The sequence below is a fragment of the Trinickia sp. genome (assembly GCF_057351765.1).
Genome location: NZ_JBMRBK010000036.1, coordinates 54,907 through 283,084 on the forward strand (window position 1 = coordinate 54,907; position 228,178 = coordinate 283,084).

Consider the following 228,178-nt stretch of genomic DNA (forward strand, 5'->3'; position numbering starts at 1 on the left):
TTCGGCATGCGGTACGGTGCTTTCCTCCGCGTCCGTGAAAGCCGAGCTGAAGATTGCCAAGGCGCTGGGTTTGCGCACGGGAACGCTCGTGTATCGGATCGAATCGCTGCATGCGGCGGATGGCGTACCGCTTACGTACGCGCTTGCCTGGTATCCGGCCGCGCGCTTCGCGGGATTGCCGCAGGCGCTGGAGCGAACGAATGGCGGCTTCTCGGCCGCGCTCGCCGAATACGACGTCATCGACTACGCTCGGCGCTGGAGCAGGATCGGCAGTACGCTGCCCGACGCGGATGTGGCGCGCCGCCTCAATATCAACAGGCAGCAGCCCGTGCTTTGGGTCGAGAACGTCGATGTCGACGCAGACGGTACGCCGATCAAATACGGCTTTACCTATTTCGCCGCGGACCGGGTACAGCTACTGGTGGAGCAAAACATATGAGCGATGGCTCGAAGACGGTTTGCGAGTGGACCGACCAAAGCCGATTCGCGATTTACTACGCCCCAGCGCGCGGCTCGGCATGGTGGGATATCGGTTGCAGCTGGCTCGGACGCGATCCCGAATCAGGACAAAGGCTCGTTCCACCGGTGCTGCCGGCGCTCGCCGCGCGTTCGCGCGATGTGCCCGGCCTCGCGCGGGCGCCGCAGCGCTACGGTTGGCATGGGACGTGGGTGGCGCCCGCCCGGTGTGTGGCCGGTGCGGCGCTCGAGGACGTCTTTCGGGCGGCGCACAAGTGGGCACGGCGCCAAGAACCGTTTGATTTGCACGTGGAGGCGGCGGCGCTCGAACGATTCGTCGCCATCCGTCCGGCAATGGCTGACGGCGGCGCCGCCATGCGGGCGCTTGCGGCTGACGCCTTGCACGAGTTCGCGCCTTTACGCGCGATGCCGAACGAAAATGAGCGGCGCCGCCGGCTCGACGGTCAATTGACGGAGCGGCAGCGCGAATTATTGGACCGCTGGGGCTATCCGTTCGTGCTCGACGAATTTCGCTTTCATATGACGCTCAGCGATCCGATAGATGCCAACGAGCGGCAGATGCTGGTTGACTGGTGGAACGCACAGATCCCGCAACTAGGCCCCCTGCGGATCGATGGTGCGGCAGTTTTCGCCGAGTGCGGCCCTACCCAGCCGTTTGTGCTCGTCGCTCGTTTTCCTTTCGAGGGTGCGCGATGAGAGGGCCTGCGGCTCGTATGCGGCGCGGCACGGTCGCCTGAAACACATCTAGACGTCTGGATATCCATTCGTAAGATGACAGGTAAATAGCAGCGCACAGCTTTTTCACAAATTCATCATCTATCCATCCCACAATGCGCCAGACGCGACGCATGGATGTGCCGCCCGCGTTTAGCCGATTCGCAACCGACACACCACCACTCGGGGAAAGGGACGATATGAAGCTGTTGAAAGTTGCCGCTGCCGCCGCGCTCGTCGCGAGCTTCGCTGCCGCCAATGCGCATGCCGAAGGAACGTGCCCCAACAACGGCGTCGTGCGTTTCGGCGTCGAACCGTACGAATCCTCGCAGCGCCTGCTGCCTGTGTATCAGGACGTTGCCAAGCTGATCGGCGACAAACTTGGCTGCAAAGTAGAGCTTTTCGTCGCGACCAGCTACAACGCCGAAATCGAGGCAATGCGCAACGACAAGCTCGAAATCGGTCAATTCGGTCCCCTGGGCTATGTACTCGCGCATCAGGTCGCCCACGCGGAAGCCGTCGCAACGTTCGCGGGCGAGGACAACAAGCCGGCTACCTATACGGCGTCGATCGTGACCTGGCCGGGGTCGGGCATCAAGTCCCTCGCTGACATCAAGAGCCGCTCGTTTGCCTACTCGGATCCCAGCTCGACGTCGGGCCACCTCTTCCCTGCCTACGGCCTGAGCAAGAACGGCATCGATCCGGACCATGGCGTCAAGGCGATTTACGCGGGCAGCCATACGGCGTCGTTCGAGGCGCTGCGCAACCACAAAGTGCAGGCAGGCGAGCTCAACAGCGAAGAAATCGCAAGCGCGAAGCTGCATAACGAGTTCGACCAGAATGCCTACGTGACGCTTTGGCAATCGGAGCCGATTCCGCTCGATCCCATCGCCGTGCGCGGCAACCTGCCCGCCGAGTTCAAGCAGCGTCTCGCGAAGATTCTGAGTTCGCTCGATTTTCATGAACTGCCGGAAGCCGATCAGAAGTTCCTTGCGGCGAACGAGAATCCGGCGCTCAGGACCACGGTACAAAACGATGCCGCCTACGATCAGATCCGCGATCTGGTCAAGACGCTGCACGTCGACCTGGCAAAACTGTGAACTCCATTCTCGGAGCGCCCGGCGCTGAGGCATTCGGGCCGCACAGCCGGCCACACGATCGCACGGCGCCGCGAGGCGGCGCTCGCGCCCGCGGTGCGACGCTGGCCGTGCGCAACCTGACGATGCGGTATCCGAACGGGCACGTCGCCCTTCGAGACGTGACTCTGTCGGTCGAGGCGGGAGAGATGGTCGTCGTGCTCGGCAGCAACGGCAGCGGGAAGTCGACGTTGATGAAGTGCGTGGTCGGCATGAACCGACCTAGCGCCGGCAGCGTCGAAGTGGCGGGCCGCGATCTCACGGCGCTCTCGGGCAAGGCGTTGCGCGAGGCGCGGCTGCCGCTTGCCCTGATCTCGCAGCATGCGAATCTGGTGCGGCGCCGCAGCGTGCTCGCCAACGTCTGTTGCGGGACGCTCGGCCGGCATCGCACGCTTGCGACGACGCTCGGATGCGTGCCCCGCGAAGAAGTCGGTCCGGCGCTGGGTCACCTCGCCGAGGTGGGGTTGGCCGAGCTTGCCGGTCAGCGCGCTGGAACGCTATCGGGCGGTCAGGCTCAGCGTGTCGCCGTTGCTCGGGCGCTTGCGCAGGCGCCGCAGGTGCTGCTCGCGGACGAGCCTGTTGCGAGTCTCGATCCTGAAGCCGCCGACGAGGTCATGCGGCTGCTGCGTCGCCTTGCCAGCCACGATGGCCTCGCCGTGGTCTGCGTGCTGCATCAGCCCGAACTTGCGATGCGCTACGCGGACCGGCTCGTCGGGCTGCGTCGTGGCCGTACGGTGTTCGACCGGCCCGCGGCGGAGGTCTCGCAGCGCGAGATTGCCGAGCTCTACCAGGCGGACGCATGATGAGCACCACATACAAAGGTCCGATGCCGGGCGGCCCCTCGCCGGCGCGTCAGATCGGTGCGATCGCCGCGGTCGTGCTGATCGCCGCGCTTTTCGTTCAGGCGTGGATCGTCGTGCAAGCGCGGCCCCAGGATCTCGTGACGGGTGCTCATGGGATGGCCGATATCATCTCGCGCGCCCTTCCCCCGGCCTTCGATCAGTTCAAGCCGACGTTACTGCCGGTGCTGGAAACGATCGATCTGGCGATTTTCGGCACCGTATTCGGCGTCGTGCTCGCCTTCCCGCTCGCTATTCTCGCCGCACGGAACCTGACGCCCGCCAAGCCGCTCTATTACGCGGCGCGCGCGGTCATTGGGGTGGCGCGGGCCGTGCCCGACCTCGTATGGGCGTTGCTGTTCGTGACCGCTGTCGGCCTCGGGCCATTTCCGGGCGCGCTGGCGCTTGCGGTCCATTCCGTCGGCATGCTCGGACGGCTCTTCGCGGAAGTAATCGAGGATATGGATATGGGTCCCGTCGAAGCACTGACGTTGACGGGAGCGAGCCGTATACAGGTGTTCACGCACGCCGTCGTGCCGGGCGTGCTTCCTTCGCTGTTGGGCATCGCGCTGTACCGCTTCGATGAAAACCTGCGATCCTCGCTCGTGTTGGGCTTTGTCGGCGCCGGTGGTATCGGCTTCCTGTTGCTGACGGCGATGAATCTGTTTCAATATCAAACGGTCGCGTTACTGCTGATCGTGACTTTCGTGCTCGTCGCGTGCGCCGAGCGGATTTCCGCCTATCTCCGAACGCTGGTCGCTTGAGAGGGCGCGCTTCGAAACATTGCTGAGGCAAGGCCATGTACATCGAAAAAATGGGCGGTGTCGACCCCTGGACGCTCGGCGAGGTATTGTCCGATGAACCCAGGATCGATCCGACAGCAGTCGTTCGAAAGAGCGAGCTCGGCTGCTATACGTATCTCGGCCCACGCACGCAAATGGCGGATGCGGTCTTCGGCGACTACAGCTACGCGATGGGAGACAACCAGATCGCGCATGCACGTATCGGCAAATTCGTGAATATCGCCACGTGCGCGCGCATCAATCCGCCCAATCACCCGACGTGGCGGGCCACGCTTCATCATTTCACCTATCGGTCGCGATCGTATGGACTCTCGCTCGATGACGACGACGAAATCTTCGAATGGCGCGCGCAGCACCGCGTCGAGATCGGCCATGATGTATGGCTCGGTCACGGCGCGATCGTCATGCCGGGAGTGAGCATCGGCAACGGAGCGGCCGTCGGCTCCGGTGCCGTCGTGACAAAGGACGTGCCACCCTTTGCGATCGTCGTCGGTGTACCGGCGCGCGTGATGCGCCTGCGCGTCGACGAACGCACGGCGGAGCGCCTTCAGCGGATCGCCTGGTGGGACTGGCCGCGGGAGCGCCTCGATGCCGCATTGGCCGACTTCCGCACGCTCGATGCCGCTGCGTTCGCCGAGAAGTACGACGGCTGATGTGAGCGCCCGTCAAAGAGCATCGAGACCAGGTCCGCCGCGCGCTTTAATCGAGTTCATCAAGGCGTGCGAATAGGCACGATCAATCGAGCCCCGTCGCCGGCTTGCCAATCAGCACGCGCCACAGGTCTGGGCTTCCCTTTCCGCATTGCCACCAGAACCCGTCCGGCAATTCGGCAGCAAACTCCTCGAGCAACGGCTCGGGATTGTGGTCCGATACGAGTTCGAGCGCCTGACCGGGCGACAGTCTTGCAAACGTGTCGAACACCATCGAATGGCGCTCGCTCGGATCAACGGTGCCCACGTCGAGGACGATTACAGCAGCAGGGGCTGTGAAGGCAGACATGTTCATACTCCAGAATGGAACGGAAGATAACATTCATCCAATATGTATGTTTTAGCACAGAGGTCGATATCCGAACCGAACTGGGTCAATTGGTCGCATCACGGATGAAGGCGACGGCCCTCACAAAGAGGAGACTTGAACGAGTATTTCCACGCCGCCCGGAGCGAGCTTCATGTTGCCGCCCGAAAAGCTGCCGCCCGACAGCGCACTTACGCAATTGCGGAGCGCAATCGACACTTCCTTCGGCTCCTTCGAGAGATTCAGTACAAAGATCAACCGTCGCTCGTCGGACTGTCTTATCGCGACTTCCACACCATCCGGGAGTTCGAGGCTGCAGTCGATGCCTGCGTCACGCGCGATGCGACGCATCAAGACCTGGCTTGCTTTTTCGTCAAGCACCGTACCGATGTAATAAACCACGCCCTTACCGTGCGCGTTTCGCGTCACGGCCGCCTTCCCCGCGAAGTATTCACCCGAGTACGTTGCCGTCGTTTCCGCTGTGACAGGTGTCAGGATGTCGCACCATTGACCGCACGAGAGACGTTCGCCGCTCTCCAGGCTCAGCGTCTGCGCGTCCTTCCCCACCGGATCGTATTCGTCGACATACGCGCCGGCGAGTTCTGTCAGCAGATTCGGCAGCCGGTCCGGCAAGCAGACGTTGTTCATGTTCTTGACCCCGGATCTCGTGGTCAGCAAGAGCATGCCTCCATTCTCGACATAGCGCTTGAGCTTGCCGGCCATTTCCTCGTCGATCAAATACAGCATCGGCGCGATCACGAACTTGTAACCCTGGAAGTCTTCTCGCCAGTTGATGACGTCCGTTCCAACGCCCATTCGAAGCAATGCGGAATGAAGCCGTTTGATATTTCCCAGGTAGTCGAACCCATCGGCCTGCGGTTGTATCTGGAAGGCATTCAGTTGCTCGTGCGAAAAGAGCATGGCTACATCGTGCTTGAGCGTGGTTCCCTCGAGCAGCGGGGCGAGTTTTGCAGCCTCGGTGCTGAATTGAACGAACTCTTCGAAGCGACGTCCGGGCTGCCCGTGGTGATCCAGAAGCCCGTGCCAGAATTGCTCTGCTCCAATACGCGCCGAGCGCCAACGAAACTGGACGATGGTGTCCGCACCGCGGGAAACGCTCTGCCACGCGTAAGCGCGGATCATGCCGGGAAACGGCGTACGCGACATCGGGTACCAGCATCCCGGTGTCCCGCTGAGCTGCTCCATGACCCAGAAGTTCTGGCGTTTCACGCCGCGCGTCAGATCGAGCGTCAATGCGCCGTGATACATCTTCGACTTCGAGTCGTCCTGGAGGTCTGTCGCCGGATAGTAGTCGACGGACGCAAAGTCCATGCTGTCGAACATATCGTAGTAGTCGGCGGTGACCGGGTAGCCCCACAAATTGTGCGTCACGAACTTTCCAGGACTGTTCTTCCTGATCAGCGCTGCCTGAAAGCGGTTGAACTCGGCAACCGCATCGGAAGAAAACCGCCGAAAGTCGAGCAGGAACGAGGGGTTGAGATGCGGCGAACCACCCAGCGGCGTCGTTACCTGATTCCAGTCGCTATATTCCCCGCTCCAGACGACGGTTCCCCACTCGCGATTCAGGGTCTCCAACGAGCCGTATTTTCGCTGTAGCCAGCCACGGAACAAGCGTGTGCAGTTCGCGCAATGGCAATCGTTCGCCGCGAGTTCGTTGTCGGTTTGCCAACCGATGACGGCCGGATGCGATGCGTAGCGCCGCGTGATTTGCTCGATGATCCGCTCGCCAAACTTGCGCAGCGATGGGCTGTTGTAGCAGCGGTGCAGGCGTACGCCTGCGAAAACCGCATTTCCTTTGTTATCCACGGGAAGGACGTCGGGATAATTGTGCGTCAACCAGACCGGCGGCGTCGCAGTCGGTGTCCCAATCACCACGTCTATTTCATGCCGTGCCAGCAAGGCAATGGCCTGGTCGAGCCATTCGAAATCGAACTTGCCCTCCGTGGGCTCGAGACGTGACCACGCGAACTCAGCCAGGCGAACGATCGTGATGCCGGCTTCCTGCATCTGCCGCGCGTCTTGCTCCCACAGCGAAACGTCCCAATGCTCCGGGTAATAATCGACACCCACCTTCATGGAGAGATTCCTTTGATTAAGTAAACGTTAGGGACGCACAGCGCCCTGCGGGCCCGATGCCCACATCGATGGTCGATGTGTGATCGCTCAGCCCTTCGTGGCGCCGAATGTCAGACCGGCGACGAAATGCTTCTGCATTGCGAAGAAAATAACGATGGACGGAAAAGCTGCGAGGAGCGAACCCGCCGACACGAGATTCCAGGCGGTGGTCCACTGCCCCTTGAGGGCGGCCACCCCGACCGTGATCGGCGCTGCGTCGTCTCCTTGCGTCAAGGACAGTGCCCAGAAGTAGTCGTTCCATACGAACGTGAACACGAGAATGGCAAGCGCCGCCAGAGCCGGCGCGATCAAAGGCAGGATGATGCGGTAAAACAATTGCCACTCGTTGGCACCTTCGACGCGCGCAGCTTCGACGAGCTCATACGGAAGCTCCTTGATGAAGTTTCGTAGAAACAACGTGCAAAACCCCGTCTGGAACGAAATGTGAAACAACACGAGTCCTTCGAGCGTGTTGAATAATCCGAGGTGAAGCGTCAGTTGACGAACGGGGATCATCAGAATCTGGATCGGAACGAAGTTGCCGGCCACGAAGATTCCCAAGATGCTGCTGTTACCCTTGAAGGGATACGTCGCCAGTGCAAAACCTGCCATTGCGGCAAGCGCAATGGATCCGACAACTGAAGGCACGGTGATCAGGCAACTGTTCATGAAGTAATGCAGCATGGGCGAATTGAACAGTACCGCCCGGTAGTTCTCTACGAGCGCGAACCGCTCGGGCCATCCCCAATAGTTGCCTTGAACCAGATCGTCCGTCGAGCGCACCGACGTGATGAAGACTGCAATCAGCGGAAGCAACCAGATGACGAGAGCGATGGGCAGCGAGGTTTTATAAACCCTGCGGCCCATCGGACTCCAACGGCTCACCGGAGTGGGATACATAACCTTTTCCTCTGTTATCGGTCGGTGTGAAGAAGCCGGCGCAGCTGGTACACGATGAACACCAGCATGATCAAGAACAACACAACCGCAATCGCCGCCGAATAGCCAAATCTGAAGTACTTGATGGCTTGGTCGTACATGAAATAGGCCAGCACAGTCGAGCTGTCGAACGGCCCTCCTCCCGTCATCACCGCAATCAAGTCGAAGCTTCGAAGTGCGCCGATAATGGTGAGCACGACGGACAGGAACGTCGCGGGACGCAGTTGAGGCAGGACGACATGCCAGAGAAGCGACCAGCCCGTTGCGCCCTCCATACGGCCAGCCTCGACGATTTCCGGATTAATGCTCGTGAGGTTGGTGAGATACAGCAGCATGCAGAACGGGATTTGCGGCCACAGCGCTGCCGCGATCACACCGAACGTGGCGTAACGCTCGTCTCCCAGCACCGGAATGCCATGTCCCACGATGAGCTTCAACAATCCAAACGCGGGATCGTAGAACCAGCTGAAGATCAGTCCGACCACGACCCCCGATAGCACGAACGGCGAAAAGAACAGCGACTTGATCAGTCGCATACCCTTTACGCTCTGATTGAGATAGAGCGCAAAAACGAGTCCGATGGGAGGAGCCAGTAGAAACAGCACGAGCCAAAGGACGTTGTTCTTCAATGCAACATAGAACGTGTCGGTGTGAAGCAACTCACGGTAGTTCGCAAGCCCGACAAAGACCTTGTCACTCATCCCGTCCCAGTTGTAGAGACTGAGTACGATGCTGCTGATGATCGGGTAGATCACATAGAGGCAGAACATCGCGCAAGCGGGCAGCAGAAACAACAATGCAGCTCGCTTGCGTCGGGTTGCGAGTGGTGCGTGCACTCGATCCCCTGGCGTGCGGCGCAAGCGCCCGGGTTGCTGCGCAGATGAACTTCGATTCACCGACTTCCTCGTTTCGGCTGTGGCCATCTGAACCCTCGCGTGATCAGGACTTGCTGTAGACGCGCTTGCGCGTCTGTTCGAGGTGGCTGAGAATCTCGTCGAGCTTCGAGGGATCGCTGACGAATCGCTGCATCCCCTTCATTCCTTCGTCGGCCATCTCCTTGGTCATGTCCCGGTCGTAAAACTGAGCCACACCGCCTGTCGTTCCTGACAGGATTTGAAAACCGATCTTGGCGATGGGATCGTCGGGCATCGCCGCCTTGTTATTGGCGGGCAATGTACCGACTCCTTTGGCGAGTGCCGCGTCGTTACCCGGTTGACCCATGAACGCAAGGAACTTGCGTGCATCGGCCTTGTTGGCTGCCCGCATCGGAATGTTCAGGCATTCGGCCGACCCATCCTCCGCCGGTGTGACTTTCGGATCTACGGTTGGGAACCTGAAGAAGCCGGTTTGGGCTTTCGTAGCCGGAGGAAGCCCCGGGGACAGGAACGTTCCCATGAGCATCATGGCCGCCTGGCCCTGGCTGTAGAGCGGCTGGACGGAGTCGAGGCTATAGGAAAGCGGATTGTCGATGAAGTACTTGTTGTCGATCAGGGTCTTCCATGCCAGATACACATTCTTTACGCGCGCATCGGTATAGGGAATCTCGCCGTTCATCAACTTCATGTGGAAGTCGTAGCCGTTCATGCGCAGGTCGAGATAATCGAACCACGCAGCAAGCGTCCACGAATCGCGGCCGCCCACCGCGATCGGCGCAATACCGGCCGCTTTGAGCTTCTTGCAATCGTCGAGAAAGGCTTGCCAGGTCGTGGGTTCGCCTTTGATTCCGGCCTTCTCGAACAGGTCTTTTCGATAGTAGACGCCCCACGCGAAGTACTGGGTGGGCATCGCATACTGCTTGCCGTTGTACGAGGATGGAGTCTTCAGTGACGCGAACTGTGTATTCCAATCGTTCTTTTGCCAGTCGGCCGACAGATCGTCGAGCAGGCCGCGTTTCGCGTAGTAGGCCATGCGCTCGCCCTCATGCCAATTGATCACGTCCGGAGACACCGACGTCAGCCATGCCGGGAGTTGAACCTTGTAGGTCTCCTCTTCGACGAAGGCGACTTTGGTCGTCACCCCCGGGTTGGCCTGCTCGAACTGCTTGATCAGGTTTTCCCAGACCGCACGCGTCTCCGCTCCCTTGAAAGCGATGTTCAATTGGAGCGTGCCGGCGCTGGCGGAGGTAGCGATGGACAGCGCGGCACTCAGCACTGAAAGTGCAATGATTCGGTTCATGGATGTCTCCGGAGGTTGTTTTATTGAAGCTTCGGTACCGCACTGCCGTCGGCGGAAAATACGTGGCAAGCGCTCGAGTCGAAGCGAACCGCGACACGCGTGCCAGGCTGATAGCTCGCGTCGCCGGGTTGCTTCACGACAACCGTGGTCCCGGCGGCCTGGTCCTCGAGATGTAGATAGCTGTGTTCACCCAGGCGCTCGACCAGTGTGACTTTGCGCCGAAGCGTTTGCATCGTGCCGTTCGAGCCTTCCTCACTCTCGTCGCCGCTGTCGATCACATGGTCGAAGTGCTCGGGGCGGATGCCGAGTTGCACCGGTTGCCCGACGCGCAGGAAAGAGGCGTCCACTTTGGCCAGCACATCGTCGTCGGACTTGTCCAGCCTTGCGACAATCCCGTCGCTGCTCAACGAATGGACGGTTGCGCCAAGGAAGTTCATCTTGGGGCTGCCGATGAATTCCGCAACGAAACGACTGTTCGGACGGTGATAAAGGTCGAGGGGGGAGCCGACCTGGGCAATGCTCCCGAATCGCTCGGCATCTTTTCCGGCACGCAATAGAACGATCTTGTCTCCGAGGGTCATCGCCTCGACCTGGTCGTGTGTCACATAGACTGTGCTCGCTTGTGCGAACTGACGATGAAGTTTGGCGATTTCGACGCGCGTCTGGCTGCGGAGCATGGCGTCGAGGTTCGAAAGCGGTTCGTCGAACAGGAACACACCGGGCTCCCTAACAATGGCGCGACCGATTGCGACACGCTGACGCTGCCCGCCGGAGAGCGCGGCCGGCTTTCGTTTCAGCAACGCGTCGAGTTGCAGGGTTTTGGCCGCCGTTTGAACCTTGCTTGCAATCTCGCCGGCGGGTAGTCCGGACAGCTTCAAGCCAAACCCCATGTTCTCTTCGACCGTCATATGAGGAAACAGGGCGTAGCTCTGGAAGACCATTGCCACGCCTCGCTTGGCCGGCGGTATCGCGTTGATGAGGCGCCCGCCAATTTGCACGTCGCCCGATGTGGCATCTTCGAGGCCGGCAATGATGCGAAGCAGTGTCGACTTGCCGCAGCCGGATGGGCCGAGGAAAACGCAGAACTCGTTCTCGCCGATATCGAGATCGATTCCGCGCAGTACGGGCGCGTGGTCGCCGTATGCCTTCGCCACGCCTTTCAGTGAGATGGCCGCCATGTCTCCGTCCAATATGATTTAACGTTACATCATTGGGCGTTTAAAAAAGGCCGCGAGGCCTGTCCGGATGTAACCTTACCTGTTGTCCGACCGGACTCTACGCCGGATTTTTTTTCGACGCAATAGGTTTTCTACCCATCGCGAGTTGACAACCTTTCTCCGCGCCTATTGAATGTGGCGTCGCGCAATTTTCGGCGCCCGCTACGAAACCACCCGCCATGAGCAGCAGACATTTCACCCCGGCCGTCACGATCAGAGAGGTAGCGGAGGACGCCGGCGTCTCGGTCATGACGGTATCGAATGTGCTGCGTGGACGCGGGCGCGTCGGAAAAGAGACACGACAGCGCGTACTCGATGCCGTGGAACGACAAGGCTACCGCCCCAACTTGACGGCGCGCGCGCTCGTAGAGCGCAAGGCTCCGACGCTCGCATTGATGCTGAGTTGCATTACGAACCCGTTCTATCCGGAATTCACGCTTGCCGCGAATTTGTCCGCGCTCAAGCATGAGCGCCATCTACTCGTGTGCAACACCGATCACGAGCCGGATCGCGGGATGAGCTTTTTGCAGCAGGTCGCGGGTTCTCTATCCGACGGGGTGCTCGTAGCGAACTTCGGGGACCTGCCGATAGAGGAGCTGCGCAAGCTCCAGCAGCGCGGCATCCCCGTTGCCATATCGGTGTGGGAACTGCCCGACGAGCCGCCCGGCATTCCGTGCGTGACATTCGACGCCAAAGCTGCCGCGAAGCTTGCGGCGAGCCACCTCGTCGAACTGGGACACCGGCGCATTGGCGCCATCATCGGCAGCCGGAAAAATGGCATTCACCGGGCGCGTTATGCGGGTTATCGAGAGGTCATGCGTGAAGCGAAGATTCGTTGCGTGGCGGCTGATGAACGTTTCACCGAGGACTCCTTCGAGGACGGATATCGCGTTGCCACGGAACTGCTGTCTTCTCGCCCTGACCTGACGGCGTTGTTCGTATCGAATGATCTTCCTGCGTTGGGTGTATTGAACGCGGCCGCGGACTTGGGATACTCGGTACCCGACGATCTTTCGGTCGTCAGTATTACGGACATCGTTCCGGCCAGACAATCGCGGCCCGGGCTGACTACCGTAGCTATTCCCACGGCCGAACTTGCGGAAAAGGGAATCGGTCTGCTCATCGATCTGATGAGCGGACGCGCGACGGACTCGACTGTCGTTCATACATCGGCACCCCAGCTCGTCATTCGTGGGTCTACGGCGGAACCTCGGCAACAGTGATGTCCCGATGCATCTGCCGTATTCGTCGAGTCGCCTGCCCCCGCGTCGATTTGCATGACCCGCAAGCGGGCATTACATCAAGTCATACCGACTCAAACAATTTCGGCGTTGTGGCCGCGAAATTGGCTCACTATATTCGAAGCAACCGGATGCTGGACCTGCTCCGGGCCGCCGTGCGGAAACGTTGACGAACCCGCCACGGACAGTGTTTTCCCTTACTGCGTCGAGGAAGAGCCGTGATCAAATTGAAGACCTTGTGCCCGGTTGCCATAACACTCTCGATCGGGTGCGCGGGCACCGCACCTGCGTTCGCCGCGGGACAGATAACCTTCGTCTCGCAAGGCGGCGCTTATCAGGAAGCCCAGACCAAGGCGATCCTCGATCCGGCCGCGAAGGAGCTCGGCATCACGATCAAGCAGGACAGCATTCCCGACGCATGGCCGCAAATCAAGGCGCAAGGCGCAACGGGCAAGCCGATCTGGGATGTCGTGGACACGCCTACATCCAACTGCCTGCGCGGCGGTCGCGAGGGGCTGCTCGAAAAGCTCGACTTTTCGAAAATGCCGAACGCGGCGGCGGTTCCCGAGAAATACCGGACGCCCTACTCGGTCGCATACGAGTTCTATTCCACCGTGATCGGCTATAACAAGAAGACCGTGAAGAAGGTCCCGCAAAGCTGGGCCGACTTCTGGAACGTCAAGGGTTTCCCCGGTACGCGCGCGCTGCGCAACGATCCGCAGACGGTGCTCGAAGCGGCGCTCATGGCGGACGGTGTGCCCCGGGACAAGCTCTATCCGCTCGATGTCGATCGCGCATTCAAGAAACTCGCGCAAATCAAGCCCGACATCGCCGTCTGGTGGACTTCGGGCGGCCAGTCCGCACAGTTGTTGCATGACGGCGAGGTCGACATGGAAATGATCTGGAATGGCCGGGCGAGCACCGTCGCGAAGGACAATCCGGATATCGCCTTCACCTACAACGACGGGATTCTCCAAAATACACAGCTCTGCGTGCTCAAAAATGCGCCGAATCTGGCCAATGCGATACGCTTTATCGACGCCGCGGAGTCTCCCGAGCTGCAGGCCAATCTGCCCACCTATATCGACTACGGCCCAGGCAATCCCGCCGCATACAAGACGGGCAAGATTTCGGCGAAACGCGCGAGCGAGTTGCCCAGTTCGCCCGAGAATGCAAGCAAACAGGCGCTGATGTCGGAGGAATGGTGGGCGTCCGATGCCGGCGTCCAGGCGAAGGCACGCTGGCTCAAGTTCATGCAGCAGTAATACCCGAAACGCTCGTCAGTGCGGGCTGCGCACCGCCGATGCCGAGCGCTTTCCCTTTCCAACTGCGCCGCTTGCGGCGCTTTTTTTCTGCTCTTCGATTGTGTTCGACTACCTGATACTCGGAGGCGGCTCCGCCGGCTGCGTGCTTGCCGCGCGGCTCAGCGAGAACGCGAACCATACGGTATGCCTGGTCGAGGCGGGCCGCGATCTCACGTACGCGTCGATGCCCGCGGACATTCGCAGCCGGTATCCGGGCCGGGCGTATCTGGACACGCGCAACATCTGGCGGCGGTTGCAGGCTCGCATGAGCGCGCCGGCCGCCCGGCGCCGCTACGAACAGGCGCGGCTGCTGGGCGGAGGCTCTGCGATCAATGCGCTTATGGCCAACCGCGGCGCGCCCGCCGACTACGACGAATGGGCGGAATTGGGGGCATCGGGCTGGGATTGGGCACACTGCCTGCCGTATTTTCGGGCGCTGGAAACCGACTGCGATTTCACCGGTCCGCTCCACGGTACGAACGGGCCGCTGCGAGTCCGACGCGCAACCGCGGATCGGCTATCGCCGTTCGTGCACGGTGTCGTCGCCGCACTCGCGCGCCGCGGTTATCCCCTGCGTGACGATCAGAACGGGCCATGGGAGGACGGCGTATTTGCCGGCGTGATCGCCGTCAGCGAGACGGGCGAGCGCATCCCCACATCGATTTGCTATCTCGATGCAGCCGCCCGCGCGCGGCCGAACCTCACAGTACACACCGACGCGCTCGTCGAGCGCGTGCGATTCGACGGGCGCCGCGCAACCGGCGCCGAGATACGCCTTGCCGACGGCACGCTCATGGCCCCACGCGCACGGCATGTCATCGTCTGCGCGGGCGCGATCCACAGCCCGGCGCTGCTGATGCGCAGCGGGATCGGTCCGGCCGACGATCTGGGGCGGCTCGGCATCGAGGTCATTGCGGCGCGCGCCGGCGTGGGCGGGAATCTGATGGAACATCCGTCGATCGCCGTATCGGCCTTCCTGCCCCGCACGATGCGCACGCCCTTTCCGGACGAGCATCACGAGCAGGCCATCGTCCGCTACTCGTCGGGACTGCCCGGCACGCCTGCGGGCGATATGCACGGCGCGATCCTGTCGCGCTCGGGCTGGCACTCGGTCGGCTATCGGCTGGGCACGATGTTCTTCTGGGTCAACAAGTCGTATTCGCGCGGCCGCGTGACGCTCGCGTCCGCGGGGGCTGATGACGAGCCAACGGTCGATTTTTCAATGCTGTCGGATCCCCGCGATCTGGAGCGGCTCAAAGGCGCTATGCGGTTCGGAGCGGCAACGCTTGCAGACGCCCTGCTCGCCGCACGGCTCGGCCCGCGCTTTGCCACGAGCTATTCGCCGCGCGTCGCAGCGCTCGCGCGACCCAGCGGATGGAATGCCGTGCAGCGCGGCGCACTGAGCGCGCTGCTCGACATCGCGGGGCCGCTGCGGGCAACGTTGATCGAGCAAGTCATTACGCAAGGGATCGCGCTCGATGCGCTGCTTGCCGACGATGCGGCGCTGACCGCCTTCGTCAAACAGTCGGTCGGCGGCACATGGCATCCGGTGGGCACTTGCCGGATGGGCGCAGCCGACGATCCGCTCGCGGTGACAGGCCCGGACGGCGCAGTGCACGGCGTCGAGGCGCTCTATGTCTGCGACGCGTCGTTGATGCCGTCGATTCCATGCGCGAACACGAACGTGCCGACGATCATGATTGCCGAGCGCATCGCGGATATGCTGCGGGCAGTGCGTTAGCCGAGCACCGCGTCTCGGCTGCCGTACCCGACGATACCCTTGACCTCGAGGAACGATTCAATCCCCCATTCCCCATACTCGCGCCCATTGCCGGATTGCTTGTAGCCGCCGAACGGCGATCCTGGGTCCCATGCGGGGTAGTTCAGATAGACGCTGCCGGCACGCATGCGGAACGCGACGCGACGCGCACGCTCGATGTCGCACGACTGCACGTAGGCGGCAAGACCGTACGGGGTATCGTTCGCGATCGAGATCGCCTCTTCTTCGTCGCGGTACGGCAGTATCGCCAGCACGGGGCCGAAGATCTCTTCGCGGGCAATCGTCATATCGGGCCGCACATCGGCGAACAGGGTCGGCCGCACGTAATAGCCGCGCTCGAGGCCGGTGGGGCGGCCCAGCCCACCCGTCACCAGCTTTGCACCTTCTTCGATGCCGGCCGCAATCAAGCGCTGGATGCGTTCGAACTGCACATTGCTGACGACGGGGCCCATCGTCGTACCCGCGGCGTCGGCCGGTCCGACCCAATGCGCGGCGGCCGCGCGCGAGGCGATCTCGAGCACCTCTTCGTGACGCGCTGCGGGGACGAGCATCCGCGTCGGCGCGTTGCACGATTGCCCACTGTTGCTGAAGCAGCTGTTCACACCCTTCGTCACGGCAGTCTCGAAATCGACGTCGTCGAGCAGGAGGTTCGCCGACTTGCCGCCAAGCTCCTGGTGCACGCGCTTGACGCTCGGCGCCGCGAGCGTCGCGATCTGCACGCCGGCTCGCGTCGAACCGGTAAACGAGACCATGTCGATCCCTGGGTGCGAACACAACGCCGCACCGACCGTCGGGCCGTCGCCTTGTACGAGGTTGAACACCCCGGGCGGCACGCCGGCCGCATCGAGCACCTCGGCAAAGAGCACGGCATTCAGCGGAGAAACCTCGCTTGGCTTGAGCACCATCGTGCAGCCGGCAACGAGCGCGGGTGCCACCTTGCTGACGATCTGATTCATCGGCCAGTTCCATGGCGTGATCAGCGCCGCGACCCCGACGGGCTCGTAGCGCACGAGCGTCGTTCCCTTGCTGCGCTGCCATGCGAACGTCTCGCAGGTGCGCAGCAACTCCTCGAGATGACGACGGCCGAGCCCTGCCTGCCATTCGTGCGCGAACGGCCGCGGCGCGCCGATCTCACGGGAAATGGTGTCGGCGATCTCGTCGTAGCGTGCGAGGTAGGCATCGAGAATCCGGCGCACGAGCGCGATGCGTTCGCCCGGGTCGGTCAATGAGAACGTCGTGAATGCCCGGCGGGCCGCGGCAACAGCGCGATCGACGTCGCGCGCGTCGCCAACCGCGATCTCGGAAAACGGTGTCTCGGTGCACGGATCGATGACGGGGAGTCGTGCGTTGCCCGCCGGCGCTACCCACTCGCCGTCGATATAGAACTTCAATGCATTGTTCATAAGGGTTCCGGTCGAATCTCGCTATGTCGGAAATGCTCAGGCGCGGGCAGCTTGCGCGACGCCGCCGCGGCGGCTGATGACGACAATCAGCACGAGCGTCAGCGTAAGCGCGGTCAGCATCGTGCTGATCGCGGCAATCGTCGGATCGATCTCGTCGCGCAGCGTCACGAACATCCGGCGCGTGAGCGTCTGGTTCGGGCCGCCCGAGACGAACAACGCGACGACCGTTTCATCGAGTGCCTGAATGAAGACGAAAACCGCACCAGAGACAACGCTGGAGCGAATCTGCGGAAGCGTGACGGTCAGGAAACTGCGTAGCCGATTCATGCCGAGACTGCGCGCGGCCATTTCCTGCGCATGGTCGAAGGAGCGCAGATCCGCACCCACCGAAATCACCACGTACGGCAAGCCGAGCATCGCGTCGGCGACGATCAACCCGCCCAGCGTATTGACGTAATCGAGCTTCGAATAAACGAAGAACACGCCGACGGCAACGATGATGATCGGCACCATCAGCGGCAACATCAACACGGTCCGCAGCCGCCGGATCCAGGCATGCGTGCCATGCTCGATCGCGTATGCCGCCGCCACGCCGACCGGCGTCGCGATGGCCGTCGCGAAGAACGACGCCGCGAGCGTGGTGCGTGCGGCCGCAAGCCAGTCGGGATTGCCGAAAAACGCCTCGTACCACCGCAGGGACAACGCGGGCGGCGGAAACGTCATGAACCGTGTATCGGAGAAAGACAGCGGCACGACGATCAGCACCGGAATCATCAGAAACGCGAGGATCAGCACAACCGATGCGATCAGCATCCCACGCGCGAGCGGATTGGGTTTCATTTTGCCCCCAGGGTCTTGTCGAGCGGAATGACACGGCTCGCCGCATAGAAGATCGCGAACACGCAAAGCAGCAGCACGACGCTCACCGAGCTCGCGGCCCCCCAACTGTTGTAGATCTCGACATTACGGCTCACGACCATCGACACCATGATCGACTTGCCGCCGCCCATCAACTCCGGCGTGATGTAAAAGCCGAGACAGAGCACGAATACGAGCGTGACACCGGCAACGACGCCTCCCATCGATAGCGGCAGGAACACGCGGAAGAACGCATGGGTGGGCGAAGCGCCGAGGCTCGCCGCCGCTTGAGACAGGCTCGTCGGGATCTTCTGCATCGCCGAGTAAAGCGGCAGCACCATGAACGGCAACAGAATATGGACCATCGCGATGATCGTGCCGAACTGGTTGTAGGCGAGCCGGGCCGGATGATCGATGAGGCCGGATGCGAGCAACGCCTTGTTGACGAGACCGGTGCGTTGCAATAGCACGAGCCATGCGTAGGTGCGCACGAGCACGCTCGTCCAGAACGGCAGGATCACCATCCCTAGAATGAGCGCCGCCAGCCTCGGTCGAACCGATGCGGCCAGATAGGCCACGGGATAGCCCAGCAGCAGCGTCACGCCCGTCACGATGATGCTCAGCTTGAACGTCAGCGCAAAAGTGTCGAGATAAGTGCCGCTGAAAATGCGCCGGTAGTTCGCGAGCGTGAACCCGCCGTCTTGGCGAATGGACTGCCACGACAGCCACGCGAGCGGCACGACGAGCAATACCGTGACGATGGCCAGCGCGGGCGCCATCAAGAACAGCATTGCGCGGTCTTCGCGCCGCTGATAGCGCTGTGCTGTATCGGCGGCGGACGGCCGTATCAATTCGCCCTCCGAAACGATTCCCCTGACAGTCGTCATCATACCCCCACCGCATCGAGAAACTGGTACCACGCGGCGACGAGCCTGACACCCGGTGCGCGCAGCGAATGGAGCGGGACCGGCCGCAGCCCGTCTTGCGCCAGGAGCGCGAGATCGGGTGTTTCGCCGAGCGCGAGCGCGGCCGCATGCTGGCCGACGAGGCTCGCCATCGCGACGCCGGCGCCGTTGTAGCCGAGGCAGAAGACCGTCGCGTCGTCGCTGCGGCCCACGTGCGGCAGCGCATTGAACGTCATGCCGACGTAGCCCGACCAACGAAACGAGATGGGCACGCCCGCCAGATCCGGGAAGAGCGCGATCATGGCGCGCCGCAACGCCTCGAAACCCGTGTTCTGCCCTTCCTTGCCGAATGCGTCGCGGCCTCCGAACAGCATGCGGCCGTCGGCGCGTCGAAACCACTTCATCATCCGGCGCGTCTCGGTATAACTGCGCCGCGCCGTCATCAGCTTCGCGTCGAGCGCTGCCGGCAGCCGCTCCGTGGCGATCATCGCGCTGCGAAACGGCACGAGTTCGCGCTGATACGCGCTCGTCGCCTGCGTGATGCCTGAATAGGCGTTCGTCGCGACGATCACCTGCTTCGCGCGCACCGTCGCTGCCGGCGTGCGCAATACGACACCCGGCACGCCCCGGGTGCGCTCCATCGCGACCACGGGCGTCGATTCGTGGATCGCCACCCCGCGGGCCGCCAGGCCACGCGCGATGCCGAGTACATACTCGAGCGGCAGGATCGTACCGGCGTCCTCGCTCAATACGCCGCCGACGAAGCCCTTCGAACCCGTTTCCTCCTCGGTCTGCGCGCGCGTGAGCGGCTTCATCGTCCGATCCCCGAGCGACGTGCGCACCCAATCGGCCTCGGCAATGCAGGCCGCGAGCGCGCGCTCGGTATGCGCGCAGCGCAGACTGCCCGTATGCTCGAATTCGGCACCCGCGATGGCGAACTCGTCGACGAACGACTCGACGACGCGCACTCCCTCATGTGCGAGCCGGTGCATGCGCTTGGCGACATCGAGCCCGTAGTGCGTAGCGATGAACGGGAACGACAACCGGAACTTCGAAGACACGACACCGCCGTTACGGCCGCTCGCTCCCCAGCCGACGGGGTTTGCGTCGAGCACGACGCACGGCACGCCGCGCCGGCTCAAGGCATACGCGGCCGCGAGACCGGAATAGCCGGCACCGACAATGGCGACCTCGGTCTGCAGGTCGCTGGCGAGCTGCCCCGCTCCGACCGGCAGATCGAGCGTGCCGGTGCGTGCGGCGAGGTGGCGCCACAACGAATCCGGCTGCGGCGACGTCGAAGCGAGCGGCGCGAGCATGATCAAGCCGTGGCGAGTTCGGATTCGACCGCGTCCGCCAGCGCGGCGAGCGTCGGGAAGCAGAACGTCGGCGTGGTGACCTTCCGCGGCACGGGCGTCGCGCCGAATCCCTTCTGATCGCGGCGGCGCTCGATCCAGCAGGTGGCGTAGCCCAGTTCCGTCGCGATGCCGATATCGTGGTACTGGCTTTGCGCGGTATGCAGGATGTCCCGGAACTTATAGCCGAATGCCGCCTGGCGGCCCCGGTTGTATGCGAAGAATTGCGGATCGGGTTTCGCGACGCCGGTTTCGTCGCAACAGACGGAATCGTCGAACGGATCGCCCAGCGTATGCGCATACGCCGACAACGCGACGCGGTCCGCATTCGTCATCGCGACGAGCCGGAAGTGCTTGCGCAGCCGCTTGAGCGCCTCGACGGAATCGGGGAATGCCGGCCAATCGAGCACGTCGCGCTGGAATGCCGCGGCGGATTGTGCGTCGTCGGGCAGGCCCAACTCCTTGGCGAGACCCAGATAGACATTCGCCATCGCATGGCTCGAGCGCCCGGGGAACGCTGCGCGGCCGCGCATGTACGGCTCGAAGATCTGGTCGTCGGTCAGATCTTTCGCGGCAGGACCGCCGAGGCGACGCACCGACGTGAGTACACCCCGTTCGAAGTCGATGAGTGTGCCGACCACATCGAATGTCAGCACCTTGAAATCAGTGAGCTTCATGAGTTCATCCCTTGATGGCGTTGCGGTTGGGTGAAAGACAAAATCGAAGATGAAAATGCGTACGCGAGTACGCGCTGGCTGCTTACGCAGCGACGACGATGGTGTCGCGCGGCGACAGCACCACCGATACCGATGCGCCCGGCGGCGGCACACGCTGCCGCGCGGCGTGATTACCCGGCTGGCGCAGGCTGACCGTCGTGCCATCCGCGAGCGCCGCGAATACGCGCAGGCTTTCGCCCTGGTACAGCACCTCCGTCACGCGCGCGGTGAGTCGATTGGCGTCGGGCGGTGCATCGCCTGTGTCGATTACGAGTTTTTCCGTCTGGACGGCGAGCAGCAGCGCGCCCGCACTCGGCAACGGATAGGCGGTACGGAGCACCGTATCGCCGAGCGTCACCGCGTCGGCGCCCGCACGTGCGACGGGCAACAGCGTCGCCTCGCCGATGAAGCTCGCGACGAAGGCGTTGCAAGGCCGGTCGTAGAGGCGTTCGGGCGTATCGACTTGCACGAGCCTGCCGTCCTTCAATACGGCGACACGGTCGCTCATCGTGAGCGCCTCGCGCTGGTCGTGCGTGACATAGACGATCGTCGCACCGAGCCGGCGATGAAGCCGCCGCAGCTCGAGCTGCATGGTCTCGCGCAATTGCTTGTCGAGCGCCGAGAGCGGTTCGTCCATGAGAATCAATTGCGGCTCGAACACCATCGCGCGGGCGAGCGCGACGCGCTGCCGCTGGCCGCCCGAAAGTTCGCTGATGCGCCGGTTCTCGTAGCCGCGCAGCTCGACCATCGCGAGCGCTTCGGCCACCTTGGCCGCCCAGCCGGACTTCGCCTCGCGGCGGGCACGCAGCGGAAACGCCACGTTTTCGCCGACGCTCATATGAGGAAAGAGCGCGTAGCTTTGGAAGACCATCCCGATGTTGCGTTTGTGCGGCGGCGCAAATGTAATATCGCGTTCGCCCACCCACACACTGCCGGAACTGGGCTGCACGAACCCGCCGAGTATGCCGAGCAGCGTCGTCTTGCCGGAGCCGGACGGGCCCAACAGCGACACGAACTCGCCTTGAGAGACATCGAGCGATACGTCGTCGAGTGCTACCACCGGGCCATAATGCTTCGCCGCGGATCGAATCGATACGCCCGCTTTCGCTCGTGCATCCATCGTTGTCTCCCGCTCATGTCAGCCTGCGATGTGGGAAATATAGGCGTCGGTCTTTTTGGCGGCAATTCCCAAATTGTTGGATTGGGCATAACATCAGGTCATGCCCAGCTTACGCAGAAAACTGCCAAGCGCGAATGCGCTATTCGTCTTCGAAGCCGCCGCGCGCTGCGGTAATTTCACGCGTGCGGCGCAAGAGCTGTATGTGAGCCAGCCGGCCGTCAGCCGTATGCTGTCGCGCATGGAGGACCACATCGGCGTGCGCCTGTTCGAGCGCGTGCATGGCGGAATCGAGCTGACCGAAAACGGCCGGATCCTGTATCGGAAGATTTCGGAGGGATTGAACGGAATCGAGGATGCCATTCGGGAGATCGAAGCGCGCGCCACCGGCGTCGAGCCCGTGACGCTGTCGGTCTCCACCGCCTTCACGACACACTGGCTGATGCCGCGGATGAGCCGGCTCAATCAGGCGTTTCCCTCGGTCGATCTGCGTTTTCAACTGATCTCGGGCCGCATCGGCGGGCCGCTCGGCGATGTCGACCTTGGCATGCGCTTCGTGCAGCAGGGTGAAATGCGCGAAAACAGCGTGCCGGTCATGCCGGAGATATTGCTGCCCGTTTGCAATCCGCGCTATCGCGACATGGCACGCACCGACGAATGGCATGCGCATGGCGATACGGTCATCGTGATGGACGACGAAGAGCGCGGCTGGCACACGCGTTTCGCGGCGTTCAGGAACGAGACGCGTCATGCGAGCGGCGTGTTGAGCTTCAACGACTACGCCATCGTCCTCCAGGCCGCACTCCTCGGCCAGGGAATCGCGCTAGGGTGGGTCAGCGTGGTCATGCACTGGCTCGCGCAGCACGCCCTCGTGCCTGCCGAGGACGAGCTGCTCGTGACGAATCGAATGTGCTGTTTGTCGTGGGCCCCTGGCAAGCCGCTGCGGCCGATCGTCGCCGAAGTTCGCGAGTGGTTGATCGCCGAAATGCGAGCGGATCTCGCGGCCGTCGACACGGTCTATCCGGCGCTCGGGCTCGCGGCAGCGGTGGAATCGGGGTTGCGCGACTGGACTTGAGCAGGCTTCAACGACGATAGGCGGGTGCGCCGCAGCGCGGCGAGTGCGGCATCGGCATTGTTTATCCTGCCGCCGACCAAACGCACGGCAGCAACCCCGGGCACGCCGTCGGCACGATGACGGTCGAGCAGCTCGCGGCCAATCGCGGAGAATTCGTCTTTTTCGGCAAGCGAGGGATTCGCCAGCGCGAGCGTGGTGATCACGCGCCCGCGTAACGCATCGGGCAGTTGCCGGCCGCGCTCCTCGAACAGCTCCCGGAATTGCCGCTGATAGGCGAGCGGCAGCGCCTGGAACCGGTCCGCCATCGCCTCGAGCGCAACGGCGATCTCCTGCGGACGGCGTTGCGGGGCCATCAGCGCCGAGCGGAGCGTCTGCAACGAGCCGTCGGGCCCGCCGGAGGCGAGGAAAGGCTGGTCGAGATCGGGGCGCGTCACCGCGGTGCCATTGTGCAACTGCGGCGCGCCGAATGCCGTCGCCAACGCCTCGAGCGCACGGCCGACGGCGGTGGGCCCGCCGAGTTCGATGGCGAGCGTGCGGCGTGCGGCATCGGCCGTCGCAAAATCGCGGAACAGATTGTCGACGACCGAATCGCGGATGTCGGCCGGTGCGCCTTCGCCCGAGATGTAGCGCAGTGCAGTGGCCTGCATCCGGCTCGGCAGCGTGGGCAGCACGGCCAGCAGTTGGCTCGCGGCTGCGGCCGGGACCGCTACGGCCATCGCGGCGCCCTCCACCACTCGATCCGCGTCGGCATCGCTGCGCGCCCCGGTCGCAACGTTCGCAAAAAGCCGCAGCGTATCGCGCTGAGTGGCCTTGCTGTCGTCCATTGCGTCCGCCATCGCGCGCCATCCGTTTGCGACGGCTGCAATTTCCGCAGCCGACAGCGTGCCAAGACGATCGAGTTCCGCGCTTAGCACTTCGGCAAGCGATCGCGGTTCGAGGCGGCCCGCCGTAGCGAGGAAACCATCGATCAGCGCTTGCCGCGCAGGGCCGCTGTCGCGCACGATATGGCTCGCGAGGTCCGATAGCGCTTCGTCCGACAAATCGGGAATCCGGTTCAACACCGTATCGATGACGCGGCGGGCTTGTGTCTCGTGCGACGCGGTCTCGGAGGCGGTCGACGGCAGAGCGTTCGCAAGGAGCGCGATTGCTCCGCTGACGAAGTGGCGTTCGTCCTCGAGCTGGGCGACGACCGACAGCAAAGCGTCGCGCGCCTCGGGCGTCGCCTCGTCGTACGCCTCGAACATGTCGTGCAATGCGGCTTGCTGATTGGTGTCGTTCAAGCGCGGCCACACCGCTTTGAGCAACCCGGTGAGTTCCTCGGCAGCCTCGGCACCGCCCTTGAAGCGCGCAAGGCTCGTGGCGAAACTGAGCAGCGGCAGTTGATTGCGTGCAGCCGGCCCCCGCGGCGCCGGCACCTCGGGTGCAATATCGTGCAGCGCGGTTCTGAACTCGGCCCGCGACCGCTCGTCGAGCAGCGGGTAGAGCTGCAACAGCGGCGGCACCGTCGACGCCGCTTCACGCGCGTCTTCGATGAACGTTTGCGGGCGCAATCCGAGCAATAGATTGGCCGCGGCCACACTCGCGGCTTCGGGCCGTACCGGCATGCCGTCGCGTTGTGCTTCGCGGATCATTGCCAACAGGACCGAGCGTTGTCTGGCGTTGGTCCAGTCGGCCGATTTGCTCGCCACCGCCCGATCGATCGCGGCCTGCGCCGCTTTGCGCTCGGCGTCGCCGAGCCCCCCGGTGCCGCAGGCCAGGAGATTTTGCAGATAGCGCGCCGCATGGATCCGCGCCAGCGGTGTACTGGCCGCACCTTTTCGTTCCTTGACAGCCACGGTCAGCGTTTTCACGAGCGTCGCGCGCCATGCGGGATCGTCGCCTATCACCTGCGAAAAGAGCTGATCGCGCTGCCGCGCGTCGATTTCCGTGGGCAACGTGCCTTGCACGACGCAGCCCAGCACACGTGCAAGGTGGGTCTTCGACTTCGCATCGCCTTGCTCGGCCGTAGTCGACAGCGAACGCAGCAATTCGCGATAGAGCGGCAGGAATGCAGCGCTTTGCGTCGTACGCTCTCGGAGGTTCCAGGCGACATCGCGTTCGAGTGCGTCGAGTGCCACGTCCAGCGCTTTGCTTTTGGGGCTGCTGCGTCCGACGGCGGTTCGCCAGGCAACGGTGACGCCCGCGGCGACGGTGATCGGCGGCAAGACGGCCGACCATCCCATGCTGCGCTTTTGGCCGCGGGATCGCGGCAATAAGCTGTGCGCGCCGCGCTCGGCACTCCAACCTTCCCTGGACAGGAGCAGCTCCTGCAGCAGCGACGCGAGTGCGCCGCCGCGCAAATGGGCCAGGCCTGCCTTGATCGCATCGAGCGCGTGCGATTGATGGGCATCGCTCCCACTGTAGCGGCTCGTGGCCAAATGTCCGGTGACCTCGATCAGTTCTTTCGCGAGGCGCGCTTTGTGATGTGGGAGGAGATGACGTTTTTCGAGTTGCTGGAGCACGAGCGTCATGACGTCGGCCACCGTTTGGCGATCGCCCGATGCCGTCCCGAACGCCGGCAGCTGGGCAATCAACGCATGCAGCATCTCGTAGCGCTGCGCTGACTCGACGGCAGGCCGATTGCCGCTTTCGATGCGGTCGTCATCCCCCGCCAAGAGGGCCTTGGCAAAGCTGACGAAATGATGACGATGTCCCCGCAATGCGTCCATGTCCGACGCCAGGGCCAGGATTTGCTTGAACGCCGTGCGATTGTCGACGATCCCCTCGATCGCCGAACGGCGATCGGCACCGCGCGGTCCGCTGCATTGGTTCAAGTAGTCATCGACGATGCGCGAGCGCTGCCGGGTGCTGGCCAGCCATTTCGGGTCGTCGGGCCAATTGATCGCCCGCTCTTGCTGGAATGCCGCGGGCCGTTGCCGCGATATGACGGCGCGCGCCACATCTCGCAGGGAAACCATCTGGCGAGGCGCGGTATCGAGAATCCAGGTGCGCTCGAGCGTCCCAACGAAAGCCGCTGCTTCCGCGGGCGTGAGCTCGGCCGCGATGTCGCCTAGACGATCGTGCAGCGCGTGAACGCGTGCGGCGCCGCCCCATGTGCCAACCGTTTGCTGGATCTGGTCGACGCTTGGCCGCTCCGTGTCCAACGCGGCACTCGTGAGCATGCGTGCGAGCCGCTGCTGCTCGACGGTGCCGCCTGCGGCGAAGTGCATGGCGACGCGCGCGAGTTCAATGCGCGTATCGAGCGGCGTATGCGGTCCGAGCGAGCGGCGTATCTCGTTCGCGATTGCATCGTTGAGCGCCCGATCGCGCTCGGCAGGCGAAGTGCCGGAAGGCAGCTGTGCGGACAGCCGTGCGGCCAGCTTCGGCAACTGAGCGAGCGCGGTCCTTTGTCGTGTCAGTTCGCTCCTGTGCTCGGCCGCTGCCGCAGCATCGGTTGCGACGGTCGCCCGAAACGGCGAAGCAAGCGTAGGTACGAGTTGCGCAGCGCGACGCGGCACGGGCTCCCGAGCGGGACCATCGGCAAGCCATGTCTGCGCCGAGGCAAGCGCCGCGGACAAACCGGCAAGCGCATGCCGAGCGGAGCCGACCGGCATCTCGTCACGGAGTTCGGCCACGCGCTCAGCGGCGCCCGTCAATACGGACGACACGCTGAGGGCCGCACCGCCAGCTTCGCGGATCAACGCATGCTCGCCGTCGACCGATGCGGCCATCATCGCACGCAGACCGTCGGCGAGTCGCGATGCCTCCTGCGCCAAGCGGTCACGGCCGCTGTCGCTCGAGTCCAGCATTGCGGGGCGCAGCGTGCCCAGCATCGCAAGTTCGCCGATCACCGACGCTTCGGGCATGAGCTCGTGCGTGTCGATGGCGCGCTGCAATGTGCAATGGACCGAGTCCGCCTGAATGGCGTCGAGCGCTGCGCGAGCGGCCTCCAGTTGCGCGCGTGCGCGGGCCACCCCGTCACCGTCGTCGGGCGCGAAGTCGAGCGCGAGCTCGAGTTCATCGAGGTGATCGACCGCCTCTTGCAGTCGGGCGCCCAGCGTCCGGGGGCCGTCATTGCCACTCGAAGCCAGAGCTGCCATCGCGCCGGCGGCCGATGTCTCGGTTGCGGCTTTCGCGCTGCTGTGCACGCGCGCGGTCAGCGTCAGGAGTGGCGCGAGCGCGGCCATGTCGCCGCGTGCCAGTCGCATACCGAGTTCGGCGGGGCTGCCGCTTGGCGCTTGCGCCGGTCCCACGTCCGGGTGGGATGCGACGCCTGCAAGCTGCGTCAACAATACATCGGCTTTTGCGCTGCCTGCCTGAGAGGATCGGGTCAGCGCGAGCCGCAAGCCGTCGGAGCCGATCCGCGGCGAAGCCAACGGCTCGATGCCCAGCAGTATCGGCATGCCCCATCCCCCGCCCGGATGGGCTTGATAGCGCTTGGCCGGGGTGACCGATGCCGATGTGCTGGCAACAACGCCCTCTCGGTCGACGACGTTTGGCTCGATGCCCGCGAGCTCCGGCCCATGTTCATCGAACATGGGTGCCTTGCCCTTGCCCGAGACGGCGCGCGGCAAGGGAACCGGTTCCGAGGACGGCTCCCGAATGACGAGCGGCTGAGACGGCGGTGCATTGCGCGGCGCCGGTGCGGCCGCTACCCGCGCACCGCGCACAGCCGTAGACATCCTGCCGAGCATGGGATTGCGGTCGCGGCTGCGACCGGCATTCGGCTGCCCGGGGTTCGCCAATGGCGGGGAACTTTGCTGCGCTGAGGTGCGCCCGTTCGAAGCAGCTTCGTCGGCGGGCGCGCTTGTTCTGCGCAGTACGGGTAGCGACAGCCTCAATCTCGACATCGATGCCTCGTGTAATTCATGAACGTCGTGTTCATTGAACCAACGGGCGAGTGGTGCACGCTCCGCGCGGGGCGAAATTAGAGGGACCTTGGCGAAGCGCGTTCCGAACGGTGTCCGATATGAATGTGATAATCCACGTCACTTTGACTCAATTCGTTCGGCCTAGCGTTGACGTGTCGATTCCCATGAACTTCAAAAACAGTGCGCGCCTACGAGCCGCGCGGACGGTCTTCGTTTGCCTTGCGTTCTTCCACGGTTCCGTTGCGCTATGCGCTTCGCGGATGCCCTATGTGGTGATCGATACCGGCCACACGCCTGCCCGCCCCGGCGCAACCGGCGCGAGCGGGCGCGTCGAATACCGCTACAACCTCGATCTGTCGGCGGCCGTAGCGGAGCGCTTACACGCCGATGGCGACCGCGTCATGCGCACGGCGGCCGACGGCCGCGAGATCGCGCTCAGCGCACGTTCGACGCAGGCCCCCGACGCAGACCTGTTCGTCTCGATCCATCACGATTCGATTCAGCAGCCGTTCATCGACGCGGGACGGCAACGGGAATTCCGCGGCTTTGCGATTTTTGTCTCCGAGCGCAATCCCGCCTATGCGAAAAGCTTGAACTGCGCGCGGGCTATCGCCGGCCAATTGCTGGCCGCGGGCGAAAGGCCCTCGCTTTATCATGCGCAGCCAATACGCGGGGAGAATCGGCCCCTCATCGACGCCCATCTCGGCATTCATCGGTTCGACGACCTCGTCGTGCTGCGTACGGCGCCCATTGCGGCGGTTCTCGTGGAAGCCGGGGTCATCGTCAACCCCGACGAGGAAGCGCGCCTCGCGCGCCCGGAGACGATCGATCGCTTATCGGGGGCGATTGCGAGCGGCATTCAGGCCTGCGTTGTCTCGCGGTAACGACTTCCGCGTCCACATCCCCGTCTCTCCGAAGCCAAAAGGAAGTGAACATGAATGGGTTGCACAGAACGAATACAAGCGGTTCGGGTTGGCCCGAACGCGCTCCGAACCAACTGGATTCCAGCTCAACGCAGCCCGAGGCGCCGCCTGCCGCGGCACGGCGCCCGGCCGCGACGGGCGGTTTGAGCGACCTTCAACAGATATCTTCGTCCGGGTCCACGTCTCGAGCCAGCGCGCCGCCACGCCGAGCCTCGGTGGGCAGATCCGCCGCAAGCGATGCCGTATTTTCCGCTGATCAAATGCGCGAAATTGACGAGATCGTGCATGAGCTGACCGTCGATTCGGTTGTGGCGGCCAAACCGGGGCAACCGCAATCTCCAGTGAGCGGGATTTGGGACAAGCTCGTAGCCCTCGAGTCGATGTGCGGGGGGCTGCGCACCGTTCAAATCGACGCACTGAGGGAGCGGCTGCTGGACGCAGTCGGACAATCTGCCCATTCGCGCGAGGACGCGGATCTCCTGCATCAAGTCGTTTCGGCGTTGGTCCAACGAACCGATGCACGCCCGCTGCCTCAGGTGATGGCCGACATCACGTTCGAACGCATGCAATTGCCGGAGCTGGCGCTGGACTCAACCGGACAGACCGTGCCGGATTCGCGCTATTTCAACAGTGCTCTCGTCCCGCTTGCCGAGGTCGCCTACGATCACGATCCGATGGGGCGCACGCTGCTGTGGAAGGGCGCATGCACGCTTTTCCCGGGACCTGGCCGCGCGGAGAAACTGGATTTGGCAATATTTTCATTGGCCAAGGATTCCGGGCTCGTCTCTCCCTTCGACTTCTATCTTGCTGTGGACGCATTGGGCCTCGACGAGGCGGTCACCGACCAGATGCTCAATGAGATGCGCAGGAAAGCAGGCGACGCCACTCCACCACGCTAACTTGTCGCGCTTTCCGGTCAACCGGTTGGCTTCGGCGCCGTTTACGGATTGAAGCAATCGGCTTCGCGCTATTCGATGAGGAGACGGTCATGTTCAAAAAGTTTGTCGCAGCAGCTATCGTCAGCATGTTCGCCACGGGAGTCGCACTGGCTCAAACCGCTGCATCGGCACCGGCCGCCCCTGCTGCCGCCGCAAGTACGATGAAAGGCGGAGATTGCGAGTCGAAGGCAGTGAGCAAGGACGGCAAGCCCCTCAGCGGCGCCGCCAAAGCCTCGTTCATGAAGAAATGCGAGCGCGATGCCAAGAAGTCCATGAGCGCCCAGTGTGAAAGCAAGGCGGTCGGAAAGGACGGCAAACCGCTGCATGGCGCCGCCAAGACGTCGTCGGTCAAAAAGTGCATGGCGGAGGCCGGCTGACCACCGGTTGCGGGGGAACAGCAAAAAGCCGGACTCTTCAGTCCGGCTTTTTGTCGCCCTATCGCAGCGTATGAGCGCTACGCCCAGCCGTTGAGCGCTGCGCGTGCAGGCCTTGCTGCTTATTTCAGAGCAGCGATGCGCGCTCGGAAATGCTCCGTGCCCGAAACGATACTGTCGAGCACGGCATCGAGCGCCCAGAAGCGTTCGCGGACGTCGTAGTCGATCGCGCGGCAGCGAATCGAGGCGAACGTGCCGATGCGCTGGTGATAAATCTTCGCGAGCGCAGGATAGCCAAGCGATTCCGATACGGCGGAGACGACGAGGAACGTGGACAACTCCTGCGCCAGCTCGGGCGCCGTGTGCGCCGACATTCTGAGCCACCGGTAAAGATCCGGATGAAAGTTCGTAAAAACGCCGTTAAAACCGGCCGATCCCGCTTTCATTGCGTCCCATGCAATGGCCGCATTGGCGTTCAATATTTTGAGCGGCGAGCCGCTCGCCAGTGCAATGCGCCGCTTCAAGACGTCCAGATCGCAACTGACATCCTTCAACATCACGAACCGCCCCGAATCGATGCAAACGGACAGTTCCTCGTCGGTCAGTAGCCGGCGGTAAGGCGCCGGGCATTCGTAAAGCCCCAGTGGCAAATCGGACGGCAGACGCGACAGTAGCCGCTCGAGGTTCTCCCGGAAAGCCTGTGTGCCTTGGCGATGGGGATCGAGCCGGTTGGTGACGAGCACCACTGCGTCCGCGCCCGATTCGGCTGCTGCCTTCAATTCTTCGTACTGCGCCTGCGGTGCATGGCTGATGTGTCCCGAAACGGCGACGGGCACGCGCCCCGCAACGCGATCGACCACGAAGCGCGCCAGCTCCGCGCGCTCGGCGAGGCTCAGAAACTGCATCTCGCTCGATTGCGCCACCGCGAAAAAAGCATCGGCGCCATGTTGCAAATACCACTCGATGAGCCGCTCGAGTCCGCCGTAGTCGATTTCGCCGGACTCGTCGAACGGTGTCAACATGACCGGCACGATCCCTTCTATGGTCGTGTCGGCGCGTCGAGCGTTCTGCATGTGATTCTCCTTGAGGTTGAGTGCGGGCTTGTCGCCCGATCAGGCCGGCAGCGGCACATTGGCGGCGCCGGGCTCGTGTTCGGGGATCGGCTTATTGACGAGCAGCAGGTACGCCATCGCGCCGACGAAGGCGATGACCGCGGCGGTCAGGAGCGCCGGAACGAACGACCACTTCTGTGCGATGACGCCCGTGAGGACCGGCGCCAGCGCGCCGCCAATGAAGCCGCCGAAGTTCTGGATCGCGCCGAGCGAGGCAATGCGGCTTTGCGGCGCCGCCGCCGTGGCGAGCGCCCAGGAACAGGCCGAGGCGGCGTTCGCCAGAAAAATCACGACCGAAATGCAGGCGAGCGCGACGATATTGCTTTGTGCGAGCGCACCCGGAATCGTGAACACCACCATGCCGAGCATACAGATGACGACCGCATTGCGGCGTGCGATCACGGTCGAGCGGCTTTTGCGCGCGACGAGATCGGAGAGCCAACCGGCCGACAATGCGCCCAGGAAGCCGCAAAAGAACGGAACGGATGCGGCAACGCCCGTACGCATGAGAGTCATGTGTCGCTCGGCCGTCAGATAACCGGGCAGCCAGGTCAGGTAGACCCAGTTCAGATAAACGGAACCGAAGAAGCCGATCAACATGCCCCAGGTCGTGCCATGCTGGAACAGGCTGCGCCAGTCGGCAAACGTCACGTTCGATTGCGTGACGACTTCCTGAGCGTCGGCATCGAGGTAGCGGCATTCGTCGGCCGAAAGTTGCGCACGCACCGGGTCGCGATAGAGGATGAACCAGACCACGGCGACAGCGAGTCCAACCGCGCCGGTCGCGATGAATGCCCAGCGCCAGTGAAAGGAGACGACGAGAATCGACAGCAGGAGCGGTGCCAGTGCCGTGCCCAGCGGCGATGCCGAGTTGAAGATTCCGGTGGGCGTGCCGCGCGCTCGCAGCGGGAACCAGTTGCCGACGACTCTGGCCGCCGAGGGAAATTGGGGCGCTTCCCCGATGCCCAGTGCGATGCGGGCGAGGATGAACCAGCCGAACGTCGATACGAGCCCCCCCGCCGCCTGGGCGAGCGACCAGACGATGAGTCCCAGGCCGAGCAGCCGCCTCGGTCCGATTCTGTCGGCCAACGCGCCGATCGGCAACTGACACAGCGCGTAACTCCACGAAAACGCCGAAAGAAGCACGCCCATCTGGCTCAGCGACAACCCGAGGTCCGCCCGGATCGAGGCGTTGGCTACGGCGAGCGTGCCGCGATCGAGATAATTGACGACGCCGCTGATCATCAGAAGCGTGAGTGCGATCTGCTGCGCACGCTTGATGCGCGGCGGAGCGACGGGGACTGCCGAGGTTTCGCTCATTGCGGATGTCTCCATGTCTTTTCGGTGCCGTGTAACCGCTTACACTTTCATCCGATTTATACCCGCTGGCCGGCAAACGAATGGAACAAATTGCGCTAGGCAGGCGGGGCAGCTGGCATAATCGGTGGACAGATAGGCTGTCAGCGCTTACATTCGCATGGACGACCTAGGAGATGCAACCCCATCCTGGCAATTCGAGGGTAAACGACGATGATCGATGAATCGATTCGCGGCTTACGTGGCTCGTTTCAGTGTTGCCGCACGCCGGCCTTTTTGGTGAACCGCGCATGAGCACAACGCCTTCGCGCTCGCGCGCAGTGCCCGCCGCCGCGGCATCCCCTGCCCCGCGCGCGCGGCGCGGTACGGGACGCTCCGTGCTGGGCGACGTCGCCAAGCTCGCCGGCGTATCGACGGCAACGGTGTCGCGCGTCTATAACGAGCCCGGTAAGGTATCGGCCGAAGTGCAGCAGCGCGTGCATGATGCCGCGCGGGCTTTGAACTGGATTCCGAACGCCGCCGGACGCGCCCTTGCCTCGACACGTTCGCATATCGCCGGCGCGATCATCCCGACACTCGACAATCACGTTTTCGCGTCGCAAGTTTCCGGGATGCAGTCCGTGATGGCTGAGCAGGGCATCACGCTCTTTCTCGGATGCTCGAATTACGATCCGGCGCAGGCGCTCACGCAAGTGCGCGCGATGCTGGCACGGGGCGTCGAAGCGGTTTCGGTGGTGGGCGAATCCTATCCTGCCGAATTGTTCGAACTCCTCATCGATCGCCGTGTGCCATATGTCGTCACCTACGCTTATCGCGAGGGAAGTCCGCATTGCTGCGTCGGCTTCGACAATCGCGCAGCCTTCGCGAGGCTGACCGCGCATTTGCTCGAACTCGGACATCGGGATATCGCCGTCATCATGCAACCGTCAGTCGATAATGACCGCGTTCAAGCGCGCCTGCGTGGTGTGCATGAAACGCTGGCGGCGCATGGGCTTGCGGTGCGGCCGGTGCATTTTTGTGAAGGGCCCTCGTCGATTGCATTCGGCCGCGCGAGCTTGCGCAAGATATGGGCTACGCCGGATGTGCGCCCCAGTGCGATCTTATGCGGTAACGACAACCTGGCCATCGGTGCGTTGCTGGAAGCGCAAGCGCTGGGGATTGCCGTGCCTGGTCAATTGTCGATCACGGGTTTCGACGATATCGCGCTTGCCCGCGAACTCGATCCCGCGTTGACGACGATGTGGGTCGACACGAACGAGATCGGGCGCGCAGCAGCGCAATCGTTGCTCGATATGCTCAAGGGCTGCGCTCCGGGGCCCGGCACCGAGATCGCGGCCAAACTCGAGATCCGTGGTTCCACGGGGCCTTTTCAGTCCCCTCGAACGGTTTGACTCACGCGCTGCTCAACCGGGGGAAAGCCACGAAGGAAGTTGGACGCTGCCCGATTGATCGGGGGACGCGGCCGGGATCGTCGAGTCTGCCCTCTGGAGCGAGAGTTGTTCTTGCTTCAGCTCGTCTTGCAACTCGCCATTAGTTGGGTCCTGCTGGACTTCAGCGCGAAGTAACTCGATGTCCGCGTTCATTTGCGCATCGCGCGCCGAGCGAATTTCGGGCGGCTCGGGCACCACCTTGCCATCCGGTCCTGTGGCGCTCTCCTCCTCTATCATGTATGCGTCCAAGGCCGGCTTCAGCGCGCGCCCTTGGCCAATCAGAGTCTCGTACTTTTGCACGAAGGTCTGCTGGGCTCGGGCTAGATCAGGGTTCGAGGGTGGCACCTGAGCCGCAACGAGCAATGCCTCTTTCTCACAAGCCTGATCCAGCGCGAATTGTGCTGCGGGAACGCTCAAGGTCGAGGGTTGAGGCAGTGACGGCACGCTCGTGGGCGATGCGGCGCTCGTGCTCGGATCCTGCACGGTGCTCGACACCGTAGGCGAATCGGTCGGCGTCGGGTCGGTCGATTGCCCCGACGAGGACGGCGCTGCGGGCGGCGAGGATGCACCCGTCGGCTGTCCGGCTACGCCGCTGCTGCTGCAGCCTGCCATCATGGCGACGCCGACGCCCGCGCCGGCGGCGACGAGCCCGAGCTTGGCCAATGTTCGGATTCGAGGGCGCCCGGCCGACGACGCTTCGGAGTCCCGCGAGCCAGCGTCGCCGCGCGAAGTCGGAAATATCGAGAGCCTGGCCGAGCGGGTCGGCATCGCCGTAGGTCCGGATGTGCCAGCCGCGCGGCGCTCCTGCGTCTCGGCCCGCCCCGCGTCCGTTGCTGCATTACCGCGACGAATCTGCATTCGACTCTCCCTAAGACGTTCCAATACCTCCTCGCAATGTAGCGGCGGCGATGCTGCGCAGCGTTGCGGATGCGAATTGGGCGCCGCCAAAACGAATCGTCACACTGTTGCGGCGGCACAGCTACGATCAGGTCGTCGTTCCTGAGGCGAGCTGCGTCGGGGCGCTTGCGATCGCGCGTTTGCGGCGCGGCGCAGACCGGTCGGCCGCCACGTCGAAGACGACGAGCAACGAAACGATGGCAATGCCCAGGGCCGTGCGCCAATCGAATGTCTGCAGGTTTGCGGAAGTCGCCAACAAAAGCGAGATGAACGGTTGAACGGACATGCAAACGAGGACGGCAAACGGTCCGCTCAGTTGCACGGCGGATTGCAACAGCAGCATCGGGAGCATGACCCCCGCCAGGGTGACGACAACCGCGATGCCGACGGTACCGCCGTCCACCGCGATATGTAGCGAATCAGGGAGCGCCAGACACCAAACGAGCGTCGCGCAAACGGTCAAATAAAAACGCTGGGAAACGATTCGCGAACGCGACCAGCCGCGCTCGGCAAGCTCAGCGCAAACCGACATCGTCAGCGCCGACGAGGCCCCCGTGACCGCGGTCGCCGCCATGGCGATCCAGATCGACAGGCGATTCAGCCCGGCATGCCCCGCGCCATCGAACTGCCTCGCCCCGAGCAGCAGGCAGGCGACGAGAACGCCTGTGCATATGGTCAATCTGCGAGGTGTGGGCCACGCACGCCTTCTGATGCTGTCGGACAGCGCTCCGACGATCAGCGCAACGCCGGTGTCGATCGCCACGACGACCGAAGGATCGAGCTCGCGCAAGGCGAAGAAAAAGCAGAGATAGGTGATGGCGGTGTAGACGTTGTTGCGAATCAGCAGGTCGTAATCGCGCCGCGGCATGCTGAATCCGTTTTTCAAATTCAATATGAGCGTCGTGAGCAAGAAACTGCCGAAGACGAATACGGGTTCGGGAATGCCGGAAAGAAAATAGGTATAAAGCACCTGCCCAAGCGCTTGCAGGCATATCGCGGCCATTGCCTGAAAAGGTCCGTAAAAGCTCATGGGACACTCCGTTCAGCAGGCCGCAGCCGAGGCTTCGACGGTCTCGTAGTCGATCTCGTAGAGCAGCCCCTCGGCGTCCCATTCCCGAATCTGCTCGCGGTCGCGCTCGATCAGCGCCGCATCCTCGTGAACGAGATAGATGGCGCCGCCCCACCCTGTCGAATCCGTCGTGAGATGAACGCGCGTACCGACAGGCAGTGTCCGGTAGATGGCATGGAACGTCGGCAGTTCGAGCAGCCGCTCGAGGCCGTCGACACCCGTGATGACGCCATCGCCAGCGAACGCGAAGAACACCTTCGTCAGATGGCGCCCGGGCAAATATCGATCGCTGCGCCGGCGCATCTCGTTCATCCATTCCGGCTGCATCAAATCCAGGGCGTGGTAGATCGACTGGGTCTTCAGCCCGGCGGCGGCATACGAGTCGCGATCCATCGCCGCCCCCATCAGGCGCGCGCCCGTTTCGATCATCGCTGGACCGCGAGCCGTCCATTTCAACTCGCTGTGCGCTGTGCCATTCACGATGCCTAGCGCGTCGAGCGCATCGAATGTATAGCGCAACAACGAGGAGGCGGTACGCGATTCCGGTGCGAGCAGTTCGAAGTCCTCCATGACCATGGCGTAGCCGGGCAGCAGGCGAATGTTGACGCGCCATGCGTCCGTCATGAAATGGCGACCGTCTCGGCTGACGGTATTGACGATGTACTGCGTGCCGTCGAGCCACGATTGAACGATCAACTGCCGATTGGGCTGCGCGAACACCGTATGCGCCGCGAAGGCCTTTCGACAGGCCGTGCGCACCTCGTCGAGGCTGCGGCAGATCGTGACGTTGTCCGAACCGGCGCTGTCGAGCGGCTTGACCACGAGCGGCCAAGTGCCCTGGCGCTGTGCCCAGGCAACGGCCTCGTTCTCGCTGTCGACGAGCGCCTGCTCCGCCGCCAGCAAGCCGCGGCGGTGCAGTGCCGCGATCATGCGGAACTTGTTGCGCCGCTCGGCAACGAGCGGATAGAGATTCGTCGGTGCGCCGACGAGATGGGCGAGCCGCTCAGCGTAGCTCACACCCATCTCCGAGCCGGCGAGGACATGATCGATGTCCATCGCCAATAGCATGCGGGCCGCTTCATCCTCGGCACCGAGATAGCCGAGATCGGCGCGGTAAGGCGTGGCATCGATTCCCGCCCGAAAGACGGGAGGCGGCTCGGGCGTCGAGCATAAATGAAAGAGCTCGGCACCCATCGTCTTCAGGTCATGCGCCAGTTCCCGGCCCATCGAGTATCCGTCGACGATTACGATGTTCTTCGCTTGAATCGCACCCATCCATGAACTCCTTCGCAGGTCGCGCACGCGAGCGTCAGTGCGCCGTCGCTTCATCGTAGGCAAGCGGCCCCGGCCGCTCGCTACTCGAACCCGTAGCGATCGATGACAATTGCTGCGAAGAATGCGGACCGTGCAGGCGCGTGCGAGGCGGCGCGCTGCGGCGATCAGGTGCGCGGTATCGAGCGGATATCGCCGGTCGGGTCGCTCTCGCGTGGGCCGTCTTCGGCGTAGGTGGGCGCCGTCCCGCCGGCGTCGATCGGCACAATGGCGCCGCGGCGCACCGCATGGGGCGCGTCGGGGAGTCGATCGTCGACTTCGCTGCCGCAGCGCGCCTGCACGAATGCGCGCAGCAGCGCGGTACGAAGCGTTGCCCCGGCGGCCTCCCCCGTTTCTTCGCAGTCTGCGAAGCGCGCCCGGCAAAGCGCCGATCCGTCGTCCCGTGTCGTGAGTGTCAGCTCGCGTGCCAGCTCCAGCACGATGCCCGCATCGGCCCAGTCCGAGCTCGGCGCAAAGCGCCGATCGAGCAGGCGCAGTTCGCCGTGCGCGAGCGTGACGACGAGCTCGGGCTCGATCGCCACGAAGCGGATTTCCTCGTCGTCGTCGACGAGCGCACGGGCGCACCAGTAATCCAGCGCGCGGTCAGTCAAGTCGTCGGTTGTCATAGGTGGCTCCCGGTTTGGGCGAAGCGGCCGGCACTTCGATCTGGGCAATCAATGGAAAGTGATCCGACGCTGTGCGAGCGAGTGCACTGCGATGCACGCTGACGTCCGTCAGCCATTCGCCCGGGTGGACCCAGATGCGATCGAGCGCGAAGATCGGGCAAAACGTCGGGAACGTACGCGGAGCCGGCGCGCGCCGGAAATGCGTGACGAGCGTCCGCAAGGCCTTGCCGCGTACGAACCATTCGTTGATATCGCCGAGCAGGATCACCGGCAACTCGGTCGTGTCGAACGCGTTCAGCAGCGCTCGCACCTGCGTACTGCGTTCGCCTGCGGACAACCCGAGGTGGGTCGCGACGATGCGCAGCAGCACCGAACCGCACGCGATATCCGCATCGAGTGCGCCGCGCGGCTCGCGGCCGTGAAACGACAGATCGAGCGTGCGCGCCGCGCGGATCGGCAAACGCGAGAGCACGGCATTGCCGTAGCGCCGCCGCGGCGTGTCGAGCGTCGGCCCTGCCGCCGCATACATCCCCGTGGTGTCGCGCAGATGCGCCAGCACATCGGGCGCATCGCTGCCGCCCAGCGGCACTTCTTGCAACGCGACGACGTCCGCATCCAATTCCGCGATGACTTGCGCGACCCGTTGCTCCATTCGGTGCGCCGAATGCGTCGTCCACGCACCGAGGCCGCCGTGAATGTTGTAGGTGGCGATGCGCAGCGCGCATGCAACATCCGCGCGGACCGGCGTTTCGGCTGGCTCGGGCAGCGTGTCGGGCTCCATCGCCTCGACTGGGCTGGCTTGTGCAATCATCGGCGCGGGCTCAACCACCGTTGCAACAGCACCGACGCGCCGACGAGGGCTGCGCCGATGGCCACGAGCGTCGCCCAGGCTCCCCCGCCAGGATGGCGAATCGTGGCCACCAGTTGGTGAGCGAACGTGACCGTCAACACTGTGCCGGGCAGCATTCCGAGCATCGTCCCGACCAAGTAGTCGCGCAGACTGATATGCGATGCCCCGGCGACGAGGTTCACGACGGTGAACGGCGCGATCGGTAAGAGACGCAGTATCATCATGGTCACTATTCCGCGTCGCCCGATACGCTCGCTGAGCCGATTGGCACGCGCCCCGGCCAGCCGGCGCACCGCATCGCGCCCCAACTTGACGCCGATCCCGTAAGTCGCGGCCGCCGCCAGCAGCGTTCCGCCGAGCGCATAGCCCAAGCCCGGCCAGGCTCCGAAGGCGAGGCCGGTTGCGGCGATCAGGACGGTGATCGGCACCGACAGGACCGCCGCGACGACATATCCGCCCAGTACGATCAATGGCGCGAGCGGCAGTGTGCCGAGGCGCCGGCCCCAATGCACGATCGACGCGAGATTGATATCGTGCCCGAGCGGCGTAAAACGCCAGATCACCGTCAGCGCGACAATGGCCAGCACGAGCGTGCCGAGCAGCAACAGGCGCGCGGTCAGCGATCGGCCGTGCTCTTCGGGAACGAACTCGCGTACCAGCGCCTCCGGCTCGATCGGCTGCTCCGGATCGAGCCAGGCGCTGATCGGGACGACGGCATCGAGATCGCTCGTGATGACGGGCGTGAAAGGTTGCAGGGTCCGCGCCTCGTCGCGCGAGAGCGACGCGATCGCGTCATGAAGCCGCGCCGTGCGTTCGAGCGCTTTTTTGCATTCGGCCTCCGGAACGTCCAGATGCTCGCCGAGCAGACGGTTGCGCCAGCGCGCGATCGCCGCGCGCACCGCCGGGTCGCCGTTGGCATCGATCGCGATGTTGCATTCCGTATCGAGCACCATCGAGCGATTGTTCAAGTTGGCACTACCAATGGTGATCGCGCGATCGTCGACGATCATGACTTTGCTGTGCACGTTCAGGCAGCGCGTGCCGAGCCCCTCGATATGCGGGCAGTACATTCGATAGCGATCGTGAACATCGGCCTCGACGAGTGCGCGATGCAGCCTTGCGCGCAATACGCCCATCGTCGCCTCTTGCAGCCAGCCGCTTTGCATCCGCGGTACGACGACCGCAACGTCCGGACCGTCCGGTTCCGCAAGGCGCGATGCAAGCGACTCGCGAACCACGGCTGCCGTGAAGTACTGGTTCTCGATATAGATATGCTCGCGTGCCGCCGCGATGAGATCGGCGGTCAGGTTGCGCACGTGCTGCAGCGGCTCGCGGCCGAGATGCGGGGGCTCGGTCAGCGAGATGCCGAGCATGACGTCGCGCAACTCGACGGTTGCATCCGGCGGCCAAGGGTCGTGTTCCTCGCCGTGCACAGACTCGGCCTGGACCGGGATCGAACGTCCGCAAGCGCGCTGCCATCGCTGCCGCGCAAGCTCGCCGATCGCGCGTGCGGCATCGCCGTCGAACATGGTCTGGACGTCGTGGAACGGCCCATACGTCTTGCCGTTCGGATCGCGACGGCGGGGATCGTCGACCGCATGAGCCCGCGTATCCCAGCGGGAACGCGTCAGATCCATGCCACCGACGAATGCCAGACGGTCGTCGATCACGACGTATTTCTGGTGATGGGATGCGCCGCGCGGATGCGTGCCGTCGAGCCTGAACGACAGCGCATGATGCGAGCGCCAACTGGTTTGATAGACGGGTAGCCATTCGCGCTCGAACGCGTAGATCATGGCAAAGTCCCAGGCGAGGATGTAGATGCGCAAATGGCGCCTGAGTGCCCCGAGGGTTTGCAGAAATTCCGCAAGCGGCTCTGGAAATCCGTCGTTGGCCCCGTCCGGCACGAGTCTGATGCGGCTGTTGATGTCCCAGCCCACGATGAAGATCGTATGCCGCGCACGCTTCAAAGCCTCGCGCAGGACGGAAAAGTAGGCTTCCCCATCGATCAGGACTGCGAAACGATCGGCCCGGCGGATCGTGGCGCAGTTGCGGCCCGCTTCGAGCAGGCCATGCCGCGCGCACTGCGGCGCAGTGGCAGCATGCACCTGCGCGTCGATTTCGCGTGCGCGCGCATCGATTGCCGGAACACTGCTGCCGGCGATATCGCTCGTCATCGGCATGGCGGGCTCGTCAAATGATCGGCACGCCGCCCGTCACCGCGACGGTCGCGCCGGACACGTAGCTCGCCTCGTCGCTCGCCAACATCACGTAGACCGGCGCCAGCTCCGCCGGCTGCCCGGGACGCTTCATCGGGGTTTGCTTGCCGAACGATTCGACATTCTCGGGCGGCATCGTCGCCGGAATCAACGGCGTCCAGATCGGGCCCGGGGCGACGCAGTTCGCGCGAATCCCTCGCTCGGCCAGCCATTGGGCCAGGCCGCCCGTGAAATTCTGGATCGCACCCTTCGTCGTGGCATACGGCAGCAGCGTGGGCCGCGGCTTGTCGGCATTCACGGACGTCGTATTGACGATCGCGCTGCCGCGCTTCATATGCGGCAGCGCGGCCTTCACGAGGCGAAACATCGCGCCGATGTTCACATCGAACGTACGGTCCCACTCGTCGTCGGTGATCTCCTCGATCGAGTCGTAGTCCATCTGATAGGCCGCATTGTTCACGAGTACGTCGATGCGCCCGAACGCCGCAATCGTGCGCGAAACGACCTCGCGGCAATGGGCGGGATTGGCGAGATCGCCGTCGATCAGCACGGCTTTGCGCCCCGCCTGCTCGACCCAGCGGGCGGTCTCGCGCGCGTCGTCGTGTTCGTCGAAATAGGCGATCGCAACGTCGGCGCCTTCCCGGGCGAAGGCAATGGCGACCGCCCGGCCAATCCCGCTGTCGCCGCCCGTCACGAGTGTGGCTTTCCCGGCAAGACGCCCATGTCCGCGGTAGCTTTGCTCACCATGGTCGGGTTGGGGGTGCATCGGCGCCGTCCTGCCCGGAACCTCGTTTTGCTGCTGCTCAGGCAGTGGCGGCCGTGGTCGATCAGTCATGTTCGCTCCCTCTCGATTCGGTGTCAGAGACGGTGTTGCCAGACGCTTATACCGTAGGCGAGCAATGCGCGTGCCTTGTGGCGGGGACGCGCCGGGACGGAGGGTCCGAACGCAACCCGGCGGAACCGACCGGAGCAGCCTGACCGGAGCAGCGCGTTTCGCACATGAAAAGATCGTCCTAGTCACCCGCGCGAGCGCATGCCAAAGTGGGCGGATCATTACAGGCAACGAAGGGGAAAGCGTGTCGACTCGGATCCATTACCGGCCCTTTGCTATAGCGGACATCGGCGCCGCTCACGCTCTGACGACAGAACTCAAATGGCCGCACCGCGCGGACGACTGGCGGTTCGTCGCCGGACTCGGCAACGGCTTCGTGGCCGAGTGCGACGGACGCGTGGTGGGCACCGCGTTCAGTTGGAAGTACGGTGTGGAGGCAGGCTCCGTCGGCATGATCATCGTGTCGCCCGCGCATCAGGGCATGGGTATCGGCCGGGGCCTGACCGAGCTCGCGCTCGAGGAGCTCGGCTCGCGGCGAGCTATGCTGCATGCGACACCCGCAGGTCGTCCGTTGTACGAAAAACTGGGCTTCGTGGCGATCGGCGCGCTCGATCAGCACCAGGGCAATGCCGGTGTGCCCGCGCTGCCGAGCTTGCCGCCGAACGAGCGGCTGCGGCCCATCGGCGAGCGCGATACCCCGCGTCTCGTCGAGCTTGCTTCGCGTGCGAGCGGTCTCGATCGGACGACCGTACTGCCCGCGCTGCTCGAGTCTGCCGACGGCATCGGGCTCGAGCGCGACGGGGAGTTGATCGGCTTCGCGCTCTTTCGCCGCTTCGGGCGCGGGCAGGCGATCGGCCCTGTGGTGACACCCTACGCGGCGGATCCGTTGCGCGCACAAGCGCTGATCGGTCATTGGCTCGCATCGAGCCCCGGTGCCTTCGTGCGGATCGACGTCCCTGCCGATAGCGGGCTGACCGATTGGCTCGAAGCGCTCGGCCTCGCGCGTGTCGACACGGTCGTCAAGATGGCGCGCGGCGCCGGCTCGGCATGGCCACGCGACGAGCGCTTTGCACAGTACGGCATCATCAATCAGGCAATCGGCTGAGGGCGGCAGTGACATTTCTCTATAAAGCCGATCCGGCCCGAGGCGAAATCTGGGCGCGACTGTTCGCGCAGCGCGCGCCCGAACTCGCTTTTCGTCTATGGCCCGATGTCGGGGACCCGGCCTCGATCCGCTACCTCGCTGCGTGGCAGCCTCCCGAGGACCCCGCCCGTACCCTGCCGAACCTCGAAATCGTCTTTTCCGTGGGCGCCGGAGTCGACCAGTTCGATCTGGGCGGCATTCCGCGGCACGTTCCTGTGGTCCGCATGGTGGAGCCCGGTATCGTCGAGGGAATGATCGAGTATGTTTGCCAGGGCGTGTTGAGCCTGCATCGCGATCTTTTCGACTATGCGCGGCAGCAGCAACAGCAGGTCTGGCGCGAAATCCCTTTGCGGCCCGCCTCGACCTGCCGCGTCGGTGTGCTCGGGCTCGGCATGCTCGGCACCTCGGTGCTCGAACGTCTGCGCTTGTTCGGCTATGACTGCGCGGGCTGGAGCCGCTCGCAGCACACGTTAGAGGGCGTCGCATGCTACGCCGGCGCGGCTCAGCTCGACGCCTTTCTGGCACGCACTGACATTCTCGTATGCCTGCTGCCGTTGACGGCGGCCACGCACGGCTTGCTCGACGCCGATCTGCTTCGCAAACTGCCGCGCGGGGCGTCGCTGATTCAGACCGGGCGCGGCGCGCACCTGCGGCAAGACGATTTGCTGCGGCTGCTCGACGAAGGCCACCTGCGTTATGCGCTCCTCGATGTAACGGAGCCCGAACCGTTGCCGGCGGGTCATCCGCTTTGGACTCACCCGCGTGTGCGCATCACGCCGCATATCGCGAGCGCGACGCGTCCCGAGACAGCGGTCGAAGCCGTCCTCGAGAATCTCGCTCGCTATCGCGCCGGTCTGCCGATGATCGGTGAGATCGATCGGGAACGTGGTTATTGAGCTTCGATCCTCATGAAACGGCGTTTGCCGATTCCCGATTGCGGATTCGGCGCGCGCGCATGCTAAAGTAGCCGTCACGTTTTCGACGGGCTTTCAGGCGACCACTGACGATGACCGGGGATTGCAAGCTGGATCGAATCGATCTGCGTATTCTGTCTCAACTCCAGAAGCGCGGGCGCATTACGAACGTCGAACTCGCCGATGCGGTTGGGCTTTCGCCAAGTCCGTGTCTCATCCGCGTCAAGCGCCTCGAAAAAGCCGGCTACATCGCCGGCTACGGAGCGCAGATCCAGCTCGAAAAACTGGGCGACGTGCAGATCGTCTTCACGGAAGTAACGCTCGCCGATCATCGCCGCGAAGATTTCGACCGTTTCGTCGCCGCGATTCGCAATATCGACGAAATCGTCGAATGCCACCTGGCAAGCGGCGGCTACGACTACCTGCTCAAGTTCGTCACGCGCAGCGTCAGCCATTATCAAAGCGTGATCGAGGGTTTACTCGAACGCAATATCGGCATCGAAAAGTATTTCAGCTACGTGATCATCAAGTCGCCGTTCGTGAAGAACAGTTATCCGCTCGAAGTCTTGTTTCCGCACAGCTAAACCGGCGATTCGGGTCCGCCTCGTACCTCGTCCCCGGCCACCTCGGCACCCGGCTGCGCAAGGGTCTGGGCAAGGTAATCGACACATGCGCGCACCTTGGCGGACTGCGTCAGACGTGCGGGATACACGGCCCATATGTCGGCCGGCTGGGTCACCTCGGGAAGCACCCGCCGCAACAAACCCGCTTCGATGAGACGCCCCACGTCCCACATGGAGCGCAGCACGATGCCGCGTCCGGCCAACGCCCATTGCACGGCCACTTCGCCATGGTTCGTCGACAACGGCCCGGTCACTTTCACTGAAACGCGCTCGCCCCGAACGTCGAGCCGCCACACCCCGAATGGATGGTCGCGCTCCTTGATCGCCAGGCAAGCGTGGGACACCAGTTCGCTCAGCTGCTTCGGCGCGCCATAGCGCTCCAGGTAGGCGGGCGATGCGCACAGCACGCGATGATTCGAAGCCAACCGCTTCGCGATCATATGCGGGGCGATCTCGTCGCCGATGCGGATGTCGAGATCGAATCCTTCGCCCGTGACATCGACGAGCCGGTCGAATAGATCGAGACGTACGCTCAACTGGGGATAGCGCTCGGAAAACCGAGCCAGCGCCGGTGCAAGGATGTGGCGGCCGAAGCCGAAGCTGCTCGAAATGCGCAGCGTGCCGCGCGGAATGCGCCGCGTCGTGGAGACGTCTTCGACCAGTTGCTCCACGTTGTCGAGAATCTTTTCCGCCCAGGCATAGACGCGTTCGCCAGCCTCGGTGATCGTCACGCGCCGTGTCGAACGATGCAGGAGCCGCGTGCCGAGCGTCGCCTCGAGAATGCTCACACGTTTGCTGACATAGGCCGCGGAAACGGAGAGCGCGTCGGCCGCGGCGCTGAAGCTCGAGCAGCGCGCGACAGTGCAAAAGACACGCAGGTCGCTCAGCTCCGGCGCACGGGCGGAATCCATAGGGGGCCTGATTTATACACGATTCGTGAACAGTCGATTAACCAAAACCCCGATTCTAAATCGAACGGCGCGAAATAAAATGACTGTAATTCAACTTTCATGGAAGAACTCCGCCATGGCCCGTACATATCGGATCGCCGTCATTCCCGGCGACGGCATCGGCACCGAAGTCATGCCCGAGGGGCTGCGCGCGCTCGACGCGGCATGCCGCCGCTTCGACATAGCGATCGAGTACGAGCACATCGACTGGGCGAGCTGCGACTACTACGAAAAGCACGGCCAGATGATGCCGGACGACTGGAAAGCGCGGTTGTCGCACTGCGATGCCATTCTGTTCGGTGCCGTCGGCTGGCCCGAGAAAGTCCCCGACCACATCTCGTTGTGGGGCTCGCTGCTCAAGTTCCGCCGTGAATTCGACCAATACATCAACCTGCGTCCGGCACGTCTTTTCGAGGGCGTCCCGTCTCCGCTCGCGGGTCGCCGGGCCGGCGACATCGATTGCTGGATCGTGCGCGAGAATACCGAAGGCGAGTATTCGTCGGTTGGCGGCGTGATGTTCGAAGGGACCGAGCGCGAATTCGTCGTGCAGCAAGCCGTGTTCACGCGGCATGGCAGCGAACGTGTACTCAAGTTCGCATTCGATCTGGCCGCGCGGCGCGCGCGCAAGAAGCTCACCGTCGCGACGAAGAGCAATGGCATCGCGATCAGCATGCCCTGGTGGGACAAGCGTGCCGAGGAAATTGCCACGCAGTACCCGAGCGTCGCGTGGGACAAGCAGCACATCGATATTCTCTGTGCCCGCTTCGTACTGAACCCCGATCGCTTCGACGTTGTCGTCGCGACGAATCTCTTCGGCGACATCCTCTCCGACCTCGGCCCCGCATGCACGGGCACCATCGGCCTTGCGCCGTCCGCCAACCTCAATCCGGAGCGTGCGTTCCCGTCGCTGTTCGAGCCGGTGCATGGTTCCGCGCCCGACATCGCGGGCAAGGGCATTGCCAATCCGATCGCCATGATCTGGTCGGCGGCCATGATGATCGATTTCGTCGGCGGGCATGCCGGCAAGGAAAGGCAGGCTCACGACGCAATGCTCGCCGCCATCGAAGCGACGCTCAAGGAAGGGCCGCGCACGGGCGACCTCGGCGGAAACGCCACCACGCGCGATGTGGGTGCGGCCATTGCCGCGCGCATCGAACAGGTTTGACAAGGAGCCACGGATGACACGCATATTCGAACTGTCCGAGCTGATTCGCACGGACAACTTCATCGGCGGACGCTGGGTGCCGGCGGCGGACGGCGCGCGTTTCGCTGTTACCGATCCTGCCACGGACGAACTCATCGCCCAGGTGGCCGATAGCGGGGCCGCCGATGCGCGTGCGGCCACCGATGCCGCCGCGGCCGCCCTGCCCGCCTGGCGCGAGACGTTGCCGAAGACCCGCGCGGAAATTCTGCGACGCTGGCACGCGCTGATCGTCGCGAATCAGGATGCGCTCGGCGCATTGATCTCGCGCGAACAGGGCAAGCCGCTTGCCGAAGGACGTGGCGAGGTCGCCTATGGTGCTTCCTATGTTGCCTGGTTCGCCGAAGAGGCGACGCGCATCTATGGCGATCTGATTCCGCAGCAGCAACGCGGCAAACGCATGAGCGCCGTCAAAGAGCCGATCGGCATCGTCGCCGCGATCACGCCATGGAATTTTCCGCTTGCGATGATCGCGCGCAAGATCGCGCCCGCGCTGGCAGCAGGTTGCACCGTGGTCGGCAAGCCGGCCGAGGACACACCGCTGACGGCCAGCGCGCTCGTCATGCTTGCACACGAGGCTGGCGTGCCTGCCGGTGTGCTCAATCTGATTACGACCTCGCGCGAGCGCGCGGTGCCGGCCGTTGCCGACTGGTTGCACGATGCGCGCGTGCGCAAGATCACGTTTACGGGCTCGACGGCAGTCGGCAAGTATCTGGCCCGCGAGTCGGCCGATACGCTCAAGAAGCTTTCGCTCGAACTCGGCGGCAACGCACCGTTCATCGTGTTCGACGATGCCGATCTCGAAGCCGCGGTGGCAGGCCTCATGGTCTCCAAGTTCCGCAACGGCGGACAGACGTGCGTATGCCCGAACCGCGTTTATGTTCAGTCGGGCGTGTTCGAGCGGTTCGCAGCTCTGCTGGGCGAGCGCGTCGGTGCATTGAAGATTGGCCCGGCAAGCGACGAGCATTCGCAGATCGGCCCGATGATCAATGCGCGCGCGGTCGACAAGATTGCGCGGCATGTCGACGATGCACTGACGCGCGGCGCGCGCATCGTCACGGGCGGCAAACGTCTGACTGACCTCGGGTCTCACTACTACGCGCCGACGGTGCTCGCTGACGCCGATCCGAGTATGCAGCTCTATTGCGAAGAAACGTTCGGGCCGGTCGTGCCGCTCTTCCGCTTCGAGACGGAAAGCGAGGCGGTGCAAGCCGCCAATGCGACGCCCTACGGCCTGGCGGCCTACTTCTACAGCAACGACATCAAGCGGATCGAGCGCGTGTCGGGGGCGCTCGAAGCGGGCATCGTCGGCATCAACGAGGGCGCCCTATCGAGCGAAGCGGCGCCGTTCGGCGGAATCAAGGAGTCGGGATACGGCCGGGAGGGCTCGAAGTACGGCCTCGACGACTATCTGTCGATCAAGTACCTCTGCCAGGGCAATCTTCAATAACGGCATCGCTGCCGATCGTCTCTGCACCGAGGCGGCTCTACAGAAGCCGCCCATTTTTTGTTCGTTTGGCGTGGGGCTTGCGTAAGCGCCTAAGCGCCTAAGCGCCTAAGCGATATGCATCGACCGGCCTTTCATTCGATTTGCGTCGTCGGACGCTGGGACACCGCATACGGGCCGGAGTCGACGTATCGACGGCAGAATGCGAAATGCCGCGCGCCCCGCAGCGCAAGATGACGGACCGCGCGATGCAGCGGTGTGGCGGGAACGAGCACACGAAGCACTCTTCCCGTTGCATCGAGGTTGGCAACGGCGGCTTTCTGTCGCTCCGCGTTGTACCCGGGGAGCGAATAAATCGCGGTCTTATCCCCGATCGCGCGCGCCAGATGCGCGGCCAGCGCGCGCGCATCGCCAATGCCCGAATTGAGCCCTCGCCCGCCGAACGGGCTGAACTGATGCGCGGCATCGCCAGCCAGGAAGACCCGGCCCGCGCCGAATGTCTTCGCATGCGTATTGTTGAACTGATAGAGGCTCGTCCATAGCACCTCATAAGGGATATCCGGTCCGATGAGCGCGCGTATTTTCGTGTGGAGGCCATCGCCGTGGGTCAAGTCCTCGAGACGCGTAGTGGGCGCGACCTGCCAATCGAAGCGCCAGACCCCGTCGGGTTGCGGCAGCATAAAGGCCTGATAGCCTGGATTGCCGGGCGGGCTGTAATAAAAACGGCGCTCGTATTCGATGTTCAATTCGGCGCGAACATCGGCGATGAGAAAGCGGTTTTCGGATCGCCGGCCGATCAATTCGATGCCCAGGAGCTTGCGTATATTCGAATGTGCGCCGTCCGCGCCGACGACGAAATCCGCGACGAACTCCCGGCCCTCTTCTGTAACGACCACGACATGTCGCTCTGTTTGCCGCAAACCCGTCACGTGCTGATCGAAGACGACCGAGATGTGATCCGGATACTGCGTGCGCGCGGCATCCAGTAGCGCGCTGTCGGTTTCCTGTTGCGAGACGTTCACGAAGAGCGGGTAGCGCGCGTCCTTCGATTCCGGATAGGTTTCGCTGAAAAGAAGCCGATCTTTGTGGTAGGTCCGCTTCACACGCCAGGTGATACCGCGTGCGGCCAACCGCGCGCCCGTGCCGGGCGCCGCTGCGTCGAACGCTTCGAGCGTGTCGCGCAGCAACACGATGGCGCGCGATCCGGTTCGCAGGACGTCGGAGCCACGTTGCAGGACCGTCGAACGGATGCCTTGTCTTGCCAGCAGCAATGCGGTGGTCAGCCCGACAGGACCTGCGCCGACGATCAGAACCGGTGATGTCGGGCTATTCATCGACGCCCTCGAACAGGCCGCGCGGAAAGTACTCGGTAATGCGCATCAAAGGGCGGCCCGCCACGACGATGTGGTAGCTGCGATAGACGAGTTCCGTGGCGTCGAAGCATGCGTTCGGGCAAGGCGCTTCGTCGAGTGGGTGGATGCCCCAGTCGAGCAGTTCGCGGAACGACTCGATACGCGCCGAGCGCATCAACAAGCCGATGGGCAGCGTGCCTTGCATCAGCGGTGCCCGCAGCGGCGGCGGCAAGCGCGCATCGGCGATGCGAGACTCGGCATACACGAGATTGCGCTTGCTCAGCGCGGTTCGCAGCACGACCTCTCGCCGTGTCGTTGCTTCGTCTGGACCGAGGCTCATGGTGGCGCAGGCCGATACCGCATCGGCGCGCTCGGCGTGCTGTGCGAGCAGCACGGTCTCGATGCTTTCGCCGGAAAACGCGTCGAGCAGCAATGTCAACGTACCGTCGGTACTCAGCAAGGCCTTGGTGCGCGATCCCAGCGATTGCCATACCTCGTGCTTTGCGCGGTCTTGCTCCGTAGCGGTTGTGGCCGGGAGCGAAAAGAACCTCGCGTGTTCTGTGTAAACGGACATGCCAAACCCCTCGATGTAGGGCGACGCTTGCAGCGCGTGCCGTGAGACGGGGGCTCCATTGTTCAGTCTTTCGGGCACGCGAATGGCGGGACTTCCGTATGTTGCGATAAGCGTTCCGGGTATTCCTACGGAAATGCCCGAACGTCCGGCCGGTCTCTTCGGCGAGGGGAGAATCGTCTTTACGCGTTTTTTACGCCCCCGCCCCCAGTCTTGTCCCTGCCTTTACGCCCCCTCCTCTACGCTTCAGGCTGTCATGGTTCGTAAGCGAGACGAGAAGAATGGACTTGATCTATATCGCGGGGATTGCCCTTTTCCTGGCAATCACCGTTGGATTGGCGGCCGGATGCGAGAGGCTCGGTAACCGCGCCCCGGGAGGCCGGCCATGATGACCTGGATGATCTGGCTCGCGGCAGCCGCGACAACGTTGTTGTTCGCCTACCTCGTGTACGCGCTCCTCAGGGCGGAGGAACTCGAATGAATGCGAACGACCTGTTGCAGACCGCACTCTTCATCGTCACGCTGATCGCCCTGGCCTTTCCACTTGGCCGGTACATGACAGGCGTGCTCGACGGTTCGTCCATCGTCGTTCGCCGTATCGGTCGTCCCATCGAACGCCTGTTGTTCAAGCTTGCCGGCGTCGATGCCGATGCCGAAATGTCATGGAAGCGCTATGCGCTGGCCGTGCTGCTTTTCAACGCGCTGGGCGCGCTCGCCGTCTACGCGTTCCTGCGGTTGCAGTCATGGCTGCCCGCGAATCCGCAGGGTTTTGGCCCGATGACGCCCGATGCGGCATTCAATACGGCCGTGAGCTTCGTGACGAACACGAACTGGCAGAACTACACGCCGGAGGCCACAGCCAGTTATTTGACCCAGATGGCGGCGCTCACCGTCCAGAACTTCCTGTCGGCGGCGACCGGCATCGCTGTCGTGGTCGCGCTGATCCGCGGTTTCGCGCGGCACACGGCCCAGACCATCGGTAACTTCTGGGTCGACCTCACGCGCATCACGCTCTTCATCCTTGCGCCGCTTGCGATCGTCGTTTCGCTGGTATTCGTGAGCCAGGGCGCGATACAGAACTTCAAGGCCTACGAGGAGGTGTCGACCCTGCAGGTGACGACCTACCAGGCGCCGAAGACCGACGCGCAAGGCAACGCCCAGAAGGATGCGAAGGGCAACCCGATCATGCAGGACCGGCAGGCGGACAAGCAGACTCTCGCCATGGGCCCGGCCGCGTCGCAAGAAGCGATCAAGATGCTGGGCACGAACGGCGGTGGATTCTTCAACGCCAATTCTGCGCACCCGTACGAGAACCCGACGCCGTTATCGAACTTCGTGCAGCTGATCGCCATGCTCGTGATTCCCGCCGCACTGCCCATCGTGTTCGGCCGGATGATCGGCGATCGCCGCCAGGGCGTCGCGGTGCTCGCGGCCATGACGATTGCATTCGCACTCGCCTGCTGGGGTGAGATCAGTGCGGAGCAGGCCGGCAATCCGCTTTTCTCGACGTTATCGGTCGACCAACGTGCTTCGGATGGCCAGGCAGGCGGCAACGCGGAAGGCAAGGAGGTGCGATTCGGCATCGCTCAATCCGGCATTTTCACGGTGGCGACGACGGCCGCGTCGTGCGGCGCCGTCGACAACACCCACGATTCGTTGACGCCGATCGGCGGCTTCGTGCCGCTGTTGTTGATCGACCTTGGCGAAGTGGTCTACGGCGGCGTCGGCTCCGGGCTCTACGGCATGCTCGTCTTCGCCTTGCTCGCGGTGTTCGTCGCGGGCCTGATGATCGGCCGTACCCCCGAATACGTCGGCAAGAAAATCGAATCGTACGAGATGAAGATGGTCTCGATCGCGATCCTGCTCACCCCGTTGCTCGTGCTCGTCGGCACTTCCATCGGCATACTCTCGCCGCTCGGTACGGCCGGGATTGCCAATCCGGGCCCGCACGGCTTCTCGGAAGTGCTCTACGCGTTCAGCTCCGCCGCAAATAACAATGGCAGCGCGTTTGCCGGGTTGACGGTCAATACCCCGTTCTACAACGTGCTGCTCGGGATCGCGATGTGGTTTGGCCGCTTCGGCACCATCGTGCCCGTGCTCGCCATTGCAGGATCCCTCGCCAACAAGAAACGCATCGCCGTCACGCCCGGCACGCTGCCGACGCATGGGCCGCTCTTCGTCGTGTTGTTGCTCGGCACGCTCGTGCTCGTCGGTGCGCTGACCTATGTGCCCGCGCTGGCGCTCGGCCCTATCGTCGAACATCTGATGATGATTTCGGGCCATTGATCTCGAGGAAAAGCATGACAACAATCAATCCAACGCCTGCGCATCGCCCGGATAATCAGGGGCAAACGCGCACGGCCGCGCGCGCGATGTTCGATCCCGCGCTCCTCAAGCCGGCCATCGTCGATTCGTTCAGGAAACTCGGGCCGCACACGCAGTTGCGCAACCCCGTGATGTTCTGCGTCTATGTCGGTAGCATTCTGACGACCGTGCTATGGATCGCGGCTCTGGGCGGGCAGGCCGAAGCGCCCGCCGGCTTCATACTGGCCGTCGCACTCTGGCTCTGGTTCACGGTGCTGTTCGCCAACTTCGCCGAAGCGCTCGCGGAGGGACGCTCGAAAGCCCAAGCCGCGTCATTGCGTAGCGCGAAACACAACGTCACGGCGAAGAAGCTCAACGAGCCGCATCCGAAGTCGCCCATCCGCATCGTGACGTCGACCGATCTTCGCAAGGGCGACGTCGTGCTCGTCGAGGCCGGCGATACGATTCCGGCCGACGGCGAAGTCCTCGACGGCGTGGCTTCCGTCGACGAATCCGCGATCACGGGCGAGTCCGCCCCTGTCATCCGCGAGTCGGGTGGCGATTTCTCGTCCGTCACGGGCGGCACGCGCGTGCTGTCCGACTGGATCGTCGTGCGGGTCAGCGTCAATCCCGGCGAGGCGTTCCTCGACCGGATGATCGCCATGGTGGAAGGCGCGAAGCGGCAAAAAACGCCGAACGAGATCGCGCTCACGATTCTGCTCGTCGCGTTGACGCTCGTGCTGCTGCTTGCCACGGCGACGCTCCTGCCGTTCTCGCTTTTTTCCGTCGCGGCGATGAACTCGGGCAGCGTCGTGACGATCACTGCGCTCGTTGCCCTGCTCGTCTGCCTGATTCCGACGACGATCGGCGGGCTGCTCTCCGCCATTGGCGTGGCCGGCATGAGCCGCATGATGCAGGCCAACGTCATCGCGACGTCCGGCCGGGCGGTCGAAGCCGCGGGCGACGTCGATGTCCTCTTGCTCGACAAGACAGGCACGATCACGCTCGGCAACCGGCAAGCATCGGCATTCGTGCCGGCGCCGGGTATCACCGAGCACGAGCTCGCCGATGCGGCACAGCTTGCATCGCTCGCCGATGAAACGCCGGAAGGCCGCAGCATCGTCGTGCTCGCGAAGCAGCGGTTCAATATCCGCGAGCGCGACATGGCCCAACTGCAGGCGACCTTTCTCGGCTTCACGGCGCAAACGCGGATGAGCGGCGTCGATCTGCATCCGAAGACAACGCGCGCCGGGACGCCCCCCGATGGGACTTCCTTCGGGGCGCCCAGTCGCGAAATCCGCAAAGGCGCGGCCGATGCGGTGCGCAAGTACGTCGAGGAAAGCGGCGGCCGGTTTGCCCAGGAAGTGAGCAAGGCAGTCGACGATATCGCACGGCGCGGCAGCACGCCGCTCGTGGTCGCGGAAAAGACCGGCGGCGAGAATGCCAGCGGAGCCGCCCGCGTGCTCGGTGTCATCGAGTTGAAGGACATCGTCAAAGGCGGTATCAAGGAGCGTTTTGCCGAATTGCGCAAAATGGGCATCAAGACCGTGATGGTGACCGGCGACAACCGGTTGACGGCCGCGGCGATCGCGGCCGAAGCCGGAGTCGACGATTTTCTCGCCGAGGCGACGCCCGAGACGAAGCTCGCGACGATCCGCGCGCACCAGACCGAAGGCCGGCTCGTCGCGATGACGGGCGACGGGACCAACGACGCTCCGGCGCTCGCCCAGGCCGACGTGGCAGTGGCGATGAACACCGGCACGCAAGCGGCGAAGGAAGCCGGCAACATGGTCGATCTCGATTCGAATCCGACGAAGCTGATCGAGATCGTCGAAATCGGCAAGCAAATGCTGATGACCCGCGGTTCGCTGACGACGTTCTCGATCGCGAACGACATCGCGAAGTACTTTGCGATCATTCCGGCTGCGTTTGCGACGACCTACCCCCAGCTGCGCGTGCTCGACGTGATGCATCTGACGTCGCCCGCGTCGGCCATTCTCTCCGCGGTCATCTTCAATGCGCTCATCATCGTTTTCCTGATTCCGCTCGCGCTGAAAGGCGTGACGTATCGCGCGCTTGGCGCAGCCGCACTGCTGCGCCGCAATCTGCTGATCTACGGGCTCGGCGGCATCATGCTGCCGTTCCCGTTCATCAAGCTGATCGACATGTTCCTGGCCGCGATGGGCTGGGCCTGAACCGAATCCCTTTCTTATTCGATCGATCATGAAAAACCTGTTGCGACCGACGCTCGTGCTATTTGCAGCGATGACACTGATCACGGGTATCGCCTATCCGGTCATCGTCACGGCGATAGGCCAGGCGGTATTTCCTCGTCAGGCGAATGGCAGCATCCTCGAGAGAGACGGCAAGCCGGTCGGCTCCGAATTGATCGGCCAGCAGTTCGATGCGCCCGGTTATTTCTGGGGACGGTTATCGGCCACCACGCCGAACCCCTACAACGCTCAGAACTCCGGCGGCTCGAACCTGGGACCGACGAATCCCGCGCTCGCCGACGAAGTGAAGGGAAGGATCCTCGCGTTGCATGCAGCCGATCCGACGAATACGGCACCGATTCCCGTCGATCTCGTCACCTCGTCGGGCAGTGGTCTCGATCCCGATATCTCGCCGGCAGCCGCGGCATATCAGGCGTCCCGGGTGGCAAAGGCGCGCGGCCTGACGCTCGATCAGGTGTATCGCGCGATCGAGCAGAACACGTCCGGCCGGCAGTTCCTCGTGCTGGGCGAGCCGCGCGTGAACGTACTACGGCTGAATCTTGCACTCGATCGAATTCAAACCATGCATTGATTAGGCTAAGCTCGCATATGGCCCATTCCCGCAACGAGGCACTATGGAACGTCCCGATCCCGACGCGCTGCTCGAAAAAATTCAGCGGGACGAAGAAAAGCGCAGTCGCGGCCGGTTGAAGATATTCTTCGGCGCCTCCGCCGGCGTCGGCAAAACGTACGCGATGCTGCAGGCGGCGAGGCGGCGCCGCGACGAAGGTGTCGACGTGGTCGTCGGCGTCGTGGAGACGCACGGCCGCAAGGAAACGGTAGGCCTCATCGAAGGGCTCCAGGTCATCCCTCCCGCAACGATCGAGTATCGCGGGCACCAGTTGTCCGAGTTCGATCTCGATGCGGCGCTCGCGCGCAAGCCCGGGCTGATTCTCGTCGACGAGCTCGCGCATTCCAACGTGCAGGGCTCGCGGCACATGAAGCGCTGGCAGGACGTGTACGAGCTGCTGGACGCCGGCATCGACGTCTATACGACCGTCAATGTTCAGCATCTCGAGAGCCTGAACGATATCGTCGGACAGATTACCGGTATCCGTGTATGGGAAACCGTGCCGGACCGCGTGTTCGATCTCGCCGACGACGTGACGCTCGTCGATCTGCCGGCGGATGAATTGCTCGAACGCCTGCAGGAGGGCAAGGTCTACCTCCCGCGTCAGGCGGAGCACGCGGTCCGGAATTTCTTCCGCAAGGGCAACCTGATCGCGCTGCGCGAACTGGCCTTGCGCCGCACGGCTGACCGCGTGGACGCCCAGATGCGGGAATATCGCGCCGATCAATCGATCGAGCGTATCTGGCAAGCGCGCGAGCGCATCATCGTGTGTGTCGGCGCGGGCCCCGAGAGCGCGACGCTCGTGCGCGCCGCCGCGCGGCTCGCGGCAAGTCTCAAGGCGGACTGGCTTGCCGTCTATGTCGAAACGCCAAGACTGCAGCGTCTGCCCGATGCGATCCGCAAGCGAACGCTCGATGCGTTGAAGCTCGCCTCCGAGCTCGGCGCCGAAACGGTAACGCTGCAGGGAGAAGACCCGCCGAAAACGCTGATCGCCTATGCGCGCATGCGTAATGTGTCGAAGCTCGTGGTAGGTGCATCGCCTGCTTCCGGCTGGTCCGCATGGCTGCGTCGCTCGACCGGGGAGCGGTTGATCGGCGCCGCACGCGACATCGACGTGACACTCGTGAACTCGGGCGCCGTACGCGAACAAGCCGAGCGTCGCGAGTCAGCTGCACGTTTCGCTGGCCTGGGTGCCGAGGTACAGCGTTCGAAGCCCTCGTCGTATCTGTACGCGATCGGTCTGTGCGCGGCCATCACCGTCATCGCCAGCCAGGCGCTCGGGCGGGTCTCGCTCGCCAACCTCGTCATGCTTTACCTGCTCGGCACGATTTTCACGGCGGCCCGGCTCGGGCGCGGACCGGGCGTGCTGATTTCGTTTCTCGGCGTCGCCTCGTTCGACTTCTTCTTCGTGCCGCCGCACCTTTCGTTCACCGTATCGGATACACAATACCTGCTGACGTTTGCGGTCATGCTGGCCACTTCCCTGACGATCAGTCACCTCACTGCGAGCTTGCGCGGGCAGGCGCGTATCGCGAACCTGCGCGAGCGCCGCACCGGCGCGATGTTCGCCATGACGCGGGAACTCGGTGCCGCGCTCGCTACGGTCCAGATCATCGAAACCGGCTCCCGGCACGTGGCCGAAGTCTTCCAGGCACGCGTCGCGATTCTTTTGCCGGACAGCAACGAGAGCGTGCGGCCCAAGATCGAGAACCCGGACCCCGCCGTCACGCTCGCCGAGGCCGAGATCGACAAGGACATCGCGCAGTGGGTCTACGATCAGCAAAAGCCAGCCGGGCACGGCACGGACACGCTCCCGGCCACGAGTGCGCTTTACTTGCCGCTCAAGGCGCCCATGCGCACGCGCGGCGTCATGGCGCTGGTTTCGCCGCGCATGGAGGATCTCCAGGTCCCCGAGCAGCGGCGGATGATCGAGACGTTCGCCGCACAGATTGCGCTGGCGCTCGAACGTGTGCACTACGTCGAAATCGCCCAGGACGCGCTGGTCAATATGGAGTCCGAAAGATTGCGAAATTCCCTTTTGTCGGCCATTTCGCACGATCTGCGTACGCCGTTGACGTCCATCGTCGGCTTTGCGTCCATGCTGGCCGCAGAGCCCGGCGGAGCCAAGGTCGACGAGGCACGTTCGTTCGAGCTTGCCGAGGCCATTCACGACGAGGCGCTGCGCATGACGGGCGTCGTCACCAATTTGCTCGACATGGCTCGCCTGCAGGAAGGCAGCATGAAGATCAATCGTCAGTGGTCGTCGATCGAGGAAGTCATCGGCTCCGCGCTTGCCGCGTGCCGGCGTATACTCGCGGGCCGGCCGATCCGCACGCGTGTGCCTGCGGACCTGCCGCTCATCGAGCTCGATGCGGTGCTCGTGGAGCGGCTCTTCGCCAACCTCTTCGAGAATGCCTCGAAGTACACGCCGGCCGGCTCGCCGATCTGCGTGGTGGCGTCGGTCCTGCATGAAGGCGACGAGCGTTACGTCAAGGTCGAAGTCCAGGATGACGGTCCGGGCTTGCCTGTGGCCATGGCGTCGCGCATATTCGAGAAGTTCACGCGCGGCGAAAAGGAATCCGCGAAGCCGGGCATCGGCCTCGGTCTTGCAATCTGCCGCGCGATCGTGGAAGCCCACGCAGGCAAGATCGGCGCCATGAATCGCATCGCGGCGGACGGTACGGTGCTCGGTGCGACGTTCTGGTTCATGTTGCCTGCGAACGAGACGCCGCTGGAGGGTTTGCCCATCGAAGGTCTCGATGCTACGCCCGGCGATAGGAACGGATAACTCATGTCGGAACCCGCCATCACCGTACTGCTTATCGAAGACGACAGCCGCATCCGCCGCTTCGTACAGGCGTGCCTCGAAAGCGAGGCGATGCGCATGCTCGACGCCGAGTCCGGGCGCCGAGGGTTGTCGCTCGCGGCGAACGCGCGGCCGGATCTCGCCATCGTCGATCTGGGTTTGCCGGACATCGATGGTGTCGATGTGATCCGGCGTCTGCGGGAATGGTCCTCGATGCCGGTCATCGTGTTATCGGCGCGTACGCGCGAGGAGGAGAAAGTCGCCGCGCTCGATGCGGGCGCGGACGATTTTCTGACGAAGCCGTTCGGTGCTGCCGAGCTGTTGGCGCGCATTCGCGCGCACCTGCGGCGGCATAATCGCAATGCAAATGGGGCATCTGAAACATCCAAAGCGCGCTTCGGCGACGTAACGGTCGATCTGGAGTTGCGGACCGTCGAGCGCGACGGCGCCGCCGTGCATCTCACGCCGATCGAGTATCGCTTGCTGCTCTTGCTGATACGGCACGCAGGCCGTGTGTTGACGCACCAGCAATTGCTAAGAGAGGTCTGGGGCCCCGCGCGCACCGACAACGCACACTACTTGCGCATTTATATGCGCAACCTCCGGCACAAGCTCGAGCGCGATCCGACGCAGCCTCAGCACATCATCACGGAGACAGGAGTCGGCTACCGGCTCACGGGAATGAACTGACGTCTTCTCTGCCTCGCGTTCGACGAACCGACAGATCGTATGCGGCGCGTCGCCGACACATCGTCAATGGCTGATCTTTTCGAGCGCGAGCCCGCGCGTCGCAGGTCCCAGCAAAATCGCGGCAATCCCGACGAGCATCGACGTCCCGATGAACGCCGCGACGCCGGGCACGCCGTAGCCGTGCAGCAGGATTCCGATCGCGAGCCCCGCGAATGCCGCGGCGAGACGGCTCCATGAGTAGACGAAGCCGACCGCACGCGCGCGTATCCGCGTCGGATACAGTTCAGCCTGGTAGCCATGGTAGGCAAACGACATGACGTTCGATGCCAGCGTGAACAGCACGCCGAGCGCAATCAGCAGCGCCGGAGATGACGCCTGCGAGAACAGCACGATCACGACGCCCATCGCTGCAAGGCTCGCCACGATTTGCGTCTTGCGCTCGAACTTGTCGGCAAACCATACCCCGAGCAGCGGTCCGAACGGGTTGGCGATCGCGATCACGAACGCGTAGGCAAGACTCGACGTCACGTGCACGCCGCGGCTCACGAGCAGCGTTGGCACCCAGGCGGCGAATCCATAAAAGCCGATCACCTGCGCCATGTTGAACACCGACATGATCACCGTGCGTTTCCGATAGGGAGGCCGCAGCGCTTCCATAAGCGATCCGCGCCCTTCTTTCTCGGGCTGCGCCGGTTGCGGGGCGCTTAGCGCGATGCCACGTTCGGCCGCCACGCGACGTTCGATGTCTGCGACGATCCGCTCCGCTTCTTCGACGCGCTGATGACGCGCGAGCCAGCGCGGGCTTTCCGGGATGTTGCGCCGCAAGAACCAGACCGCCACGGCACCGAGCGAGCCGACCAACACGACCACGCGCCAGTAATCGAGCCCGAACGGCCGCATGTCCTTCAACGCGAACGCGAGAAACGCGACCACCGGCACGGCGGAGAACGTAACGACCTGGTTCACGGCATAGGCGCGACCGCGCTCCCGGCTCGGGATCAACTCGGAGATGTAGGTATCGATGGTGACCAACTCGATGCCGAGTCCGACACCCGCGGCAAAGCGCCAGACGTTGAGCCAGAGCCCTGTCGTCTGGAACGCCATGATCGTCGTGCAGACGACGTACCAGATGAGGGACCACGTGAAGATCATCCGTCGCCCGCACCGGTCGGCAACTTGTCCGAACGCGAGCGCGCCGACCCAGAGTCCCATGAACGTCGAAAACACGAAGGTTCCGAAGCCGGCGACCTTCAGTGGGCCAAGCGCCGAAAAGAATCCGAGCGATTCGGGCGTGAAGAGTCCGGAGCGGGCCATCCCCGGCGCGACATAGCCGGTGAAGAACAAGTCGTAGAATTCGAAAAACCCGCCAAGCGAGATCAGGATCACCATCGTCCAGACGGTACGCGAGGGTGGCAGGCGGTCGAAGCGCGCGGCAATTTCCGCGGACTTCTGCTCAGGTAACGAGGCTTCTCTTTTCATGTCTCCTCCGATTTGGATGGGCATCGGCGACCTCGATCGGATCGCCGGTAGGTTTTCGCCCGCATTCGCGATGCGCCGATGAGAGCGCGCTGTCAACTGCCGGTGCTACGTTCGAGCGCGCGCTGAACGATCGCGTCGTAATCGGCGGGTCGCGGATGCAGATCGAGCCGCTGTCCCGACTTGACGAGCTGGCTCGGCGTGTCATGCCCGAGCATTCCGGGCAACTGGCGCGAAATCGCGAGCAACGCATCGAGATCGACACCCGTGTCGTATCCCATCAGTTCGAGCGCATGCACGATCTCTTCGCTGCACACGTTGCCGCTCGCGCCCGGTGCGTAGGGGCAGCCGCCGATTCCGCCCAACGATGCGTCAAAGCGTGTCGCCCCGGCATCGATGGCGGCAAGAACGTTGGCCAGCCCCATGCCGCGCGTGTTATGAAAATGCAGCGTGAGTTCGGTGGCCGGCCAGCGCGTACAGAACGTCTGCGTCAAGGCCGCGACCTGGCTCGGGTAGGCCATGCCCGTGGTGTCGCACAGCGTGACACTGCGCGCATGGGCTTCCTCGACGAAGCGTCCAGACCACTCGAGCACCGTATCCGCGGGCACATCGCCCTCCATCGGGCAGCCAAAGGCACACGACAGCGAAACGTTGACGGCCACGCCGGCCCCGTGCGCAAGACGCGCGACCTGGAGCAATCCTTGCCAGGATTGCTCGCGCGTCATCCGCAGGTTCGAGAGGTTGTGGCTTTCGCTCGCCGACATGACGAGGTTGAGTTCGTCGGCCCGCGCCTCGATGGCGCGTTCGGCACCGTGCACGTTCGGCACCAACGCCGTGTACACGACGCCCGGACGCCGCTCGATGCCCCGCAGCACGGCATCGGCGTCGCGAAGCGAGGGAATCGCCCGAGGCGAGACGAATGCCGTGACTTCGATCTTGGCGACGCCCGTGAGCGAGAGCGCGTCGACCAACGCGATCTTCCGATCGGTTGTCACGAACGCGCGTTCCGACTGCAAACCGTCGCGCGGCGCGACCTCGTGCAGATAAATGCGTCGATGATTCCCTTGCCAGCTCTTCATGCGATCGCCCCTTGTTCACGCAGCGTGCGGATCATGTCGTCGGTCAGGCCGGCCTCTCTCAACACAGCCTCCGTGTCGTCTCCGAGCCGCGGCGCGGCCGAACGAACTGCGCCCGGCGTGCCGGTCAGTTTCGGCACGATGCCGGGCACGGCGAGTTCGTAGCCTTCCCGCGTCGTTTGCCGCAGGATCATGTCCCGCGCCCGATAGTGGGGATCCTCCGCGATGTCCTTGGCCGTATAGATTTTGCCGGCCGGTACGCGCGCGGCCGATAGCGTATCGAGCACCTCCTGCGACGTGCGCGACGCTGTCCATGCGCCGATCGCCTCGTCGAGTTCGTCGACACGCGCAACGCGCCCCGCGTTGTCGGCGAGCGACGGATCGGCGGCCAGATCGTCGCGGCCAATGACGCTCATCAGGCGCCGAAAAATGCTGTCGCCGTTACCGGCGACGAGCACATAACCGTCCGTGCAGCGATAGGCGTTCGATGGTGCAATACCGGGCAACGCGCTGCCCGCCGCTTCGCGCACGGCGCCGAACGCGCTGTATTCCGGAATCAGACTCTCCATGACGTTGAATACGGCTTCGTGCAGCGCCACGTCGATCACCTGCCCTTTTCCGCCGCGAGCGTCGCGATGGTAAAGCGCCATCAAAACGCCGATCACGCCGTGCAGTGCCGCCAGCGTGTCGCCGATCGAGATGCCGCACCGCACCGGCACGCGCGCGGGCTCACCGGTGAGGTGCCGCAGTCCGCCCATCGCCTCGCCTATCGAGCCGAAGCCCGGCAAGTCCCGGTAGGGTCCGCTTTGGCCGTACCCCGAGATGCGCAGTATGATGAGACCCGGGTTGATCTCGCAAAGCGCTTCATAGCCCATGCCCCAGGCCTCGAGCGTACCGGGCCGGAAGTTTTCGATGAGCACGTCGGCCTGTGCGATCAGCGCGCGTGCCACTTCCTGCCCTTGCGCGCTGCGCAGATCGAGTGCAATGGAGCGCTTGTTACGCGATTGCACCTGCCACCAGACCGACGTACCGTCTTTCATGAGGCGCCAGTTGCGCAGCGGATCGCCCGCGCCGGGCGGTTCGATCTTGATGACGTCGGCGCCGAATTCACCGAGTGTCTTGCCGGCGAATGGCCCCGCAATCAACTGTCCCATTTCGATGACCCGGATGCCATCGAGTGCTGCCGGTGAAATGGAAGTCGATGGTTGACCGCTCATTGGCCTATCTCCCCTGAAGTCCTGGCTATTTCGATTGCAGGCGATTATGCGAGCCCGCCCAACTCGGCGGAATGTCACAGTCGCGCATCCAGCTTTCGCGAAACGCGAAAGCCGATTCAGGGTCTTCCCTAACCGCTATCGGGGGATGAAGAGCGATATTGCATAATGCTCGGCACGGTAAATCGGTTACCGACTTACGCCCGATCATGAATCTGCACCGCCTGGATCTCGTCTCGCTCTCGTTGTTCAGCCTGGTGGTGCGCAGCGGTAGCATCAGCAAGGGCGCGGCACTGGCGCATCTCGCGGTGGGCGCTGCAAGCAAGCGGATCGCGGACCTCGAAGCCGCGCTGGGTGTCGCCCTCTTCGAGCGTCATTCCCGCGGGATCGTACTGACGGCGGCCGGCACCGCGTTACAGCGGCACGCGCAACGCATTCTCAACGATGTGGACGTGTTGAGCGCGGATCTCTCGGACTACGCCGCGGGCGTCGTCGGCGTGGTGCGGCTTTGGGCCAATACCTCGGCGGTCACGCAGTTCCTGCCGGCCGAGATCGCCGCTTTCACGGCGGCCAATCCGCAAATCCGCATCGAACTCGAAGAGCAGAACAGCGACCGCGTGGCGACGGCCGTCTTCGACGGTGAAGCGGACTTCGGCATTCTTGCGGAATCGACGCCCCTGCTGGGCCTGCAGACCGTCCCTTATCGGCACGATCAGTTGGTGCTCGTCGTGCCGAACGGCCATGCGCTTGCCGCCCACCGATCGATCTCGTTCGACGAGGCACTCGAGTACGACTTCGTCAGCCTTTCACGGGGTACCTCGCTGGCCAAACGGCTCGAACACGCCACGGAATCGATCGGTCGGCGGCTGAAGCTGCGCATTCGCGTGCGCAGCTTCGACGCCATGTGCATGATGGTCGCGGCCGGGCTCGGCGTCGCCGTGCTGCCCGCGGCGGCCGTGCGGCCGTATTTGCGCTCGATGGGCTTGCGCAAGATCGAGCTTGCCGAAGAATGGGCGCACCGTGCACTGCTCATCTGTGCGCGGGACCTCGCTGTCTTGCCCAAGCCGGCTCGGTTGCTCGTGACGCACCTCACGGGGTCCGTCAATGCGGGAGTACTTCGATAACGCCCGCTACCGCGCAAAGTAGTACGACAACGAGCGGCGGCACTTTCCAGCGTGTCAGCAAAAAGAAGCCAACCGTGGCAATCGCGAAATCGGCCCCCGAATGAACGGCACTCGTCCAGACGGGCGAGTACAACGCCGTCGCCAGCAGCCCGACCACCGCGGCATTGACACCCGCGAGCGCTGGGGCCATCGACGGATGCGCGCGAAGCGCTTGCCAGTAGGGCAACGCAGAAAGGACCAGCAGCAGGCCCGGCAAGAAGATGCCGGCCGTTGCCAACAACGCGCCCCAGCCATGACCGGGCGTGCCGGTCATGATCCAGCCGAGAAAGGCGGCGAACGTGAAGAGCGGGCCCGGGACGGCCTGAGCGGCGCCATAGCCCGCCAGAAAGTCGTTCGACGATACCCAGCCCGTCGCGACTGTTTCGTGTTGCAGTAGCGGAAGCACCACGTGGCCGCCACCGAAGACCAGCGCGCCGGAGCGGTAAAAGGCGTCGAATATGCGGATGGCGTGCGTCGAATCGACCGCCGCCCATGCCGGCAGCCCGAAAAGAAACGCACAAAACAGTATCAGCGCGATTGCCCCTACGGTGCGCGACACGTGGAACTCGCGCGCGTGTCGACCCATGCCCGCCATGCTCTCCGAGGCGGAAGCTCTGCACAACACCATGCCAAGGCATGCCCCGAGCACGATCACAATCAACTGCGCATAGGCGGTGGTCAGGACGGCAAGAATCGCTACGGCGATCAACGCGACAGCAGCGCGGCGATGGTCGGGACATAGGCGGCGCGCCATGTCCCATACCGCTTGCGCCACAACGGCTACCGCAACGAGCTTGAGCCCATGGATCAGGCCGCTGCCGAGCGGACCGCCCAGTGACGGGGCAACGAGGGCGAAAGCGATCAACAACGCGATCGAGGGCAGCGTGAAGCCGCACCATGCGGCAAGGGCGCCGCGCCATCCCGCACGAAGCAAACCGATCGAGAATCCCACCTGACTGCTCGCGGGCCCCGGAAGAAATTGGCAAAGGCCGACGAGATCGGCGAACGTCGCATCGTCGAGCCACCGGCGCCGCTCGACGAACTCCCGACGGAAGTACCCGATGTGGGCGACAGGGCCGCCGAACGACGTCAGCCCCAGCCTCAGAAAAACCGACAGAACCTCGAGTGCGGAGTGCGCGCGGCTCGCGTGCGACTTCGATATGCCTGCTTCCATAAACCCTTTGACGTGATGAGCGTGCGCACTGACGACGATTTTTCTGCCGCGCGAGAGCGCCTAGTGCTGATGGCGGTGGTGGATGTCCGGGAAATGCGCGTGCGAGTGCGTAATGGGCAAATGAACATGCGGATGGGTATGCGGTTCGTCGCCCGCATACGGGAAGTCGTGCTCGTGCCGATGGTGTTCGTCGTGGCGGTGCCGATGAGTGTGCTCGAGGAAGTCGTGGTTATGCTCATGTTCATGGCGCTCGCGCACGTGCAGCCAAACGCCAAGCGCCATTAGCGCTGCCGCGATCCAGAACGATACGGAAGGTAACTCAGGCCATAGCACGAGCGAAAGCGCAACCCCGAAGAGCGGAGCAACCGAGAAGTACGCTCCTGTCCTCGCAGTCCCGAGGTGGCGGAGCCCAACGACGAACAGGACGAGGCTCACGCCGTAGCCGGCCAGTCCCGTGAGCATCGCAGCGCCGACGATGCCCACGGCCGGCAGTGCCGCTCCCGTGGCAAAGGCGATGGCGAGATTCACAGGGCCCGCGATCAAGCCCTTCAGACAGGCAATCACCATCGCATCGTTTGCGGACACCTTGCGTGTCAGGTTGTTGTCGATCGCCCAGCACAAACAGGCACCGACGATCAGCAGCGCCCCGACGGGAACCGCTACCTGACCCGGGTGCCACGACAGCAGCATGCCTCCCGCGACGATAGCCACCATCCCGAGGAACACCTGAAGGTCGACGTTCTCGCGGAAGACGACCCATGCGATGACGGCGGTCAGCACGCTTTCGAGATTCAGTAGCAAAGAACTGGTCGCCGCAGACGTGCTCGCCAGCCCGAGCATGAGCAGCGCGGGTCCCACGACACCGCCGGTCACGATCGCGCCCATGAGCCACGGCAGTTCGGCTTTCTGGATTCGATGGCTGGCACTCGCCTGGGCATCGGCCCGTCGGAGCCTCAGAGCGACGATGCCCATGCCGAGCCCGACGCCGCTGCCGAGGTAAAAGAGACCCGCCACCATGAAGGGTGACATCGAACCAAGAAGCGCTTTGGCGATCGGGGTGGCGGCGCCGAACAGCGCCGCGGCGGCGAGCGCGACGAACACTGCGCTGAGTCTTGAATTCATCGGAATGAGGTGGTTGGAATCGGCGCGCGCGGCGCCTATGCGCGCAGTTTAACGAATCGGGATCGCTGAATCGACAAGGGTTACGGACCGGGGCACGAGTTAAACTTGTATCAATATTAACGTCTGTGTAGGATACTCTACATGGATACACCGCTGATGTGGTCTCTGCTCATACTGACGCTGCCCACCGAGAACGCGACAGCGCGCATGCGTTTTTACCGCGCGCTCAAGGCAAAAGGCTGCGCCGTCCTGCGCGACGGCGTCTATCTCTTGCCCTATAGCGACGGCCACGAAGACATGTTGCGCGAGCTGGCCGACGCCATCGCCGAGAGCGGCGGCACCGCCCACCTGCTGCGCGCGCCGAGCCTCGATGCGTCTCAGGAACAGGCGTTCCGCGCGTTGTTCGACCGCGAAAGCGACTACGACGCGTTCATCCAGTCGCTGGCGGAGGCGCGCAGAACCATCGAGGGTCAGTCGGCGACTGAATTGACGCGTTTGCTGCGACGCATGCGCAAAGATTACGAGACCATTCGGGCAATCGATTACTTCCCGGACGATGCCGCCACCCGCGCCGAAGTCGCGTGGCAGGACCTCGTCGCGCTCGTCGATACCGTGCTCTCGCCCGGTGAGCCACATCCTGCCGAACACCCCATCCGCCTCCTGTCACGCGATCAGTACCGGAGCCGTATCTGGGCCACGCGCCGACGAATGTGGGTGGATCGCGTGGCCAGTGCCTGGCTCATTCGGCGCTTCATCGATTCCGATGCGCGCTTCGTATGGCTGACATCGCCGGACGAATGCCCGGCCGATGCACTCGGTTTCGACTTCGACGGCGCGGCGTTCACGCATGTGGGCGAGCGGGTCACCTTCGAGGTCCTGCTCGCGAGTTTCGGCTTGGACCAGGATCCGGCCCTGCTGCGACTGGGCGAAATCGTGCATGCGCTCGACGTGGGCGGGCCGGCCGCCCCCGAAGCAGTCGGATTCGAGGCGGTGATGTCGGGCACCCGCCAGCGCGTGGACGACGACAATCAATTGCTCGAGCAGATGGGGGCGGTATTGGACGCGCTCTATACGCATTTCGCGGCGAGCGCCGAAAAAGACATTGGGAGAGGTTCGTGAGCACGGTGGCCACTGCAGCACCGACCTATACATTGGTCCAACTCGTCAGATACATGTTGCGGCTCGGCACGCTCGGCTTCGGCGGCCCGGTGGCGCTGGCCGGTTACATGCGCCGCGACCTCGTCGAACGGCTCGGCTGGATCACCGAATCGGACTACAAGGAGGGCCTGGCACTCGCGCAGCTCGCGCCTGGGCCGCTCGCCGCGCAACTGGCCATTTATCTCGGTTATGTGCATTACCGAATTCTCGGCGCAACGCTCGTGGGGTTTGCATTCGTCCTACCCTCGTTTTTGATGGTGGTGGCGCTGGGCTGGGCCTACGCGCACTTTGGCGGCCTATCGTGGATGCAGGCGGTGTTCTATGGCGTGGGTGCCGCCGTCGTCGGCATCATCGCCATGAGCGCCTATAAGCTCACGATCAAGACGGTCGGCAACGACAAGCTCCTGTGGGCGATCTTTCTGACGCTCGCCATCGTCACGTTCGTCACGGAATCCGAGATCGCGTGGCTGTTCATCGCCGGCGGACTGATTGGTTGGCTCTGGCGCGCTCCGCCGAAATGGTTGCATAAGGGCGGTATCCATGCGATCGCAGCGGCGAATCTCCCTGCGGGGGCCAGCGTCGTTTCCGGCTTCGATTGGCCACTGCTTGCGCAGCTCGGGGGCTTTTTCATGAAGGCCGGCGCGTTCGTGTTCGGATCGGGCCTTGCGATCGTGCCGTTCCTTTACGGTGGTGTCGTGACCGAGCACCATTGGCTCAACGACAAGCAGTTCGTCGATGCAGTCGCCGTCGCGATGATCACACCGGGGCCGGTCGTCATTACGGTCGGCTTTATCGGTTATCTCGTCGCCGGCCTGCCCGGCGCTTTCGTCGCGGCATTCGGCACGTTCCTGCCGTGCTATCTGTTCACGGTGATCCCGGCACCGTACTTCAAGAAGTACGGCCACCTGCCCGGCGTGAAAGCGTTCGTGGACGGTATTACGGCAGCAGCGGTCGGCGCCATCGCGGGCTCCGTGATCGTGATTGCCAAGCGTTCGATCGTCGATGTGCCTACCCTCCTCATTGGCCTCGCGACGATCGCCCTGCTATGGCGCTTCAAGAAACTTCAGGAACCGGTCGTGGTCGGTGCGGCCGCCCTCGTGGGTCTTGTGGTTTATCCGCTCGTTCATTCCCACGCCTTCTGATGCCGCCCCTTGCGCGAACGAACAGGCTGGCTGGCTCGCGCCGGTGCCTCGTGCTGCTTTTTGGCCTATGTGTGACGCTGGTCGGCGCAGGCCTGCCTGCGGGGAGCACCTCGGCCGCGGCAGACAAGCCGTCGATGGGCGATCTGCCGCTCGAGCACGTGGTTGACATTCGACTACCCGGTCGGACGACCCGTCTCGATTATGAAAGTTACGATCCCACCCGGCGCCTGCTTTTTGTCGCGCACCTCGGCGATGGCGAGGTGATCGTCTTCGACGTCGCTTCATCGCGCGTACTCGGGCGCGTTGGCGACGTCTCGTCGGTACACGGTGTGCTTGTCGTTCCCGAGCAGTCTCGCGTGTACGCTTCGGCCACCGGAACGAACGAAATCGTCGCAATCGACGAAGCCACGCTAAAGATCGTCGCGCGTATACCGGGCGGTCGCTACCCCGACGGCATGGCCTATGCCACTGACGCGCACAAGCTTTACGTGTCGGACGAGACTGGCGAAACGGAGACGGCGATCGACACTCGGACCGAACGGCGTGTGGCGACGATCCAGCTCGGCGGCGAGGTCGGCAACAGCCAGTATGACCCGATATCGCGTCATATCTTCGTCAATGTGCAGACACGCAATGAGCTCGTCGAAATCGATCCAGCGACGGATCGCGTGATCTCCCGCGTCCCTCTGACGGGCGCAAAAGGCAACCACGGATTATTGATCGACGCCCAGGATCGCATCGCGTTCATCGCGTGCGAGGGAAATGACAAGCTTTTGGTCTTCGACATGGGTTCGAAGCGCGTTCTCCAATCGTTCGACGTCGGCAGCGCCCCGGACGTGCTGGCGTTCGACACGGCATCGAGGACGTTGTACGTCGCGGGAGAGGCAGGCGTCGTCTCGATGTTCAGCGTGAAAGGCGCCGAAGTGAAAAAGATCGGCGAAGGCCGGGTCGGACCGAATGCACATGTCGTCGCGGTGGATCCGGCGACCCACCGCGCCTATTTCCCGCTCAAGAATGTCGACGGACACCCCGTATTGCGGGTCATGGAGGCGCGGTAAGCGACCGGGGCAGATCGTATCCGCCCGGCTCGAAATTCAACGCCCGTAAAAGGCCGAGCACTCCGGTCCGACGGCGCAAGCCCGCCGCGCGGTCATGCCGGCATCCGCTGGCGAGCCCGCTTCCGATTTCCCGGCAGCAACACCGCCCATGGATTCGCTGCTCTGATCAGACGTTGCCGCGTTTGTCGGCGTATCCCCGCTCATCGCTTTCATCGGAGCATCCGACTGCGCGAGGGTCGTATGCCGCTGATCGACGACGCGCTGCGCCGCCTGCAAATTGTCGGGATAGTGGTACCAGTCGCGCGGGTTGTAGCCCGCACCGACAAGCTCCTCGAGTTGTGCTCTGACGCTCGCGCGGGTAATCTGCGCGTGCGACGCGTCGTTACTCTGGGCGACGGCAGGTAGTGCGAAGACGGCTGCACCGAGCGCGAACATAGGCGCGACGAGCGCAGAACGCAGCGACGCAGTGCGAAATGAAGGTTTCATGGTGGGACTCCGGTCGTCGTGGTAACGACGACATGATGTTTGGATCATCGCGGTCCTTCGATCGGACTGCGACCCGCAGCGTTCGGGCTCTGGGAGATGCACGCCAGCCACGATCGGCTGGCGTCATGGGCTTGACTGCGCTGCTTGCTTGTTAATTCGCCGGCCTATGCGCCGCGGTTACAGTCACGCCGTGAAATTCTCAAAGCGCAACCCGCGCTCGGCATTCGAGCCATCGCCGTAGTAGAGCCAAGTCGACATATCGCTGCGTTGCATCGGCCAGCGGCTCGGGCACGGGGTCGTCCGGTTCGCCGAGATGCGAAACCACCGCCAATGCGTCGACGAAACGATGCTGGCGCGTGTAGGTTGTCGGTGTGATCACCGTGGGTATGCCAGCCGCCGCGGCCGCTCGGGCACCGTTTTCGGAATCCTCGAACGCGATACAGCGGCCGCCATCCAATCCGAGCGCATCGAGCACCCCGAAATAAACATCGGGAGCAGGCTTTTTCACCGGCGTAGTCGACCCATCGCAAATGACAGCGAAGCGTTCGCGCCAATTCGCCCCGAACGGCGCGACGAGCAAGGCATCGATATTCGCAGGTGTGGTCGTCGTGGCAATGGCGACAGGCACACCTGCCGCATTCGCCTCGGCGATCAGCCGCGCGATACCCGGGCGCAGCGGCAATGCTCCCCGGCCGACGCGCTCGGCGTAGTGCTTCGTCTTGAGCGCATGCAAAGCTGCCACGGTTTCCGCGGCTTTGGCGCCGTTCGCCTCTTCAGGCTCGATGCAGCGCCAATAACGAAGGATGCGTTCCTTGCCGCCCGCCACATCGAGCAGCCGCGTGTACAGCGCGTCGTCCCAGTACCAATCGAGCCCAGCCTCGGCGAACGCCACGTTGAACGCATCGCGGTGAGCGCTCTCCGTGTCGGCAAGCGTCCCGTCGACATCGAAAATCAAGGCGTCCATGCGCGTCTCCTGTCGTGGCCCGGCCCGAGTAAACGCCACCAAGCATAGACAGCCACGCGCTCATAGGGAATTCACGATTTCTTTGGGCATCGTTAAGCAACCCTGAATGTATCGGCGGACGCGGGGCCGGATCGAGCGTACTAACGATCGATCTTCGCGAGCACCGCTTCGACGATACGGTCGCAGCGGGCGCCTCCGAACGAGAACACCTCCCCCTCGGCAAGATCGAGCGCTCTCGCCAGCGATTCGCGCAGCATGCTGCGCGCGCGGAAATGGCGCGAACGGACCGTCGCTTCCGGGATATCCAGGTACTGGGCGGTCTCCTCGACGCTGAGCTCCTCCACGCAGCGCAGCACGAAAACGACGCGATATGCCTGTGGCAAGGCGTCGAGCTTGCGTTCGAGCAGTGCGCGGATTTCACTGCGTTGCAATGCTTCGTCAGGGGCATCCGCGCCCTCCGTGTCGGCCATGTCATGCTCCGTTCCGTCGCTGTCCGTCATGCTGAACATCGGCGCCACGTTGTTCCGGCGCGCCTGGCGCCGTTGCCGCCCCATGCACTCGTTGAGCACGAGGCGCGACAGCCAGGTTGCAAGCGATGCCTGCGCACGATATCCGCCGATTGCCTTGTAGGCGGCCAGATAGGCTTCCTGCAGCGCATCCTCGGCCTCGGCGTCGTCGCGCAAGACGGCTCGCGCGAGACGGTAGAGCCGCCGGTTGTGGTGTCGCATCATCTGAACGAACGCTGTGCGATCGCCGGCGGCGATCAGCCGCGCGAGCGCGGCATCGTGCTGCCGCCCGAGCGCCGACATCAATACCGTTTCGGCGTCACTTCGTGTTGCGCCGTTCATGTCCTTTCTCCACGATGAGGGTCGCTTTCATTGTCGGATGAAGTGTGCACCTGTAAGAATAGGTGCCAGGAGCCCGCGCGACATAGCGCCACCGATGGCCCGGTTCGATCGTTCGGGAATCGAAACGGCCCGTGGCGGTGGCGGTATGCGCGACGAGATCCTTGTTCACCCATACGATTTCGTCGCCCGCCTCGGCGGTGACCGACGCAGGCGAAAATTGCATCCCCTCGATCGTCACGATATGTTCCGCTGCCAGGGCTGAGTGCGCGCCGAGCAACACCCACGCCGAAACAGCGGCACATATTGCGGCGCGAGCGAGCCGTGCATTCGAGGACATGTCATTCCCCGTTGTTCGCCAGCTCGGTCTGAAGCTGCCGCGCGTGCTCGAGATGAGCGACGAAGGCTGGCCGAACCTTGACGAGCAACGCCTTCAGGTCGGCATTTTGCGCGTCGGGAATCAGTGTCTTGTCGATCGCGTCGAGCACCGCCTCGTGATAGGCCACTTCGTGATCGACATAAGCTTTGTCGAATGCGGCGCCTTTGAGCTTCTTCAGCTTCGTGAGGTTTTCGTCGCCGCCTTGCTTCAACGCGCGGCTGGTGGAATTGTCCTCCGGCGTCACGTTGAGCCGGTGGACGAGATCGACCGCCGATTTATTGACGCTGCTGTGGTCGGTCACCATCAGATGCGCAAAGCTTTTGACGTCCTTGTTATGGCTTCGCGCGCCGGCGAGCTTTCCGGCATCGATATCGACCTGGTTTGCCGTCACGACGATCGCGGCGATTTGCGGATCCGTCGGAGCGGCGGCGGCTTGCTGGGCGTGCGCGTCGATCGCCAGCAGCGAGAAAACAGCGAGTGCCACGGCGCATGGGATGTGCTTCATCTTGGGTCTCCGGGTGAGCGGACAGCGACATTCGGCTCGATGAGCCGATTCGCCGTCCATGCGCCGATAGATGTCCTATCCGATCGGCGCGTTCCCATTTTTTTTTGAGGACGACCCGTCCCGCGCGCCAGCGGCACGCGCGCGTCAGGGTTTGGCGATATGCCAGACGCCTTTGACGCCGTCGCCGTTCTTGTCGCCGGGCTTGGCGTCTTTCGTGAAGCGATACAGCCGGTGCCCGTTGTAGGCCCATTGTTGCTTGCCGTCCGCGGTCTTTACAAGCGTCCAGTTGCCGCTCGCTTTGTCGTAGTCGTCCGCTTTCGCTGCGGGCCAGATGGTCGCGCATTGGTCTTTGCATGCGCTCGCACCGTCCGCCGCCTTCGCGTCCCCATCGAAGGTATAAAGGGTCATGCCGTCTTCGTCCACGAGCATGCCGTTGGCTGTTTTCGGTTGTTCGGCAAGTGCTGCAACAGGAATGGCGCATGCCACGGCGGCAACGCAGGCGAGGGATTTGATCATGTTGTTCTCCGTTCGATTGCAAAGCTCATGAGTGGAATCGGCGAATGCCGGCTGCATATCATTTGCATCCGATGTTCGCAATCCATGCGATAAACGGATTCGATAGCGCCGCTATTCCATGCGCCGTCAATTTATCTGGTCATTGCCACGATTCGGGCTTGCCGCCGAGCGCGCTGCAAACTTCGATCGCGATCGCGCGCAGCTTCGCCTCGGATATCGGGCCGGACAATGCGTACCCGAGGTGATCGCTGACCCAATAGAACGTGCGGCGATCGCCGTCGCGCAACAGCCTGAACGCCGTTTCATCAGTGGGAATGCGCGTGACATAAAGCGTGAGGCGCGCACCCGAGGCACTCTCGTACATGAACTGTGCGGCCGGCCCCGCTTCGCCCGGCAACAGACGTCCGCCGACGAGCGAGTAGCCATACTCCCGGAGCGACGGCACGGACAACTGCTTGCCGAGCCGTTTCGACAGCCAGCTCATCAGATGCGCCTCGTCGCCCGCCCCGACTTCGACCGGATGACGGACTTCCGGCGCATAGACGGCATACGCGATATCGGCACGACGCGCGAACGTCGCCGGCTCCTGATGCCGTCGCAGCTCGGGCATCAATGTACTGGCCATGACACCGATGGCGATCCCAGCGGCCAGCCAGCCCGCGGCAAGTGCCATACGCCGCCGCCACGCGGTGCGCGCGCGCAGCACGATTACCGGAGCGGCGCCCTCTTCCGGCGCGTTGCACAGGGCGCGGAGCGCCGCTTTTTGGGCTCGCCATGCGGCCACGCGTGCCTTTGCTTCGGGATCGCGCTCGAGTGCCGACAGCACCGCTGCACGATGCGTTTCGTTCAGCTCCCCGTCGACGAACGCGCCGAGCATCTGCGAATCGATGCCCGCTTCACCTGCTTTGTCCGCTTTGCCCGCTTCCGGCCCGGAGTCGCGATGGTCGTCGTTCATGGCTTGTTTCTCACAACTTTGAGGGGCGCCGGCTTATGCGCCGGCCCCACGTCGAGCAGCATCCGCATGTGCTCCCGCGCACGCGAAAGCCGGGACATGACGGTGCCGATCGGTATATCCAATACGTTCGACGCTTCCTGATACGTCAGTTCTTCGACACCGACGAGCAGGATCACTTCTCTTTGCTCCATCGACAGGTGATAGAGCGCCTGCTGGACATCGCGCAGGACCAGACCGTCGACCTCGCCGCGCGGCGCCTCGAGGTTGCGCCAGGGCGCGCTTTCGTCGTCCACCGCGATCTCGCGCCGCGCACGCAACTGGTCGATGTACAGGTTTCGAAGGATCGTGAAGAGCCACGCGCGCAAGTTGCTCCCCGGCTCGAACGCCTTGCGGCGAAGGAGCGCGCGTTCGGCCGCGTCTTGCACCAGATCGTCGGCCCATGCGGCATCGCCCGTCAACGCGCGCGCGTAGCGGCGCAGTTGCGGCAGCTTGCCGATGACGTCGGCTTCGAAGCTCACGCGTGCGTCACCGCGTGTCGCGCGGTCTTCATGGCGTACACCGGCGATCAATAACCGCCGCTACCGCTGCCGCCCGAGCTCGACGCGCCGGTCGAGCCCATCGAACCGTCGGTGGTCGAGCACGCGGTGGCCGACAAGGATGCCAGCGCCAGAACGAGCATCGTGAAGACTGCGGGGAGAAATTGACGGATTTTCATCTTCGGCTCCAGTTGAGGTAGTAATGGCCGCGCCTGGCTGACACCGGCGCCCCGGCCATCGAACGGCAAGCGACCGAGACGGCGTTCACCGCACCCATGCGACTCGATCACCTTTCCTTAACGGGCTGGGGTACCCGATTATTCCCTGATGGCGTCATTATTTCGATAATTCGTGCGTTGGCCCATGCTATGCTGCGAACACCCTCCGCGGCTACGCAGCCCGCGTGAGTTCGCTTCGCGCGGTCAGCGCACCGCATTGAACAGACCATGGACTATCGGCATCTCAAGAATCGCAAGAGCATGCACGCTCGGATCGTGCAGGAACTCGGCATCGAGATCGTCAGCGGCAAATTTGCGCCCGGCGAACGCCTGCCCCCCGAGCCGAGCCTTTGCGAAGCCTACGGCGTGAGCCGGCCGGTTCTGCGCGAAGCCACCCGTGTGCTGGTCGCCAAGGGGCTCGTGGTATCGAAGCCGCGCGTGGGGAGCGTCGTGCGCCCACGGGAAGAATGGCACATGCTCGATCCCGACGTGCTGTTCTGGACCATCAGCAGTACGCCCGAGGGCGATTTCTTTCGCTCGCTGCTCACGGTGCGCCGCATCATCGAGCCGGCCGCGGCCGCGCTGGCGGCCTCCGAAAGCACAGAAGCCGATCTGACGCGCATTCGCCGGGCCTTCGAACAAATGGCGAACGCGGAAACGGCGTCGGCATTGCTCGATCCCGATCTGGAGTTCCATCGCGCGATCATGGCGGCTACGCACAACGACATGCTTGCCTTCATCGGCAACATGATGTCGCTGGCGCTCTCCGAATCGATCAAGCTGACGAGCCGCCACCCGGACACGCATGCGCTGTCGCTGCCGCGTCACAAGGCCATTTTGACGGCAATAGAAAACCGCGATCCGCTCGGCGCACGTCAGGCAAGCCTCGTGCAACTCGAGAACGCTCGCGCTGACGCCGAGACGATTCTCGAAGTGGCGGCTCGCAACTCGCGGTGAGGGTAAAAGCCGCCCGCGGCTACTCGAACGAATCCGTCGTGCGCCGAGCGTGGAGATCTTCCAGCGCCCCGGCAAGGCAGGTGGCAAATGCCTCGCAGGTTCCGCTGATCGGATAGGTCTCGAGGGAGGCGATTCCGGTCTCGAAGCTGATCGCCGGTACGAACGGCCTCATCACGAACTGCTCCGTGTCGCAACATTGCGCGATCAACCGGTTGACGATCGCCGCACCGGCCCCGCGGGCTGCCATCGCGCACGCCACGCTCACCGAATGCACCTCGGCGATGACGTTAGGCGTCACCCTCGCGCTGCGGAACGCCGCGTCGATTTCCTGACGAAGCGCGCTCTGGCGCCATAGCAGCACGAGCGGCACGCCATCCAGATCGCGCGCAGAGACGGTCCTGTTCCGGACCAGCGGATGCGAGCGCGGCATCACGCACACCGATTCACTGTTGAACCGCCACTTGACTGAAAAACCGGACAGGCGCGTCGGGAGTCGCACGAATGCAAGATCGACCTCCCGGCTCAACAATGCGCGTTCCGAAGCGTCATAGGTACCCGAAAACACCTCCAAGACTGCATCGCGGTGCGTTTCATAGAAATGCTGCATCACAGCAGGCAGCAGAAACTGAGCGAATGTATTCGGAACCATGATGCGCACCAGCTTGCGCTGCGTGCCGGCCAGTCGCAGTTGCTGGGCATGCCGTTCAAGGCACCGCGCCGCCTCGACGATCGTCTCCACCTCCTGCACTAGCGCACCTCCCTCGCGCGTGGGCGTAAGCCGCCCCTGTTCGCGCACGAACAGGCTCAAGCCAAGATCCTCCTCCAACTGGCTCAGCAGACGACTCACCGCGGACTGCGAGCATCCCATCCGCTGCGCAGCCGCCGTGGTCGTATGCAGCGTCGAAATCGCCACGAAAGCTTCGAGTTGCTTCAGGTTCATTTCGGGATTCGCATACGGCTATGTTGATTCGACATAAGGTTGCGGACGGTTTTTTGCCGTCGAATGATCGGGGCGTTGCACGAGTCGGTGCCTTTTGGTGTACCGGCAGCCCCCGCATTTTCATCATTTGAGGTTCCGCACGCAATGATCGCCTTCATCATCCGGCGGCTAACGCAGAGCATCGGTGTGTTGCTGCTTACGTCAGTGCTCGTTTTCTGCGGCGTGTTCGCCATCGGCGATCCGATCGCGATTCTGGTTCCAGCCGACGCGACACCGGCCGAAATCGCGCAGGCCGTGCAATCGCTCGGGCTGAATCAACCGCTCTGGCAACAGTATCTGCATTTCGTCGGGCGAGCATTGCATGGCGATCTCGGCCGCTCCTTCGTATTCAATCAACCGTCGATCCAGCTGATTCTCGAACGTCTGCCTGCAACGCTGGAACTGGCGGTCGTAGCGCTGCTGCTCGCACTGATGGTCGGTCTGCCGCTGGGTCTCATCGCCGGCCTGAGGGCGGGGTCCGTGCTCGATCGCACGGTCATGACGGGCTCGATCCTCGGCTTTAGCCTGCCGAACTTCTGGCAAGGCATCATGCTCGTGCTGATTTTTTCGGTGACGCTCGGCTGGCTACCGTCGGCCGGCCGTGGCCAACCCGGGACGCTGTTCGGTATCCACACCAGCCTCGCGACGTGGGACGGCCTGCGGCACCTGCTGCTGCCGGCACTCAATCTGTCGCTCTTCAAGATGTCGCTCGTCACGCGCCTCACGCGCGCCGGCGTGCGCGAAACGCTGCCGCTCGACTACGTGAAGTTCGCCCGGGCCAAAGGCTTGCGCGAGCGGCGAGTGATCTTCGTCCATGTCCTGAAGAACATCCTCATTCCCATCGTCACCGTCGTGGGCATGGAGTTCGGTTCGTTGATCGCATTCGCTACGGTGACGGAAACGATCTTCGCATGGCCGGGGGTCGGCAAACTGATCATCGACAGCATCACGAAGCTCGATCGTCCGGTCATCGTTGCCTATTTGCTGATCGTGGTCGCAATGTTCACGGTACTGAACCTCGTCGTCGACATCATCTATTCGCTGCTCGATCCCCGCGCGCGGCTGGAGGCGGTATGAGAGGCAGCGCGACTCTTCCTTCGTGGCGTATCGATCGCAATACGACGCTCGGCATCGTGCTGCGCAGTCTGTTCGGCAAGCCGGCCGTCGCTGTCGCGACCTGCATTTGTCTTGCGCTCGTTGCCATCGCTGTACTTGCTCCTTGGATCGCGCCGCAGAATCCGTACGATCTTGCCTCGCTCGATATCGTCGATGGCCGCCTCGCGCCCGGTACGCGTGGCGCGAGTGGCCATCTGTACCTGCTCGGCAGCGATGCGCTTGGGCGCGACATGTTCGCCGCAATGATGTATGGGCTACGCATCAGCCTTGGAGTCGGTCTGCTGAGCGGCGTTTTCGCGATGACGCTCGGCACGACGCTGGGCCTCGTCGCCGCGTACTTCGGCCGTCACGTCGATACCCTCGTGATGCGAGCCGTCGATCTCACGCTCGGTTTTCCGACGATTCTCGTCGCGCTGATGATGCTTGCCATTCTCGGTCAGGGTGTCGACAAGGTGATCCTCGCGCTAGTCGCCGTGCAATGGGCCTATTTCGCCCGCACCGTGCGAGCAGTCGCCGCCGTCGAACGCCGCAAGGAATATATGGAGGCCGCGCTGTGCCTCGGTTTGAGCCACAGGCGCGCATTGTTCAGCCAGTTGCTGCCGAACTGCCTTCCGCCCGTCATCGTCATTGCCCTCGTACAGATTGCCGCCGCCATTTCGGCTGAAGCCACATTGAGCTTTCTCGGCATCGGCCTGCCCGTCACGCAGCCCTCGCTAGGTCTGCTGATCGCGAACGGCTATCAGCAATTGATCGCCGGGTTCTACTGGATCAGCGTTTTCCCCGGCCTGCTGCTGCTCGTGCTCGTTTTCAGCATGAACATCGTCGGCGACAGCCTGCGCGAAGCATTGAACCCGCGTCTTCAGAAATAGGATTTCGCATGTCACCCCCCACCCTGTCCGTTCAGAATCTGCGCACCTATTTCTTCACGGGGGCCGGTATCGCGAAAGCCGTCGACGACGCGAGTTTCGACGTCGCGCCGGGCGAGATCGTCGGGCTCGTCGGCGAATCCGGTTCCGGCAAATCGATTACGGGCTTTTCCGTACTCGGCTTGATCGACGCACCTGGGCGAATTGTCGACGGGCGCGTGCTGTTCAAAGGCGAAGATCTGACCACGCTCACGCCTGCCGCGCTTCGCCATTTGCGTGGCAATCGCATAGCGATGATCTTTCAGGATCCGATGATGACCCTGAACCCGGTTCTGCGCATCGACACACAGATGATCGAGGCGGTGCAGGCCCACACGCGCCTATCGAAGCATGCAGCGCGGCAACGTGCCCAGGACGCGCTCGCGTCGGTCGGCATACCGTCGCCGGGCGAGCGACTGCGTGCGTATCCGCATCAATTGTCAGGCGGCATGCGACAACGTGTGGCGATCGCCATCGCGCTGCTGCACGACCCGGAGCTGATCATTGCCGATGAGCCCACCACGGCGCTCGACGTCACCATCCAGGCGCAGATTCTGGCCGAAATGCAGAAGCTGTGCGCCCGCTCGCACACGGCGATGGTATGGATAAGCCACGATCTCGCGGTGGTCGCCGGACTCGCCGATCGCATTTGCGTGATGTACGCCGGCCGCGTCGTCGAGACCGGCAGCGTCGACGAGATTCTCGAACGACCGCGCCACCCGTACACGATCGGGCTGATCGATTCGCTACCCGAAAAAGCGCGCCGCGGCGAGATGCTGAGACAAATTCCGGGTATCGCACCCAGTGCGCTCCATCTGCCGGTGGGCTGCGCGTTCGCACCGCGTTGCGCCCATGCCACCGCGCTGTGCCGCAGCGCGGTGCCCCCGGTCAGCGGGGAAGCCGTTCATCGATACCGTTGTTTCCATCCACGTTCCGGAGCGCGCGCATGAACGCACCCCACGTCATGGTGCCGATGGTCGAGGTCGACCACGTGTCGCGCCGCTTCGTTCGTCGTCTGAATTACGCGGAGCGAATCGCCGGCTGGCTCGGCGCGCGCGCCGCGGAACACGTCGTCCACGCAGTCGACGACGTCAGCCTGACGATCCATCGCGGCGAAGTGCTCGGCCTCGTCGGCGAGTCCGGCTGTGGAAAATCGACGCTAGGCCGGCTGCTGGCCGGAATCGGTGCACCGTCGAGCGGCTCGATCCGCACAATCGAGAAAACTGCCGAGCCGTCCGCGCTCAGCAGTGCGCCCGACGGCGTTCGCGCTGGCCGCCCCACTGCGCGGCACCGGCTGGCCACGCAGATGATTTTCCAGGACCCGCTGTCATCGCTGAATCCCCGTAAGCGCGTGCGCGACATCATTGGCGAGGCGCCACTCGTACACGGATTCGTGGAGCGAAAACACCTCGATGCCTATGTCGTGGACGTGATGGAACGCGTCGGACTGAATCCCGAGTTCCGCGATCGTTTCCCGCATCAGTTTTCCGGAGGCCAGCGTCAGCGCATCGGTATCGGCCGGGCCTTGGCGGTGAAGCCCGATTTTCTGATCTGCGATGAGTCGATTGCGGCACTCGACGTGTCGATCCAGGCGCAGATCATCAATCTCTTCGTGCAACTGCGCCGCGATCTCGGCCTCACGTATCTGTTCATCAGCCATGACCTGGGCGTGGTCGAGCACATCAGCGATCGCGTTGCGATCATGTATCTCGGCCGCATCGTCGAAACCGCGCCGACCGTCGAACTGTTTGCCCATCCGCAACATCCGTACACGATCGCGCTGCTGGCGCAAGTGCCGCGTCTGTCGAATCGCAAGCGGCAATTCGAGTCGATTCAAGGCGAAGTTCCATCGCCGCTCGCCCCGCCCGACGGCTGTCATTTCCACCCACGCTGTCCCCATGCAACGCAGCGTTGCCGCACCGAGCGTCCGCTGCTGCGTTCGAGCGGCCGCGCTCATGAGGTCGCATGTCATCTGGTGGAGGTGCAATGAACGCAGTGATTTCATTCATGCGCCGACGCGAAGTGAGGCGATCGGCCACGATCGCATTGGTGTGGGCGCTGATGTTTTCCGGTTCGTCCGCCATTGCACAGGCTCGTTCGCTGACGATGGCCCTCGCTTCCGAGCCGTCGTCGCTCGACCCGCTGTTCTCGCGCACGCAGAACAATATGCAGACCGCCGAAAACATGTTCGAGAGGCTGATCGAGCAGGACGAGAATCTGCGGATCCGGCCCGGACTTGCGGTGTCGTGGCGCGCCGTGGATCCGCTTACGTGGGAATTCCACCTGCGCCCGAACGTACGATTCTCCGACGGTTCGCCGATGACTGCGGACGACGTCGCGTATTCGCTGCGCCGCGCGCGATCGGTGCCCAATAGTCCCGCGCCTTTTTCCGGGGCCGTGGCCAACATACAGCGCATCGAGATCGTCGACCCGCTGACGCTGCGCATCCTGACGAAGACGCCGTCACCCGCGTTCGTGGAGCAGATAGGGCTCGTGTATATCGTGTCGCGGCATGCAACCGCGGGGCACGCGAGCGAAGACTACCGCCTGCCCGCGATCGCGGTCGGCACCGGCCCCTATCGTCTCGCCCGCTGGATTCCGGGCGATCGTCTGGAGCTCGTACGTAACGACTATTACTGGGGCAAGCGGCCGGATTTCGACACCTGCACGATCCGTTTCATGTCGAACGACGCGGCCCGACTGTCGGCTTTGCTCTCCGGCTCCGTCAGCTTGATCGACAACGTCCCCCCGGTCACCATCGATCGCCTGCGCCGCGAACGAAACGTGACGCTCTTTTCCGGTCCATCCGCGCGGCTCATCTATCTCGCGCTCGATTCGTCGCGCGATTCCTCGCCGTTCGTCACTGCCGCCAACGGGGCAAGCGTCGCTCGCAATCCACTGCGCGACGTCCGCGTGCGCCAGGCGATCTCGAAGATGATCGATCGCGACGCGATCACCCAGCATCTGCTCAACGGCGCGGGGCTGCCGGCCGCGCAAATAGTGCCGCCGGGCATGGGCGGTCATGACCCGCAGCTCAGGCCGGACCGATACGACCCCGCGGGCGCGCGGCGCCTGCTTGCCGAGGCCGGCTATCCCGAGGGTTTCGGGCTGACGATCCATTCGTCGAACGATCGGTTCGCAAGCGATGGCGATCTTGGGCAAGCACTGGGACAAATGCTCGCACGCGGCGGTATCACGGTGAACGATGTGGTCACACGGCCCTACAACGTGTATGCCGGCGCCGCCGCGCGACGCAGCTATAGCGCATTCATCTTTAGTTTCGGCAATACGACGAGCGATTCCGCGATCGGGCTGACCAATGTGCTGGCGAGCTACTCGCGCGAAGCGGGCACCGGTGCCTTCAACCGCACTCGCTATTCGAATCCGACGCTCGACAGGCTGCTGCGCGAAGCCGCCGCGACCTTCGATCCCGCGAGGCGCGAGCAACTGCTGCAAAACGCCGCGCAGGCGGGCTTCGGGGACTACGGCATCGTGCCGCTTTATTTTCCCGTGGACTATTGGGCGGCACGCGACGGCGTCATTTTTCATCCAAACAAAGCTGAACGCACTTCGCTGCTCTTCATCGAGACTCGACATGACTGATGCTTCATTGCGTAACGGAGCGCTTCCCGCCGATTCGACGCTCGCCCCCCTTCGCGACATCATGGTGCCCATGCGCGATGGCGTGCGGCTTGCCACCGATGTGTACTTCCCCCTGGGTTACCGCCTCGGCGAGGATGCGCCGTTGCCCGCGATTCTCGAACGCACGCCCTATGGAAAATCCGACATCTCCCGCTCGGAAGTCCATCACGGTCGGCCGCCCGCGAATCGCGCCGATGTAGCACGCTACTTCGCCGCGCGCGGCTACGTTGTCGTCCTGCAGGATTGTCGAGGGCGCTATCACTCCGAGGGCACATTCACGAAGTATGTTGCCGAAGGGCCGGACGGCTTCGACACGATCGAATGGATCGCGCGACAGCCCTGGTCGGACGGCAAGGTCGGCACGATGGGACTGTCGTACGCGGCGCATACGCAACTCGCCGCGGCCTGCCTGAATCCGCCGGGGCTCGCGTGCATGGTGCTGGACTCGGGCGGCTTCGCGAACGGCTATCGGTGCGGTATCCGCCAGGGCGGCGCCTTCGAGTTGAAGCAGGCGACGTGGGCGTTCAACCGGGCGAAGAACAGCGTGGCCGCTGAGAATCCGCTCGTCGCGGCGGCGCTGAACGCGAGCGATCTGCGTGAATGGTTTGGGCGGATTCCTTGGCGGCCGGGGCACTCGCCGCTGGCGGTGGTGCCGGAATACGAGCGCTATCTGTTCGAGCAGTGGACGCGCGACGTTTTCGACGACTACTGGAAACAGCCGGGCATTTATGCCGAAGGCTATTACGGGACGATGACGCGCGTGCCAACGGTGCTGATGTCGAGCTGGTACGACGCCTATGTGCGCAGCACGCTCGAGAACTTCGCCGCGCTGTCCGGGACCGCCGGCGCCCCGACCTATCTGATCATGGGGCCATGGCTGCACGGCGACCGCAACGTTTCGTACAGCGGCGACGTCGAATTCGGGCCCGAGGCGGTTGTCGAAGGCCAGATCGCGGAAGACTGGCTGAGGTTTCGCGCCGACTGGTTCGACCGCTGGCTGAAGCCGCAGGATACGCCGCATGAATCCGCCGATGCTGTCGCGCGTATTTTCGTGATGGGCGGCGGTAGCGGCACGCGCAATCCGCAGGGCCGCATGGAGCACGGCGGGCGGTGGATCGGCTCGCCGCAGTGGCCGCTTCCGGGCACGCGTTTCACGCCGTTTTACCTGACGCCCGACGGTTCGCTTTGCGAGTCGGACGACGCATTGCATGCTCAGCCGTCCGAGACCTCGTACGCGTTCGACCCGTCCAATCCGGTGCCCACGATCGGTGGTGCCTTGACGTCGGGCGCGCCGGTGTTCGAGGGCGGCGCGTTCGATCAGCGCGAGGACCCGCGCTTTTTCGGCACGCGGCACCCGGGCATGCCGCTCTCGGCACGCTCCGACGTGCTCGTCTTTCAGACCGGGCCGCTCGAAGAAGACGTCGCGGTGGTCGGACCCATCGTCGTCAAGCTATGGATTTCCTCCGATGCGCCCGATACCGACTTCACTGCCAAGTTGATCGACGTCTATCCGCCCAATGCGGATTACCCGCATGGCTACGCGATGAACCTGACCGATGGAATTTTCCGTTGCCGCTTTCACGCGTCATGGGAAGCGCCGCGCCCCCTCGAAAAAGGGCGCATCTACGCGATCGAAATCGAACCGTTCTCCACGGCGAATCTGTTCAGACGCGGGCATCGGATCCGGCTCGACGTTTCAAGCAGCAATTTCCCGCACTTCGACGTCAACCCGAATAGCGGCGAACCGCCCGCGCTGGCGCGTACGCCACGCGTCGCGGTGAATAGCGTGCATTTCGGCGCGGGCCAGGCGTCGCACGTCGTGCTGCCGCTCGTTCCGGTTGCATCGCTCCAAGCAATGCCGCCGCATCGGCGGTCGAGCCGCAATACCACCTAGCAAACCCCCGGCACCGCTTCGTTTCAGGCATCGAGGCGCCGCGTTCAGCGCGGCGTCGGAGGGCGCTTTTCGCCCGCGTTTTCCGCGATGGTCAGCGCATCCGTGCCGATACGACGATTCGCGGTTCGCCGCACGCCGATTTTCAACAGCAAGTCCAATACCAAGAGGAAAAGCACCATGCGCAAACAGACAGTTCCGGCGGCACTGCTCGCCATCGTCGGTTTCGGCCTGGCGGCCGGCGGGGCACATGCCCAGTCGAGCGTCACGCTGTACGGCATCGTCGACGGCGGTTTCACTTACACCAGCAATCAGGGCGGCAAGCCGAACTATCAGGCCACGGCCGGCAACGAACAAGGCTCGCGTTGGGGCCTGCTTGGCACGGAAGATCTCGGTGGCGGCAACCACGCGGTGTTCCGCCTGGAAAACGGCTTCAATTTAATGAACGGCACGGCGAGCGCCAACGGGCGCATTTTCGGACGCCAGGCGTGGGTGGGCCTGGCGAGCGATCGCTACGGCACATTGACGCTCGGCCGACAGTACAACGCGGCGCAAGACTCCCTGGAGCCCCTGCAAGTTGCCGGCGATACCGTTCAATACGCAACGCATCCCTTCGACGTCGACGATATCAACAACACGTTTCGCACCGACAACTCGATCAAATACGTGACGCCGAACTTCCGCGGTTTGCAGATCAACGCGATGTATGCGCTGTCGGGCAATGCGGGCAACTTCGCGACGAATCGCTCCTACAGCGTCGGCGCAACTTATGCGAATGGACCGTGGCATTTGGGTGCGGCCTACGTGATGCTCGATCATCCGGCCACCGATACGACGGGCGCCATTCCGTCCGATAACTACTTTACGTTTCTCAAAGGGATCAGCCGGCAGCGCATCTATGGCGCGGGAGGTTTGTACGACATCGGCGACGCAAGCGTCGGTTTGATGTACACGAACACACGCTTCGAGCTGACGCCGGCGAACCAGTACCGGACCTACCAGAACGCTGAAGCGAGCCTGCGCTACCGGGTCACTCCCGCGTTGCACGCTGCGCTCGGCGAAACGTATACGAATGTATCGACGAACGGGAAGGTGGATTCTTGGCACTACTGGCAGACGACGGCCGGTCTGCAATACTTCCTCTCGAAATCGACGGACGTCTACGCCGACTTGCTGTATCAGCGCGCCACGAACGCCGTCGCACAGATCGAGGGCGCCTCGGGCCCCTCGAGCAGCCATACGCAATGGATGGCGGTGACGGGCATCCGTCACAAATTCTGACCCCTGGATGCCCGTAGATCGTCGATGCTTTCGATGCCGCCGTCAACTTCAATGCGAATGCGGCGGCACTTCAGCACCGCGGCAGCCAACCAGGAAATCGAAGTCGCATCCTTCATCCGCCTGCAATACGTGGTCGACATAGAGGTTGCGATAACCGCTCGCATCGGCAGGCGCCGCGCGAAGCGTTTCGCTCCATTCGGCGAGACGCGCCGTCATCTCCGCCGCCGAGATATCGAGGTGCAGTCGGCCGGCCTCGCAATCGAGTTCGATCCAGTCGCCGTTGCGTACGATGGCGAGCGGGCCGCCCGCGCGTGCCTCGGGCGCCACGTGCAAAACTACGGTGCCATAGGCGGTGCCGCTCATGCGCGCATCGGATATCCGCACCATATCGGTCACTCCCTGCGCGAGGATCTTCGGCGGCAGCCCCATATTGCCGACTTCGGCCATACCGGGATAACCCTTCGGTCCGCAGTTCTTCATCACCAGAATCGAATCGGCCGTGACATCGAGATCGGGGTCGGCGATGCGCGCCTTGTAATCGTCGAAGTTCTCGAAGACGACGGCGCGGCCGCGATGGTTCAACAGTGAAGGCGTGGCGGCGGACGGCTTGAGTACCGCGCCGCGCGGAGCGAGGTTGCCGCGCAACACACAGAGACCGCCGTCCGCGACGAGCGGATTGTCGAGCGGCCGGATCACCTCGGCGTTGTAGAGCGGCGCTTCCTGACAGTTCTCCCAGATCGAGCGGCCATTGGCCGTCAGCGCATCCGGGTGCGGCAGCAGGCCCGCATCGCCGAGCCGGCGCAGCACGGCAGGCAAGCCGCCCGCGTAATAGAACTCCTCCATCAGAAAGCGCCCCGACGGTTGCAGATCGACGATCGTCGGCGTGCCACGCCCGATGCGCGTCCAGTCATCGAGCTCGAACGGCACGCCGATGCGCCCCGCAATGGCCTTCAGATGGATGGCGGCATTGGTCGAGCCCCCGATCGCGGCGTTCGCGCGCACGGCGTTTTCGAATGCCTCGCGTGTCAGCAGCTTGGACAGGCGCAGATCCTCGAGCGCCATTTCGACGATACGCATGCCCGATAGATGGGCCAGGACATAGCGGCGCGAGTCGACAGCCGGAATCGCTGCGTTGTGGGGCAACGTCACTCCGAGCGCTTCGGCCATACAGGCCATCGTCGAGGCGGTACCCATCGTGTTGCAGGTACCGGCCGAACGCGACATGCCGGCCTCGGCCGACATGAATTCGTGTAGCGAGATCTTTCCGGCCTTGACCTGCTCGCTCAATTGCCAAACGACCGTACCGGAACCGATGTCCCGCCCTTCGTGCTTGCCGTTGAGCATCGGGCCGCCGCTCACGAGAATGGCGGGCACATCGCAGCTCGCCGCCCCCATCAACAGCGCCGGTGTAGTCTTGTCGCAGCCGGCCAGCAATACCACGGCGTCGATCGGATTACCGCGGATCGATTCTTCGACATCCATGCTCGCAAGGTTGCGCGTGAACATCGCCGTGGGACGAAGGTTGGACTCGCCGTTCGAGAAGACGGGAAATTCCACCGGAAATCCGCCCGCCTCGAAGACGCCGCGCTTCACATGCTCCGCCAGCTTGCGAAAGTGCGCGTTGCAGGGCGTCAGCTCCGACCACGTGTTGCAGATGCCGATGATCGGCTTGCCCTGGAACTCATGATCGGGAATGCCCTGGTTCTTCATCCAGCTGCGGTACATGAAGCCGTTCTTGTCGGCCGTGCCGAACCACTGGGCGGAACGGAGCTTAGCGCGTTTGTCGGTCATAGCTTGTTCGATAAAATTCTGTAAGTAGTAATACTATATCGGGACTGCCGAGGGCTGACCACTATTTGAGAAACCCAAACTTTTGGTCGAGCCGTCAATGCCCCTCGGTCTGCGATTTACGCGAGAATGCACCGTTTGGCGCGCCAACTTCTCGCAACGACCACACAGAAATAGCATGACTATTGGGTTTCGTGATCTGGGGAAAACGCTAATCGCGCCCGCATGACTCGATGCCTATAGTTTGGCTATTTCCGGGTCTGCGCAAGCGAACCGGGGATAGGCGCAAGCAACAAAGACAAACGAAGAGAAACCGGAGACACAGATGAGACGCACCGTACGCCAGACGCTTAAGGCCTTGTTTACCGTCACGCTTCTCACGGCCGCCGTTGCGGGCCATGCCGAAGACAAGAAAATCACGCTGGGCTTCGCGCAGGTCGGCGCGGAAAGCGCCTGGCGCACAGCGAACACCGTCTCGGTCAAGCAGGCCGCGAAGGATGCAGGCATCAATCTGAAGTTCTCCGATGCGCAGCAAAAGCAGGAGAACCAGATCAAGGCGATCCGTTCCTATATTGCGCAGAAAGTCGATGTGATCGCGTTTTCGCCGGTCGTCGAATCGGGCTGGGAGCCCGTGCTGCAAGAAGCGAAGCGCGCCCATATCCCGGTCGTGCTGACGGACCGGAACATCGACGTGAAGGACAAGGATCTGTACGTGACGATGATCGGTTCGGACTTCCTCGAAGAAGGCCGTCGCGCCGGCCGTTGGCTCGAGGAAACGTACAAGGACAACCCGGGCCCGATCAACATCGCCGAGCTGCAAGGCACGGTGGGCTCCGCACCCGCGAACGATCGCCACGCCGGCCTGATGGAAATCATCCAGAAGGATCCGAAGTTCAAGATCATCGCGTCGCAAAGCGGCGACTTCACGCTCGCGGGCGGCAAGCAGGTAATGGAAGCGTTCGCCAAGACCTACGGCAAGAAGATCAACGTCGTCTATGCGCACAACGACGATATGGCGCTCGGCGCGATCCAGGCCATGGAGGAAGCCGGCATCAAACCCGGCAGCGACGTGAAGGTCGTGTCGTTCGATGCCACCAAGGGCGGCTTCCAGGCGATGATCGCCGGCAAGATCAATGTCGACGTGGAGTGCAGCCCGCTGCTCGGACCGCAGTTGATGTCGGCCGTCAAAGACATTGTTGCGGGCAAGCAACTGCCCAAGCGCATCGTGACGAACGAAACGGTGTTCCCGATGAACGTCGCGGCGCAGGTCCTGCCGCAGCGTAAATACTGATCCGGCGCGCCGCAAGGCCCTGAGAACCCAAGCTTGAGCGAATGCCCATGACCGGCCCTCTCGTGCTCGAAACCGTCGGCCTTTCCAAGTCGTTTCCTGGCGTACAGGCGTTGCGCAATGTCGATCTGCATCTGTATGCAGGCGAGATTCATACGCTGATGGGCCAGAACGGCGCCGGCAAATCGACGCTGATCAACGTGCTCACGGGCGTGCATCCGCACGATGCCGGCGAAATTCGCATCGAGGGGCGTCCCGTGGACTTCGCGGCGCCGCTCGAAGCGGAGGCCGCCGGCATCCGGACGCTCTACCAGGAGGTCAATCTCTGTCCGAATCTGTCGGTCGCGGAGAACATCTTCGCGGGCCGCCAGCCGATGCGCCGCGGCGCCATCGACTGGAAAGCGATTCGCAAAGGAGCCGAAGCGGCGCTGGCACAGCTGAACGTGTCGCTCGACGTCACCAAGTCGCTCGACACGTACCCGATCGCCGTGCAACAGATGGTGGCGATCGCGCGCGCAGTATCGGTCGATGCGCGCGTGCTGATTCTCGACGAGCCGACGTCGAGCCTCGACGACAGCGAAGTCGCACGGCTGTTCGACGTGCTTCGCAAGCTCAAGCGTTCCGGCATGGCCATTCTGTTCGTCACGCATTTTCTCGAACAGACCTACGCTGTGTCGGACCGTATCACCGTCATGCGCAACGGCGAGCGCGAAGGGGAATATCTGGCGAAGGATCTGCCCGTCGATACGCTCGTCGAAAAGATGGTCGGCGACACGCGCATGGCTGAGCGGCAGGCCAACGCCGCAGCCCGCCAGGCAACGCAGGCGCCCGCCGACAGCGCCGACGTGGCGCGCTTTCAGATGAAGGGCGTAGGACGCCGCGGACTGTTGCATCCCGTCGATCTGTCGATCGAGCCGGGACGGATCGTCGGTCTCGCGGGCCTGCTCGGCTCGGGCCGCACCGAAACGGCGCAATTGCTGTTCGGCGCCGAGCGCGCCGATACGGGCACCGTGACTGTCGACGGCAAACCCGTCAAGCTGGGTTCGCCGCGGCATGCGGTGCGCCACGGCATCGGCTACTGCCCCGAGGATCGCAAGAAGGAAGGCATCGTCGCCGCGCTCTCGATCCGCGAAAACATCGTGCTGGCGCTGCAGGCGCGGCGCGGCTGGTGGCGCCCGCTCGGGCGCGCGAAAGAGCGGCGCATCGCCAATGAATACATCGCGTCGCTCGGGATCCGCGCGCGCGATGCCGAACAACCGATCGAACTGCTCTCGGGCGGCAACCAGCAAAAAGCGCTGCTGGCCCGGTGGCTCGCCATCGAGCCGCGCATGCTGATTCTCGACGAACCCACGCGCGGCATCGACGTCGCCGCCAAATTCGACATCATGGACCGTGTTCTTGCCCTGTGCGCGAAAGGCCTCGGCATCCTGCTGATCTCATCCGAACTCAGCGAGGTGTTGCGCGTAAGCCATAGCGTCGCTGTGCTGCGCGACCGGCGCAAGGTCGCCGAGCTCGCGGGCGAAAAGCTCGACGAAGACGAAGTCTATCGGCTCATCGCCGGAGGCAACGCGTCATGACAGCACGCATCGGTACTGCCCTTCGGGCCGCTTTGCGGCACCCCCTACTGTGGCCCGTGCTCACGCTCGTGCTGCTGTTCGCGCTCGACGTCGCGCATCGCGCCGATTTCCTCGCGATCACGATGCTCGACGGACATCTGTTCGGCGCACCCATCGACATTCTCAACCGTGCGGCCCCGTTGGCCATCGTGTCGCTCGGGATGACACTCGTCATCGCCACACGCGGCGTCGACATTTCCGTCGGGACCGTCGTCGCCATCGCCGGCGCCACAGCGGCCATGTTGCTGGCCGACGATCCGACGCATGTCGGCCGTGCCGTGGCGGCCGCGCTGGGCGTCGGGCTCGTGGCCGGCGCATGGAACGGCTTGCTCGTCGCGTTCGTCGGCATGCAGCCGATCATCGCGACGCTGATCCTGATGGTCGCCGGCCGCGGCATCGCCCAGTTGTTGACGGGCGGGCAGATCATTCCGATCTCGGCGCACAGCTATCTGACGCTCGGCGGCGGCTATCTCGCCGCGGTGCCCTGCTCCGTCTGGATCGCGGCCGGCGCGACGGCGGCCACCGCACTGCTCATCAATCGCACGGCGTTGGGGCTCTTCATTCGTGCGATCGGCATCAATCCGGTGGCAACGCGCCTCGTCGGATTGCGCGCGAGCGCGATCGTCTTCGGCGTCTATGTGTTTTGCGGACTGGCCGCCGCGCTCGCCGGCGTCATCACGAGTTCGAACGTGCGCAGCGCCGACGGCAACAACGCGGGCCTGTTGCTCGAACTCGATGCGATCCTCGCCGTCACGCTGGGCGGAACCTCGCTGCTCGGCGGCCGGTTCTCGCTTGCCGGCACCGTGCTCGGCGCGCTCATCATTCAAACGCTCACCTACACGACCTATTCCATCGGCGTGCCGCCCGAAGCGACGCTCGTCGTCAAAGCGATCGTCGTGCTGCTCGTGAGCATCATTCAATCGGCAAGCGCGCGCGAAACGATCGTCCGGCTCATCGGACGTGCGGTCGTGCTGGCGCGCGTCAAACCTGTCAACGAGGCGGCCAAATGAGAGCCGTATTGCAGCGACTCATCGATCCGCGCACGCTGCCGATCGCCGTTACCGTCATCCTCTTTGCCGCGCTGTTCGGCTTTGGCTCGGCGATGTACACCGGCTTCGGTTCGCTACAGGTCCTCGTCGGACTGCTCGTCGACAACGCGTTCCTGCTGATCGTGGCGATCGGCACGACGTTCGTCATCGTCTCGGGCGGCATAGACTTGTCCGTCGGGGCCGTGGTGGCCTTCACGACGATTCTTTGCGCGATCCTCTCCGAACGGCTGCATTGGCCGGTCTGGGCCATTGCGCCGCTCGTGCTCGTGCTCGGTGCCGCATACGGTGCCGCGATGGGCGCGTTGATCCATTTTTTCAAGCTGCAAGCGTTCATCGTCACGCTGGCGGGCATGTTCCTCGCCCGCGGCGCGTGCTTTCTGATCACCACACAGTCGATCGAAATCCATGAAGCATCGTTTCATGCGTTGGCGAGCTTTCATGTACCGGTCGGCAGCGGCGATCTCAACGCGGGTGCGTTGATCGCGCTCGCCATGCTGGCAGTGGCGATCTACGTGGCGCACTTTACGCGCTTCGGCCGCAACGTCTATGCGATCGGCGGCAACGAAAAGTCGGCACTGCTGATGGGTTTGCCCGTCGCGCGCACGAAGATCGGCGTCTATGCTTTCGGCGGACTGTGTTCCGCGCTCGGCGGTCTCGTCTTCACGCTTTACGTGCTGTCGGGCTATGGCCTGCAGGCGCAAGGCATGGAACTCGACGCCATTGCCGCGGCCGTCATCGGCGGCACGCTGCTTACCGGCGGCGTCGGCTATGTCATCGGTTCGGTGTTCGGTGTCGGCGTGCTCGGCACCATTCAAACGCTGATCACGTTCGACGGTACGCTCAGTTCGTGGTGGACCCGCATCGTCATCGGCGCGCTGCTCTGCGTGTTCTGCCTGCTGCAGCGCGTAATCGAGCGGCAGGCCGCGCGCCGCAAGGCAAACGGCTCGGGATTGGGCGGCCATGCGGCCGCCGTCGACGAAACCCGCCCCTCGGACGAAGGCGCCCTGCCCTTGAGTCTGAACGAGCGCGCGCTACCCGCTCAGGCGAACATCCGATAGCTTTCAACCAGGAGTCGAATTGTGGTGACCTTTTCCCGACCGTTCTCGGGTCTCTTTCCTGTCGCACCGACGCCGTTCACCGAATCGGGCGACCTCGATCTCGACGGCCAGCGCCGTGTGATCGACTGCATGGTCGACCAGCGTGTCGACGGCATCTGCATTCTGGCCAACTACTCCGAGCAATATGCGCTGACCGACGCCGAGCGCGATACGCTGATCGACGTTTGTCTCGAGCAGACGGCTGACCGCGTGCCCGTGATGGTCACCTGCAGCCACTTCACGACGCGCATCGCGGCCGACCGTGCGCGGCGTGCCGCAGCGGCGGGCGCGAGCCTCATCATGGTCATGCCGCCCTACCATGGCGCGACGATGCGCGTGGACGAAGCGGCGATGTTCGAGCATTTCGCGCGTGTCGCCGAAGCGGCAGGCGTGCCGGTCATGATTCAGGACGCGCCGCTCTCGGGCGTGGCGCTCAGCGTGCCGTTCCTCGCGCGTATCGCGCGCGAGCTGCCGCTCGTGCGCTACTTCAAGATCGAAGTGCCGCAAGCGGCGGCCAAGCTGCGCGCATTGATCGCCGCGGGCGGCGACGTCATCGAAGGGCCGTTCGACGGCGAAGAGGCCATCACGCTGATGCCCGACCTCGATGCCGGCGCAACCGGCACGATGTCGAGCGCGTTGCTGCCCGACCTGATCCGGGAAGTCTTCGACGATTTCCGGGCCGGGCGACGCGAAGAAGCGCGCCAAGGCTACGCGCGCATCCTGCCGCTCATCAACTACGAAAACCGCCAGTGCGGCTTGCGCGCCACCAAAACCGTGATGATGGAAGGCGGCGTGATCAAGAGCGACGCCGTGCGCCATCCGCTCGAAGCGTTGGCGGGCGCGACACGCGCCGAGCTGCTCGAGCTGGCGCGCGAAGCGAACCCGCTTGCACTGCGCTGGGGCCGGTAAGAAGCAAACAGGCGAGACGATTCATGAGTCACACACTGAAGTTGGGCCTCGTCGGCATCGGAAAGATCGCGCGCGACCAGCATCTGCCGGCGATTGCCGCGGATGCCGGCTTCGAGCTCGTGGCCTGCGCGAGCCGCCATGCCGAAGTCGAAGGCGTACACAACTATTCGACCATCGAGGAGATGCTGGCCCACGAGCCGCATCTCGATGCGGTTTCACTGTGCGCGCCGCCGCAGGTGCGCTTTGCGCAGGCACGCGCGGCGCTCGAAGCCGGCAAGCACGTCATGCTCGAAAAACCGCCCGGCGCGAGCCTGCACGAGATCGAGGTGCTGCGCCAGCTGGCGCGCAAGGCCCGCCGCACGCTGTTCGCGAGCTGGCATTCGCGCCACGCGCCGGCCGTGGAGCCTGCGCGCGCGTGGCTCGCCTCGCGCGAGATCCAGGCTGTCGTTGTGAACTGGAAAGAGGACGTACGCAAATGGCACCCTGGACAAAAATGGATCTGGCAACCCGGCGGCCTCGGCGTATTCGACCCGGGCATCAACGCGTTGTCGATCGTAACGCGCATCTTGCCGCGCGAAATCGTGCTCAACGCCGCGACGCTGCACTTTCCGTCAAACACACAAACGCCCATCGCGGCGAGCCTTGTCTTCGCCGACGAGCACGGTGCGCCCGTGCGTGCTGAGTTCGACTGGCGCTATGGCGCGACCGAGCAATGGCAGATTGCGGTGACCACGAACGTCAGCCGATTGCGCATCGACGCGGGCGGCAAAACGCTCGAGATCGACGGCAAGCCTGTCGATGTCGGCCCTGAACGCGAATACCCGTCGCTTTACGCACATTGGCGGCAATTGATCGAGCGTGGCGAAGAGGATGTCGATGTGCGTCCGCTACGCCATGTCGCCGACGCGTTCTTGCTCGGCACGCGGCGCGAGGTCGAACCGTTCGTCGACTGAATAAACGAACGCCAACCCGAATCCCAAACCAACGAACCGAGTTGAGGAAAGCCGCAACAAGCGGCGTTGATCGACGTATTACCACACCACCGGTCTATCGAGACCGACACCCAGGAGACAAGTATGACCAGCAAGCTTCGCCGCTTCACGTTGTGCGCCGCCGTGGCGATGACGTTCGCCGCACCGTTCGCCATGCAAAGCGCAGTCAAGGCGGAAGAGCCGCTCAAGATCGGTTTTCTCGTGAAGATGCCCGAGCAGGCATGGTTCATCAACGAACAAAAGGCTGCCACGGCGCTCGGCAAGCAAGACGGCTTTTCGGTGGTGAACATCGGCACGCCCGATGGTGAAAAAGTACTGGCCGCCATCGACAACCTCGGCGCACAAGGCGCGAAGGGTTTCGTGATCTGCGCGCCCGACGTTCGCCTCGGCACGGCCATCAAGGCCCGCGCCAAGAAGTACGGCATGAAGTTCGTGACCGTCGACGATCAGCTCGTCGACTCGGCCGGCAAGCCGCTCGCGGATGTGCCCCACCTCGGCATGTCGGCGTTCAAGATCGGCAATCAGGTCGGCCAGGCGATTTCGGACGAGATGAAAAAGCGCGGCTGGAAGCCCGAGGAAGTCGGCGCGATCCGCATCACCGACTATGAACTGCCGACGGCCAAGCTGCGCACGGATGGCGCGACGAAGACGCTGCTCGACAACGGCTTCAAGAAGGAAAACATCTTCGACGCCCCGCAAAAGACGACCGACGACGAAGGCGGCTTCAACGCGGCATCGCCGGTGCTCTCCAAGCATCCGAACATCAAGAAGTGGGTCATCTACGCGCTGAACGAAGAGACGGTGCTGGGCGGCGTGCGCGCCACCGAGCAGGTGCACATTCCGTCGAAGGACGTGATCGGCGTGGGCATCAACGGTGCGGGCGAAGCGTTCGCCGAGTTCCAGAAGAAGGAACCGACGGGCTTTTACGGCACGATTGCCGTCAGCTCGACGAACCACGGCAAGGACAGCACCGAAAACCTCGTGAACTGGATCAAGAACGGCAAGCAGCCGCCGGCCGACACCCAGACGACGGGCAAGCTGATGACGCGCGACAACTGGCAAGACGTGCGCAAGGAACTCGGGATCTAAAGGCATGCATAACGCGAACGACATCGCCGAAGCCGCGGCGCCCGCACGGGCGCCCGGCGACGCCGCCTCCCCTTATCTGGAGCTCGACGGCATCACGGTCAGCTTCCCTGGCGTACTCGCGCTCGACCGCGTTTCGTTGAACGTGCGCTCGGGCGAAGTTCACGGGCTCATGGGGGAAAACGGCGCGGGCAAATCGACTCTGCTCAAGGTTCTTTCGGGTGTGAACGATCCGCAGGCCGGGACGTTACGCTTGGGCGGTGTCGAGCAGCGTTTCTCGGGCACCAAGGCGGCCATCGATGCCGGCATCGCCATCATCTACCAGGAACTGCATCTGGTGCCCGAACTGACGGTGGCGGAAAACCTGATGCTCGGGCAGTTGCCGAGCCGGCTGGGCGTGCTCGACGAGCGTGCGCTCATGGCACGCGCCACCGACACGCTCACGCGGCTCGGCGAACGGATTGATCCGAACACACAGGTCAAGCATTTGTCGATCGGTCAGCGTCAGATGATCGAGATCGGCAAGGCGCTGATGCGCGACGCTCGCGTGATCGCGTTCGACGAACCGACGAGCTCGCTTTCCTCGCGCGAAACCAAACAGCTCTTTCAGATCATCGACGGGCTGCGCGCGGAGGGTCGCGCCATCATCTATGTGACGCATCGCATGGACGAAGTCTACGAGCTGTGCGATCGCGTCACCGTTTTCCGCGACGGCCATTCGATCGAGACGTTCGATGCCGTCGAAGGCCTCGATCGCGACCGGCTGATCAGCTGCATGATCGGCCGCTCGATTCGCGACGTCTACGGCTACCGGCCGCGCCCGAGCGGCGACGTGATGATCGAAGCCAAGGGGTTGATGGGGCCGGGTCTTTCCGAGCCCGCTTCGTTCTCGGCGCGCCGCGGCGAGATCGTCGGCTTTTTCGGTCTCGTCGGCGCCGGGCGCTCCGAACTCATGAAGCTCGTGTGCGGGGCCGTGAAGCCGAGCGGCGGTCATGTCGAATTGAATGGCAAGCGCGTTTCGTTTTCGACGCCGCGCGATGCGGTGCGCGCGGGCATTGCGCTGTGCCCCGAGGATCGCAAGCAAGAAGGGATCGTGGCGATCGCCTCCGTGGCGGACAACCTGAACATCAGCGCGCGGCGGCACTTCAACATCGCCCGGTTCATGCTGAACGAGCGGCGCGAGCGCGAGCTCACCGACGATTACATCGCCAAACTGTCGATCAAGACACGCGACGGCGATACCCCGATCGGCAAGCTCTCGGGCGGCAATCAGCAAAAGGTCATCCTGTCGCGCTGGCTGGCCGAGAAGATCGACGTGTTCGTCATGGACGAGCCGACGCGCGGTATCGACGTCGGTGCCCGCGCGCAGATCTACGAGTTGCTCTATGAACTGGCCGAGACCGGCCGCACGGTGCTCATGGTTTCGAGCGACCTGGCCGAGGTCATCGGTGTAGCCGATCGCGTGATCGTAATGAAGGAAGGCCGCGTGGTCGGCGATCTGCCGAAGGCGGACGCTACCCCCGATCAGCTGATCAAGCTCGCTTTGCCGCAATAACCCGCAATAACCGTACAGCAATCGCTTCGAACCGGCGTGCGCCCGAGCATCCAGCCCGGGCGGCACCCACGAATGAGAGACATCATGCAACAACCACCGAGCATCCGCCCCGCCGCCGAGCCGGCCCTGTCGTCGCAAGCCGCCCCGCACGAGTCGCCTTCTTTCGGGACGAGAGCCTGGCGTCTGGCCAACAAGTCCGGCATCGTCATGGTCTTCGTCATCCTGTTCGCGATACTGGCGCTGGCGGTACCGGACTTCCTGACGAGCCGCAACATGCAGGGGCTGCTGCTTTCGGTCACCCTCATCGGCTCCATCGCCGTCACGATGATGTTCGTACTGGCGCTCGGCGAAGTGGACCTCTCGGTCGCCTCGATCGTCGCGTTCTCCGGGGTCGTCGCCTCGATGCTGATCACGGCCACGCATAGCGTCGTATTCGGCGTCACGGTTGGCGTGCTGGCGGGCGGCGCGGTCGGTCTCGTCAACGGCGTGCTCGTGGCGCGCTACAAGATCAATTCGCTCATCGTCACGCTGGCCATGATGGAAGTCGTGCGCGGGTTGGCTTATATCGTTTCGAACGGCGATGCGGTCATGATTTCCGAAGAAAGCTTCTTCAATCTTGGCGGCGGCTCGTTTCTGGGCATTTCCTATCCGATCTGGAGCAATATCGTCGGCTTCATCGTGTTCGGCTTTTTGCTGAGAAAGACGGTATTCGGCAAGAACGTGCTGGCCGTGGGCGGCAACTCAGAGGCGGCGGCGCTCGCGGGCCTGCCCGTCACGCGCATCAAGGTCGCGGTGTTCGTGCTGCAAGGACTCGTCACGGGCTTTGCCGGTGTCATGCTGGCCTCCCGGATGAGTCTTGGCGATCCGAAGACTTCGGTGGGTCTCGAACTCGGTGTCATCTCCGCTTGCGTGCTCGGCGGCGTTTCGCTGACGGGCGGCGTGGCGACGATCTCCGGTGTGCTGGTCGGCGTGTTGATCATGGGCTCGGTGCAAAACGCGATGAGCCTCATGAACGTGCCGACGTTCTACCAGTATCTGATTCGCGGCGGTATCCTGCTGCTCGCCGTGCTGTTCGACCACTACCGCCGTACGCGGCGCGTGCGTTAAGCGCACGGTGCGGCGCGCGGCGAGTCGTCAGCTCTCGCGCGCCCGAATCGCCCGCTCCATGCGTCGGTCGGGAATGAACCACATGAGCGCGACCGCGACATAGAGAAGCGCCCCCACGCGCGGAAAATCGGCCGCCGCCAACGCGATTCCGAGCGCGTAGAGTACAACCGACGCCTTGCCCTTCATGTCCCGCCCGATCACCTGTGCCAATCGGCTCTCGGCGCCGTGGTGCCGCACGAGCCGCGTTTGCAGGATGTGATAGGCCGACGCGCAGGCAAAAAGGTCGACCCCGTAGCAGACGGTCGGCCAACGGGCGAAGTGGTTCTCTCCCATCCAGCCGGTTGCGAAAGGCAGCAGCGACAGCCAGAACAGCAGATGCAGATTCGACCAGAGCACGCTGGCATCGACGCTGCGGCTGGCCTGAAACATATGGTGGTGGTTGTTCCAGTAAATGCCGACATAGATGAAGCTGAGGACGTAGCTTGCCACCGTCGGCCATAGCGGAGCCAGCGCGGCAAGCTCGGCGCTATGCGGTACCTTGAGCTCGAGCACCATGATCGTGATGATGATGGCGAGCACGCCATCGCTGAATGCTTCGAGCCGGTTCTTTTCCATAGATTCGACGATATCTTTGTCCTGACGGGCCTTTCACGCCGATGCGATATTACGCGAATACGGCGCGGGCCTGAAATGCCCTCCTCCGTCGCGCAAACCCCTACCGCGGGCGATTCCCGCTTTGGCAGTGCCCGAGCCAAGCAGGCAGAATCGCGTAACATTGCACATTGAGCTCGATGAAGCCCTATTCTCGATCCGATATCGGCCAACTCGCCATGCAGCCGATACCGCCGCCGTAAGGAACGAATTCGCCATGACCGAAGTACCGGCCTTTTTCAACCTCTATCGCCACAACTTCGCGCGGCTCGCGGTCGCGGTCCCGCCCGTGCGCGTCGCGGACCCCGCCGTCAACGCGCGCGAGACGATCGCACTGATGCAAGAGGCCGATGCCCGCCATGCGCTCGTCACGCTGTTCCCCGAACTCGGCTTGTCCGGTTACGCCTGCGACGACCTGTTCCACCAGCAGGCGCTGCTCGAGGCCTGCCTGATCGCGCTGAGCGATATCGTCGCCGCGTCGCGTCAATTATCGACGACGGCGATCGTCGGTCTGCCGCTCGTGATCGATGGCCTACTGTTCAACTGCGGCGCCGTCGTGCATCGGGGCCGTCTGCTCGGCATCGTACCGAAAAACTACCTGCCGAATTACCGCGAATTCTACGAAGGACGGCAGTTCGCCGAGGCCTCCTGCCTGCACCGCGAGTCGATCGATCTCATCGGACAAACCGGTATTCCTTGCTCGCCCGATCTGCTCTTCCGGATCGAAGGGCAGCCGCTTTTCACGTTTCACATCGAAATCTGCGAGGACCTCTGGGTACCGATCCCGCCCTCCTCGTTCGCCGCGCTGGCAGGTGCAACGGTACTGCTCAATCTTTCGGCGTCGAACGTGACGGTCGGCAAGGCCGATTACCGGCGCTTGCTCGCGAGCGGTCAATCGGCTCGCTGCCTGGCAGCGTACGCCTATAGCGCCGCGGGCGTCGGCGAATCCACGACGGATCTTGCGTGGGACGGCCACGGAATGATCTACGAAAACGGCAACGCACTGGCCGAAACCGAGCGCTTCGCCGACAAGGCACAACTGATCTGCGCCGATATCGACCTCGATCGACTCGTCGAGGAACGGATGCGGCAAACGACGTTCGGCGATTCGGTCCGTCTGCATCGCGACACCACAGCGCGATTCCGCACCGTCGACGTGCCGGCTGCCGTGCCGACCGGCATCCATCTGCCGCTCGCTCGCCGCTACGAACGTTTCCCGTACGTGCCGGCCGATCCGGCACGGCGCGGCGAACGGTGCCGCGAGATCTACGATATCCAGGTACAAGGTCTCGTCACGCGCATGCGTGCCGCTAAAACGAAGACCCTCGTCATCGGCATATCGGGCGGCCTCGATTCGACACTCGCTTTGCTCGTGTGCGTGCGCGCCGTCGATCGGCTGCAGTTGCCGCGCAGCGCGATCATCGCCTGTATTCTTCCCGGCTTCGGCACCGGCGAACGTACGCTCGGCCAGGCTCGTCGCCTCGTCGCCGCGTTCGGCTGCCGAACGAACGAAATCGATATTCGCCCGAGCTGCATGCAGATGCTTCAAGACCTCGGGCACCCGTTCGCTCTCGGCGAAGCGGTTCATGACATTACGTTCGAGAACGTGCAGGCGGGCGAGCGGACGAGTCACCTCTTTCGCATCGCCAACATGCATGGCGGTCTCGTAGTTGGCACCGGCGATCTCAGCGAACTCGCGCTGGGCTGGTGTACCTACGGTGTCGGCGATCACATGTCGCACTATGGCGTCAACGCGAGCGTGCCGAAAACGCTGATCCAATATCTGATTCGGTGGACCGCCGATGAAAGCGGACTCGATGCGCCCGCCGCCGCGGTCTTGCGCGATGTGCTCGAGACCGATATCAGCCCCGAGCTGATTCCGCCGGGCGAGGACGGGACGATTCAGCTCACCGAAGCAGCGGTCGGCCCGTACGAGTTGCAGGACTTCAACCTCTACTATCTGCTGCGTTTCGGCTACCGCCCCTCGAAAGTGGCGTTTCTCGCCTGGACCGCATGGCGCGACCGTACGCAAGGGGCATGGCCGGACCTGCCGGACGAAAAGCGGCACGAGTACGACATCGCGGACATCAAACGCTGGCTGGCCGTATTCCTGCGGCGCTTTTTCGAGCAACAGCAGTTCAAGCGTAGTTGCCTGCCGAACGGGCCCAAGGTCGGTTCGGGCGGTTCGCTTTCGCCGCGCGGCGACTACCGCGCGCCGAGCGACGCGAGCGCAAACGCATGGCTGACCGACCTCGATACCGTACCGGACACGGAGGACGGCAAGCGCGCCTGACGCAAGCTCGTCAAACCTCTCCCGTGTACTCGCCGCGCGCCGGATATGCATGCTCGATCGTGAAATCGACGGCTTTCAGCAATTCGGCGAAGCTTGGCCGGACGAACGGCATCGATTGAACCGACGCGTAGTAAATCGTCCTGTCGGACTTGATCAGAAACACGCCCGGCTCGGAAAAGAGCGCGGGCTCTTCGATGCCGATCGACGTCTTTCCGCGCGATGAGGAAATGTAGAGGCCCCATTCGCGCGCTTTTTCGAGCGGCAAGCCATATCCCACCGTCAATCGATCGGCGCCGATCTTAGTCGCCATCTCTCGTGCCCGTGCTTCGTCGTCCGAGCTGATGGCGATAGTCGTCACCCCGCGCTGAGCGAATTCGGGTGTCAGCCGCTCGAGCTCCCGGAGATACATCGCGCAAATCGGGCAATGCAAGCCCCGATAAAAGCAAATCAAGGTCAGATAATCGGGCGTTTGGTGCGCGAGATCGAATCTGCCGCCGCCGAGCGTGGCGACACTGAGTTCCGGTGCGGCCTGTCTGGGTATCAACATCTGTCTTTCCTCCTTGGTCATCGATGTGCCGGGCAATCCGTGATTGACGGCATGCATGAAGATTCCCATACTCTCGATCATGAGGAGTCCGAATTGCATGATTAAAAATCCGATATCCCCGAAGCCCGACCGACTTTCCGCGTTTTTTCGCGCGTTCGACTTCACCGCGAGGGCGTTCTCGCCCGACGACCGCGCAAGCGACGCGACGCTGACGGTCAAAGGATCCGCGAATGCGGCGCGCAGCCTCGTTCTGACGATCGGTCCGCCCGTCGCCGCGGCCGATAGCGAGGGGCTCGCCGCTGTTTCGTTATGCTTCGGCGGTCCGCTGAACCCGCTTTTGAGCGCGCTGCCCGAGCATATCGAGATCGGGCTCGAAGACGCGCCCGATCTGCGCGCGCTCGCTAGCGTACTCACCGCCGAGGCGCTCGATGTACGGTGCGGAAAGCAGACGGCGCTGGAGCGGCTTGCCGAAGTCATCGTCCTGATGGTGCTGCGGCGCACGATCGACGCCGGTGCAACGCGGCCGGGGCTGCTCGCCGGCCTGTCCCACCCCGCCCTGCATCGCGCGCTCGCTGCGATGCACGACCAGCCGTCGCGGGCATGGCGAATCGAGGATCTCGCCGCGATCGCCGGCGTTTCGCGCAGTCGGTTCATGGAGCTGTTCCGCGAAGTCGTGGGAACCACACCGAGCAGTTACTTGACGGAATGGCGCCTTGCGCTCGCGCGCCGGGCGCTCGTCCGTGGCGACCGTGTCAAATCGATTGCCGCGCATGTGGGGTTTGGCAGCGCCGCCGCGTTTTCCCGCGCGTACACGCGCCGATTCGGACACCCGCCTGTCCAGGCCCGCCTGAATTGAGGAGAGAAGTTACCGTTTGTTGCAAAGAGAGAAAGAGTTTGCAGCCCCTCACGCATATGCTTCGCGCACCAGTGACGAAGAAGAGGTGGTGACCATGAGCCCTAATCTACCAAAACTGCTCTCCGGTGCGGCGCTCGCATGCACGGCGATCCTACTTGGCGCCTGCGGCGGTGGAGGCGGCGGCGGCACGCCAACGGGCACGTTGGCCGTTCACATGACCGATGCACCGGCATGTGGCTTCGATCATGTCTATGTGACCGTGGATCAGGTCCGCGTCAACATGAGTTCGGCGGCGGGCGATAACGACGGCGGCTGGAGCGACATCACGCTTGCGACGCCGCAGAAGATCGACCTGCTGACGCTCACGAACGGCGTGCTGACGACGCTAGGCCAAACCACGTTGCCGGCTGGCCAATATCAGCAAGTGCGCCTCGTGCTCGCTTCGAATCAGGGCAACGCATTGGCCAACTCGGTTGTCGTTTCGGGTACGACGACCGAAGTCGCGCTCGCCACGCCGAGCGCGACGCAAAGCGGGTTGAAAATCATTCGCCCGTTTACCGTTGACCCCAACAGCACGGTGGATCTCGTGCTCGACTTCAACGCGTGCAAGTCCGTGGTCCAGCAGGGCAACGGCGGGTATGCGCTCAAGCCGGTCATTACGGCCACCCCCACGACGGTAAGCGGTACGATCGACGGCTTCGTCGCACCGGCCGAAGCCGGCGCGACTGTCTATGCGGAGCAAAACGGCAAAGTCATCAGCGGCACCGTTGCCGACAGCACCGGGCATTTCACTTTCGCCCCGCTCGTCGCGAGCGCAAGCAACGGCAGCTACGACGTCGTGATCGCGCAAAGCGGCGTGTCGAGCGGCGTCATTACATCGGTGCCGGTTGTCGTTGGCGCGACGACGCACATATCGACTGCTGCTCAGCCCATCACGTTGCCGGCATCCACGATGAACACCGTCAGCGGCACGGTCACCGCGTCCGCGGACGCGAGCCTGCGCGCGCTGCAAACGACGACCTCCGGCACTTACGAAATCGCCTCGGCCAACGCCAATCTGACGACGGGTGCGTACACCATGACGTTGCCGGTCAATCCGCCGTTGGTCGGCGCTTACAGCAACGCGTTGCCGATCTCCCTGACTGCCGCGACCACGTCGGCCGGTCAATATACGATCGAGGCGGATGCTGCCTCGGGTGCGACGCAGTCGAGCGCCGTCAATGTCTCGAGCGGCAGCCAGACCGTCAATTTCAGCTTCTGACACATTGCATTCAAACACCGGAGGGGCGAATGCCCCTCCCTATGCTCATAGCGGGGATTCTCGGATGAAAAAAATGATGGTGGTCCTGACTATTGCTGCCGGCGTACTCAGCGGATGCGCTGTCTATGTACCCGATCAGCCCGGCGTCGTAGTCCGCCCGCAAGGCGGCCCCGGCAATGGTTTCTGCCCACCGGGCCAGGCGAAGAAAGGCAATTGCTGACCGGCGACGATCGGACGAAAACGGGCGTGGCAAACGCCCGTTTTTTTTACCGCGCGATCTGAAACTCCGCCGCTTTGTAATGATCTGTAATTCCTGTTTCCGCCCCGGATAGGCTCGGCGCCCTGGCCGAACGAAGCTGGCGCTCCGGCCGGCTGGCCGAGCATCACATCATCCGTCGCAATACGTTGTCCTTGAACACGAAGCGATGCAAGAGCGCGGCGCCGACGTGCATGCCGATAAGCACGAGCAACACCCAGGCGAGCGCGCTATGGATATCACCCATCGCATGCCCCACGGTCGAACCCGAAGCTGCGAGCGCCGGCAATGGCAGCGCCCCGACGACCTTCACGGACCAGCCTCGCGACGACGCGTTGGCCCAGCCAAGCACGGGAACTGCGATCAGCGCAGCGTAAAGCACGAAGTGTGTGACGCGCGAAACGGTACTGAGCAGCGGCGGCAGGTCGCTCGGGGGCGGCCGGTGCGTCAGCCGCCAGAGAATGCGCACCGCCATGGCCGCGATCAATGCCGCACCGAGCGCGAGATGCCACGCAATGAGGCCGACCGGTTGCGTATCCCGGTGCACTTCGGGCATCGTCCAGCCCAGAACGAATTGCGCAGCGACCAGAGCGACCACCAGCCAGTGAAGAAGGCGCGCGACGAGCCCGTAAGTCTCGTCGCCATGTTGCTCGATGGCGGACATCGTTACCCCTTGAAAGGCCTGGAACGAATGCATCTTGCCAAGCGGACCTTAGCCGGGGCTTAGAGGTGCGCATCGCCAGTTGGATCGCATCTTGCGAAACAATCGTGATACGTTATATCATCTCACTCCACGATGATACGTTATATCGTTTCACCGATTAACGATGGGCGCTGGCAGCTTACGAGGAACGCCGTCAATTCGCCGCTGTTCCGTGCTGATCCGTGTGAAGACGCTTCCGGCAAGCGGATTCCGCTTTCGAACGAGAAAAATGACGAAACACAGAAACCTGATCAGGCGTGCGGGCTGTCTGCACATTGCCTTGAGCATTCCGCTCTCCGCACTTGCCGTCCCCGATGCTCCGGCTTTGCGCGGCGTCGTCACGGACCGGCACGGCCACGCGCTGGAACATGCCGACGTGCTTGTTCAGGACGCCGGCGGCAATACCATCGCTCACGCGCAAACAGGTCCTGACGGGCGGTTCGAAGTGGGTGGCCTCGCGTCCGGTACCTACGCGCTGAGCATCGATGCGAAAAATTTCAGCAGCAACACGCGCATCGAAACGATCGAAGCGGGCAAGCCGCTCGAGATCGATATCGCGCTCGAAAAGGGCAGCGCGCTCGACGTGAATATCGATGCGCAGCGCCTCGATCGCGCGCGCAACGGCTTTCAGCCCGATATCGGCGCGAGCGTCTACCGCGTGATGCAGGCAGACATCGACGCCATGCCGCAAGGCCAGAACACGCCACTCAATGAGGTTCTGCTGCAAATGCCCGGTGTCGCCAACGATTCCTACGGACAGCTTCACGTGCGCGGCGATCACGCGGATCTGCAGTACCGTATCAACGGCATCCTCATTCCGGAGCCGATCAGCGGCTTCGGCCAGTCGTTCGATTCGCGCATCGTCGGCCAGCTCAATCTGGTGACGGGCGCGTTGCCCGCGGAGTACGGCTATCGAACGGCGGGTATCGTCGACATCAAGACGAAGGCGGGCGACCTCGGGCAAGGCGGATCGATCGACGTCTATGGCGGCAGCCACCAGACGCTCCAGCAAAGCGCCGACGTGTTCGGCTCGCAGGGACCGCTCACCTACTACTTTTCCGGCTCCCACGGCGTGAATAACCTCGGCATCGAGTCGCCGACCGCGAGCGGCAGTCCGCCACACGATCACACGCAACGAAGCAACGGTTTCGGGTACATGTCGTACATCGTCAATCCGCTCACACGCGTGAGCGTGATGTTCGGCACGTCGACCAACTGGTTCCAACTGCCGAACACGGCTGGCCTGCCGATTCAGTACTCGCTGCAAGGTGTCTCGTCGTTTGACTCCACGAACCTGAACGAGACGCAGTCGGAGCTCAACAACTTCGCGGTAATAGCGTTGCAGGGCACGAATGGCGGCAAGCTCGACTATCAGATCGCGCTTTCCACGCGCTATTCGCGCACGCAGTTCAACCCCGATCCGATCGGCGATCTGTCGTTCAACGGCGTAGCGTCATCGGACTTCCATAGCGATCAGACGAACGGCCTGCAGACCGATTTCGTCTATCGGCTCAACGACAAACATACTGTGCGCGCGGGCGTGATGGTCCAGCAGGAGCATGCGGACTTCAACCACAGCGTATCGGTCTTTCCGGTCGACGCGAACGGCAACCAGACCTCGGATGTACCGTTCGGCATCAACGATTCGAGCAGCAAAAGCGGATACCTGTATAGCGCCTATCTGCAAGACGAGTGGAAGCTCACCGACAAGCTGACGCTGAATTACGGCATGCGCTACGACAAGCTGAACCAGTACGTTGACGCGAGCCAATTGAGCCCGCGCATCGGCCTGGTCTATCAACCCACCAACGCGACGACGCTGCACGCCGGCTACGCACGCTACTTCACGCCGCCGTCGTTCGAGCTGGTATCTCCATCGACGATCGACCTCTTCAACGGCACGACCAATCAGAGCGCCGGGACGCAAAACGATCCGGTGAAACCCGAGCGCGCTCATTATTTCGACGCCGGTATCGAGCAGAAGCTCACCCAAAATCTGACGATCGGTCTCGATGCGTACTACAAGATCGCACACGACTTGCTCGACGAGGGTCAGTTCGGTACCGCACTGATCTTCACTCCGTTCAATTATCGGTACGGCCGCGTGTACGGCGCCGAAGTCACGGCGAGCTACAAGAAGGACAACGTCTCGGCCTATCTGAACATCGCCTACAGCCGCGCGCAGGGCAAGAATGTTCAATCGGCGCAGTTCAATTTCGGACCAGACGAGCTCAGTTATATCGCCGGCAACTGGGTGTTTCTCGACCACGATCAGCGCTTGACGGCCTCGTTCGGCGGCGCTTACACGTTCGGCAACACAACGCTGAGCGCCGACGGGATCGTCGGCAGCGGCTTGCGCAGCGGCTTCGCGAACACGGACAAAGAGCCGTTTTACGCACAGCTCGATCTCGGCGCGATCAAGCGCTTCAACGAGCCGTACATCGGCAAATTCTCAGCGCGTCTCGTACTCGTCAATGCGTTCAATCGTGTTTATCAATTGCGCAGCGGCTCGGGCATCGGCGTGCAGGCGCCGCAGTTCGGCCCGCAGCGCGCGATCTACGCAGGCCTGTCGAAGATGTTTTGACGCTCGGCGCACATCGATGGAAAGGAGAACAGCTTGAACGAATGGATCAACTTGGCCGAGGCCGTACGGCTGGGCGGCTGGGCCGTGTATCCGCTGACGGTGTTGGCCGTTGCGGCGCTGGCAATCGTGCTCGATCGCGCATACGCCTTCTGGCGCTTCGCTCGCGTGCCGGTTGGATTGGCCGATGCGAACGGGCAAGCCGGGTATGACGCCGGTGAAGTCGCGGCGCAGGAACGCTTTGCGGCGCTCGAGCGATTACCGTCGCAACACGCGTTCCACCGCGTGGGGCGCCTATTCGACGAGCGCAGCGCGCCGCTGTGGCGGATCGAAACGAAGATCGATGCCGTGGCCGTGCAAATCCAGCGCGACATCGGCCGCGGACTGTGGCTCCTCGAAACGATCGTAACGGCGGCTCCGCTCGTCGGACTCCTCGGCACGATCGTCGGAATGATGCAGTCGTTCAAGCTGATCGGCACCGGACTCTTGAACCCGGCCGGCATCACCGGTGGCGTCGCGCAAGCGCTCATCGCGACGGCGCTTGGAATCGTGATCGCCCTCGTCGCGTTGTTCGCGTTCAACTTCTTCTCGCGTCGTATCGATGCGCTGATGGACGAACTCGAATCGTTCGCGAACGGGTGGCTGGCAGACCTGCGCATCGAGCAGGACGGCACCGCATCATGAAGCTTCGCCGTGCTTGCCCGGCCCGGCGTGGCCGCATCGAAATCATCCCGATGATCGACGTGATGTTCTTCCTGCTCGCGACATTCATGCTGACGTCGCTTGCGATGCAGCGGCTCGACGCGGTGCGTGTGAGTCTGCCCCAAGGCATGGCCGAACGCGTGGACCGCGACGAACCGTTGACGCTCAGCGTCACGCGTACGAATCAGATTTTCATCGACCGGCAGTCCGTGCGGCTCGATCAAGTGACGCAAGCGGTAGCGCGTCACTTGCCGCGCGACGGGAACATCCTAATAGCCGCCGATGACGGCGCCGCACACGGCGTCGTCGTGCAGGCAATGCTCGCGGCTCGGCGCGCGGGTGCCGCGCACTTCCTGGTGGCTGTACATCGTGAGTAGCGGTTGGCAGCGCCTGTTGACTGCGGCGGATGCTCCGAAAGTTCGCTTCGCGTTCGCGTGCGTGGTCGCAACGATGGCATGGGCAGGGGTGCTCGCGCATTTCGCACGGCTTTTCGCACAGGACGACCGGCCCCGGCCCGTGCCGAAAACGATCGACATGAAGCTGGTCGAGATTACGGCGCGCGCGCCTGCAGCTCAGATTGCCCCACGAGCGCAGCCGGAGCCGATGCGGCATGCCATATCGGAACGGCGAAGCCGAGCAGCGCAGCCGCTTATCCGCCATGAAGCGGTCAAGCCCACGCAGCGACAGAGCGTGCAGCAACGAAGCGCACCGCCGCCCCGCGTCGAGCCGTCCGCCGAGCCGGCCCGCGAGGCACCCTCCGCCGATGGGGGCGCTGTTCGGCCTGAATCCGTGCGGCCGAGTGCCGCGGACGCCTTGCCGGCTTCCTCATCGGTTGGCGCCGCGCAGGCGCGGCTGCTTTCCCAGCCGCTGCCGTTGCTGCCTGACGATCTGCGCGAGGACGCTTACCGCGCCGAAGCGGTAGCGCGCTTCGCCATTCACGCGGACGGCACCACGGAAGTCCAGCTGGTGAAGCCGACGTCGAATCCGCGCCTCAATCAAATCCTGCTCGAAGCGCTCCACAAATGGCGCTTCTTTCCAGCGATGGAAAACGGCCATCCAGTCGATAGTCAGCGCGACGTGCGAGTGCATTTCAACGTGAGCTGACACGACCTGCACCATCTAGCGATCAGCTGAGGCGTCTCGATGGAAACGGACCGACCGGCACCTTCTCGGGTGCCGCCGGTCGGCGGCCCAATAAGACGTTTCGCGGCAACCGGCGCTTCGCCGCGACGATGCAAGGAAGTTCCGTTCTCCCATGCGACATCAAGTTACGATGGGAACATCGGACACGCTCCGATACACGCGCCACCATACGCTCATGCCGGTAGCAGGAAGATCGGGAGCCACTCCCGTCACGATTCCCGTTCCGCCCCCTGGATCGTGCCTGCCGCACAGGTAATGACCTGCGTTGAGAAACGACGTGTAGGCGTTGGTCCCGTACGCCATGGCAGGTTGGAACTCGCCGTCCGGCAGCGCCCGTCCACCCGGTTCGAGCCTCAAGCGCGCCGCACAGGCGACCGACCAGGTCGACACGTCGTGCCCAACCGGCGTCCTTTCCGCTCCCACGAACTGTTCCGTGGCATCGCTCGTTGCAAGAACACGATACTGGCCGACATAATCGAATAGTTGAATTCGGACGCGGTCGGCAAACGACACCGGATCCCCGCATCGTTTTTTCGATCCGGCTGTAGGTACGAAGCTCCAAATATAGTCGGCGTCCTCGTGTTTTCCGGGTGCTGCTATCTCCGTGCGCAGGATAGCCGGACGGCGCTTGCTGTCCGGTGGGCGAATGACCGCTAAAAATACCGGCGTAGAGCTCGCGCAACTCCGAAACACGACAGGGTCGCCATAGCGGACCGTCTCGTCTTTTTCTGGTTCTATTATCCGCGTCGCGTCCCCGCGCGAAAAAACGATATCCATTTCAGCTCCATTTAGTGCCTGAAGCATTTTAATTTCGACAAACCGATGGTTTCAACGCAGCGAGTTTGCCCCTCCGGCGTGACTGCTCGACGCCGGACGCTTCCGACTGCATGCACGATCGTTCCGCCGCCCTGACCGACGCGCCGCGCAGGACAGTCCTGCGACGACTTCGGCAAGCGAATGGCCGTGTGCAATCTATCGATGGATAAGGAGCCGAACGGCTTACGGATCGTGATGTTGGATATGACGGAGCGGCGTGTGCATGAGAAGTCTCCAAGCGGATGGACAGCTTCGCGCCGCATCGAGTGCGTCCGATAGCGGTGTGCTGTCACGGGTACCTCTAAAACTGGCCCGCCCTTTGACGTACCAAACGGTCGCCACGGCAATGGCCCTCGGATTTTTTTATGTTGAACGCAAAATTAAATCGAGACGCATCCCTGACGCAAGTCAGGGAGTGAGTGTTTAATCGAGCGTCACGCATAATCTAATGAACAGGTCAATCCGTGTCAAGCGATGACCATGCAATAAATGCGGAGACAGAAAAGCCGATGGTTCGTAAATTCCAAAATATTTCTAAAATCCAACCAGCGCACGCCGTTTGCGACTGATCACGCGGTCCCACCCCGTTTAAAGCGGATAAAATCCGGCTTCTAATTTAACAATTTTTAAGGTTTTCCGATTTGCCATAAACAGCCGTTTTAAGCGGTACTCGGCGCTGATTTTAGCCATGTAATTGTTTTCAAGCCGTTCACGATGCTGCCGCGTCGAGCGCGACGGAACATTGTCGCGCCGCCCTGTTTGCCGGGGAATATCAGACCGCCGGACGCGCGAGCGCCGAATTCGGAACGGGATCCGGATCGGTCAAAGGAGGATGCGTCACGATCGCTTTCAGATCGACGCTGGTCTCGAGAAGCCGCGCGACGTCGGGCACCGGCCGGCGCGTCAATGGGGACGATTGACAGACCGCTTCCAACGCGCGAGCCATGTCCAGCAATTCGAAGTCGCCGCGGAACGGCCCGATTACCTGAAGGCCGAACGGCATGCCCGCGTGATCGACGCCGCACGGTAAAGCGAGCGCCGGATTCGTGACCAGCGTGACGACGTAAGTCAGCGCCAGCCAACGATAGTAATGGTCCAGCGCAACGCCATTGATCGATGCCGCATAAGGCTCGCGCCAAGGGAACGGCGACACGGGGGTGGTCGGCGCGAGAATCACATCGTATCGATCGAAAAGACGCTGGAAAGCCCGAAACAGCCGCGTTTGAGCGGCATGCGCCCAGACACAATCCGTGAGTGAGAGGCGCATGCCCATTTCGTAATTGGCGCGCGGGTTGGGACCGAGCGAATCGGGGTCGCTTTCATAGGCCTCTTGAAGTCCGGCGACGAACGCTTCAGCCCGCAATACATCGAAGCACCGGTGCGCGTCGGCAAAATCGAAATCGAGCGGCTCGCACAAGGCAAAATTGTGCTTCAGCGCCGCAACGCGCTCGCGAAACACTGCGCGAATTCCGGAATCGACCTCGCACACGCCGAAGTCCTCGGTGTAACCCACTCGCAGCCGGGACAGATCGGTCCACTGCCGAGCTCCCGCCGCGGCCGGTACCGCGTAGCTGAGCGGATCCGTATCGGAGGGTCCCAATGTGGCCAGCAATTGCAGACGAGCATCTTCGACTGTTCGCCCCATCGGTCCGACCACCGAAAGCGGCGTCCACCCAAGCGGCTTTCGGTCGCTCGGCACGAGTCCAGGCGAGGTACGCAAACCGACCACGCCGCACTTGGCCGCGGGAATACGCAGCGAGCCGCCCGTATCCGAGCCGCTCGCGAGCGGCACCATGTCGAGCGCCAGCGCGGCCGCCGACCCGCCCGACGAGCCCCCGGCGTTCAGCAACGGGTTGAACGGGTTCCCGGTCGCGCCCCATACCGGATTGAACGTGTTCGCACCGGCACCGAGCTCCGGCACATTGGTCTTGCCGACTACAATCGCGCCGGCCTGCCGCAACCGTTTCACGAGCACATTATCGGCATCGGGAATGTAGTTGCGAAAACGCGGCGAGCCATAGGTCGTCAGAAGCCCCTCGGTTTCTTCCAGATCCTTGATGCCGATCGGCAAGCCCTGGAGGATGCCCTTGCGCTCTCCCCTGGCGAAAGCGACGTCGGCTTCGCGCGCTTCACGCCGCGCACGGTCGAACGAAGTCGCGGTAAAAGCGTTCACCTTGGGATTGAACATCTCGATGCGCTCGAGACATGCCTCGAGCAACTCGAGAGCGGATACCTCGCGCGCGTCCAATAACGCGGCAAGCGCCACTGCGCTATAACGGGTCCATTCGTTTCGATTCGACATGAGCACTGACGTCCTGGCAAATTTCGGCATTCGTTGCGAATGTAGCGCAAGCGCTGAACCCGGGCCAGTGACGAATATCGAACGCACCCGTCACTTTTGGACAAGCGCGCCCGACGGCGGCAACGCGCGGCAGATTAAATCCAGAAAGCCGCGCATCAGTGGCGGGATCTGACGACGCGCGAGTGTTTGCACCTCGATCGATCGATCGCTGACGTTGAGTTCCGGCACCGGCAGCGCAATAAGTTTGCCCTCGGCGAGCCGCGTGCGAATGACGAGTTCGCCGCAAAAGGTAATGGCATCGCTTGCTGCCGTGAAGCGCAACAGCGCTTCGAGCGTCTCGCTCATGAGCACGCTTTTACAAGCGACACCCTCGCGGGAGCAGTAGATATCGATGAGCTTGCGCAACGTCGAATTCGCGGCGGGAATGGCAAGCGGATAGGCGAGCAATTCGCGAAACGAGACGCACTCGGCGCTTGCCAGCGGATGCGCCGAACCCACGACCGCGAGCACGGGCGACGGCATCGAATACACCGCCTCGATATCGGCGCTGGGGCCCAGGCTGAACGTGAAACCGATGTCGGCATCGGCCTGGCGCACGCGTTGTGTCACCCCAGCGGCGGAATCGACGCTCAACTCGAATTGGACGCGCGGCTCATGGCATCTGAAATCGGCCATGGCTTGCGGCAGGAAGTCGGCTACGAAACCCTCCGTGCAGGCAATGCGGATCGTGAAGGCCGCATCGCAGCGCAACGCCTCGATCTCCGCGCTGACCTGTTCGGCGTCGAGCAGCGAGCGGCGCGCGTAGGCGGCGAGCACCGCACCCGCCTTGCTCGGCACCATGCCGCGCGAGCACCGCTCGAACAGCGTCACGTTGAGTTCGCTCTCCAGCCGGCCAATCTGCCGGCTGATTGCCGACGGCACAACGTGAAGCCGGCTTGCGGCGTCGCTGATCGAACCCGTATTGACGACTTCGAGGAAATAGCGGACAGCCGCCTCCTGCAGAATTCTGGCATTCACATTCATGGTGCGAAGCGCGCGACGGAGTAAGTCGCGACATCATAGCGCCATACACCACGGTCCAATTTTCCGCGGCGCTTACGCTTCCTGCGCGTTGGCCGCCTGTACACCGCGTATTTTGGCTGCGCTGATCGTCAGGCTGACGAGCGTCGCGACCGCGGTGGAAGCGATGAGAAAGCCGAAGGCCGCGTCATAGGTGCCGTAGTAGGAAACGAGAAAGCCGATGACGGCCGGCGCGACGAACCCGGCGATCTGTCCACCGAAATTCACCATGCCGATGCCGGTTCCGACGAGCCGCTGAGGCAGGATTTTGGTCGGCAACGCAATGACCACCGCCAACACGAACGATTTGAAAAAATAGACGATCGCCTGAAAAGCGATAACGCCGGCGATGGTCTGTGCCGTATACATTTCGTAGAGGAAAAAGCCGGTAACCGCACAACAGGCCGTCATGAGCCGCTTTTCCTTGCCATCGAAAAAACGCGTCATGACCCAGCCGCCCATTGCCGTCGAAATGCTTGCCGCGATAAACGGCAACGGCGTCAGCAAGCCGACGGCTTTGAGATCGAGATGTCGAGCCGTCAACAAGTAGGCAGGCATCCACGCATCGAGCCCTTTATTGACGATACCCATACCGAACCACACCGTCAGTACCTTCCACATCAACGGCATTCTGAGCAATGCACGGGAGCCGGCTGCGTCGCGGGCGGCGAGCGCCTGCGTGGGCGGTTGGCCGGACGGCGTCTCGCGCGACGGCTTCACGGCCTTCACAAAGAAAAGGTAAATCAGCGCGAAGACAATGCCCGCGATGCCGATCGCCGAGAACGCGTGCCGCCAGCCGAGCGTCAGAATCAGGGGCGCTACGACGAGCGGTGCAACGAAACTGCCGACATAGTTCGACGAGACGAGCATCGCCGACATTTTCGGCCGTTCCACGCGCGGGTAGATCTCCGCGATGCCTTTGATCGAAGCGGACGGATAACCGCCCTCGCACAAGCCGAACAGAAGCCGGATGGCGATCAGCGAGGCGAGCGACCAGGCCAGGCCGGTCAACAACGTGAACAAGGACCAAAAGGCAATCGATGTGACCACCACCAATTTGCTGCCCCACCGATCGGCGATCCAGCCGCCGGGGATTTGCATCGCCGCGTAGCTGAGATAAAACACGCTGAGCACTATGCCGAGCGCGGCCGGGCTCAGATGAAATTCCTTGCCGATATGAACGAGCGAGAGCGAGATCGCGACCCGGTCGATATAGGAAATGCAAAAGCCGATATAGAGGAGCGCAAAAACCCAGATGCGCGCCTGCCGCTGCGCGTTCACGTCATGCATGGTGTTGGCCCGAAGAATACGTGAAAGGCCGACGCGCGCGGACCGGCGGTGCCGGTGACCCGCTTCGCGATGGGTCTAGCCGATCCTAAAAAGCCATTAAACCGTGGACAAGTGACAAATTCCGAACGCTTCGTTCTCGAAAACCGATGCGGCACGCGGTCGATTCGGGTAACGGCAAACGCGGGAGCGCACAGAACTTCGGACTGCTGAAGTCATTGCCCGCCGGCGCTGCGGAATGTTTCGAGCGATCAGGCGTCCGACTCGACGCACACACGGCACGGCGTCGGGACCGCCCGAGCGAGGGTGCGCCGCTCGATGAAACCGGACAGCGCCCAAACGCCGAGGCCGCCCAGGGCGAGCAGCGCGCCTACCGGCCCCGGAGAGGTCCAGCCAAAGCCGGCCGCGATCGCGAGCCCGCCGAGAAACGGGCCCAGGGCATTCGCGGTATTGAACGCTGAGTGATTGAGCGCGGCAGCGAGACCTTGCGCGTCTTCGGCGACATCCATGAGCCGGGTCTGGAGTACCGTGCCGAGTGCGCCGCCGATGCCGATCAGGAATACGTCGAGGGTCAGCAGCCAGACGTTCGACGCGGCAAACGGAAACAACAGCAGCATCGCCGCGCTCCAGGCGAGCAACCACCCCACCGTGCGCATCAATGCGCGATCCGCGAAGACGGGAATGACCAGATTACCGACGGTCAGACCGACGCCGAACACGCTCAGCACGAGCGAGGCGCTTGCCACCGACACGTGCGTCACGCGATGGAGTACATCGGCCAGATAGGTGTAGACCGCGAAGAGCCCGCCGAACCCGATCGCCCCAATACCGAGCGTGAGCCATACCTGCGAACGCCCGAGCGCGCCCAGTTCGCGCAGCGGACCCGCGCCAGGCGCAGGCGGTGCCTTGGGCGCCAGCAAGCGCACACACGTCATCGTGAGCACGCCGAGCAGGCCCGCGAACGCAAAGCTCCATCGCCAGCCGATTGCATGGCCCAGCCAATTCGATAGCGGAACACCGACGATCGTGGCCGACGTCAGCCCAAGAAACATGCGGCCGACCGCCACGGTGCGACGATCTTCGGGCACGAGCGAAGTGGCAACCAGGGCCGCGGCACCGAAATAGGCGCCGTGGGGCAAACCGCTCAGGAAGCGGAATACGAGCATCCAGTGATAGTTCGGTGCGATGGCGGACAAACCGTTTCCGAGGGCGAACATTCCCATCAGCACGATGAGCAGCAGCCGTCGGTCGAGTCGCGCGCCGAGTACGGCCAGCGCGGGTGCGCCGACGACGACACCGAGCGCATAGGCGCTGATCACATGGCCGGCCGTCGGGGCATCGATGCCAAGGCCGTCGGCGAAAAGCGGCAAGAGGCTCATCGTCGCGAATTCGGTCGTGCCGATGGCGAATCCACCTACCGCGAGCGCGAGCAACACCAGCCCGACATGTTTTACTGCGTGAGGTCGAGACTCGATGTGGGTCTGGGTTTGCATGACATCGTTCGGGGATACGTCGGCGGGAAGTCGGCGATTGTACCGATTACGGTGCGATCGCGTATTCGCGCGGAGCGGTGCTGTCGAACCAACGCCGGCACCCGCCAGCGCAGCGGGTGCGAACGAATCGCCTGGAATCGCCTGGAATCGGCCGAACCGGGCAGCGTCTTGCGCGCCCGGTGCGAGGCGCGGGTCAGTCGACGAGGCGAACGCCGAGGAACGTCGCGCGGGAACGGCGCACGCGCTCGGCCTCGCGGTGGCGGGCCTGGAACGAATAATCGGCGTCGAGCGGCAGGTGCGGCGACGCGAACAAATCGCTGACCTTTTGGAACAGGGCAAAAATGAAGCTCATGGCGACTCCCGATCGAATAAGGGTTTTCCCTAGACAGAATTCTAGGTATTTTCCCTAGCTTCGTCTAGTGCGCCGCACAAATATTTTTCTGTTGCCCTTGCCAGAAGCGGTTGAGGAGTTTTCCGCGTTGCAGCATTGCAACATCGGTGCAGTCAGGGGATCGACGCGCCGAGCGGCGTCCTGGCCGCCCGCGCCGGGGCCGCCCAGGGCGAATGGTCGAGCCATTCGCTCAGTGCGGCGCGCGGCATGGGACGCGCAATGAAATAACCCTGCGCGTAATCGCACTCCAGGCTGCGCAGCTGGTCGAGTACGCTGCCTGTCTCCATGCCCTCCGCCGTCACCTGAATGCCGAGACTGTGGGCGAGCCCGATAATCGATTGCACGATCGTCCGAGCCGCATCGTTGCCAGCCATTTCCACCACGAACGATCTATCGATCTTCAGTTCGTCCACCGGCAAACGCTGCAGATACGACAGCGACGAATAACCCGTTCCGAAATCGTCGATCGCGAGGCCGACGCCAAGCTCATGAATCTCCGTGAGCGCCTTCAGCGATCGGTTCGGATCGGCCATCACCGCGCTCTCCGTCACCTCGAGCTTCAACTTTTCCGGCGGGAAACCGTGCTTGTCGATCAGATCCTTGACCTTCTCCGGAAACCGGACATCGAGCAAATTTCGAGTCGAAATGTTGATGGCCACGGTGAGATCGGGCGCGTGCCGGCTGAGTGCGAGGACTTCCTCGATAGCGGTCTCGATGACCCACTGGGTGAGCGGATGAATCAGGTCGCTCAGTTCCAGGATGGGCATGAATTCGGATGGCGCGACCATGCCGCGATCGGGCGTCATCCAGCGAATCAGCGCCTCGATCTCGCAATGTGCCGCACCGCGCAACGAGACCTTCGGCTGGAAGTACAGCACGAACTCCTGCTTGTGCAACGCATGGCGAAGCCGGCTCATCAGCAGCCTGCGCTCGTTGCCCGATTCGACTTCGCTGCCGACGACGAATCCGCTGCTTTCGCGCTTGGCCCGGTACATGGCCGCATCGGCGTTGTGCATCAGCGACTTGACGTCTCTACCGGTGTCGGGCAACGCGGCCGCGCCGATGCTGCCGCTGATCTGCACGTCCATGCCGACGATCCTAAAGGGTTCGCGCATGACCTGCACGAGGCGCTTCAACAGTTCGCCGAACTCGGCATGGTCGACCGTATCGACGACGAACGCGAATTCGTCGCCGCCGAGCCTGCCGAGCGCCGCGCCGTCGGGCAATTCGAGCAGCAGCCGGCTTCCGACCTCACGCAACAATTGGTCGCCCGCCTCGTGGCCGAGCGAATCGTTGATCTCCTTGAAACCGTCGAGATCGACCAACCCGACGAACAGGCGCGCGCCGCTCAGCAAACAACTCTGCACACGCTGCTCGAGCAAATCGACGAAACTCGTTCGATTGAGCAGCCCCGTGAGCATATCGAGCGTGGCCTGGCAACGCAGCGCATCCTGCTGCAAGCGCCTTTCGGTGGTATCGAGGAACGTCACGATGGTGCCGCATACCGCGCCTCCTTTCATCATCGGGTACGCCCAGCATTCGACCGGCAGCACCGCGCCGGCCTTCGTCACGAAGACCTGGTCGTCGAGATGAGTGTGTGTGCCGGGCTGCTGTAGCGCATGCAGCTTGCACCCCCGCGCGCCGTGAACGCTTGCTTCGTACTGCGAACGATGAATCAGGGTATGCATATGCATACCGACGAGCTCGTCCGCGCGATACCCGAGCAAACGTTCGCAGGCGCCGTTGGCGAACGTGCATCGCCCTTCGCTATCGAGGCCGTAGATGGCCTCCACCGTCGAATCCATCAGCGAAGCAAAAAGCTCGTTTTGTTCGCGAATCGTGCGAGAGAGAGAACGGCGATACGTCACATCCGTGATGAGGGCGAGGGACGCATCGTTGCCCGAAAAGCTCAATGGGAAGTAGGCGATTTCGACCAGGAGCTCCTGGCCGCTCGAATTTCGATGCAGCCGTGCGGCGCCATCGGGCGGCTCGCCGCCCTGCTCGCGCACGCGCGACGGGCCATGCGGATGCAGCTCGAGATCGGCCTCGCACATGCCAAGGAAACGTTCGCGCGTGAAGCCATAGTGTGCAATTGCACGGTCGTTGACCGCCAGGAATCTGCGCGTGCGGGCATCGCAAACCCACATAGGATTCGGGTTGCGCTCGAAAAGCGAGCGGTACTCGGCTTCCGATTGCATCAGCGCCTGGGCAGTGCGGTTGCGCTCCATGCTGAGGGCGGCGATCTCCGCGCTCAGTTGCCCGATTTGAATATCCTCCGTCGAGGGGGCGCGCGCCGTGCGTGCATACAGCGCGAACGAGCCGAGCACGCGGTGGCCCGTCGAGATAATCGGATGAGACCAGCATGCACCCAATCCGTGTGCGCAAGCGAGTGCCCGATAGTCCTTCCAGAGCGGATCCGTGGCAATGTCGTCGACCACCACGATGCGCCGCTCCGCAATGGCCGTACCGCATGAGCCCACGCCCGATGCGCATTGCAAGCCGACGAGCGCGTCGGTGTACGACGCGGGCAAGCTCGGCGCGATGCACGATGTGACGCGCAGCGTCGCCGGATCGACGATGACAACGGAGGCGAGGGCCCCCTCTATCTGATGTTCGGCAAAGCGAGTCAGCAGCACGAGGGCGTCGTCGAGAGGATCGTTCTGCGCAATTCGCCGCAATACCTCGATCTGGCCCGCTTCACGCCGGAAGGATGCCTGCCACTGCCGTTCATGGCGCGCGAGCTCGGAGCCGAGCTCGTCCAGCTCGACGGCAATCCGGCCAAAAGGCGCCTCGTGCACCTGAGCCGAGACGGACGTACCGAATTGCCGCGTACGCAGCCTCGTGGTTGCATCCGCGAGCCGGTCCAAATGACGCTTCATGTCGATGCGTGCGAGCATCCAGCCGCCGAGCGCCGCGCAGGCCACGGCCAACAAGGCCAGCACGACGCCGACCGCTCGACCCTGCAGCCAGCCGCCGCGTCCGCAAACGAAGACGACCACGGCCGCCAGCGCCGCCACGCCCACGCCGACCGCCACCCAGTGCCTTCTCTCGGATATTGCCTTCCACGACCCGTTGTTGCGCATCATTTTTTATCGCCTGCGGCTGGCGTTGCCCTATTCGTCTATCGGGCACATTCGCCCGACAATGAATGCAGGTAAACCCTCGCGAGCCGGCGGTGCCGCGTCAGGGAAGCCTCGGGCCGGTCACTCGCCGCTGCGCAAGGCCGTATGACACGGAAGGCGAAACAACCCGCCTACTTCGCAAACAGTTGCCCGATGTCCTTGAACGCCTTGAATTCCAACGCATTGCCGCAGGGATCGAGCAGGAACATCGTCGCCTGTTCGCCGACCTGCCCCTCGAAACGAACATACGGCTCGATCACGAAACGGGTGCCGGACGACTTCAGCCGCTCGGCAAGCGCTTCCCAGTCCTCCCAACCGAGCACGACGCCAAAGTGCGGGACCGGCACATCGTGGCCATCGACCGGGTTGGTATGGGCGTGCTGCTGCGACGGCGTCTTCGGATGTTCGTGAATGACCAACTGATGACCGAAGAAGTTGAAGTCCACCCATCGCTCGCTCGAGCGCCCCTCCTCGAGTCCGAAGACTTTGCCGTAGAACGCGCGCGCGGCGGGCAGATCGTAGACGGGAATTGCCAAATGAAACGGGGAAAGAGTCATCGTTTGCGCCTAATATCGGTTTAAAGCCAGGGTCGAATACCGCACGTACATCTCGTTGAAGACGGGCCGTGCACAGCGTTCAAACACCATCGCGAAACAAGCTATCGAGCTGCGCACCGGACGCCCCATCGGCGAACCCATCGAAGCGTCCCTCGGCCAACGCGCTCGCCGCCCGCATGAACCCTCCCCACGCCGCGCGCGCCAGCGCGCCGCCCACGCTGACGCGCCGCACACCGAGCGCCGCGAGATCGTCGACGGTGAATTCGGACGTTGAACCGATCAGCACATTCACCGGCTTCGGTGCGACGGCCGCGACGACCGCTGCAATCTGCTCCCGGGTCTTGATACCGGGCGCATAAAGACAGTCCGCGCCGGCCTCGGCATAGGCGCGCAGCCGCGCGATCGCATCATCGAGGTTCGGCACGCCTGCAATGAAGTTTTCAGCACGGCCGACCAGCAGGGCATCGCCACCCGCCTCGTCGATCGCGCGGCGTGCAGCCTGCATGCGCTCGACCGCCACCGGCAACGGCAACAGCGGCGCGTTGGGGTCTCGCGTCGAGTCTTCGATCGACAGGCCCGCCACGCCCGTATCCAGTGCGAGCCTGACGTTTCGCGCGACGCCGGCGGCATCCTCGGCAAAACCGTTTTCGAAATCGGCATTGACGGGCAGAGTGGTGGCCGCCACGACGTTACGAAGATGCTCGAGTACACGCTCGAGCGCCAATGTATTGTCCGCGTGACCGACGGACCAGGCGAATCCCGAACTCGTCGTTGCAATGGCTTTGAAACCGAGGCTCTGCAGATATCGCGTACTGCCGATATCCCAGGCATTCGGCAGCACGAAGCAACCCGAAGCATGTAAGGCACGAAACGCAGCGCGCTTTTGCGCGACGGTAGGAACCATGGAGGACTCCTCGATGGACAGTGGAAGTATCGATATACCCATGCAACGGGCTTCGCCAGATGATACCGGACCAGCGCGGAACGACTCGTTACGATCGATGTCCATCGCGTTGTCCGTCAACGCATATCGCACCGCTGCGCGCTTTCGTATGAATAAAACGAGGTGTCGCCTGCATGCCGGATCAATGGCGGTTTCGCCAGTTTTGTCGCGAGTAAACTGACGCGTCCGGCTCGCATCGATCAAACGGATCGGCGAGCGCGGTCGAGTGATGGGAGGGTCGAAGTGTCAAGGCAAGTGCGGTGTATCGATTTAATTGGCCTCGTTATCCTGCCGGCCGCCCTGACGTTTTCCGCGGGCACGGCATGCGCGCAGGAAACCAGTGTGCCGGGGCAGCCCGGCCTCTTTTCGGGCACCACCGCAACCCACACGGACGCTGTGATAGAAAAGATCGACATGAACACCAATACGCTGACGCTCCGCAAACAGGACGGCTCGCTAGTCGACGTCGTGGTCGACAAGACGGTCGGCAATGTCAGCAGACTGCACATCGGCGATCACGTTGCGATCACCTATACGCGTGCGCTGATTCTCAGCGCCGAGCGCGCGGCCGAAGGGGCAATACGCGAACGCCTCGATACGCAGACCGTCACGCCCGCCTCGGGGGGCATGACGAAAACGGTTCATCGCGTACAGGCCGTGGCGACCGTGCTCGCCATCGATCGGGGCCGGCGGCTGTTGACGCTGCGCGGTCCGAGCGGCCCCATGACACTGCAGGCAGCAACGGATCGTTTTCTCGACGGGCTACAAGTCGGCGAAAACATTCGTGTCGATTACATCGAAGGCACTGCGCTCGAGGTCACGCGCGATGGCGCGCCGGTACGGTAGGTCCGGCGGTCACCGCGGCGTTCGTCAAGCGCGGCTTTCGTTCAACGCACGCCGCAACAGCTCGTCGACGACACCCGATATTCCTTCCGGATGCGTGGCGGCCATCTCCTTGAGACGGCCGACCAATTCGCCATCGAGCTTGCATGCAAATGGGACGAGCCCTTTGGCTTGATCCAGTTTGCGCTGCTCGCGCCGATTGAGCGGCGCATCGGCCGCGGCTTTGCCGAAACGCTCGGAATGGGCTTGTTTCATCGAGTGCGTGAGCTTCAGTGCCTTGTTTTTCTCAAGGTCGGTTTTCTTCATGGCCATGCTTTTGAATTCCGCGAATCAGGGTTGTCGAAGCGGCATTGTACGCGGCGAACGAGCGCATTCAGCCGCGAGCCTGGATGTCGCCTGCCATTCGCGCTCATTCACGATCCACGATTCATGTCCGGAGCTCATTCACCCCCACCCACCATGACTCAGGCACGTTGAGGCATCCCACCCGCCAATAAGAGCTGAAGCCGCCTTAGCCAGCGCTGCAACAACGGGCGCCGTTCGCGCCATTCGCTCGTCAGCGTGACATGTGCAGCCGAATCGCCTTCAACGCTGAGCCAGACCCGCTCGCCGCGCAACAGACCGATGACGTCTCCGGGGCGCAGCCAATAGTCGTCGAGATGGCCCGCTCGCGTGAGCCAGACCGGTGCGCCTTGCGCCCGCAGCTCGGTGTCGACCGTCATGCGCCACGATACGGCGCTGGCGGGTGCGAGCGCGGCATGGACGACGACCATCCATTCGGAGGCGGCGTCGAGCGAGCGCCCAACGGGTAAAACGCGGCAATCGAACTGCGGGGTACTTTCGGTCATCTTTCTCTCCGTCGATTGAGCCGGCAGACGGAGGAAGCCACCAAAACAAAAAGGCCCCATCCGTTTCCGGGGGGCCTTGTCGTGCATTCGAAATAAAACTAATGCGCGTACGCCCCCGATGATGCGCCCCAGCGGGCGTTCATCGGGTGGTTAATGAAAATGGCGAAATGGGTCGGCGTAAGCATGTCAGTGAGTTTCCATGGACGCGCAACGCCTGTCAACGGAATTTTGATATGCGAGAGAAAGGCATTCCGGTACGCAGGTGCGCTCGTGAATTGTGTTTTACGGTAATTCGTAGTGAGCGTCCGTGAATCAGATCAAAAGCGTCGTCAGACGCGCATTGGCTCGTAGCGCGAGCACACCCGGCCTGCCGAATTCGTTGAGTCGCACGTCGAGTGCAGTGAGCGAACCGCTTGCCGCTAATGCGCGCGCGGCCGCGTCGTCGAGTTCGTTGCCGCTGGCGCTGAGCGAACTCAGCGTGCTGCTGCCTGCCAATGCGCGGGCGCCCCCCTCGCCGATCCGGTTGCCGCTCACGTCGAGCGATCTGAGCGAGCGGCACAGTGCGAGTGCTTGTGCACCCGAGCTGCCGATGCCGTTCAAGCTCGCGTCGAGCGCGGCGAGCGAGCGGCTCGCCGCGAGCGCTTCGGCACCTTCGTCGCCGATTCGGTTGCCGCTCACGCTCAGCGTGACGAGCGAACCGAGGGCCGCCAATGCACGCGCACCGGGCGCACCGATGTCGTTATGGCTTGCGTCCACGGAAACCAGCGACGTACTGTGCGCCAATGCACGCGCGCCCTCGTCACCCATCGCATTCGAGCCTATATCGAGCGAAATCAGCGAGGCGCTCTGCGCGAGCGCTCGAGCGCCGGGCTCGCCAATCTGGTTGTGGCTGACGTTGAGGGACTTCAGCAAGCGGCTGCGCGAAAGCGACTGTGCTGCCGCGTCGCTCAGCCCGTTGTCGCTCACGTTGAGCGAGGTGAGCGACGAACTGCCTGCCAGCAGATGTGCGCCGTCGTCTCCGATCAGGTTGCCGCTCACATCGAGCGATCGCAGCGAGCGATTCGCCGCGAGCGCCCGCACACCGTCCCTGCCGATTTCGTTGCGACTGACGTTCAATGCGCTCAGCGTTCGACTCGCTGCCAGCGCACGCGTCCCTTCGCTGCCCAGCCGGTTGCGACTCACGTCGAGCGAGACGAGCGAGCGGTTGGCCGCCAATGCGCGAGCGCCCCTGTCGCCGATCCGGTTCCCGCTCAAGTCGAGCGCGATGAGTGTCGGCATATTCGCGAGGATTCGTGCACCCTCGTCGTCGATTCCCGCGCGAGCCGCGTTGAGCGATGACAGCGGCAGCTCGGCCAAATGTTCCAGTCCGGCCTTCGATATCGCGCTGCCCCGGCACTCTCTCAGATCGACATGGCGCAACGACGGCGGTAGCCCCGCCAAATCGTCGACCGAAAACATACCGCTCAGGCGCACGCTTTGCGGCCGCAGCTCCGTGTGCTTCAGCCTCGCGAGGTCCTCGCTGCAGCGGATCTCCAACGGTGCCTCGGCGGCGCGGCGCAGGTGTGCGTTGACTGAACGCATGGCCCAACGAGCCGTTTGCCCGTTGTGAAGGAACGCGTCCTCCCAGGCGGCGGCGGAAAAGTGCGGGACTTGGGCTCCGGCCAGCGGCAACGTGTCGGCCTCCGACATGCTTCGTCGATGATGAGCCGCTCGCGTTCGAACGAGCTCGGGCGATGCGCGTTCAGGCGCGGCTGCCCCGGGCGGTACCCAGCCTGGGGTGAGCATCCGGGGGCCGCGCCTGCGGGAGAACCAGCGGCGGCTTCCAAACGCTTCGGCGGCTTCGCTCGATTCGCGCGGCACCGGTTCGGCTTCGGCTCGATCGCCAGCCTCGGCGGCACTCGTCTCCCGAGGCGGCACCGGCGCTCGCGGCGCAGGCGCTGCGCTCGACGGCGCGGCGCTGTTTCTCAAAGCAAAATGGCGCAGTACCGCGGACGCCGTCGCGCTCAACGAGCGCGACGAAGAAGCGGCATTACTGTCGCGAGGGGCGGTCAGCGGATCTCCTTGCGCGCCATCGGTAGCGCGTTCGGCAGGCGCCTGAGAAATGTCCTGCCGCGAAGTTCTCGTTACCATTCACAAGCTCCATTTTCCTAATCGCGGAACAATGAACGAGCCTCGCGGTATGGCTCGATTCCAGTAACGAAACTGCGAGGAATGCAGCGAATGGATTCGAACGCATGCCGCCGAATTCGCGCACTGCCCAAGGGCCTGTTCACGGGCCCTAAGTCTCCCTTGCCGACTCCTCGTCTTCGACGATCGGCTCCATCGGTCTGCGTGCGCGTCGCGCAACCGCGGGCAGCGTATCGGAGGTCCGCACCGGTCCCGCGGGCCGCGTCCAGTTCGGTGCGCGCAGATGGTCGAGGGCGGGATTGTCGAGAATCTCCTGTTCCCGATCCGCGCAAAAGCGCGAGAGCGCATTCGCAAACTGTTGCGGATCGACGTGATAGCCCAATCCAGGCGGGCCACTCGTTTCGGGCCGGCTCGCGCGGTAGCCATCCGTATCGGTGAGACCGAGCTTGAGTTGGACGAGCCCCGGGTAACGATAGCCGCCCGGCCCCTTCATGATTCCCATCAGCCCGCGCCGGGGATCGTTCGCGTAATCGAGCGTGATCGCCACGCCGCGCGGCTGCGCATAGTCGACTTCGAGCGTGCCGCCCTTCGTTGCACGGCGAGCCTGGTTATTGTTCAGCAGTTGCGGGTCCATCAGGATCATCGAAGGCTGCTTCGGCAGCAGAACCCGGCTTTCGACGGACGCGAGAAACGTTTGTGCCATCGCACCGCCCATCGAATGCCCGCCAACGAAGTCGAGCTGCACATGGTCCGGGTGCGACAGGATCTTCGCGAACAGTTCGCCCGCTCGCTTGGCCGCGCGGTCGACTTCCCCGATCCGGCCGAATGCACTACCGATGTCCTGCTTGAAGTCCCGCATGTTTTGCGTACCGCCGAAGAAAACGCGCAGACGCAACGGCTCCAGAAGTCCCCCACCCGGTCCGCGCTCCGCGGCGACTCGCAAATGGGCGATGTCCATTACGCTCCTGAGCTCGGCGCGCTCTTCCCGCGATAGGGGGGCGTTCAGCGCATCATGATCGAGTGCGGCGTTATCGTAGTCGGCGAGAAATCGTTCGATGTCCGCCCTGAATCGCGCGAATGTCGCGCGGACCGCCGCCTTTTTCTGCATGTACTTGCCAGGGTCCGACGACAGCTTGCCGAAACCGAGTGCCTCCGATAGGGCCTCGACATCACGATGGCTGAGCTCATCGAACGCTCGCTTCGGATCGTTGACGAAACTGAGCTTCGGACCGGACTTCAGAGAGTTGATCGCTGGCCTCCTCGCGTTTGGCGAAGCCGCCATCTTGAGCTCGGGCTGGATACGAAGCTCTTCCTCCGGAGCCACCCGTGCGCTTGGGCGCAACGTGCCGGCTAACGCCGGCTTGCGGTCGCGCAGATCGCCCAGAAACGGCGTTTCGCGTGCGCCCAGCTCGAGAACCGCCTTGGCCCCAGCCGCCGTTGTCGGGATGACGTCCGCCGTGCCGCCCAAGCGCGCTGTCAGAAGCTGCGCGAACGTGCGATTCGACCTGTTGCGAACATTGATGTCCGGATCGTGTTCGAGTAGAGCGAGCACTGTGGGGCGCGTACCCGACTGCGCAAGCCGCATGATGGCCGTATTGCCGTTCTCGTCGCGGGCGTCGATAGGCGTGCCGGCACGCAGCAGCAGATGGACGACGTCGGGCGAGCGCGCATCGAACAACGCCGTCGCACCACGATTATTCGTTGCACTCGGATCCGCGCCAGCGGCAAGCAACTGCGACACGATTTCCGTGCCGCGCCCGGCGGCCAGATGCAGTGGCGTGTTACTCAGCTCGTCGCGCACATTCGGGTCCGCGCCGTGGTCGATCAACGTTTTCGCAAACTCGACGTTGCCGCCCGTCAGTGCATTCATCAACAGCGTGGCACCGCTGTGATCAGGTGCATCCACGAGCTCGGGCGAGCGCGCGAGGATCTCGTTCATCCGCGCGGAAGGGAAGTCGACGTCCCACGCCATGTCGAGCAGTGCTTCGCGATCCTCGTCGATTGGTTGGGAATCGGCCCGGTGATGGCCGCTACTGCCTTCCGTGCGCACACTGTGCGTGTCGCGGCCCGGCGACGCATCGATTCGAGCCGACGACAAGCGCGACCGATCGCTCAGCGAGACACGCGGCGACTCGGCTCTGCTGGACGGCGGTGTCCAGACCGCCGCCGCGCGGATTGCCGCGACCGCCTCCCGGAGCTCTTCGTCGTCGGACGACGAACTCGGCGGGGGGCGATGCGATGAAGACGGAGTCGCATCCGGCATCACCCGCCGCGCGTTCTGCCGCTTCAGCGCGCCGAGTGCCGGCGCGACAGTCATTTTGCGGCTCGAGCCCGCGCGTTCCTGCGGTGCGTGTTGGGACTCGCCCGCATGGGAGGGCACGGTCGACGTGCCGAGCCAGGCGCGAAAGCTGGAAATCGGATTCTTCATCGGCAAGACACCTGACTACTTGACACATGGACGCAGCGTGAGCGCTTCGTCGCATTGTGTCGGTGCCTGCGCGATTCACATCGCATGGCGCGGCGAAAACACTCGCCCGTCGGCGAATCGATCCGCGCGCCCCTTCCATGTCAGCCGTCGAAAAACCCGGGTTTATCCCTTCGTTTATTCTTCGTTCGAATAGGGAATCGAATTGCCTTCTATACTCAGATCGAAATTGCAAGCCACGATTGCCCTCACCGGCTCGGACGAACTGAGATTGACGGGTTGGTGCGGCACCCCACCGGGTATATAGACAAAATCGCCGGGCCGATTCAGCATCGATTTGTTCATACGGCGGCCATACCGATGCTCGACGTTGCCGCCCAGCACATAGAGGATCGTCTCGGTTCCTTCGGGGTGCGCGTGAGCAGGAATGTTCTCGCCAGGCTGAATGACCGCCATGTACATGAACAATGCACCCGGGCGCTTCATGTGTCCCACGGCCGCATGGTACGAGAACGCCGCTTGCGGGCCTCCCGCACTTTCGCCTGCCCCAGTCGATAGCAGCACGATGTCGTCGTCGTCCATCCGGGTGCTCCATTCTGGCTTCGTCGGTGTTGCCGCAACAGCTTTCGCCGGCAGCTTCGCTCCGAAACGCTACCCGGTTGTTTGGGACACCGAAGCAATGAAGCGAAGAAACGCAACGCGACGCGAAGCAAAGCGAAGCGACGTCAGCCACGCGATGACAGGCCTCGCCCCTATCGAATGAAGGGTTCATGACACAATCGGTTCCTCGCCCACCTGCCCGTGGCCGAGCGCCTACGCCCCCCACCGAAAGCACACTTGCCGATGAATGCACCGCGATCTTCACTGAGCCGCCCCCGCATACCCCGCACCGTCTGGGCGCTCGGATTCGTCAGCCTGTTCATGGACCTGTCATCGGAATTGATCCACGCCTTGTTGCCGATCTTTCTGGTATCGACGATGGGCATGAGCGTGGTTGCCCTCGGTGCGCTCGAGGGCGCCGCGGAAGCAACGACGATGATCGTCAAGGTGTTTTCCGGGCCATTGAGCGACTGGCTGGGAAAACGCAAAGGCTTGCTGCTGGTGGGTTATGGACTCGCCGCGTTGACCAAGCCGCTTTTCCCGCTCGCAACCACGCCATTCGTCGTTGCGATCGCGCGTCTCGTCGATCGGCTGGGCAAAGGCATACGCGGTGCCCCTCGCGACGCGCTGGTGGCCGATGTGGCGCCACCCGATATTCGCGGCGCCTGCTTCGGGCTGCGCCAATCGATGGACACGGTTGGCGCGGTTGCGGGCCCGTTGCTGGCCATGGCATTGATGTTCGCCTTCGATGACCGTATTCGCACCGTGCTGTGGTTCGCCGTTGCTCCCGCCTTCATTTGTGTGGGACTGCTGTTCTTCGGCGTCGAAGAACCCGAGCTCCCGGCCGGCGCCCGGACGTTTCGCTCGCCGCTCGAGTGGCGCGCTGTGCGGGGGTTCCCGGGCCGCTATTGGTTCGTCGTCGTCGTTGGCGCGGCATTCACGCTCGCGCGGTTCAGCGAGGCATTTCTCGTCCTGCGCGCACAACAGGCAGGCTTCGATCTCGCCTGGGTGCCTGCGGTGATGGCGGTCATGAGCCTGACCTATGCACTGTCGGCCTACCCTGTGGGCAAGCTTTCGGACCGGCTCGACCGCCGCGTCCTCCTGGCTGCCGGCCTTGCGTTGCTGATGGGCGCGGACCTGACACTGGGCCACGCAGCGTCCGCACCGTTCGTCTTTGCCGGTGTGGCGCTATGGGGGCTGCATATGGGTTTTACCCAAGGCATTTTCGCCGCGATGGTAGCCGACGCATCGCCGGCCGCGCTACGGGGCACGGCGTTCGGCATCTTCAATCTGGTCAGCGGCGCATCGATGCTGCTCTCGAGCATACTGGCCGGCTGGCTTTGGGAACGATACGGCGCGCCCGCTACGTTTTGGGCAAGCGCCGCGCTTGCCGCGGCGCCGCTCGCGATGTGCGCTTTCGCACCCGCCGCGCGCGCCGGGGAACCCCGCCGTTGAAACAGCTCAACGAGCGCACAGCGGTTCGAGAGGATCCATCGAGGCGGCCGCGTCCGCCGTGCTAGACCGCGATCACGCAATTGCGGCCGTGATCCTTTGCGCGACTCAACCGCTCGTCCGCGGCACGCATGAGCGCCTCGCTCGTCGTGCCGTCGTGCGGGAACTGGGCAATGCCAATGCTGACCGTGACGGAAAAGCGATCGTTGCCGCTTACGAACGGCGTTGCCTGCACCGCCGCGCGAATTCGCTCGCCGGCCATCAGCGCGGTATCGAGCGCGCCGCGCGGAATCAGCACCATGAACTCCTCGCCGGCGACGCGGGCGACGCCTTCGAATGGACGGATCGCATCGAGACAGATGTCGACCACGTTACGCAGCACCTGATCGCCCATATCCCGGCCGAACCGATCGTTGATGCGTCGAAAATTGTCGAGGTCGAGCGCCAGCAGCGAAAACGGCGCGCTGCCCAGCTTGGCCCGTTCTATTTCCCGTTCGATCCGATTGATGAACGCCTTGCGGTTGACGGCACCGGTGAGCGGATCCGCCACGGCGAGTTGCTCCAGCTTCACGTTGCTGCGCTGCAGCTCGCGCAGCGCAGTTTCCGTTCGCGCCATCGACTCTTGCAAACGCGCCATCAATTCCTCGCGACTGTAGATGGCGGAAAACGAGCCGGCCGCATGGAATGCCTGAACGATTCCATAACTGAGCAGAAAGAAACCGCCGGCGAAGATTGCATGGGCAAGCCACCACATGTGATTCCAGGGCTTGCCAAGCAGGAATGCCAGCGACGACAACGCGAAAGCCATCACCGAGATTCCAAATATCTGCATCAGCGGCGAGCGGATTCTCCGGGCAAGAAGACAGCCGACGTTCACGAGCGATACGAGCATCGCGCCGCCTTCGAGGATGAGCCGGGTCGCAAGCGTACCGGCGAACGGCGTATTGGCGAGCACCGCAACGAGCAAATCGACGACGACGAAGCCCACGAGCCATGCGGCCCAGAACATGCGGTCATGCCGTCGCGCGGCCGGATCGGGCTCGGAGTCCGCACGGTACGAAAGCAAGCCGATAAACAACAGAACCGCCATCACGAGCCGTGAAACCGGGCCATACAACAGGAACAGCCACATGTCGTGGTGTGCGAGCGGAGTGAATGCGCCATGCGGCGCGTAGACGATGACAAACCCCGCAAAACCCAGTGTCAACCAGCGCAAGATCGGATCGCCCGAGCGCCGGTAACACTGCCATGTCACGTAGCAGACGAAAATCCCTTCCAACGTGGCGAGTGCAATCGCAATCTCGTGGAACGTGTGGTCTTCGAATAAAAGCCGGGAATCCTGAAAAAAATGCAGGTAGGCAATCAAATAAGCCGGTAACAAGGCGAATGCAATCACCAGGAAACCGGCGTACCAACGCGTGACGCCACGGACGATCTGCTCGGGTGCGTCGCGTTCTTTCGTGAGCCCTGTCGTTTCGCTCATGGTATTGGCCCGCTCTCTCGTTGTCTCTCAGTCGGCAATGGACGCCGCCACGACGGCCTCGCAGCGGCGCTTTTGCATTCTACGGAAGATTGCGGTCCCTATGGTCGATTATTCGGTTTCGCGTCGCCGCATTCTTTCAATCGGCATTCCGCAAACGTTTGAAAACCGGTTCCGCGATATTCGAACCCTTCTGTCTGAATGCGCCTCGGGATGCGCGTCAGCGTGAATCGGGTGCGATGGATACGATCGACGGCATATTTCCGTTCTCGCCAGGGCGCAATCGGACACGCCAGCGGGAACTGCCGTTATAAGGCATCCGAGCGAATGCGCTTTGCACGAGGTACGTGATGGCCGAAGGCGATTCGGCCTCGCCATCGCGGCTCGATGCGCTGACCTTATAGACTTCCCGGCCGGACGCACGATCGAAAAAGCGCAACGTCAACGAGTGGACGAAGCGTTCGCGGCCGGGCCATCGAAACGACCATGCGGGCTGCCGCGGCTCGCACGGCGCTTGCGCCGCGCAGGCGTCATCGACTATCGACACGGACTGAGCATGCGTGTCATAGGCAAACGAAACGCGCAAACGCGCGCGAGCCTCGGGCGCCGCATCGAAGCCGTGCGTCGCAAGCGCATCGGCAATGGCCGACTCGTACCGAGCGGCATCCGCGCTGGCTGGCGTCACGGGCGAATCGGCAAACACATAAGTGCGCGGCCCCGCGTCCAGGGCCGACGCGTCGGGTAACGACGCCCTCACATCCGATTCGATGCCGGCACACCCCGCCAGCATCGCCACGGCAAACCCCATTGCGAACCATCCCGCTTTCAAAATTCAATCTCCTCTTTTCTCTTGGCGCTGCAGTCAGCGTCCCTGTGCATCCGCCGACCGCTATTCGGCAGCCGGCTCGTCCGCTGCCGGCAGCCATATCGTGACGGTCGTGCCGCGTCCCGGCTCGCTTTCGACGCGTACCTCGCCGCCATGCCGCATCACCACCGTCTTGATGAATGCCATGCCGAGCCCCGCTCCACCGGAGGCCGGCTGCCCCGGTGCCTGGAACCGCCGAAACGGTTCGAACAAATGACGCTGCATCGCCAATGGGATGCCATAGCCCTCATCGGCGACCGTGCATTGGACGCGGTGCGGCGCCGCCGCGGCCACGGATACCTTGACCACTGTATCGTTCGGGCTGTACTTGATCGCGTTGTTGATGACGTTTGCGATAGCACGCGTCATGAGCGATCGATCGGCCGCTACCCAGTATTCCCTGTCGCCGAGATTCATATCGACGCCTATGCTCTTGGTGCGCGCCTGCGGCCACAACTCGTCGCCGGCGTCGGCGACGATATCGGCGAGATTCGTCGGCTCGAGTGAATAGGTCTGCGATTCGGCACGCGCGAGCTGAACGAAATCGTCCGCGAGTTTCAGTGCGCGGTGCGCGTGTCGTTCGATGCGTTCCAGCAACATGCGCGTACGCTCCGAGTCGCTGCTCGTGCGCTCGAGCTCGACGAGCGCGAGGATCGATGCATGCCGCGAGCGCATATCGTGCGACAACAGGCGCAGCGCATCTTCGCGCCCCCGCTCTGCCGCGTGAAGCGCCGTCACTTCGACGAGCCCCGCCACCCAGCTGCCCGACTCTTCGCCTTGCTCGCTTCTGCAACGGGCGTAACGCAGCAGATAGTCGTGCCCGGACGGATCGCGCACCTCCAGTCCACGCTTCACGATACCGACGCGAGGCCCTCTCGGATCCAGCACTGCCGGCCAACGCGCGCGCAGTTCGGCCTCTTCTTCGAGCCCCGCTCCGATCGCCTTGATCAGCGTGAATTCGCCGAGTACATCGGTAAGCGGACGGCCCCGCGGGTCAGGGCTGGCAATACGTACGAAATGCGAGCGCGCGGCCTTGTTGGAAAGTACGACGATGCCCTGTCTATCCGCTACGATCACGGGTTCGGGCACGCTGTTCAGACTGTCCCACACGAAACGCTTCATATCTTGCAAGCGGTGGGCGGCACGCTCGACGAGCGCGATCTGGCGCTCGAGCACATCGCCGCCGAAGCGTTGCGACGGCGCCGGTGGCTCCGGTAACAGGTGCGGTTCGGCGTCGAGCTGCCTGAGTTCGCGGCGCAAGCGGGACATCGTCATTTCGAGCCGGCGCCAGCTCCACAACGGGTAGAGCACGCTCAATCCGAGCAAGGCGGGCACGGGCGAAATCCACGCGCGCGCCCCATGCAGCAGCAGCGCGCTCATCGCGAGCGATGCTGCGCCCAGCGCGAGGGTCAGTACGAGCGAGCGCCATGGCGAAAGCACGAACACGCCCGCGAGCAGCACCACCAAAGGAATCAGCGAGGCCGCCACGACCCAGCCGGCCGTCACGGGCGAGATGATGCGGTCCGACAGCAATGCGTCCAGCACTTCAGCGTGGACTTCGACATCGGACAACGTGCCGATCCTCCCCGAAACGGGCGTCGCGTAGTTGCCCGACAGGCCCTCCGCGGTCACGCCGACAAAAACGATCTTTCCGCGCAAGGCCCCGGGGGCCACGGCACCGCTCAACAGCTTGGCTGCCGAGATACGTAGACGTGCGGACGCGTTCGAACCGAACGGGATCAATACGGGGTGCGTCGGCAGCATGCCCCCGGCAGCGTCGCGCGCAATGTAGCGTCCGTGCGCCAGCGGAAGTTTGCCGCTTCGAATGGCGTCGTAGACGAGCATATCGATATACGGCCAGCGCGACGCATCCCCGCCCTCGTCCGGATCGATCGAGCGGACAACGCTGTCGGGATCGGCGTCCAGGTCGATATGCCCCATTCCCGCCGCTGCCCGCGCGATCGGCCCGACGGGCACGACGGCGATGTCCGACGCGCGGTCTTCCGCGTGGGCGAGCAACACCGGAAGATACGTCGGCACGGCACGGATGGCATCGGCCAGGACCTGGTCGTTCGGCGTCGGCTCCGTGAGCAGCACGTCGTAGACCACAGCCGCCGCGCCGCTTTTTCCCACGGCGTCGAGAACGCGCGCTTGCAGGTCGCGCGGCCACGGCCAGCGCCCGAATTTGGCAATGCTTTCGTCGTCCATTTCCACGATCGCGATGTCGGGCACCACGGGGCGTGAAGAAAACGACAGCATGTGGTCGTACACCATGCGATCGAGCCCGGCCGTCGCCTGCCTCAGGACGGCCAGCACGACGATCAGGATCGTGAAAAAGCCTATCGTCAACCACTCGATCAGATAACGTTTCGCCTCCGGGCCCCATCGGCGAGAGGATTCATCATTGCTCGAGCTCGCCGGAGATCCGCGCACCGAGTCATGGCTCATTTGAGAACTCGTTCACTTGGCGAGCGTAAACGAACGCACGCGCGATGCCGTCTCGTAGAATTGGCCGTTCTCGAATTGTTCAGCTACGACGGTCCAGTAATAAACGCCCGCGCGCAGCCCCGCAACGACGATGTGGTCCGTCGATATGTCGACTTCGTCGACCAGCGGCTCGCGCAGATCTTCGTCGCGCGACAAGATGAAACGATATCGCGTTGGCACGCCAGTGCGGCTCGCGAACCAGCGAAAAGTGTATTCGCGCGAACCCGGCGAACGCATCGCCGAAGCAGCGAGCTGCATACGGCGGCGCTCGAGTGCGTACACGCGCGCCATTCCCTCCAGGCCCGCGTCATCGATGGCGGAAACGCGCACGAAATAGTTGCCGTCCGGTAGTTCGCCCAGGCTCGCATGCGGTGCTTCGCCGCGTGCTTCGATCCGTGTCTCCTTCAGCCGGTCCAACATGCCGGCGTCCCGTGCGATCTCGACCCGGTATTGGCGCGCCCCCTCGAGCGCCGCGAGTTCGAAGTCCACTTCCGCGCCGTCCTGTATGCGCCCCGGATGCACGAGCTCGGGCGCGGGCAACAGCGCGACCGGTGTTCCTACCGCGCGCCCCGCGCGGGTCAGGCTGCCGAAGCCGGCCGGCACCAGTTGGGCGCCCGCGGACGGCACGCCCAGCGTGCCATCGCCTTGCGACGAGTTAGCGGGTGCTGCAGCCGCAGCCGCGGCGACCGCAACGGCGCCGTCGAGCACTTCGACCGCCGATGTCTGCTCACCGCCGTTCACCCGAAAGTGGGTTCCGCGCACGCCCGCCACAATCGGCGCCGCGCGTATCTCGAACCGGTCGCGCGGCTTTTTCGCGTGCGTCACTTCGCTTTCGACTTCGCCGCGCCGCAACTCGAGGCGGCGTTCGCTCGCCTCGCCGAGCAGCGTGCGAGTCAATGTTGCGAGCGTCACCACCGTTTCGTGGGCAAGACTGACATGGGAGCCGTCGTCGAACTCGATCGTCGCAAACCCGGTTTTACCGGTCGCGATCGAATCGCCCTCGCTCAGCGAGACGCCGGGCACGAGCGGCAACGGCGGGGCGTTGCCGATTGCGTAAGTCGCATTTCCGCTCGTGGCAACGACACGCGCAGCGAGCGGCTCGCGCCGCAACAACGCGACGGGAAGGCGCAGCGTGATGCCAGGCTTCAGTTGCCGGGGAGCCGGCACCCGATTGATGCGCGCAATTACGCGCCAATCATCGATTTCTTGCAGGTACCTTTGCGCAACGGTATATAGCGTATCGCCGCGCTGCGCCGCATAAGAAATCATCGCCGATTGATTTGCCGGCGCTTGCGCGAAAACGTCGGGCGGCACACATGAAAGGCACGCGAATAAGACCGTCAACGCCATCGTGCGAGCTGCAAACGGCTCGATTGAATGGGCCGCCGGCCAGTATTTTACGCGACGCAGATATTGACGAGGTTGCGGTGGCATCAGACGGAAAAAGTAGGAGTCTCCAGATATTACGCAGACCTATTCATTTTTTCAACGATTTGCGTGTTACAAGCCAATCCATTAGCCCCATTTGGGGCACGGGTAATCCCGTCCATCGTCGATTTTCCGATCGATCGCGACTGCTCGCATCGACTACAAACGTTTGCCTCCCATGCCACGAACTCTTAACAATTGTTAACTGCGATCCATTTTGCGCGTGAGCGCGGCGGAGCGTAGTGCTCGTCGTGGCATCCGGCGCTAAAATGCGCGAGCCCTGCAAAAGGACATTTCGACGAGAACCCGTTGGCCCGATCACCGGGAGTGGACAGTGAAGATTGCCTATCTGGAAGACGATGAAAGCCAGATTGAACGTGTTAGCGAGATTTTGTCTGACAAAGGCCATGAATGCCGGATATTCGTCGATGGAAGCCAGCTGATTCGCCAACTGAAGCGCGAAACCTTCGACATGCTGCTGCTCGATTGGCAGGTGCCGGGAGTAACGGGACATCAGGTTTTGCAATGGGCACGCTCCAACCTGACAGAGCGCGTGCCGGTGATATTCATGACGAGCCGCTCGGAGGAACGCGACATCGTGTCGGCACTGGGCGCGGGCGCCGACGATTACATCATCAAGCCCATCCGCGAGGGCGAATTCATCGCGCGCATCGACGCGCTTGCGCGCCGCACGCGCCCCAATACGGCATCGACGCCCGCTCCGATCGAAGTCGGTCGTTATCGCATCGATGCGGCGACCCGGACGTGTTTTCTCGCAGGCGTGCCGATCGAACTGACGAGCCGTGAGTTCGACCTCGCACTGCTCATGTTTCAGTACATCGGACGCATCCTGTCGCGGGAACATATCGGCGGCGTAGTCTGGGGGCAGCCCCCCGATGCCATATCGCGCACGCTGGACACCCACATGTCCAGAGTTCGTTCGAAACTCCAGCTCCGCCCCGAAAATGGGTTCCGACTCACCCCCGTTTATGGGCATGGCTATCGGCTCGACATCGTGGCGCCGCTGACAGGCGACAAGCCCGCCGAGTAGGGCCGGTCCTCAACCCCTGCGGCAATCCCGTATCAACTTTTGCGGCGTCGCGCCGTTATTGGAGATAGTCGTGCCCGTTTGGCACCGGGCCGACGGTTTTCCGGGGGATTGTCGATCAAATGGTGGATGCCACAACCGGTCCGCATATCGAAACGCCGCAGGCACGACCGCGTCGCCGCGCAAATGCCAGGGGCGGTTTGCGCACCCGCAGCTTGGGGCTGCAAAGTTACCTGCTTATTGCAGCGCTCTGGCTTGCGCTCGGCATCTTGACCGCATGGGACGAGCATGTGGAAATGAGCAACGCTCGCGCAGGCGCGACCGCGCTTTCCGACGCGCTTGCCGCTCATACCGTGCGCGTCATGCGGGAAGCCGAACAGGTCGCCGCGCTCGTTTCGTGGCAAGTTCAAAATGACGGCGTTTCGATTCCGCTTGCCTATTACGTGGATTCGGGCTTGCTGAAGCTCGACGTATTCGTCCAAGTGGCCGTCATCGATTCCCAGGGCTTCCTGCGTGCGTCGACGATTCCCGGCTTCAAGCCAATCGATCTTTCCGATCGAGAGCATTTCAAGGTCCATCTGCACAACGCGAGCACAGAACTGGTGATCGGCAAGCCCATCGTCGGGCGTGCAAGCGGCAAACCTTCGTTGCAGTTGTCACAGCGAATCAACAGCCACGACGGGCATTTTCTCGGTGTCGTCGTCGTATCGGTGGATCCCTCCTACTTCACGGAGCTCTATAACGGTCTGCGCATCGGCAAGGACGGCATCGTGACGGTCGTGGGAACGCGCGACTACGTGATCCGCGCGCTTCGGACGGGCCAGTCCAAGTCGATCGGCGCAACCTTGCCGCCCGGCAATCTGCTACGGCGCGCGCTCGAACAGCACCGTTCCGGCGACTTGCGCATGCCGTCGTACATGGATGACCAGGACCGCATCGTCAGCTATCGGAAGCTTGCCGACTACCCGCTTGCCGTGGCAGTCGGCTACTCCACCCAGGAATTTCTCGCGCCATGGCGTTTGCGCAGCATGTTCCTGCTGATCGCGGCAGTGTTGTTGTCGCTCTTGATCGTTCTCGCCGATCGTCGCACTCGCGGTCTCGTGCGCAGTCTCGCCGCCGCGCATCAGCGCGAGATAGCCAAAGCCGAACAGCTCGACCAGGCCCGCTCGGACGCGGAAGCCGCCTCGCGCGCGAAAAGCGCGTTCCTTGCAACGATGAGTCATGAGATTCGCACGCCGATGAACGGCGTCATCGGCATGACGGAAGTGCTCGCGCGCTCGCCGCTGACAGCCGATCAAAAGGAAATGGTATTCACGATCCGCGATTGCGCGTCCGCGCTTTTGCGGATCATCGACGACATTCTCGACTTTTCGAAGATCGAAGCCGGCAAGCTCCAGATCGAGTCGGTGCCCGTTGCGATCGAGGATGTCGTCGATGGGCTGGCTGCTTCGCTTGCCACAGTGGCCGATGCGCGCGGCGTTGCGCTGCGCACCTATGTGTCGCCCGCGCTGCCCGCGCTCGTGTTCTCCGACGATACCCGCCTGCGGGAAATCCTCTACAACCTGGTCGGCAACGCAATCAAATTCTCCGGCGGGCGGGAAGGTATCGCTGGGCATGTATCGCTGCGGGTGGAGCCCGAGGCTCCGGATGGCGCGACGGTTCGCTTTGCGATCTCGGACAACGGCATCGGCATGTCGCAGGACATGCAAGCCCAACTGTTCCGCCCCTTCAGTCAGGCCGAGACTTCGACGACGCGCCGCTTCGGCGGAACCGGACTTGGACTCGCGATCTGTCGCCGGCTCGCCGCACTGATGGGCGGCGACATCACGGTGACGAGCGAACTCGGCGCGGGATCGACGTTCATCGTCAGACTGCCGCTCGAACGCGTTCCCGATGCACCGGCGCGCGTACAGCAGGATCTGTCCGGACTCGCCTGCATCGTTGCGCCCTCAACCGAATTCAATGCCGACGATATTGCCACCTACCTGCGCAGCGCCGGGGTCAACGTGCAACTCGCCGAGGATGTCGAGGACGCTCAGCACCGCCTCGCCATCGCCGGCGGCGCCGCACTCCTCGTCTGCGGCGAAGCGATGCGGCACAGCGCAGCCATCTCGGCGAAGGGCCGCGTCCTGATCTCCTCCGGACGCAGCCTCGTGCTGCAGTCGGAACCCGACGGTACCGTGGTGGCGGGCGCGCAGGCGTTGCGCCGACGCGCACTCGTCGATGCGCTGGCGCTGGCAGCGGGGCGCAGCGCACCGCACTGCAGCGCCCGCGGCGACGCCGCGGTTGCCGAAGGTCAGCACGCGAGGGCGGCGCCGAACGCGCCCAAGATACTCGTCGCGGAAGACGACCAGATCAATCGCAAGGTCATCGGGCGACAGCTCGAATTGCTCGGCTACACGGCCGATATGGCAACCGATGGAGAAGAAGCGCTGCAAATGTGGCTTGCGGCACCGTACGGCCTCATTCTCACCGACTTGCACATGCCGAATCGCGACGGCTATGAACTGGCGCAGACCATCCGCGCCCAGGAGGCCAGCGAAGCACGCAAGCGCGTGCCGATCGTGGCACTGACGGCCAATGCGATTCATGGGGAGGCGAGCCGCGCCAAAGCGCTCGGCATAGACGACTATCTGACGAAGCCGCTCAAGCTCGTACTACTGCAGCAGGCTATCGAACAATGGCTTGCACCCTCGCAGCACACTGCGCCGCCCGATAACCTCACCGCCGAGCCAGCCGGCGCTCCGCAAGAGACCACCGTCGTCGAATCGGCGCAAGCCTGCGATTTCTCGTCCGTCGTCGATTTGAGCGTCCTGCGTGGAATCGTCGGCGACGACAACGAAACGGTGCAGGCGTTGCTCTCGGAGTACGTCGAATGCTCCGCCGCGCTCGCGCAGCAACTTCTCGAGCATCTGAGCGCGCGACGCGCCCCTGAGGCCGCTGCCGTCGCTCATAAGCTGAAATCTTCGTCGCGTTCGATCGGCGCGCTCGCCCTCGGCGAGCTCTGCGCGCGCATCGAAAGCGATGCAAGGGAAGCGGTGGATATGTCTTTTACCGAACTGAGCACTCGATTCGGCGCGGCCTACAGTAAGGTCGTCGAAGCCGCACGCGCGCTCTCGCAAGCCTTGCCGTCGTAGCCACGAGGGTTGGCTGGCAGGCATTGGGGCCGCACCCGCGCTCGACGCGCCGAGGGGTGAGCCCGTTGAGAGACGATCCGCGTATTCTTGTTGCAGCCGATACCGTGCACCACGCCGTGCCCGTCGCCCGGAGGCTGGCCGACACATTCGCCGCAGTGCGCGTCTCGACGAACCCCGCCGACATCGCTTCGGACTTCGAAGTCTATCGCCCGAACGTGCTCGTGCTGGCCTTCGATACGCTCGATGGCGCGAAGCGTTGCTGCGATCGGCTTTACGGCGAAAGCACGCTCGTTCACGAGACCGCTCACAAAACGATCGTGCTGTGCGGCCCCGACGATGTTCGGCGGGTCTACGACGCGTGCAAGGAAGGCACATTCGACGACTACGTCGTCTTCTGGCCCGCGACCCATGACGGCCCGCGCCTCGCCCTGGCCATCGACCATGCGCTGCACCTGCTGTCGAACGCCCAATCGGACGCGCCGGCCGCAGGCCGGCTGGCTGCCTATGCGCGTCATCTGGCAAGCCTCGAGCCCGCGTTGGAACGCTACGCCCGCTCGTTCGCCGCGCAAGTCGACGTGACGCACACGGTGGCCGCGGCAACGCCTTGCCGCAACGGCGACGGCGACGCGTTGCGCAGTCACTTCGATCGGCTGGGGGAATCGGTGGACGCGCTTTGCCGCGCCGCCCAGGCGTTGGCGAGTGCGCTCGGGCCGCAATTGCGCGCGGCGCACGCGATGAACGCCATCACGGGCCACCTGCGCCCGCACGTGCTAGCCGTCGACGACGATGGATTGCAGCGCTGCACGCTCGAACGGTTGCTCGCAGGTACGCGTGTCGATCTAACTTGCGCCGCGAGCGGCGCGCAGGCCTTTCGCGCGATCCGGGCTCGCCGCCCGGATCTCGTGCTCACGGACGTGGACTTGCCCGACCTGAGCGGAATGGAGCTGACCCGCCGCCTCAAATCCGTCGAGCCCCTGGCGCAGATTCCGATCATCATGGTGGCCGGCGAAAGTCGGCGCACCGTGGTCCTGGAAAGCGTTCGAGCGGGCGCAGCCGATTTCATGGTGAAGCCGTTTTGCCGCTCGACGCTGATCGACAAACTCGAGGCATTCCTGCCCGGCGCCATCGTCTGAGCGGCCCCGGCGAGAGCGGGCTTTAGCGCGCGACGCGGAATTGCTCGGGGTCCTTCCCTTTCAGCCAGCGGGGCCGCGGTCCCCGGCCGCCCCAGGTTTCGCCGGTTTCCGGATCGCGAAATTGCGGCACGCGATTGGTCGGTTTGGCCTTACGGCGCGTACCGAAAACGTCTTCGGGCGTAAAGCCGAATGCGGCAATCGTTTCGCGAATCTGGTGCAGCGCATGCTGTGCTTCGGCGCGGCGCGCATCTTCGATTTGCGCATCCAATTCCTGCTTTTTCGCAAGTAGTTCTTTGTAGGTCGACACGGACTCTTTCCTCCAATATCAGAAGCCAAACGGAACGCATTCTAGCGGTGCTTGCGGCAATTGTGGAATGGCGCGGTGAAATATTCATCCATTCGGCCAGGTTCGAATATGCGTTATTGCGCTCGACACGCGCACTAGCAATGCTCGCGCCCGCTCATTCGCACATTGCCGCAGCGATTATTGCGAATCGTTCGTCGATATCGGAAAAAAAAGCAAAAGAAAAGACAAAACCCCCTCTTCGCGACCGCAAAGGGGCGCAAAAAAGGGGCTCGGCAGATCGGGGATACGGTGCTCGCGCAGCCTTACGCCGCTGCCGCGGCAGCGGCGAGTTCCGACGCGACCTCGTCAACCGCTTCACGCGCGAGGCGCACGATCTCGTCGACGTCGGCACGCGTCGTGATGAGCGGCGGTGCGAAGCCGAGAATGTCGCCATGGGGCATGGCGCGGGCGATGAGTCCGCGCCGCAGCGCCGCGGCCGATACTCGCGGGCCGACTTTGAGCCCCGCATCGAACGCACGCCGCTCGTCCTTGTCGGCCATGAACTCGAGCGCGGCCAACATGCCCGCACCCCGCACCTCGCCGACGAGAGGATGAGCGTCGAACGCCGCATGCAGCCGTTCGAGCAGATAGGCTCCGCTCGATGCTGCATTTTCGGCAATGCGCTCGCGCTCGAGAATATCGAGATTGGCGAGCGCCGCCGCCGCGCAAATCGGATGACCCGAGTAGGTCCACCCGTGCCCCATCGCGCCGAACTCGCTAGAGGCTTTGTCGATGACGTCCCAGACACGTTCGCCGACGATCACGCCGGAAAGCGGTGCATAGGCACTCGTCAGTCCTTTCGCGACCGTGATCAGATCGGGCTGAATGCCGTAATGCTGGGAGCCCATTTTCGAGCCGAGTCGCCCGAAACCGCATACCACCTCGTCGGCAATCAGCAAAATGTCATGCTTTTTCAAGACTTGCTGGATGGCGGGCCAATAGCCGGCCGGCGGCGGCACGATGCCGCCCGTACCCATTACGGGTTCGCCAATGAATGCGGCGATGGTATCGGCGCCTTCGCGGGCGATGAGCTTTTCGAGTTCGTCCACACAGTAGGCGACGAATTGAGCTTCGTTCATGCCGGCCGGCGCCTTGCGGTACCAATGCGGACAAACGGTATGCTTGACGCGGTCGATCGGCAGATCGAAGCATTGATGAAAGCTCGCCAGACCGGTCAGGCTACCTGTCACGATGCCGGAACCGTGGTACCCGCGATCGCGAGAAACGATCTTCTTCTTGTTGGGGCGTCCGAGCACATTGTTGTAGTACCAGACGAGCTTGATCTGTGTTTCGTTCGCGTCCGAGCCGGACATGCCGTAGTAGACCTTCTTCATGCCCTGGGGCGCCCAGTCGATGATGCGTGCGGACAGTTCGATCACCGTATCGGTCGAGTGGCCGACGTACGTGTGGTAATAAGCAAGCTTTTTAGCCTGTTCGTAAATCGCCTCGGCCACCTCCGTGCGCCCGTAGCCGATGTTGACGCAATACAGGCCCGCGAAGGCGTCGATATACGAGCGCCCCTCGTGGTCCTCGATACGTATTCCCTTTGCCCCGGTGACGATGCGCCCCGGCAGCACGCCGGCGGCGTGATCGTGGGCATGCGTCGACGGGTGCATGAAGTGGGCGCGGTCCGCCGCAAAGAGACGTTCGAATTCAGTCATGGGATTCTCCAAAAAAGTTCGGGCTGCATCAGGTTTTCAGAATGCGGCGGCTTCGCTCGCCGGGAGGCCGAGCTGGCCCAGGCAGAAATATTTGGTCTCGACGAACGGTTCGAAGCCCTCGCTCCCGCCTTCCCGGCCGAGGCCCGAAGCCTTCATGCCGCCGAACGGAATCGGCGCGCCCGTGAATCGCGCGCCGTTGACCGACACCATGGCGAAGTCGAGCCGGCGAATGAGCTGAAAAATGGTGTTCACATTCGTCGAACAGACGTAGGCGGCGAGGCCATAGTCGGTGTCGTTCGCCCGTCGTATCGCTTCGTCGAGCGAATCGAACGATGAGACGGCCGAGATCGGCGCGAAGTTTTCCTCGTCGTAGACACGCATGCCAGGCGCCGCATCGGCGATCACCGTCGGCTCGAAGAACCAGCCGCCCAACGGATGCGGCGCGCCGCCCGTCGTAATGCGCGCGCCGCGTTGGCGTGCGTCGGCCACGCGTGCCAGCGTCGCATCGAATGCCGCCTGATGCATGAGCGGACCGATATCGACATCGGCTTCGAATGCCGGACCGACTTTCAATGCGCGAACCGCCTGCGTATAACGTTCGACGAATGCGTCGTAGAGCTCGCGCGCGACGAGGATCCGGTTCGCCGCGCAGCAATCCTGGCCCGAGGTCTGAAACTTCGCCGCAACGGCAACCGTGACGGCTTGCTCGAGATTCGCATCCGCCGCGACGACGAATGGAGCATTGCCGCCCAGCTCGAGCGCGATCTTTTTGATGCCGGCCCGCGCGGCGGCGCGTGTCACGAGCGCACCGACGCGTGTCGATCCCGTGAAGCTCACGGCTCGCACACGCGCGTCGCGAACGAGCGTCTCCATTGCCATCTGAGGATCGCCGAGCACCACGTTGAATACGCCCGGAGCAAATCCAGCCTCTTCCGCGAGCTGCGCGAGCGCCAGGGCCGAGAACGGTGTCTCGTGGGCCGGCTTGATCACGACGGTGCACCCGGCGCCAAGGGCAGCGGCGGCCTTGCGCGTGATCATGGCGACCGGAAAGTTCCACGGCGTGATGAGCGCCGCCACGCCAACCGGCTCGATGACCGTGCCGGGGTGCGCATCGTCGATGTGTGCCGCGATATTGCGTCCGGCCAGGCGTTTGGCCTCGTGAGCGAACCAGTCGATGAAACTCGCCGCGTAGGCGATTTCGCCACGCGCCTCTTTGAGCGGCTTGCCCTGCTCGAGAGAAACGATCGCTGCCAGATCGTCGCGATGCCGCGCAACGAGCTCATGCCACCGCGAAAGCGCCGCCGCGCGTTCGTTGACTGGCGTCCAGCGCCAACGCTCGAATGCGCGTTGCGCCGCCGCGATCGCGCTTTCGATCTGCGAGTGCGTCAGCATCGGCACATGACCGAGCAGGCTTTGATCCGCCGGATTCAGCACGGCGACCGTTTTGGCATCGTCACTATGCACCCACCGTCCGTCGATGTAGCAAAGCGACTTCATTAGTACGGGATGGCCCAGCAACATGGAAGACTCCTTCGTCGATCGATCCATGTCTCTCACTGTATCGGCCGACGCTCCGCGACATTTTTGGTTTTGTGCCGCTGCACAAGCACTTTTTTTCGTTTGAACGGCCCGTTGCACGAATTTTTCCGAGCGCAGCAAAATCGGATCAATTGCCGGGGGACTCCGCGCCCGCCGCCACGACCCACTGCGGCGCGTCGCTTGGAGAAGCCTTGACGACCTTGGTCACGATGTAAGTGAAATAGCGCTCGATTCCGAGCTCGTCGGTGAGCAGCGAATCGATGAAACGCTGGTAGTGATCGATATCGCGCGAAGCGACATGCATGACATAGTCGACCCCGCCTCCCGTCGCATAGCACTGCTGGACCTCGGACGCGGCCGCGATGCGCTCCTCGAAGCGCCGCATATCGTGAGCCGTGTGGCGCGCGAGCGTGACTTCGACGACGATGCGGCTTCCCTTGAACGCTCCCACCCAATCGATCTCGGCCCGATAGCCGCGGATGAGTCCGATGTCCTCCAATCGGCGCACGCGCTCCCACACCGGCGAGATCGAGAGATTCACTTCCTCCGCGAGACGCGACTTGGTGATCCGGCCGTCGCGCGCCAGCACGCGCAGGATGGCGAGATCGTAGCGATCGAGCTTGTATCCGTTCCCGTTCATCGCGTGCTCTTCGTCGTGAATTCGACCGCCTGCTCAGTGCGTCGCGATGCCGCGTTCGACGACCTCGGCCACCACCGCGATGGTGTCTCCCACCCGGACCAGACCTGGAAAGTGACGCGCCGCGAAGATGCCGCCGCGGCGCGCGCGGTACTCGCGGGGCCGCGCGCCCGTACGCGTGATGTCGTGGACGCGCGCCAGCACTTCCCCTGCTTCGACGGTATCGCCGAGGTCTTTGCACATCTCGATCAAGCCATCGTGCTCGCTCGTCGTGTAGCAATCCCCATCAGGCATATCGAGCAACGTCGTCGTGCGCGGTGCCGCGCGAGTACCGGCATCGGCATCGCAGATGCCGGCGTGAGCGAGAAATCCACGCACGCCGCGCTCGGCAATGCGAACGCTCGACGCGCTTGCGCTTCCACCGCCGCCGAGTTCCGTCGTCACGAAGACTTTGCCCGCCTCTTCCGCCGCCGTATCGAAGAGCCCCACGCTGTCGAGTTCGAGCATACGCATCGAGTAGGGTGCACCGAATGCGCGCATTGCGGCGTCGGCACGGGCCTGCTGTTGCGCATCCGGCAATACGTGAACCGCCGCAAACGGTACGAAGTCGAGTGTCTTGCCGCCCGCGTGAATATCGAGCACGTAATCGGCGAGCGGCAGCAGATGGCGCTGAAAATAGTCGGCGATTTTCTCGGTCACCGTGCCGTCGGGGCGCCCCGGAAAGCTGCGATTGAGGTTGCCCTTGTCGATCGGCGAGGTACGGGTGCCCGCGCGAAACGCAGGATAGTTCATGAACGGCACGACGATCACGCGCCCGGCGATCTCGCTCGCCTTGAGTGTCGAAGCCAGCTTCGACAGTGCAATCGGTCCTTCATACTCGTCGCCATGATTGCCGCCGGTAATGAGCGCCGTCGGCCCCGCGCCGCGCTTGATCACCGTGATCGGGATCATCACCGCCCCCCACGCGGAGGCATCGTGCGAGTGGGGCAGCTTCAAAAAACCGTGCTGTTCGCCTTCGGCTTCGAAGTCGATCGTCGGTTGAATCGGGGAAGCGCGCATCGTCCCTCACTCCTTCACGAAGAGCCGTCGCGGCGTGTTGCAAAACGTCTCGACACCGTTCGCCGTGATGAGAATGCTCTCCGTGATCTCGAGCCCCCAATCGTCGAGCCACAGCCCCGGCATGAAGTGGAACGTCATACCGGGCTCCAGTACAGTCTTGTCGCCGGGGCGCAAGCTCATCGTGCGCTCGCCCCAATCGGGCGGGTAGCTTGCACCGATCGGATAACCGCAGCGGCTGTTCTTCTCGATGCCGAATTTCCTGAGTACGGCGAAGAATGCGTTGGCGATGTCCTCGCAGGTATTGCCCGGTTTCGCGGCCTGCAGGCCCGCTTCGATGCCTTCGACGACGGCGCGCTCGCCCTCCACGAAATGCTTCGGCGGCTTGCCGAGATAGACGGTGCGCGATTGCGGGCAGTGGTAGCGCCGGTAGCATCCGGCAATCTCGAAGAACGTCCCCGCATCGCGGGCGAAGGGGGTGTCGTCCCAGGTCAGATGCGGTGCGGCCGCATCGGCGCCCGTCGGCAAAAGCGGCACGATGGCCGGATAGTCGCCGCCGTGTTCTCCCACACCGGTCACGCCCGCTGCAAAAATTTCGGCCACGAGATCGTTTTTGCGCATACCGGGTTCGATACGCTCGACGATGTGCGCGTGCATCTTCTCGACAATGCGCGCCGCGATCCGCATGTATTCGATTTCGCGCGGCGACTTGACGGCCCGTTGCCAATTGACGAGCCCTGTCGCATCGACCCACTTCGCGTTGGGCAGATTGCGCCCGAGCGACGCGAAGGCGGCCGCACTGAAGTAGTAGTTGTCGAGTTCGACGCCGATGCGCAACCCACCCCACCCGCGCGCCTCGATCACCTCGCGCGAGAGGTAGTCCATCGGATGGCGCTCGCGCGACTGGACGTAGTGGTCGGGATAGCCGACGATCTGCGCATGGTCCATGAAGACCGTGCGCTTGGCACCGTTCGCGTCCTGTCCGCGCCCGAACCAGATCGGCTCTCCGTCGTGGGCCAGCACGACGCATTGATGCACGTAGAACGACCAGCCGTCGTACCCCGTGAGCCAGGCCATATTGCTCGGGTCCGTGACGATCAGCAGATCGATTCCCGAGTTCGCCATCGCGCGGCGCGCCTTGGCTATGCGCGCGTCGTATTCGCTCCGCTCGAACGGCAGACGTACGGCCGCCGCCACGGGTTCGCCCTTCAACTGTTGCCGGATGTCTTCTGCCATATGCTCCTCTCGCATCGATCCCGGTCCGCTCCGCACCGCGACAGACCGCATTCAAACTCTCATACGTTACGAAACGCGGTACCCGCCCCGGCCGCGCGCACGCGCTCGAGCGCGAGTGCCGCGATTGCCGTGTCCTGCGCACCCGTGCCTGTCAGATCGCATATCGTCACGTCGGCGGCGCTCGTGCGTCCCGCGGCGCGGCCCGCAACGATTGCCCCGAGTTCAGGGAATACCGCGTCCCGTTCGCACACGCCGGATTCGATCGCGTGGCGAAGCTCACCCAACACGCGCGTCTGACTGAGTCGGTCGCAGATATAGCGCGCCTGCGCCAACACAGCGGGCGCGATCTCGTTCTTGTGCTCGGCGTCCGATCCCATCGCCGTGATATGGAGCCCGGGGTGCAAATCGCCCGGACCGACGAGCGGCTCGCGGCTGGGCGTCGTCGTGATGGCAATATCGGCGCAACGCAATGCCGCACCGACGTCCGACATCACCTCGCAAGGCAATCCGAGCGTCCCGCGGACATCGGCCGCCAACCGCTCGGCCGAGGCCCGCTTGCGCGCCCAGACGGTCACGGCCTCGATATCGCGAACGAGCGTCAGTGCCTGGAGTTGCAGACGTGCCTGCTCTCCCGCGCCGATGACCGCTGCCCGCTTCGCATCCGGTCGCGCGAGCCAGCGCGCCGCAACGGCGCCGGCTGCGGCCGTTCGCACCGCGGTCAGATAGCCGTTGTCGAGCAGTACCGCCTGCGTCACGCCCGTCTTCGCCGACAGCACGAGCATGAGCCCGTTCAGACTCGGTAGCCCCAGCGCCGGATTGTCGAAGAAGCCGGGACTCACCTTGATCGCGAAGCTCTCGAAACGCGGCAGATAGGCTGTCTTCACGTCGACCTCGCCGCGATGCGCGGGCACGTCCAATCGAAGAACCGGCGGCATGGCGACCGCTTCCGTCGCCAGCGAGACGAACGCCGCCTCCACTTGATCGATGGCCGCGCGATCGAGCGGCACGAGTTCGCGAAGCGTTGCTTCGCCGGCAATGAGAATGTCGCTCATGAGAAGACGTGCTCCGGTTCGACGTCTGGCGCTTCGAGCAGCAAGCGTCGATGCAGATCCATATCGATGTTCGCGCCGCTTGCGATGAGAACGATCGGACCGCGGCGCGCCTGCGTGGAAGCCGACACGGCACCGCCGAGTACGGCGGCTATGCCGACCGCGGCGGCGCCCTCCAGGATCAGCCGCTCGTGCCGATACGCATGGACGATGGCACGTGCGATCGCTTCCTCATCGACCAAAAGCGCATCGTCGATCAACGATCGCGTCATCGAAAAGGTGTATCGATTCGCAAGACCGATGCCGCCGCCCAGCGAATCGGCCAATGTCGCGATTTCGTCGACGCATACGGGTTTGCCGGCTGCAAGGCTGGCGTGCATGGCCGCGCCGCTGCGCATCGTGACGCCCGTGAGCTTGACTTCGGGACAGCACTGCCGGGCCGCGAATGCAACACCGGAAAAAAGCCCGCCGCCTGACAGCGGCACCACGATCTGCGCGACGGCGGGCAGCGCTTCGATGATTTCGAGCCCGATCGTCGCCTGCCCGGCGATGACGTCGAGGTCGTCGAAGGGCGGCACATACGCGAGCCCTTCTTGCGCCGCGAGCCGCGCCGCTTCTCGTTCGGCGTCGTCCTGGCTGTTGCCGGCCAGACATACCTTCGCGCCGAGCGCCCGCACGGCTTGCACTTTGTTCTGAGGAACCCGCGACGAAAGGCAGACCGTGGCCTCGAGGCCCAGCGCGTGCGCGGCATGCGCGACCGCCCGGCCGTGATTGCCCGTCGATGCGGTGACGACGCGCGTCACACCGCGCTCGGCCAATTGCGCGAGCGCGTTGGTCGCGCCGCGGATCTTGAAGCTGCCCGTCGGCTGTACGGTTTCGAGCTTCAGGTAGACGCGGGTACCGGCGAGCTCGGAAAGGCTCGCGGATTCGACGAGCGGCGTAAGGGCAACACGGCCCATGAGGCGACGCCGCGCACGGTAGACATCGGCAAGCGAAATGACGGACATAGACGGGTACACCGATAAAAGTCGAGCGCGGCCCCAAGGGCATGCGGCTCATCAGTGCTGCCCAGTCTAATGTCCTGAAAAACGAATTCGATTGTCCTAGTTCATTTCGGATTCGGCGCACGCGTTCGATCGATACCGTCAATCGACCGCGTGGACCTGCGGATATTGTTCGAACACTTCGCGTACGGTCTGCAGCGCCTCGGCGAAGACGTCGTCGCTGACTTCCGCCCCCACGCACAGCCGCACTGCATTCGGCCGGCTTTCGACACCGCGCACGAGAAACGGATCGGGCGACGTCACGGCGATATGGCGCTTGCGCAGTGCCCGCACGAGATGATCGGCCTGCCAGTGCTCCGGCACGCGCAGCCATACAGAGAGTGCGTGGGGGTGGCTGCCCTGCACGTAGCTGCCGAGCATCTGCGCGACGAGCGCCTGCCTGCGCGCGAGGCGCTCGCGCTGTATCTGTACGAGGCGGGTAGCCGTACCGTCGTCGATCCAGCGCGTGGCGATCTCCGCCATCGGCGAAGTCGCCATCCAGCTCGAAACGCGCAGCGTACTCTCGGTGCGCAACGCGAGCCGGCGCGGCGTGCTCAGATAACCGATGCGCAGTCCCGCGAGCACCGATTTCGTCATGCTCGTGCAATAGAACGAGAGCTCGGGAATCAGGCTCGAAATCGGCGGCAGCGGCTTCGTGAGCAGCGGACCGTAAACATCGTCTTCGATGACATAAACACCATAGCGCTCCGCAATCCGCGCGATCGCGCGCCGCCGGGATTCAGGCATGAGCGCCACGGTCGGATTGTTCAGATTGGGCGTACAGACCAATGCCGTCACGCGTTCGCTGTCGCAAAGCTCCTCGAAATGCTCGGGATGGATGCCGAACTCGTCGATCTCGAGACCTTTGAGGGTAAACCCAAGTACGTTGGCCGACCCGATCACGCCGTGATCGGTCAAGCTTTCGCAGACGACGGTATCGCCGGGCCGCACGAGCGATGCGAGCGCGAGAAAAATGCCGTGCGCAGCGCCATTCGTGACGAGCAGCGTATCGGTCGACGCCGGCATGCGAAGCGCGTCGAGCCAGGCCACACCCGCGCGCCGATGATGCTCGAAACCGGCGATCGGCCGAAACGCGCGAATCCAGGGCTGATCTTCGATTTTTGCGAGTTTGGCGCAGATCTTGCGCCACATCGCATCGTGCTCCGGCGTGTGGATGATGCGTGCGATCGAAAAATCGATGACGGAGCGCTCGGCCGTATCGAGCATGTAGTTGGCCATCTTTTCGGTGACGCGCGGGGCGACGAAGCTGCCCCGCCCGACCTCGCACCGAATGAGCCCCTGGCGCTCGAGCTCCTTGTACGCGTTGGTGACCGTCTGCACGCTGATTTGCAGTTCGCCGGCCACGTCTCGCTGCGGCGGCAGCCGCGTGCCGGCCGTCAGCACCGAGGCTTCGATGTCCGCCGCAATGGCCTTGACGAGCCGTTTGTACTTCGATTCCACGCCGTGGACCGCCCGTACCGCATCGCGCCAATCTTGGATCACTGTCTGCCTCCGCTCGTCCCATTTCGCATGGTGTGACAAAACGCACAGGGAGAATTATTGTCCTAGAGCAATCGAGAACAAAAAAATGGCTTTGTATCCTGCGCTCAGGACAAGGTTTCACGGCTTTGGCATCGATCTCGCCGGCCCGATCGCGGGCCTTGTCTGATCAGGCCGGCGCGCTCGTCGCCGAACGGACTCACCCACTACGCTCGGGAATGTCATGAAAGCCAATCGGTTCAGCCAGTTGTCAGGATTACTCATCGCCGGTTGCCTTGTCGCAGCCGGCTTCGTCATGCTAGTACCGAGCGCGTTCGCGGAAACGACGCTGCAACGCATTCAGCGTACCGGCGAAGTCCGCATCGGCTATGCGAACGAAGCCCCGTTCGCCTACACTGCCCCCGACGGTACCGTCACCGGCGAATCTCCGGAGATTGCCAAGAAGGTCTTTGCCAAGCTTGGCGTCAAGAAAGTCGATGCCGTGCTGACGGAATGGGGCTCGCTGATTCCGGGCCTCAAGGCGGGCCGCTTCGACGTCATCGCCGCGGGTATGTACATCACCCCGGAACGGTGCAAGCAGGTTGCGTTCGCCGATCCGCAATACCAGATCCAGGACACGCTGCTCGTGCAAAAAGGCAACCCGAAGAAGCTGCAAAGCTACAAGGACATCGCGAAACTGCCCGACGCGAAGCTTGCGGTCATGTCCGGTACCGTCGAGGTCGGCTACTCGCAGCAAGAAGGCGTGAAAACGGACCAACTCCTGCAGGTACCCGATACGACCGCTCAACTGCAGGCCGTGCGCGCCCGCCGCGTCGATGCCGCCGTCGGCACCGGTCTCACGATGAAGGCGCTTGCGAAGAAGGACCCGGGGCAGGTCGAAGTCGTCACCAGCTTTACCGACGATCCGAAGCACACCGGTTACGGCGCGCTGGCGTTTCGCCAGGAGGATACGGACTTGCGCGACGCCGTCGACAAGGTGCTGCACAGCTGGCTCGGCACCCCCGATCATCTGCAAACGGTTGCACCGTTCGGCTTCGACAAGTCGAATCTGACGACAAAAACCGCGGCCGAGATCTGCAGCGGTAGCTGAGCGGCGGCGTGCCGCCGATTCGCGCGAGCTAGCGCCGCCCGCTCCCGAAACATCCGGACACGAGGAAACGTCCAATGTCGGAATTGCTCCCCTTGCTGCTGCGCGGCACACTCGTCACGGTGCAGATCGCCGCGCTCGGCACACTCCTCGCGATCGTCATGGCCTGCGTCGCGACTGCGGCGAAACTCTCGCCGTTCGCGCCGCTGCGCTGGATCGGCAACGTGTACGTCGAGGTGTTTCGCGGCACCTCGTTGCTCGTGCAACTTTTCTGGTTCTTTTTCGTCCTGCCGTTGCCGCCGATCTCCATCAGCATGACGCCGTTCCAGGTGGCAATCATCGGCCTCGGGCTGCACTATGGTGCTTATGGGTCCGAGATCCTGCGCGGCGCGCTGCGCTCCGTGCCCGGCGGACAATACGAAGCGGCCCTTGCGCTCAACCTGCCCGCACTGACTCGGCTGCGACGCATCATTGCCCCGCAAGCGATGATCAACGCGCTGCCGCCCGCCACGAACCTGATGATCGAGTTGCTCAAAGGCACCTCGCTCGTTTCGCTCATCACGCTCTCGGATCTCTCGTTCAGAGCACGCCAGCTGGACCAGGCGACGTTCGAGACCGCCGAGATCTTCACGCTGACACTCGTGATCTACTTCGTGCTGGCGCAATTGCTCGCCACCGTCATGCGTTATTTCGAGCGCCGCGTCAGCCATGGCTACGGTGTCGCGCGGGGAGGCGCCAAATGAACGGCACGGACCGCCTTTTCGATCTCGGCTATGCCGAGCGCATTCTGCCGGCCTTGCTTCACGCGTCGGTCTATACGATTCTCATCACGCTCGTCGGTTTCGCCATTGCGCTGGCGCTGGGGCTCGTTTTCGCCGTACTGCGACGCAGCCCCATCAAGCCTGTCTCTTATACGGTGACGTTCATCGTCGAATTCATTCGCAGCACACCGTTGCTGATTCAGGTTTATGTCATCTTCTACGTGCTGCCCGTCTACGGGATCACGATGTCCGCATTGACGGCCGGTACGATCGGAATTGCGCTGCACTATGCGTGCTATACGTCCGAGGTCTATCGCGCGGGATTGAACTGCGTCGCGCGCGGGCAATGGGAAGCCGCGTGCGCGCTTTCGCTATCGCCTTGGCGCACATACCGCAGCATCGTGCTGCCGCAGGCCATTCGTCCCGTCATCCCGGCGCTCGGCAACTATCTCGTGGCCATGTTCAAGGACACGCCTGTGTTGTCGGCGATTACCGTTGTCGAGTTGATGCAGCAGGCGAAGAATATCGGTTCCGAAACGTTCCGCTATCTCGAGCCCATCACGCTCGCCGGCGTTTTCTTTCTGATCATCAGCGTGAGCTTCGCCGCACTCGTGCGTCGTGTCGAACGCGCGGTGAGGCTGCCATGATGAAAACCTCGTCCGACACGCCGACCAATCTAACCGCCTCTCCCGCAACGCCCGTCATGGAGCAACCGATGAAGCGAGACGACGAACGCACCCTCGCCCAGCGCGGCGAGGATGCCGCGCAAACACCGCAACGAGCGCAAGCCGCACCCATGGTGCGCTTTCTCGGTGTCACGAAACGCTATGGCGCCCTGACGGTGCTCGACGAGCTCGATCTCGATGTCGCGCCGAACGAAAAGGTTGCGATCATCGGGCCCAGCGGCTCGGGCAAATCGACTCTGCTGCGTGTGCTCATGACGCTGGATCCGCTGACGAGCGGCATGATCGAAGTCGACGGAGAACCGCTCACCCACATGCGCAGCGGCGGCAAGCTCGTGCCGGCCTCGCCGCGCCACCTGCGCGCCGTCCGCAGCAAGATCGGCATGGTCTTTCAGAGCTTCAATCTGTTTCCGCACATGACCGCGCTGCAAAACACGATCGAAGCGCCGATCCACTCGCTGGGGCTCGCCCGCAACGAAGCCGTCGAACGTGCGCGCGAGCTGCTATCGCTCGTCGGTCTGGCCGACAAATGCAATCACTATCCGTCGCAACTCTCGGGCGGACAGCAGCAGCGCGTCGCGATCGCGCGCGCACTGGCGATGCGGCCGAAAGTCATGCTGTTCGACGAGGTCACGTCCGCGCTCGATCCCGAGCTTTGCGGCGAGGTACTCAATGTGATTCGCCGGCTCGGCGAGGAGCACAACCTGACGATGCTGATGGTCACGCATCAGATGGGTTTCGCGAAGGACTTCGCGGACCGCGTCTGTTTCTTTTCGCAGGGAAAGATCGTCGAACAAGGGCCGCCGCGGGAATTCTTCTCCGCACCGAAGCACGAACGGACGCAGCAGTTTTTGCGCGCGGTGCGCGAAGCGCTTTGAGAGCGCCGCAGCCAATCCATGCCGCGCCTCGCCACCTCCCGGCCCAATAGGCGGCAGACGCGCGAACGCCCTAAAGCACGTTCATCATCGCCAGCGCGGTTTCCTGCAAATAAGGCAGCACGCGCTGCAGCGCCGCTTCAGTCGTTTCCTTGCCGATCGGCATGTTGGTACTGAGCGCGGCAACCGCAACGCCCTGCCGGTTCTTGAGCGCAACGGCGATGCCTCGCACGCCGACCTGCAATTGCTGTTCGACGACGGCAAAGCCTTCCGCGCGCGAGCGCCGGATCGCCTCGCGCAACTGCGCCTTGTCCGTTATCGTGTACGGGGTGAACGGCGCGAGCTCCGTCGTATCGAGCCATTCGTTCATGGCGTCCTGATTCGGCTGATGCGCGAGCAGCACCACGCCAGGCGAAGCAAGCGGCGCCGGCACGCGCGCGCCCAGCACGAAACCCGTGGTCATGACGCGCGACGCGCCGTTACGCGCGATGAACACCAGTTCCCATTCGTCCAGCACGCTCACATAGACCGATTCCTTCAGCGTCGCGCTCAACTGCTGCAAATACGGCTGCACGAGACGAGGCAGACGGGCCGAATCGAAATACGACCAGCCGACTCGCAGCACGCGCGGTGTCAGGCCGTAGAGCTTGCCGTCGGTATAGACATAGCCGAGATGCTCGAGCGTCAGCAGATAGCGGCGCGCGGCGGTACGGGAGAGGCCCGTACGCACCCCGGCTTCGGTCGCCGTCATGCGGGCGTGTTTGTCATCGAAGGCTTCGAGAATGGCGAGCCCCTTCTCGAGCCCGGCGATCCAGTCGCGCTTGTCGAGGGCCGGCGGCCGCTTCATGGAGCGGCTCGCAGACAGGACGAATACGCGCGGGCCCTGGGCACGACCGCGATCCCGGCTTTGCGCAACAGCGCGCTCAACGCTTGCCCATTCGCCATGCCACGACGAACGAGAGCAGACAGCCGACGACGAGGTAAGCCGCAACGGGATGCCAAGACCCACCCGCGAAGGCAACGAGCGCCGCGGCGATGAACGGCGTAAAACCGCCGCCGACCACACTCGCCACCTGATAGCCCACCCCGGCGCCGCTATAGCGGTACGAAGCGCCGAAGAACTCCGTAAACATCGGTTGTTGGACGCTCACGACCATGTCATGCGAGATATTGGCAAGCAACACCGCGAAAATCACGATCGGCAGCGTTGCGCGCGCTTCGAGCGCGAGGAAGAACGGTACAGCCGCCAGCGCACCGATCAGCGCGCCCGTCAAATAAACACGCCGCCGCCCGAACCTGTCGGCCAGCCATGCAAAGCACGGGATCGTCACGCAACTGACCGAGCCCACGATCAAGCCGATATGCAGGAAAAGATCGCGCGACATACCGAGGTTTGCCGTCGAGTAACTGAGCGCGAATGTCGTCACGATGTACATCGTGAACAACTCGGCCAGCCGCAGTGCAATGATGAGCGCGAAGCCGCCGGGATGGTTGCGCAGCGCTTCGAGCACCGGCAGGCGCGCCTTGTGGTGCCCGACCTCGACTTCCTTGACGAACTCCTGCGACTCTTCCATGCTCGAGCGAATCCACAGCGCCACACCGACAAGCACGACGCTGAACAGAAACGGTAGGCGCCACCCCCAGGATTTGAACGCCGCATTGTCGATCGATTGGCTGATGATCGAAACGATCCCGGTCGACAGAATCAGGCCGACGCCATAACCCACCTGCACACCGCTGCTATAGAACGCTTTCTTGCCTTCCGGCGCGCTTTCAACGGCCATCAACGCGGCGCCGCCCCACTCCCCGCCCACGGCAAAGCCCTGGATGGCCCGCAGCGCGACGAGCAGCACGGGCGCCCACCAGCCGATGCTGGCAAATGTTGGCAAAAGCCCGATCGATGCGGTGGACAGCCCCATCAGCATGACGGTCAACACGAGCATGCGCTTGCGGCCGAGACGGTCTCCGAAATGCCCGAAAACGACACCGCCCAATGGCCGGAACAGAAAACCCACACCGAACGTCGCGAACGCGGCGATCATGCCCATCGCGGGTCCCACGCTCGGGAAAAACGCCGAGTTGAACACGAGGGCCGCGACGATGCCGTAAAGCAAAAAATCGTACCAATCGACGACGGCGCCGACGAAGCTGCCGAGCGCGGCTTTTCGCGCGCGGCTTCGCGACGGATCGATCGCGGCCTTGTCGAGTGCGTGAGCTGCTGGAATCATGACGATGTCTCCGGATTATTCGAATCGACGCGAACGCGCCTGGCCTGTTCGTTCGAGGCTGCGGTACCCCAAAGCACCGCGCTGTGCGACAGTTGCACGGAGCATAAGCGGGCGAGCTTGCGCAGACAACGGATTTCCGGCGGGCGACGTGCGATGATCGTAATGTTCCGTGCGATGATCGCACGCTTTCGGGGTTTGCACCGACCGGCCGGCCGATCGAAAAACGCTGTGCGCGCGGGCAGGCTCGCAGGTAGATGTACTGAATGGTTAAAATTACGCGTCGCGGCAAGCGCTGCATGAGCCCGAGGAGGCTGTCCCAATGATCACCGACTTTCCCGATTCGTCCGCAAAGCCGCTCGTCGGTGACAGCGCGCCATCCAATCCGCTTGGCATCGCCGGACTCGAATTCGTGGAGTTCGCGGCGCCCGCGCCCGACGCGCTTGCGCGGCGTTTCGAGCAGCTAGGCTTCACGGCGCGCGCGCGACACGTCAGCAAGGCCGTCACGCTCTACCGCCAGGGCACGATGAACTTCCTGATCAATGCCGAACCGGACTCGTTCGCGGCCCGCTACGCCGAGGAGTATGGAGCGGGCATTTGCGCGATCGGGGTGCGCGTGAACGATGCGCAACGCGCGTTCGAGCGCGCGACGGAGCGTGGCGCATGGGCCTTCGAAGGCGAAAGCGTCGGTCAGTCGGAACTCGTGATTCCCGCGATTCAAGGCATCGGCAATTCGCACATCTACTTCGTGGATCGGTGGCACGGCCGCGGCGGCGCGACCGGCGACCAGACGATTTTCGATATCGACTTTCGCCCGCTCCCCGCTGCGACCGGCAGCGCAACGACCGGCAGCGACGCCGGCCTGTCGCAGGTCGATCACTTCACGCAGATGGTCGGTGCGGGGCGAATCTCCGAGTGGCTGGACTTTTATCGGGAGATGCTCGACTTTCGCGAGATTCACGAGTTGCACGCCGACTGGCATGTTTCGTCCGATTCGCGCGTCATGCAGTCGCCTTGCGGTGGCATCACGATCCCGCTTTACGAAGAAGGCACGCAGCGCACGCGGCTCTTGCACGAGTATCTGCCCGATCATCCCGGCGAAGGCGTGCAGCACATCGCCCTTGCGACGAACGACATCCTGAGCTGCGTGGATAAGCTACGTGCGAACGGACTCGAGTTTCTCGAACCGCCGCCGCGCTACTACGCGGAAATCGACGCCCGATTGCCGGGGCATGGCCTCGATATCGAGGCGCTGCGCAGCCGTAACGTCCTGGTCGACGGCGCGATCGAGGAAAATGGCGCGCCACGGCTTTTCCTGCAAACGTTCGTCAGGCGGGGGCCCACCGAAATCTTCTTCGAGGTCGTCGAGCGTCGCGGTCATCATGGTTTCGGCGAAGGCAATCTGCAAGCGCTCGAACATGCCCGCGCGGCGGGCTAAGGCCTGCTGACGCGGCGCGGGCGGTGATCGACGCATGCTAGAATGCGCCGTCATAGCCGCACCCGCGCAAAATGAAAAAGGCCCCCGTCAAGGCAACCGTGTCCAACGGTAATGAGCTACCCGCCGAAGCCCGCCGCAAATACGATCCCGAAGAAACGAAGCGCAATATCCTCGAAGTCGCCACGCAGGAGTTCTCCGCGATGGGGCTTTCGGGTGCGCGCGTCGACGCGATTGCGGAGCGCACCAATACGACGAAGCGCATGCTCTATTACTACTTCGAGAGCAAGGAAGGGCTTTACGAAGCCGTGCTCGAGAAAGTCTACGGCGATATTCGCACGCTGGAGCAAGCGCTCAACGTCGAAGAACTGGAGCCCGAGGAAGGGATGCGCCGCCTGGTCGAATTCACGTTCGACTATCACGACAAGCACCGCGATTTCGTTCGGCTCATCGCAATCGAGAACGTCCATAGCGCGAAATACATCACGCAGCTGAAGGCATTCAAAAGCCGCAACGTCAGCATCGTCAATACGATCGAAGATTTGCTCGCGCGCGGGGCCGCCGAAGGGCGCTTTCGGCCCGATATCGATCCGATCGATCTGCACCTGCTCATCAGTTCGTTCTGCTTTCACCGCGTGTCGAACCGTTATACGTTCGGCGCGGCGTTCGGCCGTGACCCGTCGCATCCGCGGTTGCGGACACGGCATCGGGACATGATCGTCGATGCCGTGCTGCGCTTCGTTCGCGAACCGTGATGCAGTCAGCGTAGACGCACCAGCGGCTACGGCGGCATTGCGCCGCCGTAAGATGCCCCGGTCCCGCGATGAGCGGGGGCGGTTATGACGCCAGCGAAATCCGCTTGATATCGCCGACGACGAATACGTACGAGAGCGCCCCGATCAGCGCGACTACGCCGATGAAAACGAGCGCGCCGACGAACGATCCCGTTGCCGCGACGATGAAGCCGATCACGAGTGGCGTGACGATGCCCGCGAGGTTCGCCGCGAAGTTGAAGATGCCGCCGGTCAAACCGAGCAAGCCCTCGGGCGCGATGTCGGAAACGAGCGTCCAGCCCAGCGCGGCCATGCCCTGCGCAAAGAACGCAACCGACATGATCGCAATGACGACCGTATCGCTCTTCACATAGTTGGCCAGCACGATCGTGGACGCGAGCAGGAGCCCGGTGATGATCGGCAGCTTGCGCGCGACGTTCGCCGACTTCCCGCGCCGCAGCAGCGAGTCGGACAACCACCCTCCGAACATCACGCCGATCGAAGCCGCAATGAACGGCAAAATGGCGAAGAAGCCGATCTTGAGCCAACCCATATGCCGTTCAGTGGCCAGATAGGTGGGGAACCACGTCAGGAAGAAGACCAGCGTCGAATTGCCGGCGAACTGGCCAAGGCAAATCCCCGTGAGCTGGCGATGCTTGAGCAACTCGCCGATCGTGCTCCACGAAAAGCTGCTCGATGCGCGTGCACGGTTGCGCTCGTCGCGCGTGAGACCACCGCCCGCCTCGATGTATTCGATCTCGGCCGCATTGGCACGCGGGTGTTCGTGCGGTTCGCGATAAAAGAGCCACCAGACGAGACCGAAGACGATACCGGCCGCGCCCACCACGAAGAACAACGAGCGCCATCCGTAAGCGCCCATCAACGCGAACAGCAACGGACTGAAGCACGCAAGACCGATGTATTCGCCGACCGTATAAGTCCCGGTGGCCAACGCCCGCTCGCGCTGGGGAAACCAGGTTGCCACGACGCGGCTGTTGGTCGGAAAGCAAGGCGATTCCGAAACGCCGAGTCCGAGCCGGCACGCGAGCAGCGATCCCACGCCGTGTACAAGACCTTGCGCAAGCGTGAAGACCGACCAGAACGTCATCGCGATGTAATACGTGAGCTTGCTGCCGAACCGGTCGAGAAAGATCCCGCCCGGGATCTGCGAGGCGGCATAGGTCCACGAAAAAGCGGAAAACATGATGCCCATCACCGCGGCGCCGATGCCGAGCTCCTTGGTGAGCTGCGGCGCCGCAATGCCCAGCACCGTCCGGTCGAGATAGTTGATCATCGTACCGACTGCGAGCAGCGCGAGGATCTCGTAGCGCGCGGACGAACGGCGCATGGTGCTCGAGGCCGTACGTTCGGCGGCTGGCGGCTGCCCCGGCACGCCGGAAGGAATCTGCTGTCGCATGGTTGATGTCTCCTGTCAGTATCGATCGAATAAGTGTGGTGGGAGTGCGGTAACGCGGCGGCGCCAGGGTCCGAAGTTCAGCGCAGCAAGGTTTGGAAGTGCTCGAACATCCGTTCGGCATTCGGCGCGATGCCTGTAAAAATCTCGAATGCCTCGACGGCCTGATAGACAGCCATGCCGCCGCCGGTCAACGTGCGGCACCCCAGCGCTTCTGCCGCGTTCAGCAGTTCGGTCTTGATCGGGAAATAGACGACATCGGCCACCCACAGGCGCGGGTGCAGCAGTTCCGATGGAAGCGGGAGCCCGGGATGCTTCGCCATTCCGGTAGGTGTCGCGTGAATGAGGCCGTCGGCCGCCGCAAGCGCATCCCCCAGCATCGCCGGCGAGCCGTCGATCGCATGAACCCGCGCTTGCGGAAAACGCACTTGCAGCTCGGCCGCAAGCGCCCGCGCCCGAGAAGGGTCGACATCGACGAGCGCGAGCTCGCGCGCGCCCATCGTCATCGCAGCGTGCGCCACCGCCGCACCCGCTCCGCCCGCCCCGAGCTGAACGACGCGCTCGCACGATGCGCCGGGTAGACCGCGCTCGAAGGCGCGGCGAAATCCGGACCAGTCCGTGTTGTGGCCGATGCGGCGCCCGCCTTTGAACTGCACGGTGTTGACGGCCCCGAGCGCGCGTGCGTCGTCGGAAAGCTCATCGAGTAGCTCGATGACGGCCTGCTTGCACGGATACGTCACGTTCACGCCATCGAATCCCATCGATTCGGCAGCTTCGAGCAGATTCGGCAATGCGGATACATCGCGGCGCAGCATTTCGAGGTCGATGCGGCGATACACGTACGTAAGCCCGAGGCGGCGGGCCTCCTCCTCGTGCATTGCCGGGGATAGCGATCCGCCTATGCCCGAGCCGATCAAACCGACCAGAAACGAGCGTTCGATTGTCCTTGTCACGACTGACTCCTGGATCCTGATTCCTGTCGGACGCAAGTGTCGCGCTTTTTCCCGCGCTTGTCGGTTGGGGTTTGTACGAATTTGTACCATCTAGTTAGTTCCTAGAATACAATCGATCGAACACGTGCGGCATGGGCATTCCCGCGCATGAGTCTGTGATCAACTCGTACATTTTTCCTTGATCGACCGCTGCGGAAGGCACGCAAACCGCGCGCTCGGGAGTCATTCATGAAACGCTCCATTGCAACCGTTTCCGTCAGCGGAACGCTGCTCGAAAAACTCCACGCCATTCGCCAGGCAGGTTTCGACGGCGTCGAGATCTTCGAGAACGATCTGCTCTATTTCGACGGAACGCCCGGCGATGTCCGACGCGCGGCGAATGACCTGGGGCTCGAAATCGTGCTGTTTCAGCCGTTTCGCGACTTCGAGGGCGTGAGCGAAGAGCGCTTCGCACGCAATCTCGAACGTGCGCGGCGCAAGTTCGAACTGATGCATGCGCTCGGTTCGGATCGCCTGCTCGTTTGCAGCAACGTGTCGCCCGATGCGATCGGCGACGAAGCGCTCATCGTCGATCAGTTGGGCGCGCTGGCATGCGCGGCGCAAAGCGCTGGCATCGTGGTGGCATACGAAGCGCTCGCCTGGGGCCGCCACGTCAAGACCTACGGACGAGCCTGGACGATGGTCGATGCGGTCGATCATCCGAATCTGGGGCTCGCCCTCGACAGCTTCCACACGTTGTCGCTCGGCGATCCGATCGACGGCATCGCCTCGATCCCCGGGCACCGGATAGCCTTCGTGCAGATTGCCGATGCGCCGAAGCTCGCGATGGACGTGCTCGAATGGAGCCGCCATTACCGCTGCTTTCCCGGCCAGGGGGACCTCGATGTGGCAGGCTTTACCGCGCGCGTCGTCGAATCGGGCTATGCGGGGCCGCTTTCGCTCGAGATATTCAACGATGGATTTCGCGCCGCACCGCCGGCCAGTACGGCGATGGACGGCTATCGCTCGCTGCTTTATCTCGAAGACTGCGCACGCACGCTGCTCGAAAACACCCACACGCCTGCTGCGCCCGGTGTTGCCCTGTTCGCGCCGCCGGCAGCGCCTGCGCACGTCGGGTTCCAGTTCCTCGAATTCGCCGCCGACGATGCGGCGGTTGCACAATTGACGGACTGGCTAGGCAAGCTTGGCTTTGCGCGTACCGGCCAGCACCGCTCGAAGGACGTCACGCTGTTTCAGCAGGGCTCGGCCGCAATCGTGCTCAATGCCGAGCGCGATTCGTTCGCCGGCGCGTTTCACGCGCGGCATGGCCTGTCGCTTTGCGCGTCGGCGTTTCGCGTGGACGATGCCGGCGCTGCGTTCGAGCACGCGGCCAGCTTCGGTTACAAGCCGTTCTCGGGACGAGTGGGCCCGAACGAGCGCGTGCTGCCGAGCGTGCTCGCGCCGGATGGCAGCCTCCAATATTTCGTCGACGAGACGCCTGGTGCGCCCACGCTGTTCGAATCCGATTTCGTCCTCACGCCGAGCCCGACGCCGCACGAATCGAGGATCACCGGCATCGATCACGTCAGCCTCTCGCTACCGGGCGATTCGCTCGATACCTGGATTTTATTTTTCAGGACCGCGTTCGGTTTTGAAGCGGAACCGGCGTGGCTCGTTCCCGATCCGTATGGCCTCGTGCGCAGCAAGGCGATGCGCAGCCGCGACGGATCGGTGCGCATCGCGCTGAATGCGTCGCTCGACCGGCATACGGCAGCGGCTAGAGCATTGGAAACCTATCGCGGCTCCGGGCTGGACCACGTTGCGTTCAAAACGCCGGACATCTTCGGCGCGCTGGCCGCCTTCCGCGCGAACGGCGTGCCCATGCTGCGGATACCGGGCAACTATTACGACGACCTTTCGGCCCGCTATGCGCTAGCCGACGAATTCATCGAAACGCTGCGCGAGCATCACATGCTGTACGACCGCGACGAGCGCGGCGGCGAGTTTCTGCACGCATACACGGAACAGATCGGGGGGCGCTTCTCGATCGAAATCGCCGAGCGGCGCGGCGGGTACGACGGCTATGGCGCGGCCAATGCCGCTGTCAGGCTTGCCGCGCAAGCGCGGACGCGGCGTTAGCCAGGCAGATGGCGCCCTCCGGAGCGTTTCGTGATTGCGCACGAGGACGGGGGGCACTCCGACACGCTGGTATGATTTTCCATCGTTTCGGAGATCGTCTATGCAGGCCATCAGTGGAAAGCCCACAGAACGCTACGAAGGCGCGGAGCCAGACACGCGACTGGATTTCCGACGCATCGTGCACGCCAGACACCAAATTTCAAAGGTGTTTCGCGACACGCCCCACTTCGAGTGTCCCGCTCTCGGCGAGCTGTTGGACTGCGAGCTGATCGTCAAGCTGGAGACCGCCAACCCGATAGGGTGCTTCAAGGGGCGCGGGAGCGAGGTCGTCATGTCACGCCTCGCATCGAGCCAAGGGCCGAATGCCGCAGTGTGCGCCAGTGCGGGCAATCTGGGGCAAGCACTCGCCTATAGCGGCCGGGCGCGCGGTATTCCGGTTACGGTAATCGCAGGCACAAGTGCCAATGCCGCAAAGATCGATCGAATCCGTCGGCTGGGCGCCGCTGTCGAACTCGTGGACGGAGATATCGAGAATGCGCGCGAGCGTGCCCGGGAAATCGCCGCCAACGGCGATGCATTTCTCGTTGAGGACAGCGAGAACCTCGATACCTGTGAAGGTGCCGGCACCATCGGTCTGGAGCTCGTGGAAGGATTCGATCGCATCGATGTCGTTGCGCTGGCGCTCGGCGGAGGCGCACTGGCGACTGGCGTGGGTCATGTCTTCAAAACCTTGTCGCCGGCGACGGACGTCGTCTGCATCCAGCCCAAAGGCGCACCTGCGATGGCCATGTCATGGCGCGCAGGATCGATCGTCACCACCGAGCGCACCGATACCATCGCAGACGGTGTCGCGGGCAGGTTTCCCCTTCCAGCGGTTCTCCATGACCTGCTGGCCGTTGCCGACCACGTCCCGCTGGTCGAAGAGACGAGCATCGTAACGGCGATGCGCATGCTCTACCGGCACGCTCGCCTCGTTGTCGAACCCTCTGCCGCTCTCGGCATCGCGGCAATCCTCGAAGACCCCTCGCGATATCGAGGTAAACGGGTGGCCGTGGTCCTCTGCGGAGCGAACGTGCTGGTCGATTCATTCAACGCGTGGATGCAAGAGTAATGGAACGGTTCGTCGGGCCGCCCGGGATTATTACGACGTAATGCCTTGTTGCAAAACCAGGGCCGCGATTTTAAGCGTCACTTAAGCCGACTTGAGCACCATCGATTCGGCTGAATTTTGGGATAAGGGCCCTGCCATGCACGACACGACCGAGCGCGCCATGCCAAAGCCACGCACCATGCTGCGGCGCATCCTGAGCCACCATGAGATCGCAACGCTCCTGTTGTTGCTGCACGCGCCGGTCGACCTCGCGGCAAAGCCGGAGATCCCGTTACTCAGGGAAGCTGGGCTGATCGAGCAAGTCAATACCGAGCAAGGCGACACGCGCTTTCAATTGACGGAGGATGGTAACGCTGTCTTGCGGGGGCTCGGTGTCTCCTGAGGCGACGCGTCTATGGCCGTTACCGACGACGAAGCAAGATGGTGCCGAGCTGACAAAACCGGCAAGAAAAGAATAGCCACTCGAGTGCTGGCCACCACGTCGTGACGCGAGGCATTCGCGCCATACGCGAAGCGTCGGGGCGCCATTGCACCTACCTCCGACGCGCCGACGACGTCCTCAAATCGTCCGATTACCACCTCAGTCCGTTCGTGCTCGAGAGCGTGCTGATCGAGCACGAAGCCATCGCCGACGCTGCTGTCGTGCCGAGCCCCGATCCGTTGCGCCTATCCTTGCAAGCAACGACGCCAGGATTGTGCGCCGTCAGTTGACCGTAGACAGCTTTTTTCATAGCGGCGATCCTCTCCCAATGCCGGCATTGCGGTGATCGCAGGGATGTTCCGAGATGGCGTTGGGAGGCTCGAACGAACAAAATAGGAAAGCCAATAATAGCCAGTCGAGCTTCGGCCGCCCCGTCGTACAGCGATGTATCCATGCACGAGATACTCGCAGCGCGCCGGGCTCGCCCATAAACGAAGAGACCCGGACGGCAACCGCCGCTTTGCACCGATCGGAGCCCGCGCTCCGCAGGAGACAGCAATGACAGCATCGCAACGCTTTTTGGCCGCGCGCGATTTTCTGCTGCGCCATCGAACCGACTATCAGAGCGCCTACGATGAGTTTGCGTGGCCCGTGCTCGATGAATTCAACTGGGCGCTCGATTACTTCGACGTCATGGCACGCGGCAACAGCGCCGCAGCGTTGCGGATCGTCGACGGCGCCCAACTCGACATCCGGCTCTCGTTCGCCGAAATGTCGGAGCGATCCTCGCGCATCGCCAACTTCTTGCGGGCCGCCGGGGTAGCGCGCGGCGATCGCGTGCTGCTGATGCTCCCCAATTGCGTCGAGCTCTGGGACGCCATGCTGGCGGTCATGAAACTCGGCGCCGTACTGCTGCCGGCGACGACACAACTCTCACCGGCCGACGTGCGCGAGCGCATACAGATCGCGCAGCCGACGTTCGCCATCGTCGACGCCGCCGAGCGCGCGAAATTCGACGGGCTCGAAAACGGCGGCAGACCGCTCGTGAAGATCTCAGTCGGGCCGGCTTCTGATACGAGCGCTGGGCAGGGATGGCTCGATTTCTCGCAAGGCTATACCTCCAGCGCCGAGTTCACGGCCGACGGTGTGACGCGGGCCGCCGATCCGCTGCTGCTCTACTTCACGTCCGGCACGACGTCAAAACCGAAGCTCGTCGAGCATACCCACGAGAGCTATCCCGTCGGCAGCCTGTCGACGATGTACTGGATCGGCCTACAACCCGGCGATATGCACTGGAACATCAGCTCGCCCGGCTGGGCCAAACATGCGTGGAGCTGTTTGTTTGCGCCGTGGAATGCAGGCGCGTGCGTCTTCGCAATGCAGTACACCCGCTTCGATCCTCGTGCGGTGCTCGAAGCAGTGGTCAAGCATCGCGTAACGACTTTATGCGCACCACCGACGGTCTGGCGCATGCTCGTTCAAGAACCGCTGACCTCCTACGCCGTTTCGTTGCGAGAGATCGTCGGCGCCGGCGAGCCGCTGAACCCCGAGATCATCGAACGGGTAAAACAGGCCTGGGGCATAACGATACGCGACGGCTACGGTCAGACCGAGACCACCTGCGTGATCGGCAACTCGCCGGGCCAGTCCGTGATTCCAGGATCGATGGGCCGGCCGATGCCGGGCTACCGGATCACGCTCGTCGATGCCGACGGCATCGTTTGCGACGAAGGCGAGGTCGCGCTCGAACTTGGCGCCGCGGCGAACGCAGGCGGCGCCCGCGCACCTGCCGGCCCGCTCGGGCTCATGACCGGCTATGCGAACAACCCCGATGCCACGCGCCACGTGATGCGCGAGGGGCTCTACCACACGTCCGACATCGCGCTGCGTCGGCCCGATGGCTATTACATCTATATCGGACGCGCCGACGATGTCTTCAAATCGGCCGATTACCGCCTGAGCCCGTTCGAACTCGAGAGCGCGCTGATCGAGCACGAAGCCATCGCCGAAGCCGCCGTCGTGCCGAGCCCCGATCCTTTGCGCCTGTCCGTGCCGAAGGCCTACGTCACGCTGCGCCACGGCTTCACGTATGGCCCGGAACTGGCGCAAAGCGTCTTTCGCTTCTCGCGCGAGCGGCTGTCGCCCTACAAGCGCATTCGCCGCCTCGAGCTCTTCGAGCTGCCGAAGACGATTTCGGGCAAGATCCGCCGCGTGGAATTGCGCCGCCGGGAAGAGGCACGGGGCGACGCGGCGGATCGACTTCCTAACGAGTATCGGGAAGAGGATTTCCCCGAGCTGAGCTGAGCTGAGCTGAGCGCATGCGGCAACCGCATCGCTCGGCCGCCGCGAGCCCGAGGTGCGCGGGCGGTTATCCGGTCGAGATCAAACCGATTGCGATTGCCTTGACAACCGCCTGAATCTTGTTCGTCGCGTTCAATTTCAACAGCACGTTATTGACGTGGAAATTGACCGTGCGCTCGGAGATATTGAGGATTTGTCCGATCTCGTTCGCCGTCTTGCCTTCGCCTGTCCAGCAGAGCACCTCGCATTCGCGCGGAGTCAGCTCGACGCTCGCCTCGGGTGCGAGCTTCGGCACGAGAAACTCGCTCATCAACGCATGCGAAAGATTGGCGAACCAGCTCGCCTGCAGCGTCAGCCGATCGGTTTCGGCACGGGTGAGTATCTCGGCGGGCCGCGCCATCGTCAACAGCCCATAGACGCCGTGCGCCGCCCAGCTCGAATGCGCCACGCCGACCTTCATGCCGAAATCGTGCGCGTCTTGCCAAAGGCGCGGGGCACTGACCGTGGCCTCGGGCCAGACGATCAGGCTGCTCTTCGTCGTGCCCTCGCGCACGGTGGGATCGATCGCGATGAAGTTGTTTTCCTGATAGTGCTTCATCCAGCCCGCGGGGTAGGTGTCGAAAATCGCGACCGATGGGTTCGATACCGGCAACGGGACCCGAATGCCATAACAGCAGTACTCGAACCCCAGTTCCTTGGCGACCGCGGACATCCGCTCGAACAGCTGACGTTCGTCCTTGGCTTCGTTCAGCTTCTCGTAGCCATCATGCCAGCGCAGCAACTCCATCCTGTACCTCGCGGTTCCTACGATACCCACCCGACGCTGTCATAGTTAGCAGGTCTCATGGCCGGGTCGGACTGCTACAGTCCGGCCCATGAGACAAACTAATACCCTGCTCGCCGGCCCATCCCGTGACGGCTACGTGCGCCTTCCCGAACAGGCGTTGGATCACCTGCAGCTCGTCCATGTCGACTCCGGCCTCGACGAAGGCCTGTTGGAGGAATTGCGTGCCGACGCCGTCGATGCCGTGAGCGCCGGCTACACCGAATGGCAGCGTGCGCGCGCCCCCGGGCGCGCCCATGTGACGGTCGGCTGGGACTGGTATGTCGACCGCGCTTCCGGCGCGCTCGTCATCGCCTGGGGCGATGTGCGCAGCAACGTGATGTGCGTCGACACCCGCGGCACCGATATCGGTATGGCGCGAACCGCGCAACTGCTGATGCGCCGCCTGGCCCAGCTCAATTGGCCGAACGCCGTTGCACGCATCGCGCTGTCACCACCTCCCGGCGTCGATGCACCCGGGCCCGCACTGCAATAAGCGACAAAAGGAACGCGAGCGGCCCGTGAGCCCGCCCGCAATCATCTCATCATTCCTCTACAGGACTCATTTATAAGGAAATTACGCCCTCTTTTCAATCTCGATATGAATTTTCACCAGCCAGCGTGGGGAATCCGCCACCCCCGCGCGGGAGACGTATTGCCTGAAAAACCCTGTCAACGTTGACAGTTACCGGTCCTCGGGGTGCGCGCTGTAATGCGTCCATCAAAAAAGCATATGCGAGGACTCCATGCGGACTTCCGTTCACGGCGAAGGGCGCCTCCCCGAAGACCTCGACAACGCACTCGCGCAGTATCGCCACCAGGTCTTCGTCGAGCAGCTCGGCTGGAAGCTGCCGTGCGTTGAAGACCGCTTCGAGCGCGACCAGTACGACCGGCAGGACACCATCTACATCGTCGCGCACGACGAATCCGGATCGATTTGCGGCTGTGCGCGGCTTTTGCCCACCACCCGCCCCTACCTGCTTCGCGATCTCTTCCCATTCCTGCTGGCCACGGACATGCCCGCGCCCGTATCCGACGACGTCTGGGAATTATCCCGTTTCGCGGCCAGTGCGGCAAATGTCGATCCCGCCGCGCTGGGTGACGAAAACACGTCGTGGGCCGTGCGGCCGATGCTGGCTTCCGTCGTCGAGTGCGCCGCCAAGCTGGGGGCCCGCCAACTGATCGGCGTCACATTCCTGAGCATGGAGCGGCTTTTCCGGCGCATCGGCGTACATGCCCACCGGGCCGGGCCCGCTCAACGCATCGACGGTCGCATGGTCGTGGCGTGCTGGATCGACATCGATTCGCAAACGCTCGCGGCCCTCGGTCTCGATCCGGCGTTGCTGCCGCAGCAGGCCGCGGTTTGAGTCGCGCCTCTCACAGCCATGCCGCCTGAAGGAGAGTCATCTTGCAACCCCAGTGCACCTCGCCCAGTTCATCCTCCATACAGGCCTTCGTCGCGAGAGCCGGGTTGTCCATCGAATTCGCGGGTTCCGACGAGCGTATGCGGCTCGCCGCAATCGACCGGCGGGGCTTCACTGTCGGCGTGACGGACGACGCGCAATTGCCGCCGCAGGGACTGCCCCGCCAGGCCCGCGTCACGTATGGCGGCGAGACCCTTTGCGAGGCGCGTCTCGTGGCGCGCTGTCCCGTGCAGGGGCAAACCCCCGTGCGCGAAACGGTCCTGCAACCTTCGCGAAGCGATGACGATGTTGCATTCTGGCAAGCGCTGTATGCTCATCGACTGCGGCAGCGCAGCGCTGGGGGCGGGCACCCGATTGCCCGCCGAGACTCGCTCGGCAATGAGCGCTACGACGCGCTGCAGGCTGCCTCGAGTCGGGCGTTGACCGATGGAGAGGCTATATTCGTGCTGTCCGATGCTGGTGACGCGGCTTTTTTTGCGGCGTGGCTCGAATATCACTTCGCCGAAGCCGTCGCGCGCACCCGGGCAGCATCAACGCCCGCCGAACTCCGCGATATGGCATGTCGAACCGAGAATGCCGACGTGATCGTCTGCTTCGAATATCGTTTCAACGGAAAAGCCGCACACGCGGCCACGCGCGAGACGTGCGCATGGGTCGCGGCCGAAGTCGAGCGCCTGTTCGGCCTCGCCATTCGCTATGAAGTCGCGGATACGCGCCAGCAGGCCGGTGCCATGAGCTACCGTCAGCGGCGCACGACGCTTGCGTCGTAGTTCGATCGAGGGCAATAACCCGCGCGATGTCACCCGCCACGCAAGTCCGGCGCAATCGGCTCAGTTTTGCCGCTCCGCGCCGAGCGCGCGGCAGCTTCCGCGCAAGCGAGAGCCAATACACCATCCGCCAGAGTCACGGCGGCGTGCGATCCCTCCCGCACCGCGTCGACGAAAGCATTCCACTCCGCCTCGTATGCACGCCGATAACGTTCGAGAAAGAAGTAGACCGGCTTGGCCGAGAACGTCCCCGCGTCGCTGATCCTTTCGACGGTATTTTCAAGCACGTTCTGCGCTGCGAGTAACCCGCCCGAGCCGAGCAGTTCGACGCGCTGGTCATAGCCGTAGCCCGCTCGGCGCGAATTCTTGATCACGGCGAGCCGCCCGTCCGCCCAGAATAACGTCGCAACCGCGGTATCTACATCACCCGCCGAACCGATCCGCGGATCGACGAGCGATGCCCCGCTGGCAAAAATTCGCGCGGGTGCACCGCCCATCAGCCAACAGGCAGTGTCGAAATCGTGGATCATCATGTCCCGATACAGGCCCCCCGATACCTCGATGTACGACAGCGGCGGCGGCGCCGGATCGAACGACGTAATCGTCAACAGCTCGGCCTTGCCTATCTCCCCGGCATCGAGCGCGGCTTTCAACGCACTGAAGTTCGAATCGAAACGTCGATTGAACCCGATCATGACCGTTGCGCCGGTGCGGTTCACGCTCGCCTCGCACGCGCGCGCGCGCTCGAGCGACAAGTCGACGGGTTTCTCGCACAGCACGGCCTTTCCGGCTGACGACGCGCGCTCGATCAGAGCGGCATGCGTGTCCGTCGACGTTGCGATCAGCACGGCGCCGATCGTGGGATCCGCAAGGATATCGTCCACCGAGCGAGCCTGAACGCCGTATTCGGCGGCAAGTTTTCGCGCCGCGTTGGCAACGACATCGGCTACGGCAACGAGTTGGCTGTCCCGATGGGCAGCGATCGATCGGGCGTGAACTTGGCCGATCCGGCCCGCGCCCAACAGCGCAGTGTTCAGCATATGAGTAACCTCGGTGATGATTGTGAAATGCCGGCGTCGCGATGCCCCGGAATTTGATTAGTAGCGCGAAATGTCAGCATCGAACGACATGCGCGCGCAGCGCGTTGCGCTTCACACGGCGAACGCATCCCTGAACCGCTGTAGCGCAACCTCGTCGCTACCGCTTGCCCATGCCTCGAGCGCGACGGTGCCTCGATAGCCGGCTTCGGCGAGCGCGCGCGCGATCGCCGGATAGTGGATTTCGCCCGTCCCGGGCTCGCAGCGTCCAGGCACGTCCGCGACTTGGATTTCGCCGACATACGGCAACGCACGCCGTACCAGTTCGATCAGATTGCCCTCCCCGATCTGCGCGTGATACAGATCGAGGTTGAGGCGCAAATGCGGGTCGTTCACCGCTGTGACGAGCGCGAGCGTATCCGCGGCGCGGGCGAACGGCACCCCCGGATGATCGACGTCCGTATTCAGGTTCTCAAGACAAAACGTGACACCAGTATGCCGCCCGAGCTGCGCAACGTCAGTGAGTGTGCGATATGCCGCCATCCACATTTCGCCACTCGTCGCCGCGGCCGGCGTAACGGGCAATCCTTGCGGCCCGAGGCCGGTGCCGTGCAGATTCAGGCGCGGGCAGCGCAAGCGCTTCGCGACCTCGATCGACTGCCGCGCGGTTTCGAGCAATGCCGCCGCGCCCTGCTTCGTGACCAGGTCGCCGCTGACATAGCCTGTCATCGACGAGAACGCAGCGCCCGTCGCGACGAGCGCGTCGATGTCGTGCTTCGTCCAGTCCCAAATCTCGACGTGAAAACCCAGGCCGGCAATTGCGCGAACGCGCTCGACAAATGGGAGGTCGCGAAACACCATTTCGGCGCATACGGCTAGTTGGAACATAAAACGTCCTTTGGAAAAACGGTATGGAGGGTGCGGACTGCGCGGGTCCCCTGCCGAGGGCCGCAGTGGCGATTCGATCAGCGGTACTTGCCGGCGTATTTTTCAACGAGCGCAACGTTCGTGCGGGTCACGAATCCCGGGCCCGTGTCCACGCCGTTGCTGACAAAATGCGGCGCGAGTCCATACATATGCACGCGTTGCACGAATTTCGGGTCGGCCTTGAGAGCGGCGCATGCTTTGGCGACATCGCGCGTGTGCTCGCGCGTCATGATTGCGAGAAGCGCTACCGGGATATAGCCCTGCAGATAGGGCTGCTGGTCGATCGCGAAGGCGGCGGTGCCCGCTTCGATCGCTTTATCGACTTCGGGCGTCAGGTCGAACGTCGCGAAGTAGACCTTGCCCGCGAGGCCGAGCTTGCGGATCGCGCGCAGCGAAGGCACCGCCGACGTCGGGCCGAGCGCGAGCACGGCCTGCGTTTCGGGGTGCGCATGAAGCGCCGCGAACACCTTGTTTTCGACCTCGGTCGGATCGTTGCCGGAATCGAGCGTGGCTTTTTTGAAGGCCACACCGATTGCGTCGGCGAACCCGCGACACCGTTCGAAGGAAACCGGATTGGTCGCGTTGTTGTTGACGCAAAGGAAGCTCTTCACACCCGCGGCCTTGGCGCGCTCGCCAGCCTCCTTGCCGGCTTCATATTCGGGCTGCCCGACATGCAGCAGCGCACCGAGCCGGCGGCTCTGCTCGCCTGTTCCGGAGTTGAACGTGATGACGGGATCGCCTTTCTCCACGATCGTCTTTACTGGCCGCTGGATGACGTCGAAGTCGGCGATCGTCGTCGCGACGCCGTCATAGTGACGTGCTCCGGCCTGCTCGAGCAAACGTGTCATGTCGGCGAGATCGCCGTTGGACGGGTTGCGGTAGTCGACCGTCACGCCGAAATCCTGCTGCGCGTCGGCGATGCCATTCTTCACGACGTTCCAGAACGGATCGGCGTCGGGGGCATGGGTCACCACCACAAACCTTGGGCCGGCGGCCAGCGCGTGGAAACTGCACAGCAGCCATGCCGCCGCGGCCATCAGGCGAAACAGTCGTTTCATTGATGTCTCCTGTCTTTGGTGTCGTCGCCCGCCGTCACGGCATAGCGTGCCTGCATCGTATGCCGGCACCGGGAAAACGCCCGCAGCGCTCAATGTCCATTCTGGTTATTTTCAATTCAATCAATTACTTGAATCTGAATTGACGCGCGTGTCGGCGGCCGCCGCTGCTACACTGACGCCGATAGGAAAGAGGCTCCCATGCATGCACGTGACCGTCGTGCGACTCTTGCAGTCGTGAACACGCTGGCTGACATCCTGCGCGCCGAGTTCGGGACGGACGCCCCAACGCTGTGGCCGGTGCTTGCGACGCTGCTTCAGAACCACCTGGACGGCAAGGACACGGCGATCACGGCGCTCGCCGATCGGTCGGGGTTGCCGCGCACGAGCGCGCGCCGGATCGTATTCGCGCTGAAGGCCAAAGGCTGGCTGCAATTCCGCGCGCTACCGGGAAGCGGCAATCGCGCCTGCATCACACCGTCGGCGATGCTTCTCGAATGTCTCGATAGAATCACCGAGCAGACTGTGCGGCTCATCATCGACGCCAGCGACTCTTCATCGTTCGATCGCTTCGATGCCGCGACACTCGCCCCTGCATCGGAGATCGCATGGCCGCGTGCCGCCGCGGAGGGTTTTAACGACGCGATAGACCTGACGCTCGTCGCTTATGAAGACCCGGTGTTCGAGATCATCAAGCGCAACCGGCCTGATATCGAGCGTTTTCTCGGCCATCGCCTTCGGGTGCTCACCTGGCCGCAGCACGCCTATCGCAGGACCCTCGATCTCACGCTCGACGACCCTAGCCGGTTGGACGCCAACGCGCCGATGCTGGTCGCGGTTCCGTTTCCGTGGCTAGCGGAGCTTTGCAGAGACGACCGTCTGTGCGAGCTGCAGGCGTTACAGGCAGAAGGAAGCTTCTCAGGTGCCGATTTCTACGATGCCGTCTGGCAGGCAGGATGGGTCGGCGGGCAGCTGTACGCGATCCCGCTGCAGCCAACGCTCGACTTTCTCTGGTATCGCCGCGATCTTTTTGAAGCGGAAGGCCTCGACCCGCCGAGGACTTTCGACGACGTAATCCGTTGCGCGAGCCGTCTGCAACGCCCCCGCCTCGAACGCGCGGGCATCACATGGAATGCAGCGCCGGGCCTACCGCTCGCCGAATCGTTCCTGCAGATTCTCGGCGCGCAAGGACAGATGACTTACGACGAACGAGGCGTGCTGCTCGTCGACAATGAAAGCGGGCGAAATGTAATCGAGTATCTGCGCGCGCTGATTCCCTGGTCACCGCCCAATCTGCGCAGCATGGACTGGACGCGCAATGCGCAGATGTTCGGAGGGGGAAAGGCAGCGATGTGCTATCACTGGTCGAATCGCTACGGCCTGCTCGACAGTCACATGCTGTTGCACAAAGGCGGCCGTATCGGACTGCAATTCCATCCGACGATAACGCCGAACATGACGCCGATATCGCCGCTTGGCGGAGCGCTGCTCGCGATCCCGTCGCGCAACGGAGCGCGCGCTACCACGCGTGCCTGGCGGGCGATCGAGACGCTGACCTCTCCCGAACTGATGAAGTACTTCGTGCTGCACGGCGCAGCCGGAAACGCGCGCCATTCCGTTGCCGAAGACCGTTACGTTCTGCAGCGCAACCGCGTAATCGCAGTGATGGATGAACTCGCAAGGACAAGACAGGTTGCGTCGTTTCCCTCCTCGCGGGGTCCGCGCTATCACCATCTGATCGAGGTGCTCGGCAGCCATCTCGAACGGCTGCTGTTCGATGGCAATGGCGACGTGCGAACGGGCATTGCCCGATTGCAGGATGACCTTGCCCGAGCGGGCGAAGTGCGAGGGCGACCAGGGCGCAGCGGTAGTATGTAACGTCATTCCACTCACTTCATCAGCGGATGCAAAATGGAACTGCGTCACCTGCGCTATTTCGTCGCTGTCGCCGAGGGGCACAGTTTCCGCGTGGCCGCGGAACGGATTCACGTGACGCAACCGGCTATCACGCGCCAGATCCAGGACCTCGAGGCCGAAGTCGGGGTCGCACTTTTTCAGCGCACAACGAGTGGTGTGACGCTGACGCCGGCCGGAGAACTGTTTCTCCGGGAGGTCCGAGTGGTGCTCGCGACGCTCGCGGCCGCGACTCGCGCCGCCAGGCGTGTTTCCGAAGGCCTGGAAGGCAGCCTACGGATTGGTTTTGTCGAGAACAGTAGTTGGGAAGGACTCGTGCCTGAGCTATTCGCACACTATCAGGAACGGGCGCCCGGAGTGCACCTCGAGTTACTGCCCTTGAATTCGCCCGAACAGGTTGAATCGCTCATCGCGGATCGCATCGATGGCGGCTTTATCTACACGTTCGAGGAACTCCCTGCCGAGATCAGCACCATCCCACTCATGCATAAGAGTGTCCGCCTTGCCGTGCCAAAGCAATGGGGCTGGCCGGGCGATCAAGCCGTTCGTGCCAACGAATTGAACGGAAAGCCAATTATTGCGTTTCCACGGTACACATACCCCGCATACCACGACTATCTGATTCACGCCTGCCTCAAGGCAGGACTGACTCTTAACGTGGTTCAGGAAGTCACCACCGAAACAGCCATTCTGTCTCTTGTGTCGGCTGGCATCGGCGCAGCGATCGTGAACGCGGGCAATATCGGCCGACAACCGGCACGTGTCCAGTTTCTGGAGTTGGCCGATCTGCCTTTAGCCATCCCGCTTGCGTTCGCCTACCCAACGCAGAACCAAAACCCCGCATTAGCGCGCTTCATTGCCATGCTGACCGCCGTGCACGCGCAAATGACGGGCTGATTCAGTTACGTCCCGCCGGTTCCCTCGCATTCGACAACCCTGGCCATCGCGATTGCAAGCGGCAGATGCAGGCAGCGCACATCCTCATCGTTGGGTGATGCCTCATGGGCATCACTTGCGTGGCCAAACGGCATTGGCATATTCCGGCGCTTTCCGCAATAGTGGAGACGTAGAGGGACGACGGCGGCGTCATCCAACACGATCGCCCGCGGCCGAACCTCCATGGTTGCCAACCAGCGCGTGTGTGCTATGCGGGACGAAGAGTGGGTCCGCGCGCCCGCCAATTTCTCTTCCGAGGCCGATCATGAACGATACCCACCCTATCTATCGCGTCGGCGATGCGACTATCACGAAAGTTACGGAACAACTGTTCTCGCTCAAGACGAGCGCGCTGTTTCCCGACTTCGAATCGACCGTGATCGATGAGCATCGCACCTGGCTCTCAGGCAACCATCTCGATGCGGCGGAAGAGAATTTCATGTTGAGCGTCCACACGTGGGTCGTGCGCCGTGGTGGGCAAGTTATCCTTGTCGATACCGCCAGCGGAAACCACAAAGATCGGCCATTTAGCGCCATTTTCCACCAATTAAATACGCCGTATCTCGAGCGTCTCGCGCGCGCTGGAGTCGATCCCGAGGATGTCGATCTGGTGCTACTGACTCACCTGCATGTCGATCACGTGGGTTGGAACACCGTTCTGCGGGACGGCAAATGGGTGCCGACTTTCCCCAATGCGCGCTATGTGCTGGCCACCCCGGAACGAGAGTTTTTTGCGACGGATGCCGGACAAAAGCGCCGAATGGTATTCGAAGACAGTGTGCTGCCTGTGATAGAAGCAGGCCTGTCGGACGAAATCGGGGCCAACGGCGGAGAATATCTGCCGGGCATCAAATTCCATCCGACACCTGGCCACTGCGTTGGGCACATGTCGATCGAAATCGAGTCGGCAGGCGAGCGCGCGCTGTTTACCGGCGACATCTGGCACCACCCGATTCAGGCGTACCGCCCGAACTGGAGTTCGACGTTCTGCGCAGACCGGGATGGCGCAACCCGATCACGTAAATGGTTGCTTGAACGTGCGGCGCAATCCGGCGCCACCGTATTTACGCCGCACTTCGCCGGCACCTCGGCGGGCACGGTTCAAAAGCACGACGATCGATTCCTTTGGCAGTTTAAATAGGCTGCTCTTCCGCTCCCTCCTGTTTGACGGCCTGGTTTGCCGGGACAGCCGCATTACAGGGTATCGTCGCCACGGGTCGCCCTCTGCGGCGATACTGACTTTGACAAGATCAGCGCAGGCATGATCGAAAACTTGACTGACTTCCCATCCCTCTTCGGTCGTACGGTTATATACGGTTCCGGCGAGCGTGAAGAGTCAACACAGTAAGACGAACTACCTTCAGGGTACGTTCTACATGCCCCAACCCCAACCTACTCGTTCTCTTCGAAGTAATGCCCGAACTTGACCTGCTTCGTCCGGATATAGCGCTCGTTTTCGTCGCGCGCCGGGATTGCGAGCGCGACGCGCTCGCAAACCGGAATGCCGTGCTTCGCGAGCGTATCGAACTTCTTCGGGTTGTTGCTCATGAGCCTCACGGACGTGACTTTGAGCATCCGCAAAATCGCAGCGGCTGAATCGTACTCGCGAGCATCGTCGGGCAGTCCGAGCTCCAGGTTGGCTTCGACGGTATCGAGGCCCTGCTCCTGCAGCGCATACGCCCGAATCTTGTTCGACAAGCCAATACCCCGCCCTTCGTGCCCTCGGAGATAAAGCAGGACACCATGCCCCTCCGCCGCGATGTAGCGTAGCGCCAGGTCGAGCTGCTCGCCGCAATCGCAGCGGTAGGAGCCGAGCACGTCGCCCGTCAGGCACTCGGAATGAAGCCGCGTCAGCACGGATTGCCGGTTCGCCACATCGCCCATGACCAGGGCCAGGTGTTCGGCATTTTCCGCGTCCGCACGGAATGCGTATGACGTGAAGGTCCCATAGCGGGTCGGAAGCGTCGCCGTGGCGGCGAGCGTGACACATCGTTGTTCACTGCCGTCGCCCTCGGGCAGCGGCTCAGAATGCGTGGGCATGACTTTCGAATCGGGTGAATGCGACAAAACGTCCGGCGCCGACGATGGCGCGCACAAAACGCGAGTGTACCGCTATTCGCCCGCCGCGGCCCGGCGGGCGGCCGATTCGGGCGGTCGCCGCCTCCACCGCCTATACTGCACTCTGTCAGCCGCGTCCGTGGGCGCTCGATCCGCCAACGGGGCCCGGCTGCCATTGAACGAGAGCGGAGACCCCGGCCATGACGAGCGTTGCACAAATCCTCAAATCGAAAACCGAGCCCCAACCCGGCGAAAATCGGCCCGTCGTCACCATCACCGCCGATGCTTCGGTCTACGAAGCGGTCAAGATGATGGCCGCGCATCACATCGGCGCGCTCGTCGTCCTCGACGGCACCGAGATCGCAGGCATCGTCACCGAACGCGATTACGCCCGGAAAATCGTCCTGATGGACCGTTCGTCGAAGACCACGCCGGTGCGCGACATCATGACCCGCCAGGTCCGCTACGTCACGCCAGCCGACTCCGCGGAGCAGTGCATGGCGCTGATGACGACGCATCGCATGCGTCACCTGCCAGTGCTCGACAACGAGCAACTGATCGGCATGATTTCGATCGGAGACCTCGTGAAAACAATTATCACGGATCAGCAATTCACCATTCAGCAACTCGAACACTACATCACCGGCGTCCGTACCTGAACGCCGAACGCGACGCGCCTTCACGCGCTCGCGAACCGCGGCAAACCCGACCGGCAGGTCGCGCCGACGGCTGCGCTACGCCAATGCGGACAGCGCAGCGCGACTCTTTCCGCTCGCCGTCGCCAGCCATCCGTGACCGATTCCAACCCGCTTTGCGACGCCGCGACCGTGCTCGTCCGGCCGCAATTCCAATTGCCGCATTTAGGATTCGCTCTTTAGTCGAAAATCTAATTCACAGACTACATAAAATTAATTACTACGAGACACCGGAAATGAAGTGATTCAATTTGAAATCGATACCGCGTATCCCTGCGTCGAGCCCCTACTCAAACACGCTATTTTTGATATACCCTTGCATCTCATCAATAAGGCGATAGCCATCCTGATTTCCCGGCAAGCGAAAATACTTGACGGGCGGAGAATAAAATGCCGACCTATGCGGGTGAAACAGCAGTAACATTTTCGTCATCGAGGACATATGCCGCGTCAATTTATCGAGCCCATGGCGCCGTTATGGCGGGCAACCAACGAGCAATCCTGGTTTGATGCGCTCGCGGTCCTGGGCAAGCGATGCGGCTTCGACCAGACGTTGTTCGCCGTCATACCGCGGCCCGGCATGCGCTTCAGCGATGTTTACCTACGCAGCGATTACGCCTCCGCCTGGCGTGACACCTACGACGAACGAGCCTTCGTGCGGATCGATCCCACGGTTTCGCACTGCATGACTCAGACGGCGCCGCTGATCTGGTCGTCGTCGCTCTTCACTGACCGCGGGCAACAGGAAATGTACGAAGAAGCGCGACGCCACGGACTGTGCACCGGCATCTCGTTGCCGATTCACGGGCCCAAGCAGGAAGTCGGCATGCTGTGCTTCGTATGCGGCGACCAGTCGGCCCGCGAGCTCGACAATCAGGTGCGGCGGTATCTGCCGATGCTCACGTTGCTGCGCGATGTGGCGTTCGATACCGCTCAACGGTTCGTCGCAAGCCACACGGCGTCCTTGATACCGAAACTGACGCCGCGTGAATACGAATGCCTGCAATGGACCGCGCAAGGCAAATCGACCTGGGAGATCGCGAAGATCTTCGGCTGCTCGGAAGCCACCGTCAACTTCCACATGGCGAACATCCGAACGAAGTTCGGTGTGAGTTCGCGAAGCGCAGCCGCAGTCAAAGCGACCCGAATGGGTTTGATAGATCCCGATTGAACATCGGCGGACGATGCGCCGCTGGGCGACGAAGGTTGACGCTCGCGATATCGTCGTCCGTGATCCGCCCCTCGAAGTAAAGCCTCAATAACATCATGACGGGCTTCGGAATATTCGCACCGAGCTCGAAGCGACTGCCTCTCGATTGCGTTACACCGAAACGAGACCAGAAAACCTTCTGGCTCTCGCGGATTTTTCGTCGATACGCCTGAATAAAGTTGCTGTCGATTTCGGTGCGAACGGGTCGCGCAAATTCGTCCGATTCCATTGGATAGCTGCCAATCGTCGTCATGGGTTTCACCTGGGTCCGTACGTGGTGCGCGAATCATCCCAATTATCGGCGCGCATTTGTACCTATCTTGCTTGACAGTTACGCACTGCACGCAAAGTGCATATCGTCTATGCGCATTAGGTAGGGCCAACCCATGGAGACGACATGAACGCAAAAATCACGATTGGGTCGCAACAGAGCTTTGGTCTCGATGCACTCGCGCAGATGTACCGCCTACGCGCCAAGGTGTTCGGCGAACGAATGGGATGGGAAGTCGCCATCCTCTCGGGCATGGAGATCGACGGCTACGATGCGCTCTCGCCACACTACATGTTCGTGCAGGACGAGAACGATACGTTATGCGGTTGCTGGCGGATCATGCCGACCGTCGGACCTTACATGCTGCGCGACACGTTCGGGCAGTTGCTTCACGGTCAGCCCGCGCCGTCCTCGCATGACGTCTGGGAGTTGAGCCGCTTTGCGATCGTCGCACCGGAAACACCCGGGTTCGGCTTCGCGGGCCTCGCCCTGGATGCCATGCGCGAAGTCGTGAAGTTCGCAGATCGGATGGGTATTTCCAGCTATGTGACGGTCACGACGACGGCGATCGAACGGTTGCTGCGGAAAACCGGTGTCGAGACGCGCCGCTTCGGACCGCCGATGAGAATCGGTGTCGAAAACGCAGTCGGACTCACGATCGAGCTCGGAGAGCAAACGCATCATGCGCTCTTCGAGCACTGCGCCGAAGCCGCCTGAAAGATTGCTGGCAACGCTGGAATCGCTTCACGTTGCCAGCAATCGTTTCGGTCCGCTGACGAACGGACTGCCGCACGCGTAAAAACGCAGCAGCGCGTGCATCTCCCGAGAAAGTCCGATTCGTTTCGTCGCGGCGACGCGCGCGCAGCCGGCGTCGTCAACCGCCGCGCCCGCATCGCGGCCAATCCATAGCGCGGCGCCGCCGCAAAGATCGGCTCCATCCCATTCCGGCCCGATCGCGAACGCAGCGGTAAGCCGCCCCGGCCCGCGTGCAAGGTCCACATGCCGGGCACCGGCGCGACGCGCCTGCATGAGCGCGATGCCCTCGATGGGTTCGACCGCGCGAAGGAGCACTGCTGCGCCCACCCCCTCGACTTCGCTCGACATATTGATCATGTACGACGCACCATAGACGAGCCGCACGTACGCGTGCCCAGGCGCGCGAAAGAGCGCGCCGTTGTAGGGCCGCAGCCCCTGGTAGGCGTGGCTCGTGGAGTCGCCGACGGGATAGGCCTCGGTTTCGACGATCCGGCCGCTCACGCGCCCCTCCGGCGAATCGTGCACGAGATACTTGCCGACCATGAAGCGGGCCAGCGTCACGGTATCGACGGGCAGTTCCTCGCGCGCGAGCCGTGTGGGCGCTGCGATCGTCGCTGACGGGCCGCATACATCATGTGGGCGCTGTGGGGCGTCCAGGAAACGATCGTTCGTAGGCATGTTGGGGGATATCTGCGGATGAGGCATGTTAGTTCATGTATAAACGGACGTGCACCGTGCCCAACCCTCGACAAGAAAGGAATGACGATGTCGCGTTCGCCCAACGCCTTGCCGTATTGGACCTTGCTTCTGCCGCCGCTCGCATGGCTCGTACTCGGCGTCTCGGTCTTCGCAGACGGGCATCCGCTCGTGCTCGCCATCGTCGGGCTGGCGCTCGCCGGTGCAGTGTTCGCCGCGGTGCATCACGCCGAGGTGGTCGCTCACCGGATCGGCGAGCCGTTCGGCACGCTCGTGCTGGCCATCGCCGTCACGATCATCGAGGTCGCCCTGATCGTTTCGGTCATGCTTTCAGCCGGCGCCGAAAAATCGGGGCTCGCCCGCGACACGGTCTTCGCGGCCGTCATGATCGTCTGCAACGGTATCGTCGGAACCTGTCTGCTCGTTGGCGGCCTGCGCCATGGGGAGCAGGATTTCCGCGTAAGCGGTGCGAATACCGCGCTGACGGTACTCGCCGCTCTCGCCATTCTCACGCTCGTCATGCCGAACTACCTCAGCGCCGCGCCGGGGCCTGTCCTGTCGACATCGCAACTCGCCTTTGCAGGGGTCGCGTCGCTGGTGCTCTATGGGGTGTTCGTCTTTATACAGACCGTCCGGCATCGTGATTACTTTCTGAGCGGCCAGGCGCCGCAAGACGAAACGGTCCATGCGGAGGTGCCCGGCACGCGCACGACGCTCACGAGCGCGATCGCCCTCGTCGTCTGTCTCGTTGCCGTGGTGCTGCTCGCGAAGCGGCTGTCTCCCGCTGTGGAACGTGCCGTCGAGGCGGCAGGCGCGCCGGAAGCCGTCGTCGGGATCGTGATCGCCGCCCTCGTACTGCTGCCGGAGGGTGTGGCTGCCACGCGAGCGGCGCACGCCAATAGATTGCAAACGAGTCTCAACCTCGCCCTGGGCTCGGCGCTGGCGAGCATTGGCCTGACCATTCCGACCGTGGCGGCGGTGTTCGTCTTGAACGGCATGCCGCTGGCGCTTGGCATCGGCGGTATGGAGACGGTGCTGTTGAGCCTCACGCTCCTGGTGAGTACGTTGACGCTCGCGACCGGGCGAACGACGATCCTTCAGGGCGCGGTCCATCTCGTGCTGTTCGCCGCATATCTGTTCCTCTCGGTCACGCACTGACCTCGCGCCCGCGCGCCTACCGCGATGCGGCGCACAAAGTCACGCCGCATTGCGCAAGAAAAATCCCGCAAATGTATCGAATTGCAGTGCGAGGACCGGTGCGGCCCGCCGCGTTGCAGCCCGCAGGGCAAGCTGGGAACGCGACTGCCGCGGGTCGAACGGAAAAACTTCGGATTACTACATAAGTGCTTTGCAGCCGATGGTTGCAGACGTAACCTGTAGAAACACATTTGACGAAAAAACGGGGCGCGTTGCCCGTTAAAATACGGCCCGCCTAGTGCATCTTCGCCGCCACGCAGCCTTCGTCTGCGGTGGCACCCATTGGCCCATTGGCCCCGTTATCGCCATCGGACGACCCAGCGCCCCAGCAGCATGACGAACGACGCAACCTCAACGGACTCCCTGGCCGTCGCTGAGCGCGTACGCGCATTGATGAGCCGGCACGGCATCGCGAAACGGCAGCAGACGACGGAGCTGTGCCGCATCCTTGCGCTGAGCTTTTCCCAAGGGCACCGCAAGTTGCGCGGCAGCAGCCCCTGGACGCTTGCGCAGATTCGCAAGGTCGCCGATGCGTTCGACGAGCCGGCCGCCCAGCTCGTCGGCGTGGCATCGGCGGACGGCAGCGGGCTGGGCGACGCCCACCCGCGCGAAGCGGTCTTCAGTGTCGGTGCGGCCCAATGGCCTTGCACCGCCTGGATCGCCGGCCCGCTCAATGCTCACCGGCGCAGCGAATTCGTCGCGTATCCCGAAGGCAACCGCTGGCGCGTAGTGCACTGCGAGGGCACCCCGGAGCCGCACGCTTGCGAAGTCGTCAAGATCGAGATTCGCCCGCAGCGTGCCGAGCTCATCCGACCCACCGTCGCCGTCGTCGATAGCGATAATGCGGCGGCCGAAGCGCTGCGCGGCTATCTCGAGCAGAACGGCTTCGCAGTGGCTGTGCTCGATCGGCTGGAAATGCTCGAAATTGCCCTACGCGCGCAAACGTTTGACGCCGTCATCACCGATTGGCGCTTCGGGCATCAGTCGGCCGCGCTGACGATCGAAGCGATCCGCCGCTCGCCAAAACCCGACGTGCCCATCTTCCTGCTTACCGGGGACTTGCTGACGGGGAAAGCCAGCGAAAGCGAGATCAGCGAGGTCATTCGCCGTTTCGACGTAGCCTGCTACGAGAAGCCCGCTCGGCTGGCCATTCTCGTCGCCGATTTGTCGAAGCGGCTCGGCCGCGACTAAGGGTGCTTCAGGGCTGCCCACGCCCCCATTGCGCTTACCATCAAGACGCCGATCGTTCGACGATCCAATTCGTGAAGGCCTGCATGGCCGGCGTGACGCGTTTCGATTTCAGCCAGGTGAGCCAATAGCTGCCGGTGTCGACCTCGATATCGAACGCGCGCACGAGGCGGCCGGAGTGCAACTCGTGCTCGAACATCCGCACCGGTGCGAGCGCGACGCCCGCACCCTGCATCGCGGCTTCGACCATCAGCCGCGAGGAGTCGAATACCGGACCGCGGAGCGCCCGCGTCTCCATACCCGCTGCTTCGAACCACCGTGCCCACTCGTCGGCCCGGTACGAGCGCAGCAACGTCTCGTTGGCGAGGTCTTCCGGCGAGCGCAGCCGGGCCGCGAGTTCCGGCGTGCAAAGCACACCCAGCGGTGCCGGCACCAGCTCGGTGGTCTGCATCCCCGGCCAGGTGCCGTCGCCGAAACGAATCGCGCAATCGAAGCCCTCCGCGGCCACGTCGACCAGATTGTTGTGCGTCAATAACCGCAACTCGACGAACGGATGCGCCGCGCGAAAGTGCGTCAGACGCGGCATGAGCCAACCCACCGCGAATGTGCCGACCACCCCGACGGTCAGCACCTCGTGGAAATGGCCCCCTTCGAACTGCCTGAGCACGGCATCGATGCGATCGAATGCATCGCTGAGCACCGGCAGCAGCGCCAGGCCCTCATCGGTCATCCCGAGGCCGCGCGGCAGCCGCTTGAACAATGCGGTGCCGAGCCGCGCCTCCAGCATACGGACTTGCTGACTCACGGCAGCCTGCGTGACATTGAGTTCGCGCGCCGCGCGCGTGAAGCTCAGATGACGCGCCGACGACTCGAAAGCACGCAGCGCATTCAACGGCAAATGACGTCCCATCTGGATCGACCCACAAGTATTTCTATCGTCTGAAAAAAAATAACGTCGATTGTGGCAGCCTGCCTCATCGGCGATATTCTCGTCTCCAACCCAAGGAGGCAAGGCAATGCAAAGACGACAGTTTATCGGCACGGTGGCGAGCGGCCTGATAGCTGGGCTTGTGACTATACCCGGAGGGGCGCGCGCGTCAGACGCGAAATCGACGGCTCGCGGCGGCGAGCATTCGTCGAACGAACTCGCGCGATCGATCGAAGCGCAGCTCGCGGCAATCGAGACGCGCGTGGCCGGCCGGCTCGGCGTATCGATCCTCGATACGGATTCCGGATTCGCGGCAGGCCATCGCGAAAACGAGCGTTTCCCCATGTGCAGCACCTTCAAGGCGCTGGCTGCGGCAGCGGTGCTGGCACGCGTCGACCAGCAACTCGACGATCTGTCTCGGCGCATCGTGTTCAGCCGCGAGGACCTCGTACCTTATTCGCCTGAAACCGGCAAGCACACGGGCGGCAAAGGCATGACGCTATCCGAGCTTTGCGAAGCGGCCGTCACGCTCAGCGACAACACCGCCGGCAATTTGCTGCTGGCCAGCATCGGGGGACCTGCCGGGCTCACTGCATTCGCGCGGCGCTTGGGCGATACTGTCACGCGTCTCGATCGCAACGAACCGACGCTCAACGAAGCGCTACCGGGAGATCCGCGCGATACGACCTCGCCTGCGGCCATGCGGGCGACATTGCGGACTTTGTCGCTCGGCAACCGCCTTTCGCCGAGCTCGCGCGATCGATGGCTCGCGTGGCTGGAAGCGAACCAAACGGGCGGCGAGCGCATTCGCGCGGGATTGCCGAAAGGTTGGCGCGTGGGCGATAAAACCGGTACGGGCGAGCGCGGTACGGCGAACGATATCGCCATCGTCTGGCCGCCCGGGCGCGGACCGATCATCGTGACTGCTTATTTGACGGCGACGACGGCCGCGGCGGCACAACGCAACGCGGCGCTCGCCGAGGTAGGCCGGCTCGCGGCGTCGATCGTCGGATAAGGACCGCGGCCGTATGGATGACCGCTGAAAACAGACCCTGATGCAACGGACCGACACCGCACACCCGCTCCCATCGAGCTATTACGAAGCGACGGTCACGCGCCCCGCGTTGCCGCGGCTCGGTGCGCGAACCGAGCAGGCCGAGGTATGTATCGTCGGCGGCGGCTTTGCCGGCCTTGCCACGGCGCTCGGCCTCGTCGAAAGAGGCCTTCGCGATATCGTCGTCCTCGAAGCCGAACGAGTCGGTTTCGGCGCGTCGGGCCGCAACGGTGGTTTCGTCTTCGGCGGCTACAGCCTCGAGAACGCCGAGCTGTTGCGGCTCCTCGGCGAGCGCGATGCGAATGCGCTCTACGCACTGACGACGGCCGCCGTCGATCTGATTCGAAGACGCATTACCCGATACGACATCGATTGCGACGCCGTGCATGCGGGCGTCATCCTGGCCGACTGGTTCGGCCGGCCCGCGCGGCTTGCTGCGTCGCGCGAAACGATGCGCGAGCATTTCGGGGTCGACTGGCTACCGATCGGTGCAATCGAACTGCGGCAGCGGCTCAAGTCGGAGCGCTATCACGGAGGGCTGCTCGAACCGCACGGATTTCATTTTCATCCGCTCAAGTATTTGCTGGGTCTCGTTCGCGCGCTCACCGCCGCCGGTGTCCGGATTTATGAAGGCAGCCCCGCCGTCTCGATCCAGCATCGAAAAGACGGCCTGCGCGTTGACACGCCCGCCGGGTCGATCGAGGCACGCGAGGTCGTCATCGCGGCAGGCGGCTATTCGAGCGGCATCTCCCGCGCGATCGAGCGCGCCATTTTACCGATCGCCACCTATGTCGTTGCCACGGAGCCGCTCGGCGAACGACTCAAAACAGCGATCGAATGTGCGTCTGCGGTCTATGACACGCGTTTCGCTTTCGACTATTACCGCCCGCTGCCCGACACGAGGCTCCTCTGGGGAGGCCGCATCTCCGTCTTTGAGCGGTCGCCCAGAAGGATCGCGCAGCTACTGCAACGCGATATGCTGCGCGTCTATCCGCAATTGAGTGGAGTCGAGATCGAATACGCCTGGAGCGGCTTGATGAGTTATGCGCGGCACAAGATGCCCCAGATCGGGCGGACGCCCGACGGAATCTGGCATGCGATAGGGTTCGGCGGCCACGGTGTCGCGCCGACTACGGTCGCCGGCGAACTACTCGCGGCCGCCATCGCCAACCGCGAGGCCATTGCACCGGCATTCGCGCGGTTCGGACTCGTTCCGACGTATGGCCGGCTCGGCCTGGCCGCCGCGGAACTCCACTATCTCGCGAAGATCGGCATCGACGTAGCGGCCGAGCACATCGCCCGCTTGCGCATGGGCAGGCACGCACGCTGAGTCCGCGCCGTCGAGCGCGCGGGGCTCGTCGTCATTGCGCCAGTAGCGGAACGTCGGGGCCATCGGCCCCCGGACCCGGCGGGCGGAACGCCGCACCCGATTCGATCATTGCGCGTTGCACGAGCGCCTTCGCTTCGACACTGCCCGCATCGATCGACAACGCGCTGCCGGCTTGGTGCCACGCGCAGTTCCATTGCTGCTGCACAGCGCAGACGCGTGCCGAATTCAAAGCGGAGTCGCGTGCCCTTTCGCGTGAAACGAGGTCTTGCTGAAGGATGAACGCCTCGCTGTTGCCCGGCTGGGCAGCCCGTGCCGCGTCGAGCGCGCGGCGCGCCGCCGCGAGATTGGCCTTTGCAAGACTCGCCTGTGCGAGCGCGATCGAGCGCTCGACCGAGGCCTGGTGCGGCTCGCGCTGTGCGTTTGCGCTTCGGATCGCGGGGGTGTCGTTGAGAGAATACGACGAGCTGCCTATGCTGGGCCGAGGCGTATCGCTGGGCGGGGCGGTACCGGGCAGCATCGGTACCGCAGGCTGCGGAGGTATCGCAGCATCGATATACGCGTTCGCGCTGCGGCGCGCCGCCTCCTCCTTCGGCGCACTCGACGCATAGCGGTTGCGCTCCTGGCGTCGCGCAACGGCAGGCGGCTCTTTCGGTTGTCCGCGCTCAGGTGCCGCATCGACTTTCGACGAAGCGCTCTGCGCATTGCCCTTGGCGGGCGGCGCGGGGGCGACGGGGGCTTGAGCCGGATCGGGACGAACGTTCACGGCCGCCACGGATTGCTCCTGCGCAGGCGCCCGCGCAGGGGCAGGCGGCGGCGCAGCGGGCACCGGCTTGGGCGGCACGCGCGCGGCGGCTACCGCGGGCGGCGTTGCCGCCGCGGCCGGCGCGTCATTGGCATGACCCGAAGGTTTGCCACCCACCGATGCGCCGGGCTGCACGCTGCCTTCGACCGTCCGCACAGGCGCTTGCTCGTCGTGTGGCGAAGCATCGTCGTGACGATGCAGCAACACGATGGAACCGAAGAGCGCGACAAACGCGGCCAGCGTGACTGCCGTGCTCGCTTTCACGCCCCATTGACGGCCCCCCGCGGCGCCGAAGTCACGAATGGGTGCCGCGATGCCTGCAAACGGCTCGGCCTCCCCGGCTGCTGCGAACAGCGGTTGCGGCCGCGCGGTCCACGGTGGAACGCCGCCTTCGCGCGCCGCCGTAGGCTCCTTCCGTTCTTGCGAGGGCGCGCCTTGGGCGGGCGCGCCGTGGGCTGGGGCGCCTTGGGCTGGGGCACGCGAGCTTTGCGTCTCGCGTGCGCTCTTGCCGAACGCGAGTCGAGCGTGCGTTCCGCAATGCGGGCAGAACGATACGCGCTCCGCGACGCGGACTCCGCACCGCGCGCAGGTCGCGGGAAATTGAATCTCAGCGGCAGTCTCGCTCATCAACATCGTCAACTCCTACTCCTTACAACGAGCAACGAACGTTCAGGCTTAAAGACGCGCTCTTGAATCAGCGCCGGACAACAATTCGAGGTGGCTACCAGGGGCATCTTTTCCGAGTTCGTGAAGCTGGGGATAGCCCACTATCGGGCAGCGGCCGGGCCAGCGTCAAGAGACGGTGCCGAATAGCATCAGCGCGAATCCGTCAGAAGTTAGCGGCTCGCCGCAATTCGGATCCGACTCCTTTTGTTTTTCCACATTACGGTGCAAATATTGCATGAAAGGGCAGCCGCGCCGGCTCTAACGGTCAACGTTCGCCACTGCTCATGAGCAACGTCCGATATTCGCTGGGCGTGACGCCCACGGTAGCCTTGAACTGCCGCGTGAACGCACTGTGGTCCGTATAGCCGCACAGCGCGGCCACGTCGGTCACTTTGTCGTTGGATACCAGCAGCGCGGTAGCCGCGTCGAGCCGGGTCTGCAGCAGCACCTGCCGCGGCGTGAGATGAAACACCTTGTGAAAGTAGCGCTCCAGTTGCGCCACCGACATGCCGGCCATTTCGGCAAGATACGTCAGGTTCAGCGGCCGAACGTAGTTCTCCTGAATATGTTGAACGACCGCCGCCAGGCGCGAATAAGCCGGATGCGTTTTCTCGTTTGCCTTCAGGTCCCGCGATATGCCGGCCAGGCCGACGATCGCGCCGGCGCTGTTGCGCAATGGAACCTTCGAACTCAGACACCAACCCGGTTGACGGCCCGGATAGAGATGCAGTTCGAGCTGATCCATCATCGGCGGACCGCCTTCGAGGACCGCACGATCCTGGGCCATATACGTGCTGGCGAAGCGGCTCGGGAACACTTCTTCCGTCGTCTTTCCGATCAGCGAGCCCTTTTCCTTGCAGCCGCAACGGGAGGCCAGCGTCCGATTCACGAGCGCATACCGGGTTCGCTCGTCCTTGACGAAGAATACGACATCGGGAAGGGCATCGAAGACAGGCTCCAATTGCGCAAAGAACGGCAACATGTCCTCTAGCGTCGCGGCGGCGGGCATCTCGGGAAGGGAAAGCATCGGCGGCAACGTCCATTTCGGGCGAATCGCTTACGCGTCGCGTGCGGCAATCGAAGATCGCCCGATTATAGGGTGCGCGAGCGATCCGCCGGCGCGGCCTGGAGCAGCGTGCCGATGCGCGCCGGAGTGAACGGCGGTCTCGGCGGCGCGCTGTCCCAGCCGAAATAGACTTGAGCGGCCGTGCCGCAAATGCGTCCTTGGCATGGCCCCATCCCGCACCGGGTATGCAACTTGGCATCGCGCCAATTCGCGTATCCGGCAACGGCGCCGATCGACACATCCTCGCAACGGCACAAGAGCGTATCGTTCGCGGGCTGCTCGCGCGCCGCTTCGCCGAGTGCGAATGCTTCGTCGAGACGTGCCGCGAAGCGGCGCCATCGCTCGCGCGTGCGAACGAGTGCGGGCGGTATGGGCACGCCGCTCGCGGCCAGGCCCGCGATGCGCCCTTCCACGCAGGCAAGTTCGGCGCCGCCGATACCCGTGCATTCGCCGGCAGCCCAGATGTGCGCCATGCTGGTGCGCTGACGCCCGTCGACGGCGATCGCGCCGGCTCGAATATCGCACTCGAGCGCCAATGCCAAAGTCAGATTCGGCACGAGCCCATAGCCATAAGCAAGCCGATCGCACTCGAGCACGACGTCGCGCATGCCGCGGCGCACGACGACGCTTTCGACGCGGCCTTCTCCGCGTACTTCGCGGACCACACTGCCCGTCCAATAGGCGAGGCCCGCAAAGCCCCGCGTCAATCGCATGGCCTGCCAAAGTTTGGAGGGCGTTGCGGCAAGCGACAGCCCAAAGCGCAGAACCGAAGCGAGCGGCGCCTGTTCGACCACGGCGACGACGTTCGCACCGGCCGCGCGTGCCGTTGCGAGGGCAGCCATGAGAAGCGGGCCCGTGCCGGCGATCACGACGCGCTCTCCCCGCACCGGCATCCCACCTTTGACGAGCGCCTGCAGGCCACCCGCCCCCGTGACGCCCGGCAACGTCCAGCCCGCGCAAGGCAGCAACCGCTCGCGTGCGCCCGTGGCCAAGATCAGCTCAGAGTAGGAAACATACCGCGCGCTACCGTCGTCGGACTCCAATAGCAGCGCCTGCGGTACCGGCGCCGCAACGACACGCGTCGCCGCGAGTATCGTCGCGTTCTCGGCCGTATCCAACGCGCCCGACATTCGACGCATGGGCGGCGAAGCTTGCGTGTGCGGTCCCTGACGCCAAATCTGGCCGCCCGGGCGGGGGTTGTCGTCGACGATGGCCACCCGCTTGCCCAGCCGGAGCGCTTCGCAGGCCGCCGCGAGCCCCGCGGGTCCCGCGCCGACCACGACGATATCGAAGTCCAATTTCATCGAGGCGCGTGCTCCGTCTCGACCCGCATGCCGTCGCGGCAAACCGTCTGGCATGCCAGCACGTAGGCGCGCCCATCGACCGTGACGCGGCACTCCTGACACACGCCCATCCCGCAAAACGGTGCACGCGCCATCCCGCCGACCGACACACGCGTGGCTCCGATGCCTTGCGCCATGGCGAGCGCGGCCGCGACCGTCGTGTAGCGCGCGACGCCGACCTTCACGCCATCGATCGTGACGTTCAGCTCGGCCATCGCGTCGTCGCGCGCATGTGCGGCACGGGATAGCTTGTCACGCATGAACATGTGCACTCTCCCCAAAGCGTTCGGGCCGGTACGGGTGCGAATCGATCGCGGGCTCCGTACCGAGTATTTGCGCAGCCAGGAGCTTGGCCGTGGCAAGCGAAGTCGTCACACCCAACCCTTCGTGCCCCGCCGCGATCCACACACCGGGTGCACCCGGGCCCGCGTTTCCAATGAGCGGCAGTCCGTCGGGCGTGGCTGCCCGAAAACCGGTCCACGCGCGCAACCCGTTCAATTGCGTCAGCCCGGGCAGATAACGCGCGCATCGGGCAAGCATCTGCGCGAGCACGTCCAACTCGACCTCGGGACTCGTTGTCGAAAACTGACGCGACGAGCCCAGCAGTAGTTGCCCCGTGGGCCGAGGCTGCGCGTTGAATGCGACCGAGGTACCGCTCGCCTGATGCGCACTGTCGATATAGCCGAGCTCGAGTAACTGATGCGTGATGAATCCCGGATAACGATCCGTGACAAGCAAGTGGCCTTTCTTCGGTTCGATCGGCAACGACGGGACGAGGCGCCGCGCCTGTATGCCATTGGCCACGACAACGCAGGCCGCGCTCAAGCGCTCGCCATTCGCGAGCGTGACCGTTTGGGCGCTGACGCCGATCGCTTCCGCGCCCGTGCGCACGCCGATAGTTCGTGCTCCTGACGATTGCGTCAGCAACCACTGAGCCGCCCGTGGCGCATAGACGATGCTGTCGTCCTCGACGAGCAAGCCGCCTGCCATTGCCGGCGATAAGGCGGGCTCGCAGTTGCGCAACGCATGGCGATCGAGCAGTTCGGCGCTCACGCCGCGCTGCTCGAAAGTCGCCTGCAGCGCGCATGCGGCTTGCCACTCGTGCTCGTCGGCCGCGACCCAGAGGGTGCCGCAGCGGCGAAACGCGTCGAGCTCGCGCAGCTGCGGTGCGAGCTCGAGCCACAAATCCCGCGAATAGCGCGAAAGCACAAGCTCCTCCGCGGAATCGTTCATGACGACGATATGCCCCATGCCGGCTGCGGTCGCGCCGCCACCGATGCCGGCCGCGTCGAGCACCTGCACGGTCATTCCTCGCGCCGCCAGCTCCGCGGCGCACGCGGCGCCGACGATCCCCGCGCCGACGACGATCGCGTCGGCGCTCATACGCCCCGAGTCAACGCAATGCCGGCCGCGAAGGGATCGTCGTCTTCGAACCAGAGCTTGCCGTCCGCCATGATGTGTGCGCGTCCGGTGATCGTCGGCACGATCGAGCCGGGCGCCTCGCGGCTGCCGCTTTCGCCCTGACTTTCGTTATTCGCGCCGAGCGCATAGGACCCCTCGAACACGCTGCCGATAATGCTTTCCTGTCGCCAGCGCGCACCGGGCGCGAGCTTGCCGTCCGCCGCAAGGCACGCGAGTTTGGCACTCGTACCCGTGCCGCAGGGCGAACGGTCATAGGCGTCGCCGGGACAGAGCACGAAGTTCCGGCTGTCGATACCTTCGCGCGAGCCCGGTCCGAAAAGCTCGATGTGGTCGATATACGCGCCGTTCGCGCCGGTGATGCCCGCGGCGGCGAGCGCTTCGCGAACCTCGTGCGTGAATGCCGTCAGCTGCGCGATACGTGCCGGTTCAAGTTCATGGCCGTGATCGGACACGAGGAAAAACCAATTGCCGCCCCACGCGATATCCCCGGTCAACCGGCCATAGCCGGGCACCTCCACGCTTACCGCATGGCGGTACCGGTACGCGGGCACATTGCGCACCGAGACGCTGCGATCGGCGTTGAGCGTCGCCTCCACGATTCCGACCGGCGTCTCGATGCGATGCGCGCCCGGTGCGATCCGCTGCATATAGGCGAGCGATGCAACGAGACCGATCGTGCCGTGGCCGCACATGCCGAGATAGCCGACGTTGTTGAAAAAGATGACGCCAGCCGTACAACTCGGGTCGTGGGGCTCGCATAGCAGTGCGCCGACGACGACGTCGGACCCGCGCGGTTCCGTCACGATGCTCGCGCGCCAGCCGTCGTGGTGGGTGCGCAGCCGCTCGAGCCGCTCGTGAAGCGGGCCGTTGCCGAGATCCGGGCCGTCCGATACGACGAGGCGCGTGGGCTCGCCACCGGTATGCGAATCGATGATATGTAGTGTCTTCATGTGGCAAATGGTAGGAACCTGCGCGGCAGTCCGTCTTGGTACCGTTGCGCGTGCCGGATGCCGATTTCGGCATACCCTGCGCTCGGGGGACCTTGTGCCGAAATCGGCATCGCGAATGCGCGATCCGCGCAAGACTCGGCGGCGAGCGCTGCTTACACTGCCGAAATGGTTTCCCTGTATCGGCCTCGCTCTGGAGAGAAAAGATGGCACAAGGATGGAAGGGTGTATTACCCGCGGTGACGACCAAGTTTCACGAGGATTTCAGCATAGACCGCGCGTGGACGGCGAAGAATATCGAGGCGCAGATCGACGCCGGTGTCGATGGCATCATCGTCTGCGGCTCGCTCGGCGAAGCCTCGACGCTCTCACTGGACGAGAAGCTCGAAGTGCTCGATATCGCGGTTCAGGCCGCACGCGGCCGCGTGCCCGTCTTGCTGACGATCGCCGAAAACAGCACGCTCGACGGCTGCCGTCAGGTCGAGCGGGCCGCCGCGCACGGCGCAGCCGGCTATATGGTCTTGCCCGGCCTGCGTTATCTGTCCGACCGGCGGGAGACGCTGCATCATTTCCGCAGCATCGCTAAGGCGAGCCCTTTGCCCCTGATGATCTACAACAACCCGCTCGCCTACGGCGTCGACATGACTCCCGAAATGTTCGCCGAAATCGCCGACGAGCCGAAGATCGTGGCGATCAAGGAATCGTGCGGCGACGTGCGGCGCGTGACAGATCTCATCAACGAAGTGGGCCAGCGCTACTCGATTCTGTGCGGCGTCGACAATCTGGCTGTCGAAGCGATGCTGATGGGCGCGCATGGCTGGGTAGCCGGACTCGTCTGTGCCTTTCCGCATGAAACGGTGGCGATTTATCGCCTCGTTCAGCAAGGGCGTATCGAAGAAGCCATCAAGATTTATCGCTGGTTCGCCCCATTGCTTGCGCTCGACGTCTCGGCCAAGCTCGTGCAAAACATCAAATTGGCCGAAACGATCGTCGGGCTCGGGACCGAGCCCGTGCGCCCGCCGCGGTTGCCGCTCGCCGGCGACGAGCGGGCCAGTGTCGAAGCTCTGATCCGCAAGTCGCTCGAAACGCGGCCGCAACTGCCCGCCTTCTGATCGACGGGAACCGGCGATAGCCGGCTGTCGCGCACTTCGCCCGGCGCCGGCCGCCGGCGCGAAGTGCGGCATCGAGGCGGGTGGCGCGCATCCGACGTTTCAGGCAACACCGAAACGTCGCCCGGATCGCTTCGCTAACATCGGCCTCATGGACACGACCACACCTTCCCCTTCCTTCACGAAGACGATCGCGCTCGTTTTGGCCACGGTCAGCGTCGCCTTCGTCGTCACGCAACTCGACGTGACGATCGTCAACGTCGCCTTGCCGAATATCGGCAGCCGGCTGCATGCGCCCGTTTCGGAACTGCAATGGATCGTCGATGCCTATACGCTGGCCTTCGCCGTACTGATGCTTTCGGCCGGCGTGTTCGGCGACCGCTTCGGTCCGCGGCGGCTGTTCGCCTGGGGACTGGCGCTTTTCGCGCTTTCGTCGGCCGCCTGTGGGCTCGCCCCCGGCGCGGGAGCGCTGATTGCGGCGCGCGCGGTGCAAGGCGTCAGTGCGGCGGCGATGCTGCCCAATTCGCTGGCATTGCTCAATCGGGCTTGCAGTCACGACCCCGACCTGCGCGCACGGGCGGTCGGCCTTTGGACCGCATCGGGCGCGATTTCGATCGCAGCCGGGCCGGTACTCGGCGGTATGTTGATCGCGGCATGGGGATGGCGCAGCATCTTTCTCGTGAATCTGCCCGTCTGCGCCGCGGGCTTGCTGGCCATCCGTTTCTGGATACCGCGCAGCTTCGATGCCTCCGCGCGTCGGCACAAAGGCGAGAAAATCGGCATCGATCTGCCCGGGCAACTGCTCTCGGTTGTCGCGCTGACGGCTTTCACCGCCGCGGTGATCGAGTTGCGTCCGTTGGGCCTCGCGCATCCGCTCGTCATCGCCGGCTTCGCGACGGCAGTACTCGCCGCCCTCGCACTGCTCGTCGTGGAAGCGCGGACCGCCGCACCGATGCTGCCGCTTTTCCTGTTTCGCGATGCGACGTTCAGCGCCGCAGTCGTTTTCGGCATTTGCGTCAATATGGCGTACTACGGCATGGTGTTCGTGCTCAGCCTCTATCTGCAGCGCGTGCGAGGCGATACGCCGCTCGAGGCGGGGCTGGCGTTTTTGCCATTGACCGGTGGGTTTCTGTTCTCGAACGTCGCGAGCGGCTGGATCGTCGCCAAGCGTGGCCCCCGCTTTCCGATGATGCTCGGGGCCGCGCTGGGCGCGCTGGGCTATGCACTGCTCCATGCCACGCAGGCCAATACGCCGTTTCCGCTGCTTCTTGTACCGTTCTTGCTGATTCCCGGCGGAATGGGCTTGGCCGTTCCGGCCATGACGACGGCCATTCTCGCGTCCGTCGATCCGAAACGGGCCGCAACCGCATCGGCGCTGCTCAATACCGCGCGCCAGGCGGGCGGCGCACTCGGGGTGGCGGCATTCGGTGCGCTTGCCGGAGGGGCGGGATCAGACGGTGTCATGCACGGTTTGCAGGTATCGGCTGCGATCGCGACAGGCTTGCTTGTCGTCGGGGTGATGCTCAGCCGCTTCATCCACCCCGACGCACATGCGCGCGAACGTTCGGCTGCTCGCGCAACGGACGAGGCCGGCGTTCAGGGCGGCCGCTGATCCCTGCGGCCGGGGCTGCATCAAAGTGAAGCGTTCTGGATCGTGCCGGTGTCGAGTGCTCGCTCGATGAGACCTTCGTCGAGCGCCTTGCGAATAGCATGGGCGATCAACTTGTCAGGCGGAGCGATATCGGCCTTCAGCGCGCCCAGCATGCCCTCGGCATCGAATATGACCAGCGTTTCGGCGGAATCGTCGCGGCTGATGATTACTCGGTGGTGAGCCCCATCGTCCTCGCCGAGGCTCGCGCAGAACCGCATCGGCTGGCCGTCGATCATCTGCTCGAAGTTTTCGATCATCGCAATGCCCTCCTCATCGCGCCACAGCGGACGTTATGTTCTACGGAGCAATTTCCGTGCGCGAACACCGTACGCCAATGGCGGCACCGGAGGGCCGACGCCCGGACGTCAGAGCAAATGCCGTTTGGGCGCGCGCGCCGCATCGACGCTGATGCCGCCCGCCCCGGTCACGAACAGCAAGAGGAAGCCGCCCGCGATGCAGACGTTTTTCCAGAAGTGGATGACCATATCGTGCTGAATCGTCGGATCGACGACGTTCCAGAAATCGTGTCCCAGCACGGCCGTCAAAATCGTGTACACAGCCATACCGAGCGCGAGGGGCCGCGTCCAGAGTCCGAGCACGAGCATCAGCCCACCGAGCGCTTCGACCGCCGTCGCGATCGGCGCCGCGATCTGGACGAAAGGAACGCCTTTGGTGTGCAGGTAGCCCACGAAGCCGGCATAGCCGAGCAATTTCATCACCCCGCCCCACAGGAACAGCACGGCAAGTGCTAGACGAGCGATGAAAATGACGCCGGAATCGACGGGACGCGTCATGAATACCTTCTCCTTCTTCGATCGAGCAAATGAAAAAGCGGGCGTCGCTGCCCGCGTCGTTGGACAGGATATGCGGTGCGCCGGAGTTTTCCAAGCGCCGCGCGTTCCTGAACCGGTAAAGACCGAAAGAAAATGTAAAAGGCGGGGCCGTGAAAAAGCCCCGCGTGTTAGGCGACCTGCTGGCTGTGCCCGGCGTCGCTTTCCTCGGTGTGAACCGCGCCGAATACGCTCAGAGGACGAATGAGAGGGCCTTCCGAGCGCAGCCCCATCGCGTTGAGCAAGCGGTACAGCGTGGCGCGTGAAACACCCAACTCGGCCGCCGCACTGGATAGGCTGTAGGCGTGGCGCGCGAGCGCTTCGCGTATCGCTGCGCGCTCCGCTTCGCAGCGCACTTCGGCAAGCGTACGCCCTGCCCTCGGCCCGGCGTCCGGGAGCCCGAGATCCGCAGCGGTGATGAACCGTCCCTCGGCCATGACCACTGCCCGCCGCACGCAATTGATCAACTCACGCACGTTTCCGGGCCATGCATAATTGAACATCGCGGCCACGGCATCGCTCGAAAAACCGCGAATCTTGCGCGCGCCGTCGCGCTTGTGCAGCGCGAGCGCATGGTAGGCGAGCAGTTTGATGTCGTGCCCGCGCTCGCGCAACGGTGGCTCGTCGAGCCGCAACACGCACAACCGGTGAAAGAGGTCCGTGCGGAACCGGCCCTCCTCCATGGCCTGATTGAGATCGACGTGCGTCGCCGAGATGATCCGCGCATCGACATGGACAGAGCCATTGCCACCGAGCCGCTCGATCGTCCCTTCCTGGAGAAAGCGCAGCAGCACGGCCTGGCACTCGTGCGGCATATCGCCGATTTCATCGAGGAAAAGCGTGCCGCCGTCAGCCGCTTCGATGCGGCCGATTTTCCGTTGCAATGCGCCCGTGAAGGCGCCACGCTCATGGCCGAACAGTTCGGATTGCAGCAGCGACGGAGGAATCGCCGCGCAGTTGATTGCCACGAACGGTTTGCCCGCACGGGCCGAGCGCTCGTGAATAGCGTGGGCCGTCAACTCCTTGCCCGTACCGGACTCGCCGGCGATGAACACCGGGGCATCGTTGCGCGCGCACTTTTCGACGCCGCGATAAAGCTGCTGCATCGGTGCGCTGCTCCCGACCATCGTGCAGCAACCGGCCGCGGGCGGAGCCTCCGTCGCTTTGAGGCGCAGCGTGGACAACCCATGCGCATGGCCCAGCACGATGGCGAGCCGCTCATCGCCGCACGGCATCGTCACGAAGTCGAAGCAGTAATCGACGATGAACCGTCTGACCGACGGTAGATCGGCCTGCCCCCGTCGTACGAGCGCAACCCACGTCGCTTCGGTATGACAGACGCAGCTTTCGAGCTCGGCCAGTTGGTCGTCGGTGACATCGGGCGGTAACGAGACCACCCCCACCCGGACCGCACCCCGTTCGAGCAGCCGCTCGACCTGAGGTGCCGCCTTGGCATGTACGACGTGCCAGCCGGCCATCACGAGGCCGTCGACGCTGAGCGGATCTGACTTCAGCGAGACGAAAAGAACCGTACGTTCCGCCTTCAGCGGATTCAAAACGTCAGGCATGGTGCTGCTCCCCGATATCGATGCGCCTTGCAAGCCCAAATCTAAATGGTTCGCATCGATGCAATATTGACGACGGTCAACTTCGGTAACCAGCCGCTCTTGCGCTATATCCGAATTCGTTCGTCATCGCTGCGGCGAGTCGTCTGAGCGACCCTGCCTGTTTCGTCCCGCCTCGATTGGTCGGGACGTCCGATTTCACAGAAGCAAAAGGCGGCCCCCAGATCCATTGGGACCGAACTCATGCCTGTGCCTACCCTTTTATCCTCGGAGTTCTTTCTCTCGTTCGTGCTTTGGAATGCCGCCGTCACGTCTCGAGACGCACCGCACACCGCACGTTTCAAACCCTCATGCACTGCAACATATACGAGAGCGAACGGAATTTCCATAGGAAAATTACCGGTAGGTCAAACACGGACGGGAATTTCTACGTGTTAGGTAGCGGACATACCGAATAAGCCAGACTTTTTAATCTGGACAGCGACGTTCCTGCGGCGCACCAGCCCCAGCCAGCATGCAGGTGGCGAGAGGCGTTAAATAGGAAAGCACGACCATGCTTTTCAGCGTTTGCAGAAGTATTATTTTTCAGAAGCTCGCTTGTGGATTAAAACGCTTGTAATAATATCGCCGAGCAACCGCGGCGGGGCGAGGCTTTGCGGCAGACGAAGGATAGGCGAATAATAATCAATTGCAATTGGCAAAACCAACGCATAACGAAACACACGGGGGATAGCGTGGCGATCGCATCGAATACTCATCGCGGCATAAGCCGAATATCGCTTTACACGACAACCGCGCTGGTCGCGCAATTGGCGCTGCTCACGATCTGGATGGCGCGCTATTTCGTCCTTGATCCATTGCATACTCCGATGGTCGGCTGGGACTTTGCGGTTTTTTGGTCGGCCGCTCGCGTTGCGCTGGAACACGGCGCGCCAATGGTGTTTTCGCGCGATCTCATGGCCGCGATGGAGTCGCACGTGACCAACTTGGGCGGTGTGGGATTGTGGCCCTACCCCCCTACGTTCCTGCTTGCCGTCATCCCGCTCGGTCTGCTGCCATTCGCCGCAGCGTATGTCCTTTTCGCGAGTGCCGGCATCATCTGCTACACCCTCGCGATCAGATATCTGGCCCGGGGCGTTGGTCGAACGCAGCTCGTCTTTCTGGCCGCTTTTCCGGGAGTTGCGGTTACGCTGCTTGCCGGACAAAACTCTTTGTTTACCGTGGCGGCAGCCGGCTGCGCGCTCGCGTTATTGCCGGCACATCGTCTGCTCGCCGCCGGCTGCATCGCCGCATTCGCCATCAAGCCGCAACTGGGCGTGCTCTTTCCGGTCGTGCTGCTCTGCTCGAGACAGTGGAAAACCCTGATCGCGGCCGGCGCTTTCAGTCTCGCTTTCGCAGCAATCAGCGCCGCGGCGCTGGGCCTCGAAGCATGGACGTCGTTCGCTGCGTTTCTTCCGGAATTCAACCGCTCCGTCGTCGAACTGGGCGGCCGGCTTTGGAACGGTATGCCAACGGTTTTCGCCATGAGCCGTATCGCCGGCCTGTCCACCCATGCGGCATATCTCGCCCAAGCAGTCGTGGCGATACCGGCGATCGCCGTCGTTGGGTTTCTCTGGGTTCGGCCGGCACGGCATGACCTGCGCGCCGCGGCGTTCGTCGTCGCGACCATGCTGGTCCAGCCGTATTTCATGTATTACGAGCTCTGTTGGCTCGTGCTGCCAATCGTTTTCCTGATTCGCGACGGGAGAATCGTTGCACTGAACCGCTTGGAGTGGGCCGTTCTCGTCGCGGCGTGGTTCGCGCCCGCGCAGGGCATGCTCGCCGTCGCGCTCAAGACACCCGTCCAGATCGCACCGGCCGTCATGATCGCCATGCTCGCAATGATCGTCCGGCGGCACGCGCTCACGGATGCTCGCACTGCCTGACGCTCAACGCGCAGCAGTGCGGGTTCGCAGCGAGAGGGGCCTGCGCGCGTGATCGGCGCGCGTCGTGTTGCGCACGACGGGCAAGGTGCTGATCTTCTTGCGCGCTTGATAACGTCGCCGTACGAGGTAGATCGGGCGCTCCTTCGTTTCGTGATAGATGCGCCCGACATATTCGCCCACCACCCCCACGCCGATCAGTTCAATGCCGCCCAGGAAGAGCACGACCGAGAGCAGCGACGCATAGCCGGGCACCGGATTGCCGAAGATCAGCGTCCGCCCAATGACGAAGCCGCCATAGAAGAATGCGAGCAATGCGATCGCGCCACCGATGTAAGTCCAGCTGCGCAGCGGTACCGTACTGAAGCTGGTGATGCCCTCCAAGGCAAAGTTCCAGAGCCGCCACCCCGAAAACTTCGAATGTCCAGCGCTACGCGCTTCCCGCTGGTACTCGACGATCACCGTCTTGAATCCGACCCAGGCGAACAGGCCCTTCATGAACCGGCGGCGCTCGGGCAAGCTGCGCAGCGCGTTGACGACTGCCCGATCCATCAAACGGAAATCACCAACGTTCTCGGGCAGTTTGACTTCGGAGAGCAGGTTGTGGACGCGGTAGTAAAGGCCCGCCGTCACGCGTTTCGCGAACGTATCTGTGGCGCGCGAGCTGCGCTTGGCCGCCACGACCTCGGCGCCGCCGAGCCAATGCTCGATCATGACGGGAATGAGTCCCGGCGGGTCCTGCAAGTCCGCGTCGATCGGAATCACGGCATCGCCGGCTGCTTCGTCGAGTCCCGCAGTCAACGCGGCTTCCTTGCCGAAATTTCGCGTGAGATCGATCACACGCACGCGAGCGTCGCGCGCGCTCGCCTGAACGAGCTTGTCGAGCGTACCGTCGCTGCTACCGTCGTTGATGCAGACGAGCTCGAAGCGTATCGTTTCGATCGTTTCGAGCACGGCAACGAGGGTGGAAAAAAACGTATCGACGGCCGGCTCTTCGTTGTAAAACGGCACAACGATCGAAACCAGCGGCTTGAAAGTTCGAAAAGACATGATTCCCCCCGTCATGCGCGTGCTGTCGGCGCGCAACATTTCATTTGGTTCAACCGTGTGCACCCGCCGGCCCTTCTTCGCGCACATTCGCCCAGCACGCCCCGCGCGCAGCGCGAGCCGCATGCCGCTGCGCCGCGATACTGCGAATCAGCATGAAGAGCGTCGCCGCAAGGATCAACGGCATGAACTGAATGTGCAGAATCTTGACGAGCGAGATCCCGAATATCGGCGTCAACCAAAGCACGATCAGCCACTCGCGTTCGAGCGGCCGCCATCCACGCTCCATCGCGTACTTCGCATACCACGCGACAAGAACGCCGAGCCACGCCAGGTCGTAGTCGTAAAGATACGGGCTCACCATCAGCGACGCGCAAACGAGCGTCGCCGCCCGCAGAGACTGCGACGCATCGCGCGACCATGCGTACCATACGGCCGCGATCGCCGACAGCGCAGAAACCGCCTGTGCCGCATTGGCCAGCATCGTCGGCCCATGCGCCAGCTTCACGAGCGAATAGGCGGATGGAACGCGATGCAGCGATGCACGCCCCGACTCCACGTATCCGGCTGCCGTTCCCATGTTGTGGAGAAAAGCGTAAAGCGTATCGATACCGAAGAAGGCAACCGAGAGCGCGAGCATGGCAAGCGCCGTCACGACCAGCGCGCCCAACGCACGCCACGACCTCGCGCACAGCAGTGCAAACGGCACCAGCACCGCCAGTTGAGGCTTCATGCATAGGACGCCGAAGCACATGCCGGCGAGCACGGGGCGGCGCGGCAGCAAGACGAGCCCGAACGCCACGAGCGACGCGGTCAGGAGTCCGTTTTGCCCCGTCAGCACGGCAAGCGCGGCGCCGGGAAACGCCACAGCCACGATCCAGACTTCCTTGCGCCCTACGATGAGATGCATGGCCTTGACGAAAGTCGCATAGGTGCCGCCGAGAAAAAGCGCTGCGGAGATTTTCCAGGGCAGCAAGGCGAACGGAGACACGAAAAGCAAAAAGCTCGGTGGGTAAAGCCACGGCAGCACACCCGGCTCGTGCGATAGCGCGGCGCGCTCGACCTGCTCGAGTACGGCGAAGTTGTATGCGTCGACGGCATGCCCTGCGAGCGCGAGATGCGCCGCGCTCCAGAATGGAACGAAATCGATCGCCAGCGGACTCATATTGCCCGGAGGCTCAAGCATCGTCCTCGCGATATAAATCGCGTAGAAGCACAGATAGCAGATCAGCGCACCGACCGAATAAAAGTTGAGGCGGTCCGTGGTGAGCCAATGCGCCCCACGCTCGCCGCCCAATCGTTGCCAAAACGTCGATGCCATGGTTTTCGCTGTCATAGTCATGTCCCCGAACCGATACTTACCGCTCGCTCGCCGCGCCCAAGCGCGCACGCCGCAGCACCGCCCACAGCAAGACAAGCAGGACCAACGGCCCGACTTGCGGCAGCATCGCGATGCGATTGAAGTGTTCGTAGATCGGCAGCAGCCAGCCGGCGAGCCAGGCCGGTTGCTCGCCGCGCAGCCAGCCCCCTTCGAGTGCCAGCGCCGCCAGGCAAACGAGTGCGACGCCTAGCCACACGAGCTCGTAGTGCCACACATAAGGACTCGCGAGCAATCCGGCCAGCGCGACCGCGGCCGCGCGCAGACGTGTATCGGCGCAGCGTTGCCAGACATCGCAAGCGGCAACCAGTGCCACCGCAGTGACGCATGCCTGGCCGGCGTAGGCCGCACCGAGCGGCACACCGGCAAGACGCAGGGTGGACAGCGTCGTCGGCGAAGCAAACCAGAAATGCTGGCCTCCGTGGTCCAGCAATGCGTCACGCAGGACACCCGCATTGGTGAAAAATGCGGTCAATGAATGGATGCCGTATATGAGGATGCCGGCGGCCGTCGTGACGACAGCGGTCAGTGCGGCCGCAACGAATGCTTTCCAGGCGCGCGACGCGATCAGTACGAACGGAAATACGAGAGCCACTTGCGGCTTGATCGCCAATAGACCGATGCACAGTCCCGCCGCGACCGGCTTTTCCGCGACCCAGCATACTGCCAAGGCTGCGAGCGCCGCCGTGATCAGCGAATTCTGCCCAACGATGGCGGCAACGAACGCGCCGGGCAACGCTGCCACCAGGAGCACGGCGACACGCTTGCCGCCCAGGCCTCGGTGGACGTTCGATACGCTCGTTGTCGCCCACACGTAGCAGCCCGCACTGACTGCGACAAACAACAAATAGGCAGTCGAGAACGGTAGTAGCCCAAGCGGAGAAACGAAGAGTAAAAACGCGGGCGGGTAAACCCATCCAAGGGAATGGACGTCGGCAAAATCGCCGAACAGATCCTTTTGCGCGTCGATGAATGCAATGTGTTCGTAGACCTGCGCGGAATGACCCTGCAGTACCAAATGCGACGCGGCCCAAAAAATCGAAAAATCGATGCCGGGCCGCCCCGCGTTCCCGCTCGCAAAGCCGTGGCTCACCCACCCCCACGTGGCGAGGAAGCCCACGTAGACGCAGACGATCACACCGCTGCATCCGAGAAGCCGCTGCGGCGTGAGCCAATTCACCGGGCGGCTCGCAGCGCCGCCCGCCCCCCGACTCGATAAGTACATCGCACCACCCTGGGTCGGCCGTTTCGCAATCCCGTCCTACGGCCTTGTCGTCGATCATCGTTATCTGCACGTTCGGTCGTACTGCCACCGTCGCACATCGCATAGGGCCATTGTTGAGATAAATCGATGCGACTTGCAAGCCGTGCTTGACCTCTATAGCGAGCCTCGATATGCGCAAGCGTACGCCACCCCACATATCGTCCTGTCGCCGTTTCGAGGTCCGCTCAACACGCGTATCAAGGATGAAACGCTTCGGATCGAATGCACCCGTGAATTGAGGCCGCTTACCCGGCCCGGGCTACGAGATGTGCGACAAACACGACGCGTCCCGCAGGGCACACCAATCCCGGCTCGAGCGATATGCGGCGCGCGTTTGGTCGAATCGCACACATCGCGGAGCGCGCTGTCGGGCGTCTCACGCATGAGACATCTGGGGCGCCGCCGGCCTGTTCTCTCGTTCGCAGGAATCGTCCATCGCTTGACGGATAAGGCGATGACGCCCATTGGCATAGCGCTTGCGAAATGAGCCGCACGGAAATCGACGTCGCATGCCCGGCAAACGATCGGAGTTCCCTACGAGGATCGCTGGAAACGGGAAACGGGCATAGCGCAGGGGGGAACCTGAGTGTGTGCCGCCGCGAATCGCCGCATCGGCACATGCAAGGGAACAAGAATGCAGTCGATGAACCGTGGCGTCGTCATTCGTGACGACGTCTGCAAGGCAACGATAAGCCGGGGGGCTTAAGCATGAAAAACGATACTTGGATGCGGCATCTCGCGTGCCACAACACAGGACCGGCCACCGCGTCACGACCCGCTACGGGACGTGCATCGCGGTCTCGCCTGGCTCCCTTCCGTCAAGCCCCGACATTGAAACCGGCATCGCGTTTTGCGCGGGTACATCCGAGAGCCTCCGGGCTCTCGGGCGTACGCCTCTTGCACATCTAGTCGCTTCGGCAGAAACGCAACGTACCGGTTGCAAGGACGCCTTTTGCCATTTTTTGTTTCCGTGCAGTACCGGCAGTACCCGCAGTACCGGCAGTACCCGCAGTCCAGTCCCGAAACCACACGGCCAAGGGAATTTGTTTAGTCATCCTAAAGGAGATGTTCAAATGAAATTCATCATCGATCAAGCCAAGCGCTTTGCACGCGACGACGAGGGTGCAACGATGGTCGAGTACGGCCTCATGGTTGCGCTGATTGCGATCGTTTGTATCGGTGCAGTCACCACCATCGGCACGAACCTCGACCTCGTGTTCACCGATATCGGGTCTTCTCTCTGACGAGCGGTGCGCAGACGCGGGCGGTTCGATCCTTCGATTGGTCCGCGTCTATCCCGATTTGATGAGTTTGAAACATAAAGGGATGGGAGCCCGCCATGACTCCACGGATTGATTCGCTTCTGACACGTGTCGCCGGCTCGACCGCGGGCTTCGTCCGTGAGGACGAAGGCGCGACGATGGTCGAATACGGCCTCATGGTGTCGCTGATCGCGCTTGCGGCGTTTGCCTCGGTCGTCTACTTCGGCACGCAATTGCAAGCGCTGTACGACAACATCAGCAACGAAATTACTGCCGCGCTCTAAGTCAGCGCGGGTCATCGAACCCAGCCGAGGCCAGCATGATGCTCCCGACTCTTCCGCATCAACCGATTCCGCTTCTCGTCGCCGTCGTCGTCGTGGCAGCCGCGAGTACCGACATCGTCGCGCGCCGAATCCCAAACCCGCTGATTCTGCTGGGACTGTTTGCTTCGCTCGTCGTACACGGATGCCTCGACGGAATCGCCGCCGGCACCGGCAACTGGCTCGCGGGCGGCCTCACGGGATTCGGATTGCTGATCCCGCTCTATCTCGTTCGCGGTACGTCTGCGGGGGACGTGAAGCTCATGCTGATGGTCGGCACCTGGGTGGGCCCCGAGATGATCGTCGCGATCACGCTCGCCACCTTCGTGATCGGCGGCGTCTGGTCGATCGGCCTGGCGGTGCTGCGTCGCCGGACGCTGCAGTTGTATCTGAACCTCGCGGCCATTCTTGGAGGGGGCTTCGCTCCTGCGCGAGTCGCGCGAGCCGGTGCCGCTCTCGCGCCCGGACAGATGGCCTCGATCGGCTCGCTACCTTACGGCGTCGCAATCGCGGCCGGGACATTGGGGATGCTGTTCATCGCTACGGCATGACGCACAGGTGCAAACCATGGGCTTTTGGCGGATCAACGGGTTCTTGGGAAGTTCGAAATCAAGCGATCGAATCGATCGCCCTGCATACGGCGACACAGGCGTCGAGGCAGGCAGGAGACGAAACATGAGCGACTTCAATGTCGAAGAGCAAGACGAGGTGCAGGTGACCAACGCGTTGCGTGCACTCTCGGCGCGGAAAGCAGACGACACCGCACATGCGCTGCCGCGGGCTCCACGCTCGATTGCCGACACCGGGTTGCCCCCGATTTTCGTCGGCAGGCTCGTTCTCAAGTCGACGATGCTGAACGGCAATTCGAGTTTTGCGGATCTCTCCCGGCGTCATTGCCTTCCCGTCCCCGTTCTGGAGGACGTTCTCGCGTTTCTGGTTCGGGAACACCTCGCCGAGATCACGCATCGAGGCGCGACCGACATCGATGTCCAGTTTCGTCTCACCGACGCCGGTCGAAGCGTCGCCGCCGACGAGCTCGCGCGATGCTCGTACTGCGGCCCAGCCCCTGTCGCCTACGAGCAGTATGTCGAAGCGGTACGTGCGCACGCGATTCGCAACCAGCATGTCAGCCGCGACTACGTACGCGCAGCGTTTGCCGACGTCAGCGTCGAGCCCTCGCTGCTCGATGCCGCCGGCGCCTCGCTCAATGCAGGCCGCCCGCTCATGCTCTACGGCCCGGCCGGCAGCGGCAAGACGTACATCGCCGAGCGCCTGGGCAAGTTGCTGCAAGGTGACGTGCCGATTCCCTATGCAATCTATGTCAGTGGCGAAATCATTCAGCTCTACGACCCGCTGCTGCATCACGACGCTCCTTTGCAGTCGTACGGGCTAGCTGGGGACAAGCGCTGGCGCCTCTGTCAGCGCCCCGTTGTCATTTCGGGCGGCGAATTGACGCTCGACGGCCTCGATCTGCGCTTCGACGCCTCTGCCGGCTTCTATCAGGCGCCACCGCACCTGAAGGCGAACATGGGCCTTTACATCGTCGACGATCTGGGCCGCCAGCGCGTCGCCGCGCAGGATCTGCTCAACCGCTGGATCATGCCGCTCGATCGCGGAGTCGACCTCTTCACGCTGCATTCGGGAATGCGCTTTTCGGCGCCGTTCGAGGTCTGGCCCGTGTTCTCGACCAACCTCGATCCGGCCGACATCGGCGACGAAGCGTTCCTGCGCCGGCTCGGCTCGAAGCTCCATATGGGACCGATGTCGCTCGAGAACTATCGAGCCGTGTTCGAAGGATGCTGCCTCACCTACGGTCTCTCGAGCTCGCATGCCGCCTTCGACTATCTGATCTGCACTTTGCACGAAACGAGCGGCAAGCCGCTTCTCGCCTGCTACCCGCGGGATTTGCTGAGCCTCGTCAGCGCGTCGGCCCGGTATTGCGACGCACCGCTCGAGGCGACCCCCGAAGGATTGCTCGAAGCATGGCACAGCTATTTCGGCTCGAACGCCGGAATCGATCGCAGCCATCCGCCCCTACCCGCGACTCCGGCCACGGGCAAACGGCATGCCGCCGGCCAAGCGGCCGACATTTGACGAATCGTTAGGAGTCCTTTCATGAAAAACTCGCGCGCTCTCATCATGTTGGCGATAGCCATGCTGGCCGGCTTGGCCGCCGTCGTGTTCGCCTCCCGTTGGCTCATCCATACCTCGTCGAGCTCGGTGAGGCCCGTGGCAGTCGCCATCGACGATATCAACCTCGGTCAGCCACTGAACACCAATCTGATTCGTATCGTCAACTGGCCAAGCAGCAGTGTGCCGCCTGGCACGTTCCAGGACGTCAAATCACTCGAGGGACGCGTCGTCCGCTCGAGCCTCACGCGCGGCGAGCCTGTGCTGGAGTCGAAGCTCTCGCCCGTCGGCACGAAGGGCGGTCTCTCCGCCGTCATCAACAAGGGCGACCGCGCGATCACCGTGCGCGTCAACGACGTGATCGGCGTTGCGGGATTTGCATTGCCCGGCAACTACGTCGACGTGATCGTGAACACGCAAGAGCCCGGCGGCACCAACGATCAACGCAGCATTTCGAAGATCGTGCTCGAAAAGATTCTGGTGCTCGCGGTCGCGCAACAGGTGAGCCGCGATGACACGCAGCCGAAAGTCGTCAACGCGGTGACGCTCGAAGTGACGCCCGAGCAGGCGGAAAAACTCGACCTCGCTCGAAGCGTCGGCACGCTTTCGCTCGTGCTGCGCAGCCAGATCGACAGCGACACGCTGCTGACGAAAGGCGCGACGAAGAGCACGTTGCTCGGCACACCGGCTGCGACGGTCGCAGCATCGGCGCCCGCACCGGCCAAACCCGCTCGCGTGCACTACAAGACAGCGGCCGCGCCGGTCAAGCGCGACTGTGTCGGCGTGCTGTCGGGCATTTCGGGCGGCGTCGAATGCTTCTAGTGTCGAGGGGCGCGCGTGAGGATCGGCACGCACCGCCCGGGACCCAAAACGACACGTAAAAAGCGGAACTCACGAGGTACAGGCATCACAACCGGGGGGCATCACCAAATGAACACGAAACTGAAACACTCGGCAGCCCACCTGCCGCGGCGCTGCAAGATGAGCAGCGCGATCCTGGCAGCACTGCTGGGTGCAGGCCTTGGCATTGCCGCTGCGCAAGCCGCGGCGGCACAGCCGAATTCGAACAGACAGCAGGCAGTGCCTGGTGCGCCGATGCAGATGACCATCAGCATGGCGCCGGTGCCGGCCGCCGGCGCCGCCGGCACTGCGGCAGCTGCCGCGCAACCCTTGCGCGGCCCGAACTGCAAGGGCGATATCGCCAACCAGACGAATGTCTCGGTGGCGGTCGGCAAATCCACGCTCGTTCCCCTCGCCGAGCCCGCCCGCAACCGCTCTCTCGGCAACCCGGGCGTCGTCATGGCAACGCTCGTCTCGCCGCGCACGCTCTATCTCGTCGGCATGTCCGTCGGCACGACGAACATGATCGTCCAAGGCGCGAGCGGCGCCTGCCAGATGATCGACGTGTCAGTCGGCGTGGATGCGGCGGGCCTGCAGCAATCGCTCGCGCAGTTGCTGCCGGGCGAGCGCGGCATTCGCGTGTCGACGGCAGCGGGCAACCTCGTTCTTGCGGGCAATGTCTCGAGCGCCACGGCCGCGCAGCAGGCGACGGAAATCGCGCGCGCCTATGCCAACGCGCAGCCGTCCGAGCAAACCCAGTCCACCTCGAACGCAGTTGGCAACGGTATGTCGGGCGGGAACTCCCAGGTTTCCAGCTCCGGCAACTCGTCCGGCATCATCAATATGATGACGCTCGATTCGCCGCAGCAGGTCATGCTCGAGGTGAAGGTCGCGGAAGTATCGAAGACCGTCATGGATCAGCTCGGCTCGGCGCTGAACCTCCAAGGCGGTTTCGGGTCGTGGACGGGGGCGTTGGTGACGAGCCTGCTTCAAGGCGTGAACACCATCGTAGCGGCCAGCAAATCGAACAGATTGCCGTTCAAGGTCGCCGTGGACGCGCAAAAGAGCGATCAGCTCACGAAGATTCTTGCCGAACCGAATCTCGTGACCATCAGCGGTCAGGAAGCTTCATTCCTGGCCGGCGGCAAGGTCTTCATCCCGGTGCCGCAAACCAATGTCGGAAACGTGACTACCGTCACGCTGCAGGAAGAAGAGTTTGGCGTCGGGCTGAAGTTTACGCCAACCGTGCTCGGCAACGGCCGCATCAATCTGAAGGTCGCGCCCGAGGTTTCGGAGCTTTCACCCACGGGCGTCGCCGTCAGCGCCACGGGCGTCAGCACATCAGCGATTCTGCCGCTGATCACGACACGGCGCGCATCGACAACGGTCCAGATGAACGATGGTGAATCGTTCGCGATCGGCGGCCTCATCAGCAACAACGTCACGGGTGCGCTAAAGGCGTTCCCGGGCCTCGGCGAGGTGCCCGTCATCGGCGCGCTGATGCGCAGCACGGATTTCCAGCAAGACCGGACCGAACTCGTGTTCATCATCACACCACACCTCGTGAAACCGCTGCCGGCCGGCCGATATCCGTTGCCGACCGATAGCTTCACTCAACCGAAGGACATCGACGTCTACGCCACCGGCAACATGGAAGGCCGCGGCGCAGCGAAGGCCACGCAGCCGGCGACGGCGACACCGTCCGCTGCGAATACGCCCGCGCAGCCGAGCCTGCCCGCAGCCCCGCCCGCGTCGCAGACGAGCGAGCCGGCTACCGCGCCTGCGCCGCGCAAGCCCGCCCCGCAGGCCGCCCCGGTCGAGACGACTTCAGTGCCGCACGATGCCCCTGCGCCTGTCTCCACGATGCCGGTCGCCGCAACGGAGATCGCCACGGAGCAGATAGCCGCGGAGCCGACGCACGCACCGGCAGAGCGCGAGCGGGCGGCACGCGTAGCTCGAATCGAAGCCGCGGCGGCGCGCATCGCGGCTCATGACAAGCAGGCGCTCGCGATGTCGAGCACGTCGAAAAGCCCGGTGCGGCACTGATGCGATATCAACGTACGAAAGTACGAAGGGGAAAATCTCATGAAACGCGATTACGTTACTTCGTTGCGCCGTGTGCTTGCCATCGCGCCGGTCTTCGCGGCGCTCGGCGGGTGCATGACGAGCACGCCAATCTGGGATGCGCATTTCGGCGAAGCGGCCCGCTCCGTCGTCCAGGCGCAGATCATCGATCCGCAAGCGGCCGAGCATAACCCGTCGGCACAGGGTGTCGACGGCAGCGCCGCGGTGTCCGCAATGCGCCGCTACGACAAATCGTTCAGCCCCGCCCAGCAGCAGTCGGGGAACCCGTTCGTCATCGGCATAGGCGCCGGCGGCGGAAGCAATCAATGACACAGCACCTGCGCGGGAGACGATCATGAATTGCAATGGCCAAACGGGGATGCGCGGCGCGGCGAGACGAAAGGAGCGCGGTGCCGTCGCAATCATGGTCGCCCTCGCGCTCGTCGCGCTCATCGGGTTCGTCGGGCTCGCGCTCGATCTCGGCAAGCTTTACGTCGTCAAAAGCGAGCTGCAAAACAGTGCGGATTCGTGTGCACTCGCAGCTGCTCGCGAACTGACCGGCGCAACGATCGACCTGTCCGTGCCGGAAGCGGCCGGCATCTCCGCTGGCCACTATAACTACGCCTTTTTCCAGAAAAATCCCGTTCAGTTGTCGGTCGACAGCAACGTGACGTTCAGCGATTCGCTGAGCAACCCGTTCTTGACGAAGAGCTCCGTTTCCAATCCGGGCACGGTGAAGTTCGTCAAGTGCACGACCGAGCTCACGAATATATCGAACTGGTTCATCGAGGTGCTCGATGTGCTGCCTGGTGTGTCGATCGCGAATGCAGACGTGTCGGCGTTCGCGGTCGCGACGATCAGCCCCGCCCAGACGACCTGCGCGATCCCGGTGTTCGTTTGCAAGGCAGGCACGCAAGTGAACCCGCCCCTTGCCGGACAGAGCTACTCGGTTGGACAATGGATCGAATCCAAGATCGGCTCGCCCCCCGGCTATGGCGCAGGCAACTTCGGGTGGGCAGCACTCGACGGTAGCACCAACGCGGTTTCGATCCGAAACGAGTTGACCTCGAACTACTGCAGCCTGCCCGCCACCGGGTCGTCCGTCGGCTCGCCCGGTAACAAGCTGACCGACGACGGGGCGTGGAACAGCCGCTTCGGCATCTACCAGAACCCCTACAAGCAGGCGAGTGCAACACCGGACTTCACGGGCTTCGCCTACACGGCCACGACCTGGCCAACGAAATTCTACGCATATCCCGACTTCGTCAAGCAGCGCGCAAAGTTCTCGGCCTATCAAGGCGATGGCACCACGGGGCTCAAAACAGCGGGTTCGTCGTCGACAACCGCCTATACGGCGGGCGCGGATCGACGGCTGGCCCTCGCACCCGAGGTGGACTGCACGCAATTGCTGAGCAGCCACAAGGCTCCGATTCTCTGGTGGGACTGCGTCCTGATGCTCGATCCGATGGAAAGCGGCGGCGGCGCAGGGCCCGTTCACCTCGAATACGAGGGTAAATCGACAGACGCGAGCGTGCCATGCGCGACCCATGGCGTCCCCGGCAACAGCAATTCCGTCGGGCCTCTCGTTCCCGTGCTCGTGCAATGAGCGAGGCAGCCATGAAAGCACGCCAGTTCAAACAGAGATCCCGCAAGCGTACCCGCGGCGCGGCCATGGTCGAGTTCGCCATCGTCCTGATTCCACTCATCGTATTGGCGATGGGCGTGGCGGAGTTCGGCCACGCAATCTGGCAATACGATGCACTGACCAAGGGTACCCGAGACGCGGCGCGCTATCTGTCGACCTATCTGCCAACCGATCCCAGCTACCCGATCTCGGAGGCGAAGTGCCTCGTCGTCTATGGCAGTACGACATGCGGAGGGACACCGCTCGTCAGTGGCCTCACAACCGCGATGGTCACCATTTGCGATGCCAGCAGCTCGGCGGGATGCACCGATTCGACCGACCCCACATCGTTTTCGAACGTGCCCACCTACGACACGAACAACGGCGCGGCGGGCGGCGTGCAATCGGGCAGCATCAGCCTGGTCGAGGTGAAGATCGCGGGCTTCCCGTACACCCCGATCGAGCCGTACTTCAAGCTCGGGACCTTCAACTTCGACAACATATTCACCGTCATGAGGCAGGTGTCATGAACGCGCGCGCTTATCCCCTTGCTGCGTCGCGCCGCCGGCAGCGCGGTGCCGCGATCGTCGAATTCGGCATCGTCGCGGCGGTGTTCTGCACACTGCTCATCGGCATCTTCGAGTTCGCCCGCGTGCTCTATTACTGGAACACGGCCAGCGAGGCGGTACGCCTCGGTGCGAGGACCGCAGTCGTCTGCGATGCCGACGCGACCGTCGTCAAGCAGCGCATCAAGAAGCTGCTGCCGCTGCTTGCCGCCGCGAACGTCGATCTCGCGTATACCCCGTCAGGCTGCGACTCCGACGCGGACACCGCGCGCAACAGTTGCACTTTCGTCACGGTCAGCGTCACCAATGTCAGCGTGCAAACCATGATTCCGTTCATTCCGCTCACGCTCACCATGCCACCGCTCACCACCACGTTGCCACGCGAAAGCCTCGCCACCTCGACGGGCGGCACGGTTTGCCAATAACCCCTGACAGCTTTTCACACGATCATGATCGACATACTCAGCATTTCGAAAGACGCCTCGCGCCTCACAGAGATCGTGAGGCTGATCGGCACATGTGGCAACTATCGCACCACGCGGACCGTCGGCAGCCCTTCTCAGCTGGCACAGCGAGGCGATGGCCTCGACGCGTTCGATGTCCTCATCGTCGATGCCATCTCCCTCGATGACGCGGAGCTTGCCGTCATCGCCGAACTCAACCAACGCCACGACCGGCTCACCTGCGTGCTGCTGACGCCCGACGCATCGCCGCAGACGCTGATCGCCGCCATGCGGGCCGGATTCCGCGATGTGCTCGGCTGGCCGCTCGATCAGCACTCGCTCAGCGAGGCTCTGCTGCGCGCCGAGAGCAAGCGCTCGCTCAGCGGAGGCCGTGAAACGCGCATCGTGTCGTTCATCGCCTCCAAGGGAGGCAACGGCACGACGCTGATCGCGAGCAACGTGGCCCATGCAATCTCCACGAGCCGGCAAAAACGTGTTCTCTTGATCGATCTCGACCAGCTTTACGGCGATGCGGCATTTCTCGTGACGAGCGAAACACCACCGTCCACGTTGCCGCAGATGTGCGACCAGATCGAGCGGATGGACTCGGCGTTTCTCGATGCGAGCCTGTTGCGCGTGAGCGAGACGTTTCACGTGCTGGCCGGTGCGGGCGACCCCGTGAAAGCGGGCGAGCTGCACCATGAACAGCTGGAATGGCTTCTCGGCATCGCGGTCCCGCGCTACGACTTCGTCATCTTCGATCTGGGGCAATTGGTGAACCCCCTGTCGATGCTCGCGCTCGACAAAAGCGACGAAATCCACATGGTGCTCCAACCTGGAATGCCCCACGTACGCGCCGGCAGACGTCTGCGCGAAATCCTGGGCTCGCTCGGCTATGGGTCCGACAGCCTGCGCCTGCTGCTGAACCGCCACACGCGCGATGCAGAGCGCGCACGCGCAACGCTCGAGGAGGTACTCGACATGTCGCCCTATCAGGTGCTGCCCGAGGACGCCGACGTCGTTCGCGCAGCGCTCGAAGAAGGCGTACCCGTTTCAAGCGTCAAGCGTTCGAGCGGCATCGCGCGCGCCCTGCAGCAACTGGCCGACAACATCGTCGATCGCGTACCTGCAGCCGCGCGCGGGCGTGCGCGCACCGAAGCACGTCCGCTGCGCCTTTTCGGGCGTAGCGTCGCGCCGAAGCTCAAGACCATGTAAGCAAGGATGGGGAGAGGATCATGTCGTTACGTGAGCAGATATCCGGGCAATTCGTAAAATCGTTCGGCGAACGCAACGGTGCGCCGGGAAACAGTATGGCCCGGTCCGCCTATCAGACTCTCAAACGCGACGTGCACCACGCGGTGCTCGATCGCGTCGAACTGGAGCGGCTCTCGCGCATGCCGACCGAACAGGTGCGCGACGAGATCGGCGCACTGATCGCTCGGATACTGGACGAGGAACGCGTGCCGGCCAACGACCAGGAGCGCAAGCAGCTCATCGTCGACGTCTATGACGAGATGTTCGGCTTCGGCCCTCTGGAAGCATTGCTGCGCGATCCGACCATCTCCGACATTCTCGTCAATACGTCCCGACAGACCTACATCGAGCGCAAGGGGAAGCTCGAACTGACCGACGTGACGTTCTATGACGACGCTCACCTGATGAAGGTGATCGAAAAGATCGTTTCTCGCGTGGGCCGGCGTATCGACGAATCGAGCCCGATGGTCGATGCCCGGCTGCCGGACGGCTCGCGCGTCAACGCGATCATCCCCCCCTCGGCTATCGACGGCCCTCTGGTCTCGATCCGCCGCTTTTCGGTCAATCCGCTTAAAATCTCGGACTTGGTCGACCTGCAAACGCTCACGCCGCCAATGGCCGAGCTGCTCGACGCACTCGCACGCGCAAAGGTCAACATCCTCGTCTCCGGCGGCACCGGCAGCGGTAAAACAACGCTGCTCAACATCCTGTCCGGATTCATTCCCGAAGACGAGCGCATCGTCACGATCGAAGACGCCGCCGAATTGCAGTTGCGGCAACCGCATGTGCTGCGGCTCGAAACGCGGCCGCCGAACATCGAGGGACGAGGCGAAATCACGCAACGCACACTGGTGCGCAATGCACTGCGCATGCGTCCCGATCGCATCATCCTCGGCGAGGTGCGCGGCGCGGAAGCGCTCGACATGCTCGCCGCAATGAACACCGGTCACGAGGGTTCTCTTGCGACGATCCACGCGAACACGCCTCGCGACGCGCTGACCCGGCTCGAAAACATGATCAGCATGGCCGGCATGGGATTGCCGCCGAAAACGATGCGCCAGCAGGTCGCCTCCGCGATTTCCGTCGTCATTCAGGCCACGCGGCTGACCGATGGCCGGCGCAAGATCGTCAGCATTCAGGAACTGACGGGGATGGAGGGCGAAATCATCAATATGCAGGAGATTTTCGCGTTCAAGCGCTCCGGGGTCGACAAGAACGGTTCGGTGCGTGGCTGCTTCTGCGCGACCGGTGTGCGGCCCAAGTTTGCCGAGCGGCTGCAGGCGTTCGGCATCCACTTGCCAGACGAGCTCTACGATCCGTCCCGCCGCTACGAGACGACCTGACCCGCGCCCAAGGAGGCCGATATGGACTCGATTTTCTACGCGTTTATCGTCTTGCTCTTCGTAGCCGTCGTGCTCGCGCTCGAAGGCGGTTACCTATGGTGGAACAGCCGCCATGGAGCTGCTGCGCTACGCATTGAAGCCCGCATCCGCTCGCTCTCGGCCGGCGGACAGGTTCAAAAAGAACGCCTGACGATCCTCAAGGACCGGATGCTGCGCGAATCGAACGCGCTCGAAAAGCTTCTCGCGCAGTTGCCTCGCATGCAGACGCTCGATCTATTCATCCATCAATCGGGCATGAGTTGGTCGTCCTCACGGCTCATCGCAACCAGTGCGGCCTTGCCGGTCGTCGTGTTGGTCGTCGGCTTGGTTCTGCCGGTGCCCGTTCTCCTGGTTCCGCTGGTTGCGCTGGCAACGGGCGCACTGCCCTACCTCCAGGTGCGCCGCCGCCGAGCGAAGCGGCTCGCGAAGATCGAGAAGCAGTTGCCTGATGCTGCCGATGCGATCAGCCGCGCGCTGCGCGCCGGCCACTCGTTTCCAAGCGCAATCGACATGGTGGCCACGGAATTCGCCGAACCCGCCGCCGGAGAATTCCGCCTTATGTTCGATGAAATCAACTACGGGGTTCCGCTCAACGATGCCTTGCTGAACCTCGCCAACCGGGTTCCCATACGGGACCTGCGCTACTTCGTGATCGCCGTGCTGATCCAGCGCGAAACGGGCGGCAATCTCGCCGAGGTGCTCGACGGCATCGCGTTTCTGATCCGCGAGCGGTTCAAGCTCTTCGACAAGGTCCGTGTGCTGGCCGCCGAAGGCAAGCTATCGGCATGGGTGCTCGGCTTGCTGCCGTTCATCACAGCCGGCGCGATGTCGGTCCTCAATCGTGCGTTTCTCGAGGTCTTATGGACCGATCCCGCGGGGTTCAAGGTGCTCGGCGTGATGGCCTTTTTGATGGTGGCCGGCATCTATTCGATGCGCCGCATCATTCGCATCCGCGTATGACATCCGCGCCCATGGGGCGCGGTCGATGACAGCAAGGAGGATCCATCGTGCAATCGCCCAACTCCATCAACATACTGCTTTTTATCGGCCTCTTTGCGTTCGTGTCCGCGGGCGTGCTAGGCGCCATGCTGATCATGTCGCCGCGCGACATGAAAAAGCGCATCGAGCAGGCTGGGGGCCTCGCGCCGTCGGGCCTGTCGGCTCCCGGGGAGACGACCACCGGTGTCTGGTTGCAAAAGATCGCCGATATCTCTCAGCCGATCGCCAGGCTCTCGACTCCCAAGGAAGGGTGGGAAAATTCCGCCCTGCGCGTGCTCCTGATGAATGCAGGCTGGCGCTCGCCCAATGCCTCGGCCATTTACTTCGCGGCGAAAACAGCGCTTGCGCTACTGCTGCCGCTGACCGCGCTGCCGTGGCTCGCCCGCACGTCGCTCGCGGCTACGCCGATGGAAATGGCAGGCGTGCTCGTCGTACTGGGCGCCTGCGGCAACTATTTGCCGAATACGATCCTCAGGCGGCGCGTGAAATTGCGCAAGCGCACGATCTTCGAGGACTTTCCCGATGCGCTCGATCTGCTGACAGTCTGCATCGAAGCCGGTCTCAGTCTCGATGCGGGGCTCATGAAGGTCTGCGAGGAAATCAAGATACGCAGTGTCGTCGTCGCGAGCGAACTCGAACTGATGCTGCTCGAAATGCGCTCGGGATTCACGCGAGAAAAGGCGTTGCGTAATCTGGCACTGCGCACCGGTGTCGACGATATCGATTCATTCGCGACGATGCTGATCCAGGCCGAACGTTTCGGCACGAGCATCGCGGATTCGCTGCGCGTACTCTCGGACACGCTGCGCACGCGCAGGCGCATGCGCGCCGAAGAGCAAGCTGCCAAAATCGCACTGAAGCTCCTGCTCCCGCTCGCGTTCTGCATCTTCCCGGCGTTGCTGACTGTATTGCTGGGACCCGCGTTCATTCACGTCTATCGGGTTCTCCTGCCGACCATGACGGGCTCGGGCGGTTGAACCGAAAGCACGAACAGCAACCCTGAAACCGCAAGCGCTGACGCCGAGCCGCCAAAGCGCCCCCCCCTCGAAACGACTTGGCCCTTCGCCGCACGACATGGTAAATAAACATTCGACCCATGCGTGCACCGAAGGAGCCAGCCGTGATCCGTAAAACCCTCAATGCTTCCCGCTTGCGGGATGAGGTATCCCGTCGGATCCACCGCATCCACGAACTGGTGGAGGACGGCGTCAAGATAAGCGTGCCCCGGCCGCAAAAACAAGAGCCCGATGCTTCAGGCTGCAATTGGACGATGAAGCATTTCGGCAATGCGGTGGGTTACGAACGGTTCGTCGCCGAGGTGCTGAAAGCAGTCCGCGCCGAATACAACCTCTCCGACGACAGCGAGGCGAAAGACGTCCGCGATCCTTTCGGCGGTTAGCCCGCGCCGGCCGGCGATCTAACGGCCGCTTGCCCGACCGGACTCCGCTTGCAGGTTGCGCGTTCTCGAAGCATCGCCTTCGCCGGGGATGATTGCGGCCGCGTCGCGCGCGTCGCGCACCTGGCGCGGCTGTTCGCCAATATCGGGAGCCGGCGTCCGCATGAACGCCTGCACAAGCAGCTTCGCCGCGGCGCGGATCTGCCCGAGGCGGTGCCGATACGAAAGCGCGCGCCATAAGCGGGCCGGATCGAATTCGGCATAGCGCGCCTCGCGTTCGATGAGCGCCTTACTGCCGGGCAGGTGCAGGAATTCGCACCGGCTGAACCAATTGAGATTACGGTGTGTATTGCCCGGCCAATGGCGGCCCACCGCCTGATAGGCTCCGACTTCCACGACCGATTGCCCCTGCTCCACGAGCAGGCAAAGCGCCGCCGAAATGAACGCTTCGTCGCCGTGATGATTGAGGTGGCCGATTTCGTCGATATAACGGCGGAAACAAGGCCTCGCCTGATCGACGAGGCGCTGGAGGAATGTCGCGGTACACAGTAAAAACTCGCCGCCGTACCAGCGCGGATTGACCAGGGACCGCCCGGCCGCAATTTCCAGATCGGCAATGACGCGCGGACTGCCGTACGCTGGAAACACCTGATCCGAAATATCGAAGACCCCCGCGCCGAGCGTCGCCGCACGGTCGACGATCCCGCGCCCAAGCGGGCGCAACGCCACCATGTCGGTATCGAGCAATAAAAACAGCGCGTCGCGCGGCATGCGCTTCGCCACTTGCGCCATCAAATCGAGTTTGAAATGCGCCGCATAAAACGGCGTGGTCTTGGGCAGAGCCGTATGTGTCGTCTCGAGCTCGTGCACGACTGGCCGAGCGTTCTCGGGCACCGCGGCAAGAACGCTGTGAACCGTATCGACGGCGTTCGTATAGATATTGAGCCGGGGCATGCCAGCGCGCAGCAGCGACCTGTTCAGGCACACGGCCTGCCGCACATACGAAGTAGGATCCTTGCCCCGCCAGTTAGGGCTCGCGGCTGCCCCGCCGTCGAGATAGACGAGCGAGCACGGCATGATGTGCCGGGATGCTGTGCGCTGCAAATCCGCCAAGCGCCAAGGATCAGAGATGTGTCGTCTCGTCATTTGCGGTATCCGCCGCCCTGAATCACGACCCCCAACGCAATCCCCGTGCCCGCCAGCGGCGGTACATGTGCGTCGAGCGGCGCGGCCCCGTCCCGGATTCGTCGATCCGGCTCCGGTGGCAATGCGGGCTCTCTTTGGTTGGTCTCACGATTATCCTCACTATTACCTTGCCGTTTTCGCCATGTTGGCGTCAGCGTGCGCCCAACGATGTGAGCCATCGAACGCTTTCACGCCGATATCCGCGTTTCATCGTTCGAATCGCGGCCTCGGGGCAATTTGCGCCACAATGACGAGACCGGCACAATGCCTTTTGTCCCTTTTCCGCCATGCCGCTCTCCGCGTTCATACCGTTTACGCCTGGCACCCTTTGGCGTTCCATAGTGCGCCGATCGAAACATGCCATCGAGTCGGGCGCGCTGCATTCGATCGATACCGTCGCGACGACCATCGAAGCTCGCGGCGTGCGCTTCGTGATACGGCAAGTGTCGAGCCTAGCGCGTAAGGCGAGCGAACGCCGTCGCCAAGGCAAGCAAGACGAGCGAGGCGAACGTGAGACCCCTTCGGCCGATCCGTTCCTCCCCTACGATCCGGATCTATTTGTGGCCGATGTGTCGCCAACCCATGTCGCGCTGCTGAACAAATTCAATATCGTCGAGCACCACCTCGTGATTCCCACGCGTGCCTTCGAGGAGCAGGAGAACCTGCTCGGCTTGGCCGATTTCGAAGCGTGGTGTGCCTGCCTCGCCGAATTCGACGGCCTCGGCTTCTATAACGGCGGGGACGCAGCCGGAGCAAGTCAGCGGCACAAGCATATGCAGATCCTGCCGTTGCCGCTCGGCCTGGACGGCACGGGCGTCCCGATCGAAACGCTTTTTCCCGATGCGCAGCAGGGCGAGCAGGCCAGTACGCTGCCGCAGTTGCCCTTCGAGCATGCATTCACCTGGCTTACGCCCTCGGCGCCCGAGCGCGCCGCACGGGTGGCGTTCGAGCGCTACGAAGCACTGCTGGACGCGCTCGACCTCGGTGTCGAGCGCCACGACGCGTCGGCTTGTCCGCCACAGCGCGCGCCCTACAGCCTGCTGTTCACCCCGCGCTGGATGCTGCTCGTGCCGCGGACGACGGAATGCGTCGAAGGCATTTCGATCAATGCGCTGGGCTTTGCCGGGTCGCTCGTGGTACGCGATGCCGCACAAATGGAGACGATCCGGCAGCTCGGCCCGTTCGAAGTGCTGCGCCGCGTCGCGCGCGAACCTGGCTCCGGTGTGTCGTCGGAATGAACGTACGCGTCGATTCCCCGGACTGCTCGACGATGTCGAAAACCTCTTTTTTCCGCGGCGCGGCTCGCATGGCGATCGCGTCGCTGTGCTGCATCGCGCTCGCGGCATGTGCGTCCCTATCGCCGAGCTCGCGCGAGGCGCTCCATCGCGATCCCATTGCGCTGTTCCCGCTCGCGGCTTACGACCAGAATGTCGACCGCTGGATCGACCCGTCGAGCCCCAACTACGATCAGCCGTTTCTGAGCCCGCGCGAGCAGCGTGCCCACCTCGACGCGTTCTACGCGCGCTACTTCGGCACGCAGGCGAACGATCCTTCGCCCTGGAACGGCGCGTTCATCGCGGCGCGGCTCTACGGTCAGGGGGGAACGGATATCGCCGATCTCCAGCGCAGACACATCGCTCTTTACGACAACACGGGCAAGAGCGAACGGCGCATCGGCTATGGACAGAACTATCGGCCGCATACCGACGCGTGGATCGATTCCATCGAAACGAACATGGATATCGCACAGTTCACACGAACCCCTCGCTATAAGGAAGCGGCGCGCGCGATCGCCACCGACAATCTATTCGTGCGCGAACTCCCGACGACCGACCCGTCGTACTACTCGCACCAACTCGCCGGCGAGGGCTATCCGTTCGATAACCTGCAGGTGACGGCCGTCAGGCCCGGCACGCCGCTCTATGTGATCGGCCGCAGCGCGGATCGCGCCTGGGCTTACGTGCAGACACCCGATGTGCAGGGATGGGTGCAGGCGCCGGGTGTCGCGAGCGTCGACGAAGCCTTCGTCTCGCGATGGCGTGCGACCGCGCGCGCGGCATGGGGTGCGGTCATCGCCGCGTCGGTCCCGGTCAGCGACGACACCGGCGCGTTCCGCTTTTACGCCCCCGCCGGCACCGTGCTGCCCTTGGCGACGCCGAGCTTACCGGGTGCCGACGCGCCCCGAACCGGCGCTTATCCGGTATGGGTCCCCGTGCGCGACATCGACGGCCATGCCGTCATCCATCGCGCCACGCTGCGCGCTTCCGAGATCGCGCCGATGCCGTTCGCCGCGACGCCGAGACATTTGGCGCTGCTGATGAAAGCGCTGATCGGGCGCCCGTACGGTTGGGGCAACTTGGGGCTTTATAACGATTGTTCGTCCGAACTGCAGAGCATCTTTGCTGCGTTCGGCGTATGGTTGCCGCGTCACTCATCGACCCAGATGGGCGCGGGCCGCATGACCGATCTATCCGGCGCCACGCCCGCCGAGCGCATCGCATACCTCGTCGAGCATGGCGCGCCGATGCGCACACTCGTCTATATCGGCGGCCACGTCATGCTCTACCTGGGCAATACGGTTCGGGACGGCCAGACCGTCCCGCTCGTCTATCAGGACATCTGGGGCCTGCGGCCGGCCGATAACAGCCGGCGCGCCGTGATCGGCGGCTCGGTGATTTTTCCGCTTTTATTGAGCATTCCGGAAGACCCCCTTTTGCAATCGCTTGCCGCCACCCCGGTGTTCCAAATCAGCATCCTCGGCGAGCCGAAAGGCGCGACACCCGCCCCGGACGAGGACAACGCGGCGGGCTGACGGGCCCGCCCCCGCCCCTATTGGGGCAACGTCTCGCCGCGCGTCTCCGGTGCGAAGGGAATGATGAAAAGGCCGACGACGAACGCAATCGCCGTCAACGCGACGGGCACGCCCAGCGTATGTGTCTGCACGACGGCGGCGCCGAGCAGAAAATTGACCCCGGCGCCGACGAAACGGCCGAACGAAGTACAAAAGGCGAACGCCGTTGCCCGGACGCGCGTTTCGAACTGCTCGGGCAACCACAGGCTGAACAGCGCGAAATTTCCGCCAAAAAAGCCCAGCGCGAAAAGCCATGCAATGAACGGCGCAAGGCCGTTCGGCAAGTAGAAGGCCCAGCCGAAGCTTCCGACGATCGAAACCGCCATGCCGGCAAAGTAGAAGGCGAGCGTCTTTTTGCGGCCGATGCGCTCGGCGAGCGGCGGCAACGCGAGGCAGCCGAGAATCGTGCCGATCGACAGCAGACCCGTTGCGAGCGATGCCGTCTTCATCGCATCGGCCTTGCCCATCCCGGCCTTCACGGCGAGCTGGATGACGGCCGACGGCTCATAAACGGCGCCGGCCCAGAGCCCGACGATGGCAATGGTCAGCAATGCGCACGCTACCCAGGTTCGGCGCCGATAGCCGGCGCCCAGAATCTCACGCAGCGGGTGCGAATGCACGACGCGCGCTTCGACCTTCTGCCACTTCTCCGGCTCTTTCACGCGCAGCAGAATGAGGATGGCGACGACGACGGGGACGGCGCCCGTCAAAAACATCGCGCGCCAGCCGAAATGCACGCCAATGGTGTAGTTGAGTGCGGCCGCGAGGAAAAAGCCCGCGTAGTATCCGGTCTGCAGGTAGCCCGCGCCCATCTTGCGGCGGTCCTCCGGCCATGCTTCGGCGACGTACGTGCCCGCTAGCGCCCATTCGCCGCCGATCCCGACCCCCGCCAGGAATCGAAAGAAGCCCAGTTGCCAGACATCGTGGGCGGTGGCGGAAAGACCCGTGAAAATTGCGAACGTGAAGATCGTCCCGGCCAGCACCTTGGTACGCCCGAAGCGGTCGGCGAGCGGCCCCCAGATGAAGGACAACCCCCAGCCCACGAGGAACAGAGCAAAAAGAATCGAGCCCGCGAGCCCGATGTTGGCCGGCGTTGCCGCGTAGCCGGAACGCGGCAGCAATTCCGTCAGCGCGGGCGTCAGCACCAACGCATAGATGAACGAATCCATCCCGTCCAACGTCCATCCGGCCCACGCGCCCCAGAAGCCCGCAATCTGCGAACGATTGAGCGGCGTGCGACGTCGCGCGGCGCGCGCGCTATCGGTTATCGAATTCATCAGACTCCTCCTAAGGTACCGTTCGACGGTTCAGCCCCGCGGAACTCCCCCGTGCATGCCGCCCAGGGTTTGTCCCATTTCTATATCGAATATTTTGTATATAATATCGACCATGATGAACGAAGCAACGGATCGTTTACCCTTGGGCACCGGCGACGCGCTGCCGCGGGGCACCCTGTCTATCGCGCCACGCACGAGTGCGGCGAAAATGGTGGCCGACGCGTTGCGCGCGGCCATCGTCGACGGCACGCTCGCACCCGGTGCGCCGCTCCGGCAAGACGCGCTCGCGCGTCATTTCTCCGTCAGCGCGATTCCGGTTCGCGAGGCGCTGCGCCAGCTCGAAACCGAGGGCTGGGCAAAAGTCGAAATGAACAAGGGCGCGACGGTGGCTCCGTTGAGCGCGGACGAAGCACGCGAGATCTACGAGATCCGGGCCTCGCTGGAAAGCCTCGCCATCGCGTGCGCGATTCCGGCGCACACCGACGCGACACTGCACGACGCTCAAGCGCTGTGCGAGGCGGCACGCCTGGAGCCCGATCCCGCGCTTTACGTCGCGCGCAACGAAGCGTTTCATATGAGCCTCTATGCGCCGTCACGGCGCCCGCAGCTCATCGAACTGATCACCACGCTGCATCGCCGCGGCGAGCGCTACCTGCGCGTGAAGTTCGGCCTGCCCGACCACAAAGGCGTGTCCGATCGCGAGCATGAGGCGTTGATGCGGGCGATTCGCAAGCGCGACATCCCCACGGCGCAGAAACTGCTGAGCGCGCATTTGCTTGGTACCGGAGAATTGCTCTACAGCCTGCTGAGCGAAAGCGGGAACGAGAACATGAACGCATCCGGCGTCGCGGCAACGAATGCCGACGCGGCACGTAAGCGCCGCGCGGCAGCGCCAAAATTACTGAAAGACTGATCGCCGTGCGCTCCCTCACCGAGCCACCCATTTCGAGCCAACCCGAGCCGACTTGCCGATGAATTCCGTTGCCGACACGACCGCCAAACGCTCATGGACCACCTTGCGGGACGAAAAAGCGCGGCGCATGGCCGTCGTCTCGCCGTGGCTCGCCGATGGGGTGCTACCTCGCGAGCGCATCGTCGATGCACTCGAAGCGCTGATTCGCCCCGGCGACCGCGTGGCCCTCGAAGGGGACAACCAGAAGCAGGCGGACTTTCTCTCGCGCTCGTTCGCGCAAGTGGATCCGGCGACGGTCAGCGGGGTGCACCTGCTCATTTCGAGCATCAGCCGCCCCGAGCATCTGACGCTGTTCGAGCGCGGCATCGCGCACAAGGTCGACTTCTCGTTCGCAGGGCCGCAGAGCCTGCGCGTCGCGCAACTGCTCGAAGACGGTCAGCTCGAAATCGGCGCCATCAATACTTATGTCGAGCTCTACGCGCGCATGTTCGTCGATTTGACGCCGCATGTAGCGCTGCTGTGCGCCGAAAAGGCCGACCGTCACGGCAACCTCTATACGGGACCGAACACCGAGGACACGCCGACGATTGCCGAAGCGGCCGCATTCCGGCACGGCATCGTGATCGTTCAGGTCAACGAAATAGTCGACGTCTTGCCGCGCGTCGACATTCCCGGATCGTGGGTCGATGTCGTAGTCGTCGCGGACCGGCCGTTTGCCGTCGAACCGCTTTTCACGCGCGATCCGCGTCATATCGGCGATCTGCAGGTGCTCACCGCGATGATGACGATACGCGGCATCTACGAAGCCTACGGCGTCACGTCGTTGAATCATGGCATCGGGTTCGACACGGCCGCGATCGAATTGATCTTGCCGACCTATGGCGCCGAGCTGGGCCTGAAGGGCAAGATCTGCCGCAACTGGACGCTGAACCCCCATCCCACGTTGATACCGGCGATCGAATCGGGCTGGGTCGAGAGCATTCATTGCTTCGGCAGCGAAGTCGGCATGGAAGCCTATATCGCCGCGCGGCCCGACGTATTCTTCACCGGCAGCGACGGCAGCTTGCGCTCGAACCGCGTGCTGTGCCAACTGGCGGGGCAATACGGCGTCGATCTTTTCATCGGCTCGACGCTGCAGATCGACGCCGATGCCAATTCGTCGACGGTCACGCGCGGGCGGCTGGCGGGGTTCGGCGGCGCGCCGAACATGGGCCACGATCCGCGCGGGCGCCGTCATGCGACGGAGCCGTGGCTCAAGCTCCTGACGGCGCAGGCGCCAGCGGCGGGCGCCGAACGTGCGGAGATCGCGCGTGGCCACAAGCTCGTCGTCCAGCTGGCCGAGACGTACAAAAAAGGCGGGGAGCCGACTTTCGTCGACGAACTCGACGCGGTGGCCGTGGGGGCCAAGAGCGGCATGGCGATCGCGCCCGTCATGATTTACGGTGACGACGTCAGCCACGTGGTCACGGAGGAAGGCATCGCCTATCTGCACAAGGCCCAAGGTATCGAGGAGCGGCGCGCCGCGCTCGCGGCCGTAGCCGGCGTGACGCCGATCGGCCTGCGCGCGAAGCCCGAGCGCACGGCCGAGTTGCGGCGGCGCGGTATCGTCGCCTATCCGGAAGACCTCGGCATCCGTCGCGCGCAAGCGAAACGCTCGCTGCTCGCGGCACGCAGCATCGACGATCTCGTGGCATGGTCGGGCGGTCTGTATGCGCCCCCTGCCCGTTTCAGGAGCTGGTAACCCGTGTCCCCCGCCCCGATGCGCGTCCCGGCGCACACCGCCCGCGAGCTTCGCGACAGCGCGTCCGATCCGGCGTCGCTGCTCGCCGCGTTGGCGGTGCAGGCGCTGATCGAGGAAGCGCAGTTGACGCCGAAACCCGCGCTCGTCGACCGGCGCGGCAGCGGCGCTCATCGCGATCTCGATCTCGCGCGCATGTTGCGCTCGGCGCACGCGCTCGAACCCACGTTCGCCGCACTGGCGCGCGCGGCCCGAGGGCAGCGGCCGTCCGCCGCGCTGCGCAGCGAGCTCGCCGCACTCGGCCGCGCGGGCGAAATAGCGATGATGGCGGCCACCAACGGCAGCAATGCACATCGCGGTGCAATCTGGATCATCGGGCTGCTCGTTGCTGGCGCAACGATCGCGCACGACACCGAACGCGCCTGGCAGCCTCGCAGCATCTGCGCCTACGGTGCGCGAATCGCCTGCTTCCCCGATTACGCGGCGCCGCTGCTGCCGGCCGACAGCAACGGTGCACGCGTTCGCCAACGGTATGGCGTGGGCGGCGCGCGCCGCGAGGCACAAGACGGCTTTCCGCACGTCATCGAGCATGGACTGCCCGCGCTCGAGGCGGCGCGGCGACGCGGTCACGGCGAAAACGCCGCGCGCATCGACACCCTGCTCGCCATCATGGTCTCGCTCGACGACACCTGTCTGCTGCATCGCGCAGGCCCGCCGGCACTCGAGGCCGCTCAACGCGGCGCACGCGAAGTGCTCGCCTGCGGCGGCAGCGCGAGCCTGGCGGGCCGGGCGGCGCTTTACCGGCTGGACCGCCGCCTCGTCGCGATGAACGCATCGCCGGGCGGTGCGGCCGATCTTCTCGCAGCCACCCTCTTCATCGACAAGCTGGTGCGGTACGGCACCGGCAGGAGCCCAGACGAATGGAGCATTTAACGTTCGAGTATCCCGCGCAACAGGTCGTGACATCGCGCGCGCATGTTGGCGTGGTCGGTTCGGGCGATCTCGAAGTGCTGTTGTGGCCGAACGACGCAATGCGCACGCAGGTCGCCGTTCAAACGAGCGTCGACGGTTACGGCCATATCTGGAAGAGCGTGCTCGATCGCTTCTTCTCGCGCTTCGACGGCGCCGTGCGCGTCGAAATCAACGATTTCGGCGCGACGCCGGGTGTCGTTTCGCTGCGCCTGGCCGAAGCGGTAGAGGCCGTGCAAGCGGCGCGGGACGCTGGCGGCGCGGCTGCCCCGGGAGCCCCGCGATGACCGATCAGGCAATCACGGCCGCGCCCTTCATCGCGCGCGAGAGTTTCATCGAACTGAGTGCGCGCGAACGCGCCCGCGCCCTGCTCGATCCGGGCACATTCCGCGAACTCCTGGGACCGTTCGATCGGCTCACTTCCCCCTGGCTGCCGTTGCAAGGCATCGTCTGCCAGGCCGATGACGGCGTCGTCATCGCGCGCGGCACCATCGACGGCGCACCGGCCGTCGTGGCGGCGATCGAATCGGCGTTTCAGGGCGGCAGCATCGGGGAGGTGGCGGGCAGCAAGATCGCCGGGGCCC

205 protein-coding genes (2 of these 205 running past the window's edge) are annotated in these 228,178 nt (G+C 63.4%); 107 read left to right on the forward strand and 98 right to left on the reverse strand.

All coding sequences use genetic code 11. The features are described from left to right. The 6 genes from phnF to ACO1XS_RS08650 all read left to right on the forward strand — a co-directional run. On the forward strand, window positions 1-439 hold the 3' portion of the coding sequence (gene phnF, locus ACO1XS_RS08625) for a phosphonate metabolism transcriptional regulator PhnF (protein WP_486390567.1). 308 nt of this gene lie to the left of the window's left edge; the window shows 439 of its 747 coding nt (coding positions 309-747); its start codon lies off the left edge, out of view; the stop codon is at window positions 437-439. Beyond that, window positions 436-1,173 carry a DUF1045 domain-containing protein gene (locus ACO1XS_RS08630; protein ID WP_486390449.1) on the forward strand — a complete coding sequence of 246 codons (738 nt, stop codon included), beginning with the start codon at window positions 436-438 and terminating at the stop codon, window positions 1,171-1,173. Before phnF ends, ACO1XS_RS08630 begins: the two co-directional genes overlap by 4 nt. 218 nt (window positions 1,174-1,391) lie before the next feature. Beyond that, complete coding sequence (locus tag ACO1XS_RS08635) at window positions 1,392-2,291, forward strand: phosphate/phosphite/phosphonate ABC transporter substrate-binding protein (RefSeq protein ID WP_331568129.1); 900 nt, start codon at window positions 1,392-1,394, stop codon at window positions 2,289-2,291. Then, on the forward strand, window positions 2,288-3,130 hold the full coding sequence (gene phnC / locus ACO1XS_RS08640; RefSeq protein ID WP_486390450.1) for a phosphonate ABC transporter ATP-binding protein: 843 nt from the start codon (window positions 2,288-2,290) through the stop codon (window positions 3,128-3,130). The genes ACO1XS_RS08635 and phnC overlap by 4 nt, the downstream gene beginning before the upstream one ends. Further along, window positions 3,127-3,930, forward strand: a complete 804-nt coding sequence (phnE, locus tag ACO1XS_RS08645; RefSeq protein ID WP_331568131.1) for a phosphonate ABC transporter, permease protein PhnE — start codon at window positions 3,127-3,129, stop codon at window positions 3,928-3,930. Before phnC ends, phnE begins: the two co-directional genes overlap by 4 nt. 35 nt (window positions 3,931-3,965) lie before the next feature. Next, on the forward strand, window positions 3,966-4,622 hold the full coding sequence (locus tag ACO1XS_RS08650; RefSeq protein ID WP_486390451.1) for a DapH/DapD/GlmU-related protein: 657 nt from the start codon (window positions 3,966-3,968) through the stop codon (window positions 4,620-4,622). Window positions 4,623-4,704: 82 nt separating this feature from the next. Here ACO1XS_RS08650 and ACO1XS_RS08655 read toward each other — a convergent pair whose 3' ends face one another. The 6 genes from ACO1XS_RS08655 to ACO1XS_RS08680 all read right to left on the reverse strand — a co-directional run bounded on the left by ACO1XS_RS08655 (window position 4,705) and on the right by ACO1XS_RS08680 (window position 11,414). Beyond that, window positions 4,705-4,968: a DUF2249 domain-containing protein gene (locus ACO1XS_RS08655; RefSeq protein WP_331568133.1), complete on the reverse strand. Its 264-nt coding sequence runs from the start codon at window positions 4,966-4,968 to the stop codon at window positions 4,705-4,707. Between the two features lie 120 nt (window positions 4,969-5,088). Further along, a complete protein-coding gene (locus ACO1XS_RS08660; RefSeq protein WP_486390452.1) occupies window positions 5,089-7,083 on the reverse strand; it encodes a beta-galactosidase in 1,995 nt (664 codons plus the stop codon). Window positions 7,084-7,170: 87 nt separating this feature from the next. Then, entirely contained in the window at window positions 7,171-8,022 is an 852-nt protein-coding gene (locus ACO1XS_RS08665) for a carbohydrate ABC transporter permease (protein ID WP_331568135.1), read from the reverse strand. 14 nt (window positions 8,023-8,036) lie between these two features. After that, window positions 8,037-8,984, reverse strand: coding sequence for a carbohydrate ABC transporter permease (locus ACO1XS_RS08670; RefSeq protein ID WP_331568136.1), 948 nt, complete (start codon window positions 8,982-8,984; stop codon window positions 8,037-8,039). Between the two features lie 16 nt (window positions 8,985-9,000). Beyond that, window positions 9,001-10,236 carry an ABC transporter substrate-binding protein gene (locus tag ACO1XS_RS08675; RefSeq protein WP_331568137.1) on the reverse strand — a complete coding sequence of 412 codons (1,236 nt, stop codon included), beginning with the start codon at window positions 10,234-10,236 and terminating at the stop codon, window positions 9,001-9,003. Window positions 10,237-10,256: 20 nt separating this feature from the next. Next, window positions 10,257-11,414, reverse strand: a complete 1,158-nt coding sequence (locus ACO1XS_RS08680; RefSeq protein WP_486390453.1) for an ABC transporter ATP-binding protein — start codon at window positions 11,412-11,414, stop codon at window positions 10,257-10,259. Between the two features lie 218 nt (window positions 11,415-11,632). Between ACO1XS_RS08680 and ACO1XS_RS08685 the strand changes: the two genes are divergently transcribed. The 3 genes from ACO1XS_RS08685 (at window position 11,633) to ACO1XS_RS08695 (ending at window position 15,739) form a co-directional block, all read left to right on the forward strand. After that, window positions 11,633-12,676 carry a LacI family DNA-binding transcriptional regulator gene (locus tag ACO1XS_RS08685; protein WP_331568139.1) on the forward strand — a complete coding sequence of 348 codons (1,044 nt, stop codon included), beginning with the start codon at window positions 11,633-11,635 and terminating at the stop codon, window positions 12,674-12,676. 236 nt (window positions 12,677-12,912) lie between these two features. Beyond that, complete coding sequence (locus ACO1XS_RS08690) at window positions 12,913-13,959, forward strand: ABC transporter substrate-binding protein (RefSeq protein WP_331568140.1); 1,047 nt, start codon at window positions 12,913-12,915, stop codon at window positions 13,957-13,959. A gap of 100 nt (window positions 13,960-14,059) precedes the next feature. Then, the gene (locus ACO1XS_RS08695) at window positions 14,060-15,739 is read left to right on the forward strand and encodes a GMC family oxidoreductase (RefSeq protein WP_486390454.1); all 1,680 of its coding nucleotides are present in this window, start codon (window positions 14,060-14,062) and stop codon (window positions 15,737-15,739) included. Here the strand turns inward: ACO1XS_RS08695 and ACO1XS_RS08700 are convergent. The 6 genes from ACO1XS_RS08700 to ACO1XS_RS08725 form a co-directional block, all read right to left on the reverse strand. Continuing rightward, the gene (locus tag ACO1XS_RS08700; protein WP_331568142.1) at window positions 15,736-17,181 is read right to left on the reverse strand and encodes an aldehyde dehydrogenase family protein; all 1,446 of its coding nucleotides are present in this window, start codon (window positions 17,179-17,181) and stop codon (window positions 15,736-15,738) included. The two genes, ACO1XS_RS08695 and ACO1XS_RS08700, sit on opposite strands and share 4 nt — an antisense overlap. A 36-nt stretch (window positions 17,182-17,217) precedes the next feature. Next, the gene (locus ACO1XS_RS08705) at window positions 17,218-18,021 is read right to left on the reverse strand and encodes an ABC transporter permease (protein WP_331568143.1); all 804 of its coding nucleotides are present in this window, start codon (window positions 18,019-18,021) and stop codon (window positions 17,218-17,220) included. Then, window positions 18,018-18,929: an ABC transporter permease gene (locus tag ACO1XS_RS08710; protein ID WP_486390455.1), complete on the reverse strand. Its 912-nt coding sequence runs from the start codon at window positions 18,927-18,929 to the stop codon at window positions 18,018-18,020. Before ACO1XS_RS08710 ends, ACO1XS_RS08705 begins: the two co-directional genes overlap by 4 nt. Further along, window positions 18,926-20,260, reverse strand: a complete 1,335-nt coding sequence (locus tag ACO1XS_RS08715) for an NAD(P)/FAD-dependent oxidoreductase (RefSeq protein WP_331568145.1) — start codon at window positions 20,258-20,260, stop codon at window positions 18,926-18,928. Before ACO1XS_RS08715 ends, ACO1XS_RS08710 begins: the two co-directional genes overlap by 4 nt. A gap of 2 nt (window positions 20,261-20,262) precedes the next feature. Then, complete coding sequence (locus tag ACO1XS_RS08720) at window positions 20,263-20,973, reverse strand: HAD-IA family hydrolase (protein ID WP_481579021.1); 711 nt, start codon at window positions 20,971-20,973, stop codon at window positions 20,263-20,265. An 82-nt stretch (window positions 20,974-21,055) separates the two neighbouring features. Beyond that, entirely contained in the window at window positions 21,056-22,132 is a 1,077-nt protein-coding gene (locus ACO1XS_RS08725) for an ABC transporter ATP-binding protein (protein WP_440559176.1), read from the reverse strand. A gap of 100 nt (window positions 22,133-22,232) precedes the next feature. Here ACO1XS_RS08725 and ACO1XS_RS08730 point away from each other — a divergent pair, with 100 nt between their 5' ends. Further along, a complete protein-coding gene (locus tag ACO1XS_RS08730; protein ID WP_331568148.1) occupies window positions 22,233-23,204 on the forward strand; it encodes a LysR family transcriptional regulator in 972 nt (323 codons plus the stop codon). Here the strand turns inward: ACO1XS_RS08730 and ACO1XS_RS08735 are convergent. Then, window positions 23,147-27,865 carry a hypothetical protein gene (locus ACO1XS_RS08735; protein WP_486390456.1) on the reverse strand — a complete coding sequence of 1,573 codons (4,719 nt, stop codon included), beginning with the start codon at window positions 27,863-27,865 and terminating at the stop codon, window positions 23,147-23,149. The two genes, ACO1XS_RS08730 and ACO1XS_RS08735, sit on opposite strands and share 58 nt — an antisense overlap. A 353-nt stretch (window positions 27,866-28,218) precedes the next feature. On the opposite strand from ACO1XS_RS08735, the gene ACO1XS_RS08740 reads away from it, so the two are divergent. From ACO1XS_RS08740 to ACO1XS_RS08750, 3 genes are all read left to right on the forward strand, one after another. Further along, window positions 28,219-28,938, forward strand: coding sequence for an N-acetylmuramoyl-L-alanine amidase family protein (locus tag ACO1XS_RS08740; RefSeq protein ID WP_486390457.1), 720 nt, complete (start codon window positions 28,219-28,221; stop codon window positions 28,936-28,938). A 299-nt stretch (window positions 28,939-29,237) separates the two neighbouring features. Continuing rightward, entirely contained in the window at window positions 29,238-29,876 is a 639-nt protein-coding gene (locus ACO1XS_RS08745) for a hypothetical protein (RefSeq protein ID WP_486390458.1), read from the forward strand. An 89-nt stretch (window positions 29,877-29,965) separates the two neighbouring features. Then, window positions 29,966-30,292 carry a hypothetical protein gene (locus tag ACO1XS_RS08750; protein ID WP_331568152.1) on the forward strand — a complete coding sequence of 109 codons (327 nt, stop codon included), beginning with the start codon at window positions 29,966-29,968 and terminating at the stop codon, window positions 30,290-30,292. Window positions 30,293-30,411: 119 nt separating this feature from the next. On the opposite strand, the gene ACO1XS_RS08755 is transcribed toward ACO1XS_RS08750, so the two are convergent. Both ACO1XS_RS08755 and ACO1XS_RS08760 read right to left on the reverse strand, forming a co-directional pair. Next, the gene (locus tag ACO1XS_RS08755; protein ID WP_440559181.1) at window positions 30,412-31,362 is read right to left on the reverse strand and encodes a dihydrodipicolinate synthase family protein; all 951 of its coding nucleotides are present in this window, start codon (window positions 31,360-31,362) and stop codon (window positions 30,412-30,414) included. A 39-nt stretch (window positions 31,363-31,401) separates the two neighbouring features. Next, on the reverse strand, window positions 31,402-32,721 hold the full coding sequence (locus ACO1XS_RS08760) for an MFS transporter (protein ID WP_331568154.1): 1,320 nt from the start codon (window positions 32,719-32,721) through the stop codon (window positions 31,402-31,404). Window positions 32,722-33,008: 287 nt separating this feature from the next. On the opposite strand from ACO1XS_RS08760, the gene ACO1XS_RS08765 reads away from it, so the two are divergent. Then, window positions 33,009-34,109, forward strand: a complete 1,101-nt coding sequence (locus ACO1XS_RS08765) for a LacI family DNA-binding transcriptional regulator (RefSeq protein ID WP_486390459.1) — start codon at window positions 33,009-33,011, stop codon at window positions 34,107-34,109. Window positions 34,110-34,121: 12 nt separating this feature from the next. Here the strand turns inward: ACO1XS_RS08765 and ACO1XS_RS08770 are convergent, their stop codons facing one another. The 7 genes from ACO1XS_RS08770 to ACO1XS_RS08800 all read right to left on the reverse strand — a co-directional run bounded on the left by ACO1XS_RS08770 (window position 34,122) and on the right by ACO1XS_RS08800 (window position 41,955). Continuing rightward, window positions 34,122-35,006 (reverse strand): hypothetical protein, encoded by an 885-nt coding sequence (locus ACO1XS_RS08770; protein WP_331568156.1) that lies wholly within the window; start codon window positions 35,004-35,006, stop codon window positions 34,122-34,124. A 127-nt stretch (window positions 35,007-35,133) separates the two neighbouring features. Further along, the gene (locus ACO1XS_RS08775) at window positions 35,134-36,075 is read right to left on the reverse strand and encodes a hypothetical protein (RefSeq protein WP_486390460.1); all 942 of its coding nucleotides are present in this window, start codon (window positions 36,073-36,075) and stop codon (window positions 35,134-35,136) included. A 12-nt stretch (window positions 36,076-36,087) separates the two neighbouring features. Beyond that, complete coding sequence (locus ACO1XS_RS08780) at window positions 36,088-37,389, reverse strand: hypothetical protein (protein ID WP_486390461.1); 1,302 nt, start codon at window positions 37,387-37,389, stop codon at window positions 36,088-36,090. 164 nt (window positions 37,390-37,553) lie between these two features. Continuing rightward, window positions 37,554-38,051: a phage protein NinX family protein gene (locus tag ACO1XS_RS08785; protein ID WP_486390462.1), complete on the reverse strand. Its 498-nt coding sequence runs from the start codon at window positions 38,049-38,051 to the stop codon at window positions 37,554-37,556. Next, on the reverse strand, window positions 38,029-38,862 hold the full coding sequence (locus tag ACO1XS_RS08790; RefSeq protein ID WP_486390463.1) for an endonuclease/exonuclease/phosphatase family protein: 834 nt from the start codon (window positions 38,860-38,862) through the stop codon (window positions 38,029-38,031). The genes ACO1XS_RS08785 and ACO1XS_RS08790 overlap by 23 nt, the downstream gene beginning before the upstream one ends. Beyond that, window positions 38,859-41,078 carry a VTT domain-containing protein gene (locus tag ACO1XS_RS08795; protein WP_486390568.1) on the reverse strand — a complete coding sequence of 740 codons (2,220 nt, stop codon included), beginning with the start codon at window positions 41,076-41,078 and terminating at the stop codon, window positions 38,859-38,861. The genes ACO1XS_RS08790 and ACO1XS_RS08795 overlap by 4 nt, the downstream gene beginning before the upstream one ends. Before the next feature lie 16 nt (window positions 41,079-41,094). Then, window positions 41,095-41,955, reverse strand: coding sequence for an SDR family oxidoreductase (locus tag ACO1XS_RS08800; RefSeq protein WP_331574316.1), 861 nt, complete (start codon window positions 41,953-41,955; stop codon window positions 41,095-41,097). Window positions 41,956-42,196: 241 nt separating this feature from the next. On the opposite strand from ACO1XS_RS08800, the gene ACO1XS_RS08805 reads away from it, so the two are divergent. The 3 genes from ACO1XS_RS08805 to ACO1XS_RS08815 all read left to right on the forward strand — a co-directional run bounded on the left by ACO1XS_RS08805 (window position 42,197) and on the right by ACO1XS_RS08815 (window position 44,594). After that, complete coding sequence (locus ACO1XS_RS08805) at window positions 42,197-43,057, forward strand: GNAT family N-acetyltransferase (protein ID WP_486390464.1); 861 nt, start codon at window positions 42,197-42,199, stop codon at window positions 43,055-43,057. A gap of 8 nt (window positions 43,058-43,065) precedes the next feature. After that, entirely contained in the window at window positions 43,066-43,992 is a 927-nt protein-coding gene (locus ACO1XS_RS08810) for a 2-hydroxyacid dehydrogenase (protein WP_331574320.1), read from the forward strand. A gap of 110 nt (window positions 43,993-44,102) precedes the next feature. Continuing rightward, a complete protein-coding gene (locus ACO1XS_RS08815; protein WP_331574322.1) occupies window positions 44,103-44,594 on the forward strand; it encodes an Lrp/AsnC family transcriptional regulator in 492 nt (163 codons plus the stop codon). Here the strand turns inward: ACO1XS_RS08815 and ACO1XS_RS08820 are convergent. Continuing rightward, entirely contained in the window at window positions 44,591-45,544 is a 954-nt protein-coding gene (locus tag ACO1XS_RS08820) for a LysR substrate-binding domain-containing protein (protein ID WP_486390465.1), read from the reverse strand. The two genes, ACO1XS_RS08815 and ACO1XS_RS08820, sit on opposite strands and share 4 nt — an antisense overlap. A gap of 115 nt (window positions 45,545-45,659) precedes the next feature. On the opposite strand from ACO1XS_RS08820, the gene ACO1XS_RS08825 reads away from it, so the two are divergent. Continuing rightward, a complete protein-coding gene (locus tag ACO1XS_RS08825) occupies window positions 45,660-46,748 on the forward strand; it encodes a tartrate dehydrogenase (protein WP_486390466.1) in 1,089 nt (362 codons plus the stop codon). Between the two features lie 13 nt (window positions 46,749-46,761). Beyond that, on the forward strand, window positions 46,762-48,234 hold the full coding sequence (locus tag ACO1XS_RS08830) for an NAD-dependent succinate-semialdehyde dehydrogenase (protein WP_331574326.1): 1,473 nt from the start codon (window positions 46,762-46,764) through the stop codon (window positions 48,232-48,234). A gap of 131 nt (window positions 48,235-48,365) precedes the next feature. On the opposite strand, the gene ACO1XS_RS08835 is transcribed toward ACO1XS_RS08830, so the two are convergent. Then, a complete protein-coding gene (locus tag ACO1XS_RS08835; protein WP_486390467.1) occupies window positions 48,366-49,565 on the reverse strand; it encodes an FAD-dependent monooxygenase in 1,200 nt (399 codons plus the stop codon). Then, window positions 49,558-50,157, reverse strand: a complete 600-nt coding sequence (locus ACO1XS_RS08840) for a chorismate--pyruvate lyase family protein (protein WP_331574330.1) — start codon at window positions 50,155-50,157, stop codon at window positions 49,558-49,560. Before ACO1XS_RS08840 ends, ACO1XS_RS08835 begins: the two co-directional genes overlap by 8 nt. A gap of 385 nt (window positions 50,158-50,542) precedes the next feature. On the opposite strand from ACO1XS_RS08840, the gene kdpF reads away from it, so the two are divergent. The 6 genes from kdpF to ACO1XS_RS08870 all read left to right on the forward strand — a co-directional run bounded on the left by kdpF (window position 50,543) and on the right by ACO1XS_RS08870 (window position 58,798). Beyond that, a complete protein-coding gene (gene kdpF / locus ACO1XS_RS08845; protein WP_331574356.1) occupies window positions 50,543-50,635 on the forward strand; it encodes a K(+)-transporting ATPase subunit F in 93 nt (30 codons plus the stop codon). Next, on the forward strand, window positions 50,632-52,440 hold the full coding sequence (gene kdpA, locus ACO1XS_RS08850) for a potassium-transporting ATPase subunit KdpA (protein WP_331574332.1): 1,809 nt from the start codon (window positions 50,632-50,634) through the stop codon (window positions 52,438-52,440). Before kdpF ends, kdpA begins: the two co-directional genes overlap by 4 nt. Before the next feature lie 86 nt (window positions 52,441-52,526). After that, window positions 52,527-54,653 carry a potassium-transporting ATPase subunit KdpB gene (gene kdpB / locus ACO1XS_RS08855; protein WP_486390569.1) on the forward strand — a complete coding sequence of 709 codons (2,127 nt, stop codon included), beginning with the start codon at window positions 52,527-52,529 and terminating at the stop codon, window positions 54,651-54,653. A 28-nt stretch (window positions 54,654-54,681) separates the two neighbouring features. Continuing rightward, on the forward strand, window positions 54,682-55,263 hold the full coding sequence (gene kdpC, locus ACO1XS_RS08860; protein WP_486390468.1) for a potassium-transporting ATPase subunit KdpC: 582 nt from the start codon (window positions 54,682-54,684) through the stop codon (window positions 55,261-55,263). 43 nt (window positions 55,264-55,306) lie between these two features. Then, complete coding sequence (locus tag ACO1XS_RS08865; protein ID WP_331574336.1) at window positions 55,307-58,090, forward strand: DUF4118 domain-containing protein; 2,784 nt, start codon at window positions 55,307-55,309, stop codon at window positions 58,088-58,090. Window positions 58,091-58,093: 3 nt separating this feature from the next. Continuing rightward, window positions 58,094-58,798, forward strand: coding sequence for a response regulator (locus ACO1XS_RS08870; protein ID WP_440558944.1), 705 nt, complete (start codon window positions 58,094-58,096; stop codon window positions 58,796-58,798). Window positions 58,799-58,861: 63 nt separating this feature from the next. Here the strand turns inward: ACO1XS_RS08870 and ACO1XS_RS08875 are convergent, their stop codons facing one another. The 3 genes from ACO1XS_RS08875 to ACO1XS_RS08885 all read right to left on the reverse strand — a co-directional run bounded on the left by ACO1XS_RS08875 (window position 58,862) and on the right by ACO1XS_RS08885 (window position 62,567). Beyond that, a complete protein-coding gene (locus ACO1XS_RS08875; RefSeq protein WP_414720355.1) occupies window positions 58,862-60,187 on the reverse strand; it encodes an MFS transporter in 1,326 nt (441 codons plus the stop codon). A gap of 182 nt (window positions 60,188-60,369) precedes the next feature. Further along, window positions 60,370-61,353 carry a hydroxymethylglutaryl-CoA lyase gene (locus tag ACO1XS_RS08880; RefSeq protein WP_486390469.1) on the reverse strand — a complete coding sequence of 328 codons (984 nt, stop codon included), beginning with the start codon at window positions 61,351-61,353 and terminating at the stop codon, window positions 60,370-60,372. Then, on the reverse strand, window positions 61,350-62,567 hold the full coding sequence (locus tag ACO1XS_RS08885; protein ID WP_486390470.1) for a CaiB/BaiF CoA transferase family protein: 1,218 nt from the start codon (window positions 62,565-62,567) through the stop codon (window positions 61,350-61,352). Before ACO1XS_RS08885 ends, ACO1XS_RS08880 begins: the two co-directional genes overlap by 4 nt. Before the next feature lie 206 nt (window positions 62,568-62,773). Between ACO1XS_RS08885 and ACO1XS_RS08890 the strand changes: the two genes are divergently transcribed. Next, complete coding sequence (locus ACO1XS_RS08890; protein ID WP_331574346.1) at window positions 62,774-63,688, forward strand: LysR family transcriptional regulator; 915 nt, start codon at window positions 62,774-62,776, stop codon at window positions 63,686-63,688. Here the strand turns inward: ACO1XS_RS08890 and chrA are convergent. After that, window positions 63,666-64,901, reverse strand: coding sequence for a chromate efflux transporter (chrA, locus tag ACO1XS_RS08895; RefSeq protein ID WP_486390471.1), 1,236 nt, complete (start codon window positions 64,899-64,901; stop codon window positions 63,666-63,668). The genes ACO1XS_RS08890 and chrA overlap by 23 nt on opposite strands. A gap of 60 nt (window positions 64,902-64,961) precedes the next feature. Continuing rightward, entirely contained in the window at window positions 64,962-66,023 is a 1,062-nt protein-coding gene (locus ACO1XS_RS08900) for a DMT family transporter (protein ID WP_331574350.1), read from the reverse strand. A 141-nt stretch (window positions 66,024-66,164) separates the two neighbouring features. Between ACO1XS_RS08900 and ACO1XS_RS08905 the strand changes: the two genes are divergently transcribed. The 3 genes from ACO1XS_RS08905 to ACO1XS_RS08915 are packed head-to-tail and all read left to right on the forward strand — an operon-like array spanning window position 66,165 to window position 69,381. Next, window positions 66,165-67,142 carry a chromate resistance protein ChrB domain-containing protein gene (locus tag ACO1XS_RS08905; RefSeq protein WP_486390472.1) on the forward strand — a complete coding sequence of 326 codons (978 nt, stop codon included), beginning with the start codon at window positions 66,165-66,167 and terminating at the stop codon, window positions 67,140-67,142. After that, window positions 67,139-68,323, forward strand: a complete 1,185-nt coding sequence (locus ACO1XS_RS08910; protein ID WP_486390473.1) for a chromate transporter — start codon at window positions 67,139-67,141, stop codon at window positions 68,321-68,323. The genes ACO1XS_RS08905 and ACO1XS_RS08910 overlap by 4 nt, the downstream gene beginning before the upstream one ends. Further along, a complete protein-coding gene (locus ACO1XS_RS08915; RefSeq protein ID WP_486390474.1) occupies window positions 68,323-69,381 on the forward strand; it encodes a YncE family protein in 1,059 nt (352 codons plus the stop codon). The genes ACO1XS_RS08910 and ACO1XS_RS08915 overlap by 1 nt, the downstream gene beginning before the upstream one ends. Before the next feature lie 36 nt (window positions 69,382-69,417). On the opposite strand, the gene ACO1XS_RS08920 is transcribed toward ACO1XS_RS08915, so the two are convergent. The 9 genes from ACO1XS_RS08920 to ACO1XS_RS08960 all read right to left on the reverse strand — a co-directional run bounded on the left by ACO1XS_RS08920 (window position 69,418) and on the right by ACO1XS_RS08960 (window position 74,746). After that, the gene (locus ACO1XS_RS08920) at window positions 69,418-69,867 is read right to left on the reverse strand and encodes a DUF4148 domain-containing protein (protein WP_331569472.1); all 450 of its coding nucleotides are present in this window, start codon (window positions 69,865-69,867) and stop codon (window positions 69,418-69,420) included. Window positions 69,868-70,066: 199 nt separating this feature from the next. Further along, entirely contained in the window at window positions 70,067-70,831 is a 765-nt protein-coding gene (locus tag ACO1XS_RS08925; protein ID WP_486390475.1) for an HAD family hydrolase, read from the reverse strand. Between the two features lie 140 nt (window positions 70,832-70,971). Then, complete coding sequence (locus ACO1XS_RS08930; protein WP_331569478.1) at window positions 70,972-71,640, reverse strand: RNA polymerase sigma factor; 669 nt, start codon at window positions 71,638-71,640, stop codon at window positions 70,972-70,974. Between the two features lie 16 nt (window positions 71,641-71,656). Beyond that, a complete protein-coding gene (locus ACO1XS_RS08935; protein WP_331569468.1) occupies window positions 71,657-72,016 on the reverse strand; it encodes a cupredoxin domain-containing protein in 360 nt (119 codons plus the stop codon). A gap of 1 nt (window position 72,017) precedes the next feature. Further along, window positions 72,018-72,560, reverse strand: a complete 543-nt coding sequence (locus ACO1XS_RS08940) for a DUF4142 domain-containing protein (RefSeq protein ID WP_331569466.1) — start codon at window positions 72,558-72,560, stop codon at window positions 72,018-72,020. A gap of 144 nt (window positions 72,561-72,704) precedes the next feature. Beyond that, window positions 72,705-73,076: a COG4315 family predicted lipoprotein gene (locus tag ACO1XS_RS08945; RefSeq protein WP_486390476.1), complete on the reverse strand. Its 372-nt coding sequence runs from the start codon at window positions 73,074-73,076 to the stop codon at window positions 72,705-72,707. Between the two features lie 139 nt (window positions 73,077-73,215). Continuing rightward, a complete protein-coding gene (locus ACO1XS_RS08950) occupies window positions 73,216-74,031 on the reverse strand; it encodes an anti-sigma factor family protein (RefSeq protein ID WP_486390477.1) in 816 nt (271 codons plus the stop codon). Then, window positions 74,028-74,549, reverse strand: a complete 522-nt coding sequence (locus ACO1XS_RS08955; RefSeq protein WP_331569460.1) for a sigma-70 family RNA polymerase sigma factor — start codon at window positions 74,547-74,549, stop codon at window positions 74,028-74,030. Before ACO1XS_RS08955 ends, ACO1XS_RS08950 begins: the two co-directional genes overlap by 4 nt. A 47-nt stretch (window positions 74,550-74,596) precedes the next feature. Then, window positions 74,597-74,746 (reverse strand): hypothetical protein, encoded by a 150-nt coding sequence (locus tag ACO1XS_RS08960; protein ID WP_173259980.1) that lies wholly within the window; start codon window positions 74,744-74,746, stop codon window positions 74,597-74,599. Window positions 74,747-75,013: 267 nt separating this feature from the next. On the opposite strand from ACO1XS_RS08960, the gene ACO1XS_RS08965 reads away from it, so the two are divergent. Next, window positions 75,014-75,742, forward strand: a complete 729-nt coding sequence (locus ACO1XS_RS08965; protein ID WP_331569458.1) for a FadR/GntR family transcriptional regulator — start codon at window positions 75,014-75,016, stop codon at window positions 75,740-75,742. 19 nt (window positions 75,743-75,761) lie between these two features. Here ACO1XS_RS08965 and ACO1XS_RS08970 read toward each other — a convergent pair whose 3' ends face one another. Then, window positions 75,762-76,682 (reverse strand): LysR family transcriptional regulator, encoded by a 921-nt coding sequence (locus ACO1XS_RS08970; protein ID WP_486390478.1) that lies wholly within the window; start codon window positions 76,680-76,682, stop codon window positions 75,762-75,764. Between the two features lie 144 nt (window positions 76,683-76,826). Here ACO1XS_RS08970 and ACO1XS_RS08975 point away from each other — a divergent pair, with 144 nt between their 5' ends. The 7 genes from ACO1XS_RS08975 to ACO1XS_RS09005 all read left to right on the forward strand — a co-directional run bounded on the left by ACO1XS_RS08975 (window position 76,827) and on the right by ACO1XS_RS09005 (window position 85,556). After that, window positions 76,827-77,798, forward strand: coding sequence for an ABC transporter permease (locus ACO1XS_RS08975; protein ID WP_331569454.1), 972 nt, complete (start codon window positions 76,827-76,829; stop codon window positions 77,796-77,798). Further along, window positions 77,795-78,706, forward strand: a complete 912-nt coding sequence (locus tag ACO1XS_RS08980; RefSeq protein WP_331569452.1) for an ABC transporter permease — start codon at window positions 77,795-77,797, stop codon at window positions 78,704-78,706. The genes ACO1XS_RS08975 and ACO1XS_RS08980 overlap by 4 nt, the downstream gene beginning before the upstream one ends. An 8-nt stretch (window positions 78,707-78,714) precedes the next feature. Next, window positions 78,715-79,692, forward strand: coding sequence for an ABC transporter ATP-binding protein (locus tag ACO1XS_RS08985; RefSeq protein WP_331569450.1), 978 nt, complete (start codon window positions 78,715-78,717; stop codon window positions 79,690-79,692). Beyond that, window positions 79,689-80,732 (forward strand): ABC transporter ATP-binding protein, encoded by a 1,044-nt coding sequence (locus ACO1XS_RS08990; protein WP_486390479.1) that lies wholly within the window; start codon window positions 79,689-79,691, stop codon window positions 80,730-80,732. Before ACO1XS_RS08985 ends, ACO1XS_RS08990 begins: the two co-directional genes overlap by 4 nt. Then, complete coding sequence (locus ACO1XS_RS08995; RefSeq protein ID WP_486390480.1) at window positions 80,729-82,345, forward strand: ABC transporter substrate-binding protein; 1,617 nt, start codon at window positions 80,729-80,731, stop codon at window positions 82,343-82,345. Before ACO1XS_RS08990 ends, ACO1XS_RS08995 begins: the two co-directional genes overlap by 4 nt. Next, window positions 82,338-84,278 carry a CocE/NonD family hydrolase gene (locus tag ACO1XS_RS09000; protein ID WP_486390481.1) on the forward strand — a complete coding sequence of 647 codons (1,941 nt, stop codon included), beginning with the start codon at window positions 82,338-82,340 and terminating at the stop codon, window positions 84,276-84,278. Before ACO1XS_RS08995 ends, ACO1XS_RS09000 begins: the two co-directional genes overlap by 8 nt. A gap of 177 nt (window positions 84,279-84,455) precedes the next feature. Next, entirely contained in the window at window positions 84,456-85,556 is a 1,101-nt protein-coding gene (locus tag ACO1XS_RS09005) for a porin (RefSeq protein WP_486390482.1), read from the forward strand. A gap of 48 nt (window positions 85,557-85,604) precedes the next feature. Here the strand turns inward: ACO1XS_RS09005 and ACO1XS_RS09010 are convergent, their stop codons facing one another. Further along, window positions 85,605-87,347 carry an IlvD/Edd family dehydratase gene (locus ACO1XS_RS09010; protein WP_331569440.1) on the reverse strand — a complete coding sequence of 581 codons (1,743 nt, stop codon included), beginning with the start codon at window positions 87,345-87,347 and terminating at the stop codon, window positions 85,605-85,607. Between the two features lie 322 nt (window positions 87,348-87,669). On the opposite strand from ACO1XS_RS09010, the gene ACO1XS_RS09015 reads away from it, so the two are divergent. The 9 genes from ACO1XS_RS09015 (at window position 87,670) to araH (ending at window position 98,043) form a co-directional block, all read left to right on the forward strand. Beyond that, complete coding sequence (locus ACO1XS_RS09015; RefSeq protein ID WP_173259983.1) at window positions 87,670-88,635, forward strand: ABC transporter substrate-binding protein; 966 nt, start codon at window positions 87,670-87,672, stop codon at window positions 88,633-88,635. A gap of 47 nt (window positions 88,636-88,682) precedes the next feature. Beyond that, window positions 88,683-90,209 carry a sugar ABC transporter ATP-binding protein gene (locus ACO1XS_RS09020; RefSeq protein WP_331569438.1) on the forward strand — a complete coding sequence of 509 codons (1,527 nt, stop codon included), beginning with the start codon at window positions 88,683-88,685 and terminating at the stop codon, window positions 90,207-90,209. Continuing rightward, on the forward strand, window positions 90,206-91,258 hold the full coding sequence (locus ACO1XS_RS09025) for an ABC transporter permease (RefSeq protein ID WP_331569436.1): 1,053 nt from the start codon (window positions 90,206-90,208) through the stop codon (window positions 91,256-91,258). Before ACO1XS_RS09020 ends, ACO1XS_RS09025 begins: the two co-directional genes overlap by 4 nt. Beyond that, entirely contained in the window at window positions 91,255-92,355 is a 1,101-nt protein-coding gene (yjfF, locus tag ACO1XS_RS09030; protein ID WP_331569434.1) for a galactofuranose ABC transporter, permease protein YjfF, read from the forward strand. Before ACO1XS_RS09025 ends, yjfF begins: the two co-directional genes overlap by 4 nt. Before the next feature lie 21 nt (window positions 92,356-92,376). Continuing rightward, the gene (locus tag ACO1XS_RS09035) at window positions 92,377-93,303 is read left to right on the forward strand and encodes a dihydrodipicolinate synthase family protein (RefSeq protein ID WP_331569432.1); all 927 of its coding nucleotides are present in this window, start codon (window positions 92,377-92,379) and stop codon (window positions 93,301-93,303) included. A gap of 23 nt (window positions 93,304-93,326) precedes the next feature. Continuing rightward, window positions 93,327-94,256, forward strand: a complete 930-nt coding sequence (locus ACO1XS_RS09040; RefSeq protein WP_331569431.1) for a Gfo/Idh/MocA family protein — start codon at window positions 93,327-93,329, stop codon at window positions 94,254-94,256. A 123-nt stretch (window positions 94,257-94,379) separates the two neighbouring features. Next, the gene (locus ACO1XS_RS09045) at window positions 94,380-95,384 is read left to right on the forward strand and encodes an arabinose ABC transporter substrate-binding protein (protein WP_331569430.1); all 1,005 of its coding nucleotides are present in this window, start codon (window positions 94,380-94,382) and stop codon (window positions 95,382-95,384) included. Between the two features lie 4 nt (window positions 95,385-95,388). Then, window positions 95,389-96,936 carry an L-arabinose ABC transporter ATP-binding protein AraG gene (gene araG, locus ACO1XS_RS09050; protein WP_486390483.1) on the forward strand — a complete coding sequence of 516 codons (1,548 nt, stop codon included), beginning with the start codon at window positions 95,389-95,391 and terminating at the stop codon, window positions 96,934-96,936. A gap of 84 nt (window positions 96,937-97,020) precedes the next feature. Continuing rightward, window positions 97,021-98,043, forward strand: coding sequence for an L-arabinose ABC transporter permease AraH (gene araH / locus ACO1XS_RS09055; RefSeq protein ID WP_486390484.1), 1,023 nt, complete (start codon window positions 97,021-97,023; stop codon window positions 98,041-98,043). A 27-nt stretch (window positions 98,044-98,070) separates the two neighbouring features. Here the strand turns inward: araH and ACO1XS_RS09060 are convergent, their stop codons facing one another. Beyond that, window positions 98,071-98,658, reverse strand: a complete 588-nt coding sequence (locus tag ACO1XS_RS09060) for a TMEM175 family protein (protein ID WP_440560321.1) — start codon at window positions 98,656-98,658, stop codon at window positions 98,071-98,073. Between the two features lie 253 nt (window positions 98,659-98,911). Here ACO1XS_RS09060 and ACO1XS_RS09065 point away from each other — a divergent pair, with 253 nt between their 5' ends. Then, on the forward strand, window positions 98,912-100,987 hold the full coding sequence (locus ACO1XS_RS09065; RefSeq protein ID WP_486390485.1) for an NAD(+) synthase: 2,076 nt from the start codon (window positions 98,912-98,914) through the stop codon (window positions 100,985-100,987). Window positions 100,988-100,997: 10 nt separating this feature from the next. Here ACO1XS_RS09065 and ACO1XS_RS09070 read toward each other — a convergent pair whose 3' ends face one another. Next, complete coding sequence (locus ACO1XS_RS09070; RefSeq protein ID WP_486390486.1) at window positions 100,998-101,633, reverse strand: peroxiredoxin-like family protein; 636 nt, start codon at window positions 101,631-101,633, stop codon at window positions 100,998-101,000. On the opposite strand from ACO1XS_RS09070, the gene ACO1XS_RS09075 reads away from it, so the two are divergent. Together ACO1XS_RS09075 and ACO1XS_RS09080 are read left to right on the forward strand one after the other, a co-directional pair. Continuing rightward, on the forward strand, window positions 101,632-102,390 hold the full coding sequence (locus ACO1XS_RS09075) for a helix-turn-helix transcriptional regulator (RefSeq protein WP_331569420.1): 759 nt from the start codon (window positions 101,632-101,634) through the stop codon (window positions 102,388-102,390). The genes ACO1XS_RS09070 and ACO1XS_RS09075 overlap by 2 nt on opposite strands. 94 nt (window positions 102,391-102,484) lie before the next feature. After that, window positions 102,485-103,651 (forward strand): DUF4382 domain-containing protein, encoded by a 1,167-nt coding sequence (locus ACO1XS_RS09080; RefSeq protein WP_486390487.1) that lies wholly within the window; start codon window positions 102,485-102,487, stop codon window positions 103,649-103,651. A gap of 383 nt (window positions 103,652-104,034) precedes the next feature. On the opposite strand, the gene ACO1XS_RS09085 is transcribed toward ACO1XS_RS09080, so the two are convergent. After that, the gene (locus ACO1XS_RS09085; RefSeq protein WP_331569416.1) at window positions 104,035-104,571 is read right to left on the reverse strand and encodes a cytochrome b; all 537 of its coding nucleotides are present in this window, start codon (window positions 104,569-104,571) and stop codon (window positions 104,035-104,037) included. 268 nt (window positions 104,572-104,839) lie between these two features. Between ACO1XS_RS09085 and ACO1XS_RS09090 the strand changes: the two genes are divergently transcribed. Genes ACO1XS_RS09090 through ACO1XS_RS09105 form a run of 4 tightly spaced genes read left to right on the forward strand, consistent with a single transcriptional unit; the run spans window position 104,840 to window position 108,997 of the window. Beyond that, window positions 104,840-107,194: a TonB-dependent receptor gene (locus ACO1XS_RS09090; RefSeq protein ID WP_486390488.1), complete on the forward strand. Its 2,355-nt coding sequence runs from the start codon at window positions 104,840-104,842 to the stop codon at window positions 107,192-107,194. Window positions 107,195-107,227: 33 nt separating this feature from the next. Beyond that, window positions 107,228-107,875, forward strand: a complete 648-nt coding sequence (locus ACO1XS_RS09095; protein ID WP_486390489.1) for a MotA/TolQ/ExbB proton channel family protein — start codon at window positions 107,228-107,230, stop codon at window positions 107,873-107,875. Next, window positions 107,872-108,270, forward strand: a complete 399-nt coding sequence (locus tag ACO1XS_RS09100; protein WP_331569411.1) for an ExbD/TolR family protein — start codon at window positions 107,872-107,874, stop codon at window positions 108,268-108,270. The genes ACO1XS_RS09095 and ACO1XS_RS09100 overlap by 4 nt, the downstream gene beginning before the upstream one ends. After that, window positions 108,263-108,997, forward strand: coding sequence for a TonB family protein (locus ACO1XS_RS09105; protein ID WP_486390490.1), 735 nt, complete (start codon window positions 108,263-108,265; stop codon window positions 108,995-108,997). The genes ACO1XS_RS09100 and ACO1XS_RS09105 overlap by 8 nt, the downstream gene beginning before the upstream one ends. A 159-nt stretch (window positions 108,998-109,156) precedes the next feature. Here ACO1XS_RS09105 and ACO1XS_RS09110 read toward each other — a convergent pair whose 3' ends face one another. From ACO1XS_RS09110 to ACO1XS_RS09150, 9 genes are all read right to left on the reverse strand, one after another. Then, on the reverse strand, window positions 109,157-109,813 hold the full coding sequence (locus tag ACO1XS_RS09110) for a hypothetical protein (protein ID WP_486390491.1): 657 nt from the start codon (window positions 109,811-109,813) through the stop codon (window positions 109,157-109,159). Window positions 109,814-110,624: 811 nt separating this feature from the next. After that, a complete protein-coding gene (locus ACO1XS_RS09115) occupies window positions 110,625-112,154 on the reverse strand; it encodes an amidase (RefSeq protein WP_486390492.1) in 1,530 nt (509 codons plus the stop codon). Between the two features lie 90 nt (window positions 112,155-112,244). After that, the gene (locus ACO1XS_RS09120; RefSeq protein WP_331574513.1) at window positions 112,245-113,171 is read right to left on the reverse strand and encodes a LysR family transcriptional regulator; all 927 of its coding nucleotides are present in this window, start codon (window positions 113,169-113,171) and stop codon (window positions 112,245-112,247) included. A 78-nt stretch (window positions 113,172-113,249) separates the two neighbouring features. After that, window positions 113,250-114,503, reverse strand: a complete 1,254-nt coding sequence (locus ACO1XS_RS09125; RefSeq protein ID WP_486390493.1) for an MFS transporter — start codon at window positions 114,501-114,503, stop codon at window positions 113,250-113,252. Window positions 114,504-114,751: 248 nt separating this feature from the next. Beyond that, a complete protein-coding gene (locus ACO1XS_RS09130) occupies window positions 114,752-115,993 on the reverse strand; it encodes an MFS transporter (RefSeq protein ID WP_486390494.1) in 1,242 nt (413 codons plus the stop codon). A 193-nt stretch (window positions 115,994-116,186) separates the two neighbouring features. Continuing rightward, a complete protein-coding gene (locus ACO1XS_RS09135) occupies window positions 116,187-116,345 on the reverse strand; it encodes a hypothetical protein (protein ID WP_331574517.1) in 159 nt (52 codons plus the stop codon). A gap of 152 nt (window positions 116,346-116,497) precedes the next feature. Beyond that, on the reverse strand, window positions 116,498-119,470 hold the full coding sequence (locus ACO1XS_RS09140) for a bifunctional diguanylate cyclase/phosphodiesterase (protein WP_486390495.1): 2,973 nt from the start codon (window positions 119,468-119,470) through the stop codon (window positions 116,498-116,500). 167 nt (window positions 119,471-119,637) lie between these two features. Further along, window positions 119,638-120,063: a VOC family protein gene (locus ACO1XS_RS09145; protein ID WP_331574521.1), complete on the reverse strand. Its 426-nt coding sequence runs from the start codon at window positions 120,061-120,063 to the stop codon at window positions 119,638-119,640. Window positions 120,064-120,142: 79 nt separating this feature from the next. Then, the gene (locus tag ACO1XS_RS09150; RefSeq protein ID WP_486390496.1) at window positions 120,143-120,967 is read right to left on the reverse strand and encodes an isocitrate lyase/PEP mutase family protein; all 825 of its coding nucleotides are present in this window, start codon (window positions 120,965-120,967) and stop codon (window positions 120,143-120,145) included. 282 nt (window positions 120,968-121,249) lie between these two features. Between ACO1XS_RS09150 and ACO1XS_RS09155 the strand changes: the two genes are divergently transcribed. After that, on the forward strand, window positions 121,250-121,852 hold the full coding sequence (locus ACO1XS_RS09155) for a hypothetical protein (protein WP_331574525.1): 603 nt from the start codon (window positions 121,250-121,252) through the stop codon (window positions 121,850-121,852). Window positions 121,853-121,876: 24 nt separating this feature from the next. On the opposite strand, the gene ACO1XS_RS09160 is transcribed toward ACO1XS_RS09155, so the two are convergent. From ACO1XS_RS09160 to ACO1XS_RS09180, 5 genes are all read right to left on the reverse strand, one after another. Continuing rightward, window positions 121,877-122,161 carry a hypothetical protein gene (locus ACO1XS_RS09160; RefSeq protein WP_331574527.1) on the reverse strand — a complete coding sequence of 95 codons (285 nt, stop codon included), beginning with the start codon at window positions 122,159-122,161 and terminating at the stop codon, window positions 121,877-121,879. Between the two features lie 152 nt (window positions 122,162-122,313). Continuing rightward, window positions 122,314-122,697: a DUF2917 domain-containing protein gene (locus ACO1XS_RS09165; RefSeq protein WP_486390497.1), complete on the reverse strand. Its 384-nt coding sequence runs from the start codon at window positions 122,695-122,697 to the stop codon at window positions 122,314-122,316. 312 nt (window positions 122,698-123,009) lie between these two features. Beyond that, a complete protein-coding gene (locus ACO1XS_RS09170; RefSeq protein WP_486390498.1) occupies window positions 123,010-124,386 on the reverse strand; it encodes a leucine-rich repeat domain-containing protein in 1,377 nt (458 codons plus the stop codon). Between the two features lie 589 nt (window positions 124,387-124,975). Continuing rightward, window positions 124,976-127,252, reverse strand: a complete 2,277-nt coding sequence (locus tag ACO1XS_RS09175) for an ankyrin repeat domain-containing protein (RefSeq protein WP_486390499.1) — start codon at window positions 127,250-127,252, stop codon at window positions 124,976-124,978. A 174-nt stretch (window positions 127,253-127,426) separates the two neighbouring features. Next, window positions 127,427-127,831: a cupin domain-containing protein gene (locus tag ACO1XS_RS09180; protein ID WP_331574535.1), complete on the reverse strand. Its 405-nt coding sequence runs from the start codon at window positions 127,829-127,831 to the stop codon at window positions 127,427-127,429. Between the two features lie 261 nt (window positions 127,832-128,092). Here ACO1XS_RS09180 and ACO1XS_RS09185 point away from each other — a divergent pair, with 261 nt between their 5' ends. Next, entirely contained in the window at window positions 128,093-129,304 is a 1,212-nt protein-coding gene (locus ACO1XS_RS09185) for an MFS transporter (RefSeq protein ID WP_486390500.1), read from the forward strand. Window positions 129,305-129,365: 61 nt separating this feature from the next. On the opposite strand, the gene ACO1XS_RS09190 is transcribed toward ACO1XS_RS09185, so the two are convergent. The 4 genes from ACO1XS_RS09190 to ACO1XS_RS09205 form a co-directional block, all read right to left on the reverse strand. Then, entirely contained in the window at window positions 129,366-130,784 is a 1,419-nt protein-coding gene (locus ACO1XS_RS09190) for a GGDEF domain-containing protein (RefSeq protein ID WP_486390501.1), read from the reverse strand. Between the two features lie 217 nt (window positions 130,785-131,001). Beyond that, entirely contained in the window at window positions 131,002-131,589 is a 588-nt protein-coding gene (locus ACO1XS_RS09195; RefSeq protein ID WP_486390502.1) for a DUF4136 domain-containing protein, read from the reverse strand. Between the two features lie 81 nt (window positions 131,590-131,670). Next, window positions 131,671-134,094 (reverse strand): CHASE2 domain-containing protein, encoded by a 2,424-nt coding sequence (locus ACO1XS_RS09200; protein ID WP_486390503.1) that lies wholly within the window; start codon window positions 134,092-134,094, stop codon window positions 131,671-131,673. Between the two features lie 12 nt (window positions 134,095-134,106). Further along, window positions 134,107-135,402, reverse strand: a complete 1,296-nt coding sequence (locus ACO1XS_RS09205; RefSeq protein WP_486390504.1) for a FecR family protein — start codon at window positions 135,400-135,402, stop codon at window positions 134,107-134,109. Between the two features lie 493 nt (window positions 135,403-135,895). Here ACO1XS_RS09205 and ACO1XS_RS09210 point away from each other — a divergent pair, with 493 nt between their 5' ends. The 3 genes from ACO1XS_RS09210 to ACO1XS_RS09220 all read left to right on the forward strand — a co-directional run bounded on the left by ACO1XS_RS09210 (window position 135,896) and on the right by ACO1XS_RS09220 (window position 140,879). Continuing rightward, window positions 135,896-136,612 (forward strand): response regulator transcription factor, encoded by a 717-nt coding sequence (locus ACO1XS_RS09210; protein ID WP_331574547.1) that lies wholly within the window; start codon window positions 135,896-135,898, stop codon window positions 136,610-136,612. Between the two features lie 293 nt (window positions 136,613-136,905). Beyond that, window positions 136,906-139,746 (forward strand): ATP-binding protein, encoded by a 2,841-nt coding sequence (locus ACO1XS_RS09215; protein ID WP_486390505.1) that lies wholly within the window; start codon window positions 136,906-136,908, stop codon window positions 139,744-139,746. A gap of 56 nt (window positions 139,747-139,802) precedes the next feature. Continuing rightward, window positions 139,803-140,879, forward strand: coding sequence for a response regulator (locus ACO1XS_RS09220; RefSeq protein WP_331574551.1), 1,077 nt, complete (start codon window positions 139,803-139,805; stop codon window positions 140,877-140,879). Window positions 140,880-140,901: 22 nt separating this feature from the next. Here ACO1XS_RS09220 and ACO1XS_RS09225 read toward each other — a convergent pair whose 3' ends face one another. From ACO1XS_RS09225 to ehuR, 9 genes are all read right to left on the reverse strand, one after another. Further along, window positions 140,902-141,186 (reverse strand): H-NS histone family protein, encoded by a 285-nt coding sequence (locus ACO1XS_RS09225; RefSeq protein WP_331574553.1) that lies wholly within the window; start codon window positions 141,184-141,186, stop codon window positions 140,902-140,904. A gap of 302 nt (window positions 141,187-141,488) precedes the next feature. Beyond that, a complete protein-coding gene (locus ACO1XS_RS09230) occupies window positions 141,489-142,886 on the reverse strand; it encodes an aminotransferase (RefSeq protein WP_486390506.1) in 1,398 nt (465 codons plus the stop codon). Between the two features lie 36 nt (window positions 142,887-142,922). Continuing rightward, window positions 142,923-144,407: an NAD-dependent succinate-semialdehyde dehydrogenase gene (locus ACO1XS_RS09235; protein WP_331574557.1), complete on the reverse strand. Its 1,485-nt coding sequence runs from the start codon at window positions 144,405-144,407 to the stop codon at window positions 142,923-142,925. A 145-nt stretch (window positions 144,408-144,552) separates the two neighbouring features. Continuing rightward, window positions 144,553-145,065 carry an Lrp/AsnC family transcriptional regulator gene (locus ACO1XS_RS09240; protein WP_486390507.1) on the reverse strand — a complete coding sequence of 171 codons (513 nt, stop codon included), beginning with the start codon at window positions 145,063-145,065 and terminating at the stop codon, window positions 144,553-144,555. Window positions 145,066-145,098: 33 nt separating this feature from the next. Beyond that, window positions 145,099-146,121 (reverse strand): N(2)-acetyl-L-2,4-diaminobutanoate deacetylase DoeB, encoded by a 1,023-nt coding sequence (doeB, locus tag ACO1XS_RS09245; protein ID WP_486390508.1) that lies wholly within the window; start codon window positions 146,119-146,121, stop codon window positions 145,099-145,101. Window positions 146,122-146,127: 6 nt separating this feature from the next. Next, window positions 146,128-147,354: an ectoine hydrolase DoeA gene (doeA, locus tag ACO1XS_RS09250; protein WP_486390509.1), complete on the reverse strand. Its 1,227-nt coding sequence runs from the start codon at window positions 147,352-147,354 to the stop codon at window positions 146,128-146,130. Window positions 147,355-147,413: 59 nt separating this feature from the next. Then, window positions 147,414-148,406 carry a cyclodeaminase gene (locus ACO1XS_RS09255; RefSeq protein WP_486390510.1) on the reverse strand — a complete coding sequence of 331 codons (993 nt, stop codon included), beginning with the start codon at window positions 148,404-148,406 and terminating at the stop codon, window positions 147,414-147,416. Beyond that, window positions 148,403-149,410, reverse strand: coding sequence for a hydroxyectoine utilization dehydratase EutB (eutB, locus tag ACO1XS_RS09260; RefSeq protein WP_486390511.1), 1,008 nt, complete (start codon window positions 149,408-149,410; stop codon window positions 148,403-148,405). The genes ACO1XS_RS09255 and eutB overlap by 4 nt, the downstream gene beginning before the upstream one ends. Window positions 149,411-149,548: 138 nt before the next feature. After that, window positions 149,549-150,949: a MocR-like ectoine utilization transcription factor EhuR gene (ehuR, locus tag ACO1XS_RS09265; RefSeq protein ID WP_440559075.1), complete on the reverse strand. Its 1,401-nt coding sequence runs from the start codon at window positions 150,947-150,949 to the stop codon at window positions 149,549-149,551. Window positions 150,950-151,169: 220 nt separating this feature from the next. On the opposite strand from ehuR, the gene ehuB reads away from it, so the two are divergent. The 4 genes from ehuB to ehuA all read left to right on the forward strand — a co-directional run bounded on the left by ehuB (window position 151,170) and on the right by ehuA (window position 154,355). Continuing rightward, window positions 151,170-152,036 carry an ectoine/hydroxyectoine ABC transporter substrate-binding protein EhuB gene (ehuB, locus tag ACO1XS_RS09270; RefSeq protein WP_331574571.1) on the forward strand — a complete coding sequence of 289 codons (867 nt, stop codon included), beginning with the start codon at window positions 151,170-151,172 and terminating at the stop codon, window positions 152,034-152,036. A gap of 74 nt (window positions 152,037-152,110) precedes the next feature. Then, the gene (ehuC, locus tag ACO1XS_RS09275) at window positions 152,111-152,776 is read left to right on the forward strand and encodes an ectoine/hydroxyectoine ABC transporter permease subunit EhuC (RefSeq protein WP_331574573.1); all 666 of its coding nucleotides are present in this window, start codon (window positions 152,111-152,113) and stop codon (window positions 152,774-152,776) included. Continuing rightward, on the forward strand, window positions 152,773-153,441 hold the full coding sequence (gene ehuD / locus ACO1XS_RS09280; protein WP_331574575.1) for an ectoine/hydroxyectoine ABC transporter permease subunit EhuD: 669 nt from the start codon (window positions 152,773-152,775) through the stop codon (window positions 153,439-153,441). Before ehuC ends, ehuD begins: the two co-directional genes overlap by 4 nt. A 68-nt stretch (window positions 153,442-153,509) precedes the next feature. Next, the gene (gene ehuA, locus ACO1XS_RS09285) at window positions 153,510-154,355 is read left to right on the forward strand and encodes an ectoine/hydroxyectoine ABC transporter ATP-binding protein EhuA (protein WP_414720361.1); all 846 of its coding nucleotides are present in this window, start codon (window positions 153,510-153,512) and stop codon (window positions 154,353-154,355) included. Between the two features lie 70 nt (window positions 154,356-154,425). Here the strand turns inward: ehuA and ACO1XS_RS09290 are convergent, their stop codons facing one another. Together ACO1XS_RS09290 and shiA are read right to left on the reverse strand one after the other, a co-directional pair. Beyond that, complete coding sequence (locus tag ACO1XS_RS09290; protein ID WP_331574577.1) at window positions 154,426-155,199, reverse strand: IclR family transcriptional regulator domain-containing protein; 774 nt, start codon at window positions 155,197-155,199, stop codon at window positions 154,426-154,428. Between the two features lie 76 nt (window positions 155,200-155,275). Then, on the reverse strand, window positions 155,276-156,580 hold the full coding sequence (shiA, locus tag ACO1XS_RS09295; protein ID WP_331574579.1) for a shikimate transporter: 1,305 nt from the start codon (window positions 156,578-156,580) through the stop codon (window positions 155,276-155,278). A 319-nt stretch (window positions 156,581-156,899) separates the two neighbouring features. On the opposite strand from shiA, the gene ACO1XS_RS09300 reads away from it, so the two are divergent. Together ACO1XS_RS09300 and ACO1XS_RS09305 are read left to right on the forward strand one after the other, a co-directional pair. Continuing rightward, complete coding sequence (locus ACO1XS_RS09300) at window positions 156,900-158,015, forward strand: 4-hydroxyphenylpyruvate dioxygenase family protein (protein ID WP_331574581.1); 1,116 nt, start codon at window positions 156,900-156,902, stop codon at window positions 158,013-158,015. Window positions 158,016-158,086: 71 nt separating this feature from the next. After that, complete coding sequence (locus ACO1XS_RS09305) at window positions 158,087-158,767, forward strand: TetR/AcrR family transcriptional regulator (RefSeq protein ID WP_331574583.1); 681 nt, start codon at window positions 158,087-158,089, stop codon at window positions 158,765-158,767. Between the two features lie 82 nt (window positions 158,768-158,849). Here the strand turns inward: ACO1XS_RS09305 and ACO1XS_RS09310 are convergent, their stop codons facing one another. Together ACO1XS_RS09310 and ACO1XS_RS09315 are read right to left on the reverse strand one after the other, a co-directional pair. Next, window positions 158,850-160,202, reverse strand: a complete 1,353-nt coding sequence (locus tag ACO1XS_RS09310) for an MFS transporter (RefSeq protein WP_486390512.1) — start codon at window positions 160,200-160,202, stop codon at window positions 158,850-158,852. A 77-nt stretch (window positions 160,203-160,279) separates the two neighbouring features. Then, window positions 160,280-161,152, reverse strand: coding sequence for a shikimate dehydrogenase (locus ACO1XS_RS09315; protein WP_486390513.1), 873 nt, complete (start codon window positions 161,150-161,152; stop codon window positions 160,280-160,282). 228 nt (window positions 161,153-161,380) lie between these two features. On the opposite strand from ACO1XS_RS09315, the gene ACO1XS_RS09320 reads away from it, so the two are divergent. The 5 genes from ACO1XS_RS09320 to ACO1XS_RS09340 all read left to right on the forward strand — a co-directional run bounded on the left by ACO1XS_RS09320 (window position 161,381) and on the right by ACO1XS_RS09340 (window position 167,106). Then, window positions 161,381-163,270: a bifunctional sugar phosphate isomerase/epimerase/4-hydroxyphenylpyruvate dioxygenase family protein gene (locus ACO1XS_RS09320; RefSeq protein WP_486390514.1), complete on the forward strand. Its 1,890-nt coding sequence runs from the start codon at window positions 161,381-161,383 to the stop codon at window positions 163,268-163,270. Between the two features lie 178 nt (window positions 163,271-163,448). Continuing rightward, entirely contained in the window at window positions 163,449-164,381 is a 933-nt protein-coding gene (locus ACO1XS_RS09325; protein ID WP_486390515.1) for a threonine ammonia-lyase, read from the forward strand. A gap of 136 nt (window positions 164,382-164,517) precedes the next feature. After that, on the forward strand, window positions 164,518-164,763 hold the full coding sequence (locus ACO1XS_RS09330) for a hypothetical protein (RefSeq protein WP_331566559.1): 246 nt from the start codon (window positions 164,518-164,520) through the stop codon (window positions 164,761-164,763). 101 nt (window positions 164,764-164,864) lie between these two features. After that, the gene (locus ACO1XS_RS09335; protein ID WP_331570641.1) at window positions 164,865-165,092 is read left to right on the forward strand and encodes a hypothetical protein; all 228 of its coding nucleotides are present in this window, start codon (window positions 164,865-164,867) and stop codon (window positions 165,090-165,092) included. Between the two features lie 268 nt (window positions 165,093-165,360). Next, the gene (locus tag ACO1XS_RS09340) at window positions 165,361-167,106 is read left to right on the forward strand and encodes an AMP-binding protein (RefSeq protein WP_486390516.1); all 1,746 of its coding nucleotides are present in this window, start codon (window positions 165,361-165,363) and stop codon (window positions 167,104-167,106) included. 64 nt (window positions 167,107-167,170) lie between these two features. Here the strand turns inward: ACO1XS_RS09340 and ACO1XS_RS09345 are convergent, their stop codons facing one another. Continuing rightward, a complete protein-coding gene (locus ACO1XS_RS09345; RefSeq protein ID WP_486390517.1) occupies window positions 167,171-167,890 on the reverse strand; it encodes an autoinducer binding domain-containing protein in 720 nt (239 codons plus the stop codon). A gap of 88 nt (window positions 167,891-167,978) precedes the next feature. Here ACO1XS_RS09345 and ACO1XS_RS09350 point away from each other — a divergent pair, with 88 nt between their 5' ends. From ACO1XS_RS09350 to ACO1XS_RS09360, 3 genes are all read left to right on the forward strand, one after another. Continuing rightward, window positions 167,979-168,422, forward strand: a complete 444-nt coding sequence (locus tag ACO1XS_RS09350; RefSeq protein ID WP_331566169.1) for a DUF4902 domain-containing protein — start codon at window positions 167,979-167,981, stop codon at window positions 168,420-168,422. Between the two features lie 250 nt (window positions 168,423-168,672). Next, window positions 168,673-169,293 carry an acyl-homoserine-lactone synthase gene (locus ACO1XS_RS09355; protein WP_331566171.1) on the forward strand — a complete coding sequence of 207 codons (621 nt, stop codon included), beginning with the start codon at window positions 168,673-168,675 and terminating at the stop codon, window positions 169,291-169,293. A gap of 104 nt (window positions 169,294-169,397) precedes the next feature. Beyond that, window positions 169,398-170,120, forward strand: a complete 723-nt coding sequence (locus ACO1XS_RS09360) for a hypothetical protein (RefSeq protein WP_331566173.1) — start codon at window positions 169,398-169,400, stop codon at window positions 170,118-170,120. Window positions 170,121-170,149: 29 nt separating this feature from the next. Here ACO1XS_RS09360 and iolG read toward each other — a convergent pair whose 3' ends face one another. The 3 genes from iolG to ACO1XS_RS09375 all read right to left on the reverse strand — a co-directional run bounded on the left by iolG (window position 170,150) and on the right by ACO1XS_RS09375 (window position 173,139). Beyond that, on the reverse strand, window positions 170,150-171,157 hold the full coding sequence (iolG, locus tag ACO1XS_RS09365) for an inositol 2-dehydrogenase (protein WP_486390518.1): 1,008 nt from the start codon (window positions 171,155-171,157) through the stop codon (window positions 170,150-170,152). Between the two features lie 111 nt (window positions 171,158-171,268). Continuing rightward, on the reverse strand, window positions 171,269-172,042 hold the full coding sequence (locus ACO1XS_RS09370; RefSeq protein WP_486390519.1) for a TIM barrel protein: 774 nt from the start codon (window positions 172,040-172,042) through the stop codon (window positions 171,269-171,271). 77 nt (window positions 172,043-172,119) lie between these two features. Continuing rightward, window positions 172,120-173,139, reverse strand: a complete 1,020-nt coding sequence (locus ACO1XS_RS09375) for a sugar ABC transporter substrate-binding protein (protein ID WP_486390520.1) — start codon at window positions 173,137-173,139, stop codon at window positions 172,120-172,122. A gap of 198 nt (window positions 173,140-173,337) precedes the next feature. Between ACO1XS_RS09375 and ACO1XS_RS09380 the strand changes: the two genes are divergently transcribed. The 3 genes from ACO1XS_RS09380 (at window position 173,338) to ACO1XS_RS09390 (ending at window position 177,127) form a co-directional block, all read left to right on the forward strand. After that, entirely contained in the window at window positions 173,338-175,014 is a 1,677-nt protein-coding gene (locus ACO1XS_RS09380; RefSeq protein WP_486390521.1) for an ABC transporter substrate-binding protein, read from the forward strand. A gap of 33 nt (window positions 175,015-175,047) precedes the next feature. Next, window positions 175,048-175,947, forward strand: coding sequence for a LysR family transcriptional regulator (locus ACO1XS_RS09385; protein ID WP_331566181.1), 900 nt, complete (start codon window positions 175,048-175,050; stop codon window positions 175,945-175,947). Window positions 175,948-176,251: 304 nt separating this feature from the next. Then, the gene (locus ACO1XS_RS09390; protein ID WP_486390522.1) at window positions 176,252-177,127 is read left to right on the forward strand and encodes an MBL fold metallo-hydrolase; all 876 of its coding nucleotides are present in this window, start codon (window positions 176,252-176,254) and stop codon (window positions 177,125-177,127) included. 251 nt (window positions 177,128-177,378) lie between these two features. Here ACO1XS_RS09390 and ribA read toward each other — a convergent pair whose 3' ends face one another. After that, window positions 177,379-178,026 carry a GTP cyclohydrolase II gene (ribA, locus tag ACO1XS_RS09395; RefSeq protein WP_331566187.1) on the reverse strand — a complete coding sequence of 216 codons (648 nt, stop codon included), beginning with the start codon at window positions 178,024-178,026 and terminating at the stop codon, window positions 177,379-177,381. 218 nt (window positions 178,027-178,244) lie between these two features. Between ribA and ACO1XS_RS09400 the strand changes: the two genes are divergently transcribed. Next, entirely contained in the window at window positions 178,245-178,703 is a 459-nt protein-coding gene (locus ACO1XS_RS09400; protein ID WP_331566189.1) for a CBS domain-containing protein, read from the forward strand. Between the two features lie 502 nt (window positions 178,704-179,205). Further along, window positions 179,206-179,910 (forward strand): autoinducer binding domain-containing protein, encoded by a 705-nt coding sequence (locus tag ACO1XS_RS09405; protein ID WP_481579693.1) that lies wholly within the window; start codon window positions 179,206-179,208, stop codon window positions 179,908-179,910. Here the strand turns inward: ACO1XS_RS09405 and ACO1XS_RS09410 are convergent. Continuing rightward, entirely contained in the window at window positions 179,873-180,202 is a 330-nt protein-coding gene (locus ACO1XS_RS09410) for a helix-turn-helix domain-containing protein (protein ID WP_414720140.1), read from the reverse strand. The genes ACO1XS_RS09405 and ACO1XS_RS09410 overlap by 38 nt on opposite strands. Before the next feature lie 144 nt (window positions 180,203-180,346). On the opposite strand from ACO1XS_RS09410, the gene ACO1XS_RS09415 reads away from it, so the two are divergent. Then, window positions 180,347-180,937 (forward strand): acyl-homoserine-lactone synthase, encoded by a 591-nt coding sequence (locus tag ACO1XS_RS09415; protein WP_331566191.1) that lies wholly within the window; start codon window positions 180,347-180,349, stop codon window positions 180,935-180,937. A 27-nt stretch (window positions 180,938-180,964) separates the two neighbouring features. Here ACO1XS_RS09415 and ACO1XS_RS09420 read toward each other — a convergent pair whose 3' ends face one another. Next, a complete protein-coding gene (locus tag ACO1XS_RS09420; RefSeq protein WP_486390523.1) occupies window positions 180,965-181,654 on the reverse strand; it encodes a DNA-3-methyladenine glycosylase in 690 nt (229 codons plus the stop codon). Window positions 181,655-181,741: 87 nt separating this feature from the next. Between ACO1XS_RS09420 and ACO1XS_RS09425 the strand changes: the two genes are divergently transcribed. Both ACO1XS_RS09425 and ACO1XS_RS09430 read left to right on the forward strand, forming a co-directional pair. Beyond that, on the forward strand, window positions 181,742-182,830 hold the full coding sequence (locus tag ACO1XS_RS09425) for a calcium:cation antiporter (protein WP_486390524.1): 1,089 nt from the start codon (window positions 181,742-181,744) through the stop codon (window positions 182,828-182,830). Window positions 182,831-183,202: 372 nt separating this feature from the next. Further along, window positions 183,203-184,060 carry a helix-turn-helix domain-containing protein gene (locus tag ACO1XS_RS09430; RefSeq protein ID WP_486390525.1) on the forward strand — a complete coding sequence of 286 codons (858 nt, stop codon included), beginning with the start codon at window positions 183,203-183,205 and terminating at the stop codon, window positions 184,058-184,060. Between the two features lie 40 nt (window positions 184,061-184,100). On the opposite strand, the gene ACO1XS_RS09435 is transcribed toward ACO1XS_RS09430, so the two are convergent. Beyond that, a complete protein-coding gene (locus ACO1XS_RS09435; protein ID WP_486390526.1) occupies window positions 184,101-184,967 on the reverse strand; it encodes a LysR family transcriptional regulator in 867 nt (288 codons plus the stop codon). A 106-nt stretch (window positions 184,968-185,073) separates the two neighbouring features. Between ACO1XS_RS09435 and bla the strand changes: the two genes are divergently transcribed. Continuing rightward, on the forward strand, window positions 185,074-186,000 hold the full coding sequence (bla, locus tag ACO1XS_RS09440) for a class A beta-lactamase (RefSeq protein WP_486390527.1): 927 nt from the start codon (window positions 185,074-185,076) through the stop codon (window positions 185,998-186,000). Between the two features lie 40 nt (window positions 186,001-186,040). Continuing rightward, the gene (locus ACO1XS_RS09445; RefSeq protein ID WP_331566205.1) at window positions 186,041-187,369 is read left to right on the forward strand and encodes an NAD(P)/FAD-dependent oxidoreductase; all 1,329 of its coding nucleotides are present in this window, start codon (window positions 186,041-186,043) and stop codon (window positions 187,367-187,369) included. A 31-nt stretch (window positions 187,370-187,400) separates the two neighbouring features. Here the strand turns inward: ACO1XS_RS09445 and ACO1XS_RS09450 are convergent, their stop codons facing one another. The 6 genes from ACO1XS_RS09450 to ACO1XS_RS09475 all read right to left on the reverse strand — a co-directional run bounded on the left by ACO1XS_RS09450 (window position 187,401) and on the right by ACO1XS_RS09475 (window position 193,618). Continuing rightward, entirely contained in the window at window positions 187,401-188,798 is a 1,398-nt protein-coding gene (locus ACO1XS_RS09450; RefSeq protein WP_486390528.1) for a zinc ribbon domain-containing protein, read from the reverse strand. Window positions 188,799-189,102: 304 nt separating this feature from the next. Beyond that, window positions 189,103-189,864, reverse strand: a complete 762-nt coding sequence (locus ACO1XS_RS09455) for an AraC family transcriptional regulator (RefSeq protein WP_414720141.1) — start codon at window positions 189,862-189,864, stop codon at window positions 189,103-189,105. 65 nt (window positions 189,865-189,929) lie between these two features. Continuing rightward, window positions 189,930-191,207: an FAD-dependent oxidoreductase gene (locus tag ACO1XS_RS09460; RefSeq protein ID WP_486390529.1), complete on the reverse strand. Its 1,278-nt coding sequence runs from the start codon at window positions 191,205-191,207 to the stop codon at window positions 189,930-189,932. Continuing rightward, complete coding sequence (locus tag ACO1XS_RS09465) at window positions 191,204-191,506, reverse strand: (2Fe-2S)-binding protein (RefSeq protein ID WP_486390570.1); 303 nt, start codon at window positions 191,504-191,506, stop codon at window positions 191,204-191,206. The genes ACO1XS_RS09460 and ACO1XS_RS09465 overlap by 4 nt, the downstream gene beginning before the upstream one ends. Further along, window positions 191,499-192,629 carry an NAD(P)/FAD-dependent oxidoreductase gene (locus ACO1XS_RS09470; RefSeq protein WP_486390530.1) on the reverse strand — a complete coding sequence of 377 codons (1,131 nt, stop codon included), beginning with the start codon at window positions 192,627-192,629 and terminating at the stop codon, window positions 191,499-191,501. Before ACO1XS_RS09470 ends, ACO1XS_RS09465 begins: the two co-directional genes overlap by 8 nt. Next, entirely contained in the window at window positions 192,626-193,618 is a 993-nt protein-coding gene (locus ACO1XS_RS09475) for a 4-hydroxyproline epimerase (RefSeq protein WP_486390531.1), read from the reverse strand. Before ACO1XS_RS09475 ends, ACO1XS_RS09470 begins: the two co-directional genes overlap by 4 nt. 203 nt (window positions 193,619-193,821) lie before the next feature. Here ACO1XS_RS09475 and ACO1XS_RS09480 point away from each other — a divergent pair, with 203 nt between their 5' ends. Both ACO1XS_RS09480 and ACO1XS_RS09485 read left to right on the forward strand, forming a co-directional pair. Further along, window positions 193,822-194,727: a dihydrodipicolinate synthase family protein gene (locus tag ACO1XS_RS09480; protein ID WP_440560174.1), complete on the forward strand. Its 906-nt coding sequence runs from the start codon at window positions 193,822-193,824 to the stop codon at window positions 194,725-194,727. Window positions 194,728-194,875: 148 nt separating this feature from the next. Further along, a complete protein-coding gene (locus ACO1XS_RS09485; protein ID WP_486390532.1) occupies window positions 194,876-196,336 on the forward strand; it encodes an MFS transporter in 1,461 nt (486 codons plus the stop codon). A 20-nt stretch (window positions 196,337-196,356) separates the two neighbouring features. Here ACO1XS_RS09485 and ACO1XS_RS09490 read toward each other — a convergent pair whose 3' ends face one another. The 4 genes from ACO1XS_RS09490 to ACO1XS_RS09505 form a co-directional block, all read right to left on the reverse strand. Further along, the gene (locus ACO1XS_RS09490) at window positions 196,357-196,632 is read right to left on the reverse strand and encodes a hypothetical protein (RefSeq protein WP_331566217.1); all 276 of its coding nucleotides are present in this window, start codon (window positions 196,630-196,632) and stop codon (window positions 196,357-196,359) included. A 108-nt stretch (window positions 196,633-196,740) separates the two neighbouring features. Continuing rightward, a complete protein-coding gene (locus ACO1XS_RS09495) occupies window positions 196,741-197,169 on the reverse strand; it encodes a DoxX family protein (protein ID WP_331566219.1) in 429 nt (142 codons plus the stop codon). A gap of 167 nt (window positions 197,170-197,336) precedes the next feature. Further along, a complete protein-coding gene (locus tag ACO1XS_RS09500) occupies window positions 197,337-198,773 on the reverse strand; it encodes a sigma-54 dependent transcriptional regulator (protein ID WP_331566221.1) in 1,437 nt (478 codons plus the stop codon). 575 nt (window positions 198,774-199,348) lie between these two features. Beyond that, window positions 199,349-199,633 (reverse strand): hypothetical protein, encoded by a 285-nt coding sequence (locus ACO1XS_RS09505; RefSeq protein ID WP_486390533.1) that lies wholly within the window; start codon window positions 199,631-199,633, stop codon window positions 199,349-199,351. Window positions 199,634-199,705: 72 nt separating this feature from the next. On the opposite strand from ACO1XS_RS09505, the gene ACO1XS_RS09510 reads away from it, so the two are divergent. Then, window positions 199,706-200,695 (forward strand): glycosyltransferase family 87 protein, encoded by a 990-nt coding sequence (locus tag ACO1XS_RS09510; protein WP_486390534.1) that lies wholly within the window; start codon window positions 199,706-199,708, stop codon window positions 200,693-200,695. A 3-nt stretch (window positions 200,696-200,698) separates the two neighbouring features. Here the strand turns inward: ACO1XS_RS09510 and ACO1XS_RS09515 are convergent, their stop codons facing one another. Genes ACO1XS_RS09515 through ACO1XS_RS09525 form a run of 3 tightly spaced genes read right to left on the reverse strand, consistent with a single transcriptional unit; the run spans window position 200,699 to window position 204,297 of the window. Beyond that, window positions 200,699-201,742 (reverse strand): glycosyltransferase family 2 protein, encoded by a 1,044-nt coding sequence (locus tag ACO1XS_RS09515; protein WP_331566227.1) that lies wholly within the window; start codon window positions 201,740-201,742, stop codon window positions 200,699-200,701. Between the two features lie 49 nt (window positions 201,743-201,791). Further along, window positions 201,792-203,075 (reverse strand): glycosyltransferase family 87 protein, encoded by a 1,284-nt coding sequence (locus tag ACO1XS_RS09520; RefSeq protein WP_486390535.1) that lies wholly within the window; start codon window positions 203,073-203,075, stop codon window positions 201,792-201,794. 22 nt (window positions 203,076-203,097) lie between these two features. Further along, window positions 203,098-204,297, reverse strand: coding sequence for a glycosyltransferase family 87 protein (locus ACO1XS_RS09525; RefSeq protein WP_331566231.1), 1,200 nt, complete (start codon window positions 204,295-204,297; stop codon window positions 203,098-203,100). 1,157 nt (window positions 204,298-205,454) lie between these two features. On the opposite strand from ACO1XS_RS09525, the gene ACO1XS_RS09530 reads away from it, so the two are divergent. The 15 genes from ACO1XS_RS09530 (at window position 205,455) to ACO1XS_RS09600 (ending at window position 218,664) form a co-directional block, all read left to right on the forward strand. Next, the gene (locus ACO1XS_RS09530; protein ID WP_331566233.1) at window positions 205,455-205,625 is read left to right on the forward strand and encodes a Flp family type IVb pilin; all 171 of its coding nucleotides are present in this window, start codon (window positions 205,455-205,457) and stop codon (window positions 205,623-205,625) included. 95 nt (window positions 205,626-205,720) lie between these two features. Further along, on the forward strand, window positions 205,721-205,927 hold the full coding sequence (locus ACO1XS_RS09535) for a Flp family type IVb pilin (RefSeq protein WP_331566235.1): 207 nt from the start codon (window positions 205,721-205,723) through the stop codon (window positions 205,925-205,927). 38 nt (window positions 205,928-205,965) lie between these two features. After that, a complete protein-coding gene (locus ACO1XS_RS09540) occupies window positions 205,966-206,514 on the forward strand; it encodes an A24 family peptidase (RefSeq protein WP_486390571.1) in 549 nt (182 codons plus the stop codon). Window positions 206,515-206,638: 124 nt separating this feature from the next. Beyond that, on the forward strand, window positions 206,639-208,057 hold the full coding sequence (locus tag ACO1XS_RS09545; RefSeq protein ID WP_486390536.1) for an ATP-binding protein: 1,419 nt from the start codon (window positions 206,639-206,641) through the stop codon (window positions 208,055-208,057). Between the two features lie 21 nt (window positions 208,058-208,078). After that, window positions 208,079-208,915, forward strand: a complete 837-nt coding sequence (gene cpaB, locus ACO1XS_RS09550; protein ID WP_331566239.1) for a Flp pilus assembly protein CpaB — start codon at window positions 208,079-208,081, stop codon at window positions 208,913-208,915. Window positions 208,916-209,023: 108 nt separating this feature from the next. After that, window positions 209,024-210,979: a type II and III secretion system protein family protein gene (locus ACO1XS_RS09555; protein ID WP_331566241.1), complete on the forward strand. Its 1,956-nt coding sequence runs from the start codon at window positions 209,024-209,026 to the stop codon at window positions 210,977-210,979. Between the two features lie 39 nt (window positions 210,980-211,018). Continuing rightward, window positions 211,019-211,327 carry a hypothetical protein gene (locus ACO1XS_RS09560; protein WP_331566243.1) on the forward strand — a complete coding sequence of 103 codons (309 nt, stop codon included), beginning with the start codon at window positions 211,019-211,021 and terminating at the stop codon, window positions 211,325-211,327. Between the two features lie 25 nt (window positions 211,328-211,352). Further along, a complete protein-coding gene (locus tag ACO1XS_RS09565; protein WP_331566245.1) occupies window positions 211,353-212,603 on the forward strand; it encodes a TadE/TadG family type IV pilus assembly protein in 1,251 nt (416 codons plus the stop codon). Window positions 212,604-212,614: 11 nt separating this feature from the next. Further along, window positions 212,615-213,151, forward strand: coding sequence for a TadE/TadG family type IV pilus assembly protein (locus ACO1XS_RS09570; RefSeq protein WP_331566247.1), 537 nt, complete (start codon window positions 212,615-212,617; stop codon window positions 213,149-213,151). Next, window positions 213,148-213,612 (forward strand): TadE/TadG family type IV pilus assembly protein, encoded by a 465-nt coding sequence (locus tag ACO1XS_RS09575; protein WP_331566249.1) that lies wholly within the window; start codon window positions 213,148-213,150, stop codon window positions 213,610-213,612. The genes ACO1XS_RS09570 and ACO1XS_RS09575 overlap by 4 nt, the downstream gene beginning before the upstream one ends. 24 nt (window positions 213,613-213,636) lie before the next feature. After that, window positions 213,637-214,845, forward strand: coding sequence for a CpaE/TadZ family protein (locus ACO1XS_RS09580; protein ID WP_331566251.1), 1,209 nt, complete (start codon window positions 213,637-213,639; stop codon window positions 214,843-214,845). Window positions 214,846-214,865: 20 nt separating this feature from the next. Further along, window positions 214,866-216,227: a TadA family conjugal transfer-associated ATPase gene (locus ACO1XS_RS09585; RefSeq protein ID WP_331566253.1), complete on the forward strand. Its 1,362-nt coding sequence runs from the start codon at window positions 214,866-214,868 to the stop codon at window positions 216,225-216,227. Between the two features lie 21 nt (window positions 216,228-216,248). Then, window positions 216,249-217,226 (forward strand): type II secretion system F family protein, encoded by a 978-nt coding sequence (locus ACO1XS_RS09590; protein WP_331566255.1) that lies wholly within the window; start codon window positions 216,249-216,251, stop codon window positions 217,224-217,226. A 47-nt stretch (window positions 217,227-217,273) separates the two neighbouring features. Further along, the gene (locus ACO1XS_RS09595) at window positions 217,274-218,242 is read left to right on the forward strand and encodes a type II secretion system F family protein (RefSeq protein WP_331566256.1); all 969 of its coding nucleotides are present in this window, start codon (window positions 217,274-217,276) and stop codon (window positions 218,240-218,242) included. 143 nt (window positions 218,243-218,385) lie between these two features. After that, entirely contained in the window at window positions 218,386-218,664 is a 279-nt protein-coding gene (locus ACO1XS_RS09600) for a hypothetical protein (protein WP_331566258.1), read from the forward strand. Between the two features lie 18 nt (window positions 218,665-218,682). Here ACO1XS_RS09600 and ACO1XS_RS09605 read toward each other — a convergent pair whose 3' ends face one another. After that, entirely contained in the window at window positions 218,683-219,807 is a 1,125-nt protein-coding gene (locus ACO1XS_RS09605) for a hypothetical protein (RefSeq protein ID WP_486390537.1), read from the reverse strand. Window positions 219,808-220,133: 326 nt separating this feature from the next. On the opposite strand from ACO1XS_RS09605, the gene ACO1XS_RS09610 reads away from it, so the two are divergent. Further along, complete coding sequence (locus tag ACO1XS_RS09610; protein WP_331566262.1) at window positions 220,134-221,084, forward strand: ATP adenylyltransferase family protein; 951 nt, start codon at window positions 220,134-220,136, stop codon at window positions 221,082-221,084. Between the two features lie 32 nt (window positions 221,085-221,116). Continuing rightward, a complete protein-coding gene (locus tag ACO1XS_RS09615; RefSeq protein ID WP_486390538.1) occupies window positions 221,117-222,658 on the forward strand; it encodes an SH3 domain-containing protein in 1,542 nt (513 codons plus the stop codon). Window positions 222,659-222,675: 17 nt separating this feature from the next. Here the strand turns inward: ACO1XS_RS09615 and ACO1XS_RS09620 are convergent, their stop codons facing one another. Beyond that, a complete protein-coding gene (locus ACO1XS_RS09620) occupies window positions 222,676-223,974 on the reverse strand; it encodes an MFS transporter (RefSeq protein ID WP_331566266.1) in 1,299 nt (432 codons plus the stop codon). A gap of 115 nt (window positions 223,975-224,089) precedes the next feature. On the opposite strand from ACO1XS_RS09620, the gene ACO1XS_RS09625 reads away from it, so the two are divergent. The 5 genes in view from ACO1XS_RS09625 to ACO1XS_RS09645 are tightly spaced (at most 58 nt apart) and all read left to right on the forward strand, a layout consistent with a single transcriptional unit that may run on beyond the window. Then, window positions 224,090-224,887, forward strand: coding sequence for a GntR family transcriptional regulator (locus ACO1XS_RS09625; RefSeq protein ID WP_486390572.1), 798 nt, complete (start codon window positions 224,090-224,092; stop codon window positions 224,885-224,887). Between the two features lie 58 nt (window positions 224,888-224,945). After that, window positions 224,946-226,628, forward strand: a complete 1,683-nt coding sequence (mdcA, locus tag ACO1XS_RS09630; RefSeq protein ID WP_331566268.1) for a malonate decarboxylase subunit alpha — start codon at window positions 224,946-224,948, stop codon at window positions 226,626-226,628. A gap of 18 nt (window positions 226,629-226,646) precedes the next feature. After that, window positions 226,647-227,558, forward strand: a complete 912-nt coding sequence (locus ACO1XS_RS09635; RefSeq protein WP_486390573.1) for a triphosphoribosyl-dephospho-CoA synthase — start codon at window positions 226,647-226,649, stop codon at window positions 227,556-227,558. After that, complete coding sequence (locus ACO1XS_RS09640) at window positions 227,546-227,881, forward strand: malonate decarboxylase subunit delta (protein ID WP_486390539.1); 336 nt, start codon at window positions 227,546-227,548, stop codon at window positions 227,879-227,881. The genes ACO1XS_RS09635 and ACO1XS_RS09640 overlap by 13 nt, the downstream gene beginning before the upstream one ends. Beyond that, window positions 227,878-228,178: the beginning of a biotin-independent malonate decarboxylase subunit beta gene (locus ACO1XS_RS09645; RefSeq protein ID WP_486390540.1), read on the forward strand. Its footprint extends 629 nt past the window's final position; only the first 301 of its 930 coding nucleotides appear in the window; its start codon is at window positions 227,878-227,880; the stop codon falls past the right edge of the window. Before ACO1XS_RS09640 ends, ACO1XS_RS09645 begins: the two co-directional genes overlap by 4 nt.

What these genes read in the sequence shown, in the direction of transcription:
- ACO1XS_RS08765 (WP_486390459.1), top strand. Translation starts at nt 33,009, where the DNA reads ATGAGCACAACGCCTTCGCGCTCGCGCGCAGTGCCCGCCGCCGCGGCA.
- ACO1XS_RS08635 (WP_331568129.1), top strand. Translation starts at nt 1,392, where the DNA reads ATGAAGCTGTTGAAAGTTGCCGCTGCCGCCGCGCTCGTCGCGAGCTTC.
- ACO1XS_RS08830 (WP_331574326.1), top strand. Translation starts at nt 46,762, where the DNA reads ATGACACGCATATTCGAACTGTCCGAGCTGATTCGCACGGACAACTTC.
- ACO1XS_RS09010 (WP_331569440.1), bottom strand. Translation starts at nt 87,347, where the DNA reads ATGACCGACAAACGCGCTAAGCTCCGTTCCGCCCAGTGGTTCGGCACG.
- ACO1XS_RS09190 (WP_486390501.1), bottom strand. Translation starts at nt 130,784, where the DNA reads ATGAGCGAAACGACAGGGCTCACGAAAGAACGCGACGCACCCGAGCAG.
- ehuB (WP_331574571.1), top strand. Translation starts at nt 151,170, where the DNA reads ATGAAAGCCAATCGGTTCAGCCAGTTGTCAGGATTACTCATCGCCGGT.
- ACO1XS_RS09445 (WP_331566205.1), top strand. Translation starts at nt 186,041, where the DNA reads ATGCAACGGACCGACACCGCACACCCGCTCCCATCGAGCTATTACGAA.
- ACO1XS_RS09215 (WP_486390505.1), top strand. Translation starts at nt 136,906, where the DNA reads ATGAGCAACGCTCGCGCAGGCGCGACCGCGCTTTCCGACGCGCTTGCC.
- ACO1XS_RS08985 (WP_331569450.1), top strand. Translation starts at nt 78,715, where the DNA reads ATGTCACCCCCCACCCTGTCCGTTCAGAATCTGCGCACCTATTTCTTC.
- ACO1XS_RS09415 (WP_331566191.1), top strand. Translation starts at nt 180,347, where the DNA reads ATGAACGCAAAAATCACGATTGGGTCGCAACAGAGCTTTGGTCTCGAT.
- ACO1XS_RS09375 (WP_486390520.1), bottom strand. Translation starts at nt 173,139, where the DNA reads ATGAAACGACTGTTTCGCCTGATGGCCGCGGCGGCATGGCTGCTGTGC.
- ACO1XS_RS09075 (WP_331569420.1), top strand. Translation starts at nt 101,632, where the DNA reads ATGATTAAAAATCCGATATCCCCGAAGCCCGACCGACTTTCCGCGTTT.
- ACO1XS_RS08730 (WP_331568148.1), top strand. Translation starts at nt 22,233, where the DNA reads ATGCCCAGCTTACGCAGAAAACTGCCAAGCGCGAATGCGCTATTCGTC.
- ACO1XS_RS09615 (WP_486390538.1), top strand. Translation starts at nt 221,117, where the DNA reads ATGTCGAAAACCTCTTTTTTCCGCGGCGCGGCTCGCATGGCGATCGCG.
- ACO1XS_RS09235 (WP_331574557.1), bottom strand. Translation starts at nt 144,407, where the DNA reads ATGTTGCTGGGCCATCCCGTACTAATGAAGTCGCTTTGCTACATCGAC.
- ACO1XS_RS08650 (WP_486390451.1), top strand. Translation starts at nt 3,966, where the DNA reads ATGTACATCGAAAAAATGGGCGGTGTCGACCCCTGGACGCTCGGCGAG.
- ACO1XS_RS09255 (WP_486390510.1), bottom strand. Translation starts at nt 148,406, where the DNA reads ATGAGCGACATTCTCATTGCCGGCGAAGCAACGCTTCGCGAACTCGTG.
- ACO1XS_RS08660 (WP_486390452.1), bottom strand. Translation starts at nt 7,083, where the DNA reads ATGAAGGTGGGTGTCGATTATTACCCGGAGCATTGGGACGTTTCGCTG.
- ACO1XS_RS08900 (WP_331574350.1), bottom strand. Translation starts at nt 66,023, where the DNA reads ATGAATTCAAGACTCAGCGCAGTGTTCGTCGCGCTCGCCGCCGCGGCG.
- mdcA (WP_331566268.1), top strand. Translation starts at nt 224,946, where the DNA reads ATGAATTCCGTTGCCGACACGACCGCCAAACGCTCATGGACCACCTTG.
- ACO1XS_RS09180 (WP_331574535.1), bottom strand. Translation starts at nt 127,831, where the DNA reads ATGGACGACGACGACATCGTGCTGCTATCGACTGGGGCAGGCGAAAGT.
- ACO1XS_RS09620 (WP_331566266.1), bottom strand. Translation starts at nt 223,974, where the DNA reads ATGAATTCGATAACCGATAGCGCGCGCGCCGCGCGACGTCGCACGCCG.
- ACO1XS_RS09100 (WP_331569411.1), top strand. Translation starts at nt 107,872, where the DNA reads ATGAAGCTTCGCCGTGCTTGCCCGGCCCGGCGTGGCCGCATCGAAATC.
- ACO1XS_RS08670 (WP_331568136.1), bottom strand. Translation starts at nt 8,984, where the DNA reads ATGGCCACAGCCGAAACGAGGAAGTCGGTGAATCGAAGTTCATCTGCG.
- ACO1XS_RS09635 (WP_486390573.1), top strand. Translation starts at nt 226,647, where the DNA reads ATGCGCGTCCCGGCGCACACCGCCCGCGAGCTTCGCGACAGCGCGTCC.
- ACO1XS_RS09070 (WP_486390486.1), bottom strand. Translation starts at nt 101,633, where the DNA reads ATGCAATTCGGACTCCTCATGATCGAGAGTATGGGAATCTTCATGCAT.
- ACO1XS_RS08960 (WP_173259980.1), bottom strand. Translation starts at nt 74,746, where the DNA reads ATGAAAATCCGTCAATTTCTCCCCGCAGTCTTCACGATGCTCGTTCTG.
- ACO1XS_RS08990 (WP_486390479.1), top strand. Translation starts at nt 79,689, where the DNA reads ATGAACGCACCCCACGTCATGGTGCCGATGGTCGAGGTCGACCACGTG.
- ACO1XS_RS08790 (WP_486390463.1), bottom strand. Translation starts at nt 38,862, where the DNA reads ATGATTGCACAAGCCAGCCCAGTCGAGGCGATGGAGCCCGACACGCTG.
- ACO1XS_RS08965 (WP_331569458.1), top strand. Translation starts at nt 75,014, where the DNA reads ATGGACTATCGGCATCTCAAGAATCGCAAGAGCATGCACGCTCGGATC.
- ACO1XS_RS08710 (WP_486390455.1), bottom strand. Translation starts at nt 18,929, where the DNA reads ATGATGACGACTGTCAGGGGAATCGTTTCGGAGGGCGAATTGATACGG.
- ACO1XS_RS08815 (WP_331574322.1), top strand. Translation starts at nt 44,103, where the DNA reads ATGACCGGGGATTGCAAGCTGGATCGAATCGATCTGCGTATTCTGTCT.
- ACO1XS_RS08775 (WP_486390460.1), bottom strand. Translation starts at nt 36,075, where the DNA reads ATGAGCTTTTACGGACCTTTTCAGGCAATGGCCGCGATATGCCTGCAA.
- ACO1XS_RS09490 (WP_331566217.1), bottom strand. Translation starts at nt 196,632, where the DNA reads ATGATCGAAAACTTCGAGCAGATGATCGACGGCCAGCCGATGCGGTTC.
- ACO1XS_RS08915 (WP_486390474.1), top strand. Translation starts at nt 68,323, where the DNA reads ATGCCGCCCCTTGCGCGAACGAACAGGCTGGCTGGCTCGCGCCGGTGC.
- phnE (WP_331568131.1), top strand. Translation starts at nt 3,127, where the DNA reads ATGATGAGCACCACATACAAAGGTCCGATGCCGGGCGGCCCCTCGCCG.
- ACO1XS_RS09555 (WP_331566241.1), top strand. Translation starts at nt 209,024, where the DNA reads ATGAACACGAAACTGAAACACTCGGCAGCCCACCTGCCGCGGCGCTGC.
- ACO1XS_RS08770 (WP_331568156.1), bottom strand. Translation starts at nt 35,006, where the DNA reads ATGCAGATTCGTCGCGGTAATGCAGCAACGGACGCGGGGCGGGCCGAG.
- ACO1XS_RS09475 (WP_486390531.1), bottom strand. Translation starts at nt 193,618, where the DNA reads ATGAAGACACTACATATCATCGATTCGCATACCGGTGGCGAGCCCACG.
- ACO1XS_RS09570 (WP_331566247.1), top strand. Translation starts at nt 212,615, where the DNA reads ATGAAAGCACGCCAGTTCAAACAGAGATCCCGCAAGCGTACCCGCGGC.
- ACO1XS_RS09205 (WP_486390504.1), bottom strand. Translation starts at nt 135,402, where the DNA reads ATGATTTCTTATGCGGCGCAGCGCGGCGATACGCTATATACCGTTGCG.
- araH (WP_486390484.1), top strand. Translation starts at nt 97,021, where the DNA reads ATGCAACAACCACCGAGCATCCGCCCCGCCGCCGAGCCGGCCCTGTCG.
- ACO1XS_RS09340 (WP_486390516.1), top strand. Translation starts at nt 165,361, where the DNA reads ATGACAGCATCGCAACGCTTTTTGGCCGCGCGCGATTTTCTGCTGCGC.
- ACO1XS_RS09625 (WP_486390572.1), top strand. Translation starts at nt 224,090, where the DNA reads ATGAACGAAGCAACGGATCGTTTACCCTTGGGCACCGGCGACGCGCTG.
- ACO1XS_RS08995 (WP_486390480.1), top strand. Translation starts at nt 80,729, where the DNA reads ATGAACGCAGTGATTTCATTCATGCGCCGACGCGAAGTGAGGCGATCG.
- ACO1XS_RS09045 (WP_331569430.1), top strand. Translation starts at nt 94,380, where the DNA reads ATGACCAGCAAGCTTCGCCGCTTCACGTTGTGCGCCGCCGTGGCGATG.
- ACO1XS_RS08890 (WP_331574346.1), top strand. Translation starts at nt 62,774, where the DNA reads ATGAATCTGCACCGCCTGGATCTCGTCTCGCTCTCGTTGTTCAGCCTG.
- ACO1XS_RS08755 (WP_440559181.1), bottom strand. Translation starts at nt 31,362, where the DNA reads ATGCAGAACGCTCGACGCGCCGACACGACCATAGAAGGGATCGTGCCG.
- ribA (WP_331566187.1), bottom strand. Translation starts at nt 178,026, where the DNA reads ATGCCCACGCATTCTGAGCCGCTGCCCGAGGGCGACGGCAGTGAACAA.
- ACO1XS_RS08715 (WP_331568145.1), bottom strand. Translation starts at nt 20,260, where the DNA reads ATGCTCGCGCCGCTCGCTTCGACGTCGCCGCAGCCGGATTCGTTGTGG.
- ACO1XS_RS09455 (WP_414720141.1), bottom strand. Translation starts at nt 189,864, where the DNA reads ATGCTTTCCCTTCCCGAGATGCCCGCCGCCGCGACGCTAGAGGACATG.
- ACO1XS_RS08750 (WP_331568152.1), top strand. Translation starts at nt 29,966, where the DNA reads ATGTTCAAAAAGTTTGTCGCAGCAGCTATCGTCAGCATGTTCGCCACG.
- ACO1XS_RS08835 (WP_486390467.1), bottom strand. Translation starts at nt 49,565, where the DNA reads ATGAATAGCCCGACATCACCGGTTCTGATCGTCGGCGCAGGTCCTGTC.
- ACO1XS_RS09450 (WP_486390528.1), bottom strand. Translation starts at nt 188,798, where the DNA reads ATGAGCGAGACTGCCGCTGAGATTCAATTTCCCGCGACCTGCGCGCGG.
- ACO1XS_RS09435 (WP_486390526.1), bottom strand. Translation starts at nt 184,967, where the DNA reads ATGGGACGTCATTTGCCGTTGAATGCGCTGCGTGCTTTCGAGTCGTCG.
- ACO1XS_RS08720 (WP_481579021.1), bottom strand. Translation starts at nt 20,973, where the DNA reads ATGAAGCTCACTGATTTCAAGGTGCTGACATTCGATGTGGTCGGCACA.
- ACO1XS_RS09465 (WP_486390570.1), bottom strand. Translation starts at nt 191,506, where the DNA reads ATGCGTGACAAGCTATCCCGTGCCGCACATGCGCGCGACGACGCGATG.
- kdpF (WP_331574356.1), top strand. Translation starts at nt 50,543, where the DNA reads ATGACCTGGATGATCTGGCTCGCGGCAGCCGCGACAACGTTGTTGTTC.
- eutB (WP_486390511.1), bottom strand. Translation starts at nt 149,410, where the DNA reads ATGTCCGTCATTTCGCTTGCCGATGTCTACCGTGCGCGGCGTCGCCTC.
- ACO1XS_RS08825 (WP_486390466.1), top strand. Translation starts at nt 45,660, where the DNA reads ATGGCCCGTACATATCGGATCGCCGTCATTCCCGGCGACGGCATCGGC.
- ACO1XS_RS08920 (WP_331569472.1), bottom strand. Translation starts at nt 69,867, where the DNA reads ATGAAACCTTCATTTCGCACTGCGTCGCTGCGTTCTGCGCTCGTCGCG.
- ACO1XS_RS09020 (WP_331569438.1), top strand. Translation starts at nt 88,683, where the DNA reads ATGACCGGCCCTCTCGTGCTCGAAACCGTCGGCCTTTCCAAGTCGTTT.
- ACO1XS_RS08940 (WP_331569466.1), bottom strand. Translation starts at nt 72,560, where the DNA reads ATGAAGCACATCCCATGCGCCGTGGCACTCGCTGTTTTCTCGCTGCTG.
- bla (WP_486390527.1), top strand. Translation starts at nt 185,074, where the DNA reads ATGCAAAGACGACAGTTTATCGGCACGGTGGCGAGCGGCCTGATAGCT.
- ACO1XS_RS09510 (WP_486390534.1), top strand. Translation starts at nt 199,706, where the DNA reads ATGGTGTTTTCGCGCGATCTCATGGCCGCGATGGAGTCGCACGTGACC.
- ehuA (WP_414720361.1), top strand. Translation starts at nt 153,510, where the DNA reads ATGAAGCGAGACGACGAACGCACCCTCGCCCAGCGCGGCGAGGATGCC.
- ACO1XS_RS09170 (WP_486390498.1), bottom strand. Translation starts at nt 124,386, where the DNA reads ATGTCGGAGGCCGACACGTTGCCGCTGGCCGGAGCCCAAGTCCCGCAC.
- ACO1XS_RS09470 (WP_486390530.1), bottom strand. Translation starts at nt 192,629, where the DNA reads ATGAGCGCCGACGCGATCGTCGTCGGCGCGGGGATCGTCGGCGCCGCG.
- ACO1XS_RS08865 (WP_331574336.1), top strand. Translation starts at nt 55,307, where the DNA reads ATGGAACGTCCCGATCCCGACGCGCTGCTCGAAAAAATTCAGCGGGAC.
- ACO1XS_RS09545 (WP_486390536.1), top strand. Translation starts at nt 206,639, where the DNA reads ATGAGCGACTTCAATGTCGAAGAGCAAGACGAGGTGCAGGTGACCAAC.
- ACO1XS_RS08685 (WP_331568139.1), top strand. Translation starts at nt 11,633, where the DNA reads ATGAGCAGCAGACATTTCACCCCGGCCGTCACGATCAGAGAGGTAGCG.
- ACO1XS_RS09000 (WP_486390481.1), top strand. Translation starts at nt 82,338, where the DNA reads ATGACTGATGCTTCATTGCGTAACGGAGCGCTTCCCGCCGATTCGACG.
- ACO1XS_RS09145 (WP_331574521.1), bottom strand. Translation starts at nt 120,063, where the DNA reads ATGACTCTTTCCCCGTTTCATTTGGCAATTCCCGTCTACGATCTGCCC.
- ACO1XS_RS09310 (WP_486390512.1), bottom strand. Translation starts at nt 160,202, where the DNA reads ATGCGACAGCAGATTCCTTCCGGCGTGCCGGGGCAGCCGCCAGCCGCC.
- ACO1XS_RS08655 (WP_331568133.1), bottom strand. Translation starts at nt 4,968, where the DNA reads ATGTCTGCCTTCACAGCCCCTGCTGCTGTAATCGTCCTCGACGTGGGC.
- ACO1XS_RS09240 (WP_486390507.1), bottom strand. Translation starts at nt 145,065, where the DNA reads ATGAACGGGAACGGATACAAGCTCGATCGCTACGATCTCGCCATCCTG.
- ACO1XS_RS09420 (WP_486390523.1), bottom strand. Translation starts at nt 181,654, where the DNA reads ATGCCTACGAACGATCGTTTCCTGGACGCCCCACAGCGCCCACATGAT.
- ACO1XS_RS08680 (WP_486390453.1), bottom strand. Translation starts at nt 11,414, where the DNA reads ATGGCGGCCATCTCACTGAAAGGCGTGGCGAAGGCATACGGCGACCAC.
- ACO1XS_RS09530 (WP_331566233.1), top strand. Translation starts at nt 205,455, where the DNA reads ATGAAATTCATCATCGATCAAGCCAAGCGCTTTGCACGCGACGACGAG.
- ACO1XS_RS09575 (WP_331566249.1), top strand. Translation starts at nt 213,148, where the DNA reads ATGAACGCGCGCGCTTATCCCCTTGCTGCGTCGCGCCGCCGGCAGCGC.
- ACO1XS_RS09535 (WP_331566235.1), top strand. Translation starts at nt 205,721, where the DNA reads ATGACTCCACGGATTGATTCGCTTCTGACACGTGTCGCCGGCTCGACC.
- ACO1XS_RS09165 (WP_486390497.1), bottom strand. Translation starts at nt 122,697, where the DNA reads ATGACCGAAAGTACCCCGCAGTTCGATTGCCGCGTTTTACCCGTTGGG.
- ACO1XS_RS08780 (WP_486390461.1), bottom strand. Translation starts at nt 37,389, where the DNA reads ATGGGTGCGATTCAAGCGAAGAACATCGTAATCGTCGACGGATACTCG.
- ACO1XS_RS09185 (WP_486390500.1), top strand. Translation starts at nt 128,093, where the DNA reads ATGAATGCACCGCGATCTTCACTGAGCCGCCCCCGCATACCCCGCACC.
- ACO1XS_RS08760 (WP_331568154.1), bottom strand. Translation starts at nt 32,721, where the DNA reads ATGAGCGAAACCTCGGCAGTCCCCGTCGCTCCGCCGCGCATCAAGCGT.
- ACO1XS_RS08820 (WP_486390465.1), bottom strand. Translation starts at nt 45,544, where the DNA reads ATGGATTCCGCCCGTGCGCCGGAGCTGAGCGACCTGCGTGTCTTTTGC.
- ACO1XS_RS08665 (WP_331568135.1), bottom strand. Translation starts at nt 8,022, where the DNA reads ATGTATCCCACTCCGGTGAGCCGTTGGAGTCCGATGGGCCGCAGGGTT.
- ACO1XS_RS09405 (WP_481579693.1), top strand. Translation starts at nt 179,206, where the DNA reads ATGGCGCCGTTATGGCGGGCAACCAACGAGCAATCCTGGTTTGATGCG.
- ACO1XS_RS09480 (WP_440560174.1), top strand. Translation starts at nt 193,822, where the DNA reads ATGGCACAAGGATGGAAGGGTGTATTACCCGCGGTGACGACCAAGTTT.
- ACO1XS_RS09040 (WP_331569431.1), top strand. Translation starts at nt 93,327, where the DNA reads ATGAGTCACACACTGAAGTTGGGCCTCGTCGGCATCGGAAAGATCGCG.
- ACO1XS_RS09195 (WP_486390502.1), bottom strand. Translation starts at nt 131,589, where the DNA reads ATGGGGTTTGCCGTGGCGATGCTGGCGGGGTGTGCCGGCATCGAATCG.
- chrA (WP_486390471.1), bottom strand. Translation starts at nt 64,901, where the DNA reads ATGGAAGCAGGCATATCGAAGTCGCACGCGAGCCGCGCGCACTCCGCA.
- ACO1XS_RS09015 (WP_173259983.1), top strand. Translation starts at nt 87,670, where the DNA reads ATGAGACGCACCGTACGCCAGACGCTTAAGGCCTTGTTTACCGTCACG.
- ACO1XS_RS09290 (WP_331574577.1), bottom strand. Translation starts at nt 155,199, where the DNA reads ATGAAGCGGCCGCCGGCCCTCGACAAGCGCGACTGGATCGCCGGGCTC.
- ACO1XS_RS08800 (WP_331574316.1), bottom strand. Translation starts at nt 41,955, where the DNA reads ATGACTGATCGACCACGGCCGCCACTGCCTGAGCAGCAGCAAAACGAG.
- ACO1XS_RS09125 (WP_486390493.1), bottom strand. Translation starts at nt 114,503, where the DNA reads ATGCATGACGTGAACGCGCAGCGGCAGGCGCGCATCTGGGTTTTTGCG.
- ACO1XS_RS09355 (WP_331566171.1), top strand. Translation starts at nt 168,673, where the DNA reads ATGCGGACTTCCGTTCACGGCGAAGGGCGCCTCCCCGAAGACCTCGAC.
- ACO1XS_RS08945 (WP_486390476.1), bottom strand. Translation starts at nt 73,076, where the DNA reads ATGATCAAATCCCTCGCCTGCGTTGCCGCCGTGGCATGCGCCATTCCT.
- ACO1XS_RS09130 (WP_486390494.1), bottom strand. Translation starts at nt 115,993, where the DNA reads ATGCAAACCCAGACCCACATCGAGTCTCGACCTCACGCAGTAAAACAT.
- ACO1XS_RS09410 (WP_414720140.1), bottom strand. Translation starts at nt 180,202, where the DNA reads ATGACGACGATTGGCAGCTATCCAATGGAATCGGACGAATTTGCGCGA.
- ACO1XS_RS09430 (WP_486390525.1), top strand. Translation starts at nt 183,203, where the DNA reads ATGACGAACGACGCAACCTCAACGGACTCCCTGGCCGTCGCTGAGCGC.
- ACO1XS_RS08630 (WP_486390449.1), top strand. Translation starts at nt 436, where the DNA reads ATGAGCGATGGCTCGAAGACGGTTTGCGAGTGGACCGACCAAAGCCGA.
- ACO1XS_RS09320 (WP_486390514.1), top strand. Translation starts at nt 161,381, where the DNA reads ATGAAACGCTCCATTGCAACCGTTTCCGTCAGCGGAACGCTGCTCGAA.
- doeA (WP_486390509.1), bottom strand. Translation starts at nt 147,354, where the DNA reads ATGGCAGAAGACATCCGGCAACAGTTGAAGGGCGAACCCGTGGCGGCG.
- ACO1XS_RS08795 (WP_486390568.1), bottom strand. Translation starts at nt 41,078, where the DNA reads ATGACGAGCGATATCGCCGGCAGCAGTGTTCCGGCAATCGATGCGCGC.
- ACO1XS_RS09350 (WP_331566169.1), top strand. Translation starts at nt 167,979, where the DNA reads ATGAGACAAACTAATACCCTGCTCGCCGGCCCATCCCGTGACGGCTAC.
- ACO1XS_RS08925 (WP_486390475.1), bottom strand. Translation starts at nt 70,831, where the DNA reads ATGGACGCCTTGATTTTCGATGTCGACGGGACGCTTGCCGACACGGAG.
- ACO1XS_RS09160 (WP_331574527.1), bottom strand. Translation starts at nt 122,161, where the DNA reads ATGGCCATGAAGAAAACCGACCTTGAGAAAAACAAGGCACTGAAGCTC.
- ACO1XS_RS08735 (WP_486390456.1), bottom strand. Translation starts at nt 27,865, where the DNA reads ATGTCTACGGCTGTGCGCGGTGCGCGGGTAGCGGCCGCACCGGCGCCG.
- ACO1XS_RS09115 (WP_486390492.1), bottom strand. Translation starts at nt 112,154, where the DNA reads ATGTCGAATCGAAACGAATGGACCCGTTATAGCGCAGTGGCGCTTGCC.
- ACO1XS_RS08785 (WP_486390462.1), bottom strand. Translation starts at nt 38,051, where the DNA reads ATGACAACCGACGACTTGACTGACCGCGCGCTGGATTACTGGTGCGCC.
- ACO1XS_RS09385 (WP_331566181.1), top strand. Translation starts at nt 175,048, where the DNA reads ATGGAACTGCGTCACCTGCGCTATTTCGTCGCTGTCGCCGAGGGGCAC.
- ACO1XS_RS08875 (WP_414720355.1), bottom strand. Translation starts at nt 60,187, where the DNA reads ATGGTGATCCTGATCTCGCTTGGCGGGTTTTTCGAATTCTACGACTTG.
- cpaB (WP_331566239.1), top strand. Translation starts at nt 208,079, where the DNA reads ATGAAAAACTCGCGCGCTCTCATCATGTTGGCGATAGCCATGCTGGCC.
- ACO1XS_RS08935 (WP_331569468.1), bottom strand. Translation starts at nt 72,016, where the DNA reads ATGTCCTCGAATGCACGGCTCGCTCGCGCCGCAATATGTGCCGCTGTT.
- ACO1XS_RS08970 (WP_486390478.1), bottom strand. Translation starts at nt 76,682, where the DNA reads ATGAACCTGAAGCAACTCGAAGCTTTCGTGGCGATTTCGACGCTGCAT.
- ACO1XS_RS08700 (WP_331568142.1), bottom strand. Translation starts at nt 17,181, where the DNA reads ATGAACAATGCATTGAAGTTCTATATCGACGGCGAGTGGGTAGCGCCG.
- ACO1XS_RS09495 (WP_331566219.1), bottom strand. Translation starts at nt 197,169, where the DNA reads ATGACGCGTCCCGTCGATTCCGGCGTCATTTTCATCGCTCGTCTAGCA.
- ACO1XS_RS09505 (WP_486390533.1), bottom strand. Translation starts at nt 199,633, where the DNA reads ATGCAATGGATCAAGGACGAAATAGCGCGCCATCCAGATCGTGAGCAG.
- shiA (WP_331574579.1), bottom strand. Translation starts at nt 156,580, where the DNA reads ATGATTCCAGCAGCTCACGCACTCGACAAGGCCGCGATCGATCCGTCG.
- yjfF (WP_331569434.1), top strand. Translation starts at nt 91,255, where the DNA reads ATGAGAGCCGTATTGCAGCGACTCATCGATCCGCGCACGCTGCCGATC.
- ACO1XS_RS09390 (WP_486390522.1), top strand. Translation starts at nt 176,252, where the DNA reads ATGAACGATACCCACCCTATCTATCGCGTCGGCGATGCGACTATCACG.
- ACO1XS_RS09565 (WP_331566245.1), top strand. Translation starts at nt 211,353, where the DNA reads ATGAATTGCAATGGCCAAACGGGGATGCGCGGCGCGGCGAGACGAAAG.
- ACO1XS_RS09370 (WP_486390519.1), bottom strand. Translation starts at nt 172,042, where the DNA reads ATGTTCCAACTAGCCGTATGCGCCGAAATGGTGTTTCGCGACCTCCCA.
- ACO1XS_RS09605 (WP_486390537.1), bottom strand. Translation starts at nt 219,807, where the DNA reads ATGACGAGACGACACATCTCTGATCCTTGGCGCTTGGCGGATTTGCAG.
- ACO1XS_RS09110 (WP_486390491.1), bottom strand. Translation starts at nt 109,813, where the DNA reads ATGGATATCGTTTTTTCGCGCGGGGACGCGACGCGGATAATAGAACCA.
- ACO1XS_RS08725 (WP_440559176.1), bottom strand. Translation starts at nt 22,132, where the DNA reads ATGGATGCACGAGCGAAAGCGGGCGTATCGATTCGATCCGCGGCGAAG.
- ACO1XS_RS08930 (WP_331569478.1), bottom strand. Translation starts at nt 71,640, where the DNA reads ATGTCGGCGCTCGGGCGGCAGCACGATGCCGCGCTCGCGCGGCTGATC.
- ACO1XS_RS09330 (WP_331566559.1), top strand. Translation starts at nt 164,518, where the DNA reads ATGCACGACACGACCGAGCGCGCCATGCCAAAGCCACGCACCATGCTG.
- ACO1XS_RS09060 (WP_440560321.1), bottom strand. Translation starts at nt 98,658, where the DNA reads ATGGAAAAGAACCGGCTCGAAGCATTCAGCGATGGCGTGCTCGCCATC.
- ACO1XS_RS08705 (WP_331568143.1), bottom strand. Translation starts at nt 18,021, where the DNA reads ATGAAACCCAATCCGCTCGCGCGTGGGATGCTGATCGCATCGGTTGTG.
- ACO1XS_RS09065 (WP_486390485.1), top strand. Translation starts at nt 98,912, where the DNA reads ATGACCGAAGTACCGGCCTTTTTCAACCTCTATCGCCACAACTTCGCG.
- kdpA (WP_331574332.1), top strand. Translation starts at nt 50,632, where the DNA reads ATGAATGCGAACGACCTGTTGCAGACCGCACTCTTCATCGTCACGCTG.
- ACO1XS_RS09585 (WP_331566253.1), top strand. Translation starts at nt 214,866, where the DNA reads ATGTCGTTACGTGAGCAGATATCCGGGCAATTCGTAAAATCGTTCGGC.
- ACO1XS_RS09520 (WP_486390535.1), bottom strand. Translation starts at nt 203,075, where the DNA reads ATGACAGCGAAAACCATGGCATCGACGTTTTGGCAACGATTGGGCGGC.
- ACO1XS_RS09150 (WP_486390496.1), bottom strand. Translation starts at nt 120,967, where the DNA reads ATGGTTCCTACCGTCGCGCAAAAGCGCGCTGCGTTTCGTGCCTTACAT.
- ACO1XS_RS09305 (WP_331574583.1), top strand. Translation starts at nt 158,087, where the DNA reads ATGAAAAAGGCCCCCGTCAAGGCAACCGTGTCCAACGGTAATGAGCTA.
- ehuC (WP_331574573.1), top strand. Translation starts at nt 152,111, where the DNA reads ATGTCGGAATTGCTCCCCTTGCTGCTGCGCGGCACACTCGTCACGGTG.
- ACO1XS_RS08950 (WP_486390477.1), bottom strand. Translation starts at nt 74,031, where the DNA reads ATGAACGACGACCATCGCGACTCCGGGCCGGAAGCGGGCAAAGCGGAC.
- ACO1XS_RS08745 (WP_486390458.1), top strand. Translation starts at nt 29,238, where the DNA reads ATGCGCGAAATTGACGAGATCGTGCATGAGCTGACCGTCGATTCGGTT.
- ACO1XS_RS09560 (WP_331566243.1), top strand. Translation starts at nt 211,019, where the DNA reads ATGAAACGCGATTACGTTACTTCGTTGCGCCGTGTGCTTGCCATCGCG.
- doeB (WP_486390508.1), bottom strand. Translation starts at nt 146,121, where the DNA reads ATGCGCGCTTCCCCGATTCAACCGACGATCGACTTCGAAGCCGAAGGC.
- araG (WP_486390483.1), top strand. Translation starts at nt 95,389, where the DNA reads ATGCATAACGCGAACGACATCGCCGAAGCCGCGGCGCCCGCACGGGCG.
- ACO1XS_RS09590 (WP_331566255.1), top strand. Translation starts at nt 216,249, where the DNA reads ATGGACTCGATTTTCTACGCGTTTATCGTCTTGCTCTTCGTAGCCGTC.
- ACO1XS_RS09080 (WP_486390487.1), top strand. Translation starts at nt 102,485, where the DNA reads ATGAGCCCTAATCTACCAAAACTGCTCTCCGGTGCGGCGCTCGCATGC.
- ACO1XS_RS09400 (WP_331566189.1), top strand. Translation starts at nt 178,245, where the DNA reads ATGACGAGCGTTGCACAAATCCTCAAATCGAAAACCGAGCCCCAACCC.
- ACO1XS_RS08840 (WP_331574330.1), bottom strand. Translation starts at nt 50,157, where the DNA reads ATGTCCGTTTACACAGAACACGCGAGGTTCTTTTCGCTCCCGGCCACA.
- ACO1XS_RS09485 (WP_486390532.1), top strand. Translation starts at nt 194,876, where the DNA reads ATGGACACGACCACACCTTCCCCTTCCTTCACGAAGACGATCGCGCTC.
- ACO1XS_RS08870 (WP_440558944.1), top strand. Translation starts at nt 58,094, where the DNA reads ATGTCGGAACCCGCCATCACCGTACTGCTTATCGAAGACGACAGCCGC.
- ACO1XS_RS09200 (WP_486390503.1), bottom strand. Translation starts at nt 134,094, where the DNA reads ATGAGCCATGACTCGGTGCGCGGATCTCCGGCGAGCTCGAGCAATGAT.
- ACO1XS_RS08880 (WP_486390469.1), bottom strand. Translation starts at nt 61,353, where the DNA reads ATGAAGAGCTGGCAAGGGAATCATCGACGCATTTATCTGCACGAGGTC.
- ACO1XS_RS08905 (WP_486390472.1), top strand. Translation starts at nt 66,165, where the DNA reads ATGGATACACCGCTGATGTGGTCTCTGCTCATACTGACGCTGCCCACC.
- ehuD (WP_331574575.1), top strand. Translation starts at nt 152,773, where the DNA reads ATGAACGGCACGGACCGCCTTTTCGATCTCGGCTATGCCGAGCGCATT.
- ACO1XS_RS09610 (WP_331566262.1), top strand. Translation starts at nt 220,134, where the DNA reads ATGCCGCTCTCCGCGTTCATACCGTTTACGCCTGGCACCCTTTGGCGT.
- ACO1XS_RS08675 (WP_331568137.1), bottom strand. Translation starts at nt 10,236, where the DNA reads ATGAACCGAATCATTGCACTTTCAGTGCTGAGTGCCGCGCTGTCCATC.
- ACO1XS_RS09345 (WP_486390517.1), bottom strand. Translation starts at nt 167,890, where the DNA reads ATGGAGTTGCTGCGCTGGCATGATGGCTACGAGAAGCTGAACGAAGCC.
- ACO1XS_RS09515 (WP_331566227.1), bottom strand. Translation starts at nt 201,742, where the DNA reads ATGTCTTTTCGAACTTTCAAGCCGCTGGTTTCGATCGTTGTGCCGTTT.
- ACO1XS_RS08980 (WP_331569452.1), top strand. Translation starts at nt 77,795, where the DNA reads ATGAGAGGCAGCGCGACTCTTCCTTCGTGGCGTATCGATCGCAATACG.
- ACO1XS_RS09380 (WP_486390521.1), top strand. Translation starts at nt 173,338, where the DNA reads ATGCATGCACGTGACCGTCGTGCGACTCTTGCAGTCGTGAACACGCTG.
- ACO1XS_RS09140 (WP_486390495.1), bottom strand. Translation starts at nt 119,470, where the DNA reads ATGATGCGCAACAACGGGTCGTGGAAGGCAATATCCGAGAGAAGGCAC.
- ACO1XS_RS09175 (WP_486390499.1), bottom strand. Translation starts at nt 127,252, where the DNA reads ATGAAGAATCCGATTTCCAGCTTTCGCGCCTGGCTCGGCACGTCGACC.
- ACO1XS_RS09300 (WP_331574581.1), top strand. Translation starts at nt 156,900, where the DNA reads ATGATCACCGACTTTCCCGATTCGTCCGCAAAGCCGCTCGTCGGTGAC.
- ACO1XS_RS09540 (WP_486390571.1), top strand. Translation starts at nt 205,966, where the DNA reads ATGCTCCCGACTCTTCCGCATCAACCGATTCCGCTTCTCGTCGCCGTC.
- ACO1XS_RS08740 (WP_486390457.1), top strand. Translation starts at nt 28,219, where the DNA reads ATGAACTTCAAAAACAGTGCGCGCCTACGAGCCGCGCGGACGGTCTTC.
- ACO1XS_RS09025 (WP_331569436.1), top strand. Translation starts at nt 90,206, where the DNA reads ATGACAGCACGCATCGGTACTGCCCTTCGGGCCGCTTTGCGGCACCCC.
- ACO1XS_RS09500 (WP_331566221.1), bottom strand. Translation starts at nt 198,773, where the DNA reads ATGCCTGACGTTTTGAATCCGCTGAAGGCGGAACGTACGGTTCTTTTC.
- ACO1XS_RS09640 (WP_486390539.1), top strand. Translation starts at nt 227,546, where the DNA reads ATGGAGCATTTAACGTTCGAGTATCCCGCGCAACAGGTCGTGACATCG.
- ACO1XS_RS09425 (WP_486390524.1), top strand. Translation starts at nt 181,742, where the DNA reads ATGTCGCGTTCGCCCAACGCCTTGCCGTATTGGACCTTGCTTCTGCCG.
- kdpB (WP_486390569.1), top strand. Translation starts at nt 52,527, where the DNA reads ATGTTCGATCCCGCGCTCCTCAAGCCGGCCATCGTCGATTCGTTCAGG.
- iolG (WP_486390518.1), bottom strand. Translation starts at nt 171,157, where the DNA reads ATGCTGAACACTGCGCTGTTGGGCGCGGGCCGGATCGGCCAAGTTCAC.
- ACO1XS_RS09090 (WP_486390488.1), top strand. Translation starts at nt 104,840, where the DNA reads ATGACGAAACACAGAAACCTGATCAGGCGTGCGGGCTGTCTGCACATT.
- ACO1XS_RS09460 (WP_486390529.1), bottom strand. Translation starts at nt 191,207, where the DNA reads ATGAAATTGGACTTCGATATCGTCGTGGTCGGCGCGGGACCCGCGGGG.
- ACO1XS_RS09230 (WP_486390506.1), bottom strand. Translation starts at nt 142,886, where the DNA reads ATGACTGAATTCGAACGTCTCTTTGCGGCGGACCGCGCCCACTTCATG.
- ACO1XS_RS09135 (WP_331574517.1), bottom strand. Translation starts at nt 116,345, where the DNA reads ATGAGCTTCATTTTTGCCCTGTTCCAAAAGGTCAGCGATTTGTTCGCG.
- ACO1XS_RS09085 (WP_331569416.1), bottom strand. Translation starts at nt 104,571, where the DNA reads ATGTCCGCCATCGAGCAACATGGCGACGAGACTTACGGGCTCGTCGCG.
- ACO1XS_RS08885 (WP_486390470.1), bottom strand. Translation starts at nt 62,567, where the DNA reads ATGAGCGGTCAACCATCGACTTCCATTTCACCGGCAGCACTCGATGGC.
- ACO1XS_RS08975 (WP_331569454.1), top strand. Translation starts at nt 76,827, where the DNA reads ATGATCGCCTTCATCATCCGGCGGCTAACGCAGAGCATCGGTGTGTTG.
- ACO1XS_RS09005 (WP_486390482.1), top strand. Translation starts at nt 84,456, where the DNA reads ATGCGCAAACAGACAGTTCCGGCGGCACTGCTCGCCATCGTCGGTTTC.
- kdpC (WP_486390468.1), top strand. Translation starts at nt 54,682, where the DNA reads ATGAAAAACCTGTTGCGACCGACGCTCGTGCTATTTGCAGCGATGACA.
- ACO1XS_RS09580 (WP_331566251.1), top strand. Translation starts at nt 213,637, where the DNA reads ATGATCGACATACTCAGCATTTCGAAAGACGCCTCGCGCCTCACAGAG.